The sequence below is a fragment of the Streptomyces sp. CoH27 genome (assembly GCF_020181035.1).
Lineage (GTDB): Bacteria > Actinomycetota > Actinomycetes > Streptomycetales > Streptomycetaceae > Streptomyces > Streptomyces camelliae.
This window is the reverse complement of the sequence record NZ_JAIQYY010000012.1, coordinates 89,567-316,790: the sequence shown is the minus strand read 5'-3', so window position 1 is coordinate 316,790 and position 227,224 is coordinate 89,567. Positions and strand designations below refer to the sequence as shown.

Annotated in this window: 213 protein-coding genes and 5 pseudogenes; 126 read left to right on the top strand and 92 right to left on the bottom strand. The window is 70.9% G+C overall.

All coding sequences use genetic code 11. The features are described 5' to 3' along the window. Nucleotides 1-45: 45 nt before the first annotated feature. Nucleotides 46-444, bottom strand: coding sequence for a DUF4307 domain-containing protein (locus tag LE548_RS22450; RefSeq protein ID WP_225098718.1), 399 nt, complete (start codon nt 442-444; stop codon nt 46-48). Between the two features lie 113 nt (nt 445-557). Here LE548_RS22450 and mca point away from each other — a divergent pair, with 113 nt between their 5' ends. Together mca and LE548_RS22440 are read left to right on the top strand one after the other, a co-directional pair. Continuing rightward, nucleotides 558-1,439 carry a mycothiol conjugate amidase Mca gene (gene mca / locus LE548_RS22445; protein WP_225098717.1) on the top strand — a complete coding sequence of 294 codons (882 nt, stop codon included), beginning with the start codon at nt 558-560 and terminating at the stop codon, nt 1,437-1,439. After that, nucleotides 1,432-1,671 (top strand): hypothetical protein, encoded by a 240-nt coding sequence (locus LE548_RS22440; protein ID WP_225098716.1) that lies wholly within the window; start codon nt 1,432-1,434, stop codon nt 1,669-1,671. Before mca ends, LE548_RS22440 begins: the two co-directional genes overlap by 8 nt. A 9-nt stretch (nt 1,672-1,680) precedes the next feature. On the opposite strand, the gene LE548_RS22435 is transcribed toward LE548_RS22440, so the two are convergent. Next, complete coding sequence (locus LE548_RS22435; RefSeq protein WP_225098715.1) at nt 1,681-4,884, bottom strand: tetratricopeptide repeat protein; 3,204 nt, start codon at nt 4,882-4,884, stop codon at nt 1,681-1,683. A gap of 163 nt (nt 4,885-5,047) precedes the next feature. Between LE548_RS22435 and LE548_RS22430 the strand changes: the two genes are divergently transcribed. The 5 genes from LE548_RS22430 (at nt 5,048) to LE548_RS22410 (ending at nt 13,880) form a co-directional block, all read left to right on the top strand. Next, nucleotides 5,048-7,162: a thioredoxin domain-containing protein gene (locus LE548_RS22430; protein WP_225098714.1), complete on the top strand. Its 2,115-nt coding sequence runs from the start codon at nt 5,048-5,050 to the stop codon at nt 7,160-7,162. A gap of 244 nt (nt 7,163-7,406) precedes the next feature. Further along, a complete protein-coding gene (locus LE548_RS22425) occupies nt 7,407-8,675 on the top strand; it encodes a glycosyltransferase (RefSeq protein ID WP_225098713.1) in 1,269 nt (422 codons plus the stop codon). After that, nucleotides 8,672-10,318, top strand: coding sequence for a glycosyltransferase family 39 protein (locus LE548_RS22420; RefSeq protein ID WP_225098712.1), 1,647 nt, complete (start codon nt 8,672-8,674; stop codon nt 10,316-10,318). Before LE548_RS22425 ends, LE548_RS22420 begins: the two co-directional genes overlap by 4 nt. After that, nucleotides 10,315-11,484 (top strand): glycosyltransferase family 2 protein, encoded by a 1,170-nt coding sequence (locus LE548_RS22415; protein WP_225098711.1) that lies wholly within the window; start codon nt 10,315-10,317, stop codon nt 11,482-11,484. The genes LE548_RS22420 and LE548_RS22415 overlap by 4 nt, the downstream gene beginning before the upstream one ends. Continuing rightward, nucleotides 11,481-13,880 carry a galactose oxidase-like domain-containing protein gene (locus tag LE548_RS22410; protein ID WP_225098710.1) on the top strand — a complete coding sequence of 800 codons (2,400 nt, stop codon included), beginning with the start codon at nt 11,481-11,483 and terminating at the stop codon, nt 13,878-13,880. The genes LE548_RS22415 and LE548_RS22410 overlap by 4 nt, the downstream gene beginning before the upstream one ends. Before the next feature lie 105 nt (nt 13,881-13,985). Here LE548_RS22410 and LE548_RS22405 read toward each other — a convergent pair whose 3' ends face one another. The 4 genes from LE548_RS22405 to LE548_RS22390 all read right to left on the bottom strand — a co-directional run bounded on the left by LE548_RS22405 (nt 13,986) and on the right by LE548_RS22390 (nt 17,795). Beyond that, nucleotides 13,986-14,717, bottom strand: a complete 732-nt coding sequence (locus tag LE548_RS22405; RefSeq protein WP_225098709.1) for a Mut7-C ubiquitin/RNAse domain-containing protein — start codon at nt 14,715-14,717, stop codon at nt 13,986-13,988. A gap of 33 nt (nt 14,718-14,750) precedes the next feature. Beyond that, complete coding sequence (locus LE548_RS22400) at nt 14,751-15,383, bottom strand: TetR/AcrR family transcriptional regulator (RefSeq protein WP_225098708.1); 633 nt, start codon at nt 15,381-15,383, stop codon at nt 14,751-14,753. 11 nt (nt 15,384-15,394) lie between these two features. Next, nucleotides 15,395-16,948 (bottom strand): MFS transporter, encoded by a 1,554-nt coding sequence (locus LE548_RS22395; RefSeq protein WP_225098707.1) that lies wholly within the window; start codon nt 16,946-16,948, stop codon nt 15,395-15,397. Between the two features lie 124 nt (nt 16,949-17,072). Beyond that, entirely contained in the window at nt 17,073-17,795 is a 723-nt protein-coding gene (locus tag LE548_RS22390; RefSeq protein WP_225098706.1) for a hemolysin III family protein, read from the bottom strand. Nucleotides 17,796-18,093: 298 nt separating this feature from the next. Between LE548_RS22390 and LE548_RS22385 the strand changes: the two genes are divergently transcribed. Next, nucleotides 18,094-19,914 (top strand): phosphoenolpyruvate carboxykinase (GTP), encoded by a 1,821-nt coding sequence (locus LE548_RS22385; RefSeq protein ID WP_225098705.1) that lies wholly within the window; start codon nt 18,094-18,096, stop codon nt 19,912-19,914. A gap of 351 nt (nt 19,915-20,265) precedes the next feature. Here LE548_RS22385 and LE548_RS22380 read toward each other — a convergent pair whose 3' ends face one another. The 3 genes from LE548_RS22380 to LE548_RS22370 all read right to left on the bottom strand — a co-directional run bounded on the left by LE548_RS22380 (nt 20,266) and on the right by LE548_RS22370 (nt 22,913). Next, a complete protein-coding gene (locus LE548_RS22380) occupies nt 20,266-20,685 on the bottom strand; it encodes a hypothetical protein (protein ID WP_225098704.1) in 420 nt (139 codons plus the stop codon). A gap of 85 nt (nt 20,686-20,770) precedes the next feature. Continuing rightward, nucleotides 20,771-21,982, bottom strand: a complete 1,212-nt coding sequence (locus LE548_RS22375; RefSeq protein ID WP_225098703.1) for a pyridoxal phosphate-dependent aminotransferase — start codon at nt 21,980-21,982, stop codon at nt 20,771-20,773. Between the two features lie 496 nt (nt 21,983-22,478). Next, nucleotides 22,479-22,913, bottom strand: coding sequence for a hypothetical protein (locus LE548_RS22370; RefSeq protein ID WP_225098702.1), 435 nt, complete (start codon nt 22,911-22,913; stop codon nt 22,479-22,481). A 202-nt stretch (nt 22,914-23,115) separates the two neighbouring features. Here LE548_RS22370 and LE548_RS22365 point away from each other — a divergent pair, with 202 nt between their 5' ends. Beyond that, on the top strand, nt 23,116-23,976 hold the full coding sequence (locus LE548_RS22365) for a trypsin-like peptidase domain-containing protein (protein WP_225098701.1): 861 nt from the start codon (nt 23,116-23,118) through the stop codon (nt 23,974-23,976). 20 nt (nt 23,977-23,996) lie between these two features. Here the strand turns inward: LE548_RS22365 and LE548_RS22360 are convergent, their stop codons facing one another. Both LE548_RS22360 and LE548_RS22355 read right to left on the bottom strand, forming a co-directional pair. After that, a complete protein-coding gene (locus tag LE548_RS22360) occupies nt 23,997-25,607 on the bottom strand; it encodes an amidohydrolase family protein (RefSeq protein ID WP_225098700.1) in 1,611 nt (536 codons plus the stop codon). Between the two features lie 10 nt (nt 25,608-25,617). After that, on the bottom strand, nt 25,618-26,889 hold the full coding sequence (locus LE548_RS22355) for an amino acid deaminase (protein WP_225098699.1): 1,272 nt from the start codon (nt 26,887-26,889) through the stop codon (nt 25,618-25,620). A 169-nt stretch (nt 26,890-27,058) separates the two neighbouring features. Here LE548_RS22355 and LE548_RS22350 point away from each other — a divergent pair, with 169 nt between their 5' ends. From LE548_RS22350 to LE548_RS22330, 5 genes are all read left to right on the top strand, one after another. Continuing rightward, nucleotides 27,059-28,096, top strand: a complete 1,038-nt coding sequence (locus LE548_RS22350; protein ID WP_225098698.1) for a sugar kinase — start codon at nt 27,059-27,061, stop codon at nt 28,094-28,096. Then, nucleotides 28,093-28,854 (top strand): IclR family transcriptional regulator, encoded by a 762-nt coding sequence (locus LE548_RS22345; RefSeq protein ID WP_225098697.1) that lies wholly within the window; start codon nt 28,093-28,095, stop codon nt 28,852-28,854. Before LE548_RS22350 ends, LE548_RS22345 begins: the two co-directional genes overlap by 4 nt. A 16-nt stretch (nt 28,855-28,870) precedes the next feature. After that, nucleotides 28,871-29,281 (top strand): RidA family protein, encoded by a 411-nt coding sequence (locus tag LE548_RS22340; protein WP_225098696.1) that lies wholly within the window; start codon nt 28,871-28,873, stop codon nt 29,279-29,281. 121 nt (nt 29,282-29,402) lie between these two features. After that, complete coding sequence (locus LE548_RS22335) at nt 29,403-30,884, top strand: GntP family permease (protein ID WP_225098695.1); 1,482 nt, start codon at nt 29,403-29,405, stop codon at nt 30,882-30,884. Between the two features lie 73 nt (nt 30,885-30,957). Next, nucleotides 30,958-31,527 carry a hypothetical protein gene (locus tag LE548_RS22330; protein WP_225098694.1) on the top strand — a complete coding sequence of 190 codons (570 nt, stop codon included), beginning with the start codon at nt 30,958-30,960 and terminating at the stop codon, nt 31,525-31,527. Between the two features lie 166 nt (nt 31,528-31,693). On the opposite strand, the gene LE548_RS22325 is transcribed toward LE548_RS22330, so the two are convergent. Beyond that, entirely contained in the window at nt 31,694-32,659 is a 966-nt protein-coding gene (locus LE548_RS22325; protein ID WP_225098693.1) for an Lrp/AsnC family transcriptional regulator, read from the bottom strand. A gap of 115 nt (nt 32,660-32,774) precedes the next feature. On the opposite strand from LE548_RS22325, the gene LE548_RS22320 reads away from it, so the two are divergent. Then, a complete protein-coding gene (locus LE548_RS22320) occupies nt 32,775-34,211 on the top strand; it encodes an FAD-dependent monooxygenase (RefSeq protein WP_225098692.1) in 1,437 nt (478 codons plus the stop codon). 170 nt (nt 34,212-34,381) lie between these two features. On the opposite strand, the gene LE548_RS22315 is transcribed toward LE548_RS22320, so the two are convergent. After that, a complete protein-coding gene (locus LE548_RS22315; RefSeq protein ID WP_225098691.1) occupies nt 34,382-36,109 on the bottom strand; it encodes a chitinase in 1,728 nt (575 codons plus the stop codon). A gap of 320 nt (nt 36,110-36,429) precedes the next feature. Between LE548_RS22315 and LE548_RS22310 the strand changes: the two genes are divergently transcribed. The 14 genes from LE548_RS22310 (at nt 36,430) to LE548_RS22245 (ending at nt 47,670) form a co-directional block, all read left to right on the top strand. After that, a complete protein-coding gene (locus LE548_RS22310) occupies nt 36,430-37,257 on the top strand; it encodes a hypothetical protein (protein ID WP_263636442.1) in 828 nt (275 codons plus the stop codon). A 58-nt stretch (nt 37,258-37,315) separates the two neighbouring features. Beyond that, nucleotides 37,316-38,032: a Flp pilus assembly protein CpaB gene (gene cpaB / locus LE548_RS22305; protein ID WP_225098690.1), complete on the top strand. Its 717-nt coding sequence runs from the start codon at nt 37,316-37,318 to the stop codon at nt 38,030-38,032. A gap of 12 nt (nt 38,033-38,044) precedes the next feature. Then, nucleotides 38,045-39,283 carry a P-loop NTPase gene (locus LE548_RS22300; RefSeq protein WP_225098689.1) on the top strand — a complete coding sequence of 413 codons (1,239 nt, stop codon included), beginning with the start codon at nt 38,045-38,047 and terminating at the stop codon, nt 39,281-39,283. Nucleotides 39,284-39,290: 7 nt separating this feature from the next. Further along, complete coding sequence (locus LE548_RS22295) at nt 39,291-39,671, top strand: TadE/TadG family type IV pilus assembly protein (RefSeq protein ID WP_225098688.1); 381 nt, start codon at nt 39,291-39,293, stop codon at nt 39,669-39,671. A 1-nt stretch (nt 39,672) separates the two neighbouring features. After that, entirely contained in the window at nt 39,673-40,017 is a 345-nt protein-coding gene (locus tag LE548_RS22290; RefSeq protein WP_225098687.1) for a TadE/TadG family type IV pilus assembly protein, read from the top strand. An 18-nt stretch (nt 40,018-40,035) separates the two neighbouring features. Beyond that, nucleotides 40,036-41,373: a CpaF family protein gene (locus LE548_RS22285; protein WP_225098686.1), complete on the top strand. Its 1,338-nt coding sequence runs from the start codon at nt 40,036-40,038 to the stop codon at nt 41,371-41,373. A 15-nt stretch (nt 41,374-41,388) separates the two neighbouring features. Next, on the top strand, nt 41,389-42,336 hold the full coding sequence (locus LE548_RS22280; protein ID WP_225098685.1) for a type II secretion system F family protein: 948 nt from the start codon (nt 41,389-41,391) through the stop codon (nt 42,334-42,336). 31 nt (nt 42,337-42,367) lie between these two features. Beyond that, nucleotides 42,368-43,255: a DUF5936 domain-containing protein gene (locus LE548_RS22275; protein ID WP_225098759.1), complete on the top strand. Its 888-nt coding sequence runs from the start codon at nt 42,368-42,370 to the stop codon at nt 43,253-43,255. Nucleotides 43,256-43,463: 208 nt separating this feature from the next. After that, the gene (locus tag LE548_RS22270) at nt 43,464-44,762 is read left to right on the top strand and encodes a sensor histidine kinase (protein WP_374116153.1); all 1,299 of its coding nucleotides are present in this window, start codon (nt 43,464-43,466) and stop codon (nt 44,760-44,762) included. Nucleotides 44,763-44,778: 16 nt separating this feature from the next. Then, entirely contained in the window at nt 44,779-45,522 is a 744-nt protein-coding gene (locus LE548_RS22265; protein ID WP_225098683.1) for a response regulator transcription factor, read from the top strand. 110 nt (nt 45,523-45,632) lie between these two features. Then, nucleotides 45,633-45,830 (top strand): Flp family type IVb pilin, encoded by a 198-nt coding sequence (locus tag LE548_RS22260; RefSeq protein WP_071373058.1) that lies wholly within the window; start codon nt 45,633-45,635, stop codon nt 45,828-45,830. Continuing rightward, nucleotides 45,830-46,426: a pilus assembly protein TadG-related protein gene (locus LE548_RS22255; RefSeq protein ID WP_374116157.1), complete on the top strand. Its 597-nt coding sequence runs from the start codon at nt 45,830-45,832 to the stop codon at nt 46,424-46,426. The genes LE548_RS22260 and LE548_RS22255 overlap by 1 nt, the downstream gene beginning before the upstream one ends. 34 nt (nt 46,427-46,460) lie before the next feature. Then, nucleotides 46,461-47,045 (top strand): hypothetical protein, encoded by a 585-nt coding sequence (locus LE548_RS22250; protein WP_225098682.1) that lies wholly within the window; start codon nt 46,461-46,463, stop codon nt 47,043-47,045. Between the two features lie 7 nt (nt 47,046-47,052). Beyond that, nucleotides 47,053-47,670, top strand: coding sequence for an OmpA family protein (locus tag LE548_RS22245; RefSeq protein ID WP_225098681.1), 618 nt, complete (start codon nt 47,053-47,055; stop codon nt 47,668-47,670). Nucleotides 47,671-47,682: 12 nt separating this feature from the next. On the opposite strand, the gene LE548_RS22240 is transcribed toward LE548_RS22245, so the two are convergent. Continuing rightward, nucleotides 47,683-48,102, bottom strand: a complete 420-nt coding sequence (locus tag LE548_RS22240; protein ID WP_225098680.1) for a DUF3224 domain-containing protein — start codon at nt 48,100-48,102, stop codon at nt 47,683-47,685. A gap of 89 nt (nt 48,103-48,191) precedes the next feature. On the opposite strand from LE548_RS22240, the gene LE548_RS22235 reads away from it, so the two are divergent. After that, nucleotides 48,192-48,473, top strand: coding sequence for an Arc family DNA-binding protein (locus LE548_RS22235; protein WP_225098679.1), 282 nt, complete (start codon nt 48,192-48,194; stop codon nt 48,471-48,473). Then, a complete protein-coding gene (locus LE548_RS22230; protein WP_225098678.1) occupies nt 48,470-48,862 on the top strand; it encodes a hypothetical protein in 393 nt (130 codons plus the stop codon). Before LE548_RS22235 ends, LE548_RS22230 begins: the two co-directional genes overlap by 4 nt. A gap of 31 nt (nt 48,863-48,893) precedes the next feature. Here LE548_RS22230 and LE548_RS45520 read toward each other — a convergent pair whose 3' ends face one another. After that, nucleotides 48,894-49,019 (bottom strand): hypothetical protein, encoded by a 126-nt coding sequence (locus LE548_RS45520; RefSeq protein ID WP_263636450.1) that lies wholly within the window; start codon nt 49,017-49,019, stop codon nt 48,894-48,896. A gap of 270 nt (nt 49,020-49,289) precedes the next feature. On the opposite strand from LE548_RS45520, the gene LE548_RS22225 reads away from it, so the two are divergent. The 8 genes from LE548_RS22225 to LE548_RS22190 all read left to right on the top strand — a co-directional run bounded on the left by LE548_RS22225 (nt 49,290) and on the right by LE548_RS22190 (nt 57,101). Next, entirely contained in the window at nt 49,290-49,835 is a 546-nt protein-coding gene (locus LE548_RS22225; protein ID WP_225098677.1) for a hypothetical protein, read from the top strand. A gap of 37 nt (nt 49,836-49,872) precedes the next feature. After that, nucleotides 49,873-51,489 carry a translation initiation factor IF-2 gene (locus LE548_RS22220; protein ID WP_225098676.1) on the top strand — a complete coding sequence of 539 codons (1,617 nt, stop codon included), beginning with the start codon at nt 49,873-49,875 and terminating at the stop codon, nt 51,487-51,489. Between the two features lie 28 nt (nt 51,490-51,517). Beyond that, nucleotides 51,518-52,882 carry a type VII secretion-associated serine protease mycosin gene (mycP, locus tag LE548_RS22215; RefSeq protein ID WP_225098675.1) on the top strand — a complete coding sequence of 455 codons (1,365 nt, stop codon included), beginning with the start codon at nt 51,518-51,520 and terminating at the stop codon, nt 52,880-52,882. 168 nt (nt 52,883-53,050) lie between these two features. Next, nucleotides 53,051-53,494 (top strand): hypothetical protein, encoded by a 444-nt coding sequence (locus LE548_RS22210; RefSeq protein ID WP_225098674.1) that lies wholly within the window; start codon nt 53,051-53,053, stop codon nt 53,492-53,494. A 5-nt stretch (nt 53,495-53,499) separates the two neighbouring features. Next, a complete protein-coding gene (locus LE548_RS46090) occupies nt 53,500-55,386 on the top strand; it encodes an alpha/beta hydrolase (protein WP_225098673.1) in 1,887 nt (628 codons plus the stop codon). A gap of 92 nt (nt 55,387-55,478) precedes the next feature. Next, nucleotides 55,479-55,964: a hypothetical protein gene (locus tag LE548_RS22200; protein ID WP_225098672.1), complete on the top strand. Its 486-nt coding sequence runs from the start codon at nt 55,479-55,481 to the stop codon at nt 55,962-55,964. A 280-nt stretch (nt 55,965-56,244) separates the two neighbouring features. Continuing rightward, nucleotides 56,245-56,529, top strand: a complete 285-nt coding sequence (locus LE548_RS22195) for a hypothetical protein (protein ID WP_225098671.1) — start codon at nt 56,245-56,247, stop codon at nt 56,527-56,529. A 62-nt stretch (nt 56,530-56,591) separates the two neighbouring features. Next, complete coding sequence (locus LE548_RS22190; RefSeq protein WP_225098670.1) at nt 56,592-57,101, top strand: hypothetical protein; 510 nt, start codon at nt 56,592-56,594, stop codon at nt 57,099-57,101. A 188-nt stretch (nt 57,102-57,289) separates the two neighbouring features. Here the strand turns inward: LE548_RS22190 and LE548_RS22185 are convergent, their stop codons facing one another. After that, complete coding sequence (locus LE548_RS22185; protein ID WP_225098669.1) at nt 57,290-57,481, bottom strand: hypothetical protein; 192 nt, start codon at nt 57,479-57,481, stop codon at nt 57,290-57,292. Nucleotides 57,482-57,493: 12 nt separating this feature from the next. Next, a complete protein-coding gene (locus LE548_RS22180; protein WP_225098668.1) occupies nt 57,494-58,345 on the bottom strand; it encodes a helix-turn-helix transcriptional regulator in 852 nt (283 codons plus the stop codon). 264 nt (nt 58,346-58,609) lie between these two features. Here LE548_RS22180 and LE548_RS22175 point away from each other — a divergent pair, with 264 nt between their 5' ends. Both LE548_RS22175 and LE548_RS22170 read left to right on the top strand, forming a co-directional pair. Further along, on the top strand, nt 58,610-59,116 hold the full coding sequence (locus tag LE548_RS22175; protein ID WP_225098667.1) for an ATP-binding protein: 507 nt from the start codon (nt 58,610-58,612) through the stop codon (nt 59,114-59,116). Then, nucleotides 59,113-59,448: a helix-turn-helix domain-containing protein gene (locus LE548_RS22170; RefSeq protein WP_225098666.1), complete on the top strand. Its 336-nt coding sequence runs from the start codon at nt 59,113-59,115 to the stop codon at nt 59,446-59,448. Before LE548_RS22175 ends, LE548_RS22170 begins: the two co-directional genes overlap by 4 nt. Nucleotides 59,449-59,476: 28 nt before the next feature. Here the strand turns inward: LE548_RS22170 and LE548_RS22165 are convergent, their stop codons facing one another. Next, nucleotides 59,477-59,857 carry a DUF192 domain-containing protein gene (locus LE548_RS22165; protein ID WP_225098665.1) on the bottom strand — a complete coding sequence of 127 codons (381 nt, stop codon included), beginning with the start codon at nt 59,855-59,857 and terminating at the stop codon, nt 59,477-59,479. 89 nt (nt 59,858-59,946) lie between these two features. Between LE548_RS22165 and LE548_RS22160 the strand changes: the two are divergent. Then, nucleotides 59,947-60,836: pseudogene (locus LE548_RS22160) on the top strand (LLM class flavin-dependent oxidoreductase). 70 nt (nt 60,837-60,906) lie between these two features. Here the strand turns inward: LE548_RS22160 and LE548_RS22155 are convergent. Further along, nucleotides 60,907-61,422, bottom strand: coding sequence for a DinB family protein (locus tag LE548_RS22155; RefSeq protein ID WP_225098664.1), 516 nt, complete (start codon nt 61,420-61,422; stop codon nt 60,907-60,909). Between the two features lie 51 nt (nt 61,423-61,473). Between LE548_RS22155 and LE548_RS22150 the strand changes: the two are divergent. The 5 genes and pseudogenes from LE548_RS22150 to LE548_RS22130 all read left to right on the top strand — a co-directional run bounded on the left by LE548_RS22150 (nt 61,474) and on the right by LE548_RS22130 (nt 68,207). Then, nucleotides 61,474-62,270 (top strand): annotated as a pseudogene (locus LE548_RS22150) (class I SAM-dependent methyltransferase). 854 nt (nt 62,271-63,124) lie between these two features. After that, nucleotides 63,125-63,898 carry an isoprenyl transferase gene (locus LE548_RS22145; protein WP_225098663.1) on the top strand — a complete coding sequence of 258 codons (774 nt, stop codon included), beginning with the start codon at nt 63,125-63,127 and terminating at the stop codon, nt 63,896-63,898. Between the two features lie 406 nt (nt 63,899-64,304). After that, nucleotides 64,305-65,630, top strand: coding sequence for a PhoH family protein (locus LE548_RS22140; RefSeq protein WP_225098662.1), 1,326 nt, complete (start codon nt 64,305-64,307; stop codon nt 65,628-65,630). A gap of 400 nt (nt 65,631-66,030) precedes the next feature. After that, nucleotides 66,031-66,732 (top strand): transglycosylase SLT domain-containing protein, encoded by a 702-nt coding sequence (locus LE548_RS22135; protein ID WP_225098661.1) that lies wholly within the window; start codon nt 66,031-66,033, stop codon nt 66,730-66,732. Nucleotides 66,733-66,872: 140 nt separating this feature from the next. After that, the gene (locus tag LE548_RS22130) at nt 66,873-68,207 is read left to right on the top strand and encodes an AI-2E family transporter (protein WP_225098660.1); all 1,335 of its coding nucleotides are present in this window, start codon (nt 66,873-66,875) and stop codon (nt 68,205-68,207) included. Between the two features lie 37 nt (nt 68,208-68,244). On the opposite strand, the gene LE548_RS22125 is transcribed toward LE548_RS22130, so the two are convergent. Together LE548_RS22125 and LE548_RS22120 are read right to left on the bottom strand one after the other, a co-directional pair. Next, nucleotides 68,245-68,778, bottom strand: a complete 534-nt coding sequence (locus LE548_RS22125) for an alkyl hydroperoxide reductase (protein WP_225098659.1) — start codon at nt 68,776-68,778, stop codon at nt 68,245-68,247. 5 nt (nt 68,779-68,783) lie between these two features. Then, a complete protein-coding gene (locus tag LE548_RS22120) occupies nt 68,784-69,338 on the bottom strand; it encodes a peroxiredoxin (RefSeq protein ID WP_225098658.1) in 555 nt (184 codons plus the stop codon). 135 nt (nt 69,339-69,473) lie between these two features. On the opposite strand from LE548_RS22120, the gene LE548_RS22115 reads away from it, so the two are divergent. Further along, entirely contained in the window at nt 69,474-70,418 is a 945-nt protein-coding gene (locus LE548_RS22115; RefSeq protein ID WP_225098657.1) for a LysR substrate-binding domain-containing protein, read from the top strand. A 120-nt stretch (nt 70,419-70,538) separates the two neighbouring features. Here the strand turns inward: LE548_RS22115 and LE548_RS22110 are convergent, their stop codons facing one another. From LE548_RS22110 to LE548_RS22100, 3 genes are read right to left on the bottom strand one after another with little or no spacing between them, the layout of a single operon-like run. Beyond that, entirely contained in the window at nt 70,539-72,872 is a 2,334-nt protein-coding gene (locus LE548_RS22110; protein ID WP_225098757.1) for an FtsX-like permease family protein, read from the bottom strand. 8 nt (nt 72,873-72,880) lie between these two features. Then, nucleotides 72,881-73,570, bottom strand: a complete 690-nt coding sequence (locus tag LE548_RS22105) for an ABC transporter ATP-binding protein (protein ID WP_225098656.1) — start codon at nt 73,568-73,570, stop codon at nt 72,881-72,883. Next, nucleotides 73,567-74,091, bottom strand: coding sequence for a PadR family transcriptional regulator (locus tag LE548_RS22100; RefSeq protein ID WP_225098655.1), 525 nt, complete (start codon nt 74,089-74,091; stop codon nt 73,567-73,569). Before LE548_RS22100 ends, LE548_RS22105 begins: the two co-directional genes overlap by 4 nt. A gap of 333 nt (nt 74,092-74,424) precedes the next feature. Between LE548_RS22100 and LE548_RS22095 the strand changes: the two genes are divergently transcribed. After that, complete coding sequence (locus LE548_RS22095; protein WP_225098654.1) at nt 74,425-76,776, top strand: transglycosylase domain-containing protein; 2,352 nt, start codon at nt 74,425-74,427, stop codon at nt 76,774-76,776. A gap of 75 nt (nt 76,777-76,851) precedes the next feature. Here LE548_RS22095 and LE548_RS22090 read toward each other — a convergent pair whose 3' ends face one another. The 6 genes from LE548_RS22090 to LE548_RS22065 form a co-directional block, all read right to left on the bottom strand. Beyond that, nucleotides 76,852-78,966, bottom strand: a complete 2,115-nt coding sequence (locus LE548_RS22090; protein WP_225098653.1) for a SpoIIE family protein phosphatase — start codon at nt 78,964-78,966, stop codon at nt 76,852-76,854. 343 nt (nt 78,967-79,309) lie between these two features. Then, a complete protein-coding gene (locus LE548_RS22085; RefSeq protein ID WP_225098652.1) occupies nt 79,310-79,999 on the bottom strand; it encodes a DUF402 domain-containing protein in 690 nt (229 codons plus the stop codon). An 84-nt stretch (nt 80,000-80,083) separates the two neighbouring features. Further along, entirely contained in the window at nt 80,084-81,469 is a 1,386-nt protein-coding gene (locus LE548_RS22080; RefSeq protein WP_225098651.1) for an aspartate ammonia-lyase, read from the bottom strand. A gap of 179 nt (nt 81,470-81,648) precedes the next feature. After that, a complete protein-coding gene (locus LE548_RS22075) occupies nt 81,649-82,116 on the bottom strand; it encodes a hypothetical protein (protein ID WP_225098650.1) in 468 nt (155 codons plus the stop codon). Beyond that, on the bottom strand, nt 82,113-82,664 hold the full coding sequence (locus LE548_RS22070) for a hypothetical protein (RefSeq protein ID WP_225098649.1): 552 nt from the start codon (nt 82,662-82,664) through the stop codon (nt 82,113-82,115). Before LE548_RS22070 ends, LE548_RS22075 begins: the two co-directional genes overlap by 4 nt. Before the next feature lie 326 nt (nt 82,665-82,990). After that, complete coding sequence (locus tag LE548_RS22065; RefSeq protein WP_225098648.1) at nt 82,991-84,352, bottom strand: macro domain-containing protein; 1,362 nt, start codon at nt 84,350-84,352, stop codon at nt 82,991-82,993. Between the two features lie 90 nt (nt 84,353-84,442). On the opposite strand from LE548_RS22065, the gene LE548_RS22060 reads away from it, so the two are divergent. Beyond that, nucleotides 84,443-85,360 carry a macro domain-containing protein gene (locus tag LE548_RS22060; protein ID WP_225098647.1) on the top strand — a complete coding sequence of 306 codons (918 nt, stop codon included), beginning with the start codon at nt 84,443-84,445 and terminating at the stop codon, nt 85,358-85,360. A gap of 122 nt (nt 85,361-85,482) precedes the next feature. On the opposite strand, the gene LE548_RS22055 is transcribed toward LE548_RS22060, so the two are convergent. From LE548_RS22055 to LE548_RS22040, 4 genes are all read right to left on the bottom strand, one after another. After that, on the bottom strand, nt 85,483-86,187 hold the full coding sequence (locus tag LE548_RS22055) for a TIR domain-containing protein (RefSeq protein WP_225098646.1): 705 nt from the start codon (nt 86,185-86,187) through the stop codon (nt 85,483-85,485). Continuing rightward, nucleotides 86,184-87,812 (bottom strand): hypothetical protein, encoded by a 1,629-nt coding sequence (locus LE548_RS22050; protein WP_225098645.1) that lies wholly within the window; start codon nt 87,810-87,812, stop codon nt 86,184-86,186. The genes LE548_RS22055 and LE548_RS22050 overlap by 4 nt, the downstream gene beginning before the upstream one ends. Before the next feature lie 18 nt (nt 87,813-87,830). Continuing rightward, nucleotides 87,831-88,508, bottom strand: coding sequence for a hypothetical protein (locus LE548_RS22045; protein ID WP_225098644.1), 678 nt, complete (start codon nt 88,506-88,508; stop codon nt 87,831-87,833). Nucleotides 88,509-88,755: 247 nt separating this feature from the next. Next, entirely contained in the window at nt 88,756-90,417 is a 1,662-nt protein-coding gene (locus LE548_RS22040; protein ID WP_225098643.1) for a fumarate hydratase, read from the bottom strand. A gap of 168 nt (nt 90,418-90,585) precedes the next feature. Between LE548_RS22040 and LE548_RS22035 the strand changes: the two genes are divergently transcribed. Together LE548_RS22035 and LE548_RS22030 are read left to right on the top strand one after the other, a co-directional pair. Then, nucleotides 90,586-91,305 carry a DUF1707 domain-containing protein gene (locus LE548_RS22035; RefSeq protein ID WP_225098642.1) on the top strand — a complete coding sequence of 240 codons (720 nt, stop codon included), beginning with the start codon at nt 90,586-90,588 and terminating at the stop codon, nt 91,303-91,305. Between the two features lie 174 nt (nt 91,306-91,479). Continuing rightward, complete coding sequence (locus LE548_RS22030; RefSeq protein WP_225098641.1) at nt 91,480-91,857, top strand: WhiB family transcriptional regulator; 378 nt, start codon at nt 91,480-91,482, stop codon at nt 91,855-91,857. 156 nt (nt 91,858-92,013) lie between these two features. Here the strand turns inward: LE548_RS22030 and glpX are convergent, their stop codons facing one another. Further along, complete coding sequence (gene glpX, locus LE548_RS22025) at nt 92,014-93,048, bottom strand: class II fructose-bisphosphatase (RefSeq protein ID WP_225098640.1); 1,035 nt, start codon at nt 93,046-93,048, stop codon at nt 92,014-92,016. A 127-nt stretch (nt 93,049-93,175) separates the two neighbouring features. Here glpX and LE548_RS22020 point away from each other — a divergent pair, with 127 nt between their 5' ends. Continuing rightward, nucleotides 93,176-93,703 (top strand): DUF4245 domain-containing protein, encoded by a 528-nt coding sequence (locus LE548_RS22020; RefSeq protein WP_225098639.1) that lies wholly within the window; start codon nt 93,176-93,178, stop codon nt 93,701-93,703. Between the two features lie 69 nt (nt 93,704-93,772). On the opposite strand, the gene LE548_RS22015 is transcribed toward LE548_RS22020, so the two are convergent. The 4 genes and pseudogenes from LE548_RS22015 to LE548_RS22000 form a co-directional block, all read right to left on the bottom strand. Then, on the bottom strand, nt 93,773-94,363 hold the full coding sequence (locus LE548_RS22015) for a malonic semialdehyde reductase (RefSeq protein WP_225098638.1): 591 nt from the start codon (nt 94,361-94,363) through the stop codon (nt 93,773-93,775). A 137-nt stretch (nt 94,364-94,500) separates the two neighbouring features. Then, complete coding sequence (locus LE548_RS22010; RefSeq protein ID WP_225098637.1) at nt 94,501-94,725, bottom strand: exodeoxyribonuclease VII small subunit; 225 nt, start codon at nt 94,723-94,725, stop codon at nt 94,501-94,503. Beyond that, complete coding sequence (gene xseA, locus LE548_RS22005) at nt 94,722-95,930, bottom strand: exodeoxyribonuclease VII large subunit (protein ID WP_225098636.1); 1,209 nt, start codon at nt 95,928-95,930, stop codon at nt 94,722-94,724. The genes LE548_RS22010 and xseA overlap by 4 nt, the downstream gene beginning before the upstream one ends. Before the next feature lie 35 nt (nt 95,931-95,965). Further along, nucleotides 95,966-96,442: pseudogene (locus LE548_RS22000) on the bottom strand (amino acid permease); the annotation flags it as partial. 167 nt (nt 96,443-96,609) lie between these two features. Between LE548_RS22000 and LE548_RS21995 the strand changes: the two are divergent. Both LE548_RS21995 and ppgK read left to right on the top strand, forming a co-directional pair. Continuing rightward, nucleotides 96,610-97,626 (top strand): 4-hydroxy-3-methylbut-2-enyl diphosphate reductase, encoded by a 1,017-nt coding sequence (locus LE548_RS21995; RefSeq protein WP_225098635.1) that lies wholly within the window; start codon nt 96,610-96,612, stop codon nt 97,624-97,626. Between the two features lie 29 nt (nt 97,627-97,655). Continuing rightward, on the top strand, nt 97,656-98,408 hold the full coding sequence (gene ppgK / locus LE548_RS21990; protein ID WP_225098634.1) for a polyphosphate--glucose phosphotransferase: 753 nt from the start codon (nt 97,656-97,658) through the stop codon (nt 98,406-98,408). A gap of 91 nt (nt 98,409-98,499) precedes the next feature. On the opposite strand, the gene LE548_RS21985 is transcribed toward ppgK, so the two are convergent. Beyond that, nucleotides 98,500-99,051 (bottom strand): DUF6542 domain-containing protein, encoded by a 552-nt coding sequence (locus tag LE548_RS21985; RefSeq protein WP_374116152.1) that lies wholly within the window; start codon nt 99,049-99,051, stop codon nt 98,500-98,502. A gap of 193 nt (nt 99,052-99,244) precedes the next feature. Between LE548_RS21985 and ychF the strand changes: the two genes are divergently transcribed. Then, nucleotides 99,245-100,333: a redox-regulated ATPase YchF gene (ychF, locus tag LE548_RS21980; RefSeq protein ID WP_225098632.1), complete on the top strand. Its 1,089-nt coding sequence runs from the start codon at nt 99,245-99,247 to the stop codon at nt 100,331-100,333. A 133-nt stretch (nt 100,334-100,466) separates the two neighbouring features. Here ychF and LE548_RS21975 read toward each other — a convergent pair whose 3' ends face one another. The 6 genes from LE548_RS21975 to LE548_RS21950 all read right to left on the bottom strand — a co-directional run bounded on the left by LE548_RS21975 (nt 100,467) and on the right by LE548_RS21950 (nt 104,867). Next, on the bottom strand, nt 100,467-100,730 hold the full coding sequence (locus LE548_RS21975; RefSeq protein ID WP_225098631.1) for a type II toxin-antitoxin system RelE/ParE family toxin: 264 nt from the start codon (nt 100,728-100,730) through the stop codon (nt 100,467-100,469). Beyond that, nucleotides 100,723-100,992 (bottom strand): type II toxin-antitoxin system Phd/YefM family antitoxin, encoded by a 270-nt coding sequence (locus LE548_RS21970; RefSeq protein WP_007266282.1) that lies wholly within the window; start codon nt 100,990-100,992, stop codon nt 100,723-100,725. The genes LE548_RS21975 and LE548_RS21970 overlap by 8 nt, the downstream gene beginning before the upstream one ends. A gap of 44 nt (nt 100,993-101,036) precedes the next feature. Further along, a complete protein-coding gene (locus tag LE548_RS21965; protein WP_225098630.1) occupies nt 101,037-102,320 on the bottom strand; it encodes an MFS transporter in 1,284 nt (427 codons plus the stop codon). Then, complete coding sequence (locus tag LE548_RS21960) at nt 102,317-103,465, bottom strand: GNAT family N-acetyltransferase (RefSeq protein WP_225098629.1); 1,149 nt, start codon at nt 103,463-103,465, stop codon at nt 102,317-102,319. The genes LE548_RS21965 and LE548_RS21960 overlap by 4 nt, the downstream gene beginning before the upstream one ends. A 47-nt stretch (nt 103,466-103,512) precedes the next feature. Next, nucleotides 103,513-103,926: a hypothetical protein gene (locus tag LE548_RS21955; protein ID WP_225098628.1), complete on the bottom strand. Its 414-nt coding sequence runs from the start codon at nt 103,924-103,926 to the stop codon at nt 103,513-103,515. Between the two features lie 83 nt (nt 103,927-104,009). Further along, nucleotides 104,010-104,867, bottom strand: a complete 858-nt coding sequence (locus LE548_RS21950) for a DMT family transporter (protein WP_225098627.1) — start codon at nt 104,865-104,867, stop codon at nt 104,010-104,012. Between the two features lie 437 nt (nt 104,868-105,304). Here LE548_RS21950 and LE548_RS21945 point away from each other — a divergent pair, with 437 nt between their 5' ends. From LE548_RS21945 to cs1, 4 genes and pseudogenes are all read left to right on the top strand, one after another. After that, on the top strand, nt 105,305-107,026 hold the full coding sequence (locus tag LE548_RS21945) for a thiamine pyrophosphate-binding protein (protein ID WP_225098626.1): 1,722 nt from the start codon (nt 105,305-105,307) through the stop codon (nt 107,024-107,026). 2 nt (nt 107,027-107,028) lie between these two features. After that, entirely contained in the window at nt 107,029-108,633 is a 1,605-nt protein-coding gene (locus LE548_RS21940) for an asparagine synthase C-terminal domain-containing protein (protein WP_263636384.1), read from the top strand. Beyond that, nucleotides 108,630-109,592, top strand: a pseudogene (speB, locus tag LE548_RS21935) (agmatinase); the annotation flags it as partial. The gene LE548_RS21940 and the pseudogene speB, both read left to right, overlap by 4 nt. A gap of 63 nt (nt 109,593-109,655) precedes the next feature. Further along, on the top strand, nt 109,656-110,645 hold the full coding sequence (cs1, locus tag LE548_RS21930) for a clavaminate synthase Cs1 (RefSeq protein ID WP_225098756.1): 990 nt from the start codon (nt 109,656-109,658) through the stop codon (nt 110,643-110,645). A gap of 8 nt (nt 110,646-110,653) precedes the next feature. On the opposite strand, the gene LE548_RS21925 is transcribed toward cs1, so the two are convergent. From LE548_RS21925 to argH, 11 genes are all read right to left on the bottom strand, one after another. After that, nucleotides 110,654-111,931, bottom strand: coding sequence for an ATP-grasp domain-containing protein (locus LE548_RS21925; protein ID WP_225098625.1), 1,278 nt, complete (start codon nt 111,929-111,931; stop codon nt 110,654-110,656). Between the two features lie 74 nt (nt 111,932-112,005). Continuing rightward, nucleotides 112,006-112,245: an acyl carrier protein gene (locus LE548_RS21920; RefSeq protein WP_225098624.1), complete on the bottom strand. Its 240-nt coding sequence runs from the start codon at nt 112,243-112,245 to the stop codon at nt 112,006-112,008. Continuing rightward, nucleotides 112,187-112,693 (bottom strand): holo-ACP synthase, encoded by a 507-nt coding sequence (gene acpS, locus LE548_RS21915; protein WP_225098623.1) that lies wholly within the window; start codon nt 112,691-112,693, stop codon nt 112,187-112,189. The genes LE548_RS21920 and acpS overlap by 59 nt, the downstream gene beginning before the upstream one ends. Next, nucleotides 112,680-113,534 (bottom strand): hypothetical protein, encoded by an 855-nt coding sequence (locus LE548_RS21910; RefSeq protein WP_225098622.1) that lies wholly within the window; start codon nt 113,532-113,534, stop codon nt 112,680-112,682. The genes acpS and LE548_RS21910 overlap by 14 nt, the downstream gene beginning before the upstream one ends. 37 nt (nt 113,535-113,571) lie before the next feature. Further along, complete coding sequence (locus LE548_RS21905; protein WP_225098621.1) at nt 113,572-114,471, bottom strand: diiron oxygenase; 900 nt, start codon at nt 114,469-114,471, stop codon at nt 113,572-113,574. 38 nt (nt 114,472-114,509) lie between these two features. Continuing rightward, nucleotides 114,510-115,334, bottom strand: a complete 825-nt coding sequence (locus LE548_RS21900) for an SAM-dependent methyltransferase (RefSeq protein WP_225098620.1) — start codon at nt 115,332-115,334, stop codon at nt 114,510-114,512. A gap of 27 nt (nt 115,335-115,361) precedes the next feature. Further along, nucleotides 115,362-115,817, bottom strand: coding sequence for a MaoC family dehydratase (locus LE548_RS21895; RefSeq protein ID WP_225098619.1), 456 nt, complete (start codon nt 115,815-115,817; stop codon nt 115,362-115,364). Between the two features lie 90 nt (nt 115,818-115,907). Then, a complete protein-coding gene (locus LE548_RS21890; RefSeq protein ID WP_225098618.1) occupies nt 115,908-116,672 on the bottom strand; it encodes an enoyl-CoA hydratase/isomerase family protein in 765 nt (254 codons plus the stop codon). 303 nt (nt 116,673-116,975) lie between these two features. Further along, nucleotides 116,976-117,923: a methionyl-tRNA formyltransferase gene (locus LE548_RS21885; RefSeq protein ID WP_225098617.1), complete on the bottom strand. Its 948-nt coding sequence runs from the start codon at nt 117,921-117,923 to the stop codon at nt 116,976-116,978. A 23-nt stretch (nt 117,924-117,946) separates the two neighbouring features. Further along, nucleotides 117,947-119,119: an argininosuccinate synthase gene (locus tag LE548_RS21880; protein WP_225098616.1), complete on the bottom strand. Its 1,173-nt coding sequence runs from the start codon at nt 119,117-119,119 to the stop codon at nt 117,947-117,949. Nucleotides 119,120-119,159: 40 nt separating this feature from the next. Continuing rightward, nucleotides 119,160-120,701, bottom strand: coding sequence for an argininosuccinate lyase (gene argH / locus LE548_RS21875; RefSeq protein ID WP_225098615.1), 1,542 nt, complete (start codon nt 120,699-120,701; stop codon nt 119,160-119,162). A gap of 459 nt (nt 120,702-121,160) precedes the next feature. Here argH and LE548_RS21870 point away from each other — a divergent pair, with 459 nt between their 5' ends. The 12 genes from LE548_RS21870 (at nt 121,161) to LE548_RS21815 (ending at nt 136,593) form a co-directional block, all read left to right on the top strand. Next, on the top strand, nt 121,161-121,325 hold the full coding sequence (locus LE548_RS21870; protein ID WP_225098614.1) for a hypothetical protein: 165 nt from the start codon (nt 121,161-121,163) through the stop codon (nt 121,323-121,325). Nucleotides 121,326-121,536: 211 nt separating this feature from the next. Then, nucleotides 121,537-122,541 carry a LuxR C-terminal-related transcriptional regulator gene (locus LE548_RS46085; protein WP_225098613.1) on the top strand — a complete coding sequence of 335 codons (1,005 nt, stop codon included), beginning with the start codon at nt 121,537-121,539 and terminating at the stop codon, nt 122,539-122,541. A 434-nt stretch (nt 122,542-122,975) separates the two neighbouring features. Continuing rightward, on the top strand, nt 122,976-124,451 hold the full coding sequence (locus tag LE548_RS21860) for a class I adenylate-forming enzyme family protein (RefSeq protein WP_225098612.1): 1,476 nt from the start codon (nt 122,976-122,978) through the stop codon (nt 124,449-124,451). After that, entirely contained in the window at nt 124,448-125,593 is a 1,146-nt protein-coding gene (locus tag LE548_RS21855; protein WP_225098611.1) for an acyl-CoA dehydrogenase family protein, read from the top strand. Before LE548_RS21860 ends, LE548_RS21855 begins: the two co-directional genes overlap by 4 nt. Nucleotides 125,594-125,595: 2 nt before the next feature. After that, nucleotides 125,596-126,225 carry an FMN-binding negative transcriptional regulator gene (locus LE548_RS21850; RefSeq protein ID WP_225098610.1) on the top strand — a complete coding sequence of 210 codons (630 nt, stop codon included), beginning with the start codon at nt 125,596-125,598 and terminating at the stop codon, nt 126,223-126,225. 8 nt (nt 126,226-126,233) lie between these two features. Further along, the gene (locus tag LE548_RS21845) at nt 126,234-129,284 is read left to right on the top strand and encodes an AMP-binding protein (RefSeq protein WP_225098609.1); all 3,051 of its coding nucleotides are present in this window, start codon (nt 126,234-126,236) and stop codon (nt 129,282-129,284) included. Next, nucleotides 129,274-130,476 carry an alanine racemase gene (locus LE548_RS21840; RefSeq protein ID WP_225098608.1) on the top strand — a complete coding sequence of 401 codons (1,203 nt, stop codon included), beginning with the start codon at nt 129,274-129,276 and terminating at the stop codon, nt 130,474-130,476. The genes LE548_RS21845 and LE548_RS21840 overlap by 11 nt, the downstream gene beginning before the upstream one ends. Next, nucleotides 130,476-134,525 carry an amino acid adenylation domain-containing protein gene (locus LE548_RS21835; RefSeq protein ID WP_225098607.1) on the top strand — a complete coding sequence of 1,350 codons (4,050 nt, stop codon included), beginning with the start codon at nt 130,476-130,478 and terminating at the stop codon, nt 134,523-134,525. The genes LE548_RS21840 and LE548_RS21835 overlap by 1 nt, the downstream gene beginning before the upstream one ends. A gap of 2 nt (nt 134,526-134,527) precedes the next feature. Continuing rightward, on the top strand, nt 134,528-134,773 hold the full coding sequence (locus tag LE548_RS21830) for an acyl carrier protein (RefSeq protein ID WP_225098606.1): 246 nt from the start codon (nt 134,528-134,530) through the stop codon (nt 134,771-134,773). 40 nt (nt 134,774-134,813) lie between these two features. After that, nucleotides 134,814-135,647: a TauD/TfdA family dioxygenase gene (locus tag LE548_RS21825; RefSeq protein ID WP_225098605.1), complete on the top strand. Its 834-nt coding sequence runs from the start codon at nt 134,814-134,816 to the stop codon at nt 135,645-135,647. Between the two features lie 95 nt (nt 135,648-135,742). Further along, entirely contained in the window at nt 135,743-136,264 is a 522-nt protein-coding gene (locus LE548_RS21820; protein WP_225098604.1) for a peroxiredoxin-like family protein, read from the top strand. Further along, nucleotides 136,261-136,593 (top strand): rhodanese-like domain-containing protein, encoded by a 333-nt coding sequence (locus LE548_RS21815; protein ID WP_225098603.1) that lies wholly within the window; start codon nt 136,261-136,263, stop codon nt 136,591-136,593. The genes LE548_RS21820 and LE548_RS21815 overlap by 4 nt, the downstream gene beginning before the upstream one ends. A 50-nt stretch (nt 136,594-136,643) precedes the next feature. Here LE548_RS21815 and argJ read toward each other — a convergent pair whose 3' ends face one another. Beyond that, nucleotides 136,644-137,798: a bifunctional glutamate N-acetyltransferase/amino-acid acetyltransferase ArgJ gene (gene argJ / locus LE548_RS21810; RefSeq protein WP_225098602.1), complete on the bottom strand. Its 1,155-nt coding sequence runs from the start codon at nt 137,796-137,798 to the stop codon at nt 136,644-136,646. 190 nt (nt 137,799-137,988) lie between these two features. On the opposite strand from argJ, the gene LE548_RS21805 reads away from it, so the two are divergent. Genes LE548_RS21805 through LE548_RS21795 form a run of 3 tightly spaced genes read left to right on the top strand, consistent with a single transcriptional unit; the run spans nt 137,989 to nt 140,471 of the window. Then, nucleotides 137,989-138,768, top strand: a complete 780-nt coding sequence (locus LE548_RS21805; protein ID WP_225098601.1) for an enoyl-CoA hydratase/isomerase family protein — start codon at nt 137,989-137,991, stop codon at nt 138,766-138,768. Further along, nucleotides 138,765-140,213 (top strand): asparagine synthase-related protein, encoded by a 1,449-nt coding sequence (locus tag LE548_RS21800; protein ID WP_225098600.1) that lies wholly within the window; start codon nt 138,765-138,767, stop codon nt 140,211-140,213. Before LE548_RS21805 ends, LE548_RS21800 begins: the two co-directional genes overlap by 4 nt. 39 nt (nt 140,214-140,252) lie before the next feature. Next, nucleotides 140,253-140,471, top strand: coding sequence for a hypothetical protein (locus tag LE548_RS21795; protein ID WP_225098599.1), 219 nt, complete (start codon nt 140,253-140,255; stop codon nt 140,469-140,471). Here the strand turns inward: LE548_RS21795 and LE548_RS21790 are convergent. Further along, nucleotides 140,434-141,678, bottom strand: a complete 1,245-nt coding sequence (locus tag LE548_RS21790; protein WP_225098598.1) for a serpin family protein — start codon at nt 141,676-141,678, stop codon at nt 140,434-140,436. The two genes, LE548_RS21795 and LE548_RS21790, sit on opposite strands and share 38 nt — an antisense overlap. 227 nt (nt 141,679-141,905) lie before the next feature. On the opposite strand from LE548_RS21790, the gene LE548_RS21785 reads away from it, so the two are divergent. The 5 genes from LE548_RS21785 (at nt 141,906) to LE548_RS21765 (ending at nt 147,339) form a co-directional block, all read left to right on the top strand. Next, the gene (locus LE548_RS21785) at nt 141,906-142,658 is read left to right on the top strand and encodes a GntR family transcriptional regulator (protein WP_225098597.1); all 753 of its coding nucleotides are present in this window, start codon (nt 141,906-141,908) and stop codon (nt 142,656-142,658) included. A 457-nt stretch (nt 142,659-143,115) separates the two neighbouring features. After that, nucleotides 143,116-143,304 (top strand): SPOR domain-containing protein, encoded by a 189-nt coding sequence (locus tag LE548_RS21780; RefSeq protein WP_225098596.1) that lies wholly within the window; start codon nt 143,116-143,118, stop codon nt 143,302-143,304. 30 nt (nt 143,305-143,334) lie between these two features. Beyond that, nucleotides 143,335-143,778 (top strand): (deoxy)nucleoside triphosphate pyrophosphohydrolase, encoded by a 444-nt coding sequence (locus LE548_RS21775; protein ID WP_225098595.1) that lies wholly within the window; start codon nt 143,335-143,337, stop codon nt 143,776-143,778. Nucleotides 143,779-144,015: 237 nt separating this feature from the next. Next, nucleotides 144,016-144,423: an ATP-binding protein gene (locus tag LE548_RS21770; protein ID WP_225098594.1), complete on the top strand. Its 408-nt coding sequence runs from the start codon at nt 144,016-144,018 to the stop codon at nt 144,421-144,423. Nucleotides 144,424-144,717: 294 nt separating this feature from the next. After that, entirely contained in the window at nt 144,718-147,339 is a 2,622-nt protein-coding gene (locus LE548_RS21765; RefSeq protein WP_225098593.1) for a SpoIIE family protein phosphatase, read from the top strand. Between the two features lie 58 nt (nt 147,340-147,397). Here the strand turns inward: LE548_RS21765 and LE548_RS21760 are convergent, their stop codons facing one another. Beyond that, entirely contained in the window at nt 147,398-148,969 is a 1,572-nt protein-coding gene (locus tag LE548_RS21760; RefSeq protein WP_225098592.1) for a hypothetical protein, read from the bottom strand. A gap of 80 nt (nt 148,970-149,049) precedes the next feature. On the opposite strand from LE548_RS21760, the gene LE548_RS21755 reads away from it, so the two are divergent. Genes LE548_RS21755 through LE548_RS21745 form a run of 3 tightly spaced genes read left to right on the top strand, consistent with a single transcriptional unit; the run spans nt 149,050 to nt 151,620 of the window. Continuing rightward, complete coding sequence (locus LE548_RS21755) at nt 149,050-150,285, top strand: glycosyl hydrolase family 18 protein (protein WP_225098591.1); 1,236 nt, start codon at nt 149,050-149,052, stop codon at nt 150,283-150,285. A 28-nt stretch (nt 150,286-150,313) separates the two neighbouring features. Beyond that, nucleotides 150,314-151,303 carry a phosphotransferase gene (locus tag LE548_RS21750; protein WP_225098590.1) on the top strand — a complete coding sequence of 330 codons (990 nt, stop codon included), beginning with the start codon at nt 150,314-150,316 and terminating at the stop codon, nt 151,301-151,303. Between the two features lie 5 nt (nt 151,304-151,308). Further along, a complete protein-coding gene (locus LE548_RS21745; RefSeq protein ID WP_225098589.1) occupies nt 151,309-151,620 on the top strand; it encodes a hypothetical protein in 312 nt (103 codons plus the stop codon). On the opposite strand, the gene LE548_RS21740 is transcribed toward LE548_RS21745, so the two are convergent. From LE548_RS21740 to LE548_RS21725, 4 genes are all read right to left on the bottom strand, one after another. Continuing rightward, on the bottom strand, nt 151,598-152,371 hold the full coding sequence (locus LE548_RS21740; RefSeq protein WP_225098588.1) for a succinate dehydrogenase/fumarate reductase iron-sulfur subunit: 774 nt from the start codon (nt 152,369-152,371) through the stop codon (nt 151,598-151,600). The two genes, LE548_RS21745 and LE548_RS21740, sit on opposite strands and share 23 nt — an antisense overlap. Continuing rightward, nucleotides 152,368-154,293 (bottom strand): fumarate reductase/succinate dehydrogenase flavoprotein subunit, encoded by a 1,926-nt coding sequence (locus LE548_RS21735; protein ID WP_225098587.1) that lies wholly within the window; start codon nt 154,291-154,293, stop codon nt 152,368-152,370. The genes LE548_RS21740 and LE548_RS21735 overlap by 4 nt, the downstream gene beginning before the upstream one ends. A 24-nt stretch (nt 154,294-154,317) precedes the next feature. Beyond that, nucleotides 154,318-155,139 (bottom strand): hypothetical protein, encoded by an 822-nt coding sequence (locus LE548_RS21730; protein ID WP_225098586.1) that lies wholly within the window; start codon nt 155,137-155,139, stop codon nt 154,318-154,320. A gap of 64 nt (nt 155,140-155,203) precedes the next feature. Beyond that, the gene (locus tag LE548_RS21725) at nt 155,204-155,500 is read right to left on the bottom strand and encodes a hypothetical protein (RefSeq protein ID WP_225098585.1); all 297 of its coding nucleotides are present in this window, start codon (nt 155,498-155,500) and stop codon (nt 155,204-155,206) included. A 290-nt stretch (nt 155,501-155,790) separates the two neighbouring features. Between LE548_RS21725 and LE548_RS21720 the strand changes: the two genes are divergently transcribed. The 7 genes from LE548_RS21720 to LE548_RS21690 all read left to right on the top strand — a co-directional run bounded on the left by LE548_RS21720 (nt 155,791) and on the right by LE548_RS21690 (nt 166,179). Beyond that, a complete protein-coding gene (locus LE548_RS21720; protein ID WP_225098584.1) occupies nt 155,791-157,968 on the top strand; it encodes an ABC transporter family substrate-binding protein in 2,178 nt (725 codons plus the stop codon). A gap of 152 nt (nt 157,969-158,120) precedes the next feature. Next, nucleotides 158,121-160,028: a translational GTPase TypA gene (typA, locus tag LE548_RS21715; RefSeq protein ID WP_225098583.1), complete on the top strand. Its 1,908-nt coding sequence runs from the start codon at nt 158,121-158,123 to the stop codon at nt 160,026-160,028. Nucleotides 160,029-160,174: 146 nt separating this feature from the next. Then, nucleotides 160,175-161,137, top strand: a complete 963-nt coding sequence (locus LE548_RS21710; RefSeq protein WP_308030380.1) for an ABC transporter permease — start codon at nt 160,175-160,177, stop codon at nt 161,135-161,137. 50 nt (nt 161,138-161,187) lie between these two features. Then, nucleotides 161,188-162,996, top strand: a complete 1,809-nt coding sequence (locus tag LE548_RS21705; RefSeq protein WP_225098754.1) for an ABC transporter substrate-binding protein — start codon at nt 161,188-161,190, stop codon at nt 162,994-162,996. Between the two features lie 32 nt (nt 162,997-163,028). Continuing rightward, the gene (locus LE548_RS21700; RefSeq protein WP_225098582.1) at nt 163,029-164,009 is read left to right on the top strand and encodes an ABC transporter permease; all 981 of its coding nucleotides are present in this window, start codon (nt 163,029-163,031) and stop codon (nt 164,007-164,009) included. 12 nt (nt 164,010-164,021) lie between these two features. Further along, nucleotides 164,022-165,044, top strand: a complete 1,023-nt coding sequence (locus LE548_RS21695; protein ID WP_225098581.1) for an ABC transporter ATP-binding protein — start codon at nt 164,022-164,024, stop codon at nt 165,042-165,044. 19 nt (nt 165,045-165,063) lie between these two features. Continuing rightward, a complete protein-coding gene (locus LE548_RS21690) occupies nt 165,064-166,179 on the top strand; it encodes an ABC transporter ATP-binding protein (RefSeq protein ID WP_225098580.1) in 1,116 nt (371 codons plus the stop codon). 12 nt (nt 166,180-166,191) lie between these two features. Here the strand turns inward: LE548_RS21690 and LE548_RS21685 are convergent, their stop codons facing one another. From LE548_RS21685 to LE548_RS21670, 4 genes are all read right to left on the bottom strand, one after another. Continuing rightward, nucleotides 166,192-166,569, bottom strand: a complete 378-nt coding sequence (locus LE548_RS21685) for a hypothetical protein (protein ID WP_071384304.1) — start codon at nt 166,567-166,569, stop codon at nt 166,192-166,194. An 81-nt stretch (nt 166,570-166,650) separates the two neighbouring features. Next, entirely contained in the window at nt 166,651-167,379 is a 729-nt protein-coding gene (locus tag LE548_RS21680; RefSeq protein ID WP_225098579.1) for a trans-aconitate 2-methyltransferase, read from the bottom strand. A gap of 76 nt (nt 167,380-167,455) precedes the next feature. Further along, on the bottom strand, nt 167,456-167,656 hold the full coding sequence (locus tag LE548_RS21675) for a DUF397 domain-containing protein (RefSeq protein ID WP_225098578.1): 201 nt from the start codon (nt 167,654-167,656) through the stop codon (nt 167,456-167,458). A gap of 2 nt (nt 167,657-167,658) precedes the next feature. Beyond that, nucleotides 167,659-168,510 carry a helix-turn-helix transcriptional regulator gene (locus LE548_RS21670; protein ID WP_225098577.1) on the bottom strand — a complete coding sequence of 284 codons (852 nt, stop codon included), beginning with the start codon at nt 168,508-168,510 and terminating at the stop codon, nt 167,659-167,661. 191 nt (nt 168,511-168,701) lie between these two features. Between LE548_RS21670 and LE548_RS21665 the strand changes: the two genes are divergently transcribed. From LE548_RS21665 to LE548_RS21655, 3 genes are all read left to right on the top strand, one after another. After that, nucleotides 168,702-169,106, top strand: coding sequence for an ATP-binding protein (locus LE548_RS21665; RefSeq protein ID WP_225098576.1), 405 nt, complete (start codon nt 168,702-168,704; stop codon nt 169,104-169,106). A 35-nt stretch (nt 169,107-169,141) separates the two neighbouring features. Next, the gene (locus tag LE548_RS21660) at nt 169,142-170,050 is read left to right on the top strand and encodes a hypothetical protein (protein ID WP_225098575.1); all 909 of its coding nucleotides are present in this window, start codon (nt 169,142-169,144) and stop codon (nt 170,048-170,050) included. A 673-nt stretch (nt 170,051-170,723) separates the two neighbouring features. After that, a complete protein-coding gene (locus LE548_RS21655; RefSeq protein ID WP_225098574.1) occupies nt 170,724-171,194 on the top strand; it encodes a GNAT family N-acetyltransferase in 471 nt (156 codons plus the stop codon). On the opposite strand, the gene LE548_RS21650 is transcribed toward LE548_RS21655, so the two are convergent. The 8 genes from LE548_RS21650 to LE548_RS21615 all read right to left on the bottom strand — a co-directional run bounded on the left by LE548_RS21650 (nt 171,179) and on the right by LE548_RS21615 (nt 178,889). Beyond that, a complete protein-coding gene (locus LE548_RS21650) occupies nt 171,179-171,787 on the bottom strand; it encodes a hypothetical protein (protein ID WP_225098573.1) in 609 nt (202 codons plus the stop codon). The two genes, LE548_RS21655 and LE548_RS21650, sit on opposite strands and share 16 nt — an antisense overlap. Further along, nucleotides 171,784-172,182 carry a cupin domain-containing protein gene (locus LE548_RS46550; protein WP_225098572.1) on the bottom strand — a complete coding sequence of 133 codons (399 nt, stop codon included), beginning with the start codon at nt 172,180-172,182 and terminating at the stop codon, nt 171,784-171,786. Before LE548_RS46550 ends, LE548_RS21650 begins: the two co-directional genes overlap by 4 nt. Nucleotides 172,183-172,231: 49 nt before the next feature. Next, entirely contained in the window at nt 172,232-172,468 is a 237-nt protein-coding gene (locus tag LE548_RS21640; RefSeq protein WP_225098571.1) for a hypothetical protein, read from the bottom strand. A gap of 279 nt (nt 172,469-172,747) precedes the next feature. Beyond that, a complete protein-coding gene (locus LE548_RS21635) occupies nt 172,748-173,806 on the bottom strand; it encodes an ABC transporter ATP-binding protein (RefSeq protein WP_225098570.1) in 1,059 nt (352 codons plus the stop codon). Nucleotides 173,807-173,832: 26 nt separating this feature from the next. Then, on the bottom strand, nt 173,833-174,867 hold the full coding sequence (locus LE548_RS21630; RefSeq protein WP_225098569.1) for an ABC transporter ATP-binding protein: 1,035 nt from the start codon (nt 174,865-174,867) through the stop codon (nt 173,833-173,835). 52 nt (nt 174,868-174,919) lie between these two features. Further along, nucleotides 174,920-175,900 carry an ABC transporter permease gene (locus LE548_RS21625; RefSeq protein WP_225098568.1) on the bottom strand — a complete coding sequence of 327 codons (981 nt, stop codon included), beginning with the start codon at nt 175,898-175,900 and terminating at the stop codon, nt 174,920-174,922. Nucleotides 175,901-176,019: 119 nt separating this feature from the next. Continuing rightward, nucleotides 176,020-177,783, bottom strand: coding sequence for an ABC transporter substrate-binding protein (locus LE548_RS21620; RefSeq protein WP_225098567.1), 1,764 nt, complete (start codon nt 177,781-177,783; stop codon nt 176,020-176,022). 77 nt (nt 177,784-177,860) lie between these two features. Next, nucleotides 177,861-178,889 (bottom strand): ABC transporter permease, encoded by a 1,029-nt coding sequence (locus tag LE548_RS21615; RefSeq protein ID WP_225098566.1) that lies wholly within the window; start codon nt 178,887-178,889, stop codon nt 177,861-177,863. A gap of 473 nt (nt 178,890-179,362) precedes the next feature. Between LE548_RS21615 and LE548_RS21610 the strand changes: the two genes are divergently transcribed. The 5 genes from LE548_RS21610 to LE548_RS21590 are packed head-to-tail and all read left to right on the top strand — an operon-like array spanning nt 179,363 to nt 184,923. Beyond that, a complete protein-coding gene (locus LE548_RS21610; protein ID WP_225098565.1) occupies nt 179,363-180,994 on the top strand; it encodes an ABC transporter substrate-binding protein in 1,632 nt (543 codons plus the stop codon). A 5-nt stretch (nt 180,995-180,999) separates the two neighbouring features. Continuing rightward, entirely contained in the window at nt 181,000-181,923 is a 924-nt protein-coding gene (locus LE548_RS21605) for an ABC transporter permease (protein WP_225098564.1), read from the top strand. Further along, a complete protein-coding gene (locus LE548_RS21600) occupies nt 181,916-182,884 on the top strand; it encodes an ABC transporter permease (protein WP_225098563.1) in 969 nt (322 codons plus the stop codon). Before LE548_RS21605 ends, LE548_RS21600 begins: the two co-directional genes overlap by 8 nt. Nucleotides 182,885-182,891: 7 nt before the next feature. Then, the gene (locus LE548_RS21595; RefSeq protein ID WP_225098562.1) at nt 182,892-183,869 is read left to right on the top strand and encodes an ABC transporter ATP-binding protein; all 978 of its coding nucleotides are present in this window, start codon (nt 182,892-182,894) and stop codon (nt 183,867-183,869) included. Next, nucleotides 183,859-184,923 carry an ABC transporter ATP-binding protein gene (locus LE548_RS21590; RefSeq protein ID WP_225098561.1) on the top strand — a complete coding sequence of 355 codons (1,065 nt, stop codon included), beginning with the start codon at nt 183,859-183,861 and terminating at the stop codon, nt 184,921-184,923. Before LE548_RS21595 ends, LE548_RS21590 begins: the two co-directional genes overlap by 11 nt. A gap of 128 nt (nt 184,924-185,051) precedes the next feature. On the opposite strand, the gene LE548_RS21585 is transcribed toward LE548_RS21590, so the two are convergent. Then, nucleotides 185,052-187,172, bottom strand: a complete 2,121-nt coding sequence (locus LE548_RS21585) for a S9 family peptidase (protein WP_225098560.1) — start codon at nt 187,170-187,172, stop codon at nt 185,052-185,054. A 164-nt stretch (nt 187,173-187,336) separates the two neighbouring features. Here LE548_RS21585 and LE548_RS21580 point away from each other — a divergent pair, with 164 nt between their 5' ends. The 8 genes from LE548_RS21580 to LE548_RS21545 all read left to right on the top strand — a co-directional run bounded on the left by LE548_RS21580 (nt 187,337) and on the right by LE548_RS21545 (nt 195,095). Continuing rightward, nucleotides 187,337-187,531 (top strand): hypothetical protein, encoded by a 195-nt coding sequence (locus tag LE548_RS21580; protein WP_023546985.1) that lies wholly within the window; start codon nt 187,337-187,339, stop codon nt 187,529-187,531. Between the two features lie 50 nt (nt 187,532-187,581). Then, complete coding sequence (mshB, locus tag LE548_RS21575) at nt 187,582-188,439, top strand: N-acetyl-1-D-myo-inositol-2-amino-2-deoxy-alpha-D-glucopyranoside deacetylase (RefSeq protein ID WP_225098559.1); 858 nt, start codon at nt 187,582-187,584, stop codon at nt 188,437-188,439. After that, a complete protein-coding gene (locus LE548_RS21570; RefSeq protein ID WP_225098558.1) occupies nt 188,436-188,852 on the top strand; it encodes a DUF6113 family protein in 417 nt (138 codons plus the stop codon). Before mshB ends, LE548_RS21570 begins: the two co-directional genes overlap by 4 nt. A 159-nt stretch (nt 188,853-189,011) precedes the next feature. Beyond that, nucleotides 189,012-191,474 (top strand): hypothetical protein, encoded by a 2,463-nt coding sequence (locus tag LE548_RS21565; RefSeq protein ID WP_225098557.1) that lies wholly within the window; start codon nt 189,012-189,014, stop codon nt 191,472-191,474. Nucleotides 191,475-191,627: 153 nt separating this feature from the next. Further along, on the top strand, nt 191,628-192,557 hold the full coding sequence (locus LE548_RS21560; protein ID WP_225098556.1) for an ABC transporter ATP-binding protein: 930 nt from the start codon (nt 191,628-191,630) through the stop codon (nt 192,555-192,557). Then, on the top strand, nt 192,554-193,294 hold the full coding sequence (locus LE548_RS21555; protein WP_225098555.1) for an ABC transporter permease: 741 nt from the start codon (nt 192,554-192,556) through the stop codon (nt 193,292-193,294). The genes LE548_RS21560 and LE548_RS21555 overlap by 4 nt, the downstream gene beginning before the upstream one ends. 5 nt (nt 193,295-193,299) lie before the next feature. Further along, nucleotides 193,300-194,484, top strand: a complete 1,185-nt coding sequence (locus LE548_RS21550; RefSeq protein ID WP_225098753.1) for a sensor histidine kinase — start codon at nt 193,300-193,302, stop codon at nt 194,482-194,484. After that, on the top strand, nt 194,481-195,095 hold the full coding sequence (locus tag LE548_RS21545) for a response regulator transcription factor (RefSeq protein ID WP_225098554.1): 615 nt from the start codon (nt 194,481-194,483) through the stop codon (nt 195,093-195,095). Before LE548_RS21550 ends, LE548_RS21545 begins: the two co-directional genes overlap by 4 nt. A 4-nt stretch (nt 195,096-195,099) precedes the next feature. Here the strand turns inward: LE548_RS21545 and LE548_RS21540 are convergent, their stop codons facing one another. Then, a complete protein-coding gene (locus tag LE548_RS21540; RefSeq protein ID WP_225098553.1) occupies nt 195,100-195,966 on the bottom strand; it encodes a transglutaminase-like domain-containing protein in 867 nt (288 codons plus the stop codon). Between the two features lie 54 nt (nt 195,967-196,020). Next, the gene (locus LE548_RS21535) at nt 196,021-197,121 is read right to left on the bottom strand and encodes a GNAT family N-acetyltransferase (RefSeq protein ID WP_225098552.1); all 1,101 of its coding nucleotides are present in this window, start codon (nt 197,119-197,121) and stop codon (nt 196,021-196,023) included. Nucleotides 197,122-197,261: 140 nt separating this feature from the next. Between LE548_RS21535 and fdxA the strand changes: the two genes are divergently transcribed. Continuing rightward, nucleotides 197,262-197,588, top strand: coding sequence for a ferredoxin (fdxA, locus tag LE548_RS21530; protein ID WP_225098551.1), 327 nt, complete (start codon nt 197,262-197,264; stop codon nt 197,586-197,588). Between the two features lie 109 nt (nt 197,589-197,697). Next, the gene (locus tag LE548_RS21525; protein WP_225098550.1) at nt 197,698-198,789 is read left to right on the top strand and encodes a bifunctional succinyldiaminopimelate transaminase/glutamate-prephenate aminotransferase; all 1,092 of its coding nucleotides are present in this window, start codon (nt 197,698-197,700) and stop codon (nt 198,787-198,789) included. Between the two features lie 196 nt (nt 198,790-198,985). Here LE548_RS21525 and LE548_RS21520 read toward each other — a convergent pair whose 3' ends face one another. Next, on the bottom strand, nt 198,986-199,411 hold the full coding sequence (locus tag LE548_RS21520) for an ATP-binding protein (RefSeq protein WP_225098549.1): 426 nt from the start codon (nt 199,409-199,411) through the stop codon (nt 198,986-198,988). A gap of 288 nt (nt 199,412-199,699) precedes the next feature. Then, entirely contained in the window at nt 199,700-200,689 is a 990-nt protein-coding gene (locus LE548_RS21515) for a heavy metal transporter (protein ID WP_225098548.1), read from the bottom strand. Nucleotides 200,690-200,786: 97 nt separating this feature from the next. Between LE548_RS21515 and dapE the strand changes: the two genes are divergently transcribed. Further along, complete coding sequence (dapE, locus tag LE548_RS21510) at nt 200,787-201,866, top strand: succinyl-diaminopimelate desuccinylase (protein WP_225098547.1); 1,080 nt, start codon at nt 200,787-200,789, stop codon at nt 201,864-201,866. 113 nt (nt 201,867-201,979) lie between these two features. Further along, nucleotides 201,980-202,738: a TIGR00730 family Rossman fold protein gene (locus tag LE548_RS21505; RefSeq protein WP_225098546.1), complete on the top strand. Its 759-nt coding sequence runs from the start codon at nt 201,980-201,982 to the stop codon at nt 202,736-202,738. 243 nt (nt 202,739-202,981) lie between these two features. Here LE548_RS21505 and folP read toward each other — a convergent pair whose 3' ends face one another. Further along, the gene (gene folP, locus LE548_RS21500) at nt 202,982-203,842 is read right to left on the bottom strand and encodes a dihydropteroate synthase (protein WP_225098545.1); all 861 of its coding nucleotides are present in this window, start codon (nt 203,840-203,842) and stop codon (nt 202,982-202,984) included. Between the two features lie 123 nt (nt 203,843-203,965). Here folP and LE548_RS21495 point away from each other — a divergent pair, with 123 nt between their 5' ends. Continuing rightward, nucleotides 203,966-204,322: a DivIVA domain-containing protein gene (locus LE548_RS21495; protein ID WP_225098544.1), complete on the top strand. Its 357-nt coding sequence runs from the start codon at nt 203,966-203,968 to the stop codon at nt 204,320-204,322. Next, complete coding sequence (locus LE548_RS21490) at nt 204,319-204,915, top strand: DNA-3-methyladenine glycosylase I (RefSeq protein WP_225098543.1); 597 nt, start codon at nt 204,319-204,321, stop codon at nt 204,913-204,915. The genes LE548_RS21495 and LE548_RS21490 overlap by 4 nt, the downstream gene beginning before the upstream one ends. A gap of 4 nt (nt 204,916-204,919) precedes the next feature. Here LE548_RS21490 and LE548_RS21485 read toward each other — a convergent pair whose 3' ends face one another. Continuing rightward, a complete protein-coding gene (locus tag LE548_RS21485; protein WP_225098542.1) occupies nt 204,920-205,723 on the bottom strand; it encodes an enoyl-CoA hydratase/isomerase family protein in 804 nt (267 codons plus the stop codon). Between the two features lie 370 nt (nt 205,724-206,093). On the opposite strand from LE548_RS21485, the gene LE548_RS21480 reads away from it, so the two are divergent. Then, on the top strand, nt 206,094-206,261 hold the full coding sequence (locus tag LE548_RS21480) for a DUF3117 domain-containing protein (RefSeq protein ID WP_003985072.1): 168 nt from the start codon (nt 206,094-206,096) through the stop codon (nt 206,259-206,261). Nucleotides 206,262-206,345: 84 nt separating this feature from the next. Here the strand turns inward: LE548_RS21480 and LE548_RS21475 are convergent, their stop codons facing one another. Next, on the bottom strand, nt 206,346-207,044 hold the full coding sequence (locus LE548_RS21475; protein ID WP_308030424.1) for an O-methyltransferase: 699 nt from the start codon (nt 207,042-207,044) through the stop codon (nt 206,346-206,348). Nucleotides 207,045-207,278: 234 nt separating this feature from the next. Between LE548_RS21475 and sigE the strand changes: the two genes are divergently transcribed. From sigE to LE548_RS21450, 5 genes are all read left to right on the top strand, one after another. Next, on the top strand, nt 207,279-207,989 hold the full coding sequence (gene sigE, locus LE548_RS21470; RefSeq protein ID WP_225098751.1) for an RNA polymerase sigma factor SigE: 711 nt from the start codon (nt 207,279-207,281) through the stop codon (nt 207,987-207,989). After that, complete coding sequence (locus LE548_RS21465) at nt 207,986-209,065, top strand: zf-HC2 domain-containing protein (RefSeq protein ID WP_225098541.1); 1,080 nt, start codon at nt 207,986-207,988, stop codon at nt 209,063-209,065. The genes sigE and LE548_RS21465 overlap by 4 nt, the downstream gene beginning before the upstream one ends. Nucleotides 209,066-209,200: 135 nt before the next feature. Beyond that, entirely contained in the window at nt 209,201-211,135 is a 1,935-nt protein-coding gene (locus LE548_RS21460) for a trypsin-like peptidase domain-containing protein (protein ID WP_225098540.1), read from the top strand. 86 nt (nt 211,136-211,221) lie between these two features. Beyond that, complete coding sequence (locus LE548_RS21455) at nt 211,222-211,689, top strand: sec-independent translocase (protein WP_225098539.1); 468 nt, start codon at nt 211,222-211,224, stop codon at nt 211,687-211,689. 247 nt (nt 211,690-211,936) lie between these two features. After that, nucleotides 211,937-212,602, top strand: a complete 666-nt coding sequence (locus tag LE548_RS21450) for a hypothetical protein (protein WP_225098538.1) — start codon at nt 211,937-211,939, stop codon at nt 212,600-212,602. 61 nt (nt 212,603-212,663) lie between these two features. Here LE548_RS21450 and LE548_RS21445 read toward each other — a convergent pair whose 3' ends face one another. Genes LE548_RS21445 through LE548_RS21435 form a run of 3 tightly spaced genes read right to left on the bottom strand, consistent with a single transcriptional unit; the run spans nt 212,664 to nt 215,725 of the window. Beyond that, nucleotides 212,664-213,797, bottom strand: a complete 1,134-nt coding sequence (locus LE548_RS21445) for an Mrp/NBP35 family ATP-binding protein (protein ID WP_225098537.1) — start codon at nt 213,795-213,797, stop codon at nt 212,664-212,666. 43 nt (nt 213,798-213,840) lie between these two features. After that, complete coding sequence (locus tag LE548_RS21440; protein WP_225098536.1) at nt 213,841-214,446, bottom strand: DUF1003 domain-containing protein; 606 nt, start codon at nt 214,444-214,446, stop codon at nt 213,841-213,843. Then, on the bottom strand, nt 214,436-215,725 hold the full coding sequence (locus LE548_RS21435; protein WP_225098535.1) for a magnesium transporter MgtE N-terminal domain-containing protein: 1,290 nt from the start codon (nt 215,723-215,725) through the stop codon (nt 214,436-214,438). Before LE548_RS21435 ends, LE548_RS21440 begins: the two co-directional genes overlap by 11 nt. A gap of 244 nt (nt 215,726-215,969) precedes the next feature. Between LE548_RS21435 and LE548_RS21430 the strand changes: the two genes are divergently transcribed. Continuing rightward, on the top strand, nt 215,970-216,677 hold the full coding sequence (locus LE548_RS21430; RefSeq protein ID WP_225098534.1) for a hypothetical protein: 708 nt from the start codon (nt 215,970-215,972) through the stop codon (nt 216,675-216,677). Between the two features lie 11 nt (nt 216,678-216,688). Here LE548_RS21430 and LE548_RS21425 read toward each other — a convergent pair whose 3' ends face one another. Both LE548_RS21425 and LE548_RS21420 read right to left on the bottom strand, forming a co-directional pair. Beyond that, the gene (locus LE548_RS21425; RefSeq protein ID WP_225098533.1) at nt 216,689-217,201 is read right to left on the bottom strand and encodes a hypothetical protein; all 513 of its coding nucleotides are present in this window, start codon (nt 217,199-217,201) and stop codon (nt 216,689-216,691) included. A 23-nt stretch (nt 217,202-217,224) separates the two neighbouring features. After that, nucleotides 217,225-218,349, bottom strand: coding sequence for a magnesium and cobalt transport protein CorA (locus LE548_RS21420; protein ID WP_225098532.1), 1,125 nt, complete (start codon nt 218,347-218,349; stop codon nt 217,225-217,227). 431 nt (nt 218,350-218,780) lie between these two features. Between LE548_RS21420 and LE548_RS21415 the strand changes: the two genes are divergently transcribed. The 4 genes from LE548_RS21415 (at nt 218,781) to LE548_RS21400 (ending at nt 221,854) form a co-directional block, all read left to right on the top strand. After that, a complete protein-coding gene (locus LE548_RS21415; protein WP_225098531.1) occupies nt 218,781-219,365 on the top strand; it encodes a suppressor of fused domain protein in 585 nt (194 codons plus the stop codon). 175 nt (nt 219,366-219,540) lie between these two features. Continuing rightward, on the top strand, nt 219,541-220,182 hold the full coding sequence (locus LE548_RS21410) for a DUF6758 family protein (RefSeq protein WP_225098530.1): 642 nt from the start codon (nt 219,541-219,543) through the stop codon (nt 220,180-220,182). A 145-nt stretch (nt 220,183-220,327) separates the two neighbouring features. Then, a complete protein-coding gene (locus tag LE548_RS21405) occupies nt 220,328-221,185 on the top strand; it encodes a PHP domain-containing protein (protein ID WP_225098529.1) in 858 nt (285 codons plus the stop codon). A 63-nt stretch (nt 221,186-221,248) separates the two neighbouring features. Beyond that, nucleotides 221,249-221,854 (top strand): MarC family protein, encoded by a 606-nt coding sequence (locus LE548_RS21400; protein WP_225098528.1) that lies wholly within the window; start codon nt 221,249-221,251, stop codon nt 221,852-221,854. Between the two features lie 87 nt (nt 221,855-221,941). Here the strand turns inward: LE548_RS21400 and LE548_RS21395 are convergent, their stop codons facing one another. Further along, a complete protein-coding gene (locus LE548_RS21395; protein ID WP_225098527.1) occupies nt 221,942-222,094 on the bottom strand; it encodes a hypothetical protein in 153 nt (50 codons plus the stop codon). 186 nt (nt 222,095-222,280) lie between these two features. On the opposite strand from LE548_RS21395, the gene LE548_RS21390 reads away from it, so the two are divergent. The 3 genes from LE548_RS21390 to LE548_RS21380 all read left to right on the top strand — a co-directional run bounded on the left by LE548_RS21390 (nt 222,281) and on the right by LE548_RS21380 (nt 225,756). Next, the gene (locus tag LE548_RS21390) at nt 222,281-223,186 is read left to right on the top strand and encodes an NYN domain-containing protein (RefSeq protein ID WP_225098750.1); all 906 of its coding nucleotides are present in this window, start codon (nt 222,281-222,283) and stop codon (nt 223,184-223,186) included. A 572-nt stretch (nt 223,187-223,758) separates the two neighbouring features. Further along, the gene (locus tag LE548_RS21385) at nt 223,759-224,574 is read left to right on the top strand and encodes a helix-turn-helix domain-containing protein (RefSeq protein ID WP_225098526.1); all 816 of its coding nucleotides are present in this window, start codon (nt 223,759-223,761) and stop codon (nt 224,572-224,574) included. 132 nt (nt 224,575-224,706) lie between these two features. Beyond that, nucleotides 224,707-225,756 carry a PhlD gene (locus tag LE548_RS21380; RefSeq protein WP_225098525.1) on the top strand — a complete coding sequence of 350 codons (1,050 nt, stop codon included), beginning with the start codon at nt 224,707-224,709 and terminating at the stop codon, nt 225,754-225,756. Between the two features lie 84 nt (nt 225,757-225,840). Here LE548_RS21380 and LE548_RS21375 read toward each other — a convergent pair whose 3' ends face one another. Together LE548_RS21375 and LE548_RS21370 are read right to left on the bottom strand one after the other, a co-directional pair. Beyond that, complete coding sequence (locus LE548_RS21375) at nt 225,841-226,716, bottom strand: alpha/beta fold hydrolase (RefSeq protein WP_225098524.1); 876 nt, start codon at nt 226,714-226,716, stop codon at nt 225,841-225,843. 124 nt (nt 226,717-226,840) lie between these two features. Beyond that, nucleotides 226,841-227,224: pseudogene (locus LE548_RS21370) on the bottom strand (ATP-dependent helicase); the annotation flags it as partial.

The following is a 227,224-nucleotide window of genomic DNA, read 5'->3' as shown; positions in this document are numbered from 1 at the left end:
CAGCGTGTACGTGTTCCGGGTGATGGATCAGCCCGGGCGGCCCGTTCAGCCCGTGTGGCAGCCGAGTAGCTCGGCCGTGCTGCCCTTCGCCGTCGTACGGAGCGTGACGACCTGGTCGATCCGTGTGGCGCTGCCGGTGAAGCGGAAGTCCGCGCGGCCCACCTCGGAGCCGTCCGCCGCCTGGGAGCGCAGGGTGCAGTAGCCGTCGGTTCCGGAGTCCTTGTGGACCTCCAGATGCACCTTGACCGCGTTGTCCGAGGCCACGAAGGTGATCACCTGGGCGCTGATCCTGGTCTCGAAGACCTTGTCGTAGGCGAAGTAGCCGACGAGAGCGAGCAGGAGCGTGCCCAGCACCACGGCGGCGACCCTGAGCTTGCGGTCTGCACGCTCGTCCGAGGAGCGGCCGTAGCGGCCCTCGGGCAGCCGCGTGCTCGCCGTGCTCATGATCTTCCTCTCGGCAGAACCGGACCCGGAATTATTCGCCCCCCGATTCCGTCACTATAGAAGCCGCCGATCGCGCCGAAGACACGGGGCGCCGAGTTACCGAGGATTGAGTCTTGACTGACCAGCTGCGACTGATGGCCGTACACGCGCACCCCGACGACGAGTCCAGCAAGGGTGCGGCCACGATGGCGAAGTACGTGTCCGAGGGGGTGGACGTGCTGGTGGTGACCTGCACCGGCGGAGAGCGCGGGTCCATCCTCAATCCGAAGCTCCAGGGCGACAAGTACATCGAGGAGCACATCCACGAGGTACGCAAGAAGGAGATGGACGAGGCCCGCGAGATCCTCGGCGTGGGGCAGGAGTGGCTCGGCTTCGTCGACTCCGGCCTGCCCGAGGGCGACCCGCTGCCCCCGCTGCCCGAGGGCTGCTTCGCCCTGGAGGACGTCGACAAGGCGGCCGGTGAGCTGGTCCGCAAGATCCGCGCCTTCCGCCCGCAGGTGATCACCACCTACGACGAGAACGGCGGCTACCCGCACCCCGACCACATCATGACCCACAAGATCTCCATGGTGGCGTTCGAGGGCGCGGCGGACACCGAGAAGTACCCGGAGGGCGAGTTCGGGCCGGCCTGGCAGCCGCAGAAGCTCTACTACAACCAGGGCTTCAACCGCCCGCGCACCGAGGCACTGCACCACGCGATGCTGGAGCGCGGCCTGGAGTCGCCGTACGGGGACTGGCTCAAGCGCTGGAAGGAGTTCGAGCGCGTCGAGCGCACGCTGACCACGCACATTCCGTGCGCGGACTTCTTCGAGATCCGGGACAAGGCGCTGATCGCGCACGCCACGCAGATCGACCCGGACGGCGGCTGGTTCAAGGTGCCGATGGAGCTCCAGAAGGAGGTCTGGCCGACGGAGGAGTACGAGCTCGCGAAGTCGCTCGTCGATACCTCCCTCCCCGAGGACGACCTCTTCGCGGGCATCCGGGACAATGCCTGACATGAGCGCAAGCGTGAGCCTGGCAGTGACGCACCTCGTCCCCCTCGCCAAGGAGGTCGACCAGAACAAGGTCACCCCCGGTGTCCTCGGCTTCATCGTCTTCGCGGTGATGGCTCTGGCCGTGTGGGGCCTGATGAAGTCGATGAGCAAGCACATGAACAAGGTCGACTTCAAGGAAGCCCCGGACGCCGAGGCGAAGCAGGACGCCGACTCCGCGGCGCGCCGGGGCTGACCCCGGGCGTCAGCGCGCCGCCGGTACCGCCACCCCCATCACCTCCCGGGCGTGGCGGTCCGGTGTCATGCGCAGCCGCCAGGCCTGCCAGCCGGCCTCCAGGCTGACGCCCCGCTCCAGCAGCAAGGCGTACGCCGTGAGGCCCTCGGTCAGCTTCTCGTCCCGCAGCGGATGCGTGGCGCGGGCCAGCTGGGCCAGCTCCTCCTGGGCGACGGCCGTGCCGACCTCCGTGCCGCCCGGCGCCGCGTACGGCAGCAGGGTGCAGCGCAGGAAGCGGGCCCAGTCCTCGCCGCGCAGGTCGCCGTAGGAGGCGAACAGATCGCGTGCCTCGTCGCACAGGGCCAGCGCCGCTTGCGTGCGCGCATTGCCCGCGTCGACCACGGCCAGCTCCAGGCAGGTCCACGCCTCGCCGTGGGCGACGCCGATGCGCTGGAAGTCGGCGCGGGCGTCCACGAGGAGCTGCCGGGCGAAGCCGGAGTTGCGCAGCGAACCGGTCTGCGCGGCCCGCTGGTCGCGGGTGACCCGGGCCGAGTGGTGCCGGGCGCAGGCCAGGCCGTAGACGTCGCGCATCCGGGAGAACATCGTGCGGGACCGTTCGAGGGCGCGGACCGACGGGTCCAGCTCCCCGGACTCCTCCAGCGCCTGGCCCAGGTAGTACAGCGTCCAGGCCTCGCCGCGCGCGTCCTCGTTCTCCCGGTGCCGGGCGGCCGCCTGCCTGAGGCCCTCCACGGCCGGTGCGGGGTCGCCGTTCACCAGGCGGGCGCGGGCCAGCTGGGTCAGCGCCCACGCCTCGCCGCGCGCGTCGCGCGTGCGGCCGTACCGCTCCAGGGCGGCCCGCAGCTCCGTCTCCGCGCGCGGTACGTCGCCCATCCGCAGCGCCAGCTGGCCGAGCTGGAAGTGCGCCCAGGCCTCGCCGTGCACCGAGCCGCCCTCGTGGTGCAGCACCAGGGAGCGGGTGAGCAGCTCCAACGCCTCCGACAGCCGGGCCCGGTCGCGCTGGACGGCCGCCAGGGCGTGCATCGTCCAGGCCCGGTCGGTCGCCAGCTCCGGCGCCGCCTGCAGATCCAGCGCCTCCTGGAGTTTGGCGGCGGCCTCGGTGAGATTGCCCTGGTGGTGCAGGGTGATGCCGAGCGAGCACAGGGCGCGGGCCGCACCGGCGTCGTGGTGGGCCTCCCGGTACAGGTCCACCACCGAGGCCAGTGTGGTGCGCGCCTTGTCCAGCTCGCCCAGCTGCCGGGCCGCGATACCGGTGCGCCACTGCACCGAGCGCACCAGCAGCCCCTGGTCCACGGCCTGCGCCAGCTCGCTGATCTCGCCGAGCCGGTACAGGTCGCCGCGCAGCAGGCAGTAGTCGCACAGCGCGCCCAGCAGGTTCAGCACCGCCGCCTGGTTCACGCCCTCCGCCTGGCGCAGGGCCGCCGTGATGAAGCTGGACTCGTCGTCCAGCCAGCGCAGCGCCTCGTCGAGCGAGGTGAAGCCGTGCGGGCCGAACTGGTGCGAGCGCGTCGACATGTTCCCGTCGACCAGGCGCAGTACGGAGTCGGCCAGGTCCGCGTAGTTCACGATCAGCCGTTCCTGGGCCGCCGTGCGCTCAGCCGGGTCCTCCTCGTCCAGCAGCCTGGCCTGGGCGAAGGCGCGCACCAGGCTGTGCAGCCGGTAGCGGTTGCCGCGGACGTGGTCGAGCAGTCCGGCGCGGGCGAGGGCGACGAGGTGCCGGGTGGCCTCGGCCTCGTCCGTGCCGAGCAGGGCGGCGGCCGCCGCCGCGCCGAGCGAGGCCCGCCCGGCGAGCGCGAGCCTGCGCAGCAGCCGGCGGGAGGGCTCCGGCTGGTCGGTGTAGCGCAGCCACAGGGCGCGCTCCACCGGCTCCACCGGGCCGTACACGCTCAGGTCCGCCGCCAGTTGCCGGGGTGAGCGGGGGCCGAGTGCGGAGCCCGCGATCCGCAAGGCCAGCGGCAGTCCGCCGCACAGGTCCCGGATTCGTTCGGCGGACTCGGCGTCGTACGGGCCGGACGTGTCTTCGGCGGCGGCGCTCAGCAGCTCCTCGGCGCCCGCCGCGTCCAGTGCCTCGACCGGCAGGTGGTGCACCCAGGCCGGCAGGTCCGCGGGCAGGTCGAGGGCCGTGCGGGCGGTGACCAGGACCAGGCTGTCGGAGCGCTCGGGCACCAGCGCCCGCACCTGTTCCGGGTCCGAGGCGTCGTCCAGCACGATCGTCACGGGCAGACCGGTCAGCTGCTGGTGATACAGCTCGGCGAGCCGCTTGAGCTGCTGGTCGGGGGAGGAGCGCTCCCGGAACAGCAGCTGTTCGCGGGGTGCGCCGAGCCGGTTGAGCAGATGCAGCAGGGCGTCGCGGGTGGGCAGCGGGGTCTCCTCCCGGCCGCCGCCGCGCAGGTCCACGACCACCGCGCCGCGGAAGTGGTCGCGCAGATCGTGTGCCGCGCGCACGGCGAGCGTGGTCCGGCCGGAGCCGGGTTCGCCGTGCAGGACGACCACCGTCGGCCGGGTCTCGGTGGCCGCCCGCGCGGCCTGCGCCCACTGTCTGATGCGTGCCAGCTCCGCCCGGCGTCCCGAGAACCGGCCGTCCGGCTCGGGCAGCTGGCCGAACGACTGCTCCAGCACCGTGCGTCTGCGGGCCGCCGCGCTCTTGTCGGCGCCGCGCAGGGTGGGGCTCGCGGTCTTCTTCCGGCCCGTGGAGGCGCTGAGCATTCGCTGCTGGTCGAGGAAGGGGCGGATGCCCCGCACCTCCAGAGCGGTCAGCCACTGCAGCCGTAACTGCTCCGCACCGCCGGGCTGGCCCGCGGCGCCGGCCCGGTGATGGGCGGCCGGCAGATGGGTGCCGGCCACCTTCACCACGGTCGCGGCGGCACCGACCGCCCCGGCGGCCACGCCGGCACCGACCGCCGTGCCCGTACCGGTGCCCAGGGAGAGGTCGGCCACCGCCGCGGCGACCGCGGCGACGGCCGCCACCAGCAGGGCCGTTCCGGCGCCGTCGCGGGCGTAGCGCTGCCCGAAGGTCAGCCGGCCCGCCTCGGCCTCGTCCAGTGCGCGGGTGTACGCCTCGTACTCCTCGCCGGCCGACCCGGCCATCGCGTCCAGCTCACCGCGCGCCCGCGACAGCAGCACCTGCCCGTCGACCCGTCCGCCCGAGCGGCGCACCTCCTCCTCCACGGCCCGCTCCAGCAGCCGCTCGGCCTCCGCCCGATGGCTCTCCCGCATGTCCAGTCCCCTCCGGCGGCAACATCCTTGGCTTACGAGTGTCCTTCGAGCCGGACCGGATGGCGAGGGTGCGACGATCAGCGGACCGGTGAGGATTTCGTGCGGGCACGCCCGGCGAGGACGGGTTTCTCCGCCGTCCCCGGGCCCGTGGGAGAGTGGAACGGTGAACCGACTGGCGCATGAGACGTCCCCGTACCTCCTCCAGCACGCCGACAACCCCGTCGACTGGTGGCCCTGGTCGGCCGAGGCCTTCGCCGAGGCCCGCGAGGCCGGCAAACCGGTCCTGCTGAGCGTCGGGTACTCCAGCTGCCACTGGTGCCATGTCATGGCTCACGAGTCCTTCGAGGACCAGGCCACCGCGGACTACCTCAACGAGCACTTCGTCAGCGTCAAGGTCGACCGCGAGGAGCGCCCCGACGTCGACGCCGTCTACATGGAGGCCGTCCAGGCCGCCACCGGCCAGGGCGGCTGGCCCATGACCGTGTTCCTCACCCCGGACGCCGAACCCTTCTACTTCGGGACCTACTTCCCGCCCGCGCCCCGGCACGGCATGCCCTCCTTCCGGCAGGTGCTGGAGGGTGTCCGGCAGGCCTGGGACACCCGGCGCGACGAGGTCGGCGAGGTCGCCGGGAAGATCGTGCGCGACCTCGCCCAGCGGGAGATCAGCCACCAGGGCGACCGCGTGCCCGGCGAGGAGGAACTCGCCCAGGCCCTTCTCGGTCTCACCCGGGAGTACGACCCGCAGCGCGGCGGATTCGGCGGGGCGCCGAAGTTCCCGCCGTCGATGGTCCTGGAGTTCCTGCTGCGCCACCACGCGCGCACCGGCTCCGAGGGCGCCCTCCAGATGGCCCAGGACACCTGCGAGCGCATGGCCCGGGGCGGGATCTACGACCAGCTGGGCGGCGGGTTCGCCCGCTACTCCGTCGACCGTGACTGGGTCGTGCCGCATTTCGAGAAGATGCTGTACGACAACGCGCTGCTGTGCCGTGTGTACGCCCATCTCTGGCGGGCCACCGGGTCGGACCTCGCCCGGCGCGTCGCGCTGGAGACCGCGGACTTCCTGGTCCGTGAACTGCGCACGGACGAGGGCGGGTTCGCCTCCGCGCTCGATGCCGACAGCGAAGAGGAGGTGTCGCGCGACGGGGGTGCCGCCGGACGGAGTCCGGTGGAGCGTCTTCAGAAGGATGGTGGCGGGAGCCGGGAGGGCGGCAGTGGGCGGCACGTCGAGGGGGCGTACTACGTCTGGACGCCCGAGCAGCTGCGCGCCGCCCTCGGGGACGCGGACGGCGACCTCGCTGCCCAGTACTTCGGGGTGACCGACGAGGGTACCTTCGAGCACGGGCAGTCCGTTCTCCAACTGCCGCAGACGGAAGGTGTCTTCGACGCCGAGAAGGTCGGCTCCATGCGCACCCGGCTGCTCGCCGAGCGCGCCGGACGCCCTGCCCCTGGCCGGGACGACAAGGTCGTCGCCGCCTGGAACGGGCTCGCGATCGCCGCGCTCGCCGAGACCGGCGCCTACTTCGACCGTCCCGACCTGATCGAGGCCGCACTCGGTGCCGCCGACCTCCTCGTGCGCGTGCACCTCGACGAGCACGCCCGGCTGGCCCGCACCAGCAAGGACGGCCGCGTCGGCCCCAACGCCGGGGTGCTGGAGGACTACGGCGACGTCGCCGAGGGCTTCCTCGCGCTCGCCTCCGTGACGGGGGAGGGCGTCTGGCTCGACTTCGCCGGGCTGCTCCTCGACCATGTGCTCACCCGGTTCGCCGACCCCGACACCGGCGCGCTCTACGACACCGCCGCCGACGCCGAGCGGCTCATCCGCCGCCCGCAGGACCCCACCGACAACGCCACCCCGTCGGGATGGACCGCGGCGGCCGGTGCCCTGCTCGGCTATGCCGCGCACACCGGATCGGAGGCGCACCGGACGGCGGCCGAGCGGGCGCTGGGTGTCGTCACCACGCTCGGGCCGCGCGTGCCGCGGTTCATCGGCTGGGGGCTCGCCGTCGCCGAGGCCCTCCTCGACGGGCCGAAGGAGATCGCCGTCGTCGGCACCTCGCCGGCCGACAAGGAGACAACCGCCCTGCACCGCACGGCACTTCTGGGGACGGCCCCCGGGGCCGTCGTGGCCGTCGGGGCTCCGGAGAGCGATGAGTTCCCGCTGCTCTCCGGCCGCTCGCTGGTGGCAGGTCAACCTGCGGTTTACGTCTGCCGTAACTTTACGTGCGACGCCCCGACGACGGATCCGGAACGGCTGCGGGCGGCCCTGAACCCGCGCTGATCAGCCGAAACGCAGTGGAAAGCGGTTGCACCGAAGTGTCCGGATGTGGGCAGGTGTTCGGATAGATACCGCTTCCCACCCCTTCCCGCCCCTTCTCTCCCCCCATCCCGAAACAAGCTCTTTATCGGAAGACCTCCCAGACTTCACAGATCCCACCTACGCTCTCCACATCGACACAACGGGTGACCGGTGATGACCGACCGTTGTGTGCACAGGGGGTTTCAGGGGGATCTGGGGGGATCTTTTGCTGACGTCTGTCTTCATCGCTGCCGTTTCGCTTGCCCTTTTCTGGATGGCGGCCTTCACTCTGTGGTGGCAGATGCACGCGTGGCGTACGCCCGAGGTGCTGGCCTCCACCCGGTTCGGCAGACCGGACGGCGACGAACACCTGTCGTTCTCGCTGCTCGTGCCGGCCCGCCATGAACAGGCGGTGCTCGACCACACCATCCAGCGGCTGCTGGAGTCCACACACACCGACTTCGAGATCATCGTGATCGTCGGCCACGACGACCCGGAGACGAGTGAGGTGGCCCGCGCGGCCGCCGAACGCGACAAGCGCGTCCGGGTCGTCGTCGACACCCACGAGAAGAAGAACAAGCCCAAGGCCATGAACACGGCGCTGCCGCACTGCCGCGGTGACGTCGTCGGGGTCTTCGACGCCGAGGACCAGGTCCATCCGGAGCTGCTCGCGCACGTCGACCACGCCTTCCGTACGACCGACGCGGACGTCGTCCAGGGCGGCGTCCAGCTCATCAACTTCCACTCCAGCTGGTACAGCCTGCGCAACTGCCTGGAGTACTTCTTCTGGTTCCGCTCCCGGCTGCATCTGCACGCGCAGAAGGGGTTCATCCCGCTCGGCGGCAACACCGTCTTCGTCCGGACGGACGTGCTGCGGGCGGCCGACGGCTGGGACCCCGACTGCCTCGCCGAGGACTGTGACCTGGGTGTCCGGTTGTCGTCCGTCGGCAAGAAGGTCGTCGTCGCCTACGACTCCGACATGGTCACCCGTGAGGAGACACCGGGCTCGCTCATGTCGCTGCTCAAGCAGCGCACCCGCTGGAACCAGGGCTTCCTCCAGGTGTACCGGAAGAAGGACTGGCACCAACTGCCGGGATTCGGACAGCGGCTGCTCGCCCGGTACACCCTGATGACCCCGTTCATGCAGGCCTTCGCCGGGGTGATCATCCCGCTGAACGCGGCCGTCGCGCTCTTCCTCGACGTGCCCGTCGGCGTCGCCTTCCTCACCTTCCTGCCGCTGGTCACCGCCGTCGTCACCTTCGTCTTCGAGGTGGTCGGGCTGCATGACTTCGGCGTCCAGTACGGCCTCAGGGTCCGCTTCGCCCACTACGCCAAGCTCATCGTGGGCGGCCCCTTCTATCAGGTCCTCCTCGCCGGTGCCGCGATCCGCGCCGTGTGGCGCGAGCAACGCGGCCGCAACGACTGGGAGTTGACCTCGCACGTCGGCGCGCACCTCACCGCGGCCGAGCCCCTCCGAGAGGACGTTCCTGCGTGACCTCCACCCTTCCCGCGGTGACCGCAGCGACGGTCCCCGCGCAGCGCCAGGCTGCGCCCACGACACGTTCGACCGGTCGAACGCAGCCTCCGGTACGACTTCGGTCCTCCCGCCCCGACCTGCTGCTCTGCGGTGCGCTGCTCGTGGCGATCCTCGTCGTCCAGAGCTGGAACATCGCCGACTACCCGACCCTCAGCGACGACGAGGGCACCTACCTCGCCCAGGCCTGGGCCGTCCAGCAGGGCAGGGGACTTGCCCACTACACCTACTGGTACGACCACCCGCCGCTCGGCTGGATCCAGATAGCCCTGCTCAGCTGGCTTCCCTCGAAGCTCAGCCCCGGCTCCATGACCGTCGGCACCATGCGCCTCGCCATGCTGCTGATCAGCGGCGTCAGCGCGGTCCTCGTCTACTTCCTCGGCCGCCGCCTCTCCCTGCCGCGCTGGGCCGCCGGACTCGGCATGGCCCTGTTCGGGCTGTCCCCGCTCGCGGTCGTCCTCAGCCGGGAGATCTTCCTCGACAACATCGCCGTGATGTGGCTGCTGCTGGCGTTCTGCCTCGCCGCCTCGCCCAGCCGCCACCTCTGGCACCACTTCGGCGCGGGCCTCGCCGCCGCCGCGGGCGTCCTCACCAAGGAGACGATGCTCGTCGTCCTGCCCGCCCTGCTCGTCACCATGTGGCGGCACAGCCACCGCGACACCCGCAAGTTCGCCCTCACCGGAGCCGTCACCGCCTGCGCCCTGATCGGCTTCTCGTACCCGCTGTTCGCGCTGCTCAAGGGCGAGCTGTTCCCGGGCGCCGGACACGTCTCCCTGTGGGACGGCATCACCTACCAGATGTCCCGGCCCGGGTCCGGCTTCATCCTCGACCAGGGCTCCGGCTCGTACGGCGTGCTGCACTCCTGGCTCTACTACGACCGGGTCCTGCCACTCGGCGGCCTCGCCGGCGCCCTGCTCCTGCTGGTCACCTGGCGCTGGTCGGTCACCGCCCGCGCGCTCGCCGGACCGTCCCTGACCGTGGCCATCCTGGCCGTCGTAGCCCTCAGGCCGAACGGCTATCTGCCCGCCATGTACGTCATCGGCGCCCTGCCCTTCCTCGCCCTGGTACTGGCCGGCGCCGCCGCCTCCGTCGCGCACGCGGTGCTGCGCCGGTGGCGGGCCGAGAGCGAGAAGCGGTACGTCACCGGCGGCCGGTACGCGCTCGCCGCCGTGCTCGCGCTCGCCGCCGGCGCCTACGTCGTACCGCACTGGTACGACGGCGACCGCACCGCCGTCACCGCCGACGCCAACAAGCCCTACCGGCAGGCCTCCCACTGGCTCAGCACGAAGGTCGCGGACCCGAAGGACACCCGCGTCCTCGTCGACGACGCCCTCTGGCTGGACCTCGTACACGCCGGATACCGGCCCGGACTCGGCGCCATCTGGTTCTACAAGGCCGACCTCGACCCGGCCGTCACGAAGACCATGCCGCACGGCTGGCGGGACATCGACTACGTCGTCGCCTCGCCGACCGTCCGCCGCGACGCCAAGGACCTGCCCAACGTCAGGGCCGCCATCCAGCACTCCGCGCCGGTCGCCACCTTCGGCACCGGAGAGGACCGCGTCGAGATCCGGCAGATCCAGGCCACCGGGAGTGCCCGATGAGCGAGTACACCGCCCCTGTACCCGGCCTCGACGACGTCGAGATACCTGAACCCGGCGCCGTCACCCTCGTCGTACCGACCTTCAACGAGTCCGCGAACATCCGTCAACTGCTGCACCACATCACCGAGTCGGTGCCCGCGCGGATGCCGTGCGAGGTCCTCTTCGTGGACGACTCCACCGACGACACCCCCGAGGTCATCCGTGAGGCCGCCGAGGACTGCCCGTACCCGGTGGCCGTACTGCACCGCGAGGAACCCGTCGGCGGGCTCGGCGGGGCGGTGGTCGAGGGACTGAAGGCGGCGGGCTCGGAGTGGATCGTCGTCATGGACGGCGACTGCCAGCATCCGCCGTCCCTGGTACCGGAGTTGATCGCCACCGGGGAGCGTACGAACGCCGGACTGGTCGTCGCCTCCCGGTACATCGCGGGCGGCAGCCGGGCCGGGCTCGCCGGTGGTTACCGGGTCGCCGTCTCGCGCGGCGCGACCTGGCTCGCCAAGGCCCTCTTCCCGCGCCGGCTGCACGGCATCAGCGACCCGATGAGCGGCTTCTTCGCCATCCGGCGCAGCGCGGTCACGGCCGACGCTCTGAAGCCGCTCGGCTACAAGATCCTGCTGGAGCTGGCCGTGCGCAGCCGGCCCCGGCAGGTCGCCGAGGTGCCGTTCGTCTTCCAGGACCGGTACGCGGGCGAGTCCAAGTCCACGGCGCGGGAAGGCTTCCGCTTCCTGCGCCACCTGGCGGGCCTGCGCACCGCGTCCCCGGTCGCCCGCATGATCGGCTTCGGGCTGATCGGGGCGAGCGGCTTCGTGCCCAATCTGGTGGGCCTCGCCGTCCTCACGGGGCTCGGCATGCACTACGTGCTCGCCGAGATCCTCGCCAACCAACTGGGCGTCGCCTGGAACTTCCTGCTCATCGAGCAGCTGCTGTTCCGCGACCGGCGCGCGCACCGCCGCTGGTGGGACCGGCTCGGCCGGTTCGCGCTGCTCGCCAACGCCGACCTCGTGCTGCGGATTCCGCTGATCGCGCTGCTCGTCGACCGGTTCGGCATGGGCGCCCTGCCCGCGACCGCGCTCGCGCTGGTCATGACGTTCGTCCTGCGCTTCGCCGGGACCGAAGCGCTGGTCTATCTCCCCCGTCGCCGGGGGAGCCGAGCAAGGAGAGCCGTGTGAGCCGTAAGTACCGCAGACGGACCGCGCTGGCCGGGGTGGGCGCCCTGACCGCCGGTCTGCTTCTGACCGCACCCCAGCCGGCCGAGGCCGCCAACCTGATCAAGAACCCCGGCTTCGAGACCGCCGGCACGAACGACTTGCCGTACTGCTGGGAGAAGTCCGGCTGGGGCGACAACGACTTCACCTTCGAGACGACCTCGGACGCGCACTCCGGGACCAAGGCCATGAAGGTCACGCTGACCCGCCGGGTCGACGGCGACCGCAAGGCGATGATCACCGAGTCCACCGACTGCGCGCCGGTCGTGACCGTCGGCAAGCAGTACGACCTGGGCCTCTGGTACAAGACCACGACCCCCGACGCGAACGTCACGCTGTTCCGGCACGACACGACGGCCGGCTGGCAGTACTGGACCGACGTCAAGACGCTGGACATGGCCTCGGACTGGACCCAGGCGTCGGTCCGCACCCCCGAGATCCCGGCCGGCACCGACCGCATCACCTGGGGTGTCTCCGTGTACGGCACCGGGTCGGCGACCACCGACGACTACACCATGGACCAGGTGCCGGACGTGATCCCGCCCGCGCAGTGCACCGGCACCAGTGACCAGTGTGCGGGCGGCAGCTGGTCGGTGCTGCCGACGCAGAACCCGGTCCGCTCCATGCACTCCGTCGTGCTGAAGAACGGCAAGGTGCTGCTGATCGCCGGCTCCGGCAACAGCGAGGAGCAGTTCAACGCGGGCACGTTCACGAGCGCGGTGTACAACCCGGCCGACGGCACCTACAAGGTCATCCCGACGCCGAAGGACATGTTCTGCGCGGGCCACGTCCAGCTCCAGGACGGCCGGGTGCTGGTCCTGAGCGGCAACAAGGCGTACCCGGTCGCGGGCGGGCACGGGTACGAGGGCTTCAGGGACTCGTACATCTTCGACCCGACGACGGAGACGTACACCAAGACGAACGACCTGAACGACGGCCACTGGTACCCGTCGGCGACCGAGCTCGGCAACGGTGACGTCATCACCTTCGGCGGGCTGCGCGAGGACTCCACCGGCTCGGTGACCGCCGAGCGCTGGTCGGACGCCCAGCAGCAGTGGCTGCCGACCTGGCAGGTCAACCAGACCTGGTCGTACTGGGGCCTGTACCCGGCGATGATCCTCATGCAGGACGGCCGCCTCTTCTACACGGGCAGCCACGTCTTCGGCAACAACATCCCCGGCACGGGCTCGGCGATCTACGACTACGGCGCCAACACGATCACGCAGATCCCGGGGCTCCAGAACAAGGACCAGCGGGACCAGTCGGCGTCCGTGCTGCTGCCTCCGGCGCAGGACCAGCGGGTGCTGACGATCGGCGGCGGCAACATCGACTCCAACCCCGACGCCAACCGCCTCACGGACCTGATCGACCTCAAGCAGCCGAACCCGTCGTACGTCGCCGGGCCGCCGCTGCCGCAGGGCACGGTCGACCTCGGGAACGGGCCACAGCCGGAGACCGGCGGCCAGGGCAAGATGTACGCCTCCGCCGTGCTGCTGCCCGACGGCAAGGTGCTGGAGACGGGCGGTGCCCTGCACAACCGGGCCAACCCGGTGTACGAGTCCTCGCTGTACGACCCCGGCACCAACACCTTCCAGCAGGTCGCCGCCGACCCCCAGGCCCGCGGCTACCACTCCTCGGCGTTCCTGCTGCCCGACGGCCGGGTGATGGCCACCGGCGACAACCCGGGCAACGGCAGCTGGAACCACAACGTGTCCATCTACACCCCGTCGTACCTCTTCAAGGGCCCCCGGCCGACGATCACCTCGGTGATCAGCCAGGAGTGGAAGTACGGCGACACCCAGCGGATCACGGTGGACCGCCCGATCGCGAAAGCGGAGCTGATCCGCCCGGCGGCGGTGACCCACTCCTCGGACCCGAACCAGCGCTTCGTGGACCTGCCGCTGTCGGTGGACGGCAACAACGTCGACCTGAACGTGACGAACAACCCGAACGTCGCCCCGCCCGGCTGGTACATGCTCTTCGCGGTCGACGCCAACGGCGTTCCGTCCGTTGCCCAGTGGGTCCATCTGACGGGCCCGACGGCCATGACCGCCGCCTCACCGCACGTCCACTCCTTCGCCGACTCCCTGACCGGCAAGGTCTCCGGCCCCGGCAAGAAGCGCACGTCCCAGCAGGTCAGCCCGACGCTCTCCGGCTGCGACCGCCACTACGGCTCGATCAACGTGTGTGTACCGACCGTCTTCCCGCCCGAGGTGAAGAAGACGACGGCCGCACGCTGCGCCTGGCTTCGGGAGAACAACTACGGCCGGCTGAAGGTCAACGGCAGGGACGATCCGCTGGGTCTCGACCCGAACCGGGACGGGGTGGCGTGCGGAAAGGGGGACGTCCGGCGCCGCTGAGGATCATCGCCCCGAGCGTGAGCCGATCCCCCACTGCACGAACACGGCCCCGGGCCTGGCGGACCTCCACCGGGCCCGGGGCCGGACCGGTTTCGGCTCCCGTACTCAATCCCCCTGGGTACGCATGCTCAACGCCCGCTCCACGACCGCCTCCAGCTGGTCGTGGTGGGCGCCCTTCCAGTACGCCCGGCCGCAGGAGGTGCACTGGGCGAAGACGTCGTACGAGCGTTGGGTGCCGCCCTTGAGCTGGTCGGCCAGTTCTTCCTTCGTCGCTTGCTTCAGCAGGCCGTTGCAGGCCGTGCAGCGGGTCCAGGGGTGCAGGGCGGGGGCGAAGCGGTCGAGGACGTCGTGGAGCTGGTCGTCGGGGCGGGTGCTGTAGACGAAGGCGCCCGCCCAGAGTTCACGGCGGCGCAGCAGGCCCCGGTCGCGGCTCAGCATCACGCGTTTCTCGGCTGCCGAGCGGGCCGCCAGCGCCGGGTCGCCGATGTCCGTCGACTCGTACGCCGTGTCCACGCCGAGGAGGCGGAGGCGGCGGGCCAGGGTGCCGAGGTGGACGTCGAGGAGGAAACGGAGCGGGGCGCCGGGGACCTGCTGGGGGCGGGCGACCGGGCGTACGCTCACGTGCTCGCCCGGCCTGGGGATGTGTGACACCGGGACCTCGTGGCCGTCCACCAGCAGGGCGCCCACCTCGGTCAGCGGCACGCCCAGGGACTCGATGACATGGCCGAGGGTGGAGACGCCGTCCGTGGCCAGGGGGGTCGTACCGGCGCGCCGGGACTGCGGTACGAACACATGGAGCGCGGGGGCGACTTCGACGTGGATCTCGGCTGCGTTCACTTCGTCAGCATCCCATGGCGGGCCGGTGCGACCTCAGCGGTTTTCGCCCGGCAGCCCCTGCTCCAGGACGTCCAGGGCCCGGTCCATGAGGTCGCCGAGTTCGCCCGTGAAGTCGTTCTCAGCCCAGTACATGGAGACCTCCATCAGGCCGCCGATGAGGGACATGGCGTAGACGCGGATCTCCAGGCTGCCGGGGTCCAGGCCGGAGCGTTCGGCGAGGACCTCACGGAGCAGGCGGCCGGTCTCCGACATGCTCTCGAACATCCGGGAGCGGACGGCGGGGACCTGCACCGCGAGGTGGGTGCGCATGCGCACCACCTCGGGTCCCTCGGCCATGTTCGCGTCGACGGCCTTGTGCAGCACATGCCGCATCGAGTCCATCCACGACTCGCCGGCGGGCCGGGCACGCAACTCCTCGGCGATCAGCGGGTCGTACTCGTCCGTGAGGACGATGTCCTCCTTGGTCGGGAAGTAGCGGAAGACCGTCGACGGCGACACCTCGGCGCGCTCGGCGATCTGCTCGATCGTCGTCGCGTCGTACCCCTGCTCCTGGATCAGCGCGTACGTCGCGGTGCGGATCGCCTCGCGGGTCTTGATCTTCTTGCGTTCGCGCAGGCCCAGCTGGGGGCGGTCGGCGGGGGAGAGCGGGGAACGTGCGGCCGTCATGCGGTTCATTGTCAGGCATCCTCCACGGTGACGACCATGGCGGCACCGGTGCTTTCCGCCTCCTGGGCGGGTGCCGCGGCCTTCGGCAGGAGCACCGCGGCCAGCAGCGCGGCGACCAGCGCGGCGATCCCGCACACCAGCAGGACCACGCCCATGCCGTGGACGTAGGCGTCGTTCGCGGAGGCGGCGAGGCGGGCCGCGCCTTCGGGGCCCGCCTTCGCGGCGATCAGATGCGCGGCGATCACCGACTCCCCGGCGGTGTGCGCCGCCTGCGGGGGCAGCCCGGTGACGTCGAGCCGGTCGCGGAAGATGCCGGCGAGCAGACTGCCCAGCAGGGCGATGCCGATGGCGGCGCCGACCTGGCGCAGCGTCATCAGCAGGCCCGAACCGCTGCCGGCCCGGTCCCGGGGCAGGGCGCCGAGGGCGCCGTCCATCGCGGGCACGATGCAGAAACCGAAGCCGACGCCGGTGATCGACAGCCACAGCGCGACGAAGCCGTACCCGGAGTCGGCCGTCGTACGGCTGCCGAGCAGCGCGGCGAAGGCCAGCACGACCAGCCCGGCGCTCACCACGGCCCGCGCGCCGAACTTGGCGACGACCGGCTGGGCGCCCCGCGCGGCGATCATCAGCCCGCCCATCATCGGCAGCAGCCGCACCCCGGTGCCGAGCGCGTCATGACCGAGGACGGCCTGGAGATACGGCGGCAGCACGAACATCAGGCCCGACAGCACGAACATCACCAGGGTCGCGGCGAGCGTGTTGAACAGGAAGCCGCGGTGGGCCAGCAGCGTCATGTCGAGCATGGGGCGCACGGCCCGGCGTTCGCGCAGCACCAGCGCGGTCAGCAGGACGGCGGCCGCCGCGAACATCGCCAGCACCACGCCGTCGCTCCAGCCCCGGCCGGGCGCCTCGATGATCGCGTAGATGAGGGCGCCGAGGCCGGTCGCGGTGAGCGCGGTGGACAGCGGGGCCACCCGTGGGGAGGCGGGGTCGCTGGTCTCCGGGAGCAGGAAGACACAGGCGGCGATGCCGATGGCGGCCATCGGGACGTTGACCAGGAAGACCGAGCCCCACCAGAAGTGGTTCAGCAGCCAGCCGCCGATGATCGGGCCGAGCGGCAGGCCGAGCGCGGAGGCGGCGGAGATGATGCCGATGGCTTTGGCGCGCTCGTCGGGGTCGAACAGCGAGGGCAGCACGGACAGGGCGAGCGGGGTGACGAGCGCGCCGCCGATGCCCATGAACGCGCGGGCCGCGATGACCCAGTTCACGTCGGAGGCGAGGGCGCCCATCAGGGAGCCGACGAGGAAGAGGGCGAGCCCGGTGATCAGCATCCGGCGCCGCCCGAACCGGTCGCCGAGGAGGCCGGCCGGGAGCATCAGGGCGGCGAAGACGACGACGTACGCATCCGCCATCCACTGCTGCTGGCCGGTGGTGGCGCCGAGATCACCGGCCATCGTCGGCAGCGCCACGTTGAGGATCGTCATGTCGAAGCCGAGCGTGAGCATGCTCGCGACCAGGGCCCCGAGGGCCCACCAGCGCCGAGGGTTCGCGGTGACAGCAACCATGAAATGAGAGTAACTCTCAAAACATAGATACTGTCAATCGATATCTCCTGTCGGCAGAAGAATCGGCAGAAGAAAAGAGGGCCACGGCGAGATGCCGTGGCCCGGAAGGGAGGGTGTCGAGGGGTTACGCGTGCTGGTACGCCACCAGGGAGATGCCGACGTAGTGCACGACGAACGCGGCCAGCGTGAAGGAGTGGAAGACCTCGTGGAAGCCGAACCAGCGCGGTGACGGGTTCGGCCGCTTGATGCCGTAGATCACGCCGCCGGCGCTGTAGAGCAGGCCGCCGACGACGACCAGGACCAGGACGGCGATGCCGCCGGTGCGCAGGAAGTCGGGCAGGAAGAAGACGGCCGCCCAGCCCATCGCGATGTAGCAGGGCGTGTAGAGCCAGCGCGGGGCGCCGACCCAGAAGACGCGGAAGACGATGCCGGCCGCGGCGGCGGCCCAGATCCCCCACAGCAGCCACTGGCCCTTCGCGCTCGGCAGGAGCAGCAGGGTCAGCGGGGTGTAGGTGCCCGCGATGATCAGGAAGATGTTGGCGTGGTCGAGGCGGCGCAGCAGGCCGTCCATCCGTGGGCCCCAGTTGCCCCGGTGGTACAGCGCGCTGACGCCGAACAGCAGGCAGGCCGTCAGGACGTAGATGCCGCAGGCGATGCGGCCTCTGGTCGAGTCGGCAAGAGCGGTGAGCACGAGGCCCGCGACGAGTACGGCCGGGAACATGCCGAGGTGCAGCCAGCCGCGCAGCTTCGGCTTGACCTGCTTGACCTGTTGCGGCAAGGAGAGCGCGGCGGGACCGCGGCCGTCGGCCGGCGTGTCCGTGGGCGCGTCGGGGACGGACGCAGTCATGGCCGCATGGTACCTACGGCACCGTAAGTCGCTTGTCAGCGCCGGTCTTGGTCGTTCGAACGCAAAAAGACCTTCAGGTGACCCAAACCTGTACGTAAAGGAAACGCAAACAGGCCTGGAAACCGTGGTTTTCGTCACGCCGCTCACCTGTAGCTCCCCCTGGACAGATGGGCACTCGCGACGGATGATCAAATGAGTGTGGTCGGCACCGGATGAGCACTTCAAGATCAGTCGTGAAGCATCCGGGTCGCAGCCCCCACGGGGCAACAAGGACAAAATCCCTCACTTAGGAGCAACCGTGGCGCGCGACAACTCGGCTTCCAGCGTTCCCACCAACCACCAGGAACTGATCTCGTGGGTCAACGAGATCGCCGAACTGACGCAGCCGGACAGCGTGGTCTGGTGCGACGGCTCCGAGGCGGAGTACGAGCGGCTGGCCGAAGAGCTCGTAGCCAAGGGGACGTTCAAGAAGCTCGACCCGATCAAGCGCCCGCACTCCTACTACGCCGCCTCCGACCCGACAGACGTCGCGCGCGTCGAGGACCGGACCTTCATCTGCTCCGAGAAGGAGGAGGACGCCGGCCCGACCAACCACTGGAAGGCCCCCGCCGAGATGCGGGAGATCTTCGCCGGTGAGAAGGGTCTGTTCCGCGGCTCCATGCGCGGCCGCACCATGTACGTCGTCCCGTTCTGCATGGGCCCGCTGGGCTCCTCGCTGTCGGCGATCGGCGTGGAGATCACCGACTCCGCCTACGTCGCCGTCTCCATGCGCACCATGACGCGCATGGGCCAGGCCGTCCTGGACGAGCTCGGCGACGAGGGCTTCTTCGTGAAGGCCGTGCACAGCCTCGGCGCCCCCCTGGAGGAGGGCCAGGAGGACGTTCCGTGGCCGTGCAACTCCACCAAGTACATCTCGCACTTCCCCGAGGACCGCGAGATCTGGTCCTACGGCTCCGGCTACGGCGGCAACGCCCTGCTCGGCAAGAAGTGCTACGCGCTGCGTATCGCCTCCGTCATGGCGCGTGACGAGGGCTGGCTGGCCGAGCACATGCTGATCCTCAAGCTCACGCCTCCGCAGGGCGAGTCGAAGTACGTGGCGGCGGCCTTCCCTTCGGCCTGCGGCAAGACCAACCTCGCCATGCTGGAGCCCACGATCTCCGGCTGGACCGTGGAGACCATCGGCGACGACATCGCCTGGATGCGCTTCGGCGAGGACGGCCGCCTGTACGCGATCAACCCCGAGGCCGGATTCTTCGGCGTCGCGCCCGGCACCGGTGAGCACACCAACGCCAACGCGATGAAGACCCTGTGGGGCAACGCGGTCTTCACCAACGTCGCCCTCACCGACGACGGCGACGTGTGGTGGGAGGGCATGACCGAGGAGGCCCCCGCCCATCTGACCGACTGGAAGGGCAACGACTGGACGCCGGCCTCCGAGACCCCGGCCGCCCACCCCAACGCCCGCTTCACCGTCCCCGCCTCGCAGTGCCCGATCATCGCGCCCGAGTGGGAGGACCCCAAGGGCGTGCCGATCTCGGCGATCCTCTTCGGCGGCCGCCGCGCGAGCGCGGTTCCGCTGGTGACGGAGTCCTTCGACTGGAACCACGGCGTGTTCCTCGGCGCCAACGTGGCCTCCGAGAAGACCGCCGCGGCCGAGGGCAAGGTCGGCGAGCTGCGCCGCGACCCGTTCGCGATGCTGCCGTTCTGCGGCTACAACATGGGCGACTACATGGCCCACTGGATCAAGGTCGGCAAGTCCGCGGACGCGGCCAAGCTGCCGAAGATCTACTACGTCAACTGGTTCCGCAAGAACGACGAGGGCGCGTTCGTCTGGCCGGGCTTCGGCGAGAACTCCCGCGTCCTGAAGTGGATCGTGGAGCGCCTCGACGGCAAGGCCGAGGGCGTCGAGACCCCGATCGGCGTGCTGCCGACCAAGGAGGCCCTCGACACCGACGGTCTCGAACTGTCCGAGTCCGACCTGGGCTTCCTGCTCACGGTCGACAGGGACGTCTGGCGCGAGGAGGCTGCACTGGTCCCCGAGCACCTGAACACCTTCGGTGACCACACCCCGAAGGAGCTGTGGGACCAGTACCACGCGCTGGTGGAGCGCCTCGGCTAGTCCCGCCCCAGACTCCACGGCCGGTCGCCGTGCCCTGACCAGCGATCGTCACGACCGGCCGTGGAACGACCCCGGGTGCCCCGCACAATGGCGTGCGGGGCACCCGTTTTCCTATCGGGTGACATACCGGTTCCGGCACTGCAACGCGCCCGAAGGGGCGCGGGGCCGTATCGATGTGCGGCTCCGCCGCGTGGGCGCGACACGCCACAACGAACCGGCACCCGCGAGACGACACAAGCCCCTACGGCGAAAGGCACCGTCGGCCGAAGCCGACGCAGTGTGTGGCTCCCGGTCCGCGCGTCGCTGCGGGTGCACGCGGACCGGGGCCGATCGGGGGACCCCGGGACGGGGTCAGTGGGAGGCGCTCAGCTCTTTCGGGTCGGCCGGCGCGGAGCTGTGGGCGTCCATCCGCTCCGCCGTGAGGATCGCCGCCGCCGTGTCGGCGCGCGACGCGGCGACCACGAGCGCCCGGCCCGCGAGGGTGTGCGCACGCCGGTGCAGGGCGGCGGGGTCGGCACCGGCGGACGGCGTCGCCCGCAGCGGGGCGCGTCCGCCCCGGAGCCGGGACACCTGCTCGGCGAGCCGCTCGGCCGCGTCGTCCAGGTCGGCCGACGGAGTCAGCTCACGCAACTCGTCGGTCACGGCCAGCAGCGCGGCGAGGTGACCGGCGAGCTGGATGTCCAGCTCCTCCTCGCGCGACCTGTGGGGAAAATCGGAGGAGGCGTCGGCCATCGTGCTGTGGACCGACTTGGTGCGGATCGGCTCGTACATGGGATGGCCTCCTGTGCTCTGACAGGAGGCCATCCTAGCTTAGATTTCGTCTAAAGTTGAGCCTGTTCACGGATCGCGATCGGTCCTACGCCTGGCTGTAGCCGTCCAGGAAGTTCCCGATCCGGGTGATCGCGTCCTTCAGGTCGCCGACCGTCGGCAGGGTCACCACCCGGAAGTGATCGGGCTCGGGCCAGTTGAAGCCCGTCCCCTGCACGACCATGATCTTTTCCTGGCGCAGCAGGTCCAGGACCATCCGCCGGTCGTCCTTGATCTTGAAGACCTGGGGGTCGAGGCGCGGGAAGAGATACAGCGCGCCCTTCGGCCGTACACAGCTCACGCCCGGGATCTGCGTCAGCAGGTCGTACGCGGTGTCCAGCTGCTCCTTCAGCCGGCCGCCCGGCAGTACGAGGTCGTTGATCGACTGGCGTCCGCTGAGCGCGGCGACGACCCCGTGCTGTCCCGGCATGTTGGCGCACAGCCGCATGTTCGCCAGGATCGTCAGGCCCTCGATGTAGGAGTCGGCGTGGGCGCGCGGGCCGGAGATCGACATCCAGCCCACCCGGTACCCGGCCACCCGGTACGCCTTCGACATGCCGTTGAAGGTGAGGGTGAGCAGATCGGGGGCGACCTTCGCGGTCGGGGTGTGCGTGGCGCCGTCGTAGAGGATCTTGTCGTAGATCTCGTCGGAGCAGACCAGCAGATTGTGCCGCCGGGCGATGTCCGTCAGCCCCTTGAGCACCGGCTCGTCGTAGACCGCGCCCGTCGGGTTGTTCGGGTTGATGATCACGATCGCCTTGGTGCGGTCCGTGACCTTGCGCTCGATGTCGGCGAGGTCGGGCGTCCAGTCCGCCTGCTCGTCGCAGCGGTAATGGACGGCGGTGCCGCCGGCGAGGGAGACGGCGGCGGTCCACAGCGGGTAGTCCGGCGCCGGTACGAGGACCTCGTCGCCGTCGTCCAGCAGGCCCTGCATGGCCATCACGATCAGCTCGGAGACGCCGTTGCCGATGAAGACGTGCTCGACGTCCGTCTCGATGCCGAGGGTCTGGTTGTGCATGACGACCGCGCGCCGGGCGGCCAGCAGGCCCTTGGCGTCGCCGTAGCCGTGCGCCGTCGAGACGTTCCGGAGGATGTCCTCCAGGATTTCCGGGGGGCACTCGAAACCGAAGGCGGCGGGGTTGCCGGTGTTCAGCTTGAGGATGCGGTGACCGGCCGCCTCCAGCCGCATCGCCTCCTGGAGCACCGGTCCCCGGATCTCGTAACAGACGTTGGCGAGCTTGGTCGACTGGATCACCTGCATGTCGTGAGCTTACGGCCGGTGCACGCCTCTTGGGTCGTGTTTTCCACCACGTGGGACGCGGAGGTTTGCCCGGATTTCGCCGATGGCTGTCTCCGGGGTCACTTGCGTCCCTAGAATCCGGCGTCATGTCCACCGAACGTGAGGGCGAGGCGGGGGCGTACGGTGCACAGGGACCTGCCGGTGTGCCCTGGGAACGACCCCCCGCGCAGCCGAACGTCTACCTCCCGCAGGCCCCGGCCCCGGCGTACGAGGAGTACGCCGATCCCGCCGCCGCCCATGGCTGGCAGAACGCCTACGACGAGACCCGCGAACTGCCCCCGGTGACCGACCCGACCGAGCCGCTGGAGCCGGTCGACGGACCGGGGCCGGGTCAGGGACCGGGTCAGGGACCGAGTCGGGGATCGGGACATGGGTTTGGTCATGGGTTTGGTCATGGGTCGGGCCCGGGCCAGGGGCTGGGTCCGGGGCCGGGGCAGGGGTCTGGTGAGGGGCCGGGTCAGGGATCGGGCCGTGGACCGGGGGAGGGGCGTGCCGAGCGCCGTCGTGCTGAACGACGGCGTGCCGAGCGGCGTACGGGTGGCCGCCGGCGGGTGGCGGTCGTCGCCGGGGCGCTGGGGGTGGCCGGTGCGGTCGCGGTGATCACGGCACTCGCGGGCGGCTCGGACTCCCCGGCTGAGGACGGGTCCAGCCCTGCCGGCGGCGGACACGTGGCCGTGGACGACTCCGCCGTGGCGAACCCCCGCGCGGACACCGGCTCCCCGTCCGGCCCCGCCTCGCCGGCGGCCGGCGGATCCGCCTCGGCCACCTCCCCGGCATCCGGCGCACGCCAGTCGCGGACGCCGGGCGCCCCGACCGTCTCACCCTCCGCCATGACGCCGGGCACACCCGCACCCGCACCCACGACATCGACGCCCAGCCCGACGGCCTCCACGTCGGGCACACCCGGGGGCCGGGGCCGTGGTCACGGCGTGGGACGGACTCGCCACTGAGCGAGGCTCCTCCACACAGGGAAACCCCTACGGCCCGCCCCGCCTTCTTGTTCACACCCCTCTCTCGCCTTGAGAATGCGCATGACAAGCGTGAGGGCGACCGGAAGATCTCCGGTCGCCCACGTCGTCAGAGGGGACCCCCACATGAACAAGCCTCTCCTTGCCGTGCTCTCCTCCGTGGCTCTGGCCGCACTGGGCGCGACCCCGGCGGTGGCCGCACCGCACTCCACACCGCACACCGCCGCACCGCACACCGCCAAGCCCGCCGCAGTCACCGTCGACTTCGCCGGCACCGTCTCGCTCAGCAACTGCTCCGGCTCGGTCATCCGCTTCCCCAACTCCGCGGACACCGACCCGGCGCTCGTGCTGACCAACGGCCACTGCCTGGAGACCGGCTTCCCGCAACCCGGTGAGGTCATCACCGGCCAGTCCTCCAGCCGTACCTTCGGTTTGCTGAACTCCGCCGGCACCAAGGTCGCCACCCTCCGCGCCAACCAGGTCGTGTACTCGACCATGACGGACACGGACATCACGATCTACCGCACGACCACCACGTACGCGGCGATCAAGAGCAACTACGGCATCAGCCCGCTCACCGTGCAGGACACCCACCCGACGTCCGGCACCGCCATCAAGGTCGTCTCCGGCTACTGGAAGACCGTCTACAGCTGCTCCATCGACGGCTTCGTGTACCGGCTTCAGGAGGGCGACTGGACCTGGAAGGACTCCGTCCGCTACACCTCCGCCTGCAACACCATCGGCGGCACCTCCGGCTCCCCGGTGATCGACACCGCCACCGGCAAGGTCGTGGCCGTCAACAACACCGGCAACGAGGACGGCGAGAGCTGCACCGAGAACAACCCCTGCGAGGTGGACGAGAACGGCAACGTCACCGTCCGCCAGGGCATCAACTACGCCGAGGAGACGTACATCATCCCGGCCTGCTTCACCACCGGCAACAAGCTGAACCTCAGCGCGTCCGGCTGCACCCTGCCCAAGCCGTGAGCCTCACGCCGTAAGAGCGGTCAGACGGGGGTGCGACGCACCGCCCGCCCCGCGAGCACATCCGTCCGCTTCCCGTCCTCGATGACGAACCGGCCGTCGACGAAGACGTACGGGATCCCGGTCGGAAGCCTGCGGGGCTCGGCGAACGTCGCGCCCGGCGCCACCGTCTCCGGGTCGAAGAGCACCAGGTCGGCCCGGTAGCCCTCGCGCACCAGCCCGCGGTCCGGCAGCCTCAGCCGGGCCGCGGGCCGGGAGGTGAGGTGTGCGACGCATTCCTCCAGGGTCAGCACCCCCAACTCCCGTACGTAGTGGCCGAGATAGCGCGGGAACGTGCCGTACGCGCGCGGGTGCGGCTTGGCGCCCCGCAGGATGCCGTCCGAGCCGCCGGTGTGGGCGCGGTGCCGCATGATCGCGCGGACGTTCTCCTCGTGCCCGACGTGCTGGAGGATCGTCGTACCGAGCCCGTCCGCCAGCAGCAGCTCGCGGGCCGTCTGCCACGGCGCCTCGCCCCGCAGCCGCGCCGCCTCCCGGACCGTACGGCCCACGTACGCGCCCAGCGCCGGGTCGGCGACGCCCGAGATCTCGATCGTCTCCCACTCCACCGGCACCCCGTGGCAGCCGTCCGAGCCGGTCACCTCCAGGCCGTGCCGGATCCGCTCGGCCGTCTCCGGGTCGCCCAGCCGGGCCAGGATCTCCCGCGGTCCGCCCGCGCTCGCCCAGCTCGGCAGCAGCGCGGCCAGCGTGGTGGAGCCGGGGGTGTAGGGGTAGGTGTCCAGCGTGATGTCCGCGCCGGCGTCGAGGGCCTGGTCGAGCAGGGCGAGCAGCTCCGGCGCCCGGCCCTTGTTCACCCCGAAGTTCATCGTCGCGTGCGCCAGATGCAGCGGACAGCCCGCCTCCCGCGCGAGCTCCACCATCTCGGCGTACGCCGCCAGGGCGCCGGCGCCGTAGGAGCGGTGGTGCGGGCAGTAGTAGCCGTCGTACGACGCCACCACCCGGCACAGCTCGGTCAGTTCGGCGTCCGGAGCGTACATGCCGGGGGTGTAGGTGAGCCCGGAGGACATCCCGACCGCACCCTGCTCCATGCCCTCGGCCACCAACCGCCGCATGCGGTCCAGCTCTTCGGAGGTGGCCGCGCGGTCCTCCCAGCCGACGGCGAGCGCGCGGACCGTGCCCTGCGGGATCAGATACGCGGCGTTCACGGCGATGCCCCGGTCCAGCCGGTCCAGGTACGCGCCGACCGAGCGCCAGTCGAACTCGATGTCGTCGCCGTACCCGTTCCACCCGGTGATCGCCCGCCGCACCTCCTCCAGGGTGCGGTCGTCCACCGGCGCGTACGACAACCCGTCCTGGCCGAGGACCTCCAGCGTGACCCCCTGCGCGGCCTTGGCGCTGTGGTCGGGGTCGCGCAGCAGGGCGAGGTCGGAGTGGGCGTGCATGTCGATGAAGCCGGGGGAGAGGACCAGGCCCTCCGCGTCCAGCTCCCGCATGGCGCGCGGGCGCTGGCAGCCGGCCGCGGCGGCCTCCTTGACGATCGAGACGATCCGGCCGCCGTCGATCACCACATCGGCCCGGTACGACGCCTCGCCGCTGCCGTCCACGACGTCGGCGTCCCGGATGACCAGGTCCTCCACGGAAGGCTCCCTAGAAGTAGGTGCGGATGAAGTCGACGACCGTCCCGTCCGCCTCGGCCACCGGGATCAGCTGCCACTTGTCGAACGACGTGCACGGATGGGACAGCCCCAGCCCGACCCAGTCGCCGACCTCGACGTCCGCGCCCGCGTCCGTGCGCAGCCACAGGTGCTGGTCGGACAGGGCGCTCACCTCGATGCCGCTCGCCGGACGCTCGGTGCCGTTCCGGCGTACCACGTGCGCCACCGGAAGGTCGAGGTCGTAGGCCGCGTCGCGCTTGCCCGCGTTGAGGAAGGCCTGGTCCGCCGAGGGGCGGGAGACGACCTGGGCCCACAGCCGGAACGCGGGCTCCAGGGCGCCCTCCTCGGGGACCCGGTTGAAGGGGGTGAGCCTGCTGTAGTGCACGTCGTCGTGCGAGACGTACGCGCCCGAGCGCAGCAGCTTCAGTACCGGGCGGGAGAGTTCGGGCACGGCGGCGAAGACGTCCGCGACCGCGTCGAACCACTCACTGCCACCGGCGCTCACCACGATCTCGTCGGCGCCGGCGAACCGGCCGGCCTTGTCGAGTTCCACCGCCAGTGCGACCAGCCGGTCCAGCCACGCATGCACGAGCACCGGGTCGGCGCCCGGCACCTGGGCCTCGTAGCCCGCCACGCCGACGAGCCGCAGCGTGTCCGTACCGCCCACGGCCTCGGCGACGGCCCGCGCGTCCGCCTCCGTGCGCACCCCGGTCCGCGCGCCCTCGCCGGCGCCCAGCTCGACGACGACGTCCAGCTGCCTTGAGGAGCCTTTCAGCGCGGCGTCCATCAGCTCGACACCGCGCACGGAGTCGACGTAGCAGACGAACCGGAAGTCCGGGTCGGCGGCCAGCTCGCCCGCGATCCAGCGCAGCGCCGGGGCGTCCACGAGCTCGTTGGCGAGAAAGATCCGCTGGACGCCGAACGCGCGGGCCACGCGCACCTGGTGGGGCACCGCCAGGGTGATGCCCCAGGCGCCGTGCTCGATCTGGCGGTGGAACAGCTGCGGGGCCATGGAGGTCTTGCCGTGCGGGGCGAAGGCGAGCCCGTGCCGCGCGGCGTACGTCTCCATGAGCGCCAGATTGTGCTCCAGGCGCTCGGCGGACAGGGCGAGGACGGGGGTGGTGAAGCCGTCGGCCTCGCGGAAGAGGTTACGGCGCTGGGCGGCCAGTTCGCCGACGGTGAGGCCGTCGGCGTCGGGCGGGAGGCCCTTGAAGCGATGGTCGACGCGTTCCTCGGCCAGCCGGGCGAGCGCTTCGGTGCGCATGGAGCCCCTCTCTCGGCAGGTGCGTTGCAGTATGTGCAACGACCATTGCGTGTGGTGCTACTGGTGTCTAGCATCTCGCCGACACCGGGTCAACGGAGCCGCCGCCCGGGCATCGACAGGAGTCATCATCGACGACGCTGCTTACGCCGGGACAGTTGCGTACCACCCTGTGGACGTCGTGGCGCTCGGCGAGTCCATGGTCACCTTCCTGCCCAGCCGTCCCGGGCGCCTCGCGGACGTGCCCTCCTTCGACCGCGCGATCGGCGGCGCCGAGTCCAACGTGGCCTGCGTGCTGGCCGCCGCCGGCCACACCGCACGGTGGGTGAGCCGGGTGGGGGCGGACGGGTTCGGGCAGCATCTGGTGGAGGGGATCGCGGGGTACGGCGTCGACACGAGTGCCGTGCGCACCGACCCGGCCCGGCCCACGGGCATCTACTTCCGCACCGCCGCCGACCGCGCCACCGACACCCACGAGGTGGCCTACTACCGCGCCGGCTCCGCGGCCTCCGCGATGGCCGTGGACACAGTGGACCTGGCGGCGGTGCGGGCAGGGCGCGTACTGCACCTGTCGGGCATCACGGCCGCGCTCTCCGACGCGTGCCGCGACTTGCTGTACGAGCTGACGGCACCCCGTCCCGGCCGCCCGCTGATCTCCTTCGATGTCAACTACCGGCCGGCGCTGTGGCGCCACGCTTCGGACGGACCCCGCGTCCTGCTGGAACTGGCGCGGCGCGCGGACATCGTGTTCGTGGGGGCCGACGAGGCGCGTGACGCCTGGGCACTGCACGGCGGACGAGCCATCCTGACGGCGCTGCCCGAGCCGGCGATCGTCGTCGTCAAGCAGGGCAAGGGCGGAGCGACCGCCTTCGACAAGACCACCGACGGAGCTGTGGCGGACGCAGACGGCACCGCGACGTTCGTCCGTGCCCCGAAGGTGGACGTCCTCGCCCACGTCGGGGCCGGAGACGCCTTCGCCGCCGGCTTCCTCTCCGGCACCCTCCGGGGCCTGCCCGTGAGGGATCGCCTCCGGTACGGCCACCTCTTCGCCGCCGCAGCCCTCACCACCCCCGGTGACCTGGCCCCGCCCCCCACCCGGGACCACGCCGATCGCCTGAGCGCCCTGGACGACACCGCATGGGGGAGACTTCGACTCGGCCCCGGCTGGACACAGGCCGAGCGGGCCACGGAGGAGGCGAACACCCCATGAGTCAGACCGTCGACCGCGCCCTGAGCATCCTGCCGCTGCTCGCCGAGGGCCCCGCAGACCTGGGCCAGGTGGCCGACCGCCTGGGCGTCCACAAGTCCACGGCACTCCGCCTCCTGCGCACCCTGCACGAACACGGCCTGGTCTACCGCCAGTCCGACCAGCGCTACCGCCTCGGCGCCCGCCTCTTCGCCCTCGCGCAGGAGGCGATGGAGAACCTCGACATCCGCGAGATCGCCCACCCCCACCTCGTACGGCTCAACGAGGCCTGCGGGCACACCGTCCACCTCGCCGTGCACGAGGAGGGCGAGGTCCTCTACATCGACAAGGTGGAGAGCCGCTACCCGGTCCGCATGTACTCCCGGATCGGCAAGCCCGTCGCCATCACGGTCGCGGCCGTCGCGAAGCTCCTCCTCGCCGACCTCCCGGAAGCCGAGCGCCGCGCCCTCGCGGACCAGCTCGACTACCCCCTGTACACGCCCCGTTCGACCCCCAACGCCCCGGCATTCCTGCGGGAGTTGGAGCAGGTCCGCGAACAGGGCTGGGCCGCCGACCTCGGTGGCCACGAGGAGTCCATCAACTGCGTCGCCGCCCCCATCCGCGGCGCCGACGGCCGGGTGGTCGCCGCGATGTCCGTGTCCGCGCCGAACGTGGTCGTCACCGCCGAGGAACTCCTCACCCTCCTCCCGCTGGTGCGCCGTACGGCGGACGCGATCAGCGGCGAGTACTCCGGAAGAACGCCAGTAAGGGACCCCGAATGACGGACAAGGACTCCGCATGACCGAGAAGACCGCGCTCACCCCGAAGACCCACACCACCCCGCCCGCCACGTTCTCGCACGGCGTGCGGAAGGGCAACATCCTCCAGGTCGCCGGCCAGGTCGGCTTCCTGCCCGCCGAGGAGGGCAAGCCCCCGACCCCGGCCGGTCCCTCCTTGCGCGAACAGACCCTCCAGACCCTCGCCAACGTCAAGGCGATCCTGGAGGAGGGCGGCGCGAGCTGGGACGACGTGATGATGATCCGCGTCTATCTGACGGACGTGGACCACTTCGCCGAGATGAACGAGATCTACAACGCCTACTTCGAGGAGCAGGGCCTCACCCAGCCGCCCGCCGCCCGGACCACGGTCTACGTCGGTCTCCCGGCCGGCCTCCTCATCGAGATCGACGCGCTCGCCGTACTGAGCTGACGTCCCCTCACTTCCCGCACGCCCCGTACGGCACGGCGCCCCGCACCCAGGGCCGCCGTGCCGCGCTCCCCCCTACCCAAAAGCGCCATGCACTTAAGCCATTCAAGAAGAGGACCCCCGCATGTCCTACTCCCTCGCCGCGACCGCCCCCACCCCACCGCCACCACCCCACACCGGAGGCCTGTTCCTCCTCCTGGACGGCACCCCCGGCCTCCTCACCGTCGCCGGACTCGGTATCGCCCTGCTCCTCCTCCTGATCATCAAGGTCAGGCTCCAGCCCTTCGTGGCCCTCCTCGCCGTCTCGACAGCGGTGGGCCTGCTGGCGGGTCTGTCGGTCACCGAACTCTTCGGCACGGTCCAGCGCTCCGACGCGGTCTCCACCATCGAGTCCGGCATGGGCGGCATCCTCGGCCACGTCGCGATCATCATCGGCCTGGGCACGATGCTCGGCGCGATCCTGGAGGTGAGCGGCGGAGCGGAGGTACTGGCGGCGCGCCTGCTGTCGCTCTTCGGCGAGCAGCGAGCGCCGTTGGCGATGGGCCTGACGGGCCTGATTTTCGGCATCCCGGTCTTCTTCGACGTGGGCATCTTCGTCCTGGCCCCGCTGGTGTACGCGGCGGCGAAGCGAGGCGGCAAGTCGATCCTGCTGTACTGCCTGCCGCTGCTGGCCGGCCTGTCGATGACCCACGCGTTCCTCCCGCCGCACCCCGGCCCGGTCGCGGCGGCCGGCCTGCTGCACGTCCAGCTGGGCTGGGTCATCCTCATGGGCGTCGTCTGCGGCATCCCCGCCGTACTGGCCGCGTGGGCCTTCGCCGCCTGGATCGGCCGGCGGATCTTCGTCGCCGTACCGCAGGACATGGTCGAGGCGGCGGAGGAGGCGAAGCGGGCGGTGGTCGCGGAGCAGCGCGCGCAGGGGGTGGCGCCGCAGGAGAACCCGGTCCCGCTCGCCACGGTGCTGCTGATCATCGGCACGCCGCTGATCCTCATCCTGGCCGCGACCTTCTCCTCGATAGCCCTGGACCCGTCCCCCACCCGCTCGGTCCTGGAGTTCTTCGGCAGCCCCTTCGTGGCCCTGACGCTGGCCCTGCTCCTGGCGTACTGGCTGCTGGGCATCCGCAGGGGCTGGTCCCGCACGTCGCTGGAGACGGTGTCGACTTCTTCCCTGAAGCCGGTGGGCAACATCCTGCTGGTGGTGGGCGCGGGCGGGATCTTCGGCGCGGTGCTGAAGGCGAGCGGGGTGGCCCAGGCCCTGTCGGACACCTTCCACGGCGTGGGCCTGCCGGTGATCGTCCTGTCGTACCTGATCTCCCTGGTGCTGCGGGTGGCGCAGGGCTCGGCGACGGTGGCGATCGTGACGACGGCGGGCATCGTGGCCCCGCTGCTGACGGAGGGCGACCACTCCCAGCCCTTCACGGCCCTGGTCATCATGGCGATCTCGGCGGGCTCGATCTTCGCGTCACATGTGAACGACGGCGGCTTCTGGATGGTGGCGAAGTACTTCGGCATCAGCGAACGGGACACGCTGCGGACCTGGACGGTCCTGGAGTCGGTGCTGTCGGTGGCGGGATTCGGGGTGGCGGCGGTGGTCAGTTTGTTCGTGTGAACGTGACGTGAGTGGAACCGGGGTTGAGCGGTCCGACTGGTTCCGGCACAGGGAAGTCGTCCATACTGCCGCCGTGGAGCAGCGCACAGGAGCGAGCAGCAAGCCGTCGAAGGCCGAGCCGTTGAAGACCGAGCCCGTGACGGGCGCCGGTTTCGACCCGGCCTTCATCCCGGGGATCACGGCTCCGGCCAAGGCGGACACGGACACGGACACGTCCACGGCCGCGGGGCCGGAGGCCGTGGAGCCGGAACCGGAGGTGCAGGATGCCAAGGTGACGGCTCCGCCGGAGGAAGCCGGGGAGGCCGGGGAGGCCGGGGAGGCCGACGAGACCACGGACGACTCCGGCCCGGTCTTCGAGGCCTCCGACCGCCGCGCGAAGATCGTGGCCGACCGCAAGGGGCTCCGCCTCAGCCTGGACGCGGAGTCCTGCGAGTTCCGTTGGGACGAGGTCGCGGCGGTGGAGACGGAGACCCCCCGCTTCGGCAAGCGCTACACGATCACGGTCCACACCCCGGACCGGCGCTGGTACCCGATCGAGATCGAGGCCGCGTCGAAGTCCCGCTTCTCGGAGTGGGACGAGCAGCTGGACGCGGTGCTGGACGCGTACTTCGAGGACGAGTCCGAGGCCGAAGAGTCCGCTTAGTACTCCAGCTGTACATCTTGGTACTCCAGCTGTACATCGTGATCTTGCTGGTCGGACGAGCCGAAGCACGATAGGTGTCACCAAGGCAGCGTGTTGTCAGGTAGCGCGGTCCTGGTGACAAGCAGTGCGCGTTGCGCGGTCGAAACAGCAGCGGGCTGGTCGGTTGCTACATCTGGTTCGCTGCCTTCTTGACGGTCCTGATCACTGGTGCCGATTCGAGATGTGTGATGGCTGGGAGTGCGGCGACCCGGGTGGTCAGGTACCGGTACAGCTCCCGTTGGTCCGTGCACACCACGCTCGCGTACAGGTTGGTCGGTCCGGTCGTGGCGGCGGCGAACGCGACCTCTGGATGCTCGGCCAGCGCCTGACCGGCCTCTTCCAGGTGTGTGGGGGCGACCGAGAGCCAGAGCAGGGTTCGGGCGTTCACGCCGAACATGCGCCAGTCGACGTCGATGTCGAGATAGAGCAGGCCGTGTTCGCGCAGCTCCGTCATCCGGCGCCGGACCGTCGTCGGCGACCAGCCGGTCGCCGCGGCCAACTGCTCGAACCCGGCCCGGCCGTCGGTGGCGAGCAGGGCGAGGAGTTTGCGGTCACCGTCGTCGAGCCGCACTGGTCCCCGCCGATGCGGCATCGGAGGCGGGCGCAGTCGCTCGATCGCCTCCGCGTCCAGCGACCCGAGTTTTCCGACCAGATTGTCGGGGCCGCCGTAGAAGGAGTGGAGCACGGAGTGCGCGGTCACGCCCTCCACGCGCGGGGTGCGGGGGAGTTTGGCCAGCAGCAGTGCCTCGCTGTCCGCCTCGCTCTCGGTACGGACCACGCAGGTGATCTCGGTGCCGCCGGAGCTGAGGCTCACCCAGGACGTGTCGGGGCGTCTGGCCAGCGCCTCGGCGACGGGGAGCGACGCGGCGGGCGCACATCGCACCCGCAGGAACCACAGGACGGCGCCCAGCGCGGTGGGGTCGACCCCGCCCAGCACCCGTACCGCCCCGGCCGACCGCAACCGGGCGTACCGGCGGGCGATGGTGCGGTCCGACACGCCGAGAACCTCGGCGATGGTGCTGAACGGGGCACGTCCGTCGATCTGTAGGGCGTGCACGAGCCGACGATCCAGCTCGTCGTAGTCGGATTCCACCGAGCCGACGCTAGACGATGTCGGATACCAACGCAATCGAGCCGGTTTCTGGCTCGGGCGGCTCGGCAGGCGGAGCGTTGCTTCTGTCCTGATCGAAACAGCCCCAGGAGAGTCCATGGACACCGATGTGCTCATCGTCGGCGCCGGCCCGACCGGAATGACGCTGGCCAACGAACTGCTGCTGGCAGGGGTGTCGACCGTGCTGGTCGACAAGCTGTCGCAGCGCAGCGACCTGTCCAAGGCAGGCGGCGTGCAGTCCCGCACACTGGAGGCGCTCGACCAACGAGGGCTGCTGGAGCCCTTGCTGGCCACCGGAGAGCACCCCGTCACCACTGGCCACTTCGCCGGTATCCCACTCCCGCTCTCCTCCGACCGGCACCGTCAGCCATGGCGGTCCGTGCCGCAGGTAGTGATCGAGGGATTCTTCGAGCAGCACCTCGCCGCGCACGGCCTCCACGCCCGCAGGGACCACGAACTGGTCGGCCTCGCCCAGGACGACAGCGGGGTCACCGCGACCTTCGCCAACGGCACCACCCTCCGCTCCCGTTATCTCGTCGCCGCCGACGGAGCTCACAGCACCGTACGGTCGCTCCTGCGGGCCGGGTTCCCCGGTCAGCCCGGTACGGTGACGATCATCGCTGCCGACGTGCGGCTGAGCGGCGTCGATCCGTCCACGTCGCACACCTGGAACGAGGACGGACACTGGGCGGCATTGTTCCCGCTCGGCACCGATCCGCAGGGCAGGCAGCTGCTCCGACTGGTCCTCGGCGGGCCGGGCCGGTCTCTGCCGAGGGAGATCCCGGTCACCGAGGACGAAATCCGCCACGGCCTGAGCACCGTGTTCGGAACGCGGGTGCACCTGCTCGAACTGCGCTACGCCCGCCGTATCACCAACGCGTCACGGCAGGTCGAGCAGTACCGGCACGGGCGGGTGTTCCTGGCGGGCGATGCCGCCCATGTCCACCTTCCACTCGGCGCGCAGGGCATGAACACCGGGATGCAGGACGCGCTCAACCTCGGCTGGAAGCTCGGCGCCGCCGTGCACGGCTGGGCACCGAAGAACCTGCTCGACACCTATCACGCGGAACGGCATCCGGTCGGGGCCGCCGTATTGCGCAACGTCCGGGCACAGAGCCTGCTGATGGACTGGGCCGGCACCCGCGATCCGGACGTGCTGGCCGCCCGGGAGATCTTCACGGCCATGGCCCAACTGCCGGACGTCCAGCACCATCTCGCCGACCTGATGTCCGGGATGGCTGCCCGTTACCTGATGCCGGGCACCGAAGCCCATCCGCTCGTCGGCCGGCCCGCACCGGACCTGGACCTCGGCACGGCCCGGGTGCACGAACTACTGAGGTCCGGGCACGGCATTCTGCTGGACCCGGCGGACACGTTCGCCAGGGTCGCCGGCCCTTGGTCGGACCGGGTGGACCGGGTGGGCCAGGGCGCCGACACCGAGGCGATGCTCATCCGGCCGGACGGTTACGTGTGCTGGGCCGGTGCGGATGACGTGGAACCGGCGCTCCACTGCTGGTTCGGCGAGCCCCGCTGAGCCGACGTCCAGGAAGCCGGCCTTCGGGAGGTCTCATCACCGGTTGTGCCAGGCCAAGGGGACGGATGAGACTCAAGGGAGCTGATCCCAGGAGAGGCTTCAGCCGTACGTAACGGTGCGACGCCCGGACCTCCGCAGGCCCGGGCGTCGCACATCAAGAACCCGACCGGCTAGGGCAACGCATGCACATGCGCCCCCACCGAGCTGGACCAGGCGTTCCCCGAGGCCGCGTCCCAGTTCGTCGACCACGTCATCGCGCCCCGGAGGTCGGGATACGTCTTCGACGGCTTGAAGGTGCCGCAGTTCGTGCCGGCCGTCAGGCAGTCCAGGGCGTTGTTCACCACCGTCGGGGAGACGTAGCCGCTGCCGGCCGCGCTGGTCGAGGCGGGGAGGCCCAGGCCCACCTGGGAGGGGGAGAGGCCGCCCTGGAGCTGGATGCAGGCGAGGGCGGTCAGGAAGTCGACCGAGCCCTGGCTGTAGACCTTGCCGTCGCAGCCCAGCATGGAACCGCTGTTGTAGTACTGCATGTTGACGACTGTGAGGATGTCCTTCACGTTCAGGGCCGTCTGGAAGTACGAGTTCGACGTCGACTGCATGTCGATCGTCTGCGGGGCCATCGTGAGGATGAGCGACGAGCCGGCCTTGGCGGAAAGGGCTCGGAGCGCCTGTGTCATGTACGTCGCGTTGAGGCCGTTCTCCAGGTCGATGTCCACGCCGTCGAAGCCGTACGTCTGCATCAGGGAGTACACCGAGTTCGCGAAGTTCGTCGCCGAGGCGGAGTCGCTGATCGACACCGTGCCGTTCTGGCCGCCGATCGAGACGACGACCTTCTTGCCGGCCGCCTGCTTCGCCTTGATGTCCGCCTTGAACTGGTCGACCGTGTAGCCGCCGAGGCCCGCCGAGTCCAGGTTGAAGGTCACCGCGCCCGGCGTCGAGGTCGCGTCCGCGAAAGCCACCGCGATGATGTCGTACGACGACGGGACGTCCGACAGTTTCTGGACCGTCGCGCCGTTGTTGAAGTTCTGCCAGTAGCCCGTCACCGCGTGCTTCGGCACCCCGGCACCACCGCTGCCACCGCCCGTTCCGGAGGGCGTCGTCGCGGTCACCGCCGCCGACTTCGCCGACTCGCCGGCCGCGTTCGTCGCCGTCACCTGGAAGCTGTACGACGTGGCGGCGGTCAGCCCCGTCAGCGTCGCCGACGTTCCCGTCACCGCCGTGGCCTTCGTGCCGTTCTGGTAGACGTTGTAGCCCGTCGCGCCCGAGACCGGGGACCAGGACAGGGACGCCGAGGAGGAGGTCGTGCCCGAGACCGTCAGACTCGTCGGGGCGGAAGGGACCGTCGGGCCGGGGTCGCCGCCTCCGCCGCCGTCGGGGCCGTAGACCGAGACGTCGTCGGCGTAGTACGCCGCCTGGCCGTACCACCCGTGCGTGTACACCGTGACCGACGTCGTTGACGCGCCGGTGGTGAAGGTCGTCGACAGTTGCTTCCAGGCCGTGGTGTCGGGGGTCCAGGTCGAGACGTCCGTCGTGCCCGTGCCGGTCACGCCCAGGTAGGAGTAGCCGCCCTGGACCCACGCGCTCAGGATGTACGTCGAGTTGGGCTGGACCGCGACCGTCTGGGTGCACTGGGCGTCGTCCTGGCCGGCCGGGGTCGCCTTCAGCGCCGATGTGCCGCTGTGCACCGGGGAGGAGACGGTCACGCCGCTGTTCGCCGTACACGTCCAGTTGCTCAGGCCCGACTCGAAGCCCGCGTTCTTGACGTTGTTCACGTCGGCCGCCGACGCGGGGCTCGCGGCGGCGAGGCCGGTGACCGAGAGGGCCAGGGCCGTGGCGGCCGACCAGAGAGTGAAGCGTCGTCTGCCGGATCTGGGTATGCCTGTGCCTGGGGCGCGGTCCACGGGGGCCTCCGAGTGGGGAGTTCGAGTGTGCGTACAAGTTGGTCCAGACCAATTGGGGTGTCAAGAGGTCCAGACCAAACTCGTCTCTGCGCCGGTGCTCAACCTGTCCGGTTTTGGCGGGACTTGCGCCGTACTGGTGCTCAGAGAGTTCCACGCGAGCTTCACAAACGCTGTTCTCCGGTCATACGGCCGTGGATACAGTGCTCAGGTAGTCACGCAGTGAAGTCGTCCCGGCGTACGGGAGTTACCCCGGACGGCCGGCGGGTGTGAAGAGCGGGGAGCTGCGCGTGCCAACTGCCATCGCCGTGACCAGTGCCGACATGGCGCTGCCGGCCCAGGACGAACGGACCATGCCCGCCGTCGTGCTGAGCGGCCTCGACCAGCGACCGCTGGACCACGCGCTCACCGAACTGCACACCCTGATCGAGCAGTACGGGTATCTCGTCGTCGTCTGCTCCAGCGCCACCCCGGAAAGTGTCGTACGACGGCTGTACACCCTTCGCTCGCTGCTCGAAAGCGATCGCGTCGCCCTCTTCCGGCCCGACCTCCCGCCCCTCGGCGTCGCCGTCCTCGCCCGGCAGCTGCGCCAGCTCGCCTCCTGCGATCTGAGCCCGGGAGTGCTCGCCTCCGCCGGGCGGCTGCTCACCCACTATCTGCACGCCGGGGCCGTCCTCGGCTCCGTCGCCAAGCTGGACCGGGTGCCGGTCGGGCTCAAGGTGCACGCCAGGTCGTGGATGCCCGGCAGTCAGTTCGCCGTGCTCGCCCATCCGGAGCCGCAGCTCGTCAAGATCGTGCCCGGTGCGACGCTCAAGGGGCCCGAGTTCAACACATGGATGCTCGTCGCGAAGGGGCAGTTGCAGAGCGACTGGGTCGGGGGGCTCGGCGGGCAGTGGAGCGTGCACGGGCTGCGCGAGGTCCCGCTGCCCGCCGAGTCCCCGGTGTGGTGGGGCACCGGCCGCATGGTCGAGTTCTGCGGATACCTCGCCGATCTGTCCGTTCTGTATCAACTGGTCACCTCCGTACGGCAGACCGGCTGTCACTGGTGCGGCCTGGACGTCATCGGCGACCGCTGCGTCTTCTGCTCCGCCACCCCGCCCGTCCACGAACCCGCCGCCCCCCGCGCCCTGGAACAGGGCACGCCCGCCTGACCAGATCCGTAAGTCACCGTCCCGCCCGACCGATTCCCCCAATGAGGTTGTACGGCTCATGAACTCCCGTCAGCGCCGCGGCGTGATACTGCTGATCCTGTCGGTCCTGTGCGCTCTCGGCGCGTTCGCCGGCGTGCTCTCCGTCGTCCACAACGCCAATTCCAAGGTCGGGCCCGAAGTCAGCGCCTACCGGGTCCGGTCCGACGTGAAGCCGTACACCGCCCTGGACACCAGCCAGTTCGAGAAGATCGAGATGCCGAAGCGGTGGCTCTCCGACAACGCCGTCACCGATCTGCGGCAGATCCAAGGCAAGATCGCCGTCACCACCCTGCGCGCCGGGTCCCTGCTCCAGACCGACATGATCGTCGACCAGCCCGCCCTCCAGCCCGGACAGCAGGAGGTCGCCATCATGATCGACGCGGCCACCGGGGTCGCCGGCAAGATCACTCCGGGGGCGCGGGTGAATGTGTATGCCACCTTCTCCGGGAAGAACAACGGCGATCCCGACCAGTCGAAGATCATCGTGACCAACGCCCGCGTCCTCGACGTCGGCCGCATCACCGCCCTCGACCCCGACACCGGCAAGGGCCAGAACCAGAGCCAGCAGCCCAGCGAGGCCGTCCCCATCACCTTCGCGCTGTCCACCCTCGACGCCCAGCGCATCACCTACGCCGAGTCCTTCGCCCAGCGCGTCCGGCTCGCACTGGTCGCCCCCGGCAGCGAGACCAGCGTCCCGGACAAGGACCGCACCTACGAACTCGCGACGGACAAGTGAGAGGCGGCCCGCATGCCCACCAGGATCCTTCCGGCCGGCGCGGACCCGGACGCCGTCCGCTCCCTCGTCACCCTCCTCAGCCAGCTCCCCGACGCCGAGCCGCAGCCGCCGGTCGGTGACTCCACCCAGCTCGTCGACACCCTCGCCCGCCTTGCCGCCGAGTCCGTCGACGAGCTGCCCGAGGTGGTCGTCGTCCATGAGCGGATCGGGCCCGTCCCCGCCCTGGAGCTGATCCGCGAGGTCGCCCTCCGCTTCCCCGCCGTCGGCGTCATCCTCGTCACCACCGACGCGAGCCCCGGCCTCTTCTCCGCCGCCATGGACTCCGGCGCCCGCGGCCTGGTCGCGCTCCCGCTGTCGTACGAGGAACTCGCCAGCCGCGTCCAGGCCGTCGCCCAGTGGTCGACCGGCGTACGGCGCCATCTCGGTCACGCGGCCTCGGACGTCCTCGGCGGGGTCGGCGGTACGGTCGTCACGGTCAGCGGCGCCAAGGGCGGAACGGGCGCGACGCTGGCCGCGATCCAGCTGGCCCTCGCCGCGCAGGCCTCCGGCCGGCCCACCGCGCTGGTCGACCTCGACCTCCAGACCGGTGACATCGCCTCCTACCTGGACATCCAGTTCCGCCGGTCCGTGGCCGACCTCGCCGCCATCACCGACATCTCGCCCCGCGTCCTCGCCGACGCCGTCTTCCGCCACGACACCGGTATCGCCCTGCTCCTCGCCCCCGCCGAGGGCGAACGCGGCGAGGAGGTCAGCGACCGCGCCGCCCGCCAGATCGTCAGCGCCCTGCGCTCCCGCTACGAGGTCGTCGTGGTGGACTGCGGCGCCCAGCTGAGCGGCGCGGGCGCGGCGGCCGTCGAGATGGCGGACACCGCGCTGCTGGTCACCACCCCCGACGTCATCGCCGTACGCGCCGCCAAACGGACCGTACGGATGTGGGACCGGCTCCAGATCCGCAAGGCCGAGGAGACGACGGTCGTCGTCAACCGGCACAGCCGCACCGCGGAGATCCAGCCCGCGCTCGTACAGCGCATCACGGGTACGGCCCTCGCCCGCACCGCCGTACCCGCCCATTTCAAGGAACTCCAGGCCGTCGTGGACGCGGGGCGGGTCCATGAGCTGGACAGCAGGAGCACGGTGAAGCAGGCCCTGTGGGCGCTCGCCGGGGAGCTCGGGCTGGTGAGGACGGCGACCGAGGGGGCCCATCGCGGGGGCGGGCGGGGCACCGTGGGATTCCGGCGGCGGAAGGAGTGAGCGGGCGATGAGACGAGGAGGGGAAGGGGACCGGGGGCAGGTCAGCATCGAGTTCCTCGGGATGACTCCGCTGATCGTCCTGACCCTGGTGCTGATGTGGCAGGCCGTACTCGTGGGGTACACCTTCACGCTCGCCGGGAATGCTGCCGACGAGGCGGTACGGGCGGGTACGGCGGTGGCGCCGGGCGCACGGCAGGCGGCCTGCTCGGCGGCAGGGCTCAACCACCTGTCGGCAGCGTGGAGGGGGAGCGCGGAAGTGTCCTGTGGCGGGAGCGGCTATGTGACGGCCGACGTCAAGCTGCACGTCCCTGTTCTCTTCCCGGGCCTGATCGACTTCCCGGCCACCGTGACCGGCCACGCCGGCGCCGTCGAGGAGGTGAAGCGCTGAGATGCCGTACCGCCGGACACATCGAGACAAGGGCCAAGTCGCCATCGAGTACCTGGGGTTCATCCCCGTCCTGCTGATCGTCGGGCTGGCCGGCATCCAGATCGGCGCCGTCGCCTACGCCGCCGAGCAGGCCGGTACGGCGGCTCGGGCGGGGGCGCGGGCCGCGTCCTTGCGGCAGGACGCCCAGCAGGCGTGTGCCGGAGCCGTCAGCAGCGGGATCACGGTGAGCTGCTCGGCCGGGGACGGCGGCGACTCCGTGACCGTCACGGCCACGGTCCACATCCCCAAGATCGTCTGGGACTTCGGCGACGCCACCAAGACCGCCACCATGCCCCTCGACCACTGAGCCAGGAGAAGCGAACCCATGAGTCTGCGGGCACGCATCAGCACTCCGGAGGAGCACGGCAGCCGGGGCGAGGACGGGCATCTGGTCGCCTCCTACCGGGCCAAGCTGCTGGAGGAGATCGACCTCGCGGAGATGAGTTCGCTCGCGGCGGCCGAGCGCCGGGCGCGGCTTGAACGGGTGCTCGGGCACATCATCAGCCGTGAGGGCCCGGTGCTGTCGACGGTCGAGCGCTCGCAGCTGATCCGCCGGGTGGTGGACGAGGCGCTGGGCCTCGGCATCCTGGAGCCGCTCCTCGAAGACGCGTCGATCACCGAGATCATGGTGAACGGCCCGGACGCGATCTTCGTGGAGCGCGGCGGCCGCGTCGAGCAGCTGCCCTTGAGATTCGTCTCCGCCGATCAACTCATGCAGACCATCGAGCGGATCGTGTCGACGGTCAACCGCCGGGTGGACGAGTCGAACCCGATGGTCGACGCCCGGCTGCCCTCCGGCGAGCGCGTCAACGTCATCATCCCGCCGCTGTCGCTGTCCGGCCCGATCCTCACCATCCGCCGCTTCCCGCGCTCCTTCACCCTCCAGGAGCTGATCTCCTTCGGCTCGCTGGACGAGCACATGGTGTATCTGCTGGCGGGCCTGGTGCAGGCGAAGTTCAACATCATCGTCTCGGGGGCGACCGGCACCGGGAAGACGACCCTGCTGAACGCCCTCTCCGGGCTCATCCCCTCCCACGAACGCATCATCACCATCGAGGACTCCGCCGAACTCCAGCTCCAGCAGACCCACGTGGTCCGCCTGGAGTCCCGGCCGCCGAACGTCGAGGGCAAGGGGCAGGTCACCATCCGCGACCTGGTCCGCAACTCGCTGCGCATGCGCCCCGACCGGATCGTGGTCGGCGAGGTCCGCGGCGGCGAGTCCCTCGACATGCTCCAGGCGATGTCGACGGGCCACGACGGATCGCTCGCGACCGTGCACGCCAACAGCGCCGAGGACGCCCTGACCCGGCTCCAGACCCTCGCCTCCATGTCCGACGTGGAGGTCCCCTTCGTCGCGCTGCACGACCAGATCAACAGCGCCGTCGACGTCCTCGTCCAGCTCACCCGGTTCGCCGACGGCGCCCGCCGCATCACCGAGATCGCCCTGCTCGACAGCCACGGCGGGGAGCCGTACCGGCTGGCGACCGTCGCCCGGTTCGACGCCCGGCCGATGACCCCCGACGGCCGCGTCCACGGCACCTTCGCGTACTTCCCGCTCCCGCGCCGCACCGCCGACCGCCTCTACATGGCGGGCCAGCCCATCCCGCAGGCCTTCGGCGTCGCCCGTACGGCGGACCAGCTCGCCACCCGAGAAGCCAGGTAGGTAGGACCAAGGACCATGGAACTCCACACCCTCGTCCAGCTCACCACCGGTGTGACGCTGCTGGCCTGCGTCCTGGCGGTGGCCGGACTGCACGCCTACGCCTCGGGCCGGGCCCAGCGCGCCGCTCTCGTGGACCGCCTCACCCACACCGGCCCGGTGCCGGCGTACGGCAGCCGCAGGCGCCGCTTCCGCGACCTGGACCGGCGACTGCGCCGTACCCGCTTCGGGCATTGGCTCGAACTGCGCCTCGCCGCAACCGGGTTGGACGTCACCCCGGGCGAGTTCTTCGTCTGCATGCTCGCGTTGGTCGCCGCGCTCTGGCTGATTGGCCAGGCCACCCTCGCCCCCTTCTTCGGCCCCCTCGCCGGTCTGCTCGGCATCGGGGCGGCGGTCCAGTTCCTCAACTGGCAGCGCCAGAAACGCATCGAGCGCTTCATCAACCAACTCCCCGAACTGGCCCGCATCCTGGCCAACGCCACCCAGGCCGGCCTCGCCCTGCGCACCGCGATAGGCATGGCGGCGGAGGAGCTTGAGGCTCCGGCGGGCGAGGAACTGGGCAAGGTGGCCGACCAGTTGGCGATCGGACACTCCCTGGACGACGCGCTGGGCGAGCTGGCCGGCCGGCTGCCGTCCCGCGAGCTGGTCGTCCTGGTCACGACCCTGGTCCTGTCGAACCGGGCCGGCGGCCAAGTGGTGTCCGCCCTGCGCAACCTGACCGAGACCCTGGAGGAGCGCAAGGAGACCCGACGCGAGATCCGCACCCAGCTCTCCCAGGTGACGATGACGTCGTACGCCGTCCCGGTCCTCGGGGTCGGCGCGCTGTTCCTGATGAACGGGGTCAGGAACGGCGCGCTGGATCGCATGACCGGCTCACCGATCGGCCAGGCCTGCGTGATCATCGCGTTCGCGATGTACGCCGTCGGCTTCGTCCTCATCCGGCGCCTGAGCCGGATCGACGTGTGAGGGGGCGGGCGATCCGATGACGGCTCCGATGGTGGGAATCCTGCTCGCGCTGCTGATGGGCCTCGGTGTCTGGGGCGCCTTCGCCGGCATCCGTATGTACCGCGCGGACGCCAAGCTCCCCGGCGACCTCGCCGTCGCCCTGGAGGTCGGCGCCACCCGCACCGGCGCGGTCGGCTCGGTCATCGACCGCATGGGCATGCGCTACGCCCCCGCCGTACTGCGCCTGATGGGCCCGCGGCTGGTCGCCAAGTACCGCCGCAAGATCGACCTGGCGGGCAACCCGGGCGGCCTGACCATCGACCGCTACGCGGCCCGCCGGGCGGTCTACGGCGCGCTGGGCGCCGTCGGCTGCGTCGTGTTCCTCCTCCGCGGCCAGTGGTTCGTCGCCGTACTGCTGCTGCTCTTCGGCGCGTTCTGGACGGAGGTAGGCATCTGGTCGGCGATCCGGGTCCGCAGGGACGTCATCGAGCGCACCCTGCCGGACTTCCTGGACGTGCTCGCGGTGGTGGTCAGCGCCGGACTCGGCTTCCGCCAGGCCCTGGACCGGGTCGCCTCCCACTACGAGGGCCCCTGGGCCGACGAACTGCGCATCACCCTACGCCAGATGGACCTCGGCATGAGCCGCCGCCAGGCCTTCACCGAGCTGCGCCGGCGCAACGACTCCGAGCAGGTGGCGATGTTCGTGACGGCACTGCAGCAGGGGGAGGAGCTGGGCGCACCCATCGTGGACACCCTGGTCTCCCTGGCGAAGGACATGCGCCGCACCGACGCCCAGAACGCCCGCCGCAAGGCCGCCCGCGCGGTGCCGAAGGCCACGCTGATGATCACCACGTTCATGGTCCCGGCGACGATGCTGCTGCTCGGCGCGGGCCTGATCCTGGGCTCCGGGGTGGACTTCGGCTCGCTCACGGGGAAGTGAGGCGGCGGTGACGGTGGCCGGGGTGACGGGTCGGGGCGGGCGGCCGGCGGGTGGGTGGCTGAAGGGCGTCGGGGTCTGGATCGGAGAGTGGCTGAGGGGCGTCGGGGTCTGGATCGGGGAGTGGCTGAGGGGCGTCGGGGTCTGGATCGGGGGATGGCTGAGGGGCGCCGGCGGTCGTTTCGTACGGCTGCGCCGCGCGAAGCCGCCGGTGGACACAGCGGCCGAAAGGTCCGAAGCCTCACCCACCGCACCCTCATCCTCCGAACCCTCGGTGAAGATCCAGGTCAGCGCGTTGCAGGCGCTGTGCCGGCAGGTCTTCGGCTTCCGGCTGGCCATGATCGCCCTGGCGGCTCCGGCGGCGCTGCTCCACGCGGCCCCGGGTCTGGGCGTGCGCCTGGTCGGCGTGGCCGTGGTCGTCACCTTCATGGTGTCCTACGTCCTCTTCCGCGACTGGGAACGCTTCGGTCCCCTCCTCCTGCGCCACCCCACGCTCCTCGCGGCGGACACCCTCATCGGCTCCCTCCTCCTCGTCTCGGCCGGCCCCGACACCACCCTGGCCTACGTCAGCGTCTGCACCCCGCTGCTGGCCGGGCTCGTCTACAGCTGGCGGGGCGCGGCCTGTTTCGCCTCCCTCCAGGGCCTGATCCTGCTGCTGGTCCACGCCACCCTGAAGGCCGACCGGCACGCCCCGGTCGCCGAGGCCCTCCTCCTTCCCGGCCTGTGTGTCATCGCCGGCGCCATGGGCTCGACCCTGCGGGGCCTGATGCTCCGCTTCGGCGCCGCGACCCAGGCCCTGACGACGGCCCAGGCGCGCCTCGCGGCGGCGGAGGCGGTGAGCGCGGAACGCGCCCGGCTGGCCCGCGAGATGCACGACTCCGTGGCCAAGACCCTGTACGGCGTGGCCCTGGCGGCGGACGGCCTGGCGGCCACGGCGTCGACGCAGGATCCCGACCCGGCCAGGATCAGGGACCAGGCCGACCTGGTGTCCCGCTCGGCACGCAGGGCGGCGACGGAGTCGAGGGAACTGCTGAGGGACCTGCGCCGGGAGGGCGTGCAGGAGATGACCCCTCTCGGGCCAGAACTCCATTCATACGTAAGGGACTTCACCTCCCGCACGTCATTGAAGGTCACGTGCTCGTTCCCACCGCTGGACATCCCCGCTCTCCCCGTCGCGTCGGCCCGCCACCTCCTGTCCATCACGGCGGAGGCGCTGGAGAACGCCCACCGGCACGCGTCCGCGACCCAGGTGGACGTGCACGTGGCGGTGGTCGGCGGCCTGCTGCGCCTGTCGGTCCACGACGACGGCCGCGGCCTTCCGCCGGACACCACGCTCGAACGCCTGCGGGCGTCCGGCCACTTCGGGCTGCTCGGCATGGTGGAGCGGGCGGCGCAGGCGGGAGCCAGGATCCGTATCGGCCGGGGCGACCGGGAGCGGGGCACGGAAGTACGCGTGGAACTACCGCTGTCGGCCCTGACCGCCCCCGCCCCCGCGACCCGGGAACCCTGAGAGGAGGCACCACACCATGCAGGACACTCACCCCGCGCCGCTGCGACTGCTGGTGGCCGACGACAACCCCGTGGTCCGGGCCGGTCTGACGGCCCTGCTGTCCGGGCGTGCGGACACGACGGTGGTGGCGGAGGCGACGGACGGCCAGGAGGCGTACGAGGCCGCCGTACGGCACCGCCCGGACGTCATCCTGCTCGACGTCCGCATGCCCGGAGTCGACGGAATCTCGGCATTGCCGCACCTGGTACGGCTGGCCCCCGTCATGATGCTCACCTACAGCCACGAGACGGAGACCGTGCGGGAGGCGTTGCGGCTGGGGGCGGGGGGATATCTGGTGCACGGGGAGTTCACGACGGAGCAGCTGGTACGGGCCGTACGGGACGTACGGGAGGGGCGGCCGCATGTGACGCCGGGGGCGGCACAGGCGTTGCTGGGACTGCTCCGTGCCGGTGCATCTGCACACATCGAACCTCAACTTCCGCCAATTTTAAGGGAAAGTACCTCTCAACAGCTTTCGCAACTGCAACCCTCCATGGGAGAGTCATCCCATTCTGGGTCCCGGCTCCGGTCCCGGTATCGGCTGAGTACGAGGGAGGCGGAGATCATGGACCTCATCGCGTCCGGCATGACCAACCAGCAGATCGCCGCCGCCTGCTTCATCTCCGAGAAGACGGTCAAGAACCACATCAACCGTATCTTCGCCAAACTCCAGAGCACCACCAGATCCCAGGCCGCCGCGAAGTGGCTGGGGGTGGCATGACATGGAGGCGTACAGGGATTGGGCCTGGAGTTGGGCCCTGGGGCCCTTCGGGGACGGTGACCTCCGGCCGTACGGTGCCCGGACCGGAGGCGAAGCTGGAGGGGACAACCGTGAGCAAATGGTTCAACACCACCGTCGCGTACCTGCAGACCCGCGCCGCACGCAGCGACCGGGGTCAGACCGCGGTGGAGTACCTCGGCATCATCGCGGTGGTCGTGGCGATCGTGTTGGCGATCACGGGGACGAGCATCGGGCAGACGATCTTCGATGCGATCACGAGGAAGATCTCCGAGGTCACCGGCGGCTGATCTCTCCGCGCAACGACGCAGGGCAGGCCTTCCCCATCTACCTCACGGTGGTGGCGGGTCTGCTCTTTCTCGCTCTCGCCTACCTCGCGGTCGGCCAGGCCTCGGTGAACCGGAGCGGAGCGCAGGCGGCGGCGGACGCGGCAGCGCTGGCGGCCGCCCAGAACACGCGTGACCAGCTTGCGGGCGCGTGGGTGAAAGTCCTGCTGGACCCGACGAAATGGCAGGACATCCTCGACGGCAAGGCGGGCATCGACGACCCGAATGCCCCGTGCGGGCGGGCCGGGCAACTGGCCACGCAGAACGATGCCCGACTGAGCGCCTGTTTCTCCCCGGAGTTGTTGAAGTACCAGGCCGATGTGGAGACGAACAAGTCCGTCGGCCGGTCTGTCGTACCAGGGACGGAGAACGTCAGGTCGAAGGCGCACGCCATCGCCGAGATCGAACCCCTTTGCACATTCAAGCTCCCCGACGCGGGTGCAAAAGGCGCCGATCTGCCCCAACTCACCTGCAAGGACAAGGTCTGGCAGCCCAAGCCGGACGACCCAGCGGGGCTCCCGAAGCCCGAAGACCTCTTCGACGTCCACCTGGCTGACTGACGAGCGAACCATGAATGACGAAGGAAGCGGAGCGATGAGCATGCGGTTCACTGCGAGGGCCCGCAGGGGGATGGTCGCGTTGGCTCTCGCGGCCGGTCTGGCCGTCGGTGCGGCGGGTTGCGGGGGAAGCGGTGGCGGCGACGCCAAGAAGCCGGACAACTCGCCGTCCACCTCCAGGACGAGCGGCTCCGGCCCCAGCGCCCAGGAGGGTCAGTCGGACCGGCCGCTGGCCGAGGTGAGGGGATCGGACGGTCTGGACCTCCAGATCACCTCCGCCCAGCGGGACTCGGGCGGGTTCGTCACAGTCAACGGCATGCTGAAGAACGACGGGGCCCAGATCGTGGTGATCCCCTCCGCCCTGAGCGGGAACGAGACCGAGATCATCAAGAACGGCAAGTCCCTGGGCGGCGCCACACTGGTCGATTCGCAGGGCAAGAAGCGGTACTACGTGCTACGGGACACCGAGGGCCGCCCGCTGACCACCACCGGCTTCTCGACACTCCAGACCGGCGCCACCCTGGCGGTGTTCATGCAGTTCCCCGCACCTCCCGCGAACACGTCCGAGGTGGAGTTCCAGCTGCCGACGTTCACCTCGGCCACCATCAAGATCTCCGGGTGAGGCACCAGTGACCATCACCCGTCTCGCCCTGACCCTCACCGCCACCACGCTCCTCCTCACCGCCACCCCCACCGCCCGGGCCGACGGCACCGACCCCAGCCAGCCCCCCGACACCGCCCCCTCCGCCGCCGCCCCCGTGAAGATCGACCCCACCTCCCCGAACCTCAAGCTCCCCGAGGGCGCCACCCTCGCCGCGCCCAAGGTGCTGGACATCAAGTCGGTCGTGGAGGACCAGAGCGGGGACGAACGCCGGTCGGACACCAACGCGGACGTCACCTTCGCCCTCCAGGCCGAGGTCCTGTTCAGCAAGGACAGCGCCAAGCTCAGCGACGAGGCGAAGGCGCGGATCGCGACCATCGCCGAGGAGATCAAGAAGCAGAACGCCACCCAGATCCGGGTCTTCGGCTTCACCGACAACCTCGGCTCCACGGCCCACGGCGCCGTCCTGTCCAAGCAACGCGCCAACGCGGTCCAGGCCGTCCTCGACCAGGACCTGAACGACCCGAACGTCACCTTCGAGGTCCGCGGCTACGGCGAACAGTTCCCCATCGCCGACAACTCCACGGAGGAGGGGCGACGGAAGAACCGGCGGGTGGAGGTGTCGTTCCCGCGCACCCAGGGATGACCGGTAACAGGGTTACGCGCCCACCTCGTAGTCGAACCAGATCCGATGAGTGCCGTCCGTGTCGATCGCGATGCCGCCCTCCCCTCGGATTCCGGTCAGCTCGCCCGTCCCGCTCCCCGGCACGATCACGAACAGTTCGGCCCCGCTGTCCCGGTCCGGCCCGACCGTCGTTGCCGAGTGGGCGAAGTTGAAGGTGCCGGCCCGCCCCTGGAGCGTCCCCTCGAACGATTCCAGTGCGACGTACGTCCCCGTCGCCGTGGCCTGGTCGAACGCCGTGGAGAACAGCGTCCCCGACACCCCGACGACCTCACCCTCGTACCGCTTGCGCATCGTGGCCACCCCGACGGCCGCCGCAGTCTCGACCACGGGCTCCGGCAGCCGCACGTCCGCCGGTGTGAACTCTTCGACCTTGAACGTCCCTGAAGCTCTCATGCGCGCAGGCTAAGCGACCTCACTGACAACGCGGCGCTGATGCTGGCCGATGCGAGGCACTCGACGTATACGTCACGTATACTCATGGCATGCCTGACGTCATGATTCGCGTACCCGCCGATGTTCGTGACCAGCTCGCCGCCGTGGCGGAAGCGCGGGGCACCAGTCTTCGTGCCCTCATGCAGGAGATAGCTGCTCAGACACTGACTCCCGAGCAGATCAGGGCGCGCGCCGATCGCACCCGCGCCCTGCTTGCCGAGCGGTTCGGGCATTACGTGACGGATGAGGAATCCGCCGAGATGCGTCGCAGGATGCGGGAGGCCACCGCCGCTCACCGGGCTGCTCTCGCAGAGGCGGAGTCGTCCAGTTGAACCAGATCGAGCACTACGTCCTCGACAGCCCCACGCTGCTGGCGATGGGCGGCAACAAGCAGATCTCCGGCCTCATTCATGCCGCGGCGTCGAGCGATGACGTGCGCCTCTGGGTGCCTGTGCTGAGCCTCCTGGAGGCGGAGCGCGAGCGCGCGGGGATCGTCGCCCATGCGGGTGTGCTGCTGGACGTGCTCCGCGTCATCGATGACGACTACGCGATGGCCTTGACCGTCGCCGAACTGCTTCACGGCGGTGTTCTCCCCGGTATCGCGGCAGCTGTACATGTGGCGCGACCGAACCCGATGCTCCCCGAGGGTGGGCTGGTGGCCACTGTCGCACCGGAGGCCTACAACGGGCTCGGAGTCGGGGTCATGGACCTGAACCGCTGACGCTCCCGACTCCAGGGGCACGCTGGCGGCCCTACAGCAGGTGGTCGGCCTTCCCGGCCTTGAGCTCCAGGATGAGGGCACGGAGCGCTTCGCGGCTGTCGATGAGGTGGCGCTCCCGCGAGGCGAGTAGCTCGGTCAAGGCCAGCTCAGTGCCCACCACCATCTGGTATCGGCCATTCACAGCGGACCGCCCACTCTCTGAGTACAAGTACTCATGCGCCCGAACGCACCGGGGTGTTGGGTGGGTTCATGCTGGATCAGCCACCGACCCCGCCGGGGTCCGGGTGGTGTATCAGGTGGAAGCAAGGCCCGCCGCTGGCCATTTTTCACTACAGAGCGACTACTTACTGTCACTCTTGGTAGTTAGAGTTGCTGGTGCGGCTTCGGTGTTTGGCCGGTGTTCTGACGATACGGGGAGGACGATGTGTTGCCGAGCGATGCCGGGTCGGGGTCGGCGTCGGGCACGTCGTCGTGGGTGTCTGGTCTGTTTGACGTGGCACGCGACGCCGTCGCTGATGTGGCCACGGAGCTGTCGTCCTTCACGACCTTCCAGAAGCGCGTTGACGCCCTGATCCACGACCTGAAGGGCTCGCAGGCAGGTCCAGGCAAGATCGGGCAGGAGCAGCTCGCACGCCATCAGTTCGGGGGCGGGGCCGGTGCATGGGCAGAGGCGGCCGGGCTGTTCAGCGCGTACGAGACGGTGATCAGCGAGCTGGAGACGCTGTCGAAGCTGCTGTCGGACTCCATGGAGGGCATGGGCATCGCCGTCATGGCCTCGCACAAGGGCTACCAGAACGTCGACCTGGATGTCCGAGACCGTATGGCGGCGATCAGCGCCGAGACGACGAAGTACTACGGCCACGGTTACGACCCCGAGGGGCCCGGCAAGAGCCACGGCAGCGGGAACGGGACGCAGCCGGGGCAGCCGTCGACGCCGGCGCCGGCGGGAGGCGACGCGGGCGGTTCGATCTGATGGATCTGGTGGAAGGCAAGGGGGCGGGGGAGTTCTGATGCCTGGCAAGGGATCCGGCGGCGGTACGTCCTTTGAGGACATGAGCCACGAGCAGATGCTGGCGTGGCTCGACCAGGCCGACGCCGGCACGGTGCAGGCCGCGGCGGACCGGCTCACCGTGGCCGCTCAGGAGATCCGCAAGATCGCCGAGGAACTCAAGGTCCGGCCGCAGTGGGTGGAATGGAAGGGCGAGGGCGCGCAGGCGTTCCGCACATGGTCTGCCGACCTGGCCAACTCCACTCTGCGGCTTGGTGACTTCAGCGAAGGCGCTGGGAAGTGGCTGAGCGAGGCCTCCGGGGCGATCGCCCAGGCGCAGGCATCCATTCCGCGCGACACCAAGGGCGCGCAGGCGAATCTGGAGGCTGCGAACGTGGCGCACAACGACCCGGACGCGGCAACGGTGAGCGCCAAGTCCGAGAGCGAGCTGGCCGCGCTGGCGGCGCACAAGGAGAAGGTCCGCCTGGAGGCGGCGGCGCAGATGCGGAAGCTGGGGCAGACCTACGAGTGGTCAGCCACGCAGATGAACGGATTGGAGCGGCCGAAGTTTCCGCCGCCGCCGAAAGCGCTCGTACCGGTAGGAAGCCGGTCGATTGACGGTGGCGAGGCCAAGGCCCGCCCCGGCGCATCCGCTCCGGTGGCCACCTCCTCGCCTGATGGTGCTGCCGTCGCACGCGTGGCACACGGACGGGAGAGTTCTGCTGGCGCCCCAGCTCTCGGTGGCGGCGTGCGAAATTCGCCGGTTGTGGCATCACGCGCGCATCTCGTGCCGGTGGAGGCAGAGCAGCCCACGCGGATGGGTATCGACTCGGTGGCCTCGCTGCCGCAAGTGCAACACACGCCGAGCACCACGGGCGGTCTCCCGGGCCCAAGCCATGCTGACGCAGGTGCGAGACCGGCCACGCCTGCGACGGGGATGCTTCCGGCGCCGTTCGCCGGCGGGCCGAAAGTGACTCCGGGCCGGTTGAGCCCAAGAATGCCGTCGGGCCGGTTGAGCCCGAGCGTGCCCTCGGAACCATCCGGCCCGCGGCAGACACCGATCGGAGGCCGGACTCCGGCCATGCCTGAACTCGGAGGTCGGACCCCGGCTCTGCCTGAACAGGGAGTAGCCACGTCCACGCCAGGCCGTGTGCCGAGCGGTAGCCGCGGCGTCATCGGCGGCCGACCTGTTCCGTCTCCTGCGGGCAACTCCTCCGGCGCCATCCCCAGGGGGACGGTCGTGGGTGCCGAGGGACCGACCGCTCGCGGTCCGGTGGGGCCGGCTGCAGGCGCTCGCTCTTCGGGGCAGGTGGCAGGGCGGCAAGCACCTGGCCCAGGCGGCCGTCCCCCCGTACGGAACAGTGGTGTGATCGGCGACAACCCGCAGCAGCCGGGGCGTATGGGTGCTCGTTCGTCTTCCTCGGCAGGAGGCGCTGTGGAGCGAGGCGGAATTTCGGGCGGGAAACCCACCACCACGCGAGCTGCTGGTGTTCGCAGCGCCGGCACGCGGCAAGGTCCTCAGGCGGCATCCACCCGACGTGAGGATATGAGACGGAGCGGATGCAACAACCGCACCGAAGACGAGGATGAAGCACGAGGGCAGCAGGACCGTCGCTATGTGCCGCCAGTAGTCGACTGACAGGTCAGCCACAGTGAGAGGGACATACATGCTCACCAGCGGAATGCGCCACTGGCACCGTCGGGCTGCGGTATCGGCTGCCGTGGGTCTGCTGTTGGTGGGCGCCGCCGCAGTATCGGCGCAAGCGGAGTCGACGCGCGGGGAGGAGTGGTTCCTCGACGCTATGAAAGCCGAGCAGATGTGGCAGACCAGCACCGGTAAGGGCGTCACGGTCGCAGTGATCGACACTGGCGTCGATCCCACGAATCCCGACCTGAAGGGCCAGGTACTCAAGGGCAAGGACCTTGCCCCGGACCAGCCAGGTGACGAGCACACCGATTACGAAGGTCACGGCACCGGCATGGCCGGCCTGATCGCAGGAACCGGCGCGTACGGCGGGGGAAACGGCGCCTTCGGGCTTGCCCCCGGCGCCAAGATTCTCCCCATCCGCCTGCCCAAGGGATTCACGGCAGCCAACCAGGCCGAAGGAGACAAACGCTTCAACGAGTCTGTCGCACAAGCGATCCGATACGCCGCCGATGAACACGCCAAGGTCATCAACATCTCCCAGGCCGCACCGGAAGGCTCACCGCAGCTGACCGCAGCAGTCAAATACGCTCTCGACAAGGGATCGTTGATCTTCGCCGGCGTCGGGAACGACGGAGACGGGGCCAACGAGGTGATGTACCCGGCCGCCACGCCGGGCGTGATTGGCGTCGCGGCCGTGGGCAAGGATCTCCACAGGACTACCGAATCCGAGACCGGGCCACAGGTGGACATGGCCGCACCCGGCAAGGACATGGTCCACGCCTGTGGAAGCAAGACCGGGCTGTGCGAGACTCACGGGACAAGCGATGCCACCGCCCTCGCTTCGGCCAGCGCCGCCCTGATTTGGTCCAAGCACCCCGACTGGACCAACAACCAGGTTCTCCGCGTCATGCTCAACACCATTGGCGCCCCCACGGACGGCGCCAAGCGCAACGACGCCATCGGATACGGCATCGTTCGGCCCCGCATCGCCCTGCAGAACCCCGGCGACCCCGGCCCGGCTAACGTCTACCCGCTCCCGGACTTCAAGTCAGCGGCATCTCAGCCGGCTTCGCCGAAAGATTCGGGATCCCAAGGCTCCGATGCTCGGGCAAAGGGCGGCAACTCGCCCGCAGTAGCCTCAGCGTCCCAGGACAGCACCCCCTGGATCGCACTGGGCGTCGGTGCCGTCGTAATCCCCGGAGTAGGGATCGCGGTTGCCGCCGTCGTCCGGAAGCGTCGGACAACCGCAGCGCCGCTCCCAACGCCGGCGCCTACCTCCGGCCAAGGGCACTACCCCGCCCGTGGGTTCACGCCCTCGCCGTACGGGCCGCCGGTCCAACCGGACAACCTCCCCCCGTCCGATCGAGGACCTGGCGCTGTCTGAGTACGCATACTCAGACGGGCTGGTGGCTGATACGGATGGGGCACTCGACGCAGCGTTACTACTGTGCTTCTCGACCACCGCAGCGCTGCGGTAGCGCGTTCGCAGCGTCTCGGCGACGTACGACCAGACGCGGGGAGGGGCCACGCATGGCATGGGGAGGACAAGCGCGTGGGGTTTGACTGGGAGAAGGCGGTAGGCGTTCCGCCCCGCGCCGACGATGCGGGACACAGCCGCATTCAACTGGCGAGTGTGAACGACGGGGGAGGCGGTGGCACCGGGGGCGGCGACGCCGATCTGCGGATCAGCAAGACACCGTGGACGAGCGCGTCCGGCGTGGCGGACGAACTGCACACCGCCACCAACAACGGTCTGACCGACCTCAAAGAGGCCAGCAGCGGGTTAGCGGGCGGCACTGAGGGATTCGACTGTACGGCCGCGCTGAATGAGATACGTGCCACCTGGGAGGCTCGCCTCACCGCTGTCCGGGACGAATGCGGCCGGCTGCACGGAACCCTGGCCAAGACCGGGAAGCACTTCGGTGAGGTCGACCAGCACGTCGGGGGCCGAGTGGGTGGAGTTCACGTGGGCAACCGCCCGGATTGGGCAAGGTGAGGCCGGTGTCCACATGGCAGCAACTTCGGGACCTGAAGCTGTCGGAGTACCGGGAGGCCGCCGGCGGATGGGGCAAGGTAAGCCACCGCGCGGACGCCGCCCGACTTCGGGTCGACCGGGAGATGACGATTCCAGTCCGGTCCACCCAGAAGGGGGAGACGGCCACCAAGGCGGCCGGCGACCTGGACCGGCTCAGTCGTAACTACCAGTACATCCACGGCGAGTGCGGTCTGATCCGGACGACGCTGGAGTCCCTCGCCGCAGACCTGGAAGGACCTCAGCGAAAGCTGAAGCAGGCGTTGGAAGACGCCGAGGCGTTGAAGTTCACGGTGAACGAGGACGGTTCGGTGACGTACCCCCCGCCCATCGCGAAGGACGGCACCCCGGCGCCCGTCCCTTACGGGCCGTACGCCCCAGGTGCGTCGCCAGCAGGCCCTATCGTGCCGTTCGCCCCCGGTGAGGGCGGTGGCACAGCGCGAGCGGGCGCTCCGGTCCCATACCTGCCTGGCAAGGGCGAAGGCGGCGGCAATCCCATCAAGGCCATGGCAGAGAGCGTCGCGGAACAAATCGCGAGCGCTGTGCGCGAGGCAGGCGAGATCGACGCGCGCTATGCATCCGTGCTCCGCAAGCTCAAGGCTCCGGCCGGGCTCGACGTCACCGACGACATGCTGATCGACGCGGCCAAGGACATGCAGGCCGTGCAAAAGACCGTCGGCGGCTACCTCGACGAGAAGAGGATCCCGCACGGAAAGTCTCCCGCCGAGAACAGGAAGTGGTGGGACGCTCTCACCGACGAGCAGCGCGATGAGTACGCGACTCTCTATCCGGCCGAGATCGGCGCGCTCGACGGCCTGCCGTCCGAGGTGCGCGACACCTCCAACCGGATCGTGCTGGCTGAAACACGGGCGCAGTTCGCGCAGCAGTCCGAGCGGCTGGGGCCTGAGCCGCCGCAGTACGTCCGGGTCGGTGACCCTCCCTCAGCCGTCGTCAACCCGATCTGGCAGCAGTGGCAGAAGGCCGGCGGCGTGCGGGTGCGGGACATGCTCAAGGGCATGGACGATATCCAGGCCCGGCTGGACGCAAGCGGCGTGCCCGGCCCGCACGGCGAGCCCGGCCTGCCACAGGCGTACGTGCTCGGCTTCGACACCAAGGGCCTCGGACACGCGATCATCGCCAACGGCAACCCGGACACAGCGGACAACACGGCTGTGTACGTGCCCGGGACGGGGGCGCGGCTGGCGAATGCCAGAGGCGACATCGGGCGGATGACCGACACGTGGCAGGAGGCGCATGCACAGGCCCCCGACAAGAGCACGTCCACCATCACCTGGATCGGCTACGACGCCCCGCAGAACATCCTCACCGATTCCCCTTCGCCGAGCTATGCCTACGACTCGGCCCCCAAGCTCAACAACTTCCTGGACGGCCTGCAGACGGCCCGCAGCGGCTCTGAAGCATGCACGCCGTCAAGCCACACGACGGTCATCGCCCACAGCTACGGCACCACCGTCGTTGGCGCTGCCGCCAAGGAACACCACATCGCTGCCAACGACATCGTGGTCGCCGGCAGTCCGGGCATGCTGGTGGGCGACGCGAGCGACCTGGGCGTGGGCAGGGACCATGTGTGGTCCGAGGCCGCCAGGGACGACCCGGTGCCCTACATCGGCAAACAGTTCCTGGGAGGAGAGAAATGGGGGGTGCAGTACTACCACGGGGTTCCCTACAACGCTGGTTACATCACGACCATCCCGTCCGACGAAGCTTTCGGGGCGCATCGGATGCATGTGAGCACCAGCGGGCACAGCGGTTACTGGGATGAGGGGTCGGCTTCACTGGAGAATCAGGGGGCAGTTGTCGTCGGCAAGTATGGTGACGTTAAGGAAGACAAGTGAACTCGTTCAGGCATGTGCTCCCACGGCGTCGGCTCGCCCTTTGTGTTGCGGCCAGTGTTGTGGCCCTCGTCATGACGGGATGCTCAAAGGACATGACAAACAAACACGTAAATGATGCCGGTAAGACCGCCGAGCCGACAACTCTCGCGGTCGAGCAGGCGAGGACGAAAGCCAACCACCTCTCCAGTCAGATTCTCGACATGACCGGAATCAAGGAAGGCAAGGTGACAGAGGGGGGTGCCGGCGTTTCCCTCTGCGACGAGGACCCCGATCACCTTTACCGTATGCGCCACCCTTGGTCGATCTACGAAGTGGCCCCCGACAAACTGGAGGCCGGTTTCCAGCGCCTGCGGGAGAACCTGCCCAAGAACGGCTGGAAAGTCGTCGCATACGGCCGTGACACCAGCGCAAACAAGAACCTCGAAATCACCGCCGATTCAGAAAAGGAACCCTTCTCGGTCAACGCTTCCTTGCATATCACAGGTGCGTCCGGAACCCAGCAGCCCATGCTCCAGATCCGCGTCGTTTCCGGCTGCTTCCGCGCGCCGAAGGGAACGGACCTCAGCAAGGAGTTCTGACGTCCGCCGAGTAGGTGGAAGTGAGCACCGAGCCGCGGGGCTCACTCCTTTGCGTCGTGGCTGCCATGCGGTGCGCAGGGCCGTGACATCGCGCCGCTGTGCGGAACCCGGGCATCACTCAGGTCGACCTCACCACCAGCACGCGTGAGGCGCAGGTACTCGGCGAGGGCACCGTTGACCCACACAAGGTGAGCGCCGCCGTCAGTGATGCAGCCGATGCCGTGGGAGGCGCGGTCGACACCATCGGCGATGCTGCGAGCTCGCTCATGGACGAATTCGCTTGCACGAAGTTGCCGAGTCGGTGGTGGTGAACCGACACGAGGTCGGCTCCGAGGCCGCGCCCGCGCTGACACAGAGGCTGACGTTCTCGGCCGTCGTCAGCGGTGTGCGCTGTGATCTCATTGAGTCCCAGGTGTACTTGGCCGTGCTGGGCGCCGACGATCCGCGCAAGCGCGCCGTGATCCGGACATACCTGACCGCCACTGCGGCACAGCACGACACCGTTCTGCCGGATTTCCAGGAATTCGTTCGGACGGTCGGCCCGGACACTGGGGCGGTGTCCTAACCTGTCCCACCGTACCCGGAGATCTCATGTTGAGTGACTAGACGTTCATAGGTGGTGGTTTGATGGGCTTTTTCGACATATTCACTGGTACCAAGCGCCCGAAAGGCGGCGTCGCGCCGCGATCCGTCGAGGAGGTCCGGACGGCGTTGCTCGAAGTCAGCGGGCCAGACACACCTTATGTTGTGCGCGATGGTGCCGCCGAGGGGGCCGACCTGGTTGCGGAATGGCGTATCCGGGATCCGGCCTGGCACACCTTCTTCGCCCGGACCCAGGTGAGCCGGACCCTTCAGATCAGGATGCGCCTGGTCCCGGAGAGCCGCGAAGTCCGCGCACTCGACCGCGAGTGGGAAGTCACCTGGATCGGAAGTACGCCCAGGTTGGCGCTGCCGGCAGAGCAGTCCCGCGGGCAGGTGAAGACGGTGTCCCGGCGCTGGACGGTCGAGCGGGGGGCCGACGGCCGCCTCCAGAAGACGGAGGAGTTCCTCTTCGATTCCGCGGAGCTGAAGACACCCCTGCAGGAGGCGGTCCTCGGCGCGGGGTGGACATGGCGCGGGGTCCTGTTCAAACTGTGAGCGCCCCCGCCTGCAACTCGACCTGTCCCTGCCGGGGCTGACCAGGCCGGAGCCCGGCCACGGCCATCGCCGGGGCGAAGTCCTGTGCCGCTCGCTAGCTGGACGAGTCATTCCGATGTGATTGGTGGTCGTGGGCGACTCCGCGTTGTCGATGGCCGCACTGCACCTCAGCGGGGAGGCCGATGGCCCTACAGTAGGTGGTCCGCCTTTCCCGCCTTGATCTCCAGGATGAGGGAGCGGAGCGCTTCGCGGCTGTCGGTGAGGTGATGCTCTTCCTGTCCGGCGATGGCGATGTAGGCGTTACCGGTGGAGTCGGTGCCTATGCGGAAGCAGTTGTTGCCTTCGGCGCAGAAGGGCTCTTCCCAAGTGATCTCGGTCATGGCTGCTGCTCCTCAGAGTTGGCTGGCGATGCTGTGGATGAAGTCGCGTGAGGCCTGCGGATCGAGTGATCTGGCCTGCCACCAGCCCATGTGAGCACGGTACTTGGACAACTGGGCCTCCGCGTGTGTGAACTCGCCACCGTGGGCCGAGTCCAACTGCACGGTGTCCAGCTGAGGAACAGCGCCATGGGCGTACAGCACCGCGTGCCCCGCGCCAGGGAAGGCGCCTGCCTCGACAGTGAGGACGCGCATCTCGACGTTTTCCCGTTCGGACACCTCACACAGGTGCTGGAGCTGCTCCCGGGTCGTACGACGCCCCCCGAACTGCATGCGCAGGGCCCATTCGTGGATGTACGCGACGTAATCGACAGAATGCTCCCGCTCCAGAATCTGCTGTCGCTGGACGCGTTGTGCCACGCGCAGTTCGATCTCCGCTTTGGGGAGTGGAGGCAACGCGGCGTCGAAGATGGCGCGGGCGTACCCGCTGAGCTGAAGAAGCCCAGGTACGTGCACGGTCTGATAGCTCCGCAGCCGGGTGGCGAACCATTCCAACTCCGCTACGTCCAGCAGGCCTTGGGGGAGATTGCCGCGGTACTGCTCCCACCAGCCTCCTCGGAGGGTGCCGGCCATGGTGACCAGTGCATCGACGTAGGCCTCGTCCGCGCAGTCGTAGTTGCTGGCCAGAATCCGGATGCGCTCAGGTGAGATGACGCGGGTGCCCGATTCCATGTTGGACACCTTGGTGCGGTCCAACCCGAGCAGCCCGGCGGCGTACTCGCTGGTCTTGCCCGCCGCGAGCCGCATCTTGCGCAACTCGGCGCCCAGACGCCGTTGGCGCTCTGTGGGCGTGGGGCGTGTCGGCATTGGCACCCTCCTTCTCGGTCAGGGTCAGTTTGCCGTCAGGACGGCATACGAGTCCAACTCGTTGGAGGCAATGTTGGCGAATTAGTGGCACGTGTGCCGCTCCAACTTCTACTGTCGGTGACAGGTCGATTACGACCCGCCGTGCTCCGGAAGGGCATCGCGCGAGCCTGCCCGCAGCCTCCTGCCCTGGGAGGGGCGGCTCGCGTCAGGGAGACGAGCCACCGAGCCGAGCCGACAACATGCCGCATCACCATGGGAGTTGCCATGCCCGCCGTCGTCACGTCCTGTCCGCCTCCGGTGCACAGCGACCTGCTGCCGCCTCCGACACCCGAAACCCTGGCCTACAGCCTCACCTTGCCCGCCGCCCCGCAGACCCCGGCGATCATCCGCAGTGCGACGCGAACGATCCTCCAGGTGCACGGACTCGGTGACGTGACCGACGCGGCGGTGCTGGTGGCGAGCGAACTTGCCGCCTGCGCCTGCCGTTTCACGCCGACCGCCGAGGTGTACGCGTCGCTGCGCTATCGGGATGGCGCCCTGCGCGTGATCCTCTACGACGGACATCCCCGTCACACCAATCCACGCCTGGCGGCAGCCTGTGAGGCGCGCCGCCGCGCGACACTTCGGGTAATGGCCAGTGTGGTCAGGGCATGCAGGGGCGACTGGGGCATCGGGGAAGCACGCGAGCCGGGCGGCGGGACGCGTATGTGGGCGGTGTTGCCACATGCGGGGGCCTGCGCCTTCACTCGCAACGTCCGGGAGGAGCCGTGAACCACAGCCGCTGGAAGCTGTCGCAGCGGAAGGCCGCTGAATGCCGCGCCGAGCCGCCGGAGGTGATCGCCGAGCGCGAGCAGATCCGGCTGGCCCACGCGTTGGGGCAGTTGGTGTACGGCCGCCGCCTGGCCCTCGGGCTCTCGCAGGCCGCTCTGGGTGAACGTCTCGGGATGAGCGCCGACGGAGTCGAGGCTGTGGAGTTGGGAGGGATGCTTCCCGTTACCGCGGACCTGCTGGTGAGGCTGGCCACGGCGCTCGATGTCACCGTGGACCTGCATGCCACCCCCGGTGGGCGGAACACCGTGGTGTTCGAGGAGCATGCCGCCTGATCAGGAGACGGCTGGGCGTTTGTCGCGTCTACGCCGTCTCGACCGTCACCCGTACCCCCGCCCGCACCCCCCACCCCCCCATCGCCCCCGCCTCCGCCTCCAGCACATGCCGCGCCCGGAGCCGGGGCAGGCCCAGGCGGCCAGGGGGCATCGTGCGCACGGCCACCACGGTCAGGCGGCGGTCCAGAAAGGCGACGTCGATCGGGATGCGCATCCCGAACGTGTGCACCCCGCTCGCCGGGGACAGCAGCATCGCACCATCGATCCCGTCCCGGCCCAGCAAGCCCCTCGTGCGGGCCCGGTAAGACGTCGCGATCTCCAGGGGGACGGACGTGCCCGGCCCCTCGGTGTCCGCGTCCGCGCCCACGATCAGGCTGCCCCGTCCGTCCCGCCAGCGTCGTCGGCCCATCGTCGCCCCGCCCTCCCGCTCGGCACACCCAACGCGCCTGATTCTTAAACACGTTGCCGTTTCCCTTCCTCCCCACTAGGAAGGCCGACATGACTGATCTCGGTGCCGTCTTCCGTCCCCAGCTTCCTCCCGAGCGGTTGCGGGCCGTCGCCCGTGCCGCGGACGAGGCGGGGCTCGACGAGCTGTGGCTGTGGGAGGACTGCTTCCGGGAGGGCGGGATCTCCACCGCAGCAGCGGCGCTCGCGTGGACCGAGCGGGTGCGCGTCGGCGTCGGACTGCTGCCCGTGCCTCTCAGGAACGTGGCCTCACCGCCATGGAGGCAGCCACCCTGCACCGTATGTTTCCCGGCCGCGCCACCCTCGTCGTCGGGCACGGCGTCCAGGACTGGATGGGACAAGTCGGCGCGCGCGCCGTCTCTCCGCTCACCCTCCTCGGTGAGCATCTCGATGCCCTGCGCGCCCTGTTGAGGGGTGATCGGCTCAGCGTGCGGGGCCGGTACGTCTCGCTCGACGGCGTCGCCCTCGACTGGCCGCCGGAGTCGGCCGTACCCGTCCTCACCGGTGCCACCGGGCCGCGTACCCTGCGGCTCTCCGGCGCGAGGGCCGACGGCACCGTCCTCACCGCCGCCACTGCGCCGGACGGCGTACGGCAGGCACGGCGGCTGATCGAGGAGGGGCAGCGGGAGGCCCGGCGGGACGGTGAGCCGCACAAGGTCGTCGTCTATCTGCTGACCGCGACGGGAGCCGGCGCCGAGGCCCGGCTGCGGGCCGAACTCACCGCCGAGGGGCTGGAGTCGGTACCGGACCTCGGGGTCGCCGGCGACGCCGCCGTCGTGGCCGAGGCGGTACGACGGCTCGCCGACGCCGGTGCCGACACCGTCGTACTGCAGCCGACCGGCGACGAGCCCGACCCGGAGGGGTTCGTGCGGTTCGCTGCCAAGGAGGTCCGGCCCCTGGTGCCGCGCGGCTCCCGCCCATGACCATCGGCCCGGCGGCTGCTGGACGCCGGGCTGCTCGACGCGCCGACCGCCGAGGCGGCGTACGTCATGGTCAGCCCGTACCTGTGCCCGTGACCGGACGATGGTCCCCGGTCCTGCCGTCGATCAGTTCCCGCAGGATGTCCATGTGCCCTGCGTGCCGCGCGGTCTCCTCGATCATGTGGACCAGGGTCCAGCGCAGGCTGACGGTGATGTCGTGCCAGGAAGGGCGGCCCTGGGCGGCCAGCGGCAGCTCGGTGATCATCGCGTCGGCGGCGGCGCGGGCACGGCCGTAGAAGGCGAGGATCTGGTCCGTCGACTCGTCGGGGGTGATGCGCAGGTCGTCGTACGGGTCGAACCACAGGGGTTCCGCCTCGCCCCCGAACGTCTCCACGAACCAGCCGTACTCGACCGAGGCCAGATGTTTCACCAGGCCCAGCAGGTTGGTGCCGGTCGGTGTCATCGGCCGGCGCAGCTGCTCGTCGTCGAGGCCTTCCAGCTTCCACAGCACCGCGTCCCGGTGCCGGTCGAGACTCGCGTGCAGGGTCTGCTTCTCCGCAGCGGTGTAAGGCGTCACAGGTGTCGTCATACGGGCGGAAATTAGCAGGCCCCTCCGACAGCGGACTGCGATCATGAGGGCATGGCAGTGAACCGTTCCTTCGAGGACCTCGTGGCCGAGGGGGCCGCCGTACCGACCGAGGGGTGGGACTTCTCCTGGTTCGAGGGGCGGGCCACCGAGGAGCGGCCCTCGTGGGGGTATGCCGCGAAGGCAGGGGAGCGGCTGGGCGGGGCGGAGGCCGCGCTCGACATCCAGACCGGTGGCGGTGAGGTGCTGGACTTCGCGCTGAGCCGTGCCGAGCCGGACCGGCCGGTGCTGGTCGCCGCGCGGAGGGCTGGGCGCCGAACGTCGCGAAGGCCACCGCGCGCTTGCGGCCGCGCGGTGTGGTGGTGGTCGCCGCCCCGGACGACGCGCCGCTGCCGTTCGCCGACGAGGCCTTCGACCTGGTGCTCAGCCGGCACCCGGTGCGCCCGTACTGGACGGAGATCGCGCGGGTGCTGTGCCCCGGCGGGACGTATTTCGCCCAGCACGTCGGGCCGGCCAGCGTCTTCGAACTCGTCGAGCACTTCCTCGGGCCGCTGTCGGCCGAGGTGCGCGCCGGCCGGGATCCCGAGGGCGAGCGGGCCGACGCCGAGGCGGCGGGCCTGGAGGTCGTCGCGCTGCGGGCGGAGCGGCTGCGGATGGAGTTCCACGACATCGCCGCGGTCGTCCATTTCCTGCGCAAGGTGGTGTGGATGGTCCCGGACTTCACGGTGGAGGCGTACGAGCCCCAACTCCGCGCGCTGCACGAGCGGATCGAGCGGGAGGGCCCGTTCGTCGCGCACAGCGCCCGGCATCTTTTCGACGCCCGCAAGCCGACCCCTACGCAGGGCCGGTAAGCCGACCCCTACGCAGGGCCGGTAAGCCGACCCCTACGCAGGGCCTTAAGCCGACCCCTACGCAGGCCCGTACGCCGGCCCGCTGACGAATCCGGCAGACAGGGCGCAAACGGGCTTTGTTCATCCGGAGTTTGCCTGAGGTTTTCACATCGTTATCAGTCTGGGTTCACATCAGCCCCACCTGTCACGTAAGTTCAGACCAAGGTAATTCGCGTGAGCAAAGCTGCGCGGCCGGCACCGCGCAGTGGAGGGGGCTGCGCGGTGCTGTGAGATCGTTCGATCATTCCTCGGTGCCGTAGCGGAACCGTCAAGTCGCCGTTCGCCGGTCCGTTAGCCCATCGGGGGACCTCCGGGCAACTCGCCGCAGAGTACTCAAGTTGGCGTAAACCTTCCGAAATCTTCCGAAACCTTTCGAATCCGCTCGTAGCTGACCGGATTTCCCTGGGATTCAGCTGTGAATCGGCCATGATTCACCCCTGAATCCAGCCTTCCGCAGCCATCGGGGCGTCGCCGGACGATTTCGGAGAGTAGTTGTTTGACGCCGATGCACCCACCAACCCTTACGAAGGGTTATGGTGGAAACCCCCCCTCGGGCCGGTCCGTCTCCCCCCCACGGACCGGCCCGTTTTCTCTGTCGGGGTTCCGGAACCTCTCCGTACGGTTCAGCCGTCCCAGCCCAAAGGGGGCCGCTCCCGACCCGGCGGGCGTGGTGCCGAAGACGAATCCGCACGAACCCCCGACCCTCCCCGCACGAACCCCCGCCCCCAACCCCCGGGCCGCTAGCAAGCCTCTAGCAACGGTAGGCTCAACGGCTCCGGAACCCGCTATCCCCCGCCAATCCCCCGGAGGGCCACGTGAACCTGCGCGACAACCTGCGCAGCCTGCTCGTCAGGCTCTACGCACGCCGGGTGGAAGGCCACCTGGACCACACTCAGGTGCCCAAGCACATCGGCGTCATCATGGACGGCAACCGGCGCTGGGCGAAGGCGTCCGGCTCGACCACGGTCCACGGCCACCGGGCCGGCGCCGAGAAGATCGAGGAGTTCCTCGGCTGGTGCACCGAGACCGACGTCGAGGTCGTCACCCTGTGGCTGCTGTCCACGGACAACTTCGAACGGCCGCAGGAGGAACTCGTCCCGCTGCTCGGCATCATCGAGGACGTCGTGCGCACCCTCGCCGCCGACGGCCGCTGGCGGGTGCACCATGTCGGCACGCCCGATCTGCTGCCCCATCCCATGCGGATCGCGCTGAAGGAGGCCGAGGAGGCCACCGCCGACATCGACGGAATACTGGTCAACGTGGCCATCGGCTACGGCGGCCGGCAGGAGATCGCCGACGCCGTGCGCTCCATGATGTTCGACGCGCACGACCGGGGCGTGCCCATGCTGGAGCTCGCCGAGTCCGTCGACATCGACATGATCGGCCGTCATCTCTACACCAGCGACCAGCCCGACCCGGACCTCGTCATCCGCACCAGCGGCGAACAGCGGCTGTCCGGATTCATGCTCTGGCAGACCGCTCACTCGGAGTACTACTTCTGCGAGGTCTTCTGGCCGGCGTTCCGGAAAGTCGACTTCCTGCGCGCACTGCGCGACTACGCCGCACGTCACCGCCGTTACGGCGGCTGACCCGGCCCGCGCTTCGTCACACGCCCCGTCGCCACCCGGTGACGGAGCGTCGCCATGTGCGCCGGTTCGCGGAGCCGTAACCAGGAGTTCACCGGCGCGCTGTTGGCCACATTTGCATGGCGGCGCATGTTCGAGGGCATAAGCCAAGCAGGTCGACACCCGAACCACGGGTGTCGGTTCTCAGCGGGCGGCTCGGGGCCGTCCGCCCGGGAGGCCCTTTGCACCAGCCCGACCGTGTGGTCACCGCACGGAAGCAGCCGCGGAGGGCCGGTTCACGGCCCGCCGCGTGCGAGGGCCGGCGACCGGCCTGGTCATTCCCGCCCTCCCGGGCGGGTCTTTTCCCGCCCTCCCGGCCCAGCTTCCGCCTCGTCGCTCCCCGACCTCATCCGAGGGGGTACGTCCTTCCGTGGTGACCAGCACAAAGCGCCACAAGCCAGACCGGCGCACCTATGTTCTCGACACCAGCGTCCTGCTGGCCGACCCGAACGCCCTGACCCGCTTCGACGAGCACGAGGTCGTGCTCCCCATCGTGGTGGTCACGGAGCTGGAGGCCAAGCGGCACCATCCCGAACTCGGCTACTTCGCCCGCCAGGCGCTGCGCCTGCTGGACGACTACCGGGTGAAGAACGGTCGCCTCGACGCCCCCATCCCGATCGGGGAGCTGGGCGGGACCGTCCGTGTCGAGCTCAACCACTCGGACCCCAGCGTGCTGCCCACCGGCTACCGCCTGGGGGACAACGACTCCCGCATCCTCGCGGTGGCCCGCAATCTGCAGGCCGAGGGGTACGACGTCACCGTCGTGTCGAAGGACCTCCCGCTCAGGATCAAGGCCTCGTCCGTGGGCCTCCTCGCCGAGGAGTACCGGGCCGAACTCGCCATCACGGAGAACTCCGGCTGGACCGGAATGTCCGAACTGGCGCTCTCCGCCGAGCAGGTGGACATCCTCTTCGAGGAAGGCCATGTGTATGTCCCGGAGGCCTCGGAGCTTCCGGTGCACACGGGCCTGACCATCCAGTCCGAGCGCGGCAAGGCGCTCGGCCGGGTGACCGCCGAGGGCAACGTCCGTCTGGTGCGCGGCGACCGGGAGGCGTTCGGCATCAAGGGCCGCAGCGCCGAGCAGCGCATCGCCCTCGATCTGCTGCTCGACCCGGACGTCGGCATCGTCTCGATGGGCGGCCGGGCCGGCACCGGCAAGTCGGCGCTGGCGCTGTGCGCGGGCCTGGAGGCGGTCCTGGAGCGCCGCCAGCACCAGAAGGTGATGGTCTTCCGGCCGCTGTACGCGGTCGGCGGGCAGGAGTTGGGCTATCTGCCGGGCAGCGAGGCGGAGAAGATGAGCCCGTGGGCGCAGGCCGTCTTCGACACGCTGTCGGCGGTCACCAGCCGCGAGGTCATCGAGGAGGTCACCGCGCGCGGGATGCTGGAGGTGCTGCCCCTGACCCACATCCGGGGCCGCTCCCTGCACGACGCGTTCGTGATCGTGGACGAGGCGCAGTCGCTGGAACGGAACGTCCTGCTGACCGTTCTGTCCCGGATCGGCGCCAATTCACGGGTCGTTCTGACCCATGATGTGGCGCAAAGGGACAATCTGCGGGTCGGCCGCTACGACGGTGTGGTCGCCGTCGTGGAGAAGCTGAAGGGGCATCCGCTCTTCGCCCATGTCACGCTGACGCGGTCCGAGAGGTCCCAGATTGCCGCGCTTGTGACCGAAATGCTGGAGGACGGTCACATCTGACCCGTCCCGCACAGCAGTTGGCGCCGTCCGGCAAAGGCCAAGAGCCTAGCCGGGCGGCGCCTCGGCATGTAGAGCTTTCCGGAAATCCCCAGGGGCAAACGGGATGTGAGCTTTCACACGCAACTCGGAATTGCCAGGCGGCGTCGGGTTACGGCAGAGTCTCGTTCCTGTCAGGCCCCGCATACGACACAGCTGTACCCCCAGCGGTACGGCGCCACGGAAGCACCACCAACTCCATAGAGTTCGTCGTATGCCGCCCGAGCACCACGCGGCGCTCCCTGAAGGGGGAGTTGCCCACCGGGCCCGCGCCTCCCGTGACCCCGCAGTTGGGAGGCCAGTGCCAGGGGCACGATTGCGTCCGCCAGGGTCACCGAAGCGGGCGATGCTGGAAGGAAACCGTGTGAGCCGGATTTCGGTCCGGGGATTCGCAGTGGCCTCGGCCACCGCGGTCACCGCCGTCGGAAGCGTCGTCGGAGTTGCCTCGGGCAGCGTCGCGCAGAACAACAACGACGCCGAGGCGACGGCAGCCGACACCACGCTCCTCGCGGACATACCCGCGGGTCAGCAGGCCCAGGTCCAGTCCGCGTCCCTGACGCAGCAGGCCGACGCCCAGGCCATCGCCGCGGACGCGAGCGCCAAGAAGGACGCCGAGGCAGCCGCCCGCAAGGCAGCCGCCGAGACCGCGTACGCGAAGAAGGCTGCCGCCCAGAAGGCGGCGGACGAAGCCAAGCAGCGCGCCGAGACGAAGGCGGCGGCCAGCCGCAGTGACAGCGGCGGCGGCGACGGCATCTTCCCCGTGCAGTCCTCGTACACGGTGGCGCAGGTGCAGGCCATCGCACGGCAGATCGTGCCGGCGGGCCAGTACCAGTGCTTCAGCAACATCGTGACGCGCGAGTCCACCTGGAACTACCAGGCGGTCAACGCCTCCTCCGGCGCCTACGGCCTCGTGCAGGCCCTGCCCGCCGGCAAGATGGCCTCCGCGGGCGCCGACTGGCGGACCAACCCGGCCACCCAGATCAAGTGGGGCCTGAGCTACATGAACGAGCGGTACGGCAGCCCCTGCGACGCCTGGACCTACTGGCAGGCGAACGGCAACTACTGAGACCGGCCGCGGCTCTCAACCTCGCAAAGCCCCTCCCCGTCCTTAGGGGAGGGGCTTTCGCCCTGTACGGTCGTATCCGGATACCTCCTGGGGGAGGAGAGGTGGCGAGCACGCGGGGACGCGGGGGAAGAGGGCGGATCATGTCGCGAGTGCCAGGGTGGCTCGGCAAGCTCGGTGCCGGACTCACCGAGATCAGCGAGCGCCTGGACGAACGCCGCGCGGAGGTCGAGCAGGAGACCGACCCGAACGCGCCGCTGCCCGACCCCGAACGGCCCGCGCCCGCCGCCCCGGCCGTCGACACCGCGCCGGCCGCCCCCAGACCCGCCCAGCCGGCCGGCCCCCGCCCCGACCCCGTCGAGGCCGTGCCGTGGGGTGTGCGGGTCGCCGCCGAGGCGGGCTGGCGGCTGCTGGTGCTCGCCGGCACGGTCTGGGTCCTGATGAAGGTCATCAGCTCGGTCCAGCTGGTGGTCTTCGCCTTCGTCATCGCCCTGCTCATCACCGCGCTGCTCCAGCCGACCGTCGCCCGGCTCACCCGCCGTGGGGTGCCGCGCGGCATCGCCACCGCGCTCACCGCCATCAGCGGCTTCGTCGTCATCGGTCTGATGGGCTGGTTCGTGACCTGGCAGGTCATGGAGAACGCCGACACGCTCTCCAACCAGATCCAGTCCGGCATCGACGACCTGCGCAACTGGCTGCTGAAGAGCCCCTTCCACGTCACCGACAAGCAGATCAACCAGATCGCCAAGAACCTCCGCGAGGCGATCGGCGCCAACACCGACCAGATAACGTCCTTCGGTCTGGAGGGCGTCCAGGTCATCGTCGACTTCCTCACCGGCCTGCTGCTGGTGTTCTTCTCGACGCTGTTCCTGCTCTACGACGGCAAGCGCATCTGGGAATGGTTCCTGAAACTGGTGCCCGCCGCAGCCCGCCCGGGCGTGGCCGGGGCCGGCCCGCGTGCCTGGCGCACCCTGACCGCCTACGTCCGCGGCACGGTCCTGGTCGCCCTCATCGACGCCACCTTCATCGGTGTCGGCATCTACTTCCTGAACGTGCCGATGGCCGTCCCGCTGGCCGTCTTCATCTTCCTGTTCTCGTTCATCCCGCTCGTCGGCGCGGTCGCCTCCGGCGCGCTCGCGGTGATCGTGGCCCTGGTCACCCAGGGCGTCTTCACCGCCGTCATGACCCTCGTGGTCGTCCTCGCCGTCCAGCAGATAGAGGGCCATATCCTGCAGCCCTTCATCCTCGGCCGCGCGGTCCGCGTCCACCCGCTGGCGGTCGTCCTCACCGTGGCGGCCGGCGGCATGGTGGCCGGCATCGGCGGCGCCGTGGTGGCCGTACCGCTGGTGGCGGTGACGAACACGGTGGTGGGATATCTGCGGCAGTACTCGGAGGAGCTGCGGCAGCAGCAACAGGATGCCGCCGTGGCGGCCGAGCCCGTGGCGGAGAACGCGGAAGACCCCGTCCACGCGGAGTGAACGGGGCCTTCACGGCGGGGGGCGTCCGCGGCGGGACCTACTCGGCCAGGACGGCCTCGGCCTCCAGCGTGACGGCGACGGCCTGGACCACGGAGGCGATCTTGAACGCCTCCTGGATCACATCGCGCTCCACGCCGGCCTTGCGCAGCACCTGCTCGTGCGAGTCCAGGCACATGCCACAGCCGTTGATCGCGGAGACCGCGAACGACCACAGCTCGAAGTCGGTCTTGTCCACGCCCGGGTTGCCGATGACGTTCATCCGCAGGCCCGCGCGCAGGGTGCCGTACTCGTGGTCGGACAGCAGGTGACGCGTCCGGTAGAAGACGTTGTTCATCGCCATGATGGCGGCCGCGGACTTCGCCGCGGTGTACGCCTCCGGCGTCAGGTTCGCCTTCGCCTCCGGCTCCAGCTCACGCAGCACGATCGGGGAACGGGAGGCGATGGCGGTCGCCAGCACCGTCCCCCACAGCTGCTGCGCCGGCAAGTCGGAGTTGCCGATGACCGAGCCCAGGTTGAGCTTCAGGTCCTTGGCGTAGTCCGGGACGCGGGACTTCAGGGAGTCGAGGGACATCTCGGTCACTCACCGGCCAGCAGCGCGACCGGGTCCAGGGTGTCGTCGCCCTTGCTCCAGTTGCACGGGCACAGCTCGTCGGTCTGCAGGGCGTCCAGGACCCGCAGGACCTCCTTGGGGTTACGGCCCACGGAACCGGCGGTGACCATGGTGAACTGGATCTCGCGGTTCGGGTCGACGACGAACACCGCGCGCTGCGCGAAGCCGTCCTCGCCCTCGATGCCCAGGTCGCGCATCAGCTCGTGCTTGGAGTCGGCCATCATCGGGAACGGCAGGTCGGTCAGGTCCGGGTGGTCCTTGCGCCAGGCGTGGTGGACGAACTCGGAGTCACCGGAGAAGCCGAGGATCTGGGCGTCGCGGTCGGCGAACTCGTCGTTCAGCTTCCCGAACGCGGCGATCTCGGTCGGGCAGACGAAGGTGAAGTCCTTCGGCCACGCGAAGACGACCAGCCACTTGCCCTCGTAGGACTTGTGGTGGATCTGCTCGAACTCCTTGCCCTTCTCCAGCGAGACGCAGGCGGTCAGTTCGAACTCGGGGAACTTGTCACCGACAGTGAGCACACGCTCTCCTTGCAGCGAAGAAGCGCCCCTTTTGAGGGCGCTTCCCGTGTGGGTTGGACGTGGCCGATGGTGGCACAGGGTGCATTGATTAGTGAAATAGCTACACTCGGTCATGTTGATCGGAGGTAGTTATCAGTGACCATCAGTAACGGCAAGCGGAGGCAGCCGAGCCTCGCACAGCTGCGTGCCTTCGCCGCCGTCGCCGAGCATCTGCACTTCCGGGACGCGGCCGCCGCGATCGGGATGAGCCAGCCCGCCCTGTCCGGTGCGGTCTCGGCACTGGAGGAGACCCTCGGCGTGACCCTCCTTGAGCGTACGACGCGCAAGGTGCTGCTCTCGCCCGCCGGTGAGCGGCTCGCGGTGCGGGCGAAGACGGTACTGGAGGCGGTCGGCGCGCTGCTGGAGGAGGCCGAGGCGGTCCGGGCGCCGTTCACGGGCGCCCTGCGCCTCGGGGTGATCCCCACGGTCGCGCCGTACCTGCTGCCGACCGTGCTGCGGCTGGTCCACGAGCGCTATCCGCACCTCGACCTCCAGGTGCACGAGGAGCAGACCGCCAACCTGATCGACGGCCTGCACTCCGGCCGCCTGGACCTGCTGTTGCTGGCGGTCCCGCTCGGCGTCCCCGGCGTCGTCGAACTCCCGCTCTTCGACGAGGACTTCGTGCTCGTCACCCCGCTCGACCACGGGCTCGGCGGCCGTGAGGGCATCCCGCGCGAGGCGCTGAAGGAGCTGAACCTGCTGCTCCTGGACGAGGGCCACTGCCTGCGCGACCAGGCCCTCGACATCTGTCGGGAGGCCGGCCGCGAGGACGCCCCGGTCACCACGACGGCCGCCGGCCTGTCGACCCTGGTCCAGCTCGTCGCCGGCGGCCTCGGCTGCACGCTGCTGCCGCGGACGGCGCTGAAGCTGGAGACGGCTCGCAGCAGTCAGTTGCTCACCGGGTCCTTTGCCGACCCGGCGCCGAGTCGTCGTGTCGCCTTTGCCATGCGGGCGGGTGCGGCGCGCTCCGCGGAGTACGAGGAGTTGGCCGTGGCTTTGCGGGGCGCCTTGCGGCCGTTGCCGGTGCGGGTGCTGGAGTAGCGCTCCGGGGAGGGTGGTTCCCTGGGGGCGCGGCTGCGGGTCCGTGGTGGCTGGTCGCGCCCACGCGGCGGAGCCGCATATTGATACAGCCCCGCGCCCCTATGGGGCGCCCCAGCCGGCCTACTCCGTCCGCAACCCGTCCGGCCGCATCAGCCTCAGCAACGGCGGCAGGCTGAGCAGTGTCACCGCCAGCACCACCCCCGCGCCCGCGCCCGTCATGGACAGCACGCTCGGCCAGTCCACGCCGATCGTCGCGCCGGCCATCTTCAGCAGGACCGCGCCCAGGGTCAGCCCCACGGCCGAGGCGAGCAGCAGGCCCAGGGCGACCGGGATCGCCGTCTGCCACAGGACCGACAGGCTCAGGGTGCGCCGCCGGGTGCCGAAGGCGACGAGGGACGACAGGAGCTTCCTGCGTTCGCGCAGCTGCTCCAGCTGGGAGACCAGCAGGCTCGCGCCGATCAGGATCAGGACACAGACCGCGCCGACGGAGACACCGGTGCGGATGGAGGTGAACTTCGCGGACTGCTCGGTGGCCGACCACACCATCGTGTCCGCCAGCGGGTCGATCGCCGCCGCGGTGTTGCGGACGTGCTCCTCCGCGTCCGGCACCGACTCGTCCACCGAGAGATAGACCGCCCCGTTCAGCAGGCGGCTCATCCGCTCGGGCACGGCGGCCGGGGTCAGCAGCACACTGCTGTCCTTGGTGCCGCTCGGGCCGGTGATCGCGGTGGCCTGCTTCAGATGGCCGGGTACGGTCCAGGGGACTTTGGTGCCGTAGCCCCTGCCGTTGCTGGTGTCGACCTGGAGTGTGCGGCCCGGCCGGACGAGCTTGGCCATGTCGGCGTTGTTGTCGTCGCCCTCGGCCACGAACACGTCCCCGTCCGTGCAAGAGGTCAGCCGGGCGACCTCGCGCAGGGCGTCGCAGGTGCCGACGGTCACCGCTGCCGTGGCGCTGGGCCCGTGCTGCCAGTCCCGGTCGCCCAGCTCGGTGCTGCCGAGCGCGGTCGCCTTGCGCACCCCCCGGGTGGCGGCGAACTTCCCGGCGGACGGCACGAAGTCGAGGCCCCGCGACAGATTGACCTGCATCTGGACGCGGTTCGGGTCCCGCCCGGTCCTCTTGGTGTAGTCGCCCTGGACGCCCGCGAACAGCATCTGCATCGCGACCGCCCCGGCCACCGCGACCGCGATGCCGTTCACCATGCGGGCCGCCGCTCCGCTGCTCAACTGGAGCCGCCGTACGGCCAGTTGCCAGGCCAGCCCGCCGCGCCCGAGCCGGGCCACCACGGCCTCCACGACCCACGGCAGCAGCGCGGTCACGCCGATGAGCAGCAGCAGCACGCCGCCGATCACCAGGTACGCGTTGAAGTCGCCGTTCTCCCGGCCCTGGCCGATCATCGGCGCGAGGCAGGCCAGCCCGCCCAGCGGCAGCAGCAGCCGCCACCACAGCCGGCGGCGCGTGGGCCGGGCCGTACGGACCACGCCCAGCGGCTCGATGACCACCCGGCGCAGCGCGAACAGCGTGACCAGCACCGCTGCCGCCGGCACCGCGACCGAGACCAGGGCGGCCAGCGCGGGGGAGGGGTTGAGATAGCTGGGGAAGACGCTGATGTCCATGATCTCGACCGAGCCCGCGAGCTGCCGGCCGACCAGGAAGAAGACCGTGCCGAAGACCAGCCCGACCAGCGAGCCGGCGAGCGCCTCGCCCGCCGCGATCCGCCGGGTCATCCGGGTGTCGGAGCCCACCAGCCGCAGCGCGGCCAGCCTGCTGTCGCGCCGCTCGCCGCCGAACCGTACGGCCGTGGCGATGAACACGGCGACCGGGGTGAGCAGCACCGCGAAGACGACCAGGATGAGGAGGATCAGGACCGGGTCCATGGTGTTCGACGACGCCAGCAGGCGCCCGTACTGGGTGATCCGGGCGGTGCGCGAGCCGTCGATGCGCGGCGCGAGGTCCGTCGCGCCGGCGTAGTAGGCCAGTTCGCGCGAGCCGATCAGTCCGCTCTCGCCGATCGTCCCGCTGATCCGGTACGGCAGCCGCTCGCGCAGCAGTCTGCCGTCGGCGGAGCCGAGCAGTTCCTTCAGGGCGGGGGAGACGACCATCTCGCCCGGTGCGGGGTACGCCGACAGGCCCGGGGCGAGGGGCGCGCGCGGCCCCTCGGGCTGCACCAGCCGGCCGCGGACGTCCTTGCCGTGGTACGTCGTGTCCGCGTCGGAGATCACCAGGGTGTTCGCGGCCTTCGCCCGGTTCGGGCCGTAGGTGTAGTCCATGCGCGCGTCGTCGCGGGCGTGCCGTACCGACAGCGCGTTCGGGATCGCGGTCGTGAGCAGCAGCAGGGCCACGCCGAGCCCGACGCCGACGGCGGTCAGCAGCACCCGGATGTGGCCCTCGCGCCCGCCCGTGAAGGCGAACTTGACGCCCATGCCCAGATCCCGCGCCCATTGACGGGCATGCAGGCGGGCGGTCATACGATCCGCTCCATGTCCCGGGACTTGCCGTCGCGTACGACGATCTCCCGGTCGGAGTAGGCGGCCACCCGGGCCTCGTGCGTGACGAGGACGACGGCCGCGCCCGCCGAGCGGGCCGCGTCGGTCAGCAGCTCCATCACGCGCTCGCCGTTGAGGGAGTCGAGCGCGCCGGTCGGCTCGTCGGCGAAGATCACCCGGGGTGCGGTGACCAGCGCCCGTGCCACCGCGACCCGCTGTCCCTGGCCGCCGGAGACCTCGCCGGGCCGCTTGCCCTTCAGGTCGTCCACCTCCAGGCGCTCCAGCCAGCCCAGGGCCGCCTTCTCGGCCTGCTTGCGCGGGGTGCCGTTCAGCCGCAGCGGCAGCGCCACGTTCTCCACGCAGGTCAACTCGGGCACCAGCTGGCCGAACTGGAAGACGAACCCGAACTCGGAGCGCCTGAGAGCGCTGCGCTCGGCGTCGTTCATGCCGGCCAGTTCCCGGCCGTCGTAGACGATGGACCCGGAGTCCGGCGGCACGATGCCCGCGAGGCAGTGCAGCAGCGTCGACTTGCCGGAGCCGGAGGGGCCCATGACGGCGACGACCTCGCCGGGGTGGATGGAGAACTCGGCGCCGTCGAGCGCGACCGTGGGGCCGTAGGCCTTGCGCAGGTTGTCGGCGGTGAGCAGGGAGCCGGCGGGTGCGGTCATCGGGTCACCGCCGCACGGAGCTTGTCCAGGCGTGCGGCGGTCAGCTCCAGCCAGCGCAGATCGGCCTCCAGGTGGAACAGCGCGTGGTCGCAGATCAGCTGGTCCGCGAGGTCGCCCTTGCGTTTGCGGTCGGTCAGGATCCGCATGCTGCGCAGGTGCTCGGCGCGCTGGCCGTCGAGGATGTCGGCCGCGTCGCGATGGGTCAGCAGTGCGAGGACGACCTTGGTGTACAGGGTCGACTGGAGGTACTCCTCGGGCTTCTCCGGGGTCGCGAGCCAGCGCTCGACGTCGGTGATGCCCGCGTCGGTGATGGCGTACCGCTTGCGCTCGGGACCGCCGCCCGCCTCGATCCCGTCGACTTCCACGAGGCCGTGCTTCAGCAGCCGGGACATCGTGGAGTAGACCTGGCCGTAGTGCAGCGGCCGGTCGTGACCGAATGTCTCGTCGAAGGCCCGCTTCAGGTCGTAGCCGTGCCGCGGGCCGGACTCCAGGAGCCCTAGAAGGGTGTGACCGATGGACATGCCGAGCACTCTACACACGGTGTATACGTGGCGTGTATACGCGGCGTGTGTAGATCATGGCCTGGTGTATCGCGGTGCAGGTGGGGGCCGATTGTCACGATCCCGAAACAGGCGGACCGCCTCTGCGCGGGACTTCCCGTGATCTCCTCGGCGTCGCCGCGCAACGACAGACTTTCCGTGCCGAAGCAACCCTGTGACCTCCAGAACCGTCGGTTTCCTTGGGGCGGGTGCTGATTGTCACGTCCGCAAAAGAGCGGATCGGACGCCCTTTGTCATATAGGCGGGTGTTAGCTTTCGGAGCTGACCCCGAGACGGAAGTGAGCGTAGGGACCGATGGGACGAGCGGAAGAGAGACGAGCGCGACAGCGCGGTGGCCACCGCGCGGCGCCCAAGCGCCGCCGCTCGCAGCCCGCGCAGGCGGCCACCGGCTCACGGTCCGCCCCGGCCGGCGCCAAGCCCCCCAAGGGCCGAATACGCCGGCTCTTCACCTGGAAGAAGATCCTCGGGACCTTCTTCGGGCTCTGTCTGCTCGTCGTGGGCGCGTTCATCGCGCTGTACATGACGATCAACATCCCGGAGGGGAACGCGGCCGCCCAGTTGCAGAGCAACATCTACAAGTACAGCGACGGCACGATCCTCGCCCGCACCGGCGAACTCAACCGGGAGAGCGTCGACCTCGCCGAAGTCCCCAAGGATGTCCAGCACACCTTCGTCGCGGCCGAGAACAAGACCTTCTACCAGGACTCCGGCGTCGACCTGAGGGGCACGGCCCGCGGCATCCTCAACACCCTGGAGGGGCACGGCACCCAGGGCGGTTCGACGATCACCCAGCAGTACGTCAAGAACTACTACCTGGACCAGAACCAGACCGTCACGCGCAAGCTGAAGGAACTGGTCATCTCGCTGAAGCTGGACCGCCAGAAGTCCAAGGACTACATCCTCGCGGGCTACATCAACACCAGCTACTACGGCCGCGGCGCCTACGGCATCCAGGCCGCGGCCCAGGCGTACTACCGCAAGGACGCCAGGAACCTCACGGTCGAGGAGGGCGCCTACCTCGCCGCGCTGCTCCAGGCGCCGAACCAGTACGACTGGGGCATCGCGACCGACACGGGCAAGAAACTGGCGCAGGCCCGCTGGAACTACGTCCTCGACAACATGGTCAAGCAGCAATGGCTGGACGCGGGCAAGCGCCAGGCCATGAAGTTCCCGGTACCGAAGGCGCCCAAGGCGGCGCCCGGCATGAAGGGACAGACCGGCTACCTGGTGGACGCGGCCAACTCGGCCCTCTACAAGCAGCTCGTCGCCCAGGGCGACGCCGCCACCCTCAACGACGCCGAAGCACTGGTGAAAAAGGGCGGCTGGACCATCACGCTCAACATCGACAAGAAGAAGCAGCGCCGGCTGGAGCAGGCGGTCACGGAGCAGCTGACCAGCAAGCTGAACGCGAAGAAGCGCTCCGTCGACGGCGACGTCCAGCCCGGTGCCGTGTCCGTCGACCCGAAGACGGGCAAGGTCCTCGCCATGTACGGCGGCGTGGACTACTTCAAGCACTTCACCAACAACGCGACCCGCCGCGACTACCAGCCCGCCTCCACCTTCAAGCCGGTGATCCTGGCCGCCGCCGTGGACCAGGGCGCCCAGACGCAGGACGGCCGGGCGATCGGCGCGAGCACGATCTACGACGGCACGAGCGGCCGCCAGGTCGTGGACCATGGCAGCAAGGTCGGCTTCGGCCCGCCGAACGAGGACGACACGAACTTCGGCAACATAACCGTCCAGACGGCGATGAACCAGTCCGTCAACTCCGTCTTCGCGCAGATGGGCGTCGACGTGGGCATGGACAAGGTGATGGCCACCGCCGGCAAGCTCGGCATGGACACCAAGGGCATGGAGGCGGTCCCCGCACAGACGCTCGGCTCCATGGGCGCGAGCCCGATGGAGATGGCCGGCATCTACGCGACGCTCGACAACCACGGCAAGAAGGTCACCCCGGCGATCATCAAGTCGGCCGAGCACAAGGACCGCACCGTCAACCTCCCGGACCCGGTCGGCGACCAGGTGATCAGCCGGACCGCCGCCGACACGGTCACCTCCGTGCTCACCGGCGTGGTCGACGACGGTACGGCCAACAAGTCGGTGGCCAGCAACCCGGAGCGCAACGGCCAGCAGGTCGCCGGCAAGACGGGCACGTCCGACAACAACAAGTCGGCCTGGTTCACCGGCTACACGCCCGGCCTGGTCACCTCGGTCGGCCTGTTCGGCGAGTCCGCCTCGACCCACGCCCAGGTTCCGCTGACGGGCGCCACGGGCCTCATCACCACGGGCGGCGGCCGCATCAACGGCGGCAGCTATCCGGCGCTGATCTGGGCCGCGTACACCTTCGGGGCGATGGGCGACGTCAGCAAGTTCGACCTGGACACCACGCAGGGCGCGGCGGTGCAGCCGAGCTACACGCCGACGACCCCCTCGACGCCGTCCAACACGCCGTCGAAGACGCCGACCAGCAAGCCGCCGACGACCACACCGCCCACGCAGCCGCCGACCAGCAAGCCGCCGACGACCACGCCGCCCACGCAGCCGCCGACGACCACGCCTCCCACACAGCCGACGACGCAGCCGCCGACGGCCCCCGTCACGGGCGACCCGCTCAATCCGGGCGGCGGCCAGAACGCCGGCCAGTAGCGGCACACAGGCGAAGGGCGCCCGGGGACTTCCCCGGGCGCCCTTGCGCCGTCCTGTGCTGTCCTGCGCCGCGCCTCAGCCCCGGTTCAGCTCGAACCAGACCACCTTGCCGTTGCTCAGCCGCGTCGCGCCCCAGCGCCGGGCCAGCTTGTTGACCAGGAACAGGCCGCGCCCGCCCTCGTCGTCGGCGCGGGCCTGGCGCAGCCGGGGCAGCTGCGGGACGTCGTCGCCGACCTCGCAGCGCAGCACGTCGGTGCGCAGCAGCCGGAGCGTCACCGGCCGGGACGTGTACCGTACGGCGTTCGTCACGACCTCGCTGACCAGCAGCTCCACCGCGTCCGTCAGGTCCTCCAGGTCCCAGCGGGCGAGCGCGCGGCGGGCCAGCCGACGGGCCTGGCCGGGGGCCGTCTCCTCGGGGTCCAGCCGCCAGTACGCGACATCGCTCGGCGCGATCCCGTCGAAGCGGGCCGCGAGCAGCGCGATGTCGTCGTCCCGGTCGCCCGGCCCGAGCATGTCCAGCACCTCGTCGCACAGCGCTTCCAGCGGCGGCGGATGGTCCGGGCCGGTCAGCCGGGCGGTGGCCGCGAGCTTCTCCCGCAGCTGCTCGATGCCGGTCCAGACGTCGCGCAGCCGGGACTCCACCAGACCGTCGGTGTAGAGAAGCAGGGTGGCTCCGGCGGGCGCGTCCAGCTCGACCGCCTCGAAGTCGACCCCGCCGACACCGATCGGCGCACCGGGCGGCACCCGCAGCACCTCGGCCCGGCCGCCCAGGTGCAGCAGCACCGGCGGCGGATGACCGGCGTTGGCGATCGTGATGCGGTGCGTGACCGGGTCGTAGACGGCGTACAGACAGGTCGCCATGCGGTCGGTGCCCAGCCGCTGCGCCTGCTCGTCCAGGTGGTGCAGCACCTCCTGCGGGGGCAGGTCCAGGTTGGCCAGCGTCTGCGCGGTCGTCCGCAGCTGGCCCATGATCGCCGCCGAGGTCATGGAGTGCCCCATGACATCGCCGACGACCAGCGCCACCCGGCTGCCGGGCAGCGGGATCGCGTCGTACCAGTCGCCGCCGACCCGCGCGGTCTCGGCGGCCGGCAGATAGCGCGAGGCCAGCCGCACCCCGGTCGGGCGGGGCAGGGTCTCGGGCAGCATGGTGCGCTGCAGCTCGTCGGCGATGTAGGCCTCCCGGCCGTACAGCACCGCCTTGTCGATGCCGAGCGCGCTGTGTGTCGCCAGCTGCGCCGCGACCAGCAGGTCGTCCGCCTCGAACGCGAGCCGCTCCGGGCGGCGCAGGAACAGGGCCGCGCCGATCACCCGGCGCCGGCCGCGCAAGGGGGCGAGGATCGCGTGCTGGCCGGACGGCACGAGCGCGTCACCGCCGTCGCCGAGCAGCTCGGGCAGCGCGGCCCGCGCGGCGGGCGCGTCGGCGAACACCGGCCGCACCCCGCGCAGCACCTCGTTCAGCGCGCCGCCGGGACGCACCTCGCACAACTCGGTGGTGAGCGAGGACAGCTCGGCCAGGGCGCTCGCATCCGGCTCCGGCTCGAAGGCCGGCGGCAGCAGCACCTCGTCGGTGTCCCGCTCCTCCGGTATCCGGTCGGTCCGGCGCAGCCGCAGCACCACCGGACCCGTGGGCCGCTCGTCGCCGACCGGCAGCGGGTCGCGCAGATAGACCAGGATCGCGTCCGAGAACGTCGGCACGGTCGCCCGGCACAGCCCCATCACGATCTCGTCCAGATCGAGGCCGCGCGCGATGCGCCGGGTGGCCGCGCCCACGAACCTCAGCCGGTCCCCGTCGCGCCGCATCGGCATCGGCCGGCCCGGCGGCAGTCCGCGTCCGGTACGGCGGTCCTGGCCGCCCGGCGAACGCTCCTGCTCGGCACCGGGCTGGGGCGGAATGCCCTCCGGCGCCGGGCGCGGGCGGTGTGCGCCGGCTTCGGCGGCGGCGGGCTGGGAGTGCTCGGGGCCGTTGACTGGGGGCTCCTTCCCCTTGCCGACCGGGGGCTGCGTCCCCTTGCCGTCCTGTCCCTGACCACAGGGTGTGGCCGTGCCCGGTCCCGAGGACGCTCCCTCGGCCCGGGCCTGCACCGGTAAGGCGGAGCTGCCGGGGGAGTCCGGGGTACGCAAGAGCGCCCCGCGGGCCTCCGCGGGGTCGGCGCCCTGGGGGCGCTCGTAGGAGGTGGGCTGCTCCGTCACGCGTGTCGCATCCATCCGTCCGGGGCTGCGCGCCCGGCGCGCAGTTGGTCCCGCAGAAATCCCGATACCCGCAATACGTGTCCCAGGAACGGAATTCCCGCGTGCTGAGAGGTTGTTCCTGTGCCGGTGGTGTGGCCGGCCGTGTTGCCCTGGTGCCCCTCGCTCACGTCCTGCCGCCCCTCGATGACGATCGGTCAGACCCGGTGCATGCGCCGGGAGTTGCTCATGTGCGAGCACCCGCCACCCGACCACCGCCCCTCAACGACAGTGCTTCGCACTGACCCTGATGACATGTTTGCGGAGGACGATCCTACGTTTCTTGCCCGGGGGCGCATCAAGGGTCTCATGAGGACACGTGCGCAGGCGTACGGTCCCAGTCCTCGGGGAGAGAAGGTACCGCCCAGGACGGATCCGGGCGCCAGTGCTGCCAGCCGTCCGCGAACGGCACCCCCCAGGCCTCGATCGCCTCGACCGCGTCCCGCCCCGCCGCCCGTGCCGTCTCGGCCGTCCGCGCGTCCATCAGCCCGTCCCGCTGGGCCTGCGCGAACTCGTCCTCGTCGCGCCAGTGCCAGCTGCGGTCCGGCTGTACGGAGATGTCCAGGAAGTAGTCCTCGGAGTCCACTCCGCCCGCCCAACGGGCCAGCGGCTGCTCCAGATTGACGTACCAGTTCTTGAACCGCCAGCCCGGCTCCCAGAACAGCCACACCGACCAGGGCCGGCCGGGCTGGGCGAGCTTCAGCACACCGGTGCCGAACCAGTGGTCCCGCTGCACCGTGCGCGGCTTGGTGTAGCGGGACCGCAGCGGCTCCATGTGCACCGGGGTGCCGTCGGCCAGGACCGGCTTCACACACTCGGTGCCGGGGGCCAGCCACACGGCGAGCAGGTCCGCGTCGTCGCGTACGACGGTGACGGGCCGGGCGATATGGAAGCGGGCGCCGGCGTTCTCCCGGTAGCGCCACAGGATCCTGGTCCCGGGAGTCCAGTAGCTCGCAGTTGCCGCCGCCGTGGGTGTCATCGCTCCGTCGTCCGTCATGGACAGATATTAGGTGCCGTAGACATGCGACGCTGCGGTGCGGGTCACGGTTCCGCGCCGCAGGCCGGAAAGGTTCGCTCGCGGTTACGGGCGCGTCATCCTGAGGACATCCAGCGCCTCGTCGAGCTGCTCCAGCGTCAGGTCACCACGCTCGACGTAGCCGCTCTCGATGACGACCTGACGGATGGTCTTCCGCTCGGCGAGGGACTTCTTGGCGACCTTCGCGGCCTCCTCGTAGCCGATGTACTTGTTGAGCGGGGTGACCACGGACGGGGACGACTCGGCGTACTCCCGGGCCCGCTGCCGGTCGGCGGTGATGCCGTCGACGGTCCGGTCGGCGAGCAGGCGCGCCACGTTGGCGAGCAGCCGTACGGACTCCAGCACGTTCTTGGCGATGACCGGAAGCATGACATTCAGCTCGAAGTTCCCTGCGGCGCCGGCGGTGGTGATGGTGGCGTCGTTGCCGATCACCTGGGCTGCGACCATCAACACGGCCTCCGGTACGACCGGGTTGACCTTGCCCGGCATGATGGACGACCCGGGCTGCAGATCCGGGAGCCGGATCTCGGCGAGCCCGGTGCGTGGCCCCGACGCCATCCACCGCAGATCGTTGGCGATCTTGGTCAGCCCGACGGCGATGGTCCTCAGCTGCCCGCTGGTCTCCACGATCCCGTCCCGGGCACCCTGCGCCTCGAAGTGGTCCCGGGCCTCGGTGAGCGGCAGCCCGGTGGCCTGGGCGACCTCCTGGATGACGGCGGCGGAGAACCCGGGCGGGGTGTTGATCCCGGTCCCCACGGCGGTCCCGCCCAGCGGCAGCTCGGCGAGCCGGGGCAGGGAGGCGCTGAGCCGCTCGACGCCGTACCTGACCTGCGCCGCGTACCCGCCGAACTCCTGCCCCAGGGTCACGGGTGTGGCGTCCATGAGGTGGGTCCGCCCGGACTTCACGACATCGGCGAACTCCTCGCTCTTGCTGGCGAGGGAGTCGGCGAGGTGGGTGAGGGCCGGGATCAGCTCGTGGGTGACGGCGGCGGTGGCGGCGATGTGGATGGAGGAGGGGAAGACGTCGTTGGACGACTGCGAGGCGTTGACGTGGTCGTTCGGATGCACGTCCCGCCCGAGCCGCTCACTCGCGAGCGTGGCGATGACCTCGTTGGTGTTCATGTTGGACGAGGTGCCGGAGCCGGTCTGGAACACATCGACGGGGAAGTGCTCGTCCCAGTCCCCACGGGCGACCTCCGCCGCCGCCTCCTGGATCGCCTCGGCGATGTCCTTGTCGAGCACCCCGAGCCGCGCGTTCACCTTGGCGGCGGCGCCCTTGATCCGGGCGAGGGCCTCGATGTGCGCGCGCTCGATGCGCCGGCCGGAGATGGGGAAGTTCTCGACGGCGCGCTGGGTCTGGGCGCGCCACTTGGCGTGCGCCGGGACCTGGACCTCGCCCATGGAGTCGTGCTCGATGCGGTATTCGCTCATGGCAGTTATAGCGATCGGGCACGTGGGGTTGTTCCGGGGGTTACGCTGAGTGAGCGATTGATTGCCGGCCCGGGTGTCGTTCGTGGCGGCCGTGGGTGAGGCCGGGTTCGGCGCATGACCCGCTGTGGGGGTGCGGAGAACTCACCGCACCCCCACAGAAGCTCGCCGTCCCTGCGCAGCTATGCGTGTGGAGCCTGCAAGGCGGCGATGCGCCAGGCGACAGCCGCGTCCGTGGTCAGTTTCAAGGCCGAGTCGTCCGGTCGGAACGCTCCGCGGCTGTTGTAGATGGCTCCGGGACTTCCCTCGCAGGTGGCAATGCCGAGCAGAAGCCGTCCGGACTTGTCCGCCACCTTCAGCGGGCCTTTTCCGGAACAGCTCACGGCGATTACCAGATCGCCGCTCTTTCCCGCACCGGGAACGGAAGGTGAGGAATCGCCTTTTCCGCGAATGTTGATAAGTGTCTTCGTCCCGGAAACGGATTGCCCGTATATCGACGGATCGACGAGATCGCCGCCCTGCTGAGCGGAGCCGGAAGGAGAGGCCGCGGTCGGTGAAGCGTGCTTGGACGGCTCATGCCCGGATGACGAACAGGCCGCCAGGCCGAGCAGGAGCACCGCGGTCCCGGCCGCGCTCAGCTGCCGCCTCATGACGAGGTGTGCCAGAACGTGGGGACGTGGTACGGGAAGACGGCCGTGCCCTGCCGGGCGACGTGCCACTTGCAGGCACCGGTGTCGGAGCCGTACTCCCAGTGCATGCTCTTCTCGTCGGCCCCCGCGTGCAGGTAGCCGACGCTGGTGGGGACCTTCCAGGTGGAGGAGTAGGACACCTGGGCCGTGATGGCCTTGGCGAGCGACACGCTCACCGACTCCTTCGCGTTGGCGAAGATGACCCCTTCCTCCGCGGACACCGTGCCGGTGACGGTCCCCGTGACCGTCACGCCCCGCGTGAGGGTGATCCCGATGGTCTCGTCCTTCGTACCCTCGACGCTGCTCACCATGTCCTTGTACCGGTGCTGGACGGCACTGAAGCGGTAACCGGGGTCCGGCGGGCACCCGTCGGGGTGCATCGTTCCCGCCGCCACCTTGCTGGAACCTTCCGCCGCGAATGCCACCCCGGTCAGTTGGGTGGTGCCCACAAGGGCGAGGGCCGCGGAGGCGCCAATGAGTGCAGCGGCGCGCTGTGTATTCTTCTTCACTTATTCCCCCTGTGCGGCCGAACGGGTTCGGCCTGCTGGTCCGGCGGCCACTTCCTGGGCTGCGCTGGCATGAGCATGCCGTGCCACTATTGGCCTGTCAAGGAATTCCCGGGAACCAGCAGTTTCCTCAAAAGCACCTCAAATTCGAGGAGTTGTGGAACCCGGATTTCGGATTGCACCCCGGCCGTGCCCGCCGCACCGGAAGCGGTCCGGAAGCGGTCGGTGGCTGCCGGCGGAAGCGGGGGCCGGGCTTTGCTGGGGGAATGCGCAGTGCGGGGGGAGTGCGGAGTGCTGGGGGAGTGCGGAGACCGACGTGCCGCGGGCGGTCAGTGCGGCGTGGCCTGCGGGGCGGCCGGCCCCCGTTCGTCCACACCGCGCAGGTACGCCTCGACCGCCGACAGGTCCGTGCGCCCCAGGTCGCCGGCGCGCAGGACGATGCGCAGCTCCGGGGAGACGGCGGGGTCCTGGCGCAGGCTCTGGGTGAACGTCTCGACGATCAGCAGCAGGAGCTGGGTGCGGTCGAGCTCGACGATGCGGGCCAGGCCCGCGCCGATCAGCGGAATCGCCACCGGCTTGAACAGGCCGTGCAGGGCGACCGACGGCCACAGCCGCTCCAGGCTCAGCCGCAGGTCCGCCGGGCCGGAGCGGGCCCGCAGATCGTTGCCCAGCCGGGAGTACGCCACGGCGAAGACCCGGCGTCTGCCGACCGGCACCGCCACCACCGTACCGATGGGGAAGCGGGCGCGCCGGCCACGCCGTTTCATCCGGAAGCTCTCCGTGGACAAGGGCGTGAACTCACCCAGGCCGCGCCGCAGTTTGTCGTCGAGGAGCCGGTGCCGGCCCTCGAAGAGCCGGTCGACCAGCTGGCCCTGCACACTCTCCCGACTGATCACGACGTCGTCGGCGAAGGTGTCGAAGGTGTCGGAGAACCCCACGACCAGATTGGCGTCCTCCTGCTCGAACAGGTCACCGCGCACCACGACCACGTCCACCCGCAGCCCGCGCAGGGTGTGCCGCAGCAGCTCACCGCCGTACCGCTCGCGCAGCCGGGCGTTCAGCCGGGCGAGGACGGCGGCGGCCTCGGGGTCGTCCGGCCGCTCCCGGGCACTCTGTTCGGCCACCGGCAGCGCCAGGTCGTAGCGGCCCAGCGCGGTGTGCCCTTCGACCAGCTCCCGCAGCGCGGTCTCCCGCAGCCGGGTCAGCCGTCGAACCGGTGCGCTCGCGAACTCCTCGTCCGCCACCTCGGTCAGCGGCCGGCCCCGCCACAGCCGCAGCGCGTCCGTGAGCAGCCGTACGGCCGAGGCGGGTGCCGCGTGCAGCGCGTCGCCGACCAGACGGGTGAACTCGGCGCTGTCCAACTCCTGGCCACTCAGGTCGAGTCGATAGGTGCTCTGGGCGCCACGCGCGGACGGCAGCTGTCCGGTATGGATGATCCGGGCGCCGTACCCCGGCCCGGCGAGGTCGAACGCGCGCCGCAGCTCCAGGATCCGCTTCTGCACCTCGTTGCGGTTGCGCAGCTCCTGCCGCGGCAGTTCGACCGTCTGCTGCCAGACGTCCTGGTACAGCCGGCGCGCGGTCACGGCCTCGCCCTCGGCGGCGACCAGCCGCACCAGCAGCCGGGCCGTCAGCGGGGTCAGCCGTACCGGAGTGCCGTTCACGTCCAGCCGCACGGGGCCCAGGACGCTCACGCGTACGCACGATGTGCCGGTCTGCACGCGCCTCGCCCCCCTCCGCCGCGTGACTGTGCGTCAGCGTACCAACACGACCTGGAGGGAATCATGCGATTGTCCGGTTCGCACCGCGCCGTGCGCCTCCGCCTCCGTCTGCGGCTTCCGGGGTCGCGGCGCGGCCGGCGGATGTTCGCGGGCAGCGTGCTGGCCGCCTTCGGCGCCGTCTCGGCCGTCGTGCAGTTCGTCGGACAGCTCTTCCCCGGCACCGTGGCCCGCCCCGGACCGGTCCTGGCCGGCTCCCTCGCCCTGTGCCTCGCCTGGGGACTCGCCCGAGGGCGCCCGCGGTCCGCGGTGCGGCAGGAGTTCCGGCGCCCCGGTATGACGGTGGTCGTCGAGGAGGGCGACCTCTTCGAGCAGCCGGGCCATCTGGTGGTGGGGTTCACCGACACCTTCGACACCCTGGTGGACGACGGCGTCGTCATCAACGACGGCAGTGTGCAAGGCCAGTTGCTCACCCGCCGCTACGACGGCGACGCCCGGCGCCTGGACGCGGAGCTGGCCGCCGCGCTGCACGGGGTGACTCCGCTGGCGCGGGAGAGCGCACGGGACAAGCCGCGGGGCAAGCGGGACCGGTATCCCATCGGGACCGTCGCCGCCCTGGGCGGCCGGCCGGAGCTGGTCTTCGCCATCGCCTACAGCCGGATGGGCAACGACTGCGTCGCCTCCTCCAGCGTGCACGACCTGTGGTTCGGCCTGGACCGGCTGTGGGACGCCGTCCACCGGCACGCCCAGCTCGAACGCGTCACCATGCCGCTGACCGGCGCGGGACTCGCCCGGCTGCACGACCTCGACGAGGACAGTCTGCTGCGGTTGATCCTGTTGTCGTTCGTCACCCACTCGTGGGAGCGGCTGGTCTGCCGCGAACTGCACGTGGTCGTCCGCCCCGGCGAGCTGGCCCGGATCGACCTGCCGGAGGCCGGCGCCTTCCTGGCCGGCCTCGCGGCGGGCGCCCGGCGGCACGTCTGACAACGGACACCCGCCGGGCGGTGGTGCCGGACACCCGCCGGGTGGTGGTGCCGGACATCCGCCGGGCGGTGGTGCCGGTGCGGTACGGGCCCCTCCCCCGGTCACCGGGCCCGTACCGCGGCTCAGCGGACCGGCGGCACCGCGCGCCCGGTCCGGCCGTACGCCGACAGATGGCGGTACGGCCAGGTCTGACGCCAGTCCGAGCCGGTGTCGTTGACCTTGCAGCCCGCCAGCTTCAGCCGCTCGACGACTTTGCCCAGCGCGGTCGCCGAGCCGTCGAACCGGATGACGTTCATGCCCGCGATGTCGGAGATCGTGCGCAGCGCGCCGATCTCCACCAGCAGCGTGCGCTCCGGGCACGCCATCAGCAGCAGACCCAGTTCGATCAGCACGTTCGGCCGGGGCTGACCGGTCGGCTCGCTCTCGTACGGCGGCTCGTTCGGGCCGTGCAGGTCGGGGTGGAGCTGGACGACGTCGTCCGGGGTCAGCAGCACCAGCGCCGCCTGGGCCTGCGCGGGCGCCTGCGCGATGACCTCGCCGAGGAACGGCGCCGTCTTGCCGGTGGCTCTGACCAGGTCCTCCCACTCCAGCGGACGCAGATCGAGCAGACGCAGCAGGTCGAACACCTTCATCCGCGCCTCCTCGTCCCGCCCGTGGACGACGAAGACGTTGCGGGCGCGGTCCGGTGCGGGACCGGCAGCGCCCTGGACCGGGACGGCCGCCGGGACGGCCGCCGGGGGAGCGTCGTAGAAGTTCTGCGTCCCCGAGTTCACGGTGCCGCTGTTGTCGTTCACGTAGTTGTTGTGGTGCCCGTTGCCGGTGCTCATGCGGATCCCGCCCCCTGGCCGCCGCCCTCGGAGCCGCGATGGAAGTTCTGCGTCCCCGAGTTGACGGTGCCGCCGTTGTTGTTGTTCACGAAGTTGTTGTTGTCCCCGTAGCTGTTGAGGATGTTCGTCTGGCGGGCCTCGTGCTCCGCCAGGTCCACGTTGTGCTCGTGCAGGAAGTCCCGGATCACCTGGAGCAGTTGGCGCTCCACGATCTGCGTGTACTTGATCGTGTCCGTCTCCTGGAAGAAGACGTGGAAGTCGTCGCTCGTCGCCATCTCCCGGATGCTGGTGAGCGCCCCGCGGTTCAGCACGGTGTCCGCGTAGCGGCCGAGGCGGAACTCACTGGTGTCCGACGGTTGCAGCACCAGGATCCGGGTCTTCCCCCACCGCCAGGGCAGCAGGCCCGGCAGCCGGGAACGCAGCTGGGCGAGGACCGGACGCACCGTGGCCCCGGGCGTGGCGCGCAGGGTGTGCCACGCGACCCTGAGCAGCAGCCGGCCGGTCAGGGCGGCGGGGAGCCGGTCCACCAGATGGAAACTCGCCTGGATCGGCGCCAGCACATACGAGTAGAACTCGGTGTGCAGGGTGTTCCCCTTGAGGTCGAAGCCGACGAACGCCGTGGTGACCAGCTCCTGGTTCCACGTGCCCACCCGCACACACAGATACGCGCGCCGCGCGCCGTAGCCGTCCTCCCAGGGACCGTCGTGTGCGCCTCCCTCCGGCTGCTCCCACACACCGAGCCGGGTGACGGCGGTGGTGAACGTGCTCCGCTCGACGGCGAGCCCCTCGATCCGCTCCGCCTGCCGTGCCCGGTCGCGCAGGTCCGCGGTCATGCGCTCGGCGACGTACGAGGTGATCTCGTCGGTGGTGAAGGGAACGACCTCCTTCCGCTGGGGTTCCTGACCGTGCACGACGGTGGCCCGCGATATGCCCGGACCGGGCTGGTTCCGGTCCTGGTACTGGTGCTCGTGAAGGAAGGGGTGCTGGTCGGCCGAGGGGACCGGCGCGCCGATCAGCAGCTCGGCGGTGGACCAGCGCCGCACGGGCTCGCCCGCGCCGACGAACGGCTTGTAGCCGCCGTAGCGGACCAGACTGCCGTCCGACGTCTGCTCCCGGTCGATCTTGGCCACCAGCTCGGGCGTCAGCCGCGGATGCTCGGGATAGGAGGCGTCGAACCCGCTGGTCCCGCCCTTCGGGTCGGTACGGCCGCGCAGCCGGGACACCAGCGTCTGCAGGGTGACGACCCGCCGCAGATATGCGGTGACCCACACCAGCCACAGCGCCGTCAGGAACCCGGCGAACGCGTTCAGGACGCCGGCGGCCATGAGGACGAGCGTGACGCCGAGGCCCGCGCCGAGGACGGCCAGCCGGGCGCGGTGCAGCCGGCGCGCGGCCAGGGCGTGCGCGAGCACGGGCACCGCGTCGTACCCGTACGACGGTGCCACCACCCGGAACCGGTGGGTCAGCAGCTCGCGGATGACGGTGGCGCGGTACTCCGGGTCGAGATAGGTGCCGGCGCACAGCAGCCGGGTGGCGTCGCTGGTGGCGTCCCCGGACGTGCGCCCCGGGGCGGGCCCGGTCGGCTCCGGTGGCGGAGCGGAGCGGGAAAGGATGTCACTGGCCATGTCTTCACTCCGCTCTGCTCAGCCGGTGGGGGTGATCGAGGCAGCGGTGATGATGCCGTTCACCACGGTGTACCGGCCGCTGTACGACTTCTGCGTGCCGTCGGTCTGCCGGGCGACGATGCGCACCGGGACGGTCGTGCCGTCGGCGGGGTCGACGGTGACGTCGTCCCGTTCGGTACCGGCGAAGCCCGCCACGAAGGAGGAGTAGGACGAGTCGAGGTTTTTGCCGCCGAGGTCCCAGGCGGTCCGGAAATCACGGTTGTTGATGGCCGCGAAGTAACGCTGGACCGTCGAGGTGGGATCGGCGGTGCCTTCGGTGCCGGCCGTGATGCTCGTGCTCCGGGTGTCGGACGGGCTGGGGGAGAGGTCCGTGGCGTCGGTGCCGGAGGCGGGTGCCTCCGGGGTGGCGCCGTACGTCGCGGAGGTGTCCGGTGGGGAGGTGTCCGGCGTGGAGAAGTCCGGAGTGGGGGTGTCCTGCACGGCCGGATCGGTGACGGACGGCTGGAAGGAGTAGCCGCCGTAGCCGCTCACGGCCCTGCTGGTCGATCCGCTGGATCCGCCGCTGCTTGAGGCGAGTTGGGGCAGTACGCCGGTCAGCAGGATGAGCAGCAGCGGGACACCGGCGATGATCAGTGCGTACATCCGCTCGTGGCCGGCGGCGGGTAACAGGTTCGGTGGCCGGTAGGTCTGGTTCATGGGCCCTCGCAGTCCCCGGCTGTCCGCCGGGTCTCGCGCGTCTCTTCGGTACGAACGGAGTCACCTTGCCCGACAACCGCCCGACCGTGGCCGGTTTCACCGCTTCCGAAGCGCTTCCGATCCGGGTGCGGCGGACCCCGGACGCACGGGAGCCCCCGGCCGTTCGGCCGGGGGCTCCCGTGGTGAACGTCGGCTGGGGGCCGGTTCCTGATTGCGATCCTCGGCCACCCTCAGGCGGCCGCCAAGCTCAGGAAGAGCGCACCGGGATGCTGGTGAACGTGGGCACGGGCGCCGGGTCGGTGAAGAAGTCGTTGCCCTTGTCGTCCACCACGATGAACGCGGGGAAGTCCTCGACCTCGATCTTCCAGACGGCCTCCATGCCGAGCTCCTCGTACTCGACGACCTCGACCTTCTTGATGCAGTCCTGGGCGAGGCGGGCGGCGGGGCCGCCGATGGAGCCGAGGTAGAAGCCGCCGTGAGAGTTGCAGGCGTCGGTGACCTGCTTGCTGCGGTTGCCCTTGGCGAGCATCACCTTGGAGCCGCCCGCCGCCTGGAACTGCTCCACGTAGGAGTCCATGCGGCCGGCGGTCGTGGGACCGAAGGAACCGGAGGCATAGCCCTCGGGGGTCTTCGCCGGGCCCGCGTAGTACACCGGGTGGTCCTTCAGGTACTGCGGCATCTCCTCGCCCGCGTCCAGCCGCTCCTTGATCTTGGCGTGCGCGATGTCACGGGCCACGACCAGCGGGCCGGTCAGCGAAAGCCGGGTCTTGACCGGGTACTTGGTCAGCTCGGCGAGGATCGTGTCCATCGGCTGGTTCAGGTCGATCCGCACCACGTCGGAGGACTCGTCGAGATGCTCGTCCGTCGTCTCCGGCAGGAAGCGCGCCGGGTCCGTCTCCAGTTGCTCCAGGAAGACACCCTCGGCGGTGATCTTCGCGACGGCCTGGCGGTCGGCCGAGCAGGAGACGGCGATCGCGACCGGGCAGGAGGCGCCGTGGCGCGGGAGCCGGATCACGCGGACGTCGTGGCAGAAGTACTTGCCGCCGAACTGCGCGCCGATGCCGATCTTCTGCGTCAGCTCGAAGACCTTCTGCTCCAGCTCCTTGTCCCGGAATCCGTGGCCCAGCTCCGAGCCCTCCGCCGGGATCTCGTCCAGGTAGTGCGCGGAGGCGTACTTCGCGGTCTTCAGCGCGTACTCGGCGCTCGTACCGCCGACGACGATCGCCAGGTGGTACGGCGGGCAGGCGGCCGTGCCCAGCGAACGGATCTTCGCCTCCAGGAACTTCATCATGGAGGCCTCGTTCAGGACGGCCTTCGTCTCCTGGTACAGGAACGACTTGTTGGCGCTGCCGCCGCCCTTCGCCATGAACAGGAACTTGTAGGCGCCGCCGTCGGTCGCGTACAGCTCGATCTGCGCCGGGAGGTTGGAGCCGGTGTTCTTCTCCTCCCACATGGTGAGCGGAGCCATCTGCGAGTAGCGCAGGTTCAGCTTGGTGTAGGCGTCGTAGATGCCGCGGCTCAGCGCCTCCTCGTCGCGGCCCTGCGTCAGCACGTTCTGCCCGCGCTTGCCCATGACGATCGCCGTGCCGGTGTCCTGGCACATCGGCAGCACGCCCGCCGCCGCGATGTTCGCGTTCTTCAGCAGGTCCAGCGCGACGAACTTGTCGTTGGCGCTGGCCTCCGGGTCGTCGATGATGCGGCGCAGCTGGGCGAGGTGGGCCGGGCGCAGGTAGTGCTGGATGTCGTGGATGGCCTCCTCGGCCAGCTTGCGCAGCGCCTCCGGCTCCACCGTGAGGAACGTGCGCCCGTCCGGCCCCTCGACGGTGGACACGCCCTCGGAGGTCACCAGCCGGTACGGGGTGGTGTCCTCTCCCTGGGGGAGCAGATCGGTGTACGCGAACTCAGGCATCTCAGCCCATTCCTCACTGTGACGGACGGCCGCCCGCCGACGCTGGCGGGCCTCACCAGCCTAGGACCTGCCGCCGACGCGGAACCTGTGAGGTAAGGCTCAGTTCGCGACACGCGCGTTTTCCACAGTCCCTAGTCGCGATCTATCGCGTTTCGGTACGCTGCTTCCGTGGACCTTCAGAAGCACACCGATGCGCCTGTCTCCGAGCTGCGTGCCTCGGACGCCGACCGTGACCGGGTCGCCGACATCCTCCGCGAGGCCCTCGCCGAGGGCCGGCTGACCGCCGACGAGCACGCCGAGCGTGTCGAGGGGGTGCTGCACGCCAAGACGGTGGGTGAGCTGGAGGCCTTCATCCGGGACCTGCCCGCCGCCCACCAGCAGCCGGCCGCCCCCGCCTACACGCCGGTCCCGCCCCGCCCCACCCCGGGCGCGATACCCCACGAGGCGGACGCCAACGTCGTGGCGGTCTTCAGCAGCGCCGTGCGCCGAGGCCGCTGGCGCGCGGGGCGCAGGCTGCATGCGTACTCGGTCTTCGGCAGCGTCGAGATCGACCTCAGCGAGGCGATCTTCGAGTATCAGCAGGTCGTGATCAAGGCCGTCTCGGTCTTCGGCGACGTCCAGATCCGCGTCCCGGAGAACGTGTCGCTGCGCGGCACCGGCGGCGGTGTCCTCGGCAGCTTCGAGGTGGACACGCTGGACTCGGTCGACGCCGACGCCCCCGTGGTCTACGTCGACGGCTGGGCCGTCCTCGGCAGCGTGGAGGCGCGGCCCCGGCGCGGCAAGCGCGTGGGCGACATCCTGGACCGGGTGCAGACCAAGGTCGACCGGAAGCTGGAGCGGGTCCAGGACAAGGTCGACAGGAAGCTGCGCAAACACCTGGGCCATTGACGGCCGCGCATCCGCCGCTGACCGGAAGGGGGCGGTCCTCCCGCACCGGGCGTCAGGGGGCGCGAACGAGCCGTCGCACGCCCGCGGTTGGGAACGCAGTGCATAGGCGCACGCACAGCGGGTAGGCCTTGCTGCATCGTCTCTCGCTCGCGAAGCCGTCGTCAGGAGTAGACCGTGCTGCAACCGCCGCATTCGTCCCTGCAGGTCGCTGCCGTTCCGGCCCAGCGGGTGCCAGCGCGAGACAGGGACCAAGACGCACCCTGGCACACCGAAGCGGTGTGCCGGCGCGACGAGGCCGGCCTGTTCTTCGCGCCGTCGAAAGAGCCGACCGCCGCCCGCCTGTCCCGCGAGGAGGCGGCCAAGCGTGTGTGTGCCCGCTGCCCGGTGATGGTCGAGTGCCGCGAACACGCCCTCCTCCAGCCCGAGCCCTACGGCGTCTGGGGCGGCCTCACGGCAGCGGAACGCCGCGTGGTCCTGGCGCGCCGCCGGCGCAGGGAGATGGAACTGAAGAAGGCGGCGAGGGCGGCGGCGGCGAACAGGATGGCGGGATAAGGGGCGCCCCCTCCGCACCGGGGGCGCGTGCCGACCCGAAGGGGGCGTGGGGCTGCATCGATGTGCGGCTCCGACGCGTGGGCGCGAGCAATCACGGATCACCCGCAGTCACCGGCGCCTCACGCGCCCCCTTCGAACAGGCGTACTCGGCCGGACCTACTTGGCCTTGTCGAAGTCGATCGCGCTGTACGCCCGCAGCTTGCTGAGCCGGTGCTCGGAGTCGATCCTGCGCACCGTTCCCGACTTCGACCGCATCACGATCGACTCGGTCAGCGCGGTCTCCGACCGGTACCGCACGCCCCGCAGCAGCTCACCGTCGGTGATACCGGTCGCGACGAAGAACACGTTCTCCCCGGACACCAGGTCGTCGGTCGTCAGAACGCGGTCCAGATCGTGCCCGGCATCGATGGCCCGCGCACGCTCCTCGTCGTCCTTCGGCCACAGTTTGCCCTGGATCGTCCCGCCCAGACACTTCACGGCGCAGGCCGAGATGATGCCCTCGGGCGTACCGCCGATGCCGAGCAGCAGATCCACGCCCGTGCCCTCGCGCAGCGCGTACACCGAGCCGGCGACGTCGCCGTCGGAGATCAGTTTGATGCGCGCGCCGGCGTCCCGGACCTCCTTGATCAGGCCCTCGTGCCGCGGCCGGTCGAGGATGACGACGGTGACGTCCTCCGGTGCGGACCGCTTGGCCTTGGCGATGCGCCGGATGTTCACGGCGACCGGCGCGTCGATGTCGACGAAGTCCGCGGCCTCGGGGCCGGTGACCAGCTTGTCCATGTAGAACACGGCGGACGGGTCGAACATCGCGCCGCGCTCGGCGGCGGCGAGGACGGCGATCGCGTTCGGCATGCCCTTGGCTGTCAGCGTCGTACCGTCGATCGGGTCGACCGCGATGTCGACCTCGGGCCCGGTGCCGTCGCCCACGTGCTCCCCGTTGAAGAGCATCGGGGCCTCGTCCTTCTCGCCCTCGCCGATGACGACCACGCCGTTCATCGACACGGTGGAGACGAGGGTCCGCATGGCGCGCACCGCGGCACCGTCGGCGCCGTTCTTGTCGCCGCGCCCCACCCAGCGGCCCGCGGCCATGGCGGCGGCCTCGGTCACCCGGACGAGTTCCAGGGCGAGGTTGCGGTCGGGAGCCTCGGAGGGAACATCGAGCTCGGACGGGAGGTGATGATTTTCGGTCATCGGAGCGCACCTTTCTGATACGACGACGGCCGGATGAGGGTGTTGGCCACGACTCTATCGTTAGGCAGACAAAATGAGCAGGGGACCCCACGGATGAGCGCTTGGGGCACCTGCGACGATAGAGGGCGTGGCAGGTTCCAACGGCAAGCAGAAGACGGCCCGGGACATGATTCTCTCCCTGGTCCTGATCGGTCTCGCGGCGGCGGTCGTCTACTTCCTCGCGATCCCGCACGACGATCACGCCCCCGACCTCAAGCGGGTCGACTACCGGGTCGAGCTGGTCACGGCCCGCCGCGCGGCGAGCTACCCGGTCGCGGCCCCCGAGGGCCTGCCGAGCGCGTGGAAGGCGACCTCGGTGACCTACGACGGCGCGAACAACGACCGCTGGCACCTGGGCTTCCAGACCCCGGACGGCCAGTACGTGCAGGTGGAGCAGTCCACGCAGAAGCCGGCCGACTTCATCGACGACGCCAGCCAGGGCGCCACGGCGACGGCGAAGAAGGAGTCGATCGACGGCCGCACCTGGACCCGCTACACCGGTGGCCGCTACGCCGCCCTCGTCCTGGACGGCACGCACGGCTCCACCACGGTGGTCGCGGGCACGGCGTCCTTCGACGACCTGGCGAAGATGGCGGCAGCGCTGAAGACCAAGTGACCCGCGCGTACGACCGTATGCCACAGGCCCCCGGCAGCGCCGGGGGTCTGTGGCATGTTCGGGGGTGGCTCAGACGGTCGTGATGACGTCCTCGTACGCCAGACGCGGCGAGCGCGGGTAGGAGGCGTTCTCGCCCGGCTTGCCGATGTTGACGATCATCAGCGGGGTGTGGTCGTCGTCCAGGAACTCCTTGCGGACGCCCTCGAAGTCGAAGCCGGTCATCGGGCCGGCGGCGAGGCCCGCGGCGCGGACGCCGACGATGAAGTAGGCGGCCTGGAGGGCGGCGTTGAGCGAGGCGGCGCTCTCGCGGGCCGGGCGCTCGGCGAAGAAGAGCTCCTTGGCCTGCGGGAAGGCCGGGAACAGGGTCGGCAGCTCCTCGTGGAACTCGTTGTCCGCGGAGAGGATGGCGACCAGCGGGGCGGTGGCCGTCTTGGGCTGGTTGCCCTCGGCCATGTGCTGCACCAGGCGCTCGCGGGCCTCGGGGGAGCGGACCAGGGTGATGCGCAGCGGGGTCTGGTTGAAGGCGGTGGGACCGTACTTGACCAGGTCGTAGATCGCCTGGACCTGCTCGTCGGTCACCGGCTCGTCGGTGAAGGTGTTCGCGGTGTGGGCCTCGCGGAACAGCAGGTCCTGGGCGGCCGGGTCAAGAACGAGAGACATGGGTGGACTTCCTCAGCGTGCGTGTGCGGTCCAGGGGGTGCCGGACCGGCTGACGGAAACCGACCATACGCCAGATGAGGTTTAACCTTCAACGAAAACTGGATTACGGTGATCCGCTTCACAGCACCCGGCTGCCGTTACTCGCCCTCTTCCCCGGACTCCTCCTCCGCGAGCGCCGCGTCCAGCCGGGCCCGCGCACCCTCCAGCCAGCGCCGGCACACCTTGGCCAGCTCCTCACCGCGCTCCCACAGCGCCAGGGACTCCTCCAGCGACGTACCGCCCGCCTCCAGGCGCCGTACGACCTCGATCAGCTCGTCCCGCGCCTGCTCGTAGGAGAGCGTCTCGTCCACCTTGCTCGTCATTCGCCCACCTTCACTGTGAATTCACCGTCGGCGACGCGCGCCCGCAGCGCCTCGCCCTGCGCGACCTCCTCCGGATCGCGCACCACGTGCCCGTCGGCCTTCTGCAGCACCGCGTACCCGCGCTTCAGCGTGGCCGCCGGGGAGAGGGCCACCACGCGCGCGTGCGTGTGCGTCAGCTCCGAGTCCGCGCGGTCCAGCAGATGCCCGAGGCAGCGCCGAGAACGCTCCACCAGCGAGGCCACGTGGTCCGCCCGCTCGTCGATCATCCGGTGCGGATCCTCTATCGCCGGCCGGGCCAGTGCGTGCGCCAGCCCCCGCTCCTCCCGGTCCAGATACGCGTGCACACACCGCCGGGCCCGGTCGCGCAGCATCCGCACCCGCGCCAGCTCCTCGCCCACGTCCGGTACGACCTTCTTGGCCGCGTCGGTGGGGGTGGAGGCTCTCAGGTCGGCCACGTAGTCCAGCAGCGGAGTGTCGGGTTCGTGCCCGATGGCCGAGACGACGGGCGTACGGCACTGAGCCACGGCCCGTACCAGCTGCTCGTCGGAGAACGGGAGCAGATCCTCCACGCTGCCGCCGCCCCGGGCGACGATGATCACGTCCACGTCGTCCATCGCGTCCAGCTCCTTCACCGCCTGCACGACCTGCGGGACGGCGTGCACGCCCTGCACGGGAACGTTGCGCACCTCGAAGCGGACGGCGGGCCAGCGGTGCCGGGCGTTCTCCAGCACGTCCCGCTCCGCGGCCGAGGCCCGCCCGCACACCAGGCCGATCAGCTGCGGCAGGAACGGCAGCGGCTTCTTGCGCTCCGCCGCGAACAGCCCCTCGGCACCGAGCGCCTTCTTCAGCTGCTCCAGCCGGGCCAGCAGCTCCCCGACGCCGACGGGCCTCATCTCGGCAGCCCGCAGCGACAGCTGGCCGCGCGGGGCGTACCACTCCGGCTTGGCCAGGACCACGACCCGCGCCCCCTCGCCGACGACATCGGCGACGGCGTCGAACACCTGCCGATAACAGGTCACGCTCACGGAGATGTCGTGCGACGGGTCGCGCAGCGTCAGGAACACGACCCCGGCACCGGGCCGCCGCGACAACTGCGTGATCTGCCCCTCGACCCACACCGCCCCGAGCCGGTCGATCCAGCCCCCGATCAGCCGGGAGACCTCACCGACGGGGAGGGGAGCTTCGGGAGAGGTGTTCACAGCCATGCGGTCGAGAGTAACGGGGAGTACTGACAGGGGGGCTACGGCAACTCCTCGGCGACCCCAGTCCGCCCCCGCTGCCCCACCAGCACCAGCACCCCGATCGCCAGCCACACCGCCCCCACCACCTGCGCCACCCCGCTCGCCGCCACGATCACCGCCCCCGTGATCGCCGCCCCGAGCACCGGCACCAGCACATGCCGCCACCAGCTCGGCCGCTGCCCGGCCCCGCGCCGCCGTACCGCGAAACAGCCCACCACGCTCGCGTGCAGCAGCGCGAAGGCCGTCAGGGCGCCGATGTCGACCACGGAGACCAGTTTGTCCAGCCCGTCGTCGCGCCGTGCCGCCCATCCCGCCGCGAGGAGCGTGATCACCGCGGCGCACAGCAGGGCGACCCGCGGTACACCCGCCTCCGTGCGCGACAACGCGCGCGGGAGCCGTCGGTCGCGTCTCATCGCGAACAGCAGCCGTCCCGCCGCGGCCTGCCCCGCCAGCGCCGCGAACGCCGCGCCGATCGCCATCGGGGCGATGAACAGCAGCCCGTAGACCACCAGGTCCCTGAAGCCCAGGCTGCGCCGCAGCCGGTGCTGTGCGCCGGTCGTGGAAGCCGCCGTACCGGTGTCGGACATGGCAACCAGTCTTCCCCGCACCACGCCTTCGAACGCGGTCGGACACGGGCTCTACGATGGGGCACATGACCTCTTCGACTGGCCGCCGTGTCCTGCTCGCCGCCCCCCGTGGCTACTGCGCGGGTGTGGACCGCGCCGTGATCGCCGTCGAGAAGGCCCTCGAACAGTACGGGGCCCCGATCTATGTCCGGCACGAGATCGTCCACAACAAGTACGTCGTGCAGACCCTGGAGAAGAAGGGCGCGATCTTCGTCGAGCGGACGGAGGAGGTGCCGCCCGGCAACATCGTGATGTTCTCCGCGCACGGCGTCGCCCCGGTCGTGCACGAGGAGGCCGAACGGGGCCGGCTCGCCACCATCGACGCCACCTGCCCCCTGGTCACCAAGGTCCACAAGGAGGCCGTCCGCTACGCCAAGGAGGACTACGACATCCTCCTGATCGGGCACGAGGGCCATGAGGAGGTCATCGGCACCTCCGGCGAGGCCCCCGACCACATCCAGCTCGTCGACGGCCCGGGCGACGTCGCCAAGGTCGAGGTCCGCGACCCGTCGAAGGTCGTCTGGCTGTCCCAGACCACCCTCTCCGTGGATGAGACGATGGAGACCGTCGACGCCCTGAAGACGAAGTTCCCCGGCCTGGTCTCCCCGCCCAGCGACGACATCTGCTACGCCACGCAGAACCGGCAGCTCGCCGTGAAGCAGATGGGCGCCGAGGCCGAGCTGGTCGTCGTCGTCGGCTCGCGCAACTCCTCCAACTCCAAGCGGCTGGTCGAGGTCGCCAAGCTGGCCGGCGCCCGCGAGGCCTACCTGGTGGACTTCGCCGACGAGATCGACGAGGCCTGGCTTCAGGGCGTGACGACCGTCGGCGTCACCTCCGGCGCCTCCGTCCCCGAGATCCTGGTCGAGCAGGTCCTTCAGTGGCTCGCCGAGCGGGGCTACGGGGACGTGGAGCTGGTCAGGGCGGCCGAGGAGTCCATCACCTTCTCGCTGCCCAAGGAACTCCGCCGTGACCTGCGCGAAGAGGCGGCCACGCTGGTCGCCGAGCGCGGCGGGAGCGGTGCCGCCGAGGCGTGACTGTCAGTGGTCCGTCGTAACGTGGTGCCATGCAGATCTTCGGCGTGGACATCGGCGGATCAGGGATCAAGGGCGCCCCTGTGGACCTGGACAAGGGCGACCTGGCCCAGGAGCGCTGCAAGGTGCTCACCCCGCACCCGGCGACGCCGGACAGCGTCGCCGACGGGGTCAAGCAGGTCGTGGACCATTTCGGCTGGACGGGCCCGGTCGGCCTGACCTTCCCCGGAGTGATCACGGGCGGCGCCATGGTCCGTACGGCGGCGAACGTCGACAAGAGCTGGATCGACACGGACGCGGGCGCGCTGTTCGGCGGCCGGCTCGGCGGGCTGCCGGTGACGGTGGTCAACGACGCGGACGCTGCGGGCGTCGCCGAGATGCGCTTCGGCGCCGGCCGCGACCGGACGGGCACGGTCATCCTGCTCACCTTCGGCACCGGCATCGGCAGCGCCGTCTTCGTCGACGGCGTCCTCGTGCCGAACACGGAGCTGGGCCACCTGGAGCTGCACGGCCACGACGCCGAGAAGCGCGCCTCCAGCAAGGCCAAGGAGGACGGCGAGCTGAGCTGGGAGCAGTGGGCGCACCGCGTCCAGAAGTACCTGGCGCATGTGGAGATGCTCTTCTCGCCCGAGCTGTTCATCATCGGCGGCGGGGTCAGCCGCAAGGCGGACAAGTTCCTGCACCTCATCGAGGGCGTCAGAGCCGAGATCGTCCCCGCGCAGCTGCAGAACAACGCGGGGATCGTGGGCGCGGCGATGAGAGCGGCCGAGCAGCAGCACCGGTAGGAGAAGCGGCGGGTACCGGGTACGGCGGGTATCGCGCACCGCGGGTATCGGGCACGGCGGGTGTCGGGCACGGCGGGTACCGGTACGGCGTTCAGGTACGGCGCCGGCGCCGCCGTACCCACCGCACCCGCCGGACGAGCACGATCACGCAGGCGACGAGCGTCCCGCCGTACAGCCAGCCGGCCTGTGTGGCGAGCCCGGTGAACACGCCCATCAGGCGGGAGAGCAGCCCCGCCTTGCCGTCGGCGACGGGGAGCAGCCCGAGGGCGAACGCGATCGGCAGGATCACGGGGGCGGTCAGCAGATCACTGTCACGCACCCATAGTGCGGTCAGGACGCACACCGGCAGGAACAGCACGCCGTACACCGGCATGGACGCGCCGAACAGCAGCTCGTCCAGGCAGCCGAGCAGGAACATCACGACGAGGCAGAAGAGCCCGCTGCCGAGTCCGGTGAGCCGGGGGCCCGGCAGCCGCCCCGCGGGCGGCGCCGGCCGGGCGACCCGTACCTGCCGTACCTGCCGTACCTGCCGCGGATCTGCCCCTGAGGCCGGCCGGCGGCGGGCCTGCGGGGGCAGCTGCGCGGGCGGTGGCATGCCGCGTCGCGGTCCGTCGTTCGGGGGTCGCGTTCTGTGTTGCTCCACTGGACCAACTTAGGTCTGTTTATGTGCCGAATCGCCCATCAGACACGCCGGTGAATAGAGCTTGGCCGGGCGTTCGAAGCTCCCGCGAGGCCGTCGCCGTGGACGCCGTAAACTGGGGGATCGGCCAGTGTCAGTCTCTGGCCCCTGGCACCTCCGGCCCACTCATCGCCCACTCACTACGGGAAGTCGCAACGTGTCGCTCACGATCGGAATCGTCGGCCTGCCCAACGTCGGCAAGTCGACCCTGTTCAACGCCCTGACCAAGAACGACGTGCTCGCGGCCAACTACCCGTTCGCCACGATCGAGCCGAACGTGGGCGTGGTAGGCGTCCCCGACGCCCGCCTCGCGCAGCTGGCGTCGATCTTCGGCTCCCAGCGCATCCTTCCGGCCACGGTCGACTTCGTCGACATCGCCGGCATCGTGCGCGGCGCCTCCGAGGGCGAGGGCCTCGGCAACAAGTTCCTCGCGAACATCCGCGAGTCCGACGCGATCTGCCAGGTCATCCGCGCCTTCAAGGACGAGAACGTCGTCCACGTCGACGGCAAGGTCTCGCCGAAGGACGACATCGAGACGATCAACACCGAGCTGATCCTGGCCGACCTCCAGACGATCGAGAAGGTCCTTCCCCGGCTCCAGAAGGAGTCGCGGATCAAGAAGGACGTCGCACCGAAGGTCAAGGCGGTCGAGGAGGCCAAGGAGATCCTGGAGAAGGGCGACACCCTCTTCTCCCAGGGCATCGTCCAGGGCTCGGAGCGCGCGGAACCCCTCCACGACCTGCACCTGCTCACCACGAAGCCCTTCCTCTACGTCTTCAACGTCGACGAGGACGAGCTGACCGACGACGCCTTCAAGGACGAGCAGCGCACCCTGGTCGCCCCCGCCGAGGCGATCTTCCTCAACGCCAAGCTGGAGGCCGACCTCGCCGAGCTGGACGAGGAGGAGGCCCTCGAACTCCTCCAGTCCGTCGGCCAGGACGAACCGGGCCTCGCCACCCTCGCCCGCGTCGGCTTCGACACCCTCGGCCTGCAGACCTACCTCACGGCCGGCCCCAAGGAGTCCCGCGCCTGGACGATCAAGAAGGGCGCCACGGCCCCCGAGGCGGCCGGCGTGATCCACACCGACTTCCAGAAGGGCTTCATCAAGGCCGAGGTCATCTCCTTCACCGACCTGCTCGACACAGGCTCGGTCGCCGAGGCCCGCGCCAAGGGCAAGGCGCGTATGGAGGGCAAGGAGTACGTCATGCAGGACGGGGATGTGGTGGAGTTCCGGTTCAACGTGTAGCCGTGCGCATACTGCACGTTATGTGACTGGTCAAGGGTGCAGTTCAGAAGGGGTCGGACTCTGTCGAGTCCGACCCCTTCGTCGTCACCGTGCTGGATGCGTGCTGGATATGCTGACGCAGGGTCAGTGGCGGTCAGGTCCCGTAAACGGTGGATCGATGTCCCACGTGAACGACCCAGACCACCAGCTCCCCGTTGTCAATCGTGTAGACGACGCGATAGTCGCCGACCCGCAGTCGGCGACGTTCGGGTTGGGAGACAAGCGCGGTGGTGTTGAAGCCGAGAGGGTCGGTCTCCAGCTCGGTCAGCTTTGCCAGGATGCGCAGTGCCATCTCGCGAGGAATCTTCCGGAGTTCGGCCTGCGCCTCGGTGCGGAAGACGGCTCGGTACTCACTCACTGCGCGCCAGCGTCTCCCTCATGATGTCCTCGATCGGGATGCCGGGTGCCGGGTTGGCCATGCGCTCGTCGATGATCCGGTTGATCTCGCGCTCTTCCCACTCCTGGTACTTGCGCAGCACCTCGATGGAGACGACGGCGGCGACTTCCTTGCCGCGGCGCGTAATCACCGTGGGCACGTCGTCGCGGTCGGCGCGCTCCACGACCTCCGCCAAGTGTGCACGCACGTCGCGGATGGACTCTATGGGCAGTGGCTGCGTCATGCGCTCAAGCGTACCGAGTGTCCTATGTGTACACAATGGACGGCTCATGGCTGCCCTGCGGTGCTGGGTGAACCGTCGCCGTGCTCGCCGGCGGCCTCGGGCTCGGTCGGCCGGCCCACCCGGTGGGTGAGCAGGGCGGCGACGACGCTCAGGGCGGCCAGGGTCCACCACAGGACGGGGGACCGGGTGCCCGGGAGGCTGGTCGCGAGCAGCGGGGCGAGGGCGGTGGCGGCTCCGACGAGGAGCTGGTTGACGGCCAGGTAGGAGCCGCGTTCCGGCTCCGGTGGCAGACCGGTCAGCAGGATGAGCGAGGCCTGGGACACGGCCAGCTCCCCGAGGGTGTAGACCGTCATGCCGGCCATGAGGACGGCGACGGCGACCGCGGAGGACAGGCTCCGGGCCAGCACCGCGCAGGCGTAGAGCATGAGGTAGCCCAGCCCGCCGAGGGCGAGGACGGCACCCGGCCGGAACCGGTCCAGCGCGCGGCCGACCGGCAGTTGCAGCAGTGTGAGCAGCACGGTGTTGACGGCGAACAGCGCGCCCACCGTCCAGTGGGGCAGCGCCAGTTGCCGCAGGACGAACACCGGCAGCCCGCTCTCCACGGCGAGGGCGGCAGCCCACAGCAGGGCGTTCGCCGCGGCGACCCGGACGAAGGCCCGGTGCCGCCAGGGCCGGTGCGCGCCGCGCAACGACCGGGCGCCGCCGGCCGGGGCCCCGGGCGCCGTGGCCGGCAGACCGAGGCACAGGACGGCGGCCAGCACGAAGCTCGCCGCGTTCACCAGCCCGAGCACGACGAACCCCGAGTCGCTGTCGGCCACGAACACCCCGGCGAGCAGGGCACCGAGCCCCATGCCCGCGTTGAACGTCACCCGGGACAGGGCCAGCCACCGGCTGCTCTGCCCCTCGGGGGCCAGCCGGACAGCGAGCAGGGGAGCGGCGACCTGCTCGGCGCGGTTGCCCAGGGCGAGCGCCGTACCGCCGAGGAGGAGGGGCCACAGCCCCGGCACGGAGATGAAGAAGACGAACGACGCGGCCCGCAGGGCGGAGGCCGCGGCGAGCATCGCCCGGGGACCCCACCGGTCGGTGAGCCGGCCGACCAGGAACAGCCCCGGCAGCGCCAGGAGCGTGGTGACGGTCAGGGCCGCGCCCACCGTGCCCAGCGGCTCCCGCGACAGCGAGGCGAAGAAGAGCAGCGAGAACGGATAGAAGAAGCCGGTGCCGAGGGCGTTGACGAACCCGGACGCGCCGAACCGTACGACCCCGCGCCCGCCGGGCAGGATCCCGGCGCGCGTGCCGGTGCCCCGCGCCGGGGTGGCGGACGCGGTCATCCGGGCTCCCCCAGGCGCAGCACCCGGCCGTGCTGGTCGGCGGCCACGCACCCCCGGGACCGCTTGGTGTCCGTGCTCCCCAGGCCGTAGTGGAGGGCCGACACCCCGGCCGCGGCGGCCTCCTCCAGGAGCCGGTAATACACCAGCTCGAAGTAGAGCGGCAGCCCCGAACTCCGCTGGTAGGCGTAGTCGTAGCCGGTCTGGCGCGCGTACCAGTCGGTGCCGTGCCGCAGGATCAGGGCGAAGCCGCGGATCTCCCCGTCCGCGCGGGCCACCATCGCGAAGGCGTCGTCGCCGAAGAGGTCGCGCACCTGGTGCAGCAGCGGCAGCGACTGGTCCGGCGCCCAGCCGATGCCGTACTTGCGCAGCAGTTCGGCCTCCAGCGCGGCGAACCGGGCGAGGTCCGCACCGGCGAGGGGTTCCAGGGTCGTACGCACGTCCGCGGCCCGGATCCGGCGCCGCTCGGCGGCCACGGACACCCGGCGCTTGCGCGGCAGCGCGGCGAGATAGCCCTCGTAGCCGTCCTCGGGCACCCGCAGCGTGCTGTACTGGCCGGACGTGAAGCTCTCATAGCCCCGGGCTGTCAGCAGCTCCCCCAGGTGCCGGTCGGATTCCGCCGTGTCGCCCAGGTACAGGAAGCACACACTGGCCGCGCCCGCCCGGCGTGCCAGGGTCTCGGCGGCCGCCACCAGCCGGGCCACGTCGTCCTCGGTGGCCGAAGGGCCGCACAGCAGACGGGTGTTGCCGAGGTGGCGGCCGCCCGCCAGCAGCGCGGGCATGAGCGCGGCCGTCGGATCGGCGCCGAGCCCGGCGCGGAACGTGGCCGCCCCCGGCAGACCGGCCTGCGCGCTGTTGCCCAGTACGACGTCCGGGCGGCCCAGCGCCCAGGGAACCGACGAGGTGGCCAGGGCAGTGGCCAGCGCCGCCACGGGCGCCCCGTCCCGCTCGGTCCACAGGTACGTCATGGGGACGCCCGCCGTGGCCTCCGCGACATCGAGCCACCGGCAGGTGAGGAAGAGATCACCGGGGCCGGCCAGGGCGTCCCAGCCCCCGCGGGGCAGGTTCGCGGCGCGGTCGGCCGCGTGGACGCCGTTCGGCAGACCCCGGTCCCGCTCCTGCGGACGGTCCTGCGGACGGGTGGGCATCGAGGCTCCTCGGAGATGTGATCGGCGTCGGCCGCGCGGTCGTGCCGTCAGTCGGTCGGTGTCGGTGTCGGTGTCGGTGAGGCGGGGGCGTGGCGGCGGACGCCGCTGCGGTGCTCCCATTGCTCGACGATGACCTCCAGGTCGCCGAGGGTGAAGCCGGCGGCGGTCATCTCCCGTGTCTTCGCCTCGCCCACCAGCGCCTGAAAGGCCGTCAGCAGATCGGTGCCGTCGTGCAGCCGCTGCCACACGGCGAGGGGCACCGAGCGCGGGGACGGCAGGGTGAAGGTCACGTTCTTCAGCTCGTAGCGGAAGGGGCCCGACAGTGAGCGGGCGTGCCGGCGGGCGTACGCGTCCAGGGACAGGGCGCCGTCCCCGGTCACCCCCGTGCTGCGCGGTCGGCACGTGGTGCAGGGTGCGTACGCCGGGCTCGGCTGAGGGGCTATCGGATCGCTGGCGGGCATACGGGCTCCCGAGGGTCACGAGTCGAGTGGGTCTGCCGTGCGGTGCAGGTGCCGTGTGCCGGTGGAAGAACGGGCGGGCGGGATCAGCCCCAGGCGAGCAGCAGGACGCTGCCCACCGCCAGGACCACCCCGACGTGCTGGATGCCGCGGATGCGTTCCTTGAGCACGAAGCGGGCCAGCAGCACCGTGCTGATGGGGTAGAGCGAGGCGAGCAGTCCGACGACGGCGAGGCTGCCGTCCCGGACGGCGACGAGGTAGAGGATGCTCGACCCCATGTCGAGCACCCCGGAGAGCAGGGCGAGCCTGCGGGGCTGACCGGACAGGCGCAGTGGGGTGCGCCGGACCAGGCTCAGGCCCAGCAGCAGGGTCAGGGACGCGCAGCGGGCCCACACCAGCGGCCACAGGCTGGTGTCGCTCGGCGTGCGGGCCAGAAAGACGAAGAACAGGCCGAACCCGGCACCGGCCGTCAGCGCCATCCCGAGGGTGCGCAGCGCCTTGCGCCGGTCGCCGGAGGCCCCGGTGCCGTCCCCGCCGTCGCCGTTCAGCGACACCAGCAGCACCGACCCCAGGGCGCACAGCACACCGACCACGGCGAGGGCGGTGAGCCGGTCGCCCAGCAGCACCCCGGCTATCACCGGCAGCGCGGCCGCGGCGGCCGCCGTGGTGGGGGCGACCAGGCTCATCACGCCGTTGGCCAGCGCGTGGTACAGCAGTACGGCGCCGAGGCTGCCGCACAGTCCGGCCAGTCCGCCCCAGGCCACCTCCGACCAGCCGGTGCCGCCGCGCGAGAGGAATCCGGCGAAGGCGAGCGCGGTCACCAGCCCGGCGGTGTTCGACCAGCAGACGACCACGAAGGCGCGGGCGCGCTTGGTCGCCAGGCCACCGACGAAGTCGGCGGAGCCCAGCACCATCGCCGAGGTGAGGGCCAGGAAGAGATGCATGAGGAACTCCGGGTGACGAACGGCACAGAAGTCTATGAGACTGTACTTGAAAGTCTATTGCACAGTACTCCGCTTCGTCGTCGGTGTGCAGTCGTCCGACGACCTCCCAGGGCTCCTCCGCCGGCGCTGCACCGATCCTCGACGGGCTCCGCGCGGGGTGTCCACCGCCCTCCGGTGGCCGTCACCTGCCGTGTCCGGCATCGGACACGGGGCCGCGCACGGGCCGTCGCTGACCGGATGGGGACGCGTCCCCACCCGGTCACCGGGGCGCGGTGGACGCGGTCCCTCCGCGGCCGGTTGAGTCGAAGCCCCGGCCCGTTCTGCCAGTGGACGCAAGGGAGTTCGGGGAGTCCGGAGACCGAAGCGATCCGAAGAGATCCAAAGCGATCCGAAGAGATCCGAAGCGATTCGAAGAGATTCGAGGAGAGGGGATTCTCATGTCCCGTGTGTCGACCGGCCCGTCGGAGCACACCACCGCGGCCGCGCTGCTGCTCCAGCGGCTGCGCGCCCACGGCGTGGAGAAGGTCTTCGGCGTCGTCGGCCGCGAAGCCGCGTCGGTGCTGTTCGACGAGGTGGACGGGCTCGACTTCGTGCTGACCCGGCACGAGTTCACCGCCGGCGTCATGGCGGACGTCCTGGCCCGGCTCACCGGCCGGCCGCAGGCCTGCTTCGCCACCCTGGGCCCCGGCATGACCAACCTGTCGACCGGCGTGGCGACTTCGGCGCTGGACCGCAGCCCCGTGATCGCGCTGGCCGCCCAGTCGGAGTCGTACGACATCTTCCCGGTGGACACCCACCAGTGCCTGGACAGCGTCTCGGTCATGCGGCCCATGACCAAGTACGCGACCGAGCTGGCGCGGCCCGCCGACATCACGGACCTGGTCGACTCCGCGGTCACCGCGAGCACCGCCGAGCCGGTCGGGCCGAGCTTCATCAGCCTGCCCGTCGATCTCCTCGGCGCGGGTGTGCCGGGGGCCGAGGAGACCCCGGCGCCGCCCGCCCGCCGGCCCCGCAAGCCGGTGGCCGCCGTGGACGCCGACTGGCGCGACCGCCTCACCGAGGTCGCAGGCCTGCTGGCGAACGCCGAGCACCCCGTGCTCGTCGTCGGCGCGTCCGCGATCCGCTCCGGCGCCGTGGCCGCCCTGCGCGCCCTGGTGGAGCGGCTGAACATCCCGGTCATCACCACCTACATCGCCAAGGGGGTGCTGCCGCACGGACACCCGCTCGCCTACGGCGCGGTCACCGGCTACATGGACGGGATCCTGGGCTTCCCGGCGCTGGAGACCCTGTTCGGGCCGAGCGACCTCGTCCTCTGCCTCGGCTACGACTACGCCGAGGACCTGCGTCCCTCCATGTGGGCCCACGGCCGGCCGAAGAAGGTCGTCCGGGTCGCCCCGACCACCAACCCCGTGCCCCGTGTGTTCCGTCCCGACATCGACGTGGTGGCCGACGTCCTCGCCTTCACCGAGGCCCTGGACGCCGCCACCGCCGCTCTCGCGCCGAAGACCGCGCACGACGTCTCCGCACTGCGCGCGCGCATCGCCGAGTTCCTCGCCGACCCGCGCGAGTACGAGGACGGCATGCGTGTCCACCAGGTCATCGACTCCATGAACACGGTCATGGCCGAGACCGCGGGAGCCGGTCGCGGCACGATCGTCAGCGACATCGGCTTCTTCCGCCACTACGGCGTCCTGTTCGCCCGCGCCGACCAGCCGTACGGCTTCCTGACCTCCGCCGGATGCAGCAGCTTCGGCTACGGGCTGCCCGCGGCGATGGGCGCCCAGCTGGCCCGGCCCGACGAGCCGGTCTTCCTGATCGCCGGCGACGGCGGCTTCCATTCCAACAGCGCCGACCTGGAGACCATGGCCCGGCTGAACCTGCCGATCGTCACCGTGGTCGTCAACAACGACACCAACGGCCTGATCGAGCTGTACCAGAACCTGGGCCACCGCCGCTCCCACGACCCGGCGATCCGCTTCAGCTCCGTCGACTTCGTCCAGCTCGCGCAGGCCAACGGCGTCGACGCGGTACGGGCCGACGACCGGGCCGCGCTGACGGCCGCCCTGCGCAAGGGAGCCGGGCTCGGCCGGCCGTTCCTCATCGAGACCCGGATCGCCTACGACTTCCAGCCGGGCGGCTTCGACGCCCTGAGCATCTGATCATGCCCGGACATCTCCCTGACGCGACGGGCTTCGCACTGACGGCGACACCGGCCGGCAGCGCCGCCGAGCGGCCCGGCACCGCTCGCTTCGCGACGGCGGGCCCGATCACGGCAGTCACTCTGCGCGCGGGCGACTGGCGCTGGACCGGCTCCCTCGTCAGCCCGGCCGGTGCGAGCCCCCTCCCCGGTGTCGCCACCGACGGTCCCACCACCGTCCTGCTCGCCGGAGAGCTGTACAACCAGGACGAGCTGATCCGGGCCGTCGGCGACCCGGGGCTCGCGGACGCGGGCGACGCCTGGCTGCTGCTCGCCTGCCTGCGGCGCTACGGCCCGCACGCCTTCCGGCTGGTCAACGGCCGGTTCGCGGCGCTGGCCGCCGACGGCGGCGTCCTCGTGGCGGCCACCGACCACTGCGGCGGCGTCCCCCTGTACCTGGCCGTGGACGCGGCCGGGGTGTCCGTGGCCACCGAGGCCAAGGCCCTGCCGGCCGTGGCCGACGGTCCGCACGGGCAGCCCGTCACCGGTCTGCGCCCCCTGCGCGCAGCCGGCGCGGTGCATCAGGTCCCGGCGGGCGCCGCGGTCGTGGTCGAGGCCGCCGCGGGGCGCCCGCGGACCCGGCTGCTGCGCACCTGGACCCCGCCGCTGCACCGTCGGCACCTGCCGGAGGAGGACGCGCTGCGCGAGGTGCGCGGGGCGCTGGACCGGGCCGTGCGCAGCAGGCTGCGCACGGGCCCGGCGCCCACCGCCGTCCTCTCCGGCGGCATCGACTCCAGCGCGGTGGCCGCCCTGACCGCGTCGGCGTGTCCGGGACTGCGCACCGTGTCCATGGGCACGGACCTGCGGGACGAGTTCCGCGAGGCCCGGCTGGTGGCGGACCACCTGGCCCGCGCCCACCCCGGCCCGGCGGCCACCGGCGGCCACACCGAGATCCGCATCGACACCGCGGACCTGCTGGCCGAACTGCCCTGGACCGTCTGGGCGTCCGAGTGCACCGACCCGGACGTCGTCGAGTATCTGCTGCCGCTCGCCGCGCTGTACCGGCGGCTGCCGGCGGACCGGCCGCTGCGCATCCTCACCGGCTACGGCGCGGACATCCCGCTCGGCGGTATGCACCGCGAAGCGGACCGGCTGGCCGCGCTGGACGACGCGGTGGCGTACGACATGGAGACCTTCGACGGGCTCAACGAGATGTCCCCGGTGCTGTCCGGGGCGGCCGGCCACTGGACCACCCACCCCTACTGGGACCGTGATCTGCTCGAACGCCTCCTCACCCTGGAGGCGGGCCTGAAACGCCGGCACGGCCGCGACAAATGGGTGCTGCGCGAGGCGGTCGCCGACCTGCTGCCCGCCGAGACCGTACGGCGGCCCAAGCTCGGCGTGCACGAGGGCTCCGGGACGACCAGCTCGTTCACCCTGCGCCTGCGTGAACACGGCGTCCCGGACGAGCGGATCGACGCGGCCAAGGGCGCGGTGGTGCGCCGGCTGTACGACCGGCTGGTGGCCGGCGGCGCCCACCCGGACGAGATCGACCTCGGCCACGAGACGAAGGCCGCGCTCGACGGACCGGACGCATCCGGTACCGAAGGAGGAACACGAGGCACATGAGCAGTCCGCACACCTCCGGATCCCGGTCCGGGCCCGTCGAGCGGGTCCGGACCACCCGCTCGCCCCGGTACGCGCAGCTCGCCACCTTCATGCGGCTGCCCCATGTGCCGGACCCGGTCGGCCGGGACGTCGTCGTCATCGGCGCGCCGTACGACGGCGGGACCAGCTACCGGCCCGGCGCCCGCTTCGGCCCGCGCGCCATCCGCGCCGAGTCGGGGCTCATCCATGGCACCGGCATCGACCGGGGCCCCGGCACCTTCGAACTGATCGACGTGGTCGACGCCGGCGACATCGATCTGTCGCCGTTCTCCATGGACCTCGCGATGGACACCGCGACGGACGCGCTCTCCCGGCTCGTCCAGGACAACGGCGCGTTCCTGATGCTGGGCGGCGACCACTCGCTGACCCTCGCGGCACTGCGCGCGGTGCACGCCCGGCACGGCCGGGTGGCGGTCCTCCACCTCGACGCGCACAGCGACACCTTCCCCCCGGTCTACGGCGGCACCTACCACCACGGCACCCCGTTCCGGCACGCCATCGAGGAGGGGCTCGTCGACCCGGCCGCCCTGGTCCAGGTCGGCATCCGCGGCCACAACCCGGCCCCCGACTCGCTGGACTACGCACGCGGGCACGGGGTCACGATCGTCACCGCCGACGACTTCGCCGAGCGGGGACCGGCCGCCGTCGCGGCGCTCGTCCGGGAGCGGACCGCCGGCCTGCCGCTGTACGTGTCTGTGGACATCGACGTGGTCGACCCCGCCTTCGCACCGGGCACCGGCACCCCGGCACCCGGCGGCCCCACCTCCCGCGAGGTGCTCGCCCTGCTGCGGACGGTCGGCGACCTCGATCCCGTCGGCTTCGACATCGTCGAGGTGAGCCCGCCCTTCGACCACGGCGGCATCACCTCCCTGCTCGCCACCGAGATCGGTGCCGAGCTGCTCCACCAGTACGCCAGATCCCGCGGTGCCGCCGCCCCCGCGAGGGCGGCCGGCCGCGACCGGCCCCGTACGGAAGGACAACCCGTGCCCGCCTCGGCCCCAGCCTCCGCCCCCGCCCCGGTCGTCCGCTGCGACGACTGGGCCGACGCCCTGACCGCGCTGCGCGGCACGCTGCCGGCTGTGCCGCGGACCGATCTGCCCGCGTTCCTCGCGGCCGCGACCGAGGCCTCCGGGCATCTTCCCGGCGCGCTCGGCGCCGCGCTCGACGCCTTCCGCGAGCAGGGCAACGAGCACGGCTATCTGCTGTTGCGCGGACTGCCGTACGACGCGGCGGAACTCCCCGACACCCCGACCGGCCGGCCGTCGCCCACCCGCGAACTGCTCGCGATGGAAGCCTGGCTGGCGCTGGTCGGCTGCCGGCTGGGGCTGCCCACCGGCTACCGGGAACTGCGCGGGGGAGCCGTCTACCACGATGTGCACCCGACGCCCGGGGCGCCCGCGCTGTCCGCCGGAAGCTCGAAGGTCCTGCTGGACTTCCACACGGAGATGGCCTACCACCGCGACCAGCCGCACCATGTGCTGCTCGCCTGCTCCCGCGCCGACCACGAGAACCGGGCCGCCACGCTCGTCGGATCGGTGCGGCGGGCGGTTCCGCTGCTCACGGACGCCGACCGGGCCGAACTCCTCGCCCACCCGGTGCCCTGCCAGGTCGACATCTCCTTCCGGGGCGACACCGCCGACCCGGGACCGCTCGCCCAGGTGCCGGTGCTCTACGGCGACCCGGACGACCCCTGCCTGGGGTACGACCGCGAGCTGCTCGTGCCGGACACCGCCCGGGCCAAGGAGGCCCTCGCCGCGCTGTCGGGGGCGCTGGACGAGGTCACCGAGGCGGTGTACCTGCGGCCCGGGGAGCTGCTCGTCGTGGACAACTTCCGCAGCACACATGCGCGGACGGCGTTCACACCGCGCTGGGACGGTCGGGACCGGTGGCTGCACCGCATGTACATCCGCACGCCGGAGCAGCTGACCGGGCCGGCGAGGGCGGGGGAGGTGGTGGGGTTCACGCCCAGGTGAGCCCGTGGCTAGGGGGTGCTCGGCGTGATGTCCATGGTGATCTGGCCCAGGGCGGTGTCCGCCAGGCGCACTGCTTCGCCCGGGGTGGGGGCCATGGCGACGAGGTGGCCCACCACGTCGACGTTGTCCGTGGGCACGCGGGCCTCGTCGCCCGGGACGGCGTCGATCTCCACGTCGATGACTCCGGGGACCCGGCGGGCCAGGTCGACGCCGTGCACCGCTTCGATCCGTCCGGCGACCGGCGCGGTGACGTAGCGGGACACGGCGGCCGCGCCGGTGCGGAAGGAGAGGTCGGGGGTGCCTCCGGTGTGCATCCGGATGATCTCGCGCGGCATGTGCAGCCCCGTGCTCTCCGCCACCAGGCGGGTGATCTGCGCCCCGCCCATACGCGCGTTCACCTCGATCAGCCGCGGCCCGTCGGCGGTGAGCTTCACCTCGACGTGTGCCGCCCCGAAGTCGTGGCCCAGCGCGTCCAGGGCCGCCCGGGCCACGGCCGCGCACTGCTCGGTCAGGTCGGGCGGCAGCAGGGAGGGGAAGGTCTCGCCGAGTTCGACGAAGTACGGGTGCGGGCCCAGCATCTTGTCGGTCACCCCGAGGACGACCGTCTCCCCGCCCCAGGTGAGCGACTCGACGCTGACCTCGGGGCCGACCAGGTACTCCTCCACCAGGGCGCCGGGCTCACGGGGCTGGCCCCGGAAGTCCGTGGGCACATCGGCGATGGCGTGGAAGGCGGCCAGCAGCGCGGCCTCGGTACGGCACAGCCGGACGCCCAGGCTGCCGGCCTCGGTCATCGGCTTCACGATGCAGGGCAGGCCGAACTCCCGGGCGGCGGCCGTCGCCTCCCGCTCGGTCAGGGCGACGGTCCAGCGGGGGACCGGGACGCCCGCCTTCGCGCACAGCTCCCGGGTACGGCGCTTGTTGCGGGCGTTGAGCGCCGCCTGCGGATCGAGTCCGGGCAGGCCGAGGGCGCGGGCCGCCGCCGCGGCGACCGCCACGCTGTAGTCGGTCGAGGAGAAGACACCCCGCAGGTCGGCGCCGTCCTGGAGGCGGCGCAGCTCGGCAATCACCCGGTCGGGGTCGGAGGTGTCCGTGAACACGGTCGCACGAGCGTCCCGTACGGCCTCCAGGACGGCCGGGGCGTGTGCGTACAACTCCATGTCCCGGGTGAGGAAGACCGTGTCGAGGCCCAGTTCCCGGGCCGCGTGGAAGGCCACGGCGCCGAAGCGGTGGAGACCGGTCTCCACGATCGCGAGCACCCCGGCCGCGTCCTCGCCTTGAGTCCGCATGTCCTTGCCCTTTCGTTGATTGCGGCCGGCCTGCCGGTGCCACGACCGGACGGCCAGCCGGCGACGGACGCCCCTCAGCCGACGGGCGTGAAGAACCGCTCCTCGATGACCTTCAGATGGCGGAAGTCGTCCACGTCGACGGCGTCCATGGGGATGGCACGGCCGCTGAGTTGTTCGATCAGGAAGACGAACTCCACGAAGGACAGCGAGTCGATGAGCCGGTTGTCGATGAGGTCGAGGTCCGCGGGTATGTCCTCACGCTCCGGGTGACGCTTGAGGATCCAGTCCTTGACCTGCTGTACCGAAGCCTGCATGGGGCAACTCCTCGTGAGTGGGTGAGTCGGGGTGAGCGACGGCGACGGCCAGGGCGACCGCGTACTCCCCGTCGTGGCTGATGCTGATGCGCACGGCGTCGACGCCGGCGCGGTCGGCCAGGGCGCGCGCCGCGGGGCCGAGGCGGAGCACCGGCCGGCCGCCCGGCGCGCTGCGCACCTCCAGGTCGAGCCAGGGCAGGGCCGTACCGGAGGTGGCCAGCGCCTTGAAGGCCGCTTCCTTGGCCGCCAGCCGGCCCGCGATCCACAGCGGGTCGGTCTCGTCCTGCGCGGGGCGGTCCGCGAGTTCCGCCGGTGTGAGCATGCGGGCGAGGATCCGCTCGCCGTGCTCCGCCAGCATGGCGCGCACGCGCGCGGTGAGCACGATGTCGATGCCGACCTCACCGATGCCGCCCGCGCCGGGGCCCGGCAGCAGGTCACTCGGCGGCAAGGGCCCGCTCCACGGCGGCCGACGCCCGCTCCCAGTCGCCGAAGTGGCGGGTCAGAGCGGACAGCCAGCGTTCCAGGCCGAAGGCCACGCAGCTGGTGAAGACCGGTTCGCCCGTGCCGGCGAGCGTGATGCCCAAGCGGTCGCCGAAGAAGTTCCGGTGCACGTTGACCGAGGCGATGGCGAGATCCTCGTACAGGAACTCGTGCTTGACCGGAGCGAGTTGCTGGAGCAGGGCCCGGGAGCCACCGCGGTCGTAGAAGGGGTCGGTGGCGGCCTCCTTGCGCAGGGGGAGGCCGAGGCGGGCCGCGAACTCCTCGATGCGCCCGGTGAAATGCCGCAGGTGCTCGTCGGCGTGCGGGAGCGGGCCGAGGGCGACGATCTCCCGCATGTGGAAGCCGAGCAGCCGGCGCAGGTCCTCGTAGTGGTCCTCGCGGCGGAAGCATCTGCCGAGGACGGTGATGCGCCGGGGTTCGGGCAGGGCCTGTCCGGCCAGGTGCAGGTAGACGCCGTAGCAGGCCGCCGAGGGCAGGGCGAGGCGGGCCGGTTCCAGGGCGTCGGCCGAGAAGGCGCCGTCGCCGGGGTCGTGCCCGGCGTCGGGCCCGTGCAGGCGCAGCGGCGCCGCGACCATCGCCTGGTGCGGGAAGTTGCGGTAGAAGTCCAGCTCCGCCAGGCGGGCCACGGGCAGCAGCGGTGCGGTGACCATCGGCTCGGCGGCCGCGTCGAGCGCCCAGGACTCGAAGACGCGGTCGAGCCGGTTGAGCAGCGTGGTCGCCTGCGGGCCGAGCGCGGCCAGGCCGGTGGGGGCCGTGGCGCCGGGCGGCGGGGTGGTCACGGGGTTCATGGCGTCCCTCCTTCGATGGGGCGGAACACGGGGCCGGTCAGGCGGCCGGGAGTTCGGCGTCGCTGAAGATGCCGGACTTGAGCAGGAAGGACAGCGGCTTGCGGATGACCTTCAGCTCGGCCTCCTTGCGGTGCGGGTCGGCCATGACGCGGCTGCGGACGCCGAGCGGGTCGGCCAGCCCCGCGTCGCGGTAGACCTGCGGATTGCAGAAGGACTGCAGGCTGAAGACGAGATAGCGCTTGAGGTAGGACTCCAGCTCGGCGAGCTGCTCCCGGGTCGCGGTGCGGCGCAGCCGGTCCCACAGCAGGGAGACGAGTTCCCGGCCGAAAGCGATGTGCCGGGACTCGTCGTGATGGTGGATGCGGTTGACCTGGCGGATCGTCTCGTGCAGGGAGTCGTCGTTCGCCATGCGCAGGTTGTAGTGGTCGACCATCTCCTCGAAAAGCAGGATGCGCGCGAAGACGAGGAAGTTCTCCACCTCCGGATCACCGTCGGCGCGCGTCTGGAGCGAGGGCGAGGAGTACAGCTTCCCGTTCCCGTAGCGGCGGCAGAACTCGGCGAAGAACCACATGTGTTCGTTCTCCTCGCCGATGAAGTGGTGGAAGAACTCCGACGGCACCTCGAACCCGGGCATGTGGATCCGCTTGACCACCTCGATGATCAGCTCGCGGATGCCGTGCACGTTGAGGCTGTAGAAGTTGATGCTCTCCCAGCGGGAGAGGCGTTTCATGCCCGCCTCCCCGAGTTCTTCCTCGACCTCGGTGCCATGGGCCGAGATCAGCTCCGGCGTCATCCAGTAGGCGTCCTCCGGAAGTTCGTCGGCCCACGAGAACATCCGGTAGGGGTTGTAGTAGTCCTCCACGGACTTCTCGCCGAGCCTGCCGAGCAGTTCGACGAAACGGTCCGGCAGATCGGTGTCCAACGCGGTGGTGCTCATCCATGCTCCTCAGACGGCGGTACGGCGGTACGGCGGGGTCAGTCCGCGGCGGGGTCGGCGCTGAACAGGAAGGACCGCGGGACGCCCGGGACGTCGCGGGCGACGACCGGGTAGGGCCAGCGGCCGAAGGCGGCGCCGTCGTCGCCGGGCTGGCGGACCTCCAGCGGCTGCCAGCCGCAGGCCGCGAGGAACTCCTCGGGCTCGTCGCTGCCGAACTGCCACGGGGCGCCGTCCTCGGCCAGCGAGGTCAGGAACCCGCGGGCCAGCGGGTTGGTGAGGGAGGCCCGGCTCGCCATGTCCCCGGCGAGGAGGCTGTCCGGGCCGGACAGCCGGCGCAGGGTGGCGAGCAGGCCCCGTACCGCCTCCTCGGGCAGGAAGAACAGCAGTCCCTCCATCACCCAGACGGTGGGTTCCCCGGGGCGGAACCCGGCCGCGAGCAGCTCGGCGGCCCAGTCCCCGGCCAGGTCCACGGCGACGGGGCGGCGCTCGCGGCCCGGCGGCAGCGGCGCGTCCGCCAGCATCGCCGACTTGGCCTCGATCAGCGCCGGACGGTCGAGTTCGTACACGACGGTCCCCTCGGGCCAGTCCAGTCGCCAGGCCCGGGTGTCCATGCCCGCGGCCACGAGGACCACCTGCCGGGCGGACCGCTTGGCCACCGCCTCCAGGGCCACGGTGTCGAGGTACTTGGTGCGCACGGCCAGGAAGGGCACGGTGCCGGCGCCCGCGTAGCGCTCCAGCAGGGCGAACCCGGTGGGCCCGGCCAGGGTCCGGGCGTAGGGGTCGGCGAAGATGCGGTCCGGGCGCTCGGTCTCCAGGGCGCGGGCCGCGGCGGTCCACTGCGCGGTGTACGAGACGGCTTCCAAGATGCCGGTCCTTTCGGTCGGGCCTGCTCAGGCGGTGGTGGCCGACGGGCGGCGCAGGAAGATGCTGTGCAGGATCATGCTGAACACCGGGGCTCCGTCCGCGTCGAGCAGCTCGCAGCGGGGCTGCACGATGCCGCGGTCGGGCTGGGAGAGGGACGGCCGCGAGCCGAGCACCGTCAGCCGGGCGCGGAGTACGTCGCCGGGGCGCACCGGGCGGTGGTAGCGCAGCTCGTCGATGCCGGGGGAGCCGCAGCAGGCGCTGCCGGCGAGCAGAGTGTCGACGTAGCGCCGCATGAACAGGGACGCGGTCAGCCAGCCGCTGGCCACCAGCCCGCCGAACGGCGAGAGCTCGGCCGCGGCCGGATCGGTGTGGAACGGCTGGGGGTCGTACCGCTTCGCGAACTCGACGATCTCCTCGGCCGTGACCGTGACCGTGCCCAGGTCATGGACGTCGCCGGTCCGGAAGTCCTCCAGGTAACGCAACGATCGCACTCCTTGTCGGGGTCGCCCGCACAGCGGGGGGCGCCGCGCGTCCGCGGCGCCGGGCAGGGGGTGGGGGCCGGCGAAGCCGGGTCAGTCCTCGCCGAGGATCAGCCGCATGCGCCGCTGGGGCCGACCGGTGGCGAAGCCGGCCCGGTGCGCGGCGCGGGCCGTGTGCCGCACCTTGCGCAGCCCCCGCACGAACGGCCGGTTGAGCTGGCGTTTGGTGGCGCGGAACGCCTCGGCGTCGTATCCGGCGAACCGTTCGGCGAGCTTCAGGGCGGTGGCGGCCAGATCCGTGTCGGGGACGACCCGTTGCAGCAGTCCGTCGCTCAACGCGTCCTCGGACGACCAGGGCTCGCCCGACATCAGCATCTCCTGCATCAGCGAGCGCCCCAGGGCCCGCTCCAGGACGTATCCGGCGTAGACCCCGGCGATGCCCAGCTGGAAGTGCGGCATGCTCAGCGAGCAGCTCTCGGAGCCGACACGGTAGTCGCAGGTGAGGGCGAGCATCACCCCGATGCCCACGACATGGCCGTCCAGCGCGGCCACGGTCGGCTTGGTGACCTCCAGCGCGGCGGCGCACAGGTCGGCGATGTCGTCGCTCCACGCGTCGACCTCGGCGCCGCCGACGAAGAACTGCATCTCGTGGAAGTCGCCGCCCACCGTGAAGGAGTGCCCGTGGTCGGCGCGCAGGACGACCGCGTGCACGGTCGCGTCGGCGGCCAGCCGCACCAGCAGGGCCCGCAGTTCGCGCATACGCCGCCTGCTCAGGGCGTTCGCGTGGTGCGGGCCCGTGAACACCACGACCGCCACCGGGCCGTGGCGCTCGCATCTGAAGGTCTCAGCGTCGGACACCGCGGCGGCGCCCTCCGTCCTCGGCGATCGCCCGGGGCTCGCGCAGGAGGCACCGGGCGTTTGCGCACCGGTGGCGCGCGGGGCCGGCAGGCACGGTCGCGGGCCCGGCCAGGAGCCCGGCCCGGTGGTGCGCCCGGTGGTGCGGGTGGCCGGTCGCCAGCGGCCGGTCGCGCGGGCGGCGCCGGCCGCCGGCGGGCGGTGCTGTCGGTTCCCTGACGGGCATGCGATCTCCAGGGGGCGGTACCTCGGAACGGGAAGAGGTGGTCCCCGGCGGGGACCGCCCCGGTGGGGCACGGGCCGCGGCTACGGGCGGCTGGTGAGATAGCCGCCCATGGTGCGGAAGAACTCGCCGCCGCTCAGCTCCCGCCCGTCGTCGGTGCGGACCCGCTCGACGACCAGGCCGTACTCGGTGCCCCGACGGGCGTCGGGACCGCAGACCACGGCCACGCCCTCGCCCTCGGGGCGGAAGACCCGGCCGACGGTGCCGCCGAGGCGCAGCTGGGAGACCGAGGCCGACAGGATGCGGATGCGCTCGCCCTTGAAGTAGGCGAAGGCGTTGGGATACGGGTCGACCTGGGCCCTGACCAGGTTGACGATGTCCCGGGCGGGCCAGGTCCAGTCGATCCGGCTGTCCTCGACCGACCGCTTGTGGAAGAAGGTGGCCTGCGCCGGATCCTGCTTGATCCAGTCGGTACGGCCGGACCCGATGAGGTCGATGGCCTCCAGGGTGGCCGGCACGAACAGGTCCAGCGTCTTGTGGAACAGGTCGGTGACGGTGTCCTTGTCCTCGACGGGCACCCGCTTCTGCACCACGATGTCGCCGAGGTCGAAGTCCTCGTTCATGAAGTGGACGGTGACGCCGACCTCCGGCTCGCCGTTGACGAGCGCCCAGTTGAGCGGGGCGAAGCCGCCGTAGCGGGGCAGCAGCGCGTCGTGGATGTTGATCGCGCCGTGCTTGGCCAGACCGTAGATGCGCGGGGCGACCCAGCTGCGCCAGTCCGAGGAGACCAGCAGGTCGGGCTGCAACTCGCGGAGCAGATCCGCCACTTCGTCGTCGTTGGCGTACCTGCGCTCCAGGACCGGGATGCCGTGCTCCTCGGCGAGCTGGGCGACGGAGTCGTTCCAGATGGTCTCGTAGACGTGGTCGCTCGTGGGGTGGGTGATCACGAGCGGGACCTCGTGCTCGGACCTCAGCAGGGCTTCCAGGACGCGGTGGCCCCAGGTCTGGTAGCCCATGAAAACGATGCGCATGCGGGTGGCCTCTTTCCTTTCGGTCACGGACGCGTGAGGGGCAGGGACCACACATAGGCGAAGCCGGCGCCCGCCTTGTGGTCGAAGGTGTCACCGGCCTCGTAGGTGGCCAGCCGGCCGCTGTAGCGGGAGTTCTCCGAGCGCCGGGCGAGCACGGTGCACGAGCCCTTGTAGAGCTCCATCGTGATCTCGCCGGTCACCTGCGGCTGGAGCTCGGCGACGAAGCCGTCCAGCGCGCGCCGCAGATCCGAGAACCAGTAGCCGTAGTAGGCGAGTTCGGCGTAGCGCAGGGCGAGTGCCTGCTTGTGGTGCAGGGTCTCGCGGTCGAGGACGATCGCCTCCAGCTCCTCGTGCGCGGCCATCAGCACGGTCGCGGCGGGCGCCTCGTAGATGCCGCGCGTCTTGAAGCCGACGATCCGGCTCTCCACGATGTCGATACGGCCCACACCGTGCCGCGCGGCCAGGGAGTTGAGCCGGCGCACCAGCTCCACCAGCTCCAGCTTCTCCCCGTCGAGGGCCACCGGGACGCCGCCCTCGAAGCGGATCGTGACCTGCTCCGCGGTGTCCGGGGCCGACTTGGGGTCGGTGGTGAGCTGCCAGGCGTGGGCCGGCGGGGGCTGCTCGATGTCGTCCAGCTCACCGCACTCGATGCTGGTGCCCCAGATGTTGGTGTCGATGCTGTACGGGTTCTCCTTGGTGACCGACACCGCGATGCCGTGCTCGCGGGCGTACGCCAGCTCGCTGTCCCGCGTGGTCAGTTCCCAGTCGATGACCGGCGCGAGCACCTTCAGGCCCGAGTCCAGCGCGGTGACGCTGGTGTGGAAGCGGACCTGGTCGTTGCCCTTGCCGGTGGCCCCGTGCGCGACGGCGTCCGCGCCCTCGGCGTGCGCGATCTCCACCATGCGCTGGGCGATCAGCGGACGCGACAGCGGGGCCGCGACCAGGTACTTGTTCTCGTAGCGGGCGTGCGCCTGGAGGGCGGGCAGCGCGAAGTCGGCCAGGAAGCGCTCGGCGAGCGGCTCCATGTAGACCTTGGAGGCGCCGGTGGCCAGGGCGCGCTCCCTGACGGCGTCGAGGGATTCGAGCTGGCCGATGTCCGCGCAGAAGGCGATGACCTCGGCGTCGTAGCGCTCCTTGAGCCAGTGCAGGGCCACGGAGGTGTCCAGGCCTCCGGAATAGGCGAGCACGATCTTCATGGGGTCTCCGGGATGTCGGGTCGGCTGGGGTGCGGGCGGGTCAGCGCTGCTCGGGGGCGGGCAGGTCGGCCGTGACGGTGTCGAGGACCTTGGCGAAGTCGGCGCCGTCGGCGATCTCGCGGGCCGCCCGGAACGTCGCGGCCTGCGCGGTGCCGAGCTTGTCCCGGGTGCGCTCCAGCCACTCGGCGTGCCCCTGGGCCGTCTGCCGCAGTTCGGTGCGGACGGCCTCGACGCTCTGCGGGGAGGTGCCGCCGGGGCTGGTGTAGCTGGTGACCGCGGTGCGCGGGGCGAAGATGCGGGCGAGGACCGACTCCTCGACGGGGTGGCCGAGTTCGGCCAGGATCTCGGCGCCGGCCTTGGTGTCGCGCAGGGTCGCGCCGCGCTTGATCAGGGCGCCGACGAGGGAGCCGGTGATGTGGTGGGTCTCGCGGAACGGCAGGCCGTGCTCGGCGACCAGGTAGTTGGCGAGCTCGGTGGCCGTGGAGAAGTTGTCCCAGCACAGGTCTTCGCCGCGGGCGCTGTTGAAGCGCAGTCCCTTGGTCTGCCCGGCGACGATGCGCAGGGTGGACAGGTAGGTGTCGATGGCGTTCCACAGGTACGGCTTGTCGTCCTGGAGATCGCAGCTGTAGCCGAGGGTGACGCCCTTGGCCATGGTGAGCAGCTGGACCAGGGTGCCGGCGGTGCGTCCGGCGCGGCCGCGGGTGAGTTCGGCGACGACCGGGTTCTTCTTCTGGGGCATGATCGAGCTGCCCGTGGCGTAGGCGTCGGAGACCTCCACGAGGCTGTACTCGTGGCCGCTCCACATGACGATCTCCTCGGCCATGCGGGAGAGGTTGTTGCCGCCGATCGCGAAGGCCGAGGCCGTCTCGATCAGGTAGTCACGGGCGCTGGTGGCGTCGAGCGCGTGGCTGAGCACACCCCGGAAGCCGAGCAGCCGGGCGGTGAGTTCGCGGTCCAGCGGGAAGGAGGTGCCGGCCAGCGCGCACGCGCCCAGGGCGGACTCGTCGGTGCGGTCGAAGGCACCGCGCAGCCGCCGTACGTCGCGCAGCAGCATGCTGGCGTGGGCGGTCTTCCAGAAGGCGACGGAGACCGGCTGGGCGGCCTGGCTGTGGGTGTAACCGGGGAGGATGGCGAGGAGTTCCTCCTCCGGGAAGGAGAGCAGGACGTCGATGAGCGCCAGGTTCGCGGCGACGGCGTCGAGCTGGACGCGGCGCAGGTACATCCGGGCGTCGGTGGAGACCTGGTCGTTGCGGGAGCGGGCGGTGTGCATGTGCCCGCCGGTCTCGCGGCCGAGGTCCTCGATCACCATCTGCTCGATGTTGAAGTGCACGTCCTCCAGCTCGGGTCGCAGGGTGAGTTCACCGCGCTCGTGCTTCTCCCACAGCCGCAGCAGGGCGCCGAGGATCGCCCGGGCGTTGTCGGCGGGGATGATCCCGCGCTTGCCGAGCATCAGCACATGGGCGATGTCCTGCCACAGGTCGGCGAAGATGAGTCGGACGTCGATGTCGGTGGTGAGCGTGTAGTCGAGGACCTCGGAGGTGATGTCCTCGTCGAACCGGCCGCCCCACAACTTGTCAGTCACACGTGATCCTTTGCGTACAGGAGTACAGGCGTACAGAAGTCCGGCTGTTTCAGGCAGCGCAGGAGGAACGACCCGTCCCGGGTCTCCTCGGTGGCAAGCGTCTCTGCCGACGGATGACCCGATCCTCGGCGGGGCTGCGACGGGCTGTCCACAGCCGGACGCTGGCCGTGACCTGACGTGTCCGGCTCCGGACAGGAAGGGCGGCCGTGGAGCCGGGCCACAAGATTCCTCGCGCACGGCACGGTTGAATCGATAACTTCTGCACGCGGCACGGTTTTCACGGATGATTTTCCGGATAACCCCGGCGCGTAAGAATTTCGTTGCCTTCCGTTACGTGGCCGTAATGTGACATGGCCCTTCCTGGCCGAAGCGCAGTCCTTTTCCTGTGGCCGATGAGCGGGGAGTATCGAATTGCGGCCGGAGAGAAGCCGGCCGGCAGGAGCCAACAAGGGGGATGGAATGCGCAACGAGAGCATCAAGGCCACGGGAAGCCGAGTCGCCGCGCTTCTGACGGGGGTCGCCATGCTCACGGTGCTGGCCGGTGCCGTCGGACAGGGCACGGAGCGGACCGAGGCGTACGCCGTGACGGCGAGCGCCGAACCGGGCGACCTCGCCTGGGGCTGATCCGACGCCGACGCCGGCGTGAAGCGGGTCATCGCGGCATGCGATGGCCCGCTTCGGCATGTCCGGGCCCGTCACGGCATGGGATCCGGCCTGTTCGGAGCCCGCCCGCGGAATCCGGGGCCCGCCCCGGTGGGGCCGCGGACGCGACCCGGGAGCGGTCTCAGTGATTGGTCATGTCATAGTTGGCATGATTATGAAGAGGGGGTCGCCTGTGCGACATACGCTGACTGACCAGGGACATCGCCTGCTGCGGCTGCTGCTCGGCGAGCCCTCGGCGGATCCGCGTGCGGCTGGCCAGGCCCTCGGTATGCACGAGGACGAACTGGAGAGGGTCCTCGATCAGCTGAGCCGGGCCGGGCTGGTGCGCCGGCTGGACGTCCGGGGGGAGGCGGTGACCCTCACCCCGGACGCGATCCTCGCCCGCCTGGTCGCCCTCCAGGAGGAGGAGACCCGCGAGCGTCTCGCCGAGCTGGAGCGGTACCGGGCGACCCTGTCCACGCTCAGCTCCTCTCTGCTGCGGCTGCGCACCGAGAGCGAAAGCATGCCCCAGGCCGACCGGTTGGTAGGTCAGCGTGAGATATCGGTCGCGCTGGAGGGCGCGGCCACGCAGGCCCGTGCCGAGGTGCTGAGCATGCACCCGGGCTCGCCGCTGCCGCACGCCATGCTGAAGGACAGCATGCAGCGCAACCGCCAGGTCATCGAACGCGGCGTCAGCATGCGCTCCATCCACCTGAGCACGATGCTCAAGGTGCCGCACGGCAGGGCCCACCTGGCGGAGCTCCAGGAGGCGGGCGCCGAGGTGCGGGTGGCCTCGGTGCTGCCCTTCCGGCTCATCGTGATCGACCGGGCCGTGGCCTACGTACCGGCCGGCACCGCCGAGTCCGATCCGGAGGCCATGACCGCGCTGGAGGTGCGGGACCCCGACCTGCTGGGCCTGTTCATCTCGGTGTTCGAGTTCTGCTGGGTGCACGGCGCCACCGACTCGTCCGGTGTCGTGCCGAGCGCCGACACCGCGGAGGAGGAACTGGACAACAGGGAGCTGTCGCTGGTCCGCATGCTCGGCCAGGGCATGAAGGACGATGCCATCGCCAGGTCGCTCGGGATCTCCTCGCGCACCCTGCGCCGCATCATGACCGACCTCATGCGCAAGCTGCGGGCGGACTCCCGCTTCCAGGCCGGCGCGCACGCCGTGGCCCGCGGCTGGCTCGACATCTGACCGGGCGCTCTCCTCACCCCCTCCGCACCCCTCGCCCGCTGTCTCTCCGTCTCCTGGTCTCCCCGTCTCCACGGCACGTTTCCGTCACCGTCCAGTCTGGCGGCAGCCGGCCCCTGCCCTGACCCGTCCGGGGCTGGCCGCCCGGTGCCACGACCGCACCCGGCCACTCCCGCACAGGGGCATCCATGGGCTCGACCGGGATATCTTTCCGGCGGTCGCAGGCCGAAAAGACATCACTCGGCCGGCCGTTTACCGACGGGATATCACCCCGATCTCGAAATGTGGAACGGGGCTTTCGGGCAGGTGGTCACCATCCGAGGTCCGTCCATCGAGGCATCGAATTCCGCGCGTTCCCTCCCCGGAATCGGAGGCGCGCATTCAGCGACCGTCCCCGTGCCCGGGGAGCGGTTTCCGAGAGAACGGACGAGGTCACCATGACGGACGGCACCGACACCGGCCCGGCGCTGTACCCGGCGTTCCGCGCGGTGGCGCTCGCCGTCCCCGGGGCCCGGGCGCTGGTCGGCTACGACGGCACCGAGGCGACGTACGCCGACCTGCTGGCCGGCGTCGACGCCGCGGTCGGGGAGCTGGCGGCCCGGCTCGGCCCGCGCGATGTGCTGGGCCTGGCCGTCGACGACCCCTTCACCTTCCTCTCGCTCTACCTCGCCGCCGCCCGGCTCGGCCTCGTCACCGTCCTGCTGGACAGCCGGCTGTCCGCACCGGAACGCACCCACCACGCGGCCCGCTTCGACGTCAGCTGGCTGGCCCTGGACCGGCAACCAGCCTCCGGACGCGGCGGATTCACCCTGCGGGAAACCGACGACGCCGAGCACCACCGGGCCCGCGCCGCGACCGGATACGCGCCCGGTGACTGGGTGGTGCACTGCACCTCCGGCTCCACCGGCGAGCCCAAGGGCATCGTGATGAGCCAGGCGGCCATCGCGGCCCGGGTCCGGCTATGGGGCGGCGAACTGGAGCTGACCCCGGCCGACGTGGTCCTGTGCCCGCTGCCCCTGGCGCACTGCCACGGCATCGACGTCCTCACCCTGCCGACGCTGCTCGCCGGGGCGAGCGTGGTCTTCGCCCGCCCCGGCCGGCTGACCGGCCGGGGCCTGGCCCGGCGGATCGAGGACAGCGCCGTCACGCTCATGAGCGGCCTGCCCGTGCTGTACCAGCTCCTCACCGACGCACAGCAGGTGCCGCCCTCCTGGGCACGTTCGCTGCGCACGGTCATCTCCGGCAGCGCACCCCTCGGCCCCGACCTCCAGGAGCGGTTCCACCAGCGGTTCGGTGTTCCGCTGCGCCAGGTCTACGGGCTGTCCGAGATCGGCGTCATCTGCTTCGACAAGGCCCACACCGGCCACGGCTCCATCGGCACCCCCATCGCCGGCGTCGAATGGCGGCTGGCCCCCGCACCCGACGGCACCGGCGGCGAAGACCTGCACGAACTGCACGTCCGGGGCCCCGCCCTCGCCCGCGGCTACTACCGCGACCCGGAGGCGAGCGCCGAGATGTTCGAGGACGGCTGGCTGCGCACCCGCGATCTCGTCCGCGCCGACCCCGGCGGCTGGTATGTACGCGGCCGGCTGTCCGGCTTCATCAACGTCGCCGGGCACAAGGTCGGCCCCCTTGAGATCGAGGCGGCGCTGCGCGGCTGCCCCGGGGTGCTGGACAGCGCCGTGGTCGGTGTCCCGGACCCGGAGCAGACCGAGCGGGTCGCGGCACTGCTCGTCACCGACGACCGGTTCGACCTCGCCGAGGTACGGCGGCTGCTCGCCGAGCGGCTGCTCTCCCCCCAGCTGCCCCAGCGCTACGCGTACGTCCCGGCGATCCCGCGCACCCCCCTCGGCAAGACCGACTACACCGCCGTACGGCGGATCATGCACGCTCAGGAAGGCAGCAGCCAGTGACCGGTCGTGACATCGAGGACACCGTCGTCGCCGACGCCCGGGCCGGGCTGGAGGCGGTGGCCGAAGGACTCTTCGCCGCCCTGTCCGCCCGGCCGGCCGAGGAGCACGAACAGGACGCCGGGCCCGCGTTCGCGGCGCTCAAGCGGACCCGCGCCACCGCCCTGCTCATCCCCCGGGAGTGCGCGGGCACCGGAGCGTCGGCGGCGGACGCCGTACGCTTCCAGCTCGCGCTCGGCACCCTGGCCCCGGCCGCGGCCGTCGCCACCACCATGCACCACTACAAGATCGCCGCACTCGCCCGGGTGGCCCGGTCCGGGGACGAGCGGGCCGCGGCCATCCTGAAGGACCTCGGCGCCGGCGCCGGACTCCTCGCCTCCGGCGGCGCCGAGTCCACGCCCGGCCGCGATCTGCGCACGCTCGGCAGCTGGGCGGTCCGCGACGGCGGCGACTGGCTCGTCACCGGCCTGAAGCGGCCCTGCTCCCTGTCCACCAGCATGGACGTGCTGTCCCTCATGGCCGAGCTGCGCGCCCCCGACGGCACCCCCGAGGGATACGCCCAGGTCTTCGTCCCCGCCGGGGCCGAGGGCCTCGACCGCGAACCCTTCTGGACCAGCCCGGTGTTCCGCGCCGCCGAGAGCCACGCCGTCCGTCTGACCGGGGTACGCGTCGGCGACGACCGGGTCTTCCCGCTGCGCGGCGAGAGCGGCCGGCGCTTCGCCACCGACTGCTACACCTGGTTCCAGCTGCTGATCGGGGCCGCCTACCTGGGCGTCGCCCGCTGCCTGGCGACCGCCACCCCGGCCGACCGGCGCGCCGGGTCCGCCCGGTGGACCCAGGGCTTCGACGGGCTGCGCCGGCTGGAGGCCGGACTGCTCGACGCGGCCCGCGCAGTCGACGCCGGCCGGCCCGCGGCCGACCAGCTGAACCTCGCCGTCCGCGCCCGCGACCGGATCGAGGACGAACTCGGCGCGCTCGGCGGCCTGCTGCTGCGCGCGGCCGGCGGCGCCGGCTTCGCCCGCACGGCCTTTCCCACCCTGCTCGCCGGAGCCCTGCACGCCGTCGCGTTCCACCCGCCGCAGCGCGGCGCCCGCGACGGCATCGGACTGGAACCGCTGGACGCCGAACTGAAGGACCGCTGCTGACCATGTACACCAGAGAACACTTCAGCCTGCCGCTGCCCGCCATGGCCGACTTCGTCCGGGCCAAGTCCTTCGGCGTTCTCGCCACCCATCACGCCGGCACCGTGTACACCTCGCCGCTCCCCGTCGACCTGCGCGGCAGCGTGGAGAGCGGGCTGTTCGTCGCCGGGCACGTCGCCCGCGCCAACGCCATGACGGTGGCCTTCGAGGCGGGCGCCCCGGCCACGATCACCGTGCTCGGCGCGGACACCTATGTGCCCGCCGAGTGGTTCGGCACCCGCAGCCGCATCCCCACCTGGCTCTACTGCGCGGTGGAGATCTCCGGCCGGCTGGAGCTCAGCGACCCCGCCCGCACCCGCGCCGACGTCACCGACCTCATCGACCGGCTGCAGCGGGAGACGGTCGAGGGCTCGACCTGGTCCCTGGACGAGATACCCGCTCGGCTCACCGAGGGCTACCTGAAGAACATCGTCGGCTTCCGGCTGTACGACCTCACCCTCACCTCCTGCTTCCGGCTGAACCAGCGCAAGGACTCCTCCGACCAGCTGGCCGGGGTGCTCGCCGCGAGCGACGACAGCGCCCGGCGGGAACTCGCCCGGCTCGTCCTCGACCCGCCGACCGCCCGGACCGCCTGAGCGCCGCCATGCAGACACAGGACGCCCTGACCCGGCTGCTCGACCTCGGCCGGTCCGACCGGACGGCCGTCGAGTGGTGCGGGCACGCGCTGTCGTACGACCGGCTCGGCGCCGCCGTCGACGAGCTGACCCGCCGGCTGACCCGGGCGGGCGCCGCACGCACCCATGTGCTGCTGCACGGCCCCGCGACCCCGGCCTACGTCGTCGGACTGCTGGCCGCGCTGCGCAGCGGAGCCGTGCCCGTGCCCGTCGACGCCGGGCTCACACCCGCGCAGTACGCGTGGACCGAGCGCATCACCCGGCCGTCGGCCGTGCTCAGCAGTGATGTCTCCCCGGTGGCGCAGTTCCGCGGCACCACCGGCGCGGACGCCGGCGAGCTGGTCCTGGACGCGGCCACCGGGCGGGTCGTCCTCGGCACCACCGGACCGGGGCGCCCGGCCGGCGCCGGGCAGTACCCGGACGGCGCCGCCGCCTATCTCCTTCCCACGTCCGGGTCGACGGGGGACCCGAAGGCGATCGTCGGCAGCCGCACCGGCCTGCACGCGTTCCTTTCCTGGTTCACCGAGGAGTTCGGCCTCGGCCCGGACGACGTCTGCGCCGCCGTCACCCGCGTCAACTTCGACCCCTCCCTGCGCGAGCTGCTCGGCGTGCTCGTCGGCGGCGGCCGGCTCTGCCTGCCCCCGGTGGACGCCCAGCTGGACCTGGCCGCCCTCGGCGCCCACCTCGCCGGCAGCCGCCCGACCCTCGCCTTCCTCGTCCCCTCCCTCGCCCGGCGCGTCGCCGAGGTCCTGCCCGCCGGAGCCGGCCGGCCGGACACGCTGCGGCTGGCCTTCTTCGCCGGGGAGGTGCTGCCGGCGCGCGTGGTGCGGCAGTGGACCGGCCTCGCCCCCGGCGCCGAGATCGTGAACCTGTACGGCATGACCGAGGGCACCCTAGCCCAGCTGTTCCGGCGGGCGGTGCGCGCCGAGGACTCGGCCGGGGCCTGGGGACTGCCGGTCGGACGGCCCCGCCCCGGGGTCACCGTCACGCTCGACGCAGCGGACGCCGACGGCCGCGGCGAGGTGCTCATCGCCTCCGCCGCACCGGCCCTGGGCATCCTCGCCGACGGCCCCGGTACGGCCCCCGGCACCTTCCGGGTGGAGCCGCTGCCCCCCGTCCTGCGCACCGGCGACGTCGGCTTCCGCTCCGGCGACGACCTGGTGATCACCGGGCGCGCGGGCAACGACCTGAAGGTGTCCGGCCGGCGCGTCTCCTACCACCGGTTCGTCGCCGAGGTCGAGGAACTGCCCGGGGTGGCCCAGTGCGTGGTCGTGGACCGGCAGGGCCCGCACGCCCTGGTCGCCGTGCCCGACCCGGCACCGGGGCAGGAGGCCGCGCTGCGCGAGCGGGTGCGGGCGGTGGCGGCCCGGCTGGAGCTGCCCGCGCCGGCCGTCCAGGTGCGCCGGGAGCTGCCGTTGCTGCGCAGCGGCAAGGTCGACCGGATGGCGCTGGCGGCCTCGGTCGCCGTGCAGGACGCCACGCCGGGCGGCGCCCGGGACATGCCCGGCACCCCCGCGACCACCGCCGGCATTCTGCTCGAACTCCTCGACTGCGACAGCGAGTTCACCGAGTCCACCGCGTTCGTCGAGGCCGGGATCGGCTCCCTCGACATGATCACGTTCGTGGCCCGGGTCAACCGGCGCTTCGGGCTGGCCCTCACCACCCAGGACTGCTTCGGCCACCGCGACGTGGCCTCCCTCGCCACGGCCGTCGACCGGGCGGCCCGCACCCCGGCGCCCACGCCGACCGCACCCCGGGCCCACCCCGACACCGCCCCCGGCGAGCCCGACACCCTCCCGCTGTCCACCCGGCAACTCGCCTACCTGGCCACCTGCATGGCGGACGGCAACGCCGACTGGTGCAACCTCTCCCGCGAGGTCCGCATCGAGCGGACGGTGACACCGGACGAGGTGCGCGCCGCGCTGGACACCCTGGTGGCCCGGCACGACGTACTGCGGCTCTCCCTCACCCCGGACTGGACCGGACAGCGCCACACCTCCGCCGCCGAGGTGCGCCGCTGCCCGCTCACCGTCCACGCCGCCGGGTCCCGCACCGTGCAGGAAGCCCGCTTCGCGGCGGTGGCGGAGCTGATCGACCCCGCCACGGCACCTGCCGCACGGGCCGCCCTGGTGCCCGGCGAGGGCACGACGTCCGTGGTCGTGGTCGCCCACCATCTGTTCCTGGACGGGCTGAGCATGGACCTGATCGCCCGCGAACTGCGCACCCTCCTGCTCGGCGGAACCCTCGACGGGGCCCCGCCGCCGGACGCCTACCGCGCCTACTGCACGGCGACCCGCCGCCCCGCCGGGCCGACCCCGGACGCCGCGTACTGGCGGGCGGCGCTCAAGGGCGCCGCACAGACCGAACTGCCCGAGGCCACCGGACCAGGCGCGCGCGACGGCCTGCTGCTCTCCCGGCCCTTCGGCGTGCGGGCGGTCCGGGCCGCCCACCGGCTCGCGGCCCGGACCGGCGTCTCGGTGTTCGCGGTCGTCCTCGCCGCCTTCGACCGGGCCGTCACCCGCACCTTCGGCCTCGGCCCGCTCACCCTCGTCGTCCCCGTCCAGGCCCGCGAGGGCGTCCCGGACACGGCGGCCGGCCTGTTCATGAGCCAGCTCGTGCTGCGCGGCGGCCCACCCGCCCCGCTGCCGGACCGGGCCCGGGACTACGCCGGGCAACTGGCCGCCGGTACGGCGCACAGCGGATGGGAGTTCGACCAGCGGGCCGCGGACCACGGGCTCGACGGCGCCGACCGCTTCCCGTTCTCCACGGTGCTGTTCAACCAGCATCCCCGGCCGCGCGGCCTGCGCGCCCGGGACCTCGGCTCCTGGCAGCCGCGCCCGCTGGGCCGCTCGCTGCGCTTCCAGCTCCAGGGCGAACTGCAGATGTCGGCCGCCGAGATGGCGCTGACCTACTACTACCGACGGGGGATCACCATGCACGACACCGAGGTCATCGACCGGCTCCACGCCTTCGTCGTCGAAGCGCTGTGTCAGACGGGAGGGATGTCCTGTGCGGACTGACGGCTCCGCCCTGCCGACCGGGTTCTGGGCACCTACCGAGGACGAGACCCGCCTCCTGCTGCACCGCGCCGGCCGGACCCCGGTGTTCGTCTACGGCCGGGCCGCGCTGCGCGCCGCGGTCGACCGGGTCCGGGCCGCCTCGCTGCCCGGCGCCCACATCTACTACTCGCTGAAGGCCAACCCGCACCCCGGCGTGGTCACCGCCCTGACGCCCCTCGTGGACGGCTTCGACGTGTGCTCCCTCGCCGAGCTGGAGACCGCGCTGAACTCCGGAATGCCGGCCGCGCGGACGCTGTTCACCGGCCCGGCGAAGACCCGGGCCGAGGCGGCCGCCGCGCTGGCCGCCGGTGCCGCGCTGACCGTCGAATCCCCGGGCCAGGCCCGGCTGATGGCCGAGGTGGCGGACGAACTCGGCGTCGCCGGCCGGGCCGTCGTACGGCTGAACACGCCGTACCCGGGCCGCGGCCCCGGCAGCCCGCCGTCGCCCCATCAGTTCGGGGTGGCCGAGGCCGACCTCGGCGAGGTCGTGGACGTGCTGCGCCGCTCCGCCCTCACGCTCCGCGGACTGCACCTCTTCTTCGGCTCGCAGTACGCCGACGCGGACGTCATCCGCGCGGCCCGGCGGGCGGCCCTGGAACGCGCCCGGGACGTCGAGGCACGGTACGGGCTGAAACTCGCGTTCGTCTCCGTCGGCGGCGGCATCGCCCTGCCCTGGTGCGCCGCCGACCCGGACGTGGACTGGGCGGGTCTCACCGCGCCGGAAGACGGGCCGCTGCCCTGGGGAGACCACGGCGACCAGACCGTCGTGGCCGAGTACGGCCGCTCGATCGCCGGACCCGCCGGGGTGCTGCTCACCAGCGTGCTGGACGTCAAAACCGTCGGCGACCGGCGCTATGTGGTCGTCGACGCCGGCATCAACCACCTGTTCACCGCCGGGCGGCTGGTGGCCGGCCGCGACCGGGGCGAGCCCCTGGTCCGGGCGGTGGGCACGGCGCGCCCGGACCGCCCGGTGGACCGCGCGTATGTGACGGGCCCCCTCTGCTCCCAGCTGGACGTGCTCGCCGAGGACGTCCCGCTGCCCCCGGTGGCCGTCGGCGACACGCTGATGTTCCTCGGCGTGGGCGCCTACGGGCCGACGTTCAGTCCGAGCGGCTTCCTCAGCCGTGACCAGGCCGGAGAGATCGTCCACTGATGAGCGACACCCGCACCGGGGCCGGGCCGGCCGTCCTGCCGCCCGCCGCCCTGAGCCCCATCCAGCGCGCCTACCTGGTCGGCGAACAGCCGGGCATGGAACTGCGCGGACCCGCCCGCTACTACCTCGGCTGCGACCTGGACCCCGCGCGCGTCCCCGGCCTCGGCGACCGGCTGCGCAGGCTGCTGCGCGCCAACGCCGTGCTCCGCGCCGGTGTGGCCGACGACCTGTCCCTGCCGGTGCCGCCCGAGACGGCCGCCGACACCGCCGACGTCGGGATCCACCACGTCGACGACGCCGACTTCGACACCGCCGACGCCGGTGTCCGCGCGGCCTTCACCGCGGACACCTTCACCTTCCCCGAAGGCCCACGTCTCCTGGTCACCGTCGTCACCTCCGGGCACCGTGCCCGCCTGCACCTCACGTACGCCCTCTGGCTGATGGACGCGGCATCCCTGGAGGTCTTCCTGGCCGCGCTGATCTCGGACGGGACACCGGACGAGCCGGCGAACGGGGTCGCGCACCGGACGGCGGAGCGTGTGGTCCCTGCCTCCGGCGACGGCCTCGCACCGGCGGACCGCAGGGCCCCGGATTCCGGCGACCGGCCGCGGACGGCCGAGTCCGGGGCGGGGCGGACGGGTGCCGCACCCGGGGAGCAGGCACCGGCGGGCGGTGCCGGGCGGGACCGGTCCGCGCGGGACCGGCGGTTCTGGGCGGAGCGGGCGGCGGGGCAGGCGGGGCCGGCCGAGGTGCCGTTGCGGCCCGAGTGGCGGCGGGCGGGGCCGGGGGTGGGCCACCGTACGGTGACCGTCGCGCCGGCCACCGCGCGCGTCGTCGTGGACGCGGCACGCGAGCACGGCCTGACCCCCGCTCTGTGCTACCTCGCCGTCTACGGCGTCGTCCTGGGCCTGACCGGCGGCGGTGTCCCGCACACCCTGACCGTGCTGTACTCCCGCCGTGCCGGACACCGCCCGGCCCCCGACGGCCTCGGCAACCACGGCACCACCATGCCGCTGGAGATCCCGGCGACCGCCGGGCGGGACTTCGCCGAGATCGCCCGGACCGTGCAGCGCCGCTACCTGGCACAGGCCCTGCACGGCTCCCTCAGCGGCGCCGAGATCGCCCGGCTGGCCGACCCCGGCGGCGACCCGCGCCGGCTGCCGTACCCGTTCGCCTTCACCGCGCTGGAGACCGACGGCCGTCGTGAGGCCGGCCTGGGGTTCCGGCGGCGCTGGGACGAGGTGCGGCTGAGGGTGCCGCAGGTGCTGCTCGACCACCAGGTGGTCCTGGACGCCGACGGCACGGTCCGGCTGGGCTTCGACTGGCGGACGGACGCCTTCGACGCCGGCTTCGTCGAGGACCTCATCGGCCAGTACTCCGGGCTGATCGACGAACTCGCCGGGTCCCGGGAGCACTGGACGCGGCTGCCCCACCGCACCCCCGTCCCCGTACCGGCGCCGCCCCTCGCCTCCGTCGCACCGGGGGACACCCTGCACGGCCGGGTGCTGCGGCGCGCCGCCGAGACCCCCGACGCCCCGGCCGTCCACGACGAGCAGGGCACCCTCCGCTACGCGGAGCTGACCGCGCACGCGGCGGCGGCCGCGGACGCGCTGCGCGCGGCGGGGGCCCGCCCCGGAGACCGGGTCGCCGTGCATCTGCCACGCGGCCGCGGCCAGGTGATCGCCATGCTGGGCAGCCTGCTCGCCGGCTGTGTCTACATCCCGCTGGACCACGGCCTGCCCGACGGCCGGCTCGACAGCATCGCCCGGCGCGGCGAGGTCCGCTTCGCGTTCTGCCCGGACCCGGCGGCGGACGGGTGGGGCCGGCGCGGGGCACGGCCGCTGCGGCTGCCGGTCCCGGCCGCCGTACCCTCCGCGCCGCCCGCGCGAGCGCCGGTCACCCGCCCGGTGTCCACGGCGTACATCATCTTCACCTCCGGTTCGACCGGTGAGCCCAAGGGCGTGGTGATCTCCCACTCGGCGGTGCTCACCACGATCGACGCCGTCAACGACGAACTCGGTGTCGGCGCCGGGGACCGGGTGCTGTCGGTCTCGTCGATCGGCTTCGACCTGTCCGTGTACGACATCTTCGGGCCACTGCTGCGCGGCGGCGCCGTCGTGCTGCTCTCCGAGCGGTCCGCGCGCACTCCGGCCGCCTGGGCCGAACTCATCGGCCGGCACGGGGTGACGATCTGGAACTCGGCGCCCGCGCTCGCGTCCCTGCTGGCCGAGGAGGCAACCGCCGTCCCGACGGTGCGGACCTTCATGCTCAGCGGCGACTGGATCCCGCTGACGCTGCCCGCCGCCCTGTGGGGCCTGGCACCCGCCGCCGAGATCATGAGCCTGGGCGGGGCGACCGAGGGCGCGATCTGGTCCATCCGGCACCGGGTCGAGGAGGCGGACTGCGCGGGCCGGTCCATCCCGTACGGCACGGCCCTGCCCGGGCAGGACATCCATGTGCTGGACGCGGACCGGCGGACGTGCCCGGACTGGCACATCGGCGAGATCTGCATCGGCGGGGCGGGCGTGGCCGACGGCTACGCCGACGACCCGGTGAAGACGGCGGCGGCGTTCGTCGAGGACCCCGTGCTCGGGCGGCTCTACCGCACCGGCGACCGGGGTCGCCGGCACCCGGATGGCGTGGTGGAGTTCCTGGGACGTACCGACACCCAGGTCAAGCTCAACGGGCACCGGGTGGAGCTGGGCGAGGTCGAGCATCTGCTGGACCGCTCGCCGGGCATCCGGGGCAGCGCCGTGTGCGTCCGGGGCGAGGGCCGCCGGGCACGTCTCGTCGCGTACGTCACCCTCACCGAGGACGCGACGCAGACCTGGCGGCGGGACGCGTACGCCGCGCTCGGCACGGCCCTGCCGCACTACATGGTCCCGGACGCCGTGATCGCCCTCGACGAGATCCCGCTGACCGGCAACGGCAAGGTGGACCGGCGCCGGCTCCGGTCGCTGCCCCTGCCCGAGGGGGCGGACCCGGACGAGACGCACCCGGAGCGGGCGGCGGCGCTCCCCGTGGCCGACCCGCTGGGCCGGGAGATCGCCGGGTGCTGGCAGGAGGTACTGGGCCGGCTCCCGGGCCCGGAGAGCCTGTTCGACGCCGGTGGCAGCTCGTACGACGCGATCCGGCTGCTCTCCCTGGTGCGTGGCCGGCTCGGCCACGAGGTGTCGTTCGGCGACTTCATGGCGAACCCGACGGTCGCGGGCCTGGCCGCGCTGTGCCGCCGGGCGCGGGGCGCACACGGCTCCGGCATCTGGACGTATCGCCCGCGCACGGCCGTACGGCCCCGGCTGCGGCTGGTGCTCTTCCCGCCGGTGGGCGGCGGTGTCTCCTGCTACGCGCGGCTCGTCGGGGAACTGCCGGGGGACGTCGACGTCCACGCGGCCGGCTTGGACGGTCCGGTGCCGCAGGCGGGTCCGGCGGCCTCGCTGACCGGGCTCGCCCGGGGCTGTCTGCGGGAACTGCCCGCCGAGGTGCTCTCCGGGGCGCAGGCGCTGGTCTTCGCCGGCTGGTCCTTCGGGGGCGCGCTGGCCTACGAGGCGGCACGGATCTGCGGGGTGCCCGTGGCCCGGGTCGTGGTGGTCGACACCCCGGTCTCCGCCGCCTCGCGGGCCCACGGCGACCTCTCCGAGGGCGCCCTGCTCGACGGGTTCCGCAGGGACATCCGGGAGACCAGCGGGGCGGACGTCCGCCGGGCGGACGTGGCCGCGGACCCCGCGCTGCGCACCCGGTTCGAGGTGTACCGGCAGAACATCGCGGCGCTGGCCGCCTGGAGTCCGCGGCCCGCCGCGCTGCCGGTCGTGGAGTTCCGGGCCGGTGACCGGCCGGCTGAGCGGGACGCCGGCGCCTGGGCCCGGCTGGCGCCGATCGCCGGTACGGCGGTGCTGCCCGGCGGGCACTTCGACGTGTTCCGCCCGGACAACGCCCGCCGGATCGCGGCCGCCGTCACGGCCGGGCCGGCGGAAGCGAACGGCACGACCGTGAACGGCACGACAGCGGACGTAACGACAGCGGACGCAACAGATCTGAGGGTGACCCCATGACGATGACCGCACCAGACGTACCGGCCGCCGTCCGCGAGGAGTTCGCCGTGCGCGGCCATGCGCTGTCCCCGGCGCAGGACCACGCGGACCTGATCGGCCTCGGCGTCAACTCCGTGACGCTGATCCAGGTCCTGTCCGCGCTGGAGGACGCCTTCGGGATCGAGTTCGACATGGAACGCCTGTTCTCCGCGCCCGTGTCGGTGGCCCGGCTGGAGACGGAGATCGCGCGCGGCATGGCGCCCGCGTGACGGCACACACGAGACACAGCACTCTGGGAGGGGATCCGGTATGCCCGGAATCGAAGACGACGACGTGTGTCAGCGGCTGACCCCGTCCGGCATGGGCAGGGTCGTTCCCTGGGCCTCCGGCCGGCCGGTCGAGGAGCTGGCCCGGGAGACCAGGCGGGCCGCGCTGGACACCGGCTGCGCCCTGGTCCGCGGACTCGCCCTGGACGAGGCGGACTTCAAGCTGCTGGTCCGCTCGCTGGGGGACACCGTCGACCACAAGTTCGGCGAGGGCGGCGCCGATCTGCTCAAGCTCAACGCCTCCCGGGACGAGGGGAAGGTCGTCACCGGGCGCGGGCCGCTGCCCATCCACACCGACGGGCTGCTGGTCGGTGAGCGCGTCGACCTGATCATCCTGTACGCCGCCGAGTTCTCCGACGCCCCCGGCTCGGGCGAGACCTACGTCAGCGACCAGCTCACCGCCTGGGCGGAGATGCCCGAGCGGCTGCGCCGGGTTCTCGACGAGCACGAGATCGAGTACCTGGTCACCGAGCGCGGCTACTTCCCGACGGTCCCGGAGGACTGGTACGCCATCCCGGCGACCCGGGACTACGGCCGGGTGAAGTCCCTGAATCTGGCCACGGCCTTCCCGCCGGACGTCACTCCGCGCTCCTGGGAGGTCAGGGTCAAGGGGATGGACCCCGAGGAGTCCGACCGGTTCTTCACGGAGCTGGACGCCTTCCTGCGCGCACCGCGCTACGCGTACACCCACCGCTGGCAGGTCGGGGACCTGATGATCATCGACAACCAGCGGACCCTGCACGGCCGTACGGCCATCAGCCCGGGCGGCACCCGGGTGCTGTTCCGCGGCCAGCTGACCCTGCCGGACGCGGCCTGAGCGCCGTACACCCCGCCGCCCCGACCGCCCGAACCGACTCGCCCGTCCGAACCGACTCGCCCGTCCGAACCGACTCGCCCGCACCGGAGCCCGCCATGCCCACGTCACTCGTCCCCCGTCGGCCCGTGCCCGCCCTCGACGTCCCGCTGGTCGGCGGCGGCCGCTGGGTCCTCGCCGACCAGCGCCCCGACCGCTTCAGCCTGGTGGTCTTCTACCGCGGGGTGCACTGCCCGATGTGCCGCGCCCACATCACCGAACTCGACGGGCTGATCGACGAGTTCGCCGCCGTGGGCGTCGACTCCGTGCTGGCGGTCAGCGGGGACGACGAGGGCCGTGCCCGGCGCGCCGTCGAGGAGTGGGGGATCAGCAGGGTGCCGATCGGGTACGGCCTGCCCCTGACGTCCATGCGGGAGTGGGGCCTGTACGTGTCCAAGGCCATCAAGGAGGGCCAGCCGAACGAGTTCAGCGAGCCCGGCGTGTTCATCGTCCGCCCCGACGGCACCCTCTACGCGGCCGTGCAGACCAGCATGCCGTTCCTGCGGCCGCATCTGGACGAGGTCGTGGAGACGATCCGCTGGGTCAACGAGCACGACTACCCCGCGCGGGGCGAGTTGTGAGCGACGTCCCCGCCGTGACACCGCGGCAGCTGAAGCGACTGCTCGACGAGGGCGCCCCGATCGACCTCATCGACATCCGGGAGCCCCACGAGTGGGAGATCGTGCGCATCCCCGGCGCCCGCCTGGTGCCGATGGGGGAGTGGCTGGACGGGTCCGCCCTGCCGACGCTGCGGCAGGACCGCACCCCGGTCTTCTACTGCCGGACCGGGGTGCGCACGCTCCGGGTCCTGGCCGTGGCGCGGGCGGCCGGGTTCACCGGCGCGGTACACCTGGAAGGGGGCGTCGTCGGATGGGCGAACGAGATCGATCCCCGGCTCCCGGTGTACTGAGCACGCCGCTGCGGCACGGTCCGGGCGGACCGTCCCCCCCCGCGGCCGGCTCAGGTGGTGTAGTCGGCGTTGATCTTCACATAGCCCTCGGTGAGGTCGCAGCCGTAGACGGTGAACGCGCCGTCGCCGATGCCGAGGTCCACCCGGATGACCACCTCGTCGCCGGTCAGATACCGTGCGGCCTGCTCCAGCAGCGCGTCGCTCGGCTCCTCCGGGTGCATGGGGAGGTCGTCGAACCAGATCCGTACCCGGGGCGGCTCGATGTCGGTCTCGTCCTCCAGCTTGCCGATGGCCATCGCGACCCGGCCCCAGTTGGGGTCGGCGCCGTGCACGGCCGTCTTCACCAGGGGAGAGTTGACCACGCTCTTGCCGACCCGCTTGGCCTGGGCGTCGTCGCGGGCCCCGGTGACCTGGACCTCGATGAGCTTGCTGGCGCCCTCGCCGTCGGAGGCGATGTCGCGGACGAGGTGCAGGGCGACGGTGTGCAGCGCCTGCTCGAACTCGGCGAGGTCGACGGGACCGGCCAGGCCGTTGGCGAAGATCGCGGCGGTGTCGCTGGTGGAGGTGTCGGTGTCGATGCTCAGGGCGTTGAACGTCCGGTCCATCACCCGGCGGAACAGGGCGTCGAGTTCGGCGGCCGGGATGTCCGCGTCGGTGAAGAAGAAGGTCAGCAGGGTGGCCATGTTCGGTTCGATCATGCCCACGCCCTTGGCGATACCGGCGAGCACGGCGTCACCGACCCGCACGCTGAGGTACTTGGGCCGGGTGTCCGTCGTCATGATGGCCGCGGCCGCCGCCGCGTAGTCCGCCTCCGGGAACGGCCAGGACAGCGCGTCGAGTCCGGCCCGGATGCTCTCCATGGGGTAGGGCCGGCCGATCACCCCGGTCGAGCCGATGACCAGCTCCTCGGGGTCGATGCCGGCGATCTCGGCGACCCTGCGGCGTACCTCGGCCGCGTTGGCCGCGCCCGCGCTGCCGGTGGCGACGTTGGCGTTCCGGGAGAGCACGACCATGCCGCGGCTCTGCTGCCGGGGCGCGGCCGCACGGCTGAGAACGACGCTCGGTCCCGCGAAGCGCGACCGGGTGAACACGGCGGCGGAGCGGGCGGGCACCTCGGAGACGACGGCCGCGAAGTCGTCCTCGACGTCCTTGAGCCCCATGTTCCTGGTCACGCTGCGAAAGCCCTTCGGGGCCGTCATCGGCATGGTTCGCATTCCTTCCCGAGCGGGTGACTGGGCGGGTGAATGAACATTCCTGCCACCGTACATTCAATCAACCTGTCCGGCAATGCATTCCCGGCAAACGCCATGCGAAGCGCGGAGTTTGAGCGGTGAAGCACGATCAGGTCGATCTGCATAACTATCCAATTATCTCTGAGCTATGAAGGAGGGGTCCGTGTCGGCCATCGACATCGCGACAGCGACCATGACGTGCGAGGTACGTTCCGAGGGCGTCGCCCTGGTGGAGTTCTCGCAGTCGCACGAACAGAATCCGTTCAGCAGGGCGCGCATGCGCGAACTGACCCGGCTGATGCTCGACCTGGACGGCGACGAACGGGTCCGCTGCGTCGTCCTGTACGGCGGCGCGGCCCGCTCCTTCGGCGCCGGCGGCGACTTCCACGAGGTCTCGGAGTTCTCCGGCGGCGACGAGGTCGACGCCTGGATCGACGACATAACCGACCTGTACAGCACCATCGCCGGCATCACGAAACCCGTCGTCGCCGCCATCGACGGCTACGCGATCGGCGTCGGCCTCCAGATCGCCCTCTGCTGCGACCTGCGGATCGGCAGCACCGCCGCCACGCTGGTGATGCCCGAGTTCCGGGTCGGTATCGCCTGCAACTTCGGCGGCTACATGCTGGAGACGGTGGTCGGCCGCCGCGTCATGCAGGAGATGCTCTACACCTGCGCCGAATGGCCCGCCGACCGCGCCCTCGCCGACGGCCTGCTCCAGGAGGTCACCGCCCCCGCGGACCTGCTGGACCGCGCCCTCGGCCACGCCCTGCGCATCGCCACGTACACCACCGCCGCCGTGCAGTCGACCCGGGCCCGGGTCAACGGCCCCTTCGTGGAGGGCCTGCGCCGGGTCCGCGACGAGGGCAAGCGGTCCCACCGGGCCGCCTTCTCGGCGGGCGAGGCCCAGCAGCGCATGCGCCGCATCATCGGAAAGGCGTGACCGTGACCTCCCTCGACCGCCCCGCCCCCGTCAGCAAGTGGTGCGTGGTCAGCAACGCGCCCGTCCCGGCCCTCGCCCCGCTGTCCCGGAGCGCCGACCTCGACGGCCTGCACGTGTACTACCGCGGACCCGCCGGCGCCGCACTCCCCGACAACCCGCCGTTCACCCTCGACATCCGCACCCTGACCGCGTCCCCCGAAGACCCGGAGCACACCGCCGCCACCGTCCTGCGCGCCGAGGCCGACGCCGTCACCCTGCACATCTCCGCGTTCAACGAGGACCCGGTCTACTACGCCGTCAACCGGCTGCGCGGTCTGTTCGCGTACTTCACGGACCTGCTGCTCGCGCCCCTCGTGCTGCCCGCGCTCGACCTGCCCGTCACCGTCACCGGCGACGCCCTCGGCCACGAGCACGGCACCCTGCTGCTCGGCGTCGACCGGCTGCGCCACGGCATCCGCGTCCGCACCCATCGCGCCGCCGGCGGCACATGGCTGACCGAGACCCGCGACGAGGCGGACCCGCTCGCCGGGTTCCGCGCCCCGCGCCGCGAGGACCCGCTCGCAGCCGGCGAGGCCCAGATCGCGGCGCTGACCGAGGAGATCCGCCGGATCGACGCGGCCACCCCCGAGGGCACCGGCTACGCCACCCTGCTGTCCGGCGGCATCGACTCCGGCACGGTCACCTACCTCGCCGCCACGTCCGGGCTGTCCGTCACCCCGTACAGCGTGGCCACCCCCTGGGGCGACGAACTCGCCGACGCGGCCGAACTCTGCGCCGAACTCGGCATCGCGCTGGAGCCCGTCCAGCTGACCGAGGACCAGATCATCGCCTCCATACCGGAGGCCGTCCGCTGGCTCGGCGGCACCGACCCCGAGGTCGTCGAAGTCGCCCTGACCGCCACGTCCGTGCAGCGGCTGCGCCACATCGCCCCCGAGAAGGTGCTGCTCACCGGCTACGGCAGCGATCTGATCAACGCAGGCCTCTACCGCCCCTTCGACCACCGCGACGAGCTGATCGACCAGTGCCTCACGGCCGTCGACCGCACCCGGCGCAGCAACGAACTGTCCAACCGGATGCCGCTCGCCTACGGCACCACCACCCACCACCCCTTCTGGGCGCGGCCGGTGATGCGGACGGCCCTGGACACCGCGCCGGAGTGCAAGGTGCGCGAGGGCCGGGAGAAGTACCACCTGCGCACGGCCATGGGCACCCGGCTGCCCGAGCCGATCGCCTGGCGCAAGAAGATCGCCGTGCACCACGGCGGCGGACTCCAGCAGGGCGTGATCCGCCGCCTGGAGCGGGACACGGGCACCGCCGACCGCGAGCGCCTCTACCGCGCCTGTTTCGCCGAACTCCTCGACCGGGCCGCCGAGGGTGCGCTGGAGCCCGCCGACCCCTGGTCCGTGCTGGACGGAGCGGTACGCCGCGTCCGCGGGACGCGCTGACCCCGGCCGCGGCGGGCCGCCGGCGACGGCACCGCGCAGGTGCCCCTCGCCGCGGCCGGCCGCGGGCTCACTTCGACGGGGCCGGCGGGCGGTCCGGGACGCCCCTCGGACGCGTACGCCGCGGTGACCGAGGCCGGCCCCGCCGCCGTACGCGTCGAGCGGGCCCTCGCCGCCGAGTTCACCGGGCGGGACGCGCTGACCGGGCTGTTCGCCCGCTGCCTCAGCGTCCTGGAGGAACCGCGCCCGGGAAGCTCCTGACGGCTTCCGGCGCCGGATCCGCCACCCAGCCCGCCACCAGCACCAGCCGGGACTCGCGGTCGACGGCGAGGAAGCCGAAGGGGCGGTCGAACACCGCCCGGACGACCCTCGACTCGTAGCGGTACTGCGGCGGTGCGCTGCCGTACACCTCCGCGACCGCCGTCACCGCCGCCGCCCGGAACCCGAGCGCACCGAACTGGGCCAGCGCCGACTGGCGGGCCTGGCCGACGGCGAGCGGGACATCACTGATCCCGGGGAAGTGGCCGTGGGCCGGGTCCGACGCCGTCGCCAGGCCGAAGAGCGGGGCCAGGGACAGGAGGTCGTGGTCGGCACGCACCTCGTATGCCACCGTCCGTACGTCGAGCGACACCGGCTCCGGCGCCAGTGCCGGCTGCTGTTCCACGTACAGGCCGGGGCCGACGTGGCCGTGCGGCAGCGCGCCGCCCGGGGTGAGCGGCAGCGCCCGCTCCACGATGCCCACCCCGGCCGTGAGCACCTGACCGGGAGTCATCCGCTCCTCGCCGAGCACAAGGTGGACGTCGACGCCGTTGTCGCCCGGCACCGTCAGCGCCGTCACGAAGCCGTCCGGCGTGCCCGTCACGCCCACCCGGTCCGGGCGTGGGCCGCGCCGCCGCAGACCGCGCAGCGTACGGCCCTGCCAGGGGCCGGCGTCCGGCCGCAGCGGCTGCTCCTCGAAGGGCTGCCGCCAGGTCGTGCGCAGCGCGAGGGCACCGGCCAGCACCATCCGCGCGTCCCGGGTCAGCGTCACCGGCATGCGCTCGACCAGCCCGCCGGTCCGCTCGGCCGCCCACGCGTCCAGCCGTTCCTGCGCGGTGACCAGATCGTCGCCGAACACCCCGTACGACCCGGCCGGCAGCCCGGCCCGCCACTCCTCGCGCAGGGGCAGCCCCTGCCGCGTCCAGAGGCCGAGCGCCGCGTCCAGGCCGGGCACCGAGGCGAGGGCCGCCAGCAACTCCCGTGCCGCACCGGCCGCCTGATCCGCCGGCAGGCCGAGGGCCTCGCTCAGCTCCGCACGCGCCGGGCCCGCCGCGCCGTCGGCCAGAAAGGCCAGCAGGGGCCAGACGCCCGGTGCCGAGAAGACCGTGCCCTCGCCGTCCGGCGTGCTCGCCGCCCACCGCCGGGTGAGCCCGTTGACGGCCCGTACGGCCTCCGTGCCCGCCCGGCGCTCCGTCAAGGCTGCTGTCACCGTTCCCCCCGAATCATCACCGCCCTGGCCCAAAGGAGCACCGTACCTCTGGGCCGGCCGGACCCCTTGCGGAGGTGTGAGCGCGCCGATATGGGGGAGAAAGTGCCTGGGTAAAGCCCTCCCCCGCGCCATGTCATCACATCGAGTGATTCTCTGGCCTTTGCTTGCACGGCACAACCCACGGTTGCCACGCTGTTGCTGTCTGTACAACCTGATGGGAGCGGCCAGTGACTTTCGGTGAACAGCCGGCGTACCTGCGTGTCGCGGGTGATCTCCGCAAGAAGATCGTCGACGGTTCACTGCCGCCCCACACCCGCCTGCCGTCCCAGGCCCGCATCCGTGAGGAGTACGGCGTCTCGGACACGGTCGCGCTGGAGGCCCGCAAGGTGCTGATGGCCGAGGGGCTGGTCGAGGGGCGCTCCGGCTCGGGGACGTATGTGCGCGAGCGGCCGGTGCCCCGGCGGGTGGCCCGCTCCGGCTACCGCCCGGCCTGCGGTGCCACCCCCTTCCGGCAGGAGCAGGCCGACGCCTCCGTGCGCGGCACCTGGGAGTCCAGCAGCGAGCAGACCCAGGCCGGGGCCGCCATCGCCGAGCGGCTCGCGATCCAGGCGGGGGACCGGGTCATGCGCACCAAGTACCTGTTCCGGGAGGGCGGCGAGCCGATGATGCTCTCCACCTCCTGGGAACCCCTCGCCCTCACCGGCCGTACGCCGGTGATGCTGCCCGAGGAGGGGCCGCTCGGCGGCATGGGCGTGGCCGAGCGCATGCGGGCCATCGACGTCATCGTGGACAACGTCACCGAGGAGGTCGGCGCCCGCCCCGGCCTCGCCGAGGAACTGCATGTGCTCGGCGGCGTCCCCGGCCATGTCGTCCTCGTCATCCAGCGCACGTACTACGCCTCCGGCCGCCCGGTGGAGACCGCCGACGTGGTGATTCCGGCGGACCGGTACCGGGTGGCGTATCACCTGCCGGTGAAGTGACGCCCTGCGCGCCGCCGGACATCTGACGGAGAGTCGGGAATCGGAAGCCTGCGCGTGCGCCCCCTGGAGTGAGGTAGCGCACACCCTCGGCGCTCCGGGCGCCTGGATCTCCGGCCGGGCGCCCGCGTCCGGCCCGCGGCCCGGCGCCGCGATCCGGCCGTTTTCCCAGGTGGTCACGGGTCACTCGGATATGCCTCCGCCGCACGACGACGGCGCTCACTACGGCGCATTCGCACACGTGCGCCCCCGCCGTTCTGGCTGGTTGCGTACCTCTTTGTGAAAAGCCGTATTCGCTGCGTAAAGGTTGGGCGTACGCTCGGGCATATGCGGATTGCGGTTTCCTTAGGCGTGGCTCGGCGGGGGCCCGGGACAGGGTGGGGGTCCCCCCGGGTGAGCGCAGTCGAGCCAGGGGGAAGGTGGGGCGGTGCGGAAGGGAACGTCGGGGGCGGTGGGAGCCATGAGTGAGACGGTCTCCCTGCCCTGGATCGTGATACGGCAGGACGACAACGGCAATCGCTATCGCGTCGGCCGGTACGCGACGCGGGCCGAGGCGCAGAAGATCGCCGACAGCCTCGACGACCGGGGGCACGACCAGCTCTACTGGGTCGAGTGCATCGGCCAGAACGGGGACGCCGCGCGCAACTGACCTACGGCGGCCTCCCGTAGGCTCCGCCTCATGACGTCCCGTACGCCCAGCACGCCGAAGACGCCCGGACCGGACCGGATCGTGGTGGTCGGAGCCGCCCTGCTCGGCGGCGGCCGGCTGCTCGCCGCGCGCCGCAGCGCGCCCGCCGATCTGGCCGGGCGCTGGGAGCTGCCCGGCGGCAAGGTCGAGCCGGGCGAGCGCCCCGAGGACGCCCTGGTGCGCGAGCTGCGCGAGGAACTCGGCGTCGACGCCGAGCCGGTTGAGCGGGTGCCGGGGGAGTGGCCGCTGCGGGAGCCGTACGTCCTGCGTGTGTGGACCGCGCGGCTGCGCCCCGGTTCGCCCGAGCCCCGGCCCCTTGAGGACCATGACGAACTGCGCTGGCTGACCCCGGACGAGCTCTGGGACGTGGCCTGGCTGGACCAGGACGTCCCAGCGGTCCAGGCGGTGGCTGCCCGATCGGGTGGCATGGCGTAGTCCCGTGAGGGGCGCGGGACCTGGTCGGCACACGGCTGCGTCGCGGGTCGCGACCAGTCGAAACGGACCCGCGGCCGTATCGCCCCGGCTCGCGGGCGGGCGGCTCCCCGCGCGGAGTGCCCCGTACGCCGTTCGTGCCACTGTGCGCCCCGGCGCACGGTAATGCCCGCCGGATATCGGGTATGTGCCCATTAACCCCATGAAACCGGACATGGGTGAAGCTCGCTGGCCTGGGATGTGATCGGCGTGATCGACACCGATGGTGACTGCGCCGAGTGGACTTTTCCCGCGGAACCGGGCGCGGTGCGCACCGCACGCGCGGCGGTCCGCGGTCAGTTGCACGGCTGGGACCTCGACTGCGTGGCCGATCTGGCGGCGCTGCTGGTCAGCGAGTTGGTGACCAACTCGCTGCGGTACGCCACCGGCCCCATCGGGGTACGGCTGGTGCGCCCCGCCGAGCTCGGCGCGACGCTGCGGGTGGAGGTCTCCGACCCGCTCCCGGACCCGCCGCGCGAACGCGTCGCCCACGCCGAGGACGAGAGCGGGCGCGGTCTGCAACTGGTCGCCGGCTCCTCGCGCCGCTGGGGCACCCGGCCCGGCGCGAACGGAAAGACCGTCTGGTTCGAACTGGTGGTGCCGGAGTGACGAACCGGCGGGGTGAGGGTGACGCGGGAGCATCCGAGGGGGCACGGGGGTGTACATACGCCGATGGCTCGTCCAACGTGCCCCCCGGGCGCGCGGTCGCCCCCCGGGTGCGTGATTCGACGGCGTGTTCCCTGGTTAGAAGAGTGGAAGTGTTGTCACGGACTGGTCCGAAAAGCACCTGGACCATGCTGTGATCGTGAACACCGTGTCGTGCGGCGCCGTAGTGCTGGATACTGCGGGCAGCCGCCCCCGGTGACCGGTGCCGGGCGCGGTGAGCTGGAGGGGACGGTTCGCGTGAGCGAGATACCAGCGAAGGCCACGGAGTCCGAGGACCCGTCGGACGGCGCGAGGGACCAGGCGGACGACGTGCGCAACCCGGCCGCGGTGGCCGCCGCCCACAGTGGTGCGGCGTCCGGCGACGCCATGTGGCAGAGCAGTCCGCCCGGTTCCATCTACGACTACATCCGGGTCGCGTCCTTCTCCATCAGCCCCGGCGGCCTGGTCGACCAGTGGAGCCTGCGGGCCGAGCAGCTCTTCGGCGTCCCCGCCGCACGCGCCGTCGGAATGGACCCCATAGAGGCTTTCGTCGACCCCGATCTGCGCGAGCGCGGCCAGCGCAAGATGGCCGAGATCCTCGACGGGCGCGAGTGGACCGGAGTCGTACCCTTCCGGATGCCCGACGGACCCGACGGCGCGCGCGGTGAGGAGGGGCTGGCCGAGGTCTACGTCATGCCCACCCGGACCGCCGAGGGCGACAGGGCCGCCGTGTGCATCGTCGTCGACGTCCGCACGCTGCGCAGCATCGAGACCGACCTCGCCGCCTCGCAGGCCATTTTCGGCCAATCCCCGTTCGGATTCCTGCTGATCGACAACGATCTGAGGGTCCGTCGGGCCAACGAGAGATTCGCCTCCGTCTTCGGCGGCTCCCCGGACGACCACCGGGGCAAGGGCGTGCACGACTATCTGCCACGCGGGGAGGCCGAGCGGGTTTCGGCCACCCTGCGCCGGGTGCTGGAGAGCGGACAGTCCATCACCGACATGCATGTCACGGGCCATGTCCCGGACTCGGAAGAGCGCCGGCACTGGTCGGTCAACCTCTACCGCGTGCACGGCGGCAGCGGCCGGCCCATCGGCATCGCCTGGCTCGGCACCGACATCACCGCGCGCCGGGCCGCCGCCCGCGAGGCCGCCGCCGCCCGGCGCAACCTCGCCCTGCTCAACGAGGCCGGGGCCCGCATAGGGAACTCCCTGGACCTGGAGACGACCGCGCGCGAGCTCCTCGACGTCGTCGTGCCCGGCTTCTGCGACCTCGCCACCGTCGACCTCTACCAGGGGCTGCTGACCCGCGACGAGACCCCGCCCGGCCGGGCCGACGGCAGCGCCGAGCTGCGTCGTGTGGCCTTCGCCAGCGCCGTCTCCGGTGTGCCCTTCGGGGTCAGCGGCGAACCCGTCGAGGTCGGCGCGGTCCACCACTTCCCCTTCAACTCGCCCTGCGCGGACGCCCTGCGCACCGCCCGGCCGCGAGCCGTGCCGCCGGCGGACGGCGGCCTCGTGCAGTCCACGCTGGCCGTGCCGATGGTCGCCCACGACACCGTCGTAGGCCTCGCGCAGTTCGCCCGGACGAAGGGCAGCGAGCCGTTCGGCGACCGTGACCGGGATCTGGCGGTGGAGCTGGCGGCGCGCGCGGCCGTCTGCATCGACAACGCGCGGCTGTACCGCAGAGAGCACGAGCGGGCGCTGATCCTGCAACGGTCCCTGCTCCCGCCGGGCGACCCCGAGGCCTCCGGGCTGGACATCGCCTGCCGCTATCTGCCCGGCAACGCGGCGACCGAGGTGGGCGGCGACTGGTTCGACGTGATCGAACTGCCCGGTCACCGTACGGCGTTGGTGGTCGGCGACGTGATGGGGCGGGGCCTGCGGGCGGCGGTCGCGATGGGCGAACTCCGCACCGCGGTACGGACATTGGCCCTGCTGGACCTCGAACCGGCCGAGGTGCTCTCGGCACTGGACGAGATCGCCCGGGGGCTCGGTACGCCGGGCGGGGTGCAGGGAGCGACCCGCACGGCCCGCCAGCCCCGGGACGCCGACCTCTCCGAGGTCTACCTGGCGACCTGCGTGTACGCCGTGTACGACTCCGTCACCAGACGCTGTACGTTCGCCAACGCCGGCCATCTGCCGCCGGTGCTGGTCGAGCCCGGCGAGCCGGCGCTCATGCTGGACGTGCCGCCCGGCATGCCGCTCGGCGTGGGCGGCGAGCCGTTCGAGGAAGTCGAGGTGGAACTCCCGGAGGGAGCCCTGCTGGCCCTCTACACGGACGGCCTGGTCGAGTCCCGTGACCATCCGCTGGACGAGGGGCTACAGGCGTTCGTCGGCGCGCTGAGCGATCCCGCCCGGCAGCTGGAGGACGTCTGCGACCACGTCCTCAACACCCTCGACACCCACCACGGCGAGGACGACATCGCGCTGCTGATGGCGCGGGTGCAGGGGCTGCCGGCCGAGTCCGTCGGCGACTGGACGCTGCCGAGGGAGCCGCGGAGCGTGGGGCGGGCTCGGGAGTACGCCCGGGGGCAGCTGCTGAGCTGGGACCTGGAGGCGCTGGTCGACACCACGGAACTGCTGGTCAGCGAGCTGGTCACCAACGCGTTGCGGTACGGCGAGGGGGAGATCCGGCTACGGCTGCTGCTGGACCGGACTCTGGTGTGCGAGGTCTGGGACTCGGGCCTGGTCCAGCCTCGCCGACGACGTGCCCGGGACACGGACGAGGGCGGCCGGGGGTTGCAGCTGGTGGGGTTGCTCAGCGCGGCGTGGGGCTCGCGCCGGACGCCTCGCGGCAAGACGGTGTGGTTCGAACTGCCGTTGCCCGGGGGAGAGTCGTCCCTCACCGACCCGGCGGAGGCGTTGCTGAGCCTCTTCTGACCGACGCCGGCTGACACGACTCCGGCTGACACGGTGTCGGCTGACACGGTGCCGGCGGTCACGGGGGCTCGGGTGCGTGGTGGCGGGCTCTTGTCTCCGGGCCGCCGTAGGCCGCCGGGATGTCGGTGCCGGGGGGTTCCGGCAGGAGGATGCCGCCCAGGATCGCGCCCGCCAGGCCCGGGGCGGCGTGGGGGATGTCCGGATACGGGGTGCCGTGGGTGCGGACGTTCTGTTCGGCTCGGCCCCGGGCGTCGCGGGCCGCTGCGTCGGCACGGTCGGCGTCGTGCGCGGCCAGTTCACGTATCGCTTCCGCCAGGCGCACCCGGGCCTCCGGGCCCACCGCACCTCGGTGCACCGCTATGAACTCCTCCGCCCCGGACACGGAGTCGCGGGCCACCAGCACAGCGGCCGCGGACACCACGCCCTCGCGGCCGTTCTCCAGCCGCCGTACCGCCCGTGCGATCCGGTGCAGCGCGTCCAGCGGGTCGTACGGGCCTGTCGTCAGCTCCTCCCGTACGGCGGCCAGCACCGTGTCGGCGTGGGTCAGCCGGGCGTGCAGTTCGCCGGGGGGCAGCGGGGTGCCGGCCCCCCGTTGGGCTTTCGCCAGTTCCGCCTCTGCGCCCGTCAGCGTGGCCGGGAGCAGTTCGGCCGCCTGCCGTAGGTCCCTCGCGAGCCGTTCCACCCCGCCGATCAGCACCTCCGCCTGGGACACGGCGCCCTCGGCGGCGCGCAGGTGCCGGGCGGCGCGTCCGTCGTCGGCCGCGTCGGCGGCCTGGCGGGCCTCGTTGAGCCGGGCGGTGGCGAACACCAGCCGGTCCTTGGCCTGTTCGACGTACCCGGTGACCGGCCCGAGCGCCGAGACTCCGTAGCGCTCGCGCAGCGCGGGCAGCGTGTCCTGCGCGATGACGGTCCGCCCGGTCAGCTCGCGGAAGCGCCCCTCGGCGATCTCCAGGGCCCCGTTCAGCCCCGGCCCCGCCAGCCCCCGCAGCAGGTCCAGCCCCGCCGCCTCCGAGTCCAGCCGCCGTCCCGCCTCCGCGCACCGGCCGATCACCCCCACCAGCGCCTGCCGCCGGGCCGCCGGATCCCGTGGTGTGCCCTGCTCGTAGCGGCGCCAGATCGCGCACGCGGCCGACAGCTCGGTCTCGGCGGCCCGCAGGGCGTGGGTGAAGACCTCGGTGTCCGTCCGTCCGAACCGCCGCTGGACGAAGGAGAGTTCCTCCCGGCTCGTGCGGACACAGTCGTCGGCGAGCACGAGCGCGGTGCGGGCCTGACGTTCGAAGTCGGCCGGAGTGGGGGCCGGCGGGGCGGCGGAGACGATCCCCGGGGTCGTACGGGTGCGGGCCCGCCGGGTGCGGCGCAGCCAGCCGTAACCGGCCAGCGCCAGTGCCGCGACACCGGCGAGCAGGGGCAGCACGAGGTCGGCGGTGGACGTGCCGCCCTGCGGTGGCGCGGCGGCGCTCGCGACCGTCCCGGTGGGCGCCGCGGGAACCGGGTCTTCGGCCACGACCGTCATCACCGGCAACACCAGCCACCCGACCCCGACCACGACACCCAGCACGGCATGCGCCACCCGCACCCGTATGTGCCCCTTGGCACGCCGGGGTCGGCCCCGGATCAGGGAGGACGTCACATTTCGGAGCGTATGGGCAGGTAGGCCCCGCCGCGAGCGGGACGGATACGGGCGGGGGACGAGGGAAGAGGGGGCAGGAAATGGACAGCGAGCCCGGCCGACGCGAGCACGTTCCCACGGAGGGGGCCGACGGCGAGGCCCCCCGACAGGCACCGGCCCCCTCCGGCGACGAGGTTCCCTCCGAGGGTGAGGCTTCCTCCGGCGACGAGGTTCCCTCCGAGGGTGAGGTTCCCTCCGAGGGTGAGGCTTCCTCCGGTGGCGAGGCTCCCTCCGAGGGTGAGGCCCGCGGCGGGCGGGTGAGTGGGGGGAGGACGGTCCGGCGCCGTCTGCTTCGTTACGGTCTCGCCCTCCTCGCCGTCCTGCTCGTGCCCCTCCTCACCGCCGAGACCGCCCTTCGCGTCAACTACACCGGCACCCCCGAGCAGGGCACCACGACCCATGGCAGGGACGCCGTCTGGCTCGGCCACGCCTGGGTGGACGGCCGGAAGAAGGACCAGGATGTGCGGGAGCTCGCCCAGCGGCTGAAGCGCACCGGCATCCGGGACCTGTACGTCCACTCCGGCCCGCTGGAGGACGACGGCACCCTGCCCGCCTCGGCGTATCCGAGAGCCCGTTGGCTGATATCGGCCGTGCACCGGGAGCTGCCCGGGGTCCGTGTGCAGGCGTGGCTCGGCGACCAGCTGGCCACCGAGAGCCCCGACGGGATGCGGCTGGAGCGTGCCGCCACCCGCACCGCGATCCTCGCCTCCACCCGCCGCGTCCTCGCCGCCGGTTACGACGGTGTGCACGTCGACCTGGAGCCGCTGCACTCCGGCGACCCCCACTATCTCGGTCTCCTGGACGAGCTGCGCACCCTCACCCGTGCCCGGCACGCCCTGCTGTCCGTCGCCGCGCACCAGATCGACCCGCTGCCCGCGTTCCACTCCTTCTGGGGCACGACCACCGGTCACCCCAAGTGGTGGTCGCAGGCCTACTTCGGGCAGGTGGCCCGCCGCGTGGACCAGATCGCCGTCATGTCGTACGACACCATGCAGCCGTTGCAGAGCCTGTACGGCGGCTATGTGGCCCAGCAGACGAGCCTCGCCCTGGAGGTCACCCCGAAGACCACCGACCTCCTCATGGGCCTGCCCTTCTACCATGAGAACCGTTTCGGCCACTGGGCCCACGCGGAGACCGTCCCGGCCGCCGTCCGCGGTGTCCGGCTCGGCCTGTCCCGGACCGACGCCCACCGGGCGCGCTTCGGTGTCGCGCTGTACGTGGACTTCGCGGCGACGGAGGCCGACTGGCGCGCCTATCAGGAAAACTGGGTTCGCTGAGCCGTTCCCCTGGGGAAGACTCGGGCCGGTGACCGAGACACGACAGCCCAGGACCGTCGCCGACCTCACCCCCCTCGCCCGGGCCGCCCTCGGCCGGCACCGCACGCTCAGCGCCGTCACCCGGCTGCGCGGCGGCAGCAAGAAGGGCGTCTACCGGCTCCGCCTCGACGACGGCGGCAGCGCGATCGCCTACCTCTGGACACCCGACGAGGACTACTGGAGCCACTCCGGTGCCGCGCCCGCGGCCGACCCGCGCGACCCGTTCTCGCACGCCGGCGGCCTCGGCCTGTTCACCGCCGCCCACGACCGTCTCGCCGCAGCCGGCGTCCGCACCCCGCGCCTGCTCCACGTGGACCCCGAGGCCCGCGCGGCCGTGGTCGAGGACCTGACCGGCGGCAGCCTGGAGGAGGCACTGCGCCGGGACCCGGACGCGGCCGCCCCGGCGCTCGACGCGCTCGCCGAGTCCCTGCGCGCGCTGCGCGGCTGCCGCTCCGCCGCCCACGGCAAGGTCGCCGTGACCGCCGCCGCCGGCGGCAGCGCGCACGGCGACTCCTGCGCCCGGCTCGTCGCCGACCGCGCCCTCGCCGACATCGCCGAGACCGCCGTACGCGATCCGCGCGTGGCCGCCGCCCAGGAGCGGCTGGAGGATGCCGTGCGCTCCCTCGCCGCCGAGGTGCGGCCGCGTGCCGAGCACGTCCTCGTGCACGGTGAGCTCGGGCCGGACCACGTCCTGCTGGACGCCGACGGCCGGCCCGCCCTGATCGACATCGAGGGCCTGATGTACTTCGACGCCGAGTGGGAGCACGCCTTCCTGCGGATGCGCTTCGGGCCGCACTACGCCGCCCTGCGCGCCGACGGCCTGGACGAGGACCGGCTGCGGCTGTACCGGCTGGCGCTGCACCTGAACCTCGTCGCCGGGCCGCTCCGGCTGCTCGAAGGCGACTTTCCCTTTGCCGAAGCCATGCGCGAAATTGCGGAGCACCATCTGGCGCAGGCGCTGGACCTGGTGAAACTCTGACCGCCATGCACATGGCCTTGGCGGTGGCCGCCGCCGTCATCTTCGTTCTCCTCGGCGCCGCGGGCGTCGCGAGCCTCACGACCGGCTGGGTCGTCGCCTGGGGCCGCGCCCGGGTCCTGCGCCCGAAGCTGTGGGGCTACGGCTGCCTCCTCGGGGCCGTCGGCTGGGCGGTCTTTATCTACCTGGGCCCGCTCGCCGGCGGCCACAACCCCCTGGCCTGGCTCGGCTGGCTCGGCATCATGGCCGCGCTGCGCCTGCGGGTGCTGTCCGAGCGCCCCGGCCGCGACGGCGCCGCTACGACGACGACCTCCTCCTGATCTTCGAGCCCAGCCACACCAGCGGGTCGTACTTGCGGTCGACCGCCCGCTCCTTCAGGGGGATCAGGGCGTTGTCGGTGATGTGGATGCCCTCCGGGCACACCTCCGTGCAGCACTTGGTGATGTTGCAGTAGCCGAGGCCGTGCTCGTCCTGGGCCGTGCTCTTGCGGTCCAGGCCGGTCTCGGCGGCCGCGTCCAGCGGGTGCATGTCGAGTTCGGCGACGCGCATCAGGTAGCGCGGGCCGGCGAACGCGGCCTTGTTCTCCTCGTGGTCGCGCACCACATGGCAGGTGCCCTGGCACAGGAAGCACTCGATGCACTTGCGGAACTCCTGCGCGCGGTCCACGTCCTTCTGCATCATCCGGTACTCGCCGGGGCCGAGGCCGGCCGGCGGCACGAAGGCGGGGATCTCGCGCGCCTTCTGGTAGTTGAAGCCGACGTCCGTCACCAGATCGCGGATCACCGGGAACGCGCGCAGGGGGGTCACCGTGATCGTCTCGTCGCGGGTGAACACCGACATGCGCGTCATGCACATCAGGCGCGGCCGGCCGTTGATCTCCGCCGAGCACGAACCGCACTTGCCCGCCTTGCAGTTCCAGCGCACGGCCAGGTCGGGGGCCTGGGTGGCCTGGAGGCGGTGGATGATGTCCAGCACCACCTCGCCGTCGTTGACCTCGACCGCGAAGTCCTCCAGGCCGCCGCCCCCGGCGTCGCCCCGCCACACCTTGAAGCGGGCCTCGTAGCTGCTCACTCGTACAGCTCCTCTTCGGCGAGGTACTTGACCAGCTCCTCCTTCTCGAAGAGGGCGAGCAGGTCCGGGCGGATGGGATCGGTGGTCTCGCGGGTCAGCCGGATCTGGCCCCGGGCGGGGTCCGTCGCCGCCAGGCCGCCGGAGGGGTCGGCGAGCGCGCACAGCAGGTTCACATTGCGCCAGGAGCGCTCCATCGTCGGACAGTCCTCGCGGGTGTGCCCGCCGCGCGACTCGGTGCGCTCCAGCGCCGCCCGGGCCACGCACTCGCTGACCAGCAGCATGTTCCTCAGGTCCAGGGCGAGATGCCAGCCCGGGTTGAACTGGCGGTGCCCCTCCACACCGGCCCGGCGGGCGCGCACCCGCAGCTCCGCGAGCTTCTCCAGGGCCTGCTCCATCTCGCCCTCGCGGCGGATGATGCCGACCAGGTCGTTCATGGTCTGCTGGAGTTCCTGGTGCAGGGTGTACGGGTTCTCCGGCGGGCCCGCCTCACCCTCCGTCTCCGCGGAGAAGGGGCGCAGGGCTTCCGCGGACGCCGCGTCGACCTGGGCGTCGTCGACCGGCGGCCGCGGGTGCGCCTGGGCGTACTCGGCCGCGTGCCAGCCCGCCCGGCGCCCGAAGACCAGCAGGTCGGAGAGGGAGTTGCCGCCGAGCCGGTTGGAGCCGTGCATGCCGCCGGCCACCTCACCGGCCGCGAACAGCCCCGGCACGCCGCGCGCCGCCGCCGTGTCCGAGTCGACCGCGATGCCGCCCATCACGTAGTGGCAGGTCGGGCCGACCTCCATCGCCTCGGCCGTGATGTCGACGTCCGCCAGCTCCTTGAACTGGTGGTACATGGACGGCAGCCGGCGCCGGATCACCTCGGCCGGCATCCGCGTGGACACGTCCAGGAAGACCCCGCCGTGCGGCGAGCCGCGGCCCGCCTTCACCTCGGAGTTGATCGCGCGGGCCACCTCGTCGCGGGGGAGCAGCTCCGGTGGGCGGCGGTTGTGGTCCGGGTCCTCGTACCAGCGGTCGCCCTCCTCCTCGGACTCCGCGTACTTCTCCTTGAAGACGTCCGGGATGTAGTCGAACATGAACCGCTTGCCCTCGGAGTTCCGGAGCACCCCGCCGTCGCCGCGCACCGATTCGGTGACGAGGATGCCCTTCACCGACGGCGGCCAGACCATGCCGGTCGGGTGGAACTGCACGAACTCCATGTTCAGCAGGGGTGCGCCCGCGAGCAGCGCCAGCGCGTGCCCGTCGCCCGTGTACTCCCACGAGTTCGACGTCACCTTGAAGGACTTGCCGATGCCGCCGGTCGCGACCACGACCGCGGGGGCCTCCAGGACGAAGAAACGGCCGGTCTCCCGGTCGTAGGCGAAGACACCTGAAACGCGATCCCCGTCCTTGAGAATCCTCGTGACCGTGCACTCCTGGAAGACCTTCAGCCGGGACTCGTAGTCCCCGGTCTCCTTGAAGTCCTCCTGTTGCAGGGCGACGATCTTCTGCTGGAGCGTGCGGATCAGTTCCAGGCCCGTACGGTCGCCGACGTGGGCGAGGCGCGGGTACTCGTGGCCGCCGAAGTTGCGCTGCGAGATCCGGCCGTCCTTCGTACGGTCGAACAGCGCGCCCCAGGTCTCCAGCTCCCACACCCGGTCCGGGGCCTCCTGCGCGTGCAGCTCGGCCATCCGCCACTGGTTGAGGAACTTGCCGCCACGCATGGTGTCGCGGAAGTGGACCTGCCAGTTGTCGTGCTCGTTGACGTTGGCCATCGCCGCCGCGATGCCGCCCTCGGCCATCACCGTGTGCGCCTTGCCGAACAGCGACTTGCAGATCACCGCCGTACGGGCACCCCGCTCGCGCGCCTCGATCGCGGCCCGCAGCCCGGCGCCGCCGGCACCGACCACGACGACGTCCCACTCCTGCCGGTCCACCACGGACATCAGTTCAGTCCCTCACTGGAAGCTCTAGAAGAAGCGCGGGTCGGCGAAGACCCCGGACGCGACGAGATAGACGTAGAAGTCGGCGAGCCACACGCTGAACAGCGACGCCCACGCCAGCTGCATGTGCCGGCCGTTGAGCCGGCCGACGTAACTCCATGCCCGATAGCGCACCGGGTGCTTGGAGAAGTGCTTGAGCTTGCCGCCGACGATGTGCCGGCACGAGTGGCAGGAGATCGTGTACGCCCAGATCAGCACGATGTTGACCAGGAAGACCAGGGTGCCGAGGCCCATGTGGCCCCAGCGGTAGTGGGTGTCCCGGAAGGCCAGCACGGTGTCGTAGGTGAGCACGCCGGCGACCAGCACGGCGGCGTAGAAGAAGTACCGGTGGACGTTCTGCAGGATCAGCGGGAAGCGGGTCTCGCCGGTGTACTTCTTGTGCGGCTCGGCGACGGCGCAGGCGGGCGGGGACGCCCAGAAGCTGCGGTAGTACGCCTTGCGGTAGTAGTAGCAGGTCAGCCGGAAGCCGAGCGGAAAGATCAGGATGATGATGGCGGGGGACAGACCCCACCAGCTCCCGAAGACGTCGGCGTTCGGGCCCGCGTGCATGGTCCGGCAGTTCTGTGCCAGACAGGGCGAGTAGAACGGCGAGACGTACGGCGCCGCGTAGTAGTCCGCGTTCGCGAAGGCCCGCCAGGCGGAGTACACGACGAAGGCGAACAGGCCGGCCGCGGTGGCGGCGGGCGCCAGCCACCAGCGGTCGGTCCGCAGATGCGGCGCGTCGATCGCGGCGCGCGCAGCCGTCCGTACGCCGCCGCTGTTCTGTTGGGGGTCGGTACCAGTGGCCAAGGCGGGGCTCCGCTTCTATGGCTCTTTCACGGCTCTTCCGTGGCTCTTGCTGTGGCTCGGGGGGTCAGGGCGCATGCCGGTCGCGGGCGCCCAGGCCTTCGTCGTCCGTGTCCGTCCACAGGCTGAAGTCGTAGGGCTTGTCGGAGATGGTGACGAGGTCGGGCCGGCGCGGCTCGGTCCGGGTGCCGGTGTCGGCCGCCTCCCGGAGCAGCCGGAGGCTCTCGCGCAGATGGTCGGCGTCCACGCGGACCCGGCGCATCTCCAGGTCGCCGCTGCCGAGCTGGTGCTCCAGGCGCCCCAGCGACCGGTCGAGTTCGTCGAGAGAGCGCTGGACCGAGGCGATGTCGTCGTGCACGGACATGACGTGTCCTCACTTCCACGGGTCCGGCGTGCCGGGGCGGCAACGTTCATGCGCCTTGGAGTGTTGCGCGTCACACCTGCCGATGTGAAGGCATGTGCAGCGATTGGCGGAGGCGTACGGATGCATCTTTCGGTCGTATTGCGCCGAACGGGTGAGGTTACCGCCCGTCGTCGCCGTGTCGCCCGCTGTGGCCGGATCCTTTCCTCTTCAGTGGGCCGCATTAGATCTGATCAGCTCCAAATACCGCCAAAGGTGATCATATCGCTCGCGGCTTCCTGGAGGTAGCAGAGATGTCCCACGACGGAGTCGGGCCGCGCGCCGTCATGCGATCGGTCGCCTTTCTGGCCGCGGGCGCGCTCGCGGTGCCATTCCTCGCCGGGTGCGGCTCCGACGAGGAAGAGGTCGCGAAGCCCCTCGCCGGGCAGGACATCGCTCCCGTCGGCCGGGACCGGATCGCCGACGGCGGCACGCTGAAGTGGGCCGTCGACGCCGTCCCCGAGACCCTGAACACCTTCCAGGCCGACGCCGACGCCGGCACCAACCGGATCGCCCAGGCCGTGCTGCCCTCCATGTTCCGGCTCGACGCCACCGGCCGGCCGGTGCCCGACCCGGCCTACCTGGAGTCGGCCAAGGTCATCGAGACCGAGCCGCGCCAGGTCGTGCTGTACAAACTGAACCAGCAGGCCGTGTGGAGCGACGGCCGGGAGATCGGCGCCGCCGACTTCGTCGCCCAGTGGCGCGCCCTGTCCGGCAAGGACAGCGCCTACTGGACCGCCCGCAACGCCGGGTACGACCGCATCGAGAAGATCGAGCGCGGCGCCAGCGACCTCCAGGTCCGGGTCACCTTCTCCCGCCCCTACGCCGACTGGAAGTCGCTGTTCTCGCCGCTGTACCCGAAGGACGTCACCGGCACCCCGGACGCCTTCAACGACGGCGCCCGGCGCAAGCTGAAGGTCACCGCCGGACCCTTCACGGTGGACAAGGTCGACACCGCCCAGAAGGACGTCGTCCTCACCCGCAACCCGCGCTGGTGGGGCCGGCCCGCCAAGCTGTCCCAGATCGAGCTGCACGCCGTACCCCGCGACAAGCGGGCCGCCGCGCTCGCCGACGGCAGCGTGGACCTCGCCGACATCGACCCCGCCGAGGCCCGGCGGATCGGGCTCGCCGCGCACGGCGGTGCGAACCCGCTGCGGGGCTCCGGCAAGACCTCCGTGAAGAAGCTGCGCTCCTGGGCGCTGGCGCACGGCTTGAACTCGGACGAGGCCGAGTCGGATCAGACGGAGCTGCGCAAGGCCATCGCCGGCTACCTGGACGAGCAGCAGGCGCTGAGCGGCTTCGACGTCCGCAAGTCGCTGGAGCCCGCCTACACCCAGCTGGCCCTCAACGGCTCCGAGGGCCCGCTGGCCGACGAGCGGGTCCGCCGGGCCGTCGCCCGCGCCCTGGACCGCACGGCGCTGGCCAAGCTGGTGCTCACCCCGCTGGGCCTGCCCGCGATCCCGGTCGGCAGCCATCTCGCCCTGTCCGGGCAGCCCGACTACGCCGACGGCAGCGGCGCGATCGGCATGATGGACACCAAGGAGGCGGCAGCGCTGCTCGCCGACGCCGGCTGGGTGTCCGGGGGCCCGGTCAAGGAGCCGAAGAAGGGCGACAAGGCGGCCGGTCCCGAGAGTGACAAGGGTGACAAGAAAGACAACGGCGACAAGGAGAAGCCGTCCGACGGGGGCAGGGACGGGCAGTACATCGTCGGCGAGGACGACAAGGGCGATGACAGCAAGGGCGGCGACCGGGGCGACGGCGCCGACCGGCATCTCGCGCAGGAGGGCAGGCACGGGGGCGCGGCCGGGGCGTACGCCCCCCAGGGCACGGCCGCCCCGGGCGCCGCGCCGGCCGCACCGCTCGCCAAGGACGGCAAGGCGCTCACGCTGCGCTTCGTGCTCCCCTCCGGGCCCGGCTCCGAGACGCTGAACACGGTCGCCGAGCGGATCTCCGCGATGCTGGAGCAGGTCGGCATCCGGACGACGATCAGCAAGGTCCCGGACGACAGCTACTTCAAGGACCACATCGCCTCCGGCGACTACGACCTCGCGCTGTACTCGTGGCCCTCGTCGGCCTTCCCGGCGACGGACGCCCGGCCGGTCTACGCCAAGCCGGCGCCGGCCGCCGACGGGTCGGTGAACGTCGAGCAGAACTACACGCGGGTCGGCACGGACCAGGTGGACCAGCTCTTCGACCAGGCCGCGGCGACCCTGGACGAGGGCGAGGAGCGGGACCTGATCAGGAAGGCGGACGCCAGGATCTGGGCAGCCGCCGGATCGATTCCGCTGTATCAGCGGCCGCAGCTGGTGGGGGCGCGGCGGGATCTCGTCAACGCCGGGGCGTTCGGTTTCCAGACGCCGGTCTTCGAGGACATGGGCTATCTGAAGAAGGGCGCGAAAGGTGCCCCGAGTCCCATCAGTCCCAAGAAATGACCGCCATGGAGATCATCACAGAGCCCTGAGGAAGCCGACTTCCTCAGCGCCCCGTACGATGGGGTAAGGCCGTGGCGTGTCAAGCCCGGCAGGGCCCGCGTAACGCAGACGTACGCGCAGGCTTTCCTCACACTCCGGGAGTACGGCAACTTATGGCCACGCGCCACGACATCCGCAACGTCGCCATCGTCGCCCACGTCGACCATGGCAAGACCACCATCGTCGACGGCATGCTGAAGCAGGCCGGCGCGTTCGCCGCCCACCAGCTCGACCAGGTCGACGACCGGGTGATGGACTCGAACGACCTGGAGCGTGAGAAGGGCATCACGATCCTCGCCAAGAACACGGCGGTGAAGTACCACCCCAAGGACGGCGGGGAACCGATCACCATCAACATCATCGACACCCCCGGCCACGCCGACTTCGGTGGCGAGGTCGAGCGCGGTCTGTCGATGGTCGACGGCGTCGTGCTGCTGGTGGACGCCTCCGAGGGCCCGCTGCCGCAGACCCGCTTCGTGCTGCGCAAGGCCCTCCAGCAGCGCCTGCCCGTCATCCTGTGCATCAACAAGACGGACCGCCCGGACTCCCGGATCGACGAGGTCGTCAACGAGACCTACGACCTCTTCCTCGACCTGGACGCCGACGAGGAGCAGATCGAGTTCCCGATCGTCTACGCCTGCGGCCGTGACGGCATCGCCTCGCTGACCAAGCCGGACGACGGCACGGTCCCGGCCGACAGCGACAGCCTGGAGCCGTTCTTCTCCACGATCCTGGAGCACATCCCGGCCCCGACGTACGACGAGGACGCGCCGCTCCAGGCCCACGTCACCAACCTCGACGCCGACAACTTCCTCGGCCGTATCGCGCTGCTCCGCGTGGAGCAGGGCGAGCTGCGCAAGGGCCAGACGGTCGCCTGGATCAAGCGCGACGGCTCCATCAGCAACGTGCGCATCTCCGAGCTGATGATGACCGAGGCGCTCACCCGCAAGCCCGCCGAGAAGGCCGGCCCGGGCGACATCTGCGCGGTCGCCGGTATCCCCGACATCATGATCGGTGAGACGCTCGCGGACACCGAGAACCCCGTCCCGCTGCCGCTGATCACGGTGGACGAGCCGGCGATCTCCATGGTCATCGGTACGAACACCTCCCCGCTCGTCGGCCGTGGCGGCACCGGCAAGGGCGCCGACGCGAAGGCGGCCGTGAAGGACCGCAAGGTCACCGCCCGCCAGGTGAAGGACCGCCTGGACCGCGAGCTGATCGGTAACGTCTCGCTGCGCGTGCTGGAGACCGACCGCCCGGACGCCTGGGAGGTGCAGGGCCGTGGTGAGCTGGCGCTCGCGATTCTCGTCGAGACCATGCGCCGGGAGGGCTACGAGCTGACCGTCGGCAAGCCGCAGGTCGTCACCAAGGACGTCGACGGCAAGGTCTACGAGCCGGTCGAGCGCATGACGATCGACGTGCCCGAGGAGCACATGGGTGCGGTCACGCAGCTCATGGGTGTCCGCAAGGGCCGCATGGACAACATGTCCAACCACGGCTCGGGCTGGGTCCGCATGGAGTTCGTGGTTCCGTCCCGCGGTCTGATCGGTTTCCGGACCGAGTTCCTGACGCAGACCCGCGGCACGGGCATCGGCCACTCGATCCACGAGGGCCACGAGCCGTGGTTCGGCACCCTGCAGACCCGTAACAACGGCTCGCTGGTCGCCGACCGCGCCGGTGCCGTCACCGCGTTCGCGATGACGAACCTCCAGGAGCGCGGCGTGCTCTTCGTGGAGCCGGGCACCGAGGTGTACGAGGGCATGATCGTCGGCGAGAACTCCCGCTCCGACGACATGGACGTCAACATCACCAAGGAGAAGAAGCTCACCAACATGCGGTCCTCGACGGCCGACGTGGCCGAGTCGATCGTGCCGCCGCGCAAGCTGTCGCTGGAGCAGTCGCTGGAGTTCTGCCGTGACGACGAGTGCGTCGAGGTGACCCCGGAGGCCGTGCGCATCCGCAAGGTGAACCTGGACCAGCGTGAGCGGGCCCGCGCCGCGAGCCGCGCCAAGCACGGCTGAGCCAAGCCGAGTTGAGCCCGGGCACCCCCCAGGAAGGGGGGTGCCCGGGCTTTTTGCAACCCGTTTTCGGGGGTAGTTTGCGGACAGCGCTCGGGTCATTGGGTGAACACGTGGAGTCACATTCCTACTGGTGAAGTGGGCGATCCGTGACAAATCCTGGCAAGATCGAGGGCCGGTCACCTGGCCGGCTCATGTGGCTGCGCTTCAGACGCGACCGCACGGGGGTGATCTCGGCCTACGTCGTGGGCTTCTTCTTCCTGATCGGCCTGCTCGCCCCCCTGATCTCCACGCTCTACGGCAAGAACCCGTACACGGTGTACGCGGACGAACGCCCGGACCTCTTCGACAGCGCCGGTGTGCCGGTGAAGCCCAACGGCGGTATCAGCGGCGAGTTCTGGTTCGGCCTCGAACCCGGCAACGGCTACGACGTCTTCACCAAGCTGGTCTACGGCATCCGCACCTCGCTGATGATCTCGGTCGCGGTCACCCTCGCCGTCGTCGTCACCGGCATCCTGCTCGGGGTCGCGGCCGGCTATCTCGGCGGCAGGACCGACTACTTCATCGGCCGGGTCATCGACTTCCTGCTCGCCTTCCCGGCCCAGCTGTTCTTCATCGCCAGCATGCCGGTCGTCGTCTCCCTGTTCGTCAGCCCCCGTGACGAGACCCCCACCTACGTCCGGGTGGTCGCCCTGATCCTGGTCCAGTGGTTCCTGGGCTGGATGGGGCTCGGCCGCATCCTGCGCGGCACCTCACTCGCCCTGCGGGAGCGGGAGTTCATCGAGGCGGCGAAGGTCAGCGGCGCCTCGCCGTGGCGGATCATCAGCAAGGAGATCCTGCCGAACCTCGTGACCCCGCTGCTGGTGCAGGCGACCTATCTGCTGCCCAACTTCGTGACCGCCGAGGCGGGTCTGTCCTATCTCGGTGTGGGCATCGTCGAACCCACGCCGGACTGGGGGCAGATGTTCGCCAAGGCGTCCACCCAGCTGGTGATGGAGAACGACATCACCTACATGTTCTTCCCCGGCGTCTCGATGATCATCTTCGTCGTCGCGTTCAACCTCCTCGGGGACTCGGTCAGGGACGCCTTCGATCCCAAGACCGCGCGCTGACCAGGCACGTGCACGTACTGCTGACACACAGAAGGGTGGGAATCCTCGTGATGATCAGGGGCGGACGCCACACATGCGGCGCGCTCTCCGTGCTCGCGGCCGGAGCTCTCGTGCTCACCGGTTGCAGCAAGGGCGGCAGCGACACCGGCTCGAACGACAACAAGGACCAGCAGAACGCCAAGAGCCAGCAGGCGCCCGTCAAGTTCGGGAACGCCGCCGACTCCACCGGACCCGCGGCCCCCGTGCCCGGCGCCAGGTCCGGCGGCACGATGGAGGTGCTGGAGCGTGACAGCTACGCCCATCTCGACCCGGCCCAGATCTACGTGCAGGCCCAGATGGTGGTCGCGCAGCTGATCCACAGAGGCCTGACCGGCTACAAGACGACCAGTGACGACGGGCACCGGCACGAGGTGGTCGGCGACCTCGCCACCGACTCCGGCACCACCGCCGACGGCGGCAGAACCTGGAAGTACACGCTCAAGGACGGCATCAAGTTCGCCGACGGCACCCCGATCACCTCAGCGGACGTCCGCCAGAGCGTCGAGCGCCTCTTCGCGCCCTTCATCACCCAGGGCCCGAACTACCTCCAGCAGTGGCTCGCCGACACCTCGGGCACCGACTACCGCAAGCTGCTTCCGGACGGCCCGTACAAGGGCCGGCACCTGCCGGACAGTGTCCTGTCGACGCCCGACGCGAAGACGGTCGTCTTCCACTTCAAAAAGCCCCACCCGGACCTGCCGTACACCCTGGCCATGGCGGGCTACTCGGTCGTCTCCGCCAAGGGCGACACCCGGGAGAGGTACGACAAGAACCCGGTCACGACCGGCCCGTACAAGATCCGGTCCTTCCAGTCCGGCAAATCGATGGTGCTGGTCAGGAACCCGAACTGGGACCCGAAGACGGACCCGATCCGGCACCAGTACGTGGACCGGTTCACCATCACGTTCAATCAGCAGTTCGAGACCTCCACCAAGGCGCTGCTCGCCGACAGCGGGGCCGACCGGACCGGCCTCAGCTTCAGCAACCAGGTCGACGCGGGCAACCTCTCCCACGTCCTCGGCGACCCGCAGCTCAAGTCCCGTACGGTCTCCGGCTACCAGGGCTTCGTCGGCCTGATGCACATCAACACGAGCAAGCCCGAGATGAAGGACGTCCGGGTCCGCGAGGCCATCGCCTACGCCCTGCCGGTCTCGCCCTTCGTGCGGGCCTACGGCGGCAGCGACGCCATGGAGGTCGCGGGCGGCCTGATCTCCCCGACCGTCCCCGGCTACGACCCCGCCTTCGACCCGTACGGCAAGAAGAAGAACCCCGGCGGCGACCCGGCCAAGGCCAGGAAGCTGCTCCAGCAGGCCGGCAAACTCCACCTGAAGCTGACGTTCGGCTACATGAACACCCCCGAGGGCCAGCAGTACTCCACCGCCATGGCAGCGGGCCTGCAGAAGGCCGGCTTCGACGTCCAGCGCCAGGAGATCCCGTCCGAGACCTACTTCGACCAGGTCTCCAAGCTGAACAACCCCTACGACATCTTCCACACCGCGTGGTCCGCCGACTGGCCCTCCGCCTTGACGGTGCTCCCGCCGCTGGAGGACGGCCGCCAGATCGCCGACGGAGCGTCGAACTACACGCAGCTCAACGACCCGCACGTGAACAGCGAGATCGACCGGATCAGCCTGATCACGGACCCGGCCAAGTCCGCGGCCGAATGGGAGAAACTCGACAAGTACCTGCTCACCAAGGTGGTCAACGAGGTCCCGACCGCCTACTACAAGCAGGTCCAGATCGCCGGCTCCCAGGTCGGCGGCCTCGTCTACGACGACGTCATCGGCGGCATCGACCCGCGCCGTCTGTTCATCAAGTAAACCGGCCGCCGACGTCGGAGAGCTGCCCTGCCATGCTGCGCTTCCTCGTGCGCCGGATCATCGGTGCCGTCGTCATCCTGTTCCTGCTGAGCATCGTCGCGTTCCTGCTGTTCTTCGGGGTGCCCCGGGACCCGGCCCTGCTGATGTGCGGCAAGACCTGCAACCCGGACAGCATCGCGAACATCCACCATGTGCTCGGCCTCGACAAGCCCATCACCGAGCAGTACGGGATCTTCCTGCACAACCTCGTCCTGGGCAGCGGCCGGTTCGCCCAGGGCCCCTGCCCCGCCCCCTGCTTCGGGTACTCGTACCACACCAACGAGCAGGTCTGGAGCACGCTGATGGACCGGCTGCCCACCACCGTCTCGCTCACCCTGGGCGCGGCCGTGTGCTTCCTGGCCGTCGGCCTCGGCGCCGGGCTGCTCGCCGCCTGGCGGCGCGGCACGCTGATCGACAAGACGGCCACCGCGGGCGCCATGGTCGTCAGCTCGCTGCAGATCTACTTCCTCGGCCCGCTGGCTCTCGCGGTCCTCGTCTACCAGACCCACTGGTTCGACAAGCCCGCCTACAACGAGTTCACCCACGACCCCGTCAGCTGGTTCAACGGCCTGATCATCCCCTGGGTGGTGCTGTCCACGATCTTCGCCGCGCAGTACACCCGTATGGCCCGGTCCTCGATGATCGAACAGCTCCAGGAGGAACACGTCCGCACCGCCCGCGCCAAGGGCATGTCCCGGCGTTACGTCTTCTTCCGCTACGCCTGGCGCGGCTCGCTGATCCCGATCGTCACCATCTTCGGCATCGACCTCGGCTCGCTGTTCGGCGGCGCCATCATCACCGAGTACACCTTCGGCCTGCCCGGCCTCGGCAATCTCGCCGTCCAGGCCGTCTTCTTCAGCGACCTGCCGCTGCTGCTCGGCGTGATGCTCTTCTCCGCCACCATGATCCTGCTGTTCAACATCATCGTCGACGCCACGTACGCCTTCATCGACCCGCGCGTGCGGCTGTCCTGAGGAGAGACACCGATGAGCATTCCTCTCCTGTCCGTACGGGACCTGCACGTCAGCTTCCGGACCGAGGACGGCGTCGTACGGGCCGTGGACGGGCTCTCCTTCGACCTGGAGCGGGGCAGGACGCTCGGCATCGTGGGGGAGTCCGGCTCGGGCAAGTCCGTGACCAACCTGACCATCCTCGGCCTGCACAACCCCGTGTTCACCACGATCGAGGGCGAGATCCTGCTGGACGGACGGGAGCTGACCACCGCCCGCGAGGCCGAGCTGGAGAAGCTGCGCGGCAACAAGGTGGCCATGATCTTCCAGGACCCGCTCACCGCGCTCTCCCCGTACTACACCGTCGGCCGGCAGATCGCCGAGCCGTACATGAAGCACACGGGTGCCTCGAAGAAGGCGGCGTGGGACCGGGCGGTGGAGATGCTCGGCAAGGTCGGCATCCCGAACCCCAGGGAGCGGGCGAAGGACTATCCGCACCAGTTCTCCGGCGGAATGCGCCAGCGCGCGATGATCGCCATGGCGCTGGTCTGCGACCCCGACCTGCTCATCGCCGACGAGCCGACGACCGCCCTCGACGTGACCGTGCAGGCGCAGATTCTCGATCTGCTCAAGGACCTGCAACAGGAGTTCGGATCCGGCATCATCTTCATCACCCACGACCTGGGGGTGATCGCCGACATGGCCGACGACATCATGGTGATGTACGCGGGCGGCGCGGTGGAGCGGGGCACCACCGGCGAGGTGCTGCGCGCACCCCAGCACCCGTACACCTGGGGCCTGCTGCACTCGATGCCGCGCCTGGACTCCGACCTCGGCACCCGGCTGTCCCCGATCCCCGGCACGCCGCCCTCGCTGCTCACCCCGCCGTCCGGCTGCCGCTTCCACCCCCGCTGCACGTTCCAGGACCGGGTGGCGGCCGCCGGCCGCTGCGTGCGCGAGCGCCCGCTCCTCGCCCCCGACCGGGCGTCGGCCTGTCACTTGAGTGGCGAGCAGAAGCGGACCATCTTCATCGAGGAGATCAAGCCCCGACTGGGCTAGGTCATAGGAGGTCACCGGCATGACAGAGGAACAGGTCCTTCCGGCCCCGCGCGAGGAGAACACCCGCGCGGACCTGGAGCCGTTGCTCCAGGTCTCGGCACTGACCAAGCATTTCCCGGTCAAGGGCGGTTTCCCGATCCGCCGGACCGTCGGCCAGGTCCAGGCCGTGGACGGCATCGACCTGACCGTGCACGCCGGCGAGAGCTTCGGGCTGGTCGGCGAGTCGGGCTGCGGCAAGTCGACCACGGGCCGGCTGATCACGCGATTGCTGGAGCCGACGTCCGGCTCGATCAGGTACCGGGGCCGGGACATCAGCCACGCGACGCGCAGGGAATTGGCGCCGATCCGGTCCGAGATCCAGATGATCTTCCAGGACCCGTACTCGTCGCTGAACCCGCGGCAGACGGTCGGCAAGATCGTCTCGGGCCCGATGGAGATCAACGGGATCGAACCGGAGGGCGGCCGGGAGAAGCGGGTCCGTGAGCTGCTGGAGATCGTCGGCCTGAACCCGGAGCACTTCAACCGTTTCCCGCACGAGTTCTCCGGCGGCCAGCGGCAACGCATCGGCGTGGCAAGGGCGTTGGCGCTGGAGCCGAAACTGATCGTGGCGGACGAGCCGGTCTCCGCACTGGACGTGTCGATCCAGGCGCAGGTGGTGAACCTGCTCCAGCAGGTGCAGGACGAGCTGGGCATCGCGTTCGTCTTCATCGCCCACGACCTGGCGATCGTCCGGCACTTCTCGCAGCGCGTCGCGGTCATGTACCTGGGCAAGATCATCGAGGTCGGCGACCGCCAGTCCATCTACGCCCGCCCGCGCCACCCCTACACCCACGCCCTGCTGTCCGCCGTACCCGAGGTGAACCTCACGGAGGAGGAGGGCGCCGGGCGCGAGCGCATCCGGCTGGCCGGTGACGTCCCCTCGCCGATCAACCCGCCCTCCGGCTGCCGCTTCCGCACCCGCTGCTGGAAGGCACAGGACAAGTGCGCGACCGAGGAACCCCCGCTGATCCGGCTCTCCGGGAACCACGAGGGCCATCTGACGGCCTGCCACTTCCCGGAGGACCCGACCACCGAACGCGAGGAGGACATCGTCCTGGACCCGGCGCTGGCGGCGCTGGAGGAGGACGCCGACTGACCGAAGGATGACTCAGGAGGCGAACGGCTCGATCTCCCCCGCGAAGACGATGACCTGGTCGATGAGGCTCCGCCGCAGATGGACGACGTCCGTTCCCGCCAGGCGGGGACCTCCGTCCGGCGTGGTGAAGACCCACTGGTACCGGGCCCACTCGTCAGGCATGTCCACCGCCGAGCAGCGCACCATCGTGCCGGTCCCCGCCGGGTGGCGCCGGATGTCCAGCACGAACCGTTCGACCGCCGCGATTCCTTCGCTGCGACCCAACGGCCCCCAGAAGACCACGTCTGAGGTCAGGGCCTGGGAGAGCAGGGCAGTCACATAGCTGTCGTCCGAGGCGTTGAACGCGGAGATGAACGTGTCGATCGCGGAGCGTGCAATCTCTTCCTGCATGCCCCAGTAATACCAGCCGTTGCGCGTGCGCTCGCTCCGCGAGCCGCCCTCCGATCACGGTGGACCATCCCGGTCACCGCACTAGGCGGGCCGGGCCACGGTGATGATCTCGGGACTGGCGGGGGTGACCGGCCCCCGCCCCCAATCGCCGTACTGCACTACGACCGTCAGCCCGGCCTCGGTCAGAAAGCCCTCCAGGGACTCCGGGTCCAGGAACCGCAGCACGCTCGGGCACTCCTGCGGGGCCGCCCAGCGGTCGCCGTCATAGGTCTCCGTGAACCGCACCCGCCCCCCGCTGAGCCCGTCGCCCTGGACCTCGTGCCACACCCGCACCGCTGTCCCGTCCTCGGCGGTGATCTCGTACACCCGGTCCGGGGTCCACCGCTCCCAGGCGCGGGCGGCCGGGTTGCGGGTCTCGAACACGAACCGCCCGCCGTCGCCGAGGGCCGCCCTGACCCCGCGCAGACAGTGCCGGATCTCCTCGTCCCCGACCAGCTCCTGGAAGGCGTGGCCGGTCATGACGGCGAGGTCGAACTCCCCGCTCCACAGCCGGGTGCGCATGTCCCCGAGCACCCACTCGACGTCCGGCCGGGCCCGTCTGGCCTGTACGAGCATGGCGGGGGCCGGATCGAGCCCCGTCAGCCGGCCCCGGTGCCCCTCGGCCCGTGCCCGCCGCAGCAACTGCCCGGTCCCGCACCCGATGTCCAGCACCGAGCGGGCCTCCCGCACCAGACCGAGGTAGAAGTCGTCACCCGGGCCCCAGGGATTGAGGCGGTCGTAGAGCGCGGCGAGCGTGAGATCGGTAAACACATGATCTACCACCGCGGCAGTCTGACACACGGTGTTGAACGGTGCGTCAGTTTCCGGCGGAGTTCTTGAGACTCTCTCAACTCCTCGCTGAGCCCTCGAACTTCAAAGACTCGATGAACGGGGTGAAGGCGGCGGGAGGGAAGGTGAGGGCCGCTCTGTCCGGGGTCTTTGAGTCGCGGATGCCTATGTGGGTGTCCAGGTGCGCGACTTCGACGCAGGCGTCGCCCTGGTCGCCGCCGGAGAAAGACGACTTCCGCCAGGTGTTGGGGGTCAGCATGCTCACAGCTCCTTCGACAGTTGGTGCATGAAGTCACGCGAACGGTCGGGGCCCAGTGACACTTCCTCCATCCTACGGAATCGGGTCCGATATCGATTGAGCTGGGCTTCGGCATCGATGAACACGGGCCCGCCGGGGCCGTCACGGACGACGGTGTCCAGCTTGGGGACGGGGCCGCCCGCATAGACCATCGCACTTCCGGCCCCGCCGAAGTCATCCAGGTCGAAGGGGATGACACGTACGGTGACATGATCGGCTTCGGAGATTTCCAGGACGCGGGCGAGCTGAGCCCGTGCCGTGGATCGGTCGCCGACCCTGATGCGCAGTGCCGCCTCGTGGATCACAGCCTCGTACGGGACCGGGTCCGGGCGCTCGATGATGATCCTCCGCTTCATCCGGTGATCTACCCACTGCTCGACATCGCTCTGTGGAAACTCCGGGTTCACGTACGAGAAGAGGGACCGGGCGTAATCCGCGGTCTGGAGAAGGCCAGGGACGTGCAGGAACTCCACGTCCCACCGGAAGCGGGCGTGATGCTCCAGCTCGGGCAGGTCCAGGAACGGCGTGGGCAGCTGCCCCCGGTACTCCTCCCACCAGCCACGGGTGCGGTCGGTCGCCATGGTCACGAGCGCGTTGATCAACGCCTCGTCCGTACAGGCGTAGTGGGCCGCCATGCGTCGTACGCGTTCGGCGCTCACGCCGGCGACAGCGGACTCGATCTGGCTGATCTGCGCAGAGTCGGCGCCGAGCAGCTCCGCTGCCTCGCGAGCCTTCATGCCTGTCGCCTCGCGCAGTCTGCGCAGTTCGGTGCCCAGTCGCACCCTGCGGGCCGTGAGGTGCCTCTTCGGTGGCAACCGTTTCTCCTGTCGCAACTGCCCTGTGGATGTCGCTCGTTCGGGGCCCAGAGTACGACCACGGCTTGCAACTTCCCAAGTTTTGGAAATACCGTCGGTGACGTACCGCACACGCAGCGGAAGTGCACCGCGAATGCGGCGTTGCCACCCTGCGCCCAAAAATCCCTTCACCTCAACGGAGTTGATGACGCATGTCCGAAACCTGGGACTACACCCTCTACATCCCCAACGACCTGAGAGCGGTCACGGTGTGCCGCCGCACCCTGCGCCTGATCCTGACCCCGCACGGCCTGACCGGACTCACGGACACCGCTGAACTCCTCGCCACGGAGCTGGTGTCGAACGCGGTACGGCACACGAAGGGCCCGGCGGCGCTCAGGGTTCGCCGTACCGAGGAGGGGGCGGTGTGGATCGGGGCGTGGGACACCGACCCGGTGCCGCCCGACCCGCCGCGTCCGTTGGAGCAGGTGGTGGAACAGGAGGAGGGGCGGGGGTTGGGGCTGGTGGAGGCCTGCGCGGACCTCTGGGGGTGGCAGCCGTCGGCCCGGTTCGGCAGCAAGGGCAAGTTCGTGTGGTGCGAACTTGTGGCCGCCTAGCTCGTTGATCACGACGTCGTACGAAAGGAGAGGTGATGGTCGGCTCGTCGCACGAGGCGCTGCACCAGATCTTCCAGAAGGATCCCGCGCTGCTGACGAAGGCGTTACAGAAAGTCCTGCACGTGCCGTTTCCCGAACCGAGGGAGTTCGCCGCGCTGAACGTGGACCTCACGGAGATCGAACCGGTCGAGCGCCGCGTGGACACGCTGTTGCGGGCGGAGACGGACGAGGGCACGTACCTGCTGGTGGTCGAGTCGCAGGGGAAGGTGGACGACCGGAAGCGGGGCAGTTGGCCCTGCTACCTCAGTTACCTGTACGAGAAGTACCGCTGCGAGCCCGTTCTCATCGTCATCACTCAGAGCAGCCGTACGGCCAAGTGGGCCTCGCGTCCCATCCGGCTCGGTTTCCCGGGATGGGAGTCGCTGACGGTACGGCCGCTGGTGATCAGCCCGGACAACGTGCCCGTGATCGCGGACGAGAAGCAGGCCGAGCTGGACGTACCTCTTGCGGTGCTCTCGGCCATGACACACGGACGCGGTCCGCAGGCTCCGGCCATACTGGAGTCCCTGGCCGCCGCCCTGCGGACCATCGACCCCGACAGCGCCGCAGTCTTCGTGCAGTTCGTCGACTCATGCCTGGCCGACCCCCAGGCGAAGCAGATGTGGAGGGAGCTCATGACCGCGATCCAGTACTTCTGGCGCCACCCACTCGCCGAGCAGGTGCGCGAAGAGGGACGCGAAGAAGGTCGGGAACAGGGCCTGGAGCAGGGCCGTATCGAGGACCGCCGCCAGATGGTGCTTCGCATCCTGGAGTGGCGCAGCATTCCGGTGACTGACTCTGCCCGCGAGCGCGTCAGCGCCTGCACGGACCTCGACCAGCTTGAGACCTGGGCGAAGCGAGCCGTACACGCTACGGACGCGGCGGAACTGTTCGCCGAGGAGTGAGCTAGCGGACCGGTTCACGGCGCAGGCGCGCGTCTTGGGGCACGGGCCTGCGTTCCGTGGAAGCGGCCTTGCTTCCCAGCTGCGGACCGGCGCCGCTCCTCGCGCCATGGCCACCTGGCGCAACCTCGTCATCGGCGCCCTCCGCCTCACGGGGAGCACCAACATCGGCGCCGGCCTGCGACACAATGCCCGAGACGCACGACGCCCGCTCGGTCTCTCGGGACTCGCGTGATCACAAACCGGACATCATCCGACTACGCCGAAGCCCTGGTCCCTGGTCCCGTGCGGCGTTCCGGCAGCGCACAGGCATCGCTGCGTCTGCCGCGATGCTAGCTGCACGGCTTCCATCCCGATCTTGTTGAAGCTGGCCGCCCGACGTGACGACCTGCTCTTGGTAGACCTCGCCGTCCTCCACGAGAGCTGACATCGAACAGAACCGCGGGAGCGGTGACAGCCGCCGTGACGGGTTGCCCCACGCCCCACGTGGCCGGAATCTGCCATGCCGGGGATCATGGGGACGACGGACTTCTGCGCATGTGGAGCGCACTATCGTGTACGGCTACACGTTTGTATGTACCGACTGTTGACTGGGTCTGATCGCATGCCGGAGTTCGTATCTCCCTTCGCTCCCTACAGGCCGCGTCCCGAATTCCGACCGGAGCCTGTAGCGGCCATGCTCGCGGAGGCGACTGAGCAGGATCTTCCTTGCCTCGCTGCCCTTCAGGTCGGTCTTCGGGGAGGGACGGTCGAGGAGTGGACCGAGCGAATTGGGCGGATGCTCGCCGGTGACAGGAGCGCGGTCGTGCTCGCTCGGGTGGGTGGGGAGACGGCAGGGTACGCGAACGTGGCCTTCCTTTCCGAGCACCCGGAGGACGGCGCACCCGGTGGGTACTACCTGACCGGTGTGACGGTGGCACCAAGGTGGCGGCGGCGCGGAGTGGGCGCGGCGCTGACCCGGTGGCGAATGGTCTGGGCCTGGCAACGCGGCCCTGAGGTGTGGTGTTTCGTCTCCGCACGTAACCGGGCCTCGCTCGACCTGCACCACGCCCTCGGTTTCCGCGAAGTGCGCCGCGCCGGCGTTCTCCAGGGGGTGGCGTTCGACGGCGGCGAGGGTGTTCTGATTCGGGCTCAATGCCCTGCCTGACCTCTGATCCGCTCCAGCAGCTCCGCCACCGGGGCCCGGTGCCAGTCCCGCTCGGTGCCGCCGAGGTTCGTGCCCGTGGCGCGGGCCAGGTTGAGCTCCTCGGTTTCAAAGAGCCAGTCGAGCCGGGCGACCAGGCCGGTCCCGGCCGCGGTCAGCCTGATCGTCCGCCCGACTGCCAATTGCCCTCTGGAGACGAACGGTCGGCCGTCGGCGATGCTGCCGACCCCCGCCTTGATCACGGCAAAGGCCCGGCGCGGGCTCGTCACTCTCAGCGCAGCGCCGGGCGGGACGACGACGGTCCACCGGTTCCGTTCCACCTCGGCGTCGGGAAGGGGGCTGCCCGACAGCAGGTCCCCTCGGTTCCAGGAGCCGCGGAGCCAGAGCGTCAGTGGATCCACAAGAAGATGCTCCTCGATCCGCCTGCGATCCAGATACCCGCCCAGTCGGGGGTCCCGGAATCGGAATTCCGAGAACTCGTCAGTCACGTCCATTTCGCCTTCGCGTACGCGGAAGGTACCTTCCAGCCGGGGCACGCTCAGCAGGCGGGTCACGGCGGTGGTGAACGGGGTGTGCGGTGTGGTCGTCATGATCACAGGCCCAGACGTTGGACGGCGCTTGCCAGGACGGTTCCCGCGGACGTCTCGCTGGTCAGGTATTCCGCGGCGAGGGCTGACGGGTGGGGTCTTGAGAGGGTGAAGGAAAGGTGGGCCGAACGGTCTGAGGCAGTACGGGCGCGGTGAGGCCAACCGTGGGGCAAATAAAGCACGTCCCCGGACGCCAGGATGAAGGTGAACTGCTTCCCGAGCGGCGCGGGTTCGAGGCCGGCGGATGGATCGACGCCCAGGGCTTTGGCGTAGTCGGATGATGTCAGGTTTGTGATCAGGCGAGTCCCAGGAGAGCGAGCGTGCGTTGTGTCGCAAGCCGGTGGCGATGTTGGTGCTCCCCGTGAGGCGGAGGCGCCGCTGGCGAGGTTGCGCCAGGTGGCCATGGCGCGAGGAGCGGCGCCGGTCCGTAGTTGGGAAGCATCTCGGCGAATGTCACGTCTCTAACATGGTGCAGGGCCTCGACCTTCCAGTGCGCTGGACGGTGTCCTTCCAGAGGTCGTTCGGCTCGATCATCTGGGTGCCGGCCCAGTTGAGGCCCTTGGTTCCTACGTCGCCGTAGAGGGTGACCTCGCCGTTGGACCAGAGCACCAGTAGGTCGAACTGGTTGGACCCGGTGAAGTCGCCTGCGGTGATGGTCGTCGCGTGCTTCCAGGTCGACCCGGAGCACACGGAGTAGGGCAGGCACGGGCGTTATGGTCCTTGCCGCAGGCAGCGGCACCAGCAGCACCACCAGGCTGAGAGCGGCGACCGTCAGTGTCCGCCGTGCCATGAGACTTCTCCCTGGTGAAGACATCCCTGAGGGACCCCGTGTCACCGCTCCTGCCTCACCGTACAGAGAGATGCAGCCCCTCCGAGGGAGGTCCTGGAAGATCCAGTCACCGCAGTTCATGACGAAGGCCCGCGCCTTGGGGGGAGGCGCGGGCCTTCGTTCTCGGGAACCGGACTGTGTCAGGCCGCCGCCTCCGGGTCCTTGGAGAGGGCGTCCGTCGACGTACGGGGAGCCGGGATCGTCTCCTGGGTCTCCGGGTAGTGGCAGGCCGTCAGGTGGCCCGGCTTGTTGCCCTCCGCCTGTACCAGCGGGGGCGCCTCGGTCGCGCACTTCTCCGTCGCCTTCCAGCAGCGGGTGCGGAAGCGGCAGCCGGAGGGCGGGTTGATGGGCGAGGGGACGTCACCGACGAGGCGGATGCGCTCGCGCGGCTCCGCGTCCACCGTGGCCTCGGGCACGGCGGAGAGCAGGGCCCGGGTGTAGGGGTGGCGCGGGTTGCCGTACAGGTCCTCGCGGTCGGCGATCTCGACGATCTTGCCGAGGTACATCACGGCGACGCGCTGCGAGAAGTGCCGGACGATCGCGAGGTCGTGCGCGATGAAGACGAAGGCGATGCCCAGCTCGTTCTGGACCTTCTGGAGCAGGTTGACGACCTGCGCCTGGATCGACACGTCCAGCGCCGAGACCGGCTCGTCGGCGACGATCAGCTTCGGCTCCAGGGCGAGCGCGCGGGCCACGCCGATGCGCTGGCGCTGGCCGCCGGAGAACTCGTGCGGGAAGCGGTTGAAGTGCTCCGGGTTGAGGCCGACGATCTCCAGCAGCTCACGGACGCGCTTCTCGCGGCCGCCGGCCGGGTTGATGCCGTTGATCTCCATCGGGCCGGAGATGATCTTGCCGACGGTGTGCCGCGGGTTCAGGGACGCGTACGGGTCCTGGAAGATCATCTGGATCTCGGACCGGATCGGGGCGAGGCCCTTGCGGTCGGCGTGCGTGATGTCCTGGCCGCGGTACTTGACGGTGCCGGCCGTGGGCTCCAGCAGGCGGGTGATCAGCCGGCCGGTGGTCGACTTGCCGCAGCCGGACTCGCCGACCAGGCCGAGGCTCTCGCCCTCGGACACCTGGAAGTCGAGCCCGTCGACGGCCTGGACGTGACCGACCGTACGGCGGATCGGGAAGCCGCCCTTGATCGGGAAGTGCTTGGTCAGCCCGGAGACGTCCAGGAGGGGAGTGGTGCTGCTCATGGTGGTGAAAATCCCGTCTCTTTACGTCAGTGGGCCTGGGCGGCCGTGTCGGCGAAGAACTCGCGGCGCTGCTCGTCCGTCAGATGGCAGGCCTTGCCGCGACCGTCCACGATCTCCAGCGGCGGGCGCTCCTTGGCGCACTTGCCGTCCGCGACCCGGTCGGCGAAGGCGCAGCGCGGGTGGAAGCGGCAGCCGGACGGCGGGTTCAGCAGGGAGGGCGGCGAACCCGGGATCGGGTTCAGCGGCACGTCCACCGGGCCCTCCAGGCTCGGCATGGAGCCCAGCAGACCCCACGTGTACGGGTGCTGCGGGGTGCGCAGCACCTCCTCCTTCGGGCCGCGCTCGACGCACCGGCCGCCGTACATCACCAGCACGTCGTCGGCGATGTCCGCGATCACACCCAGGTCGTGGGTGATGAAGATGATTGAGGTGCCGAACTCCTTCTGGAGGTCCTTGAGCAGGTCCATGATCTGCGCCTGGACCGTCACGTCGAGCGCGGTGGTCGGCTCGTCGGCGATCAGCAGCTTCGGGTCGCAGACCAGCGCCATCGCGATCATCGCGCGCTGGCGCATACCGCCGGAGAACTCGTGCGGGTAGTTGTCGACCCGCTGGTCCGGCTGCGGGATGCCGACGCGCTTCAGCATCTCGATCGCCCGCTCCCGGGCCTCCTTCTTGGAGGCACCGGTGTGCTTGCGGTACACCTCGCCGATCTGCGTGCCGATGGTGTGGTACGGCGACAGCGAGGCCAGGGCGTCCTGGAAGATCATCGCCATCTTGTTGCCGCGGAGCTTCTCCAGCGTCTTCTCGGAGGCGCCGTTCAGCTCCTCGCCGTCCAGCTCGATGGAGCCCTCGATGGTGGTGCTGTCGGGGTTGTGCAGGCCCAGGATGGTCAGGTTGGTGACCGACTTGCCGGAGCCCGACTCACCCACGATGCCCAGCGTCTTGCCGCGTTCGAGGTCGAAGGACAGGCCGTCGACGGCCTTGACGACGCCGTCCTCGGTCGAGAAGTGCACCTTCAGGTCCTTGATGGACAGGAAGGGCTGCGAATCGGTGCTCGTCACGGGGACGCTCCAGAGGGGGGTGATGCGGGGTAGCTGGTAGGGGCAGGCGGGGTCAGGCGAGCCGGATCCGCGGGTCGATCAGGGCGTACACGGCGTCCACGACGATGTTGGCGACGATCACGAACGCGGCGGTGACGAGCATGACGCCGAGCAGCATGGGCAGGTCGTTGGTCTGCACCGACTTCACCGCCAGCATGCCCAGGCCCTGGAGGCTGAAGGTCTTCTCGGTGATCATCGCGCCGCCGAGCAGCACGCCCATGTCGATACCGAAGATGGTGACGATCGGGCCCATCGCGCCGCGCCAGGCGAAGCGGAAGAAGACGTTGCGCCGGGACAGGCCCTTGGCGCGGGCCGTACGGACGTAGTCCTCGCTCAGCGTCTCCACCAGCTGCGAGCGGGTCATACGGGTGTAGTTGGCGGTCCAGATCAGCGCCAGCACCAGCCAGGGCACGATGAGACCGGTGAACCAGGCACCCGGGTTGCTGCTGAACGGGGTGTACGTGGGCTGGTCGAAGATGTGCACCTGGTACACGAGCAGGTACAGGGCCAGGGGGCCGACGAAGTAGATCTGCATCGACGAGGCGACCAGCGAGGCGGAGCTGGCGATCTTGTCCGTGGACTTGCCCTGCTTCACCGCGGCGAGCATGCCCATACCGATGCCGAAGATGAGGAAGACGACCGAGGAGCCGATGGCCAGGGAGGCCGTCGTCGGGAACCGGTCCCACACCGTGGCCCAGACCGGCTCACGGTTGACGAACGAGTAGCCCAGGCACGGGGCGGCGCAGTTGCCGAAGCCGGGGTAGTTGCGGCCGGCGAAGATGCCCTTCAGCCAGTGCCAGTACTGGACCGGAAGCGGGTCCGAGATCCCCATGTTGTGCCGGATGACGTTGAGCGTCTCCGGCGTGCAGATCTTGCCGCAGGCGATCCGGGCCGGGTCACGTGGCACCGCGTAGAAGAGCAAGAAGGTGACCGCGCTGATGATCAGCAGCGTGATCACGGCGCCGAGGAATCGGCGGACGAGGAAGCGAAGCATGGGGGTTGGCTTTCCTGGGAGGGCCGTCGTGCGGAGCGGGCCGGGCCGGGGTGACCGGGGACCCGGTGGACGAGCCGAGGGTGGGGCGGCCGATCGCCGCCCCACCTCTCAGGGATGGATCAGGCCTTGACGTACATCTTGTAGAGCATGCAGCCGTCGAAGTTCGGGTCCATCTTCAGGTTGCCGAGCTTGGAGCCGTGGATGTACAGGCGCTTCATGTACACGTCCGGGATGAAGGTGCCCAGCTCGGTCACCTGCTTGTCCAGCGCGGCCCACATCTCGTTGGCCTTGTTCTGGTCGACCTCCGCCGTGGCGGCCTTGATGGCGGCGTCCACGTCGGCGTTCTTCAGGTGGCAGTAGTTGGTGCCCTCGTCGCGGACCTGGTCGCCCTCGAACAGCGGCTGGAAGACCGAGTAACCGGTCGGCCAGTCGGAGCTCCAGCCGCCCCAGAAGATGTCGAAGCCGCTGTTGAGCTTGCCGGTCTGGTCGTACCAGGTGGTGGAGTCGACGGCCTTGGTGACGACGGTGAAGCCGGCCGCCGTCAGGGCGTTCTGGACGACGACCTTGATCTTGGCCTGGATCGGGTCGTCCTGGTACGCGTAGACGATCTTGGTGCCGAGCTTGCCGGCCTTCTGCAGGATCGCCTTCGCGGCGGCCGGGTCGCCCGCCGGGTTCTTCAGCTTGCCCCAGACGTCCTGCGACTTGTAGCCGGCGACGAGCGGGCTCATGATGCCGGTCGCGTAGTCACCGCGGTGCTCGCCGCCCTGCAGCGAGCGGATGGCGGCGGTCGGGAAGGCACGGATGATGGCCTCGCGGACCTTCATGTCCGGGACCGTCGTCTGGTTGATCCAGTACACGCTGGTGCCGCTGCTCAGGCCCTCGAACAGACGGTCCTTGGCCTTCGCGGTGGCCTGCGGGACCTTCGCCTGCGGAACCGTGCGCCAGGAGACCGCGTACTGGTCGTTGCCGGTGTCGGCGATGATGCGGTCGGCGGCGGTGTCCGCCTGGATGCCGAAGGTGAAGTCGAACTCGTCCGGGTAGGCGTTGCGGATCGGGTCCGTGTTCGGGTCCCAGTGCTCGTTGCGGACCAGGACCATCGACTTGTCGGTGACGTGCGACTGGATCTTGTACGGGCCGTTGGAGACCGGCTTCTTGTCGTAGTTCTGCTTGGTGTCCAGCTTCACCGGGGTCGGCGCGTAGGAGTGCATCGCGAGGACGTAGTTGAAGTCCGGACGCGCCTCGGAGAGGTGGAAGGTGATGGTCTTGCCGGTGGTCTCGATCGACTTCAGGTGCTTGCCGTCGTAGGGACCGGGGTAGGACTTGCGGTAGTCCTGGGTGCCCGTCAGCCAGTTCGGGACGTAGGTGGCGCCCTCGGTGATGAAGCTGGCGAAGGCACGCTCGATGCCGTGGCGGGCGTCGTCGACGGTGACGTCGGAGCCGTCCTCCCACTTGATCCCGTCCTTCAGGGTGAAGGTCCAGGTCTTGCCGCCGTCCTTCATGGTGCCGACGTCGGTGGCGAGGTCGCCGACCAGGGTCATGGAGCCGTCGTCGTTGACCTTGTAGCCGGTCAGGGTGCGGGAGAGGACGATCGCGGCCAGCGAGTTCCAGGCGTAGTAGACGCGCTGCGGGTCGAGGTGCGAGAAGTCGTCGTCGTTCAGCAGGTAGACCTTGCCGCCCTTCTTGGCGCCGGAGACCTCCGGAGCCGGGCCCTTCGAGTCCTCCGCCGTGCCGATCTTGACCGTGGCCGTCTGGGCCTTGGCCGCTCCCTGCTTGCCGGTGTCGCCGGAGCTGCTGGAGTTGCCGCTGCTGCACGCCGACAGGACGGTGGTGGAGGCCGCGGCAACGCCAGTGGCTATCAGGAAGTTTCTGCGCGAGAAGGACATCGCATCCTGCCTTGAAGTGAGTTGATGAGAGAAGTCGGCCCCCGGCGTCGTCGCCGTGGTCCTGAACAGGTCCGGGGTCAGCGGTTGGTCTTCGGGTCGAGCGCGTCGCGCACCGAGTCACCGAGGAGGTTGAAGGCCAGCACGAACATCACCATCGTGATACCGGGGAAGCACAGGAAGGTGATGTCGTCCTGGTAGAAGTTGGCGGCGTACCCGATCATGACGCCCCAGTCGGGGGTCGGGTCCTGAACACCGACGCCGAGGAAGGCCAGACCTGCCTCCGTGGTGACCATCGTGGGCAGCAGCAGGGTCCCCTGGATGAGGATGGGCGTCCAGAGGTTCGGAAGCAGCTCCTTGAAGATGATGCGAGCCGGAGACGCGCCCGTGACCTTCGCCGCCTCGACGAACTCCCGTTCGCGCAGGGCCAGTACCTGACCGCGCAGCAGTCGGGCGACGGAGGCCCAGCTGAAGAGGGTGAGCAGGGAGATCAGGCTGACCACGATGAGCCAGGTCGGCGTGTTCTCCGTGGGTGCCACGAACAGGGAAATGACCACCGGCGTGAAGGCCACGAAGAACAGCTGCTGCGGGAAGGCGAGCAGGAGGTCCATGACCCGGCCGAGGAACCAGTCCGTCTTGCCGCCGACGTAGCCGGACGTGATGCCGATCACGACGCCGACGACCATGACCAGGACCGTGATCCCGGTGGAGATCAGCAGCGAGTTGCGGATCCCGTAGAGCAGGAAGGTGAAGACGTCACGGCCGAGCTGCGGGTCGATGCCGAACCAGAAGTCGCTGCTGATGCCGCCGTTCGCCTTCGCGGGCAGGCCGTTGTCGCCCAGCAGGCCGGGCGTGTTGATGCCGTACGTCGTGTACGGGTTCTTCCCGTACAGCTTGGCTATGAGTGGCGCGGCAAGGGCGACCACGAAGAAGGCGATCACGATGATCGCCGAGATCACGCCGACACGGTCCCGCTTGAAGCGGCGCCAAGCCAGCTGTCCCGGGGTCCTGCTCTCGGAGCCCTTCGAACCGTCAGAAGAGGTCGTCTTCTCGGCGGACTCGTCGGTCACCTCAAGCGGGGCAGCCGCAGATGGAGATGGGGGGGTCATGATGCTCCTGGCCCAAGGGAGGGTCTGATGACTCCGCAGGGCACTCCCCTACGGGCTACGCCGGACTTTTTCAACGCAATTCATTCAAGGTCAATAAATTCTCGGCCGACTTGGTTGTCTATTTACCTTCTTTACTCTGCCTTGACCGTTCCGTAGCTACGCGGGTAGTGCGTTGTAATCGATCCGTGCTTCACATCGGACTAACCGGGCGAATGGGTCAATGGGTTCGATATGCGGACGGTGGTGTGTCGAAATGCGTACATCGGCACGTCGCAATCCAACGTTTCGGCATCGTTACGCGGAGATCTATTGCAGGGTCCCCGCAAGATCGTCCGACCGTCCGTCGGCCGCTGCCCCGCATTCGGATGACGTGTCCCCCTAAAGGCCGCTCAATCCGGCGGCGTGCATGCGGTATGTGTCGTATAGCCCGATAGTGACCGGTATCGGGCCGGCGATCACGGAGGGAGGGCCGCATGCGTGGGCTCACGCGCGCCGGAGGGCGCACCGCAGGGGCCGTCTGCGCGATCGCCGCGGGGCTGCTGGCCGCCGGCTGCGGCGGCGGCAGCGGGTACGGCGGCGCCGGGGTGCTGACTTCCTCCTGGGGCGACCCGCAGAACCCCCTGGAGCCGGCCAACACCAACGAGGTCCAGGGCGGCAAGGTCCTCGGCATGGTCTTCCGGGGCCTGAAGAAGTACGACCCGAGGACCGGCAAGGCCGTGAACATGCTCGCCGAGCGCATCGACACCCCCGACTCGCGGAACTTCACGATCACGCTCAAGAATGGCTGGAAGTTCAGCAACGGCGAACCGGTCACCGCCCGGTCCTTCGTGGACGCCTGGAACTACGGGGCGAGCCTCAGGAACAACCAGAAGAACGCGTACTTCTTCGGTTACATCGAGGGCTACGACAAGGTCCACCCCGACAGCGGCCCCCAGACCGCCGACACCCTGTCCGGGCTGAGGGTCACCGGACCGCGGACCTTCACCGTCCGCCTCAGCCAGAAGTTCTCCAGCTTCCCCGACACCCTCGGCTACGCCGCCTTCGCCCCGCTCCCGCGCGCCTTCTTCACCGACCACGCGGCCTGGCTGAGCAAGCCGGTCGGCAACGGGCCCTATGAGATCGAGTCGTACACAAAGGGCTCCGCCATGACCCTGAAGCGGTGGGACGCCTACTCCGGCCCCGACCGGGCCCGGAACGTCGGCGTCACCCTCCTCGTCTACACCGACAGCAACACCGCGTACACCGACGTGCTGGCCGGCAACCTCGACCTGGTCGACGACGTACCCGCCACCCAGCTCAAGAACGTCCGCACGGACCTGAACGGCCGGTACATCAACACCCCGGCCGGCATCCTGCAGACCCTGGCCTTCCCCTACTACGACCCGAAGTGGAACACCGACGGGGCACGGAAGGTCCGCACGGGCCTGTCCATGGCGATCAACCGCGAGCAGATCACCCGGACCATCTTCCGCCGCACCCGCACCCCGGCCACCGACTGGACCTCCCCGGTCCTCGGCACGGCCGGCGGCTACCAGGCGGGGCTGTGCGGCCACGCCTGCGCGTACGACCCCGTCGGGGCCAGGAAGCTCATCGAGGAGGGCGGCGGGATCCCCGGCGGCCGGCTGACGATCACCTACAACGCGGACACGGGCTCGCACCGGCAATGGGTGGACGCCGTGTGCCACTCCATCAACAACGCCCTCGGCAACGACAACGCCTGCGTGGGCAACCCGATCGGCACCTTCGCCGACTTCCGCAACCAGATCGGGCAGCACAAGATGACCGGTCCCTTCCGGGCCGGCTGGCAGATGGACTACCCGTTGATCCAGAACTTCCTGCAGCCCCTGTACTACACCGGTGCCTCCTCGAACGACGGCAAGTGGTCGAACGCCGAGTTCGACCGCCGCGTGGACCAGGCCAACGCCGAGACCGACCGGGCCAGGGCCGTGGCGCTCTTCCAGCGGGCCGAGGAGGTCGTCCGCGACAACATGGCGGCCATCCCGCTCTGGTACCAGAACGGCAGCGCCGGCTACTCCGCCCGGCTCTCCCACGTGGCGCTCGACCCCTTCAGCGTGCCGGTCTACAACGAGATCAAGGTCGGCTGACCGCCATGGGGCGCTATGTCGTCAGGCGGCTGCTGCAGATGATCCCGGTGTTCGTGGGGTCGACGATGCTGATCTTCCTGATGGTCAACGTGATGGGTGATCCGATCGCCGGCCTGTGCGGCGAGCGTGCCTGCGATCCGGCGACGGCCGCCCAGCTCAAGCGTGAGTTCGGCTTGGACAAGCCGATCTGGCAGCAGTACGCGACCTACATGGGCAACGTCTTCACCGGCGACTTCGGTACGGCGTTCAACGGGCAGAAGGTCACCGAGCTGATGGCGTCGGCGTTCCCCGTCACCGTCCGGCTGACCGTCGTGGCCATCCTCTTCGAGATCGTCATCGGGATCGCGCTGGGCGTGGTGACGGGCCTGCGGCGCGGCCGCCCCGTCGACACCGGCGTCCTCCTCGGCACGCTGGTGGTCATCTCCGTGCCCACCTTCGTCACCGGTCTGCTGCTGCAACTGCTGCTCGGCGTGAAATGGGCGTGGATCAGACCGTCGGTGTCCCCGGACGCCGCCTTCGGCGAGCTGCTCGTGCCCGGCCTGGTGCTGGCCTCGGTCTCCCTGGCCTACGTCACCCGGCTCACCCGCACCTCGATCGCCGAGAACAAGCGCTCCGACTACGTCCGCACGGCCATCGCCAAGGGCCTGCCCAGGCGCCGGGTCGTCGTACGCCACCTGCTGCGCAACTCCTTGATCCCCGTCGTCACGTTCATCGGCACGGACATCGGCGCGCTGATGGGTGGGGCGATCGTCACCGAGCGCATCTTCAACATCCACGGTGTCGGCTACCAGCTGTACCAGGGGATCCTGCGCCAGAACACCCAGACGGTCGTCGGCTTCGTGACCGTCCTCGTCCTGGTCTTCCTGGTCGCCAACCTCCTGGTCGACCTCCTGTACGCCGTTCTGGACCCGAGGATCCGCTATGCCTGAACAGCCGCCGTACGAGCCCGAGCGCGCGATCGCCGGCACCGGCATGGGCGGCGCGATGGACCTCGCGACGAGCGAGGCGACGACGCTGGAACAGCCGCCCGGCGGCCCGCTGGGCAGGCCCCGCTCGCTCTGGTCCGACGCCTGGCGCGACCTGCGCCGCAACCCGGTCTTTCTCCTGTCGGGGCTGGTGATCCTCTTCCTGGTCTTCATCTCCCTGTGGCCCTCGGCGATCGCCTCCGGCAGCCCGCTGACGTGCGACCTGGCCAGGGCCCAGGACGGCCCGGGACCGGGCGCGCCCTTCGGGTACGACGGCCAGGGCTGCAACGTCTACACCCGCACCGTCTACGGCGCCCGTACGTCCGTCACGGTCGGCGTCCTGGCCACGCTGGGGGTGGCGGTGCTGGGCTCCGTCCTGGGCGGCCTGGCGGGCTATTTCGGCGGGACCTGGGACGCGATCCTGTCCCGGCTCACCGACATCTTCTTCGCGATCCCGGTGGTGCTGGGCGGCCTGGTCCTGCTGTCCGTGGTCACCAGCAACACGGTCTGGCCGGTGATCGGCTTCATGGTGCTGCTCGGCTGGCCGCAGATCTCCCGCATCGCGCGCGGCTCGGTCATCACCGCCAAGCAGAACGACTACGTCCAGGCAGCCCGCGCCCTCGGCGCCTCCGACACCCGCATCCTGCTCCGCCACATCGCCCCGAACGCCGTGGCCCCGGTGATTGTGGTCGCCACCATCGCCCTCGGCACCTACATCGCCCTGGAGGCGACCCTGTCCTACCTCGGCGTGGGCCTCAAACCCCCCAGCGTCTCCTGGGGCATCGACATCTCCGCGTCCTCCCCCTACGTGCGCAACGCCCCCCACGCCCTGCTCTGGCCCTCGGGCGCCCTCGCCGTCACCGTGCTGGCCTTCATCATGCTGGGCGACGCGGTGCGTGATGCCCTTGATCCGAGGTTGAGGTGATCGTGTCGTGCTGCTCGAAGTGCGGGATCTGCGGGTGGAGTTCCGGACGCGGGACGGAGTCGCGCATGCGGTCAACGGGGTGAGCTTCGAGGTGGACGCGGGGGAGACCCTCGCCGTGCTCGGGGAGTCCGGGTCGGGGAAGTCGGTGACCGCGCAGGCTGTCATGGGGATCCTCGACATGCCGCCCGGGAGGATCAGCGGCGGACAGATCCTCTTCCAGGGGCGGGATCTGCTGACTCTGAAGGAAGAGGAGCGGCGGAAGATCCGGGGCGCCGGGATGGCCATGATCTTCCAGGACGCCCTGTCGGCCCTCAACCCCGTGCTCTCCGTGGGCGACCAACTCGGCGAGATGTTCGTCGTGCACCGGGGGATGTCGAAGAAGGAGGCGCGGGCCAGGGCCGTCGAGCTGATGGAGCGCGTGCGGATTCCGGGCGCGGCCCAGCGGGTCCGGGACTACCCGCACCAGTTCTCCGGCGGCATGCGCCAGCGCATCATGATCGCCATGGCACTGGCCCTGGAGCCGGCCCTCGTCATCGCCGACGAACCCACCACCGCCCTGGACGTCACCGTGCAGGCCCAGGTCATGGACCTGCTCGCGGACCTGCAGCGCGAGTACCGCATGGGACTCATCCTCATCACCCACGACCTCGGCGTCGTCGCGGACGTCGCCGACCGGATCGCCGTGATGTACGCCGGGCGGATCGTGGAGTCCGCACCCGTGCACGACCTCTACAAGGCGCCCGCCCACCCCTACACCCGGTGCCTGCTGGACTCCATCCCGCGCCTCGACCAGAAGGGCCAGGAGCTGTTCGCCATCAAGGGCCTGCCGCCGAACCTGACGCACATCCCGCCCGGCTGCGCCTTCCACCCCCGCTGCCCGATGGCCCAGGACGTCTGCCGCACCGACGTACCGCCGCTGTACGAGGTGTCCGACGTACGCGGCAGCGCCTGCCACTTCTGGAGGGAGTGCCTGCATGGCCGGTGAGCCGATCCTGGAGGCCGACGGGCTCGTCAAGTACTACCCGCTCACCCGGGGCATCCTCTTCAAGAAGCAGATCGGCGCCGTGAAGGCCGTCGACGGCGTCGACTTCACCCTCGGCAAGGGGGAGACCCTCGGCATCGTGGGCGAGTCGGGGTGCGGCAAGTCCACGATCGCCAAGCTGCTGTGCAGCCTGGAGCGTCCGACGGCCGGACGGATCCGGTTCAAGGGCGAGGACATCACCCGGCTGTCCGGCCGCGCCCTGAAGGCCGTGCGCCGCAACATCCAGATGGTCTTCCAGGACCCGTACACCTCCCTCAACCCCCGGATGACGGTCGGCGACATCGTCGGGGAGCCGTACGACATCCACCCCGAGGCGGCCCCGAAGGGCGACCGGCGCCGCGCGGTGCGGGACCTGCTGGACGTCGTCGGCCTCGACCCGGAGTACGTCAACCGCTACCCCCACCAGTTCTCCGGCGGTCAGCGCCAGCGCATCGGCATCGCACGGGGGCTGGCGCTGCGCCCGGAGGTGATCGTCGCCGACGAGCCGGTGTCCGCGCTGGACGTCTCGGTCCAGGCCCAGGTGATCAACCTGCTGGACCGGCTCCAGTCCGAGTTCGACCTCTCCTACGTCTTCATCGCGCACGACCTGTCGATCGTCCGGCACATCTCCGACCGGGTCGGCGTCATGTACCTCGGGCGGATCATGGAGACCGGGCGGGACACGGAGATCTACGACCACCCCACGCACCCCTACACCCAGGCGCTGCTCTCGGCGGTCCCGGTCCCCGACCCCGCGGCCCGCGAGCGGCGCGAGCGGATCATCCTCACCGGAGACGTGCCCTCCCCGACGAACATCCCCTCCGGCTGCCGCTTCCGCACCCGCTGCTGGAAGGCGCAGGAGCGGTGCGTCATGGAGGTCCCGGCCCTGGCCGTCCCCGCCGTCTTCCGGGACGCCGGCGGTCCCGCCGCGCACGACTCGGCCTGCCACTTCGCCGAGGAGCTGCGGGTGGTTCCGGCGGACGGGGCCGGGGAGGAGAACGGCAGCGGGCCGGGATGACATGGCGCATCCCGGCCCGCTTACGGCACCCGCACGGCCGTACGCTGTTCAGACTCCCGCGTCCGTATATCGGTACGGCTTCCGTGAAGTTGCCTGCGTGTTAACGCAGTTGGTGGCTGTTTGCGGGGTTATGCGAGGTGCAGCGACCGCTTGAGGAAGTCCAGCTGCAGCCGCAGCAGATTCTCGGCGACCGCCTCCTGCGGGGTCATGTGGGTCACCCCGGACAGCGGCAGCACCTCGTGCGGGCGGCCGGCGGCCAGCAGGGCGGAGGAGAGCCGGAGAGAGTGGGCGACCACCACGTTGTCGTCCGCCAGCCCATGGATGATCATCATCGGGCGGTGCGGCTCGGCCGGGTCGACCAGGCCCTCGTCGTGCACGACGGAGTTACGGCGGTAGACCTCCGGCTGCTCGCCCGGGTCGCCGAGGTAGCGCTCCTGGTAGTGGGTGTCGTACAGGCGCAGGTCCGTGACCGGGGCCCCGACGACGGCCGCGTGGAAGACGTCCGGGCGGCGCAGCGCCGCCAGCGCGGCCAGATAGCCGCCGAAGGACCAGCCCCGGATCGCCACCCGGTCCAGGTCCAGCGGGAAGTCCTCGGCGAGCGCGTGGAGCGCCGCCACCTGGTCCTCCACCACCGTGGCCGCGATCTCGTCCCGGATCGACTTCTCCCAGGCCGGCGAGCGTCCCGGGGTGCCCCGGCCGTCGGCGACGATCACCGCGAAGCCCTGGTCGGCGAACCACTGCGAGGTGAGATACGCGTTGTGCCCGGCGGTCACCCGCTGTCCGTGCGGACCGCCGTAGGGGTCCAGCAGCACCGGCAGGGGAGTGTCCCCGGGGTAGTCCTGCGGCATAAGCACGGCGCACGGAATTCGGCGTGCGCCCCCCTCGGCCAGGGTCACCCGAGGGGAGAAACCGGGATCTTCGGCATACGACCGGACAGTCGCCACCGGTTTCCCGTCACGCAGGACCTGGGCGCTGGTGCCGGGCCGGCCGAGCGTCGCCGACATGAGCACGGTCACGTCCCCGGCCCGTACCGCCGTGTGCACACCGGGCTCCTGGGACACACGTTCCACGCCCAGTTCGTTCACGCGATACACATGAACTTCGCCAATTTCGGCGGCCTCCGCCTCCTCGCCCGCGGAGGCGGAAACCAGCACATCGCCCGCGCCCACGTCCAGCACCGCCCGGATGTGCAACTGACCGCTGGTCAGCGGCCGTTCGCCGACCGCCAGCACCCGGGCCCCACCCTCGTCCACAATGCGGACAAGCTGCCCGGAGGGGCTCCAGCAGGGCACCCCAGCGAAAAGTTCCAGCCAAATCGGATCTTCGTCGGCGTGCACCATCCGGGTGGCCCCGGTGTCCGGATCCACCGCCAGGAAGAGCTGGCTGCGCTGGTCCCGCGCCTGCACCAGAAGCAGCGGCGCACCCGCCGCTGACCAGTGCACACGCGCCAGATACGGATAGCGGGCCCGGTCCCAGGCGACCTCCTGGCGCTCCCCGTCGAGACCGAGCACGAACAGCCGTACCTCCGCGTTCGGGGTGCCGGCGGCGGGGTACGCGATGTCGACCGGCTCACGTTCCGGGTGGGCCGGATCCGCGATCCACCACCGCTTCACCGGCGTGTCGTCCACGCGCGCCACGAGCAGCCGACGCCCGTCCGGCGACCACCAGAAGCCCCGCGAACGCCCCATCTCCTCGGCCGCGACGAACTCCGCCAGGCCGTAGGTGACCTTCTCCGACTCCGGTTCGGCAAGCGCCCGATCCCGCTCTCCCTCGGCGCTCACGACCCGCAGCGCGCCCTGCGCGACGTACGCGATGTGCGTGCCGTCGGGCGACGGACGCGGGTCGATCACCGGTCCCGGAACCCGGAGTTCACGCGTTGCACCGTCCCGCAGCGCGGCCGTGAAAAGCCGCCCTGACAAGGCGAAAGACGCCAACTCCACGGCCGTGTCGGTGGCGTAGCCGACGATCCCGGCACCGCCCTCACGGCTGCGTTCCCGGCGTGCCCGCTCCTCGGCCGAGAGTTCCTCGGAGGCGCCGCCGAGCAGGGTGCGCGGATCGGCGGCCGGGCGCTCGGTGCCGTCCGGAAGGTCCAGGACCCACAGGGAGTTGGCCCGGTCGGTGCCAGAGCCGGAGCGGAGGAACGCGACACGCGAACCGTCGGGCGCCACGGTGAAAAAACGCGGCGCGCCGAGCGTGAACCGCTGTGTCCGGGCGTGCCGTCGGGGGAAGGAGTCAGCCTCGGTCGTCATACCCTGACCATATTGGCCATGCGCCCCCTTGTGCGGCCGTGCGCCGAGCGATGCGCGAGTACGGATAGTTATGATCACTACCGCTGTGTGGGTATGAACCTGCTGGCGTCTGCGTGGACTTGGGCAAGTGATCCGGATCTGGCGATCTTTGGAGGTGAGCCGCCGTGGCACTCTCGATTTCGGCGGTGGTGCTGCTGGCGATCATCGTCTTCCTGCTGATCAAGAAGTCAGGACTGAAAGGTGGCCACGCGGTCATCTGTATCCTGCTCGGTTTCTATCTCGCCTCCTCGACCATCGCACCCACGATCAGCCAGCTGACGACGAATGTCGCGAGCATGATCGGCAGCATCAAGTTCTGAGGACGGCCGCTACCGGGTACCCGGGGCGGTGACCTCGTAGGGTGGGTCCCATGACGGAACTCCCCGCCCGCCGTCTTCTGCTGGTGCACGCGCACCCGGACGACGAGTCGATCAACAACGGCGCGACCATGGCCCGGTATGCGGCCGAGGGCGCCCATGTGACGCTGGTCACGTGCACGCTCGGGGAGCGCGGTGAGGTCATCCCGCCCGAGCTGCGGCATCTGACGGGGGCCGCGCTGGGTATGCACCGGCGCGGTGAGCTGGCCGATGCCGTGCGCGCGCTCGGCGTCAGCGACGCCCGGCTGCTCGGCGGCGCGGGCCGCTACGGCGACTCCGGGATGATGGGCATTGCGGACAACGAGGACCCCGGCTGCTTCTGGCAGGCCGACGTCGACGAGGCCGCCGGGCAGCTCGCCGACGTGATCCTGGAGGTCCGCCCCCAGGTCCTCGTGACGTACGACGACCACGGCGGCTACGGCCATCCGGACCACATCCAGGCCCACCGCGTCGCCATGCGCGCCGTCGAGCTGGCGGAGGAGCGCGGCCACCGCATCGCCAAGGTCTACTGGAACCGCGTCCCGCGCTCCGTCGCCGAGGCCGCCTTCGAGCGCCTCCAGGACGAGCTGCCCGCACTGCCGTTCGACAAGAGCGCCTCCGTGGCCGACGTACCGGGTGTCGTGGCCGACGAGCGGGTCACCACCAGCGTCGACGGCACCGCGTACGCCGCCGCCAAGGCCGACGCGATGCGCGCCCACGTCACCCAGATCGCCGTGGCCGAGCCGTACTTCGCGCTCTCCAACGACCTGGCCCAGCCGCTGTTCACCACCGAGTACTACGAGCTGGTGCGCGGTGCGGGCGAGGCGGGGGAGACCGACCTGTTCGCGGGCGTCGAGGAGGCGGTGGCGTGAGCAACAACCAGCCGGGCTCGCTGCTCGCCCAGCCGCTGCAACGCCCCTCCGCCGCACGGATGGCCGCCTACGCCGGCCTCTTCCTCCTCGGTGCCGTCGTCGGCCTCGCGGGGACCCTGCTGCAGGCCGCCTGGTTCCCCGGCGGGCTGCTCCTCGGCTTCGCCGGCGCGGCCGGGACCTTCCTCGGCGGGGCGTACGCCACCGGCGGCCGGGGCGGGGCCGTGGCACCGGTGGCCGGCTGGATCATCGCCGTCATCCTCCTCACCACCTCGCGCCCCGAAGGCGACTTCCTGTTCACCGCCGGAGGCGCCTCCTATCTCTTCCTGCTGGGCGGCATGGCGCTCGCTGTGATCTGCGCCACCCTCGGCGCGGGACGGCAACCCGGGGGCGGTCCTGCCCGACTTGGCAAGTGACGTACCACTTCGCCATGCGGCGCACGTGCGAGTCCGGTGTGGGTTTCCTCAGCGCCCATGGGATAAGCGCCAGAAGTGGCCAGTATGGTGGTGCGCGCCGCCGAGCCGTCCGCATGTTCAGGTCGTCACGGGCGGTGGAGCCAACTGGGAGAACCTGCCTTGAGTCGTGAAACTGACACTCCGTCCTCCGGGCCCAACGGGCGCGGCGGAGCCGCATACCCCTCCGGCACGCCGCCGTACGGGACCCCCATGGCTACCGACGACGGTACGGACGCGGGCCGTTCGGGCACGCGACCGGAGGAGAAGAAGACCGAGACCACGCTGACGACCCGGATCCGGATCAACATTCCCGGGTCCCGGCCCATTCCGCCGGTGGTCGTGCGCAAGCCCGTCGGGGAGTCCGACGGCGCCGGGTCCACCGGCTCCACCGGATCCACCGGATCCACCGGGGACGAGGCGCCCGCCGCCGATCCGCGGCCCGTGCCCGAACAGCGGACGGCCTCCGCCGCCGACACGCCCGCCGAGCCCGCGGCCCAGGCCGAGGAGAAGACCAGCGACTGGTTCGCGCCCCGCAAGTCCTCGGCACCCAAGGGCGGTCCGGGCGGCGGCGGCACGAACGGGGCCGGGGGGCAGGGCGGTTCCAGTGCCGCCGGCGGCGCACCGGGCGCCCGTACGAGTGGTCCGGGTACGTCCGGTACGACCGGTACCACCGGCGCACGCCCGGGCGGCGGCCGGTCCGGCGGCGGACGTCCGGGCGGTGTGGTCGGCTCCATGAGCGTCCCGGGCGGCTCCCGCTCCGGCACCACGAACGGCCAGGGACTGCCCGGCGCCACCGGCGGCCCCGTCGCCCCCGGGCACGGCGGCGGCACCGGCTCCTTCGACGTCACCGAGGCACTCAACGCCGGCCCGCTGGGCCCCGGCTCCCGCCCCGGCGCGTCCGGCGCGTCCGAACCCAGCCGCGACGACCTGCCGTACTTCTCGGAGAACGGCGCCGCGGGTGCGGCCGGTCACGACGGCTTCGGCAACTCCGGCACTCCCGGCGCGAACGGCCAGAGCGGCTACGGCGGCTCCGGTGCCGCGGGCGCCGGCGGGCACGACGGCTTCGGCGGCGCGGGCGCGAGCGGTGCCAACGGGCGCGGCGGCGCCAGCGGCTTCAACGGCCCGAACGGGCGCGGCGGCCACGACGGCTTCGGCGGCCCGGCCGGCCCCACCAGCGGCCCGGTCACCGGCGACGGCACCCTCCTGCCGTCGGCCGGCGGTCCCCGTCCCGACAGCGGCGAACCCTTCGGTGGCGAACCCTTCGGCGGTCCGGCCGGCTTCGACGTCCCCGGGCACCCCGGCGCCGAGGGCACCTCGGCCCCGCGCAGCGCCCTCGCCGACCTGGCCGACCTCGAAGGCCCGGCGGCCCCCGGCGCGCCCCTCGGCGGCGCCGGCCTCGGCCCCGGCGGCGGGCTCAGCGACGACACCGCGATCCTCACCCCGCAGAAGCCGGCGCCCGAACCGGGCACGCCCGGCTACCGCCCCGTCGACAACGTCTCCGGACACACCGTCACCAGCGGCATCCCGGTCGTCCCCGGCGCCGGCGGCTCCCCGTTCGGCGGCCCCGGCGGCCCGGCCGCGCCCACGGCACCCAAGCCGGAGCCGGCCGCCGCACCCAAGGCGCAGGCCAAGGCGAAGAAGAAGGGCCGCAGCAAACTGGTGCTGCTCGGCGCCGGCGTGGTCGTGCTCGCGGGCGGTGCCTACGGCGCCGGGCTGCTGATGAACCACACCGACGTGCCCAAGGGCACCACGGTGCTCGGCCTCGACATCGGCGGCGGCACCCGCGACGACGCCGTCAAGAAGCTCGACGACGCCTTCGGCAGCCGGGTGAACAAGCCGCTGAAGCTCACCGTCGACGGCAGGACGGTGACCCTCACCCCGGGGAACGCAGGCCTCCAGTTCGACTTCCAGGCCACCGTGAGCAAGGCCGCGACCAGCGACTACAACCCGGTCCACGTCATCGGCTCGCTCTTCGGCCAGAAGCGTGTCATCGCGCCGGAGATGCCGGTGGACGAGGAGAAGCTCCAGGCCGCCCTCCAGCAGGCGGGCGGCGGCTCCGGCCTGTCGACCGACGGCACCGTCAAGTTCGAGGCGGGCAAGGCCGTCGCCGTCTACGGCAAGGCGGGCAAGGGCATCGACGCGGCCCAGTCGACCCAGGCGGTCGAACAGGCTTACCGCACCCTGATCGAGACGGGCACCGCGAACCCGGTCGCCGTACCGACGACCACCCGGCAGCCGACGGTGTCGAACGCCGAGGTCGACCGCGAGATGAAGGAGTTCGCGCAGCCGGCGATGTCGGGCAAGGTGACCGTGATGACGGACGCCGCGCACTCGATCGCGATGGGCCCGGAGAAGTCGCTCTGGAAGTTCCTCAGGGTGACGGCCGTCAACGGCAAGCTGGTCGACAAGCCCGACCTGGCCGCCCTGCAGCAGCTGTACGGCAAGACCTTCGACGGCGTGCTCATCGCCCGCGGCAACGGCAAGAAGACGCCCATCACCCCCGAGGACGTCTACGGCGCCCTGCGCCAGGCGCTGATGAGCAAGACCAACCGGGTCGCGGTCATCTCCACCAACCCCAGTTAGTCACGCGGTACACAGGGGGCGCCCAGGTTCCGACGGGCGCCCCCTTCGCCGTCCCTGTCACCAGGCGTCATCCGATCCGTATGACATCTGTCATCCGCCTCTCAGGACCCCCGACACTGCCGGAGGGACGGGCCGCTCGGCGAGCATGGGGACATGACAACGACTGCGGCACCGGCCACCACCACCCCGGTGGTCGGCTTCGACCAGGTGACCAAGACATACGGCAGTGTGCGGGCGGTGGACGGGCTCTCGCTGAAGCTGTACCCCGGCGAGACCGTCGCCCTCCTCGGCCCGAACGGGGCCGGCAAGTCCACCACCCTCGACCTGCTCCTCGGTCTGAAGAACGCCGACAGCGGCACCGTGAACCTGTTCGGGACCAGCCCCCGCGAGGCCATCGTCGCCGGGCGTGTCGGCGCCATGCTGCAGAGCGGCGGCCTGATGGACGAGGTCACCGTCGCCGAGATGGTGAAGCTGGCCTGCTCGCTGCACCCGAAGCCGTACAAGGCCGCCGATGTGATGGCTCGCGCCGGCATCACGCAGATCGCCGACCGCAAGGTCAACAAGCTCTCCGGCGGCCAGGCCCAGCGCGTCCGGTTCGCCCTCGCCACCGCCGGCGACAGCGACCTGATCATCCTGGACGAGCCGACGACCGGCATGGACGTCTCCGCCCGCCAGGCCTTCTGGGCCACCATGCGCGAACAGGCCGACCAGGGCCGTACCGTCCTGTTCGCCACCCACTACCTCGAAGAGGCCGACGCCATCGCCGACCGGGTCCTCGTGCTGCACCGCGGCCGGCTCCTCGCCGACGGCACCGCCGCCGAGATCAAGGCCAAGGCGGGCGCCCGCCGGATCGCCTTCGACCTGGAGGGCGAGATCGACCAGACCGCCCTGCGCGCGCTGCCCTTCCTGACCTCGATCGACGTATCCGGGCAGACCGTCCGCATCCAGTCGTCCGACGCCGACGCCACCGTCCACGCCCTGTACGGCCTCGGTGTCTACCCCCGCAACCTCGAAGTCGCCGGCCTCGGTCTGGAGCAGGCCTTCGTCGCCATCACGGAGGCCGAGGAGGCCAAGAAGTCATGAACGCCCTGATCAAGCTCGAACTGGCCCGCGCCTTCCGCAACAAGAAGTTCCTGTTCTTCTCGGTGCTCTACCCGGCGATCCTCTTCCTGATCTTCTCCAGCAGCTCCGGCTCGAACCAGAAGGTCGACGGCACCGGCCAGACCGTCGCCACCTACCTGATGGTCTCCATGGCCTCCTTCGGCGCCCTGACCGCCGTGCTGATGGGCAACAGCGAGCGCATCGCCAAGGAGCGCGAGAGCGGCTGGGTACGGCAGCTGCGGCTGACCCCGCTCCCCGGGCGCGGCTACGTCCTCGCCAAGACGGCCAGCGCGGCCGTGGTGAGCCTGCCGTCGATCGTCGTGGTCTTCGCGGCCGCCGCCGCGATCAAGCACGTACGCCTGGACGCCTGGCAGTGGCTCGCGCTCACCGGTGTCATCTGGGCCGGCAGCCTGGTCTTCGCCGCGCTCGGCGTCGCCATCGGCTACGTCGCCTCCGGGGACGCGGTCCGCCCCATCACGATGATCATCTACTTCGGTCTGTCGATCCTCGGCGGCCTGTGGATGCCGAGCACGACCTTCCCGAAGATCCTCCAGGACATCGCGAAGTGGCTGCCCACGCACGCGTACGCTGCTCTCGGGCGGGCGATCGAGCAGAGCCAGGCCCCGCACGCGACGGACATCGCCATCCTCGCCGTCTACTTCGTCCTGTTCGCGGGCGGCGCGGCCTGGCTGTACCGGAAGGACACGCTGAAGGCGTGAGCACCATGACGGAAGACCGGACGGCCGACACCTGGCAGGACACGGCCATGGGCCGGCCGCCCCGCAACCGGCGCGAGCTGAGGGTCAAACTGGTCTGGATCGGCGTCTGGCTGGTCTTCCTCAGCTCGCCGGTCGGCGACCTCGCGAGCGGCCGGCACACCACGGGCGCCACCGTCGCCGGCACCCTCGGCCTGACGGCGTTCGTCGCCGCCTACCTCTCGCTGGTCTTCCGCCGCATGGGCAAGCCGTTCTCGCCACGCCTGACCGTCTCGCTGCTCACGGTCCTCGGCGTGCTCGCCCCCGTCCTGGCCTACAGCCTGGGCAGGGACTGGCTCGGCCTGTTCGTCTACGTCTCGGTGGCCTGCGGGGCGACCCTGCCGGTCCGGGCGGCCTCCTGGGCGATCCCGGCGACCGGCGTGGTCATGTACCTCGTGGGACTGCACTCCGACGAGAAGGAGGCCCGCGGACTGCTGCTCCTGGTGGTCCTCATCGGGTTCGCGATGACGGGCGTGGGCCAACTCATCCGTACGACCATCGAGTTGCGCAAGGCGCGGGCCACCGTCGCCCATCTCGCCGCCAACGAGGAGCGGCTGCGCCTCGCCCGCGATCTGCACGACCTGCTCGGCCACTCCCTCTCCCTGATCACGCTGAAGAGCGAGCTGGCCGGCCGGATGCTGCCCGACCACCCCGACAAGGCGGCCCAGCAGGTCGCCGACATCGAGCAGGTCAGCCGGCAGGCGCTGGTCGACGTACGGGAGGCGGTCACCGGCTACCGGCGGCCGAGGCTCGCCGCCGAACTCGCCGGCACCGAGGTCGCCCTGACCGCCGCCGGCATCACCCCCGACGTGCCCGCCGATCCCGACCTCACCGGTGTCCCGGAGGAGTCCGAGTCCGCGCTCGCCTGGGCGCTGCGCGAGGCGGTCACCAACGTGGTCCGGCACAGCGGCGCCGACCGGTGCCTCGTCCGGCTCACCCACCGCCAGACCCTGGACGGCCCGGTCCTCGAACTCACCGTCGAGGACGACGGATCCGGCGGTGTCGGCAGCGTCCCGGGCAACGGTCTGACCGGCCTGACGGAGCGGCTGGAGAAGGCCGGCGGCAGCCTGGAGGCGAGCTGGATCAAGCACGGATTCCGCCTGGTCGCCCGCGTCCCCACGGCCCCCGCGGGGGACGTAGGATCCGGGGCATGACGAGCCCGATCAAGGTCCTGCTGGCCGAGGACCAGTCCATGGTCCGTGAGGCGCTGGCCGCGCTGCTCGGTCTGGAGGACGACATCGAGGTCGTCGCCCAGGTCGCGCGCGGCGACCAGGTGCTGGCCGCCGTCGGCGCGCACGGCGTGGACGTGGCTCTGCTCGACATCGAGATGCCCGGCTGCACCGGCATCGAGGCGGCCGCCCAGGTGCACCGGGAGTTTCCGCAGGTCAAGCTGGTCGTGCTGACCACCTTCGGTCGCCCCGGCTATCTGCGCAGCGCCATGGAGGCGGGCGCGGACGCCTTCCTCGTCAAGGACGCCCCGGCCGCCCAGCTCGCCGAGGCGATCCGCAAGGTGCTCTCCGGTGAGCGGGTCATCGACCCCACCCTCGCCGCCGCCGCGCTCGCCGAGGGCGCCAACCCGCTCACCGAACGCGAACGCGAGGTGCTCCGCGCGGCGGCCGACGGCGCGACCAACGCGGAACTGGCCAAGGCCCTCCATCTCTCCCAGGGCACGGTCCGCAACTACCTCTCCACGGCCATCCAGAAGCTGGCGGTGCGCAACCGGGCGGAGGCGGTGCGGACGGCGCGGGAGAAGGGGTGGCTCTGAGAGGTCAGTTGAGCATCGCCCGTGCTGTCCGGGCCTGTTGCCGCACCTTGTGGGCGGTCGACTCGTCGACGACCTCGATCAGGTCGGCGTAGGCGTCCAGTTCCTCCGCGCCGGTCACGAACTCGCCGCGCTGCACGAGCAGTTGGCCCCGCTCGTAGCGCAGCCGCGCCGGATGCGACGGCACCAGCAGGGCCAGCTCCACGGCCGACAGCGCCACGTCCGACCGCTCGGGCCGGACGGTGGCCCAGGCGCGGATGTTGTTGAGGATCCGCTGGACGACCTCCAGCGGCGGCGCGGGCTCCAGCATGCCGGGATCCAGCGGCGCCCCCGTGGCCCCCACCACCAGCAGCTCCGCGTCGGTCCCGGTCAGCACCCGCCCGCCCTCGAACGGATCGGCCAGCACCTGCTCCTCGGCGGTGCCGAACCCGACCACGAAGTGCCCCGGCAGCGCGACCCCGTACACCGGGGCGCCTGCCCGCCGGGCGACCTCCAGCCACACCACCGACAGCAGGATCGGCAGCCCGCGCCGGCGCCGCAGCACCTCGTGCAGCAGGGACGACTCCAGCCGCTGGTAGTCGCCGGGCGTCCCGTGGAACCCGTAGCGCCCGCCCAGCAGCCGTCGTACGGCCTCCGCCCACGCGCGCGGCCCGCCCGGCCGGTACGGCAGCTCGCCCGCCAGCCGGTCCAGCTCCAGCTGCGCCACGTCGATCCCGGCCTCGTCCAGCTCCCCGTCCGCCGTGGCCCCGATCAGCAGACACAACGCCGCCAGATCCGGCCGCTCGGCCCGCGCCTCCTCGGCGAACCTGCGGCGCAGCTCGGCCGCCCGCTCCGGCGAGGGCGGATGCGGCGGCGGCAGATGCGGGTGACGCATGACTGACTCATGCCCTTCCACGACGGTTTCCCAGGGTGTCCTGCGACGGTTTTTCTACGACGGCTGCTCCTGCGGTGCCCGGTAGTGGTGGTACGCGTGGTGCGGGGTGAAGCCCAGCTCGGTGTACAGGGCGCGGGCGCCGGCGTTGTCCGTCTCGACCTGGAGCCAGGCCGCCGACGCGCCCTCCTCCAGGGCCCGCCGGGCCAGCGCGGCCATCACCTCCGTGGCGAGGCCCTGCCGGCGCCGGCCGGGGTCCACCTCGACGGCGGCGAACCCGGCCCACCGCCCGTCCACGACACACCGCCCGATGGCCGCCGGAGTCTCACCCTCCCCCAAGCTCTCGGCTTCGCCCGGGCAGGGGGCACCCCCACCGCCGGGCACGGTCGCGAACCACACCGACGGACCGCCCCCGAGCACCTGCAGGGCCACCTCGCTCACCCCCTTGCGCTGGTACCGGGCGAGCCATGCCTCGTCCGCCTCCCGGGCCAGGACCACACCCGCGCCCTCGGCCCGGTCCGCGACCGGCGCCAGGGCACCGGTCCACACCTCGGCGGTCACCTCCCGCACCCAGCCGCGCCGCTCCAGCTCCGCGCACAGCAGCTCCTGCGTGCCCTCGGCGCCGGTGGCGGTCTGGATGTAGGCGGGCAGACCACGCTCGCCGTACCAGCGGCGTACGGCGTCCAGGGCCGCGTCGAGGGGAAGCCCGGGATCGCCGAGCGGCAGCACACTGTTGGCCCGCCGGGTGAAGCCCGCCCGTCGCCCGGCCACCACCCCGGCCGGACGCGCTTCGCGCGGCACCTTCTCGACCGCAGCCCGCAGTTCCCAGTCCCCGAGCCGCTCGCTCTCCACCGGCCGCCAGCCCCGCGAGACGATGCGAGCGAGTTCCTCGTACGACGCGGCGGGGCCGCGCCGGCGCGCGGGGGCCGCCGGTACCACCTTGCCCGCTACCACGACGGCTTCCGGGATGCGGACACTTTCCCCGTTCCGGCGTGTGATCATGAGCACGCCATCAGTCCATGATGTGAGAACACCCACCGTGTCGGTGAACTTCTCCGGTGTCGTGCCGGGGTCCGCCAACCGCCGTACGGAGACGCGTTTCCCCACGTCAGAAGGGGTAATTCGGACTTCCAGACGTCCTGTCGCCGAGATTTCCACTGGTCAGTTCACCCCTCCTGTTCGGATCATGCTCCGGAACGGAGATACTAGGGGCGGGCATCGACGACGCCGCGCTCCCGCGCGCCAGGCGGCGGAGCCTGAGGAGGCCCGCCAGCGCCCTATCGAGGAGGAACGACAGCGTGACCTACGTCATCGCGCAGCCTTGTGTCGACGTGAAGGACAAGGCGTGCATCGAGGAGTGCCCGGTCGACTGCATTTACGAGGGCTCCAGGTCCTTGTACATCCACCCGGACGAATGCGTCGACTGTGGTGCCTGTGAGCCGGTCTGCCCGGTCGAGGCGATCTTCTACGAGGACGACGTCCCGGAGGAGTGGAAGGACTACTACAAGGCGAACGTCGAGTTCTTCGACGAGCTGGGTTCGCCCGGCGGTGCCAGCAAGCTGGGGCTGATCGAGCGTGACCACCCGTTCGTCGCCGCGCTGCCGCCGCAGGCGGAGGGCGAGTAATCCGCGTAAGCCGAATCGCCGCCTCGGTCCCGTACGGCCCGGTCATCCCGATCGCCGCCGCACGGGACCGAGGCGTTTGCCGCACCGTACGAAAGTGAGCCTGATTCCCGTGTCCGCAGTCTCCGACCGGCTCCCCACCTTCCCCTGGGACAAGCTGGAGCCGTACAAGAAGACGGCCGCCGCGCACCCCGGCGGGATCGTCGACCTGTCCGTGGGCACCCCGGTCGACGCCGTGCCCGAGCTGATCCAGAAGGCCCTGATCGACGCGGCCGACTCCCCGGGCTATCCGACCGTGTGGGGCACGCCGGCGCTGCGTGACGCGATCACCGGCTGGCTGGAGCGCCGCCTCGGCGCCCGCGAGGTCACCCACCGCCATGTCCTGCCGGTGGTCGGCTCCAAGGAACTGGTCGCCTGGCTGCCGACCCAGCTCGGCCTCGGCCCCGGCGACACGGTGGCCTACCCGCGCCTGGCCTACCCGACGTACGAGGTCGGCGCCCGCCTCGCCCGCGCGGACTACGCGGTCTACGACGACCCGCGCGACCTGGACCCGGCGCACCTGAAGCTCCTCTGGCTGAACTCGCCGTCGAACCCGACCGGCAAGGTCATCCCGAAGGAGGACCTGACCGCGATCGTCGCCTGGGCGCGCGAGCACGGCGTCCTGCTGGTCTCCGACGAGTGCTACCTGGAGCTGGGCTGGGAGGCCGACCCGGTCTCGGTCCTGCACCCGGACGTCAACGGCGGCTCGTACGACGGCATCGTGGCCGTCCACTCCCTGTCCAAGCGCTCCAACCTTGCGGGGTACCGCGCGGCCTTCATCGCCGGCGATCCGGCCGTCCTCGGCCCGCTGCTGGAGATCCGCAAGCACGGCGGCATGATGACCTCGGCGCCGACCCAGGCGGCGGTCGTGGCGGCCCTCGGCGACGACGCCCACGTCCACGAGCAGCGCGAGCGCTACGCGGCCCGCCGCGAGGCCCTGCGCGCGGCTCTCCTCGGCCACGGCTTCCGCATCGAACACAGCGAGGCCAGCCTCTACCTGTGGGCCACGAGGGACGAGTCCTGCTGGGACACGGTCGCCCACCTGGCCGACCTGGGCATCCTGGTGGCCCCGGGGGACTTCTACGGCGAGGCGGGCGAGAAGTTCGTACGCGTGGCACTGACGGCGACGGACGAACGGGTCCAGGCCGCGGTGGAGCGCCTCTAAGCGGACCTGGTGAAGTCCACTGCGGTTCGGCAGCTCCCTCAAGGGGCGCGGGGAACTGCGCGACCAGCCAAGACGGGGCCGCAGCCGGACGACGGCCCGTCGCCGCACATCCAGCGGAGCGCTTAGCGGCAAAGCCGACGGGGCCCAGGGAACTCCCTGGACCCCGTCGGCCGGTCAAGCCGGCGGCAGCGAACCCTCAGCCGCCCAGCGGCAGCCCCTGGACCGGCAGGTTCGACGTCGGCAGGACGCCGCCCTTCGCCGTGCCGGACGCGGCGTCCCCGACGACGTTGCCGGCGGTCTGGGCGACGCCGCCCGCGGCGTTCTGCGCCACCGGCGCCGTCTTCTTCAGGGCACCGCCGCCGGTCTGGCCCGCGGCCGGCACCGCCGTCCCGACCACGTGGCCGCCCGCGTTGCCCGCGAGCGAGGTGACGCTCTTCGCGGCGCCGTCGGCGGTGTTGGCGGCGTGCGTGGCGTCCAGGGCGCTCAGGCCGCCCAGGTTCGGGGCCACCTCCGGCAGGTTCGTGGCCGCACCGGCAGAGCCGGCCGCACCGACCCCGGCTGCCGCTCCCGCTGCGACGATCAGCGCGGCACGAGCGATCCGGCGGGTCAGAGGGAGGGACATGATGCTCCATTCGACGGAAGACAACGGTGTGAAGGTCCGGGTCCGGTTCCGGGCTCGGACGCCGTGACTACCGCTCGAAGCCCGCGAAGGTTGCGGACGCCCCAGGTAACGAATGGATAACGCATCGCATTATCAGGTGTGGATAAAAACGGGCAAAGAGCGTCCGTCGCGCATCCCGCAGAATCCTTACGGCCCGTGATTTCCCGGGGTTTCCGACTCCGACCCGGGAACGGCGCGCAGGCGGGGGCGGGCGGGTGGCCGCGCAACCCGCCCGAGTGACCCTCCGTACTACTGTCCGGCCACGATCCGGACGACCCCCTGGGACGGGCCCGCCCCACCGGTCCCGTCCGCGACGACCGTCCTCCACTGGTCGCTGGTGCTCCCGGCGGTCCACTCGCGCCCCGCGTACGACACCCGCTGGATGTGCAGCGCCGACGAGTTCGCGACCGCCCACTGCGCCAGCTGCCAGCCCCGCTGCCGCTCGCCGCGCCCGCTCGCGTCCGTCCGCGTGCCCTGCGGCACCGGAACCGTCACCGTCCGCCCCTGCGCGGTCGCGGTCACGCTCGGCGCCGGAGACGGCGACGGCACCGGGACACCGCCCACCTCCGCCCCGGTCTCCTGGAGCGCGTCCCGCCCGAAGTCCCGTACCAGCGCGCTGCGCACGGCGTCCGGACCGGTCGTCACCCCGGCCTGCGGACGCCCGTCGCAGGTCAGCGTGGCCGCCGCGGTCCCCGTCAGGGCCGCCGCCAGCAGCGTGGCGTCCGACTCGTGCTTGGCGTACGCCTCCGGGTAGCCGCTGAGCTGCACCCGCTGGGCCGCCTCGGTCAGCGGCATCTCGGTGTAGCCCGGCACCCGCGCCAGATGGGCGTAGAAGATGCCCGCCGCGTACGCCGGGTCCAGGATCTGCTGCTGGGTGCCCCAGCCCTGCGAGGGCCGCTGCTGGAACAGGCCCAGCGAATCCCGGTCGCCGTGCTGGATGTTGCGCAGCCCGGACTCCTGGATGGCCGTGGCCAGCGCGATCGTCACGGCCCGCTCGGGCATCCCGCGCCCGGTGCCGACGGCCGCGATCGTCGCCGCGTTCGACGCCTGCTCCGGCGTGAACTCGTACGACGTACCGTCACCGGTGTCCGACACCACCTTGCAGCCGCGCGCGCCACCCCCTCCGGTGACGTACTGCACCACGAGATAGGCGGCGACACCGCAGAGGACCAACAGGGCCGCGGTGTAACGGAAAACACGACCGCGACGCTTGGGACGGGTGGGGGACGGCTCTGACACGCGTACAAGGTACTGGAGGCCCGCCGGGCCCTCACGGGGGGTCAGCGGACAGCGCTTTCCCGCCGGTCCCGGCGACCGGCGCGCTAGGGTCGGGGGCATGGCCGACACCTCGCTTGACCTCACGCTCGACGCCGCCGCGCTCACCGCGCGGCTCGTGGACTTCCCCTCCGAGAGCGGCACCGAGAAGCCGCTCGCGGACGCGATCGAGGCCGCCCTGCGCGCCCTGCCGCACCTGACGGTGGACCGCCACGGCAACAACGTGATCGCCCGCACCCACCTGGGCCGCACCGAGCGTGTCATCCTGGCCGGCCACATCGACACCGTCCCGATCGCGGACAACGTGCCCTCACGCCTCGACGAGGACGGCGTCCTGTGGGGCTGCGGCACCTGCGACATGAAGTCCGGCGTCGCGGTCCAGCTGCGCATCGCGGCCACCGTCCCCGCCCCCAACCGCGACCTCACCTTCGTCTTCTACGACAACGAGGAGGTCGAGGCGAGCCTCAACGGCCTCAAGCATGTCGCGGAGGCCCATCCGGAGTGGCTCCAGGGCGACTTCGCGGTCCTGCTGGAGCCGTCCGACGGCCAGGTCGAGGGCGGCTGCCAGGGCACCCTGCGCATGCTGCTGAAGACCACGGGCGAGCGGGCGCACTCCGCGCGCTCCTGGATGGGCTCCAACGCCATCCACGCGGCCGCCCCGATCCTGGCCCGCCTGGCGGCCTACGAGCCCCGCTACCCCGTGATCGACGGCCTGGAGTACCGCGAGGGCCTGAACGCGGTGCGCGTTGCCGGGGGAGTGGCGGGCAACGTCATCCCGGACGAGTGCGTGGTCACCGTCAACTTCCGCTACGCCCCCGACCGCACCGAGGAGGAGGCGATCGCGCACGTCCGCGAGGTCTTCGCCGACTGCGGAGTGGCCGAGTTCGTGGTCGACGACCACAGCGGCGGCGCGCTGCCCGGCCTGTCCCACCCGGCCGCGGCGGCCTTCATCGAGGCGGTCGGCGGCACCCCGCAGCCGAAGTACGGCTGGACGGACGTCTCCCGGTTCTCCGCCCTCGGCATCCCCGCTGTCAACTACGGCCCGGGCAACCCGCACTTGGCGCACAAGCGCGACGAGCGCGTGGACACGGCGAAGATCCTCGCGGGCGAGGAGCGCCTGCGGAACTGGCTCACCGCCTGAAGAGCGCTACAGGGCCGGTACGGCGCTGCACACCGGACATCGTGACGTCCCCCCTCCGTAACCCGCGGCGATCTAGTCTGAGATCGAACTACCCGCACGTGGAGGGAGCGCACATGGCTACCGGCAACCCCGAGGGAAAGAAGATCCCGCCGGACGAGCAGCGCCTGGGCCCGGTCCTCCGACGGCGCGGGCAGGTGATGGCCAGCACGACCGACCAGCGGCTGCTGGACGAGCGCGCCCCCACCGACTGGGTCCACACCGACCCCTGGCGGGTGTTGCGGATCCAGTCGGAGTTCATCGAGGGCTTCGGCACGCTCGCCGAACTCCCGCCCGCCATCAGCGTGTTCGGCTCGGCGCGCACACCGGTGGACTCACCGGAGTACGACGCGGGCGTCCGGCTCGGCCGGGGCCTGGTCGAGGCGGGCTGGGCGGTGATCACCGGCGGCGGCCCGGGCGCGATGGAGGCGGCCAACCGGGGCGCCTGCGAGGCGGGCGGCATCTCGGTCGGCCTCGGCATCGAGCTGCCCTTCGAGCAGGGACTGAACCCCTACGTCGACATCGGCCTGAACTTCCGCTACTTCTTCGTCCGCAAGATGATGTTCGTGAAGTACGCGCAGGGCTTCGTGGTCCTGCCCGGCGGCCTCGGCACCCTCGACGAACTCTTCGAGGCCCTCACCCTGGTCCAGACCCAGAAGGTCACCCGCTTCCCGATCGTCCTGTTCGGCAGCGCGTACTGGGGCGGCCTGGTCGACTGGCTCAAGAACACCCTGGTGGCCCAGGGCAAGGCCGCCGAGAAGGACCTCCTCCTCTTCCACGTCACCGACGAGGTGGAAGAGGCAGTGGCCCTGGTGTCGAAGGAGGCGGCCCGTTAGGCCCTGGCGCGGGGCTTCGGCCGGTGTCTGCCGGCAACCGGTGGTGCAGCTCGCCCGCGGGCCACTGCCCCCCTGGACCCCGACCTGTGCCCACCCCGCCCACCCGCCACCCGACTCAGTCCGCTGGTGCGCGGGGCAGCGGCTGTCCGTCCACCCTGGCCTGCTGCCTTTGCCTCTCGACCGACCGAGACAGGTGGGTGTGGTGGGCGAACGGGGGGTCAGGGGGCGCAGCCCCCTGGTCGGTCAGGCCAGACCCCGGCGAGCCACGGCAGGTGGGCGGTACCCGGCGATGGAGGCCACCATCTCCAGCACCTGCCGGGTCTCGGCCACCTCGTGGACCCGGTACACCTGCGCGCCGAGCCACGCCGACACCGCGGTCGTGGCCAGCGTGCCGATCAGCCGTTCCTTCACGGGCCGGTCCAGCGTCTCGCCGACGAAGTCCTTGTTGGACAGCGACACCAGCACCGGCCACCCCGTGGCGGCCATCTCCGGCAGCCGCCGCGTCGCCTCCAGGCTGTGCCGCGTGTTCTTCCCGAAGTCGTGCCCGGGGTCGATCAGCACCGACTCCCGCGGCACGCCCAGCGCGACCGCCCGCTCGGCCAGCCCCACGGTCACGTCCAGGATGTCGGCCATGACGTCGTCGTACGTCACCCGGTGCGGACGCGTGCGCGGCTCCACACCACCCGCGTGCGTGCACACCAGCCCGACCTTGTACCGAGCCGCGACCTCCGCGAGCCCGGGGTCGACCCCGCCCCACGCGTCGTTCAGCAGATCCGCGCCCGCCTCGCACACCGCCTCGCCGACCGAGGCCCGCCAGGTGTCCACGCTGATGATCACGTCCGGGAAGCGCCGCCGCACCTCGGCCACGAAGCCGACCGTCCGCCGCGCCTCCTCCTCGGCCGTGACCTCCTCGCCCGGCCCGGCCTTCACCCCGCCGATGTCGATGATCGCAGCACCCTCGGCCACCGCCTGCTCCACGCGCGTGAGGGCCGGCTCGTCCCGGAACGTCGCCCCCTGGTCGTAGAAGGAGTCGGGGGTCCGGTTCACGATCGCCATGATCACCGGCTCGTGCGCCCCGAATTCCCGCCTGCCCAGCCTGAGCATCCGCTGTGACCTCTCCTCGATCGTCCGGCGTTACGGCCGCCTGTGACCCTAACTGTCAGAGTCGCATGGCACGATCGGACCTGACAGTTTCAGCGTCCGGCAGAGAGCGTGGGGACCCTGGCGATGGTGATGTTCTTGTTCCTGGTCATCGCACTGGCCGTCGTGGTCGCCGCGGTGACGCTCGCCGTGGTGGGCGGCGGTGACAGAAGCCCGCTGCCCGAGGTGGCGCCGGACCGGCTCCAGGACCCGCTGCCCGCCGACCGGCCGGTGGACCGCGCCGACGTGGAGAGCCTGCGCTTCCCGGTCGCCCCGCGCGGCTACCGCATGGCGGACGTCGACGACGCCCTCGGCCGGCTCGCCGCCGAGATCGCCGAGCGGGACTCCCGGATCGCCGACCTGGAGTCGGCGCTGGCCGGAGCCAGAGCCGCGGCGGCACACGTCCGCATGGACAAGCCCGGTCCCCCGGAGGACCGGCGATGAGCGACGGAGCGGCCCTCGCCGGGCCCGACGGCGCCCTGCGCTGTCCGTGGGCGCTGTCCACCGACGACTACGTGTCGTACCACGACGAGGAGTGGGGCCGCCCGGTCCACGGCGACGACGCCCTCTTCGAGCGGATCAGCCTGGAGGCCTTCCAGTCGGGCCTGTCCTGGATCACGATCCTGCGTCGCCGTCCCGGCTTCCGCGCGGCCTTCGCCGGCTTCCGCATCGAGAAGATCGCCGCCTTCACGGACGACGACCGCGAGCGGCTGCTGGCCGACGCGGGCATCATCCGCAACCGCGCCAAGATCGACGCGACCCTCGCCAACGCGCGCGTGCTCGCCGACTGGGCCGAGGGCGACCTGGACGACCTGATCTGGTCCCACGCCCCGGACGCGGCCGGCCGCCCGGCCCCGAAGACCCTGGCCGACGTCCCGGCGGTGACCCCCGAGTCCACGGCCCTGTCCAAGGCTCTGAAGAAGCGGGGCCTGAGATTCGTGGGCCCGACGACGGCGTACGCGCTGATGCAGGCGTGCGGGCTGGTGAACGACCACTTGGAAGCGTGCGTCAGCCGCACCAGCCCGCCCGCCCGCTGACCGCTCAGCGGCCCAGGTACTTCGGCTTCTCCTTGTTGACGAAGGCCTGCACGGCGATCGCGTGATCCTCGGACTGCCCCGCCCGGGTCTGGAGTTCGTCCTCCTTCTCCAGCGTCTCCACGAGCGAGTGCGACAGCCCGAAGGCGACCGCCTCCTTGATCGCCGCGTACGCCACCGTCGGCCCCGCGGCGAGCGCCCGCGCCACCTTCTCGGCCTCCTCGCGCAGCTCGGCGGCGGGTACGACCCGGTTGGCGATGCCCAGCTCCAGCGCGTCCTGTGCGCTGATGCTGCGCGGGAAGAGCAGCAGGTCGGCGGCGCGGCTCGGGCCGATCACCCGGGGCAGGGTCCAGGAGATCCCGGAGTCGGCGGTCAGGGCGACCCCCGCGAACGACGTGTTGAAGGCGGCGGTGTCGGCGACCAGCCGGTAGTCCGCGGCGAGCGCGAAGCCGAAGCCCGCCCCGGCCGCGACGCCGTTCACCGCGGCGACCACCGGCTTCGGTGCCCCGGCGAGCGCGGTCACGATCGGGTTGTAGTGCTCCTTGACCGTGCTCATCGTCTGCCCGGCCCCCGTCTCGCGGTCGGAGGCGAGCAGCCCGATGTGCTCCTTGAGGTCCTGGCCCACGCAGAACGCCCGGTCCCCGGCGGCGGTCAGCAGGATCGCCCGTACGGCCGTGTCCCCGGCCGCGGATTCCGCCGCCTCCCGCAGGGCGGCCTTGGACGCGATGTTGAGCGCGTTCATGGCCTCGGGGCGGTTCAGCGTGATCGTCGCGAGTCCGTCGCTCACCTCGTAGAGCACGGTGTCGGCCATGGGAGATCCCCTCCGGTCGCGGGTGACGTACCGCTCAGTACGTCCGGGTACGAAGGACAGCATGGCGGAGATCGCCGGCCAAGAGCCGGACCGGACGTGTGACCTGCGTCAAAGAAAACCGGAGCGGAGCCGACCGGCGGATGTCCGTGCGGCGGCGAAGTATCGCAGCCACATCCCCGAATTGGGTGGTTTTGCTCGCGCGCGTTGCCCAAGCGATGCCGACTGATGTTGGTCATCGGGTCCTGCGATGCGGGATAATGGCTGGGAAGCAATGTGTTCGATGCCGGTGTCGCGTGTCCGTTTCGGAACCGCGGGTGCCCTCCGAGGGCTCTCGGCAGACGATGAGCTGGTTTCAGGAAGGGGAACGAGCATGGCGGCCATGAAGCCGCGGACGGGCGATGGCCCGCTCGAGGTGACCAAGGAGGGGCGGGGCATCGTCATGCGCGTTCCGCTCGAAGGCGGCGGTCGGCTCGTCGTCGAGCTGACCCCTGACGAGGCCAAGGCACTCGGCGAGGCCCTGGAGAAGGTCACCGTCTGACGCGCCGGCCATCAGGTCCTTCCGTCTGCCCCGGCATCGTACGCGGTGCCGGGGCAGACGCATGTCCCGCCCGGGTCCGGCTGCTCACCGCTTGACGGCGCACAGCAGCCCGTCGCCCACCGGCAGCAGCGACGAGACCAGTTCCTGGCTCTCACGCACCGAGCGCAGCAGCTCGCGCAGCCGCAGCACCTCCGTCGGCTGCGGTCCCGAGCCGACCGTACGGCCGTTGGCGAAGACGCCCTCGAAGACGACGAGCCCGCCCGGCCGCAGCAGGCGCAACGATTCAGCGAGGTAGTCGGAGTACTCCTGGCGGTCGCCGTCGCAGAAGACGAGGTCGTAGCCGGCGTCCGCGAGCCGGGGCAGGACGTCCAGGGCGCGGCCCGGGATGAAACGGGCCCGGTTGCTGGCGAAACCGCAGGCGCGGAAGGCCTGCCGGGCGAACTGCTGGTGCTCCGGCTCCGGGTCGACCGTGGTGAGCACCCCGTCCTGGCGCATGCCGTGCAGCAGATGGATTCCGGACACCCCGCAGCCGGTGCCGATCTCGGCGACGGCCTTGGCGTCCACGGAGGCGGCGAGCAGTCGCAGTGCGGCGCCCGTGGCCGGCGACACCGAGCGCAGCCCTGCCTCGCGGGCCCGGTCACGGGCCCAGCGCAGCGCGTCGTCCTCGGCGACAAAGGCGTCGGCGAACGCCCAGCTCGTCTGCCGGTTGCCGGTAATGACCCTCTCCTGTCCCCGTGGTTGCCTGGGCGTGACTGTATCCGTTGGCGCCGGGAACCCGCAGATGGGACCGGACGTTTATGGGGATGAGACGGTGACCGGATGCGCGATGGGGGGTATGGGGTGGGTCGGGACGCCGAGCAACTGCTGACGCAGCCGTATGAGCCGTATCAGCGTGTATCAAATTCTCGTAAAACCGCTTATGGGGAGCTAACGGGCGAGGTGGCTATGGTAGGGGCTCCACTGGACACCACCAGAGCTGACAGGGGAGGTGCGGCTGTGCCCTGGGACCGGGGCGGAGTGCTGCGGCGCTTCCTCGGGTCGGCGGGCAGGCCGAAATCCGTGACCGACACCGCTGCTGACCACCACGCCGCCTTCGCCGCAGGCGAGGCCCAGACCGCGACCTTCTCCACCGACGCGGACGGGCAGGCGTGGACTCCGCCCACGTGGGAGGAGATCGTCAGCACGCACAGCGCCCGGGTCTACCGCCTGGCCTACCGCCTGACGGGCAACCAGCACGACGCCGAGGACCTCACCCAGGAGGTCTTCGTCCGCGTCTTCCGCTCCCTGTCGACGTACTCGCCGGGCACCTTCGAGGGCTGGCTGCACCGCATCACCACCAACCTCTTCCTGGACATGGTCCGGCGCAAGCAGCGCATCCGCTTCGACGCCCTCGGCGAGGACGCGGCCGAGCGCCTGGCCAGCCGCGAGCCCACCCCGCAACAGCTGTTCAACGACGCGCACTTCGACGCCGACGTCCAGCAGGCCCTCGACACCCTCGCGCCCGAGTTCCGCGCCGCCGTCGTCCTGTGCGACATCGAAGGACTGTCGTACGAGGAGATCGCCGCGACCCTCGGCGTGAAGCTCGGCACGGTCCGCTCCCGTATCCACCGCGGCCGCTCCCAGCTCCGCAAGGCGCTCGCGCACCGCTCCCCGGAGGCCCGCGCGGCCGAGCGGCGCTCCTTCATCGCCCGTGTCCCCGCTCTGGGAGGAGGGGGCGCGACCGCGTGAGTGGATCCCGGCCGAAACCTGTCGAGAAGACGCACCTCGCAGAGCAGCATCTGGGAGACCGGCTCTCCGCCCTGGTGGACGGAGAGCTCGGTCATGAGTCGCGCGAGCGGGTCCTCGCCCACCTGGCCACGTGTGCCCGGTGCAAGGCGGAGGCGGACGCCCAGCGCCGGCTGAAGAACGTGTTCGCGGAGGCCGCCCCGCCACCGCCCTCGGCGAGCTTCCTGGCCCGCCTCCAGGGGCTGCCCGGCGGCGACTTCGGCGGCGACGGCATGTCCGGGCCCGCCGGCGGCGTCCTCGGGCGTGCCGCTCGCGAGGACACCACCGGGGCTGCCGACACTCCCGGCTCCTCCGCCATGTCCGGCGTCTTCGGGGCGCGGCGCGGCGAGCGCTTCGCCTTCGGATACGTCCCCGCCCGTCCGCACGGCGCGGTCCCCGCCCCGGCCGCCGCCTCCGCCGAGGCCGAGCGCGGCTTCCGCATCCACCCCGTCGGCCGCCCGGACGAGAGCCGCGCCGCCTCGCGCGGACTGCGGTTCGCGTTCGCCGCCGCCGGCGCGGTGTCGCTGGCCGCGGTCGCCCTCGGGGGGGTCACCACCGCCATCCCCGGTGACACGACGGCGGACGCCCGCGGCGGCACGGGCAGCAATGTCATCCCGGCCCGTTCGGCCGGCTCGGGCTCGGGCGCGGCCACGCCCGACAGCCAGCGCCGCCGCCCGGGAGGTCCGCTGCTCGCCGCCCAGGGCAGTGCGCTGCTCGGGCAGACCTCGGTGGCGCCGACGTCGATGTCAGCGCCGCTGGTGCCTGGCATGCCGACCCCCGGCACCGGCCAGACCCCGGGCGGCCTCGTGCGCGGTCTGACCACCCCGGTGATGGCCGGTGCGGCAGTCGTCTCCCCGCTGATACGCCCGCTGAACGACACCGTGGCCTACCCGCTGGGCGCCTGGTCCACGGTCCCCGGAGTCACCGGCTCCGGCCTGCTGTCCGCCCCCGTCCCCGCCATCCCCGTCCCCGCCATCGTGCCCCCCGCCGCCTCCGCCGCGCCCTCACCGTCCCCCTCCTTCCCGTCGCACGCCCCCTGACCGGCCACTGCGCCACCGCCCGCGAACCTGGTTGAATCCGGTGAGGGCCGTTCCCGCGGCGATGACCCGGGGACGTAGTCGACGTTCCGCCGGCCACCGCCGAAGCGCGCGGCCGCGGCCAGCCGTGGGGAGAGCATGAACGAGGGGAACCGTGTCCCGCCCGTCCCGCCGGGGGAGGAGCCGGAGGGACGGGCAGGCACGACACCGACGAACCGAACGGACACCGAGGCGCGGTATGCGGCACAGAGCGCGTCCGGGCGGGTCGAGTCGGGGCAGGCCGAGTCCGGGCGGGCCGAGTCCGGGCCGACGGGATCGGAGTCGGGGGACTTCGAACTGGCCAAACCGGTGCCCTCTCCTGCCGGTGACACCCAGGCCGGCGCGCCTGCCGGTGACACCGAGGCCGGCGCGGCCGTGGAGGCGGACGTAGCGGCTGTGTCCGGGGAAAACCCCTGGACGGCCCCCACCGAGCGTCCGAAGCCCCTGCACGACCCCGATCCCTACGGCACCCCGCCCTACGGCGAGCCGGGCCCCTGGGCACCCGCACCGCCCGTCCAGCACCCTGCGACAGCGCAGAGCCAGGGAGCGTCCACACCGCCGGCACCGGCCCCCGGTGTTCCCGCACCGGCCGTATCCACGTCCGCGCAGGGCCCCGGCGCCCCCGCGTCCGGCGCCCCCGTCCCCGCTGTACCCGCGTCCGGCGTCCCCGTCCCCGCTGTACCCGCGTCCGGCGTCCCCGTCCCCGGTGCCTCCGACCCGGCAGCCCCCGCCGCACCCGCTCTCGGTCCGGAGGCACCCACCTCCACCCCCACCCCCACTACCACCCCACCCCCACAGCCGGCCGGTGTCGAAGGTGGTGGGCCCTGGGGGCGTTACGACCCCTGGGCCGCTGGATCGGCTCAGGAGCAGGCTCTCCGGTGGCAGGGGGCGTTTCAGCAGACCGGGGCCGGTGTGGCCGACCGGCCGCGGGGGCGGCGGTTGGCGATGGGATGGACGCTGGTGGTCGCACTCGTCGCCGCGGGCGTCGGCGGGATTGCCGGCGCCTATGTCGAGCGGCAGGACGTCGGCGGTGATGTGCATCTGCCGCAGGCCGGGCGGGTGCCTGCCGGGCGGGCACCGGACAGTGTGGCCGGGATAGCCGCCCGCGCACTGCCCAGCGTCGTGACGCTGCATGTCTCCGGGACCGACCAGAGCGACACCGGCACCGGCTTCGTGCTCGACACCCAGGGCCACATCCTCACCAACAACCACGTCGTCGCCCCCGCCGGATCGAGCGGTGCGATATCCGTGACCTTCAGCAGCGGCGACACCGTCAAGGCGGATGTCGTAGGACACGACAGCGGGTACGACCTCGCCGTCGTCCAGGTCCACGGCCTGACCGGGCTCACCCCGCTGCCGCTCGGCAACTCCGACGACGTCCGTGTCGGCGACCCCGTCGTCGCCATCGGCGCCCCCTTCGACCTGGCCAACACCGTTACCTCCGGCATCATCAGCGCCAAGGAACGGCCCATCACCTCCGGCGGGGAGAAGGGGGACGGGAGCGATGTCTCGTACGTCGACGCGTTGCAGACCGACGCCGCCATCAATCCGGGCAACTCCGGCGGCCCTCTCCTCGACTCCCGCGCCCATGTCATCGGCATCAACTCCGCCATCCGTTCCGCCGACAGCGGCTCCGGCTCGGACAGCGGCCAGGCCGGCTCCATCGGCCTCGGCTTCGCCATACCGGTGAACCAGGCCAAGCGCGTCGCCGAGGAACTGATCAACGACGGTCATGCCACCCACCCGGTCATCGGGGTCACCCTCGACATGGGATACACCGGCGACGGTGCCCGTATCGACGACCGGAGCGCGGGCGGCGGTCCCGCCGTGACCAGGGGCGGGCCCGGCGAGCGGGCCGGGCTGAAGGCGGGCGACGTCATCACCGCGGTCGACGGACAGGCCGTGCACACGGCCCAGGAGCTGATCGTCAAGATCCGCGCCCACCGGCCCGGCGACCAGCTACGGCTGACCGTCCGGCGCGACGGCACCGACCGGGACATCCCGCTCCGGCTGGGCGCGGCGGAACAGAACTGACAGAAGTCTCACCCCGGGACGGTACCGGTCGGACAGGAACGCCGGGTACCGTTGACCGACCGAGGACATCGCACTGGGAGCGTCAGGTGTTCAATGACATAGGGCCAATGGAGCTGCTGACGATCGTCGTCATCGCGGTGCTCGTATTCGGTCCGGACAAGCTCCCCAAGGTCATCCAGGACGTGATGCGTACGATCCGGAAGATCCGCGAGTTCTCGGAGAGTGCCAAGCAGGACATCCGCAGCGAGCTGGGTCCCGAGTTCAAGGACTTCGAGTTCGAGGACCTCAACCCCAAGACGTTCATCCGCAAGCAGATGGACAACGCCAACGACGAGCTGGGGCTGAAGGAGATCCGCAACGGCTTCGATCTGAGGAAGGAGATGGCCGAGGTCACCGACGCCGTCAACGGCCGGGACATCGAGGCCTCCTCCTCCGCCTCGTCCGCCTCGTCCTCGTCGTCCTCGGACTCCGGGGGCGGGCGGATCGACATGACCAAGAAGCCCGAGGAGCCCGGCAAGGACGACCGGCCGCCCTTCGACGCGGACGCCACCTGATCCCGGCCCCCGCCCGGCCGATCCCGACACGCGCACGCGGGCGTACGCCGCGCACGTGACGCGTTTCATAGCGCGCCCCCGTCGCACACGGCTTGAACAGGCCGTTCGTGCGACCCACGCATCCAGTGCCTGCCCTGCCGCCCTCGGTCGTGTGGATATGCTGCCGAGTTGTTGTGCGGACCGGAGGAGTACGCCCGAAGGGGGGCGGGCCGCCCCGGTCCGACGAGAGCGAGGAGGCGTCCGGGAGATGGAGACGACGAGTCGGGTGGGCGCGCAGGCGCCGACCGCGGAGGGCGGACAACAGCTTCCCTCCGCCCGGCGCACGGTCGACGGTTACCTGCAGGCGCCCTTCCCGTGGTACGGCCTCGACGAGGCGTTCACCGGGCCGCGCTGGCTGATGCAGGTGGGTACGGCGGCCGACGGCGCCGTCGAGCACGGTTCGATCGGACACGGTGACGAGCCCTCCGTGCGGGTCGAGACCGGTGTCGTCGGTGAGCCGCGGGAGAAGTTCGCGGTGGTGGTCACGGTCGCCGCGCAGCCGTCCCGGCGCAGCGCCGACGGTACGGGGCTGCTGGAGGCCACGTCGGTGTCCTCGGCCGCCTGGCTGGCCGGGGTGGGGCTGCTGTCGTTCACCTGGCCCGGGCAGATGGACCACAGCCTGCGGGACGACTGGCTGGACCAGCAGACCGAGACCGCGTGGGCGCTGGCCGACGATCTCGACGGGCCGGAGTGGTCCAAGCTCTCGCTGCCCGTGGACGGGGTCGCGGCCTCTTTCTACTACCGGGAGTCGGAGTTCGGCTGGGTCCTCGCCGGTACGACCGACGCGGGGGTGCACCTGGGCGCGTACGGGCGGGGCATGAGCGCGTACGGTCTCGGGTTCGCCGTCGTGAAGGACGTGTCCGCGTACGCGTGACACCGCGCAGACATGGCCGAAGGGGCGCCGGTCGATCCCGGCGCCCCTTCGGCGTAGCTGCCTAGAACTTGTTCTTCGGAGTGAGCCCCAGGGACAGGCCCGACAGGCCCCGCTGCCGTCCCCCCAGCTTCCCGGCGATCGCCCGCAGTGCGCTGCCCGCCGGGGAGTCGGGGTCGGTGATGACCACCGGCTTGCCCTCGTCGCCGCCCTCGCGGAGGCGGACGTCGATCGGGATCGAGCCGAGGACCGGGACCGTCGTACCCGTCGTACGGGTCAGGCCGTCGGCGACCAGCTGGCCGCCGCCCGTGCCGAAGACGTCGACCATCTCGCCGCAGTGCGGGCAGGGCAGGCCGGACATGTTCTCGACCACGCCGACGATCTTCTGGTGCGTCTGGACCGCGATGGAGCCGGCGCGCTCGGCGACCTCCGCCGCCGCCTGCTGCGGGGTCGTGACGACCAGGATCTCGGCGTTCGGGATCAGCTGGGCCACGGAGATCGCGATGTCACCGGTGCCGGGCGGCAGGTCCAGCAGGAGAACGTCCAGGTCGCCCCAGTACACGTCCGCCAGGAACTGCTGGAGCGCCCTGTGCAGCATCGGGCCGCGCCAGACGACCGGGGCGTTGCCCGGGGTGAACATGCCGATGGAGATGACCTTCACGCCGTTCGCCGACGGCGGCATGATCATGTTCTCGACCTGGGTCGGGCGGCCGTCCGCGCCCAGCATGCGCGGCACCGAGTGGCCGTAGATGTCGGCGTCGACCACGCCCACCTTGAGGCCGTCGGCCGCCATCGCCGCCGCCAGGTTGACCGTCACGGAGGACTTGCCGACGCCGCCCTTGCCGGAGGCGACCGCGTAGACCCGGGTGAGGTTGCCCGGTTTGGCGAAGGGGACCTCCCGCTCGGCCTGACCGCCGCGCAGGGCCGCCGCCAGCTCCTTGCGCTGCTCGTCGCTCATCACGTCGAGGGTGACGTCGACGCGGGTGACGCCCTCGACCCGGGAGACCGCGTCGGTGACGCGCTGGGTGATCGTGTCGCGCATGGGGCAGCCGGAGACCGTGAGATACACGGTGACCGCGACCGCGCCGTCCTCCCCGATCTCCACCGATTTGACCATCCCCAGTTCGGTGATGGGTCGGTTGATCTCGGGGTCGTTCACCGTCGCCAGTGCCTCGCGCACCGCGTCTTCCGTAGCCATAAGGACGATGGTACGGCGCGGTAAGGGGCCTTCGGGATGCCCCTCAGCGGTCGTCTGTGTCACGTCCCGGCGACCGTTCTGACCGTTCCGCCGGGAATACGACCCGGTCGCTGCGGCCCTGGCGATCCTCCAGGTCCTTCAGCAGATCCTGGAGCTCGGAGCGCATCCAGTCGCGGGTCGCCACCTCGCCGAGTCCCATGCGCAGGGCGGCGATCTCCCGGGTCAGATACTCGGTGTCGGCGATGGACCGCTCGTTCTGCTTGCGGTCCTGCTCCAGGTTGACCCGGTCGCGGTCGTCCTGCCGGTTCTGCGCGAGCAGGATCAGCGGGGCGGCGTAGGAGGCCTGCAGGGACAGGGCCAGGGTCAGGAAGATGAACGGGTACTGGTCGAAGCGGAGCGCGACGGGCATCGTGACGTTCCACAGGATCCACAGGATGATGACGCCTGTCATCCAGACGATGAAGCGGCCCGTGCCCAGGAACCGGGCGATCTTCTCCGACATCACGCCGAAGGCCTCGGGGTCCCACTCCGGCAGATAGCGGCGCCGGGGCGGGGCCGGCTGGTCCAGCCGGGGGGTACGGGCCCGGGTGGTCGCCGTGGCGCCCGTCGGGGTGCGCTCGCGGCCGCCGCTCTCGCGCTCAGGAGCCATGCGTGGCCGCCCCCTCTCCCTCGTCCAGGTGGAACTCGTGCTCCCGCCAGTCCTCGGGCAGCATGTGGTCCAGTACGTCGTCCACGGTCACCGCGCCGAGCAGCCGTCCGGCCTCGTCCACCACGGGCGCGGCGACCATGTCGTACGTGGCGAAGAACCCGGCGACGGCGGGCAGCGCCGCGTCCGGGTCGAGCGGTTGCAGATCGGTGTCGACGATCGAGCTGACCAGCGCGTACGGCGGGTCGCGCAGCAGCCGCTGGAAATGGACGGTGCCCAGGTACTTGCCGGTCGGGGTCTCGTCGGGCGGACGGCAGACGTAGACCTGGGCGGCGAGCGCGGGGGAGAGGTCGGGGTTGCGGACCCGGGCGAGCGCGTCGGCGACGGTGGCGTCCGGGCGCAGCACGATCGGCTCGGTGGTCATCAGACCGCCGGCCGTGTGTTCCTCGTACGACATCAGGCGCCGCATCTCGGCCGCGTCGGCAGGCTCCATGAGGCTGAGCAGCCGCTCCTTGTCGTCCTCGGGCAGCTCGGAGAGCAGGTCGGCCGCGTCGTCGGGGTCCATGGCCTCCAGCACGTCCGCCGCGCGCTCCTCCTTCAGCTTGCCGAGGATCTCGATCTGGTCGTCCTCCGGGAGCTCTTCGAGCACGTCGGCCAGGCGGTCGTCGTCGAGGGCGGCGGCCACCTCGGCGCGCCGCTTGGCGGAGAGGTGGTGCAGGACGTTGGCGAGGTCGGCGGGGCGCAGCTGCTCGAAGGTGGCCAGCAGGCTCTCGGCGCCCTGCCCGTGCTCCTCCAGCGAGAAGCCGGTGACGGCCGACCACTCGACGGTCAGCGCCTCGCCCTTGGCCCGCCGGAAGGCGCCGCCCTTCTTCCCCTTGCGGACGAAGACCCGGTCGACCTCCCAGTCCCGGCGGGCGGGCAGCTGCTGCACGGACACGTCGAGGACGGTGACCTCCTCGCCGGTCTCGGTGAGCGTCACACGCCGGTCCAGCAGCTCGCCGAAGACCAGCCGCTCGGTGGGCCGCTGCTCGAAGCGGCGGACGTTCATGACGCCGGTCGTGATGACCTGGCCCGACTCGATGCCGGTCACCCGGGTCATGGGCAGGAAGATCCGGCGCCGGGTGGACAGCTCGACGACCAGCCCGAGCACCCGCGGGGGCCGCCGGCCGACGCGCAGCATGACGACCAGGTCGCGTACGCGGCCCACCTGGTCGCCGTTGGGATCGAAGGCCGGGACCCCGGCGAGGTGCGAGACGAAGATCCGGGGGGCGCCGGCTGCCATGGCTGTGCTTCCTTTGCGTGGGGATCGTGTGAGTTGCTCGGATATGCCCGCGCGCGTGCGCTTCAGGCTAGCCCGTCCTGATGGGGTATGGCCTGGCGGGCGGTCCGGACGGACTGGTTCCGCCGGGTGGGCAGGGACAGGCCTGGGGCCCCGGTACGCTGCCGTACGCCGTTCAGGACTCGTCAGAAAGGCAGCGCCACCTGTGACTGCGACTCCCCAGGGCCGAACCCGCCGGACCACGCGGATGACCGCGCTGTGCGCACTGGCCGTGACAGGGGTGGCGGTGCTGACGGGGTGCGGCGGGGACGATCCGGACGCCGGCACGAACGGGGTGGGCAAGCTGCCCGCCGACCAGATCCAGGCGAAGACCCGCGCGGCGGCCGACGCGGCACCCGCGGTGCGGCTGGCCGGGTCGGTGGTCACCAGCGGCCGTACCTACCAGCTGGACATGCGCCTGAAGGCGGACGGCGGCACCGGGTCGGTGACCTCGCAGGGGGCGACCTTCCAGCTGCTGCGGGTGGGGCAGCAGCTCTACCTCAAGGCCGACTCGGACTTCTGGAACCACGCGGGCGGCAGCAACGGCGGTGACGGTACGGCGGGGAAGCTGAACGGCAAGTACGTGAAGGTGCCGCAGGGGGATCCCGCGTACAAGAAGTTCAGCGGCTTCACGGACAAGTCGGTCCTGCTCGACGGGCTGCTGACCCTGCACGGAACCCTGGCGACCGACGGCCACCACGACCAGTCGGGCACCCCCACCATCCGCATCACCGGCGACAAGGGCTCCGGCGGCACCCTGGACGTCTCTCTCCAGGGCACCCCCTACCCCCTCCGCCTGGTCCGCGCCGGCAGCGCGGGGACGCTCAGCTTCTCGGACTGGGGCAAGGACTTCACCGTGACGGAACCGTCGCAGGACGACACGGTGGACTACGGCAAAGTGCTGCCGACGTCGTGACGGGCCCTGCGCTACTTCCTCCGCCGCTTCCCCAGCAGCTTCGGCAGCCCGGCCGGAATCGGCTCCCGCGTGGTCGCCGGGCTCGGCACAGGCCGCTCCGCCAGGCTGCCGTCGGGCAACGGCACCGCAGCCCCGGCCGGAGCCAGACGCAGCACCCTGCACTCGCGGGCCCAGCGGCCCGGCATCTCCTCGCCGTCCGGGGCGTTCAGGCGCTTGCCCTTCAGCTCGGCGACGGCGGCCTCCCACTGCTCCGAGCCGGAGGCCAGCTCGGTCACGGTCGCCGGGAACGTCACCAGCCGGCCGCCCTTGTCCTTGCTGCGCACGGTCACCTCGGCAAGGCCGCCGTCGACCAGCGCCGGCAGCGGCTGCTCCCCGGGCCCGTCGCCGACCAGGCACACCGCACCCTCGTGCCACACGTGCCACAGCGCACGCGCGGCCGGAGCACCTGCGCCCCTGACCCAGATCAGGCCGGACTTCTTCGCGGCCTCCTCGATGAGGGCCTGGTCGAGCAGCTCGCTTCGCATGGGGTCAGCCTATCCAGGCCCGTTCACAGCCAGCCGTTGCGCTTCAGCACCCGGTGGATGCCCACACACATGCCGATGGTGAGGGTCAGGACCAGCGGGTAGCCGTACTTCCAGTGCAGCTCCGGCATGTTGTCGAAGTTCATGCCGTACACGCCCGTCACCATCGTCGGTACGGCGATGATCGCGGCCCACGCGGTGATCTTGCGCATGTCCTCGTTCTGCGCCACGGACGCCTGCGCCAGATTGGCCTGGAGGATGGAGTTGAGCAGCTCGTCGAAGCTCACGACCTGCTCCTGGACCCGGGCGAGGTGGTCCGCGACGTCCCGGAAGTACTTCTGGATGTCCGGGTCGATCAGCCGCATGGGCCGCTCGCTCAGCAGCTGCATGGGCCGCAGCAGCGGGGCGACCGCCCGCTTGAACTCCAGCACCTCGCGCTTGAGCTGGTAGATCCGCGCCGAGTCCACACCGCGCGCGACGCCGCCGCCCCGGCCCGGCGAGAAGACCTCGGTCTCCACCTCGTCGATGTCGTCCTGCACGGCGTCGGCGACCGCGATGTAGCCGTCCACGACATGGTCGGCGATGGCGTGCAGCACCGCCGAGGGGCCCTTGGCCAGCAGCTCCGGGTCGTCCTGGAGGCGGTGCCGCAGAGCCCGGAGCGAGCCCTTGCCGCCGTGCCGGACGGTGATGAAGAAGTCCCGGCCGGTGAAGCACATCACCTCGCCGGTCTCCACGACCTCGCTGCTCTCGGTGAGCCGGTCGTGCTCGACGTAGTGGATGGTCTTGAAGACAGTGAACAGGGAGTCGTCGTAGCGCTCCAGCTTCGGACGCTGGTGCGCCTGCACGGCGTCCTCGACGGCCAGCGGGTGCAGCCCGAACTCGCTCGCGATACCGGCGAATTCGGCCTCCGTCGGCTCGTGCAGCCCGATCCACACGAAGCCGCCGTCGCGCCGCACCAGCCGCATGGCCTCGTGCGGGCTCAGCGGCTTGCCGCTCTCGACCCGGGCGCCGTCGCGGTAGACCGCGCAGTCCACGACGGCCGAGGGCGTGCCGGGGGCGCGGGTGCTGTCGTACGGGGCGGCGGTGTCCTTGCGCGGCGCGGGACGGGACGCGGGGCGGACCACGGCGCGCAGGTCGCGGATCATCGACATGGGCAGGCTCCTTCGCGGGCGGGCAGCGAAAGCGCGGGGCGACGGGTGGAACTACCCGGAATGGGGACGGTCCTGTGTCCGATGTCCGGCACGTCCACAAAGCGGGGAGCACCGCACCGTCGCGGTGGCGGCTTCGCTGCTGATGCAGAACTGACGTTGATCAGACGGATCAGACTCAGACGGATCAGGCAGAGCGAAACGAAGTGCTCTTCCGAAGGGCAACGCGCACGCGAAGGTGGCAGCGGCCAGCCAGAGACCAGATCAGCGGGCGGAAGAGCGAGTGGTACTACCAGGTCGACTTCGATCCATGACAGCCCCACCTCCTCCGGCCGGTCCCTCGTAGGGGAGTCTCTTCGGGGGCTCAGATTAGCAGCCGCCCGAACTGTCAAGGCGCCGCTTTGCCCGCTGCTGACGAGTTCTATGCTCCCCGCATGGTTGATGTTCTTCCTCTCGTCGAGGCACGGTTGAGCACCGCGCTGGGCGAACCGGACGCGCGCGCCGCCGTCACCTTCCTCGGCACGGACCGCATCGAGGTCCTCCGGTTCCGGGAGGGGGATCTCCTCCGGTACGCCACCCTCGGCATGTCCGCGCACCCCATGACCGACCCCACGGCGATGCTCGCCGACCCGGTCAAGGGACCCCGCGCGGAACTGGTCCTCTCCGTCCGCGCGGGCCTCGCCGACACCGACAAGGTGCTCCGCCCGCTCGCGGTGCTGGCCGCGTCCCCGCAGGTGGAGGGTCTGATCGTGACGCCGGGCGCCTCCCTGGACACCGGTGATCCGCTGTGGCCCGGCGCCCCCTTCACCTCGGTGCTGGTGGGCGAGCCCGGCGGACTGGTCGAGGATCTGGAGCTGGACGATCCGATGGATCCCGTACGGTTCCTGCCGCTGCTGCCGATGACGCCCAACGAGGCCGCCTGGAAGCGGGTGCACGGTGCCCAGGCCCTCCAGGAGCGCTGGCTCGCCGCCGGTGCCGACCTGAGGGATCCCGCCCGCAGGTCCGTCCCGCTCGACTGACACACACGTGAGCAAGCTCACCAAGGCCCGGTCGGCAACGGTCAGTTGGCGAAGACGCCGACGGTGTTGTCCACCGGCTGAGGGGGCTTGCTCCCGCCCGGTCCACCGGCACGGTTCCGTCCGGACGGGTGATCGTCCTTGACGCGGGCGGGCAGGGGTAGGACCGTGGAGCCCTATGAGGGGCGAACCCAGTTGCCCGAGGTGTGGTGGCCGGGTCAGGGCTCCCGGCCTCTTCGCCGATGCGTGGCAGTGCGATGTGCACGGCACGGTGTATCCGCTGCAGCCCGTGATCCCGCCCAGTGTCGAAGCCCTCGCCGCCGTCGTGCAGCGCACCCACGTTCCGGTGTGGATGCCCTGGCCGCTGCCGGTCGGATGGCTCTTCACCGGTGTGGCCTACGCGGGCGACGACCGCAGCGGGGGCCGCGCGACCGCCGTGGCCTGCACGGGTCCCGGCCCGCTCGGCGGTCCGGCCGAGCTCATCCTGGTCGCCGAGGAACTCGGCGTCGGCCTCGGCGCGCGGTACGCGGGCATCGACGGCCCGGACCCGGGACCGTACATGAACATCGAGAAGCCGCCCGAGGCCAAGGTGCTGGCCGTCGGCCGCCCGACCCCGCTGTGGCACGTCTTCCGCACCCCGGAGGACCGCGCGGTCTTCGCGGGCGAGGCGCTCGGCATGTGGCTGTGGGCGGTGACGTGGCCCGAGCAGTCCGGGCTGCTCATGTACGACGAGCTGGTGCTCACCGATCTGCGGGACGCGGGGCCGGAGCTGGATCTGGTGCCCTGCGGAGCGTTGTCGCCGCGCTTGCTTCGGCCGTAGCGCCCACTGGGGTGCCGGGTGCTGTTTCGTGGGCGGGTGCGGGTCCGTGGTGGGCTGGTCGCGCCGTTCCCCGCGCCCCTTAGGGGGTTCGAATTGCCGGTACTATCAAGTGTCCCCCTTTGAATCGTCGGTGTCTGGAGTCCTTGTGCGTATAGATCTGCACTGTCACTCCACCGCTTCCGACGGTACGGACACCCCGGCCGAGCTGGTGCGCAATGCCGCTGCCGCCGGGCTGGACGTCGTCGCGCTGACCGATCACGACACCACGCGCGGGTACGGCGAGGCGATCGCCGCGCTGCCCGCGGGGCTGACCCTGGTCACCGGGGCCGAGCTGTCCTGTCGGATCGACGGGATCTCCATGCACATGCTGGCCTACCTCTTCGATCCCGAGGAGCCCGCGCTGCTTGCCGAGCGGGAGCTGGTGCGGGACGACCGGGTGCCGCGGGCCAAGGGCATGGTCGCCAAGCTCAACGCGCTGGGCGTGCCGGTCACGTGGGAGCAGGTCGAGCGGATCGCCGCCGGCGGGTCCGTGGGGCGGCCGCACGTCGCCACCGCGCTGGTCGAGCTGGGCGTCGTACCGACCGTCAGCGACGCGTTCACCGAGGAGTGGCTGGCCGACGGCGGGCGGGCCTTCGTGGAGAAGCACGAGACCGACCCCTTCGAAGCGATCCGGCTGGTCAAGGGCGCGGGCGGGGTCTGTGTCTTCGCGCACCCGGCCGCCGCCAAGCGCGGCCGGACCGTGCCGGAGTTCCGCATCGCCGAAATGGCCGCGGTCGGCCTCGACGGCATCGAGGTCGATCACATGGACCACGACGCCGACGCGCGCGACCGGCTGCGGGGGCTGGCGAAGGACCTGGATCTGCTGGTCACCGGCTCCTCGGACTACCACGGCAGCCGCAAGACCGTGTCCCTGGGCGCGTACACGACCGACCCCGAGGTATACGGGGAGATCACCCGGCGGGCGACCGGCGCGTTCCCGGTGCCGGGCACCGGTGGAGCCTGAGGCCGACCCGCCGCACCCCCCTCACGCCCGTATCACTTCTTCCGCAAGGCCTGCTGCACAACCATGTTCGACATCGCCGTCTTCGGCTCTCTGTTCCTGACCCTTTTTGTCATCATGGATCCCCCTGGGATCACCCCGATCTTCCTCGCCCTGACCGCCGGCCGGCCCGGCAAGGTGCAGAAGCGGATGGCCTTCCAGGCCGTCTGTGTGGCGTTCGGGGTCATCGCCGTCTTCGGCGTCCTGGGGCACCAGATCCTGAACTACCTGCACGTCTCCGTCCCCGCGCTGATGATCGCGGGCGGTCTGCTGCTCCTGCTGATCGCGCTGGACCTGCTCACCGGCAAGACCGACGAGCCGAAGCAGACCAAGGACGTGAACGTCGCCCTCGTACCGCTGGGCATGCCGCTGCTGGCCGGGCCCGGTGCGATCGTGTCCGTGATCCTGGCCGTGCAGAAGGCCGGCAGTGTGGCCACGCAGGTCTCGGTGTGGACCGCGATCCTCGCGATCCATGTCGTGCTGTGGCTGGTGATGCGTTACTCGCTGCTGATCATCCGGGTGATCAAGGACGGCGGTGTCGTCCTGGTGACGCGGCTCGCGGGCATGATGCTCTCCGCTATCGCCGTGCAGCAGATCATCAACGGGATCACTCAGGTGATCCGGGGGAGCTGAACGTGATCCGGGGGAGCTGAACGTGATCCGGGGGGAGCCGAGCGGCGTCGCTCGGCTCCCCCCGGAAAGCGTGCGTGGTGGCTCCCGTTACGAGGCCGGGTTCTCGGCCGGGCGGATCCACAGGCGCTGTCCGATGGCGGCGGCCTGCTGAACGATCCGGTTGACGGAGGCGGCGTCCACGACGGTGCAGTCCACGGTGGTGCCGTCGACCTCGTCGAGTCGCCTGATCTCGAAGCGCATGGGCTTCTCCCTTCGTCTGGTCATCCTCCTGAGGAGAACTACTGGTGACGTGCTGTCGTACGCCCTAGTCAACGTGCTGCATGTTACGAACATTCCCTACGCTAAAGAAATTTTTCGAACAACTAATTACTAGCGAGTAAGGAACCGGCCGGGAGCGGTTGTGTTCGCAGCGTGACGGCCGGGACAATGGAGGCGATGAACGACGACCTGGCGGCCCTGGGTGCCCGCATCGACCGCACGAACGAGCTGCTGGAGCGCATGCTCGCCGAGGTGGCGAAGACGCCCTCCACCCACGCGATCTTCGTCGATGCAGGCTATCTGTACGCGGCCGCGGGGCGGCTGGTCGCCGGGACCGAGGACCGCCGGGCCTTCGACCTCGACGCCGAAGGTCTGATCGAGGCGCTGATCGACAAGGCCCGCACGATCTTCGCGGACAGCCGGCTGCTGCGCGTCTACTGGTACGACGGTGCCCGCCGCCGTATCCACACCGCCGAGCAGCAGATCATCGCCGAACTGCCCGACGTCAAGGTCCGCCTCGGCAACCTCAACGCCAACAACCAGCAGAAGGGCGTCGATTCGCTGATCCGCTCGGACCTGGAGTCCCTGGCCCGCCACCGCGCCATCAGCGACGCGGCCCTCCTCGGCGGCGACGAGGACCTGGTCTCGGCGGTCGAGGCGGCCCAGGGCTACGGCGCCCGGGTCCATCTGTGGGGCATCGAGGCCCCCGAGGGCCGCAACCAGGCCGAGCCCCTGCTCTGGGAGGTCGACAGCCAGCGCACCTTCGAGCTGGATTTCTTCAAGCCGTACGTCTCCCGCCGTACGGCCGCCGCGTACGACTCCGGCACCGGGTCCCGGCCCGGCCGCGAGGATGTCCGCTTCGTCGGCGCCCAGATCGCGGCGAAGTGGCTGGCCTCCCGGGGGCGCGAGGCGCTGGTCGAACTGCTCCCCGGCCACCCCTATCTGCCCGGCTCCGTCGACCAGGACCTGCTCGTCGAGGCCGAGAGCCTGCTCCAGTACTCCCTGCGCGGCCAGGCGGACCTGCGCCGCGCCCTCCGGGACGGGTTCTGGGAGCATCTGCGAGCGCAGTACTAGCGGTACCGGCGGCCGGGACCGAGCGGACTTCGGCCAATCCGATGAGGGACGCCTTCCGATGAGGGACGCCTTCCGGTGAAGGACGTCTTCCGGCGAAGGACCTCTTCCGACGACGTACGGCCGCTGTGATCCTGCGTACCGAACTCGCCCGCGCTGCAGGACGGGAGGGAGGGGAGACGTCGGCGGCCGGTGCCGAGTCCCCTGGTGTGGGGCGGGAGGGCACCGGCCGCAGCCTGGCCGCCGGGGCTGCGTCAGCGGTGCGCTGACGGTGATGCCGATCCCGCGTCATGGTTCCCTTGCGGGAAGCGCCGAACGAGAACCGGCAAACCACCCGGCTTTGTTCCTGGTGGCCCCGTCCGCGAAAACCGGCCGGAATTTCGAAAGTTTCCAGCCAGTGCCCGCGACGGGGGTCTGTCCACGTCGCCGCTGATGAGCACACTGGCAGGCCAGCGGCACGCACCACCGAGCATGCAGGACGCACCTACACGATTTCTACGGGAGATCTTTCGGAGTAAAGCCAGCACCACTAATTACACTGACTCACCGTCAACAAAGCCGGGGGATCCGCACCAGTGAACAAACGAGCACTGAAAAGCCTGCTCAAGGACCGACGCGCGCTCATCGCCCCCGAGACACACGGTTTCACACGGCCCACCGGACCCGGCCGCCGCGCCCCCGGCCTGTCCCAGCACCAGGTCGACCAGCTCCTGAACCGGGCCTTCGGCACGTATCACCGTCTGGAGTCCGGCACTTACCCCAATGCCCCCGTCGACCTGCTGCGCGACATAGCCCGCCTGTTCGTCCTCAACGAGCAGGAGTGGATCTCGCTGTGCCGGTACGCGCGCGGCGAGGACCCGCCCGGCCCGCTCTACGACACCAGCGGCAACGCCGTCCCCGCCGCCTGGGAGGACGCCGTCGCCGCCGTGACGCACCCGGCCTATGTCACCGACGCCTCCTGGAACCTGCTCGCCTGCAACGAGCCGTTCCACCGGATCTTCGCGACCGGGCAGGCCCCCGAGAACACCATGCGGTGGATGCTGATCGACGGCCGTGAGCAGCTCACCGACTGGGCGAACGCCTGGGCGCCGCTCGTCATGCCCCAGCTCCAGGCCGCGCTCGCCCAGCGCCCCGACGACAAGGTCCTGCGGCAGATCGAGAAGGAACTCCTCGACGATCCCGTGTCCCGCCCGCTGTACGAGGTGGGCGGCGCCTCGATCCACCCCGACGGCGACGAACGCCCCATCAGGCATGCGGCCGAAGGCCCGGGTTGGGTGACGATGTGCGTGGCGCAGCCGCTGGCGGCACCCGGCTCACGCTTCATGATCCTCATCTTTCGGCCGGGCCCGCGCCGGTCGAGCACGCGTCCGCCGATGCTCCAGGCCCGCTGAGCGCGCTGGAGATCGGTCTTTGCCCGAGTTTGACGGGCCGTGAGAGAGCATGACCTGGACGGCAGGGGAAACAAACCAGCCAACTTTGCCGTACCTTGACCCCAATCAGGTTACGTGTCCTAGGGGGGACCCATGCCCGTTCACATCGCCCGCCCCAGCACGGTCCTCGCCGCGCACAAGATCACCACGGGCGAGATATCCGACGACATCCGCGCCCATCACCCCGACCATCCGCGCCTCGGCGCGATCCTCCGGGTCATAGGCAACTGCGGTGTCCAGACCCGGTACTTCACGCAGCCGCTGAATTCGCCCACCATCAACGGCACCGCACCCATCGAGGAGCGCGCGTCCCGGGCCTTCGCCGACGGTCTCGACATGGCGGAGACCGCGGCCCGCTCCGTCCTCGGGCGCCACGGCCTCGAACCGGGTGACATCACCGGCCTGATCACCACCCACGCCACCGGCTGGGCCGTACCCAATCTGGACATCCACCTCGTCGCCCGGCTCGGTCTGCGCCCGTCCGTCCGCCGTACCGCCCTGACCACCGCGGCCTGCGCGGGCGGTGCGCACGCCCTCATCCGCGCGGTCGAGCAGGCGCTGCTCCACCCCGGCTCCCGGGTCCTCGTCGTCGCCGCAGAGGTGCTGTCCACGGCCTACAACCACAGGGACAGCAAGATCGAGCACATGATCTACAAGGCCCTGTTCGGCGACAGCGCGGCCGCCACCGTCGTCAGCAGCGACCCTCTCGGCGCCGGCCTCACCATCGACAGCCCCGCCGGCCTCTTCGAGTACGCCCTCCCGGACTCGCTGGAGTTCTACGCGGGCCGTATCGACAGCCATGGTCTCCACTTCGACTCCACCAAGGCCGCCATGGGCGGGGCGAAACACGTCATGCCGGCCGTGGTCGACTGGCTCGCCGGCCGTCCGGTGACCGTTCCCGTCATCCACCCCGGCTCCCGGCCCATCATCATGGACACCGCCGAGGCCCTCGGCCTCACCGAGGACGACGCCCGCCACTCCCTCGACACTCTGGCCGAAGAGGGCAACCTCGGTGGTGTATCGGTTCTTCGCGTCCTCGAACGCACCCACGGCCGGCCTCCGGCGAACGGCGAGAAGGCCCTGATCGTCGCCTACGGCCCCGGTTTCAGCGCCTCCGCCGTCCACGCCACGTGGACCGACTGACCGGCGCCTCCGCAGCCCTCCGAAAGACGACTGCCCTGCCCTGCAAGCCCCCGTCGGAGCAGGGCAGTCGTATGGTGGCGGGGCTCAGCGGGCGGCCTGGTCCCAGAAATCGGCGAGCGCTTCGGCGGTGGCGAGCGGCCGGTCGGTGTTGGGCGAGTGCTCGGCGTCCGCGATGGCCGTACGCCGGGCGCCCAGCCGTACGGCCATGTCGTCGAGCAGCGGCAGCGGCCAGGTGTCGTCCCTGTCGCCCGACAGGACGTGGAACGGCAGCGGTACCGCGGCCAGTTCGGCGATCCGGTCCGGCTCCGTGCACAACTGACGTCCGGTGGCGATGAGTTGGGCGGGCTTGGTGCCGAGCCAGCGGCGCCGCAGATCGTCCCGGTCGTCGAGCCCGCCGTCCAGCGCGGCCGTCTCGGTCTCCTCGGGCGTCTCCATCGCCTGGATCGCCTCCCAGACCTGCGCCATGTCCATCACCGCGAGCGCGTCCCGCAGCAGCTTGACGCGCTGCTGCTGGGATTCGGAGATCTGGGCGGGCCCGGAGGCCATCAGCGTGAGCGAGGCGAAGGGCGTGTGGTCCAGCAGCACGGCCGCGCGCGAGATCTGCCCGCCGAGCGAGTGCCCCAGCAGATGCACCGGCGCCCCGACGGCTTCCACCTGCGCGAGCACGTCCAGCGCCAACTCGGTCTGTGCGTAAGCGGATTCGTCGCTCTCGGGCCCGTCCGACTCGAACTGCCCACGCCCGTCCACGGCCACGGTCCGGTACCCGCGCCGGGCCAGCGGCACGTGCAGCGGATTGAAGTCCTCCTTGCTCCCGGTGAACCCCGGCAGCAACAGCGCGACCCCCCGGGGCTCGACCCCGTCGGCCACGGGAGCGTCGACGACGGCGAACTCCCCACGCGCGGTACGCAGGGCGTACGCGCGGGCACCGGGAGGCGGGACGAAGGTGGCGGGCCTGCTCATGGGGAGAGGTTATAACCCGGCCGCCCGCTGTTTCTCCGCGCGCCGTGAGCCCGGCTGTACGCCGGACGTGCGACGGCCCGGCCCACAGGAACATGGGCCGGGCCGTCGGTGACGGGGTGCCGGATCAGCCTTCGGCGACCTCGACGGCTGCCGCGGCCTTACGGGTACGGCGCCGCGGCGTGGCCTCCGGCTCCTCGGTGGCCTGCGCCGGAATCTCCGCGGTGACCGTCTTGGCGACGGCCTTACGGGTCCGTCGCACCTTGGGAGCGGTCGCCTCGACGACACCGTCCGCGTCGGGGGCGGCGGCCACCGTCTTGCGGGTACGGCGGGGCTTGGCCTCGGCTTCGGGGGTTTCCGTCGGCTCCGGGGCGGTGGCTGCCGTCTTGCGGGTGCGGCGCGGCTTGGCTTCGGCTTCCGGAGTCTCCGGGGCTTCGGCGGTCGCGGCCGTCTTGCGCGTGCGGCGGGGCTTGGGCTCCGTCTCCGGGGCTTCGGCCGTGGCGGCCGTCGC

Excerpts from the sequence above, each read along its gene's own strand:
- LE548_RS22450 (WP_225098718.1), bottom strand. The coding sequence starts at position 444 with ATGAGCACGGCGAGCACGCGGCTGCCCGAGGGCCGCTACGGCCGCTCC.
- LE548_RS22440 (WP_225098716.1), top strand. The coding sequence starts at position 1,432 with ATGCCTGACATGAGCGCAAGCGTGAGCCTGGCAGTGACGCACCTCGTC.
- LE548_RS22435 (WP_225098715.1), bottom strand. The coding sequence starts at position 4,884 with ATGCGGGAGAGCCATCGGGCGGAGGCCGAGCGGCTGCTGGAGCGGGCC.
- LE548_RS22415 (WP_225098711.1), top strand. The coding sequence starts at position 10,315 with ATGAGCGAGTACACCGCCCCTGTACCCGGCCTCGACGACGTCGAGATA.
- LE548_RS22400 (WP_225098708.1), bottom strand. The coding sequence starts at position 15,383 with ATGACGGCCGCACGTTCCCCGCTCTCCCCCGCCGACCGCCCCCAGCTG.
- LE548_RS22395 (WP_225098707.1), bottom strand. The coding sequence starts at position 16,948 with ATGGTTGCTGTCACCGCGAACCCTCGGCGCTGGTGGGCCCTCGGGGCC.
- LE548_RS22390 (WP_225098706.1), bottom strand. The coding sequence starts at position 17,795 with ATGACTGCGTCCGTCCCCGACGCGCCCACGGACACGCCGGCCGACGGC.
- LE548_RS22380 (WP_225098704.1), bottom strand. The coding sequence starts at position 20,685 with ATGTACGAGCCGATCCGCACCAAGTCGGTCCACAGCACGATGGCCGAC.
- LE548_RS22375 (WP_225098703.1), bottom strand. The coding sequence starts at position 21,982 with ATGCAGGTGATCCAGTCGACCAAGCTCGCCAACGTCTGTTACGAGATC.
- LE548_RS22365 (WP_225098701.1), top strand. The coding sequence starts at position 23,116 with ATGAACAAGCCTCTCCTTGCCGTGCTCTCCTCCGTGGCTCTGGCCGCA.
- LE548_RS22355 (WP_225098699.1), bottom strand. The coding sequence starts at position 26,889 with ATGCGCACCGAAGCGCTCGCCCGGCTGGCCGAGGAACGCGTCGACCAT.
- LE548_RS22345 (WP_225098697.1), top strand. The coding sequence starts at position 28,093 with ATGAGTCAGACCGTCGACCGCGCCCTGAGCATCCTGCCGCTGCTCGCC.
- LE548_RS22340 (WP_225098696.1), top strand. The coding sequence starts at position 28,871 with ATGACCGAGAAGACCGCGCTCACCCCGAAGACCCACACCACCCCGCCC.
- LE548_RS22335 (WP_225098695.1), top strand. The coding sequence starts at position 29,403 with ATGTCCTACTCCCTCGCCGCGACCGCCCCCACCCCACCGCCACCACCC.
- LE548_RS22320 (WP_225098692.1), top strand. The coding sequence starts at position 32,775 with ATGGACACCGATGTGCTCATCGTCGGCGCCGGCCCGACCGGAATGACG.
- LE548_RS22310 (WP_263636442.1), top strand. The coding sequence starts at position 36,430 with ATGGCGCTGCCGGCCCAGGACGAACGGACCATGCCCGCCGTCGTGCTG.
- cpaB (WP_225098690.1), top strand. The coding sequence starts at position 37,316 with ATGAACTCCCGTCAGCGCCGCGGCGTGATACTGCTGATCCTGTCGGTC.
- LE548_RS22300 (WP_225098689.1), top strand. The coding sequence starts at position 38,045 with ATGCCCACCAGGATCCTTCCGGCCGGCGCGGACCCGGACGCCGTCCGC.
- LE548_RS22295 (WP_225098688.1), top strand. The coding sequence starts at position 39,291 with ATGAGACGAGGAGGGGAAGGGGACCGGGGGCAGGTCAGCATCGAGTTC.
- LE548_RS22290 (WP_225098687.1), top strand. The coding sequence starts at position 39,673 with ATGCCGTACCGCCGGACACATCGAGACAAGGGCCAAGTCGCCATCGAG.
- LE548_RS22285 (WP_225098686.1), top strand. The coding sequence starts at position 40,036 with ATGAGTCTGCGGGCACGCATCAGCACTCCGGAGGAGCACGGCAGCCGG.
- LE548_RS22280 (WP_225098685.1), top strand. The coding sequence starts at position 41,389 with ATGGAACTCCACACCCTCGTCCAGCTCACCACCGGTGTGACGCTGCTG.
- LE548_RS22265 (WP_225098683.1), top strand. The coding sequence starts at position 44,779 with ATGCAGGACACTCACCCCGCGCCGCTGCGACTGCTGGTGGCCGACGAC.
- LE548_RS22250 (WP_225098682.1), top strand. The coding sequence starts at position 46,461 with ATGAGCATGCGGTTCACTGCGAGGGCCCGCAGGGGGATGGTCGCGTTG.
- LE548_RS22240 (WP_225098680.1), bottom strand. The coding sequence starts at position 48,102 with ATGAGAGCTTCAGGGACGTTCAAGGTCGAAGAGTTCACACCGGCGGAC.
- LE548_RS22235 (WP_225098679.1), top strand. The coding sequence starts at position 48,192 with ATGCCTGACGTCATGATTCGCGTACCCGCCGATGTTCGTGACCAGCTC.
- LE548_RS22220 (WP_225098676.1), top strand. The coding sequence starts at position 49,873 with ATGCCTGGCAAGGGATCCGGCGGCGGTACGTCCTTTGAGGACATGAGC.
- mycP (WP_225098675.1), top strand. The coding sequence starts at position 51,518 with ATGCTCACCAGCGGAATGCGCCACTGGCACCGTCGGGCTGCGGTATCG.
- LE548_RS22200 (WP_225098672.1), top strand. The coding sequence starts at position 55,479 with ATGACAAACAAACACGTAAATGATGCCGGTAAGACCGCCGAGCCGACA.
- LE548_RS22190 (WP_225098670.1), top strand. The coding sequence starts at position 56,592 with ATGGGCTTTTTCGACATATTCACTGGTACCAAGCGCCCGAAAGGCGGC.
- LE548_RS22185 (WP_225098669.1), bottom strand. The coding sequence starts at position 57,481 with ATGACCGAGATCACTTGGGAAGAGCCCTTCTGCGCCGAAGGCAACAAC.
- LE548_RS22180 (WP_225098668.1), bottom strand. The coding sequence starts at position 58,345 with ATGCCGACACGCCCCACGCCCACAGAGCGCCAACGGCGTCTGGGCGCC.
- LE548_RS22175 (WP_225098667.1), top strand. The coding sequence starts at position 58,610 with ATGCCCGCCGTCGTCACGTCCTGTCCGCCTCCGGTGCACAGCGACCTG.
- LE548_RS22165 (WP_225098665.1), bottom strand. The coding sequence starts at position 59,857 with ATGGGCCGACGACGCTGGCGGGACGGACGGGGCAGCCTGATCGTGGGC.
- LE548_RS22155 (WP_225098664.1), bottom strand. The coding sequence starts at position 61,422 with ATGACGACACCTGTGACGCCTTACACCGCTGCGGAGAAGCAGACCCTG.
- LE548_RS22130 (WP_225098660.1), top strand. The coding sequence starts at position 66,873 with ATGTCGCGAGTGCCAGGGTGGCTCGGCAAGCTCGGTGCCGGACTCACC.
- LE548_RS22125 (WP_225098659.1), bottom strand. The coding sequence starts at position 68,778 with ATGTCCCTCGACTCCCTGAAGTCCCGCGTCCCGGACTACGCCAAGGAC.
- LE548_RS22105 (WP_225098656.1), bottom strand. The coding sequence starts at position 73,570 with ATGACCGCACCCGCCGGCTCCCTGCTCACCGCCGACAACCTGCGCAAG.
- LE548_RS22100 (WP_225098655.1), bottom strand. The coding sequence starts at position 74,091 with ATGTCCATCGGTCACACCCTTCTAGGGCTCCTGGAGTCCGGCCCGCGG.
- LE548_RS22095 (WP_225098654.1), top strand. The coding sequence starts at position 74,425 with ATGGGACGAGCGGAAGAGAGACGAGCGCGACAGCGCGGTGGCCACCGC.
- LE548_RS22085 (WP_225098652.1), bottom strand. The coding sequence starts at position 79,999 with ATGACGGACGACGGAGCGATGACACCCACGGCGGCGGCAACTGCGAGC.
- LE548_RS22080 (WP_225098651.1), bottom strand. The coding sequence starts at position 81,469 with ATGAGCGAATACCGCATCGAGCACGACTCCATGGGCGAGGTCCAGGTC.
- LE548_RS22075 (WP_225098650.1), bottom strand. The coding sequence starts at position 82,116 with ATGAGGCGGCAGCTGAGCGCGGCCGGGACCGCGGTGCTCCTGCTCGGC.
- LE548_RS22060 (WP_225098647.1), top strand. The coding sequence starts at position 84,443 with ATGCGATTGTCCGGTTCGCACCGCGCCGTGCGCCTCCGCCTCCGTCTG.
- LE548_RS22055 (WP_225098646.1), bottom strand. The coding sequence starts at position 86,187 with ATGAGCACCGGCAACGGGCACCACAACAACTACGTGAACGACAACAGC.
- LE548_RS22050 (WP_225098645.1), bottom strand. The coding sequence starts at position 87,812 with ATGGCCAGTGACATCCTTTCCCGCTCCGCTCCGCCACCGGAGCCGACC.
- LE548_RS22045 (WP_225098644.1), bottom strand. The coding sequence starts at position 88,508 with ATGAACCAGACCTACCGGCCACCGAACCTGTTACCCGCCGCCGGCCAC.
- LE548_RS22040 (WP_225098643.1), bottom strand. The coding sequence starts at position 90,417 with ATGCCTGAGTTCGCGTACACCGATCTGCTCCCCCAGGGAGAGGACACC.
- glpX (WP_225098640.1), bottom strand. The coding sequence starts at position 93,048 with ATGACCGAAAATCATCACCTCCCGTCCGAGCTCGATGTTCCCTCCGAG.
- LE548_RS22015 (WP_225098638.1), bottom strand. The coding sequence starts at position 94,363 with ATGTCTCTCGTTCTTGACCCGGCCGCCCAGGACCTGCTGTTCCGCGAG.
- LE548_RS22010 (WP_225098637.1), bottom strand. The coding sequence starts at position 94,725 with ATGACGAGCAAGGTGGACGAGACGCTCTCCTACGAGCAGGCGCGGGAC.
- xseA (WP_225098636.1), bottom strand. The coding sequence starts at position 95,930 with ATGGCTGTGAACACCTCTCCCGAAGCTCCCCTCCCCGTCGGTGAGGTC.
- LE548_RS21995 (WP_225098635.1), top strand. The coding sequence starts at position 96,610 with ATGGGGCACATGACCTCTTCGACTGGCCGCCGTGTCCTGCTCGCCGCC.
- ppgK (WP_225098634.1), top strand. The coding sequence starts at position 97,656 with ATGCAGATCTTCGGCGTGGACATCGGCGGATCAGGGATCAAGGGCGCC.
- LE548_RS21970 (WP_007266282.1), bottom strand. The coding sequence starts at position 100,992 with ATGACGCAGCCACTGCCCATAGAGTCCATCCGCGACGTGCGTGCACAC.
- LE548_RS21965 (WP_225098630.1), bottom strand. The coding sequence starts at position 102,320 with ATGACCGCGTCCGCCACCCCGGCGCGGGGCACCGGCACGCGCGCCGGG.
- LE548_RS21960 (WP_225098629.1), bottom strand. The coding sequence starts at position 103,465 with ATGCCCACCCGTCCGCAGGACCGTCCGCAGGAGCGGGACCGGGGTCTG.
- LE548_RS21955 (WP_225098628.1), bottom strand. The coding sequence starts at position 103,926 with ATGCCCGCCAGCGATCCGATAGCCCCTCAGCCGAGCCCGGCGTACGCA.
- LE548_RS21950 (WP_225098627.1), bottom strand. The coding sequence starts at position 104,867 with ATGCATCTCTTCCTGGCCCTCACCTCGGCGATGGTGCTGGGCTCCGCC.
- LE548_RS21945 (WP_225098626.1), top strand. The coding sequence starts at position 105,305 with ATGTCCCGTGTGTCGACCGGCCCGTCGGAGCACACCACCGCGGCCGCG.
- LE548_RS21940 (WP_263636384.1), top strand. The coding sequence starts at position 107,029 with ATGCCCGGACATCTCCCTGACGCGACGGGCTTCGCACTGACGGCGACA.
- LE548_RS21925 (WP_225098625.1), bottom strand. The coding sequence starts at position 111,931 with ATGCGGACTCAAGGCGAGGACGCGGCCGGGGTGCTCGCGATCGTGGAG.
- LE548_RS21920 (WP_225098624.1), bottom strand. The coding sequence starts at position 112,245 with ATGCAGGCTTCGGTACAGCAGGTCAAGGACTGGATCCTCAAGCGTCAC.
- LE548_RS21910 (WP_225098622.1), bottom strand. The coding sequence starts at position 113,534 with ATGAACCCCGTGACCACCCCGCCGCCCGGCGCCACGGCCCCCACCGGC.
- LE548_RS21905 (WP_225098621.1), bottom strand. The coding sequence starts at position 114,471 with ATGAGCACCACCGCGTTGGACACCGATCTGCCGGACCGTTTCGTCGAA.
- LE548_RS21885 (WP_225098617.1), bottom strand. The coding sequence starts at position 117,923 with ATGCGCATCGTTTTCATGGGCTACCAGACCTGGGGCCACCGCGTCCTG.
- LE548_RS21880 (WP_225098616.1), bottom strand. The coding sequence starts at position 119,119 with ATGAAGATCGTGCTCGCCTATTCCGGAGGCCTGGACACCTCCGTGGCC.
- LE548_RS21870 (WP_225098614.1), top strand. The coding sequence starts at position 121,161 with ATGCGCAACGAGAGCATCAAGGCCACGGGAAGCCGAGTCGCCGCGCTT.
- LE548_RS21860 (WP_225098612.1), top strand. The coding sequence starts at position 122,976 with ATGACGGACGGCACCGACACCGGCCCGGCGCTGTACCCGGCGTTCCGC.
- LE548_RS21850 (WP_225098610.1), top strand. The coding sequence starts at position 125,596 with ATGTACACCAGAGAACACTTCAGCCTGCCGCTGCCCGCCATGGCCGAC.
- LE548_RS21845 (WP_225098609.1), top strand. The coding sequence starts at position 126,234 with ATGCAGACACAGGACGCCCTGACCCGGCTGCTCGACCTCGGCCGGTCC.
- LE548_RS21835 (WP_225098607.1), top strand. The coding sequence starts at position 130,476 with ATGAGCGACACCCGCACCGGGGCCGGGCCGGCCGTCCTGCCGCCCGCC.
- LE548_RS21830 (WP_225098606.1), top strand. The coding sequence starts at position 134,528 with ATGACCGCACCAGACGTACCGGCCGCCGTCCGCGAGGAGTTCGCCGTG.
- LE548_RS21825 (WP_225098605.1), top strand. The coding sequence starts at position 134,814 with ATGCCCGGAATCGAAGACGACGACGTGTGTCAGCGGCTGACCCCGTCC.
- LE548_RS21820 (WP_225098604.1), top strand. The coding sequence starts at position 135,743 with ATGCCCACGTCACTCGTCCCCCGTCGGCCCGTGCCCGCCCTCGACGTC.
- argJ (WP_225098602.1), bottom strand. The coding sequence starts at position 137,798 with ATGCCGATGACGGCCCCGAAGGGCTTTCGCAGCGTGACCAGGAACATG.
- LE548_RS21780 (WP_225098596.1), top strand. The coding sequence starts at position 143,116 with ATGAGTGAGACGGTCTCCCTGCCCTGGATCGTGATACGGCAGGACGAC.
- LE548_RS21775 (WP_225098595.1), top strand. The coding sequence starts at position 143,335 with ATGACGTCCCGTACGCCCAGCACGCCGAAGACGCCCGGACCGGACCGG.
- LE548_RS21755 (WP_225098591.1), top strand. The coding sequence starts at position 149,050 with ATGGACAGCGAGCCCGGCCGACGCGAGCACGTTCCCACGGAGGGGGCC.
- LE548_RS21745 (WP_225098589.1), top strand. The coding sequence starts at position 151,309 with ATGCACATGGCCTTGGCGGTGGCCGCCGCCGTCATCTTCGTTCTCCTC.
- LE548_RS21735 (WP_225098587.1), bottom strand. The coding sequence starts at position 154,293 with ATGTCCGTGGTGGACCGGCAGGAGTGGGACGTCGTCGTGGTCGGTGCC.
- LE548_RS21725 (WP_225098585.1), bottom strand. The coding sequence starts at position 155,500 with ATGTCCGTGCACGACGACATCGCCTCGGTCCAGCGCTCTCTCGACGAA.
- LE548_RS21720 (WP_225098584.1), top strand. The coding sequence starts at position 155,791 with ATGTCCCACGACGGAGTCGGGCCGCGCGCCGTCATGCGATCGGTCGCC.
- typA (WP_225098583.1), top strand. The coding sequence starts at position 158,121 with ATGGCCACGCGCCACGACATCCGCAACGTCGCCATCGTCGCCCACGTC.
- LE548_RS21705 (WP_225098754.1), top strand. The coding sequence starts at position 161,188 with ATGATCAGGGGCGGACGCCACACATGCGGCGCGCTCTCCGTGCTCGCG.
- LE548_RS21700 (WP_225098582.1), top strand. The coding sequence starts at position 163,029 with ATGCTGCGCTTCCTCGTGCGCCGGATCATCGGTGCCGTCGTCATCCTG.
- LE548_RS21695 (WP_225098581.1), top strand. The coding sequence starts at position 164,022 with ATGAGCATTCCTCTCCTGTCCGTACGGGACCTGCACGTCAGCTTCCGG.
- LE548_RS21690 (WP_225098580.1), top strand. The coding sequence starts at position 165,064 with ATGACAGAGGAACAGGTCCTTCCGGCCCCGCGCGAGGAGAACACCCGC.
- LE548_RS21685 (WP_071384304.1), bottom strand. The coding sequence starts at position 166,569 with ATGCAGGAAGAGATTGCACGCTCCGCGATCGACACGTTCATCTCCGCG.
- LE548_RS21675 (WP_225098578.1), bottom strand. The coding sequence starts at position 167,656 with ATGCTGACCCCCAACACCTGGCGGAAGTCGTCTTTCTCCGGCGGCGAC.
- LE548_RS21665 (WP_225098576.1), top strand. The coding sequence starts at position 168,702 with ATGTCCGAAACCTGGGACTACACCCTCTACATCCCCAACGACCTGAGA.
- LE548_RS21660 (WP_225098575.1), top strand. The coding sequence starts at position 169,142 with ATGGTCGGCTCGTCGCACGAGGCGCTGCACCAGATCTTCCAGAAGGAT.
- LE548_RS21655 (WP_225098574.1), top strand. The coding sequence starts at position 170,724 with ATGCTCGCGGAGGCGACTGAGCAGGATCTTCCTTGCCTCGCTGCCCTT.
- LE548_RS46550 (WP_225098572.1), bottom strand. The coding sequence starts at position 172,182 with ATGGCCACCTGGCGCAACCTCGCCAGCGGCGCCTCCGCCTCACGGGGA.
- LE548_RS21635 (WP_225098570.1), bottom strand. The coding sequence starts at position 173,806 with ATGAGCAGCACCACTCCCCTCCTGGACGTCTCCGGGCTGACCAAGCAC.
- LE548_RS21625 (WP_225098568.1), bottom strand. The coding sequence starts at position 175,900 with ATGCTTCGCTTCCTCGTCCGCCGATTCCTCGGCGCCGTGATCACGCTG.
- LE548_RS21620 (WP_225098567.1), bottom strand. The coding sequence starts at position 177,783 with ATGTCCTTCTCGCGCAGAAACTTCCTGATAGCCACTGGCGTTGCCGCG.
- LE548_RS21615 (WP_225098566.1), bottom strand. The coding sequence starts at position 178,889 with ATGACCCCCCCATCTCCATCTGCGGCTGCCCCGCTTGAGGTGACCGAC.
- LE548_RS21610 (WP_225098565.1), top strand. The coding sequence starts at position 179,363 with ATGCGTGGGCTCACGCGCGCCGGAGGGCGCACCGCAGGGGCCGTCTGC.
- LE548_RS21605 (WP_225098564.1), top strand. The coding sequence starts at position 181,000 with ATGGGGCGCTATGTCGTCAGGCGGCTGCTGCAGATGATCCCGGTGTTC.
- LE548_RS21600 (WP_225098563.1), top strand. The coding sequence starts at position 181,916 with ATGCCTGAACAGCCGCCGTACGAGCCCGAGCGCGCGATCGCCGGCACC.
- LE548_RS21590 (WP_225098561.1), top strand. The coding sequence starts at position 183,859 with ATGGCCGGTGAGCCGATCCTGGAGGCCGACGGGCTCGTCAAGTACTAC.
- LE548_RS21585 (WP_225098560.1), bottom strand. The coding sequence starts at position 187,172 with ATGACGACCGAGGCTGACTCCTTCCCCCGACGGCACGCCCGGACACAG.
- mshB (WP_225098559.1), top strand. The coding sequence starts at position 187,582 with ATGACGGAACTCCCCGCCCGCCGTCTTCTGCTGGTGCACGCGCACCCG.
- LE548_RS21560 (WP_225098556.1), top strand. The coding sequence starts at position 191,628 with ATGACAACGACTGCGGCACCGGCCACCACCACCCCGGTGGTCGGCTTC.
- LE548_RS21555 (WP_225098555.1), top strand. The coding sequence starts at position 192,554 with ATGAACGCCCTGATCAAGCTCGAACTGGCCCGCGCCTTCCGCAACAAG.
- LE548_RS21550 (WP_225098753.1), top strand. The coding sequence starts at position 193,300 with ATGACGGAAGACCGGACGGCCGACACCTGGCAGGACACGGCCATGGGC.
- LE548_RS21545 (WP_225098554.1), top strand. The coding sequence starts at position 194,481 with ATGACGAGCCCGATCAAGGTCCTGCTGGCCGAGGACCAGTCCATGGTC.
- LE548_RS21540 (WP_225098553.1), bottom strand. The coding sequence starts at position 195,966 with ATGCGTCACCCGCATCTGCCGCCGCCGCATCCGCCCTCGCCGGAGCGG.
- LE548_RS21520 (WP_225098549.1), bottom strand. The coding sequence starts at position 199,411 with ATGTCCCTCCCTCTGACCCGCCGGATCGCTCGTGCCGCGCTGATCGTC.
- dapE (WP_225098547.1), top strand. The coding sequence starts at position 200,787 with ATGGCCGACACCTCGCTTGACCTCACGCTCGACGCCGCCGCGCTCACC.
- LE548_RS21505 (WP_225098546.1), top strand. The coding sequence starts at position 201,980 with ATGGCTACCGGCAACCCCGAGGGAAAGAAGATCCCGCCGGACGAGCAG.
- folP (WP_225098545.1), bottom strand. The coding sequence starts at position 203,842 with ATGCTCAGGCTGGGCAGGCGGGAATTCGGGGCGCACGAGCCGGTGATC.
- LE548_RS21495 (WP_225098544.1), top strand. The coding sequence starts at position 203,966 with ATGGTGATGTTCTTGTTCCTGGTCATCGCACTGGCCGTCGTGGTCGCC.
- LE548_RS21490 (WP_225098543.1), top strand. The coding sequence starts at position 204,319 with ATGAGCGACGGAGCGGCCCTCGCCGGGCCCGACGGCGCCCTGCGCTGT.
- LE548_RS21485 (WP_225098542.1), bottom strand. The coding sequence starts at position 205,723 with ATGGCCGACACCGTGCTCTACGAGGTGAGCGACGGACTCGCGACGATC.
- LE548_RS21480 (WP_003985072.1), top strand. The coding sequence starts at position 206,094 with ATGGCGGCCATGAAGCCGCGGACGGGCGATGGCCCGCTCGAGGTGACC.
- LE548_RS21460 (WP_225098540.1), top strand. The coding sequence starts at position 209,201 with ATGAACGAGGGGAACCGTGTCCCGCCCGTCCCGCCGGGGGAGGAGCCG.
- LE548_RS21450 (WP_225098538.1), top strand. The coding sequence starts at position 211,937 with ATGGAGACGACGAGTCGGGTGGGCGCGCAGGCGCCGACCGCGGAGGGC.
- LE548_RS21445 (WP_225098537.1), bottom strand. The coding sequence starts at position 213,797 with ATGGCTACGGAAGACGCGGTGCGCGAGGCACTGGCGACGGTGAACGAC.
- LE548_RS21440 (WP_225098536.1), bottom strand. The coding sequence starts at position 214,446 with ATGGCTCCTGAGCGCGAGAGCGGCGGCCGCGAGCGCACCCCGACGGGC.
- LE548_RS21435 (WP_225098535.1), bottom strand. The coding sequence starts at position 215,725 with ATGGCAGCCGGCGCCCCCCGGATCTTCGTCTCGCACCTCGCCGGGGTC.
- LE548_RS21430 (WP_225098534.1), top strand. The coding sequence starts at position 215,970 with ATGACCGCGCTGTGCGCACTGGCCGTGACAGGGGTGGCGGTGCTGACG.
- LE548_RS21425 (WP_225098533.1), bottom strand. The coding sequence starts at position 217,201 with ATGCGAAGCGAGCTGCTCGACCAGGCCCTCATCGAGGAGGCCGCGAAG.
- LE548_RS21420 (WP_225098532.1), bottom strand. The coding sequence starts at position 218,349 with ATGTCGATGATCCGCGACCTGCGCGCCGTGGTCCGCCCCGCGTCCCGT.
- LE548_RS21415 (WP_225098531.1), top strand. The coding sequence starts at position 218,781 with ATGGTTGATGTTCTTCCTCTCGTCGAGGCACGGTTGAGCACCGCGCTG.
- LE548_RS21410 (WP_225098530.1), top strand. The coding sequence starts at position 219,541 with ATGAGGGGCGAACCCAGTTGCCCGAGGTGTGGTGGCCGGGTCAGGGCT.
- LE548_RS21400 (WP_225098528.1), top strand. The coding sequence starts at position 221,249 with ATGTTCGACATCGCCGTCTTCGGCTCTCTGTTCCTGACCCTTTTTGTC.
- LE548_RS21395 (WP_225098527.1), bottom strand. The coding sequence starts at position 222,094 with ATGCGCTTCGAGATCAGGCGACTCGACGAGGTCGACGGCACCACCGTG.
- LE548_RS21390 (WP_225098750.1), top strand. The coding sequence starts at position 222,281 with ATGGAGGCGATGAACGACGACCTGGCGGCCCTGGGTGCCCGCATCGAC.
- LE548_RS21380 (WP_225098525.1), top strand. The coding sequence starts at position 224,707 with ATGCCCGTTCACATCGCCCGCCCCAGCACGGTCCTCGCCGCGCACAAG.
- LE548_RS21375 (WP_225098524.1), bottom strand. The coding sequence starts at position 226,716 with ATGAGCAGGCCCGCCACCTTCGTCCCGCCTCCCGGTGCCCGCGCGTAC.